184 protein-coding genes, 1 tRNA gene and 3 pseudogenes (2 of these 188 cut by a window edge) are annotated in these 230,686 nt (G+C 37.4%); 102 read left to right on the top strand and 86 right to left on the bottom strand.

Annotated elements, in window-relative coordinates; genetic code table 11:
• From IPI15_RS06610 to IPI15_RS06625, 4 genes are all read right to left on the bottom strand, one after another.
• Positions 1 to 548: the 5' portion of a carboxypeptidase-like regulatory domain-containing protein gene (locus IPI15_RS06610; protein ID WP_287404496.1), read on the bottom strand. Its footprint begins 805 nt before the window's first position; only the first 548 of its 1,353 coding nucleotides appear in the window; the start codon lies at positions 546 to 548; its stop codon lies off the left edge, out of view.
• Between the two features lie 537 nt (positions 549 to 1,085).
• Complete coding sequence (locus IPI15_RS06615; protein WP_287404494.1) at positions 1,086 to 2,003, bottom strand: beta-ketoacyl synthase N-terminal-like domain-containing protein; 918 nt, start codon at positions 2,001 to 2,003, stop codon at positions 1,086 to 1,088.
• Between the two features lie 343 nt (positions 2,004 to 2,346).
• The gene (locus IPI15_RS06620) at positions 2,347 to 3,456 is read right to left on the bottom strand and encodes an aminotransferase class I/II-fold pyridoxal phosphate-dependent enzyme (protein ID WP_287419625.1); all 1,110 of its coding nucleotides are present in this window, start codon (positions 3,454 to 3,456) and stop codon (positions 2,347 to 2,349) included.
• Positions 3,457 to 3,764: 308 nt separating this feature from the next.
• Positions 3,765 to 4,757 (bottom strand): D-alanine--D-alanine ligase, encoded by a 993-nt coding sequence (locus tag IPI15_RS06625; protein WP_287419627.1) that lies wholly within the window; start codon positions 4,755 to 4,757, stop codon positions 3,765 to 3,767.
• A 361-nt stretch (positions 4,758 to 5,118) separates the two neighbouring features.
• On the opposite strand from IPI15_RS06625, the gene tnpA reads away from it, so the two are divergent.
• The 3 genes from tnpA (at position 5,119) to IPI15_RS06640 (ending at position 9,643) form a co-directional block, all read left to right on the top strand.
• A complete protein-coding gene (tnpA, locus tag IPI15_RS06630) occupies positions 5,119 to 5,571 on the top strand; it encodes an IS200/IS605 family transposase (protein ID WP_287419629.1) in 453 nt (150 codons plus the stop codon).
• A gap of 202 nt (positions 5,572 to 5,773) precedes the next feature.
• A complete protein-coding gene (locus tag IPI15_RS06635) occupies positions 5,774 to 9,103 on the top strand; it encodes an AAA domain-containing protein (protein WP_287419630.1) in 3,330 nt (1,109 codons plus the stop codon).
• Positions 9,104 to 9,253: 150 nt separating this feature from the next.
• Positions 9,254 to 9,643, top strand: a complete 390-nt coding sequence (locus IPI15_RS06640) for a hypothetical protein (protein WP_287404485.1) — start codon at positions 9,254 to 9,256, stop codon at positions 9,641 to 9,643.
• 1 nt (position 9,644) lies between these two features.
• On the opposite strand, the gene IPI15_RS06645 is transcribed toward IPI15_RS06640, so the two are convergent.
• The 4 genes from IPI15_RS06645 to IPI15_RS06660 form a co-directional block, all read right to left on the bottom strand.
• On the bottom strand, positions 9,645 to 10,055 hold the full coding sequence (locus IPI15_RS06645) for a helix-turn-helix domain-containing protein (protein WP_287404483.1): 411 nt from the start codon (positions 10,053 to 10,055) through the stop codon (positions 9,645 to 9,647).
• The gene (locus tag IPI15_RS06650; protein ID WP_287404481.1) at positions 10,042 to 10,338 is read right to left on the bottom strand and encodes a type II toxin-antitoxin system HigB family toxin; all 297 of its coding nucleotides are present in this window, start codon (positions 10,336 to 10,338) and stop codon (positions 10,042 to 10,044) included. Before IPI15_RS06650 ends, IPI15_RS06645 begins: the two co-directional genes overlap by 14 nt.
• 72 nt (positions 10,339 to 10,410) lie before the next feature.
• Positions 10,411 to 11,193: a TrmH family RNA methyltransferase gene (locus IPI15_RS06655; RefSeq protein WP_287404479.1), complete on the bottom strand. Its 783-nt coding sequence runs from the start codon at positions 11,191 to 11,193 to the stop codon at positions 10,411 to 10,413.
• Between the two features lie 206 nt (positions 11,194 to 11,399).
• The gene (locus IPI15_RS06660) at positions 11,400 to 15,278 is read right to left on the bottom strand and encodes a putative Ig domain-containing protein (protein WP_287419633.1); all 3,879 of its coding nucleotides are present in this window, start codon (positions 15,276 to 15,278) and stop codon (positions 11,400 to 11,402) included.
• Positions 15,279 to 15,553: 275 nt separating this feature from the next.
• Between IPI15_RS06660 and IPI15_RS06665 the strand changes: the two genes are divergently transcribed.
• The 18 genes and pseudogenes from IPI15_RS06665 to IPI15_RS06750 all read left to right on the top strand — a co-directional run bounded on the left by IPI15_RS06665 (position 15,554) and on the right by IPI15_RS06750 (position 35,407).
• Positions 15,554 to 16,828 (top strand): aminotransferase class I/II-fold pyridoxal phosphate-dependent enzyme, encoded by a 1,275-nt coding sequence (locus IPI15_RS06665; protein ID WP_287404476.1) that lies wholly within the window; start codon positions 15,554 to 15,556, stop codon positions 16,826 to 16,828.
• Positions 16,829 to 16,867: 39 nt separating this feature from the next.
• Positions 16,868 to 17,926 (top strand): VOC family protein, encoded by a 1,059-nt coding sequence (locus IPI15_RS06670; protein ID WP_287404475.1) that lies wholly within the window; start codon positions 16,868 to 16,870, stop codon positions 17,924 to 17,926.
• 105 nt (positions 17,927 to 18,031) lie between these two features.
• Entirely contained in the window at positions 18,032 to 19,564 is a 1,533-nt protein-coding gene (locus tag IPI15_RS06675) for a phytoene desaturase family protein (RefSeq protein WP_287419634.1), read from the top strand.
• Positions 19,565 to 19,644: 80 nt separating this feature from the next.
• Positions 19,645 to 19,878, top strand: a complete 234-nt coding sequence (locus IPI15_RS06680) for a hypothetical protein (protein WP_287404472.1) — start codon at positions 19,645 to 19,647, stop codon at positions 19,876 to 19,878.
• Complete coding sequence (locus tag IPI15_RS06685) at positions 19,862 to 20,161, top strand: type II toxin-antitoxin system RelE/ParE family toxin (protein ID WP_287404470.1); 300 nt, start codon at positions 19,862 to 19,864, stop codon at positions 20,159 to 20,161. The genes IPI15_RS06680 and IPI15_RS06685 overlap by 17 nt, the downstream gene beginning before the upstream one ends.
• Before the next feature lie 32 nt (positions 20,162 to 20,193).
• Positions 20,194 to 20,547, top strand: a complete 354-nt coding sequence (locus tag IPI15_RS06690; protein WP_287404468.1) for a helix-turn-helix domain-containing protein — start codon at positions 20,194 to 20,196, stop codon at positions 20,545 to 20,547.
• 7 nt (positions 20,548 to 20,554) lie between these two features.
• Entirely contained in the window at positions 20,555 to 20,716 is a 162-nt protein-coding gene (locus IPI15_RS06695) for a hypothetical protein (protein WP_287404467.1), read from the top strand.
• A 374-nt stretch (positions 20,717 to 21,090) separates the two neighbouring features.
• Complete coding sequence (locus tag IPI15_RS06700) at positions 21,091 to 23,295, top strand: glycoside hydrolase family 97 protein (RefSeq protein ID WP_287404465.1); 2,205 nt, start codon at positions 21,091 to 21,093, stop codon at positions 23,293 to 23,295.
• 320 nt (positions 23,296 to 23,615) lie between these two features.
• Complete coding sequence (locus tag IPI15_RS06705; protein ID WP_287419636.1) at positions 23,616 to 24,869, top strand: efflux RND transporter periplasmic adaptor subunit; 1,254 nt, start codon at positions 23,616 to 23,618, stop codon at positions 24,867 to 24,869.
• 1 nt (position 24,870) lies between these two features.
• Positions 24,871 to 25,815 (top strand): TolC family protein, encoded by a 945-nt coding sequence (locus tag IPI15_RS06710; RefSeq protein WP_287419638.1) that lies wholly within the window; start codon positions 24,871 to 24,873, stop codon positions 25,813 to 25,815.
• On the top strand, positions 25,802 to 26,104 hold the full coding sequence (locus IPI15_RS06715; RefSeq protein WP_287419640.1) for a hypothetical protein: 303 nt from the start codon (positions 25,802 to 25,804) through the stop codon (positions 26,102 to 26,104). Before IPI15_RS06710 ends, IPI15_RS06715 begins: the two co-directional genes overlap by 14 nt.
• Positions 26,097 to 26,315 (top strand): hypothetical protein, encoded by a 219-nt coding sequence (locus IPI15_RS06720; RefSeq protein WP_502711643.1) that lies wholly within the window; start codon positions 26,097 to 26,099, stop codon positions 26,313 to 26,315. Before IPI15_RS06715 ends, IPI15_RS06720 begins: the two co-directional genes overlap by 8 nt.
• Before the next feature lie 47 nt (positions 26,316 to 26,362).
• A pseudogene (locus IPI15_RS06725) lies at positions 26,363 to 27,030 on the top strand (ABC transporter ATP-binding protein).
• Between the two features lie 205 nt (positions 27,031 to 27,235).
• A complete protein-coding gene (locus IPI15_RS06730; RefSeq protein WP_287404458.1) occupies positions 27,236 to 28,573 on the top strand; it encodes an ABC transporter permease in 1,338 nt (445 codons plus the stop codon).
• The gene (locus IPI15_RS06735) at positions 28,570 to 29,736 is read left to right on the top strand and encodes an ABC transporter permease (RefSeq protein ID WP_287404455.1); all 1,167 of its coding nucleotides are present in this window, start codon (positions 28,570 to 28,572) and stop codon (positions 29,734 to 29,736) included. Before IPI15_RS06730 ends, IPI15_RS06735 begins: the two co-directional genes overlap by 4 nt.
• 304 nt (positions 29,737 to 30,040) lie before the next feature.
• Complete coding sequence (locus tag IPI15_RS06740; RefSeq protein ID WP_287404453.1) at positions 30,041 to 31,423, top strand: sigma-54-dependent transcriptional regulator; 1,383 nt, start codon at positions 30,041 to 30,043, stop codon at positions 31,421 to 31,423.
• Positions 31,407 to 32,720: a sensor histidine kinase gene (locus IPI15_RS06745; RefSeq protein ID WP_287419644.1), complete on the top strand. Its 1,314-nt coding sequence runs from the start codon at positions 31,407 to 31,409 to the stop codon at positions 32,718 to 32,720. Before IPI15_RS06740 ends, IPI15_RS06745 begins: the two co-directional genes overlap by 17 nt.
• Positions 32,721 to 32,899: 179 nt before the next feature.
• A complete protein-coding gene (locus IPI15_RS06750; RefSeq protein ID WP_287419646.1) occupies positions 32,900 to 35,407 on the top strand; it encodes a transglycosylase domain-containing protein in 2,508 nt (835 codons plus the stop codon).
• 643 nt (positions 35,408 to 36,050) lie between these two features.
• Here the strand turns inward: IPI15_RS06750 and IPI15_RS06755 are convergent.
• From IPI15_RS06755 to IPI15_RS06765, 3 genes are all read right to left on the bottom strand, one after another.
• Positions 36,051 to 36,665, bottom strand: coding sequence for a L,D-transpeptidase family protein (locus IPI15_RS06755; protein ID WP_287419648.1), 615 nt, complete (start codon positions 36,663 to 36,665; stop codon positions 36,051 to 36,053).
• 26 nt (positions 36,666 to 36,691) lie between these two features.
• A complete protein-coding gene (hisC, locus tag IPI15_RS06760; RefSeq protein ID WP_287419649.1) occupies positions 36,692 to 37,795 on the bottom strand; it encodes a histidinol-phosphate transaminase in 1,104 nt (367 codons plus the stop codon).
• A 279-nt stretch (positions 37,796 to 38,074) separates the two neighbouring features.
• A complete protein-coding gene (locus tag IPI15_RS06765) occupies positions 38,075 to 38,251 on the bottom strand; it encodes an XRE family transcriptional regulator (protein ID WP_287419650.1) in 177 nt (58 codons plus the stop codon).
• 149 nt (positions 38,252 to 38,400) lie between these two features.
• Here IPI15_RS06765 and IPI15_RS06770 point away from each other — a divergent pair, with 149 nt between their 5' ends.
• Both IPI15_RS06770 and IPI15_RS06775 read left to right on the top strand, forming a co-directional pair.
• Entirely contained in the window at positions 38,401 to 39,471 is a 1,071-nt protein-coding gene (locus IPI15_RS06770) for an ATP-binding protein (RefSeq protein ID WP_287419652.1), read from the top strand.
• A 916-nt stretch (positions 39,472 to 40,387) separates the two neighbouring features.
• Positions 40,388 to 40,618 (top strand): toxin-antitoxin system YwqK family antitoxin, encoded by a 231-nt coding sequence (locus IPI15_RS06775; RefSeq protein WP_287419653.1) that lies wholly within the window; start codon positions 40,388 to 40,390, stop codon positions 40,616 to 40,618.
• A gap of 168 nt (positions 40,619 to 40,786) precedes the next feature.
• Here IPI15_RS06775 and IPI15_RS06780 read toward each other — a convergent pair whose 3' ends face one another.
• The 3 genes from IPI15_RS06780 to IPI15_RS06790 form a co-directional block, all read right to left on the bottom strand.
• Positions 40,787 to 41,641, bottom strand: coding sequence for a hypothetical protein (locus IPI15_RS06780; RefSeq protein ID WP_287419654.1), 855 nt, complete (start codon positions 41,639 to 41,641; stop codon positions 40,787 to 40,789).
• A gap of 38 nt (positions 41,642 to 41,679) precedes the next feature.
• Positions 41,680 to 42,750: a hypothetical protein gene (locus IPI15_RS06785; RefSeq protein WP_287419655.1), complete on the bottom strand. Its 1,071-nt coding sequence runs from the start codon at positions 42,748 to 42,750 to the stop codon at positions 41,680 to 41,682.
• 468 nt (positions 42,751 to 43,218) lie between these two features.
• Complete coding sequence (locus IPI15_RS06790) at positions 43,219 to 44,301, bottom strand: endonuclease/exonuclease/phosphatase family protein (RefSeq protein ID WP_287419656.1); 1,083 nt, start codon at positions 44,299 to 44,301, stop codon at positions 43,219 to 43,221.
• A 278-nt stretch (positions 44,302 to 44,579) separates the two neighbouring features.
• On the opposite strand from IPI15_RS06790, the gene IPI15_RS06795 reads away from it, so the two are divergent.
• From IPI15_RS06795 to IPI15_RS06855, 13 genes are all read left to right on the top strand, one after another.
• The gene (locus tag IPI15_RS06795) at positions 44,580 to 47,687 is read left to right on the top strand and encodes an amidohydrolase family protein (RefSeq protein WP_287419658.1); all 3,108 of its coding nucleotides are present in this window, start codon (positions 44,580 to 44,582) and stop codon (positions 47,685 to 47,687) included.
• 176 nt (positions 47,688 to 47,863) lie between these two features.
• On the top strand, positions 47,864 to 48,448 hold the full coding sequence (locus tag IPI15_RS06800; RefSeq protein ID WP_353845296.1) for a DUF6577 family protein: 585 nt from the start codon (positions 47,864 to 47,866) through the stop codon (positions 48,446 to 48,448).
• A 21-nt stretch (positions 48,449 to 48,469) separates the two neighbouring features.
• Positions 48,470 to 49,138, top strand: a complete 669-nt coding sequence (locus tag IPI15_RS06805) for a nucleotidyl transferase AbiEii/AbiGii toxin family protein (RefSeq protein WP_287419661.1) — start codon at positions 48,470 to 48,472, stop codon at positions 49,136 to 49,138.
• 13 nt (positions 49,139 to 49,151) lie between these two features.
• Complete coding sequence (locus tag IPI15_RS06810) at positions 49,152 to 49,532, top strand: hypothetical protein (RefSeq protein ID WP_287419663.1); 381 nt, start codon at positions 49,152 to 49,154, stop codon at positions 49,530 to 49,532.
• Between the two features lie 287 nt (positions 49,533 to 49,819).
• Positions 49,820 to 50,254, top strand: a complete 435-nt coding sequence (locus IPI15_RS06815) for a hypothetical protein (protein ID WP_287419665.1) — start codon at positions 49,820 to 49,822, stop codon at positions 50,252 to 50,254.
• 407 nt (positions 50,255 to 50,661) lie between these two features.
• Positions 50,662 to 51,576 (top strand): hypothetical protein, encoded by a 915-nt coding sequence (locus IPI15_RS06820; RefSeq protein ID WP_287419667.1) that lies wholly within the window; start codon positions 50,662 to 50,664, stop codon positions 51,574 to 51,576.
• An 8-nt stretch (positions 51,577 to 51,584) separates the two neighbouring features.
• On the top strand, positions 51,585 to 51,824 hold the full coding sequence (locus tag IPI15_RS06825; protein WP_287419669.1) for a hypothetical protein: 240 nt from the start codon (positions 51,585 to 51,587) through the stop codon (positions 51,822 to 51,824).
• An 88-nt stretch (positions 51,825 to 51,912) separates the two neighbouring features.
• Complete coding sequence (locus IPI15_RS06830; protein WP_287400217.1) at positions 51,913 to 52,239, top strand: hypothetical protein; 327 nt, start codon at positions 51,913 to 51,915, stop codon at positions 52,237 to 52,239.
• A gap of 191 nt (positions 52,240 to 52,430) precedes the next feature.
• On the top strand, positions 52,431 to 52,637 hold the full coding sequence (locus IPI15_RS06835) for a helix-turn-helix domain-containing protein (protein ID WP_287419670.1): 207 nt from the start codon (positions 52,431 to 52,433) through the stop codon (positions 52,635 to 52,637).
• 107 nt (positions 52,638 to 52,744) lie between these two features.
• A complete protein-coding gene (gene dcm, locus IPI15_RS06840) occupies positions 52,745 to 53,158 on the top strand; it encodes a DNA (cytosine-5-)-methyltransferase (RefSeq protein WP_287419672.1) in 414 nt (137 codons plus the stop codon).
• Positions 53,159 to 53,178: 20 nt separating this feature from the next.
• On the top strand, positions 53,179 to 54,504 hold the full coding sequence (locus IPI15_RS06845) for a MutH/Sau3AI family endonuclease (RefSeq protein WP_287420066.1): 1,326 nt from the start codon (positions 53,179 to 53,181) through the stop codon (positions 54,502 to 54,504).
• A 104-nt stretch (positions 54,505 to 54,608) separates the two neighbouring features.
• On the top strand, positions 54,609 to 55,397 hold the full coding sequence (locus IPI15_RS06850) for a hypothetical protein (protein WP_287419674.1): 789 nt from the start codon (positions 54,609 to 54,611) through the stop codon (positions 55,395 to 55,397).
• Between the two features lie 614 nt (positions 55,398 to 56,011).
• Positions 56,012 to 57,601 carry a DUF3843 family protein gene (locus IPI15_RS06855; RefSeq protein WP_287419676.1) on the top strand — a complete coding sequence of 530 codons (1,590 nt, stop codon included), beginning with the start codon at positions 56,012 to 56,014 and terminating at the stop codon, positions 57,599 to 57,601.
• 534 nt (positions 57,602 to 58,135) lie between these two features.
• Here IPI15_RS06855 and IPI15_RS06860 read toward each other — a convergent pair.
• Positions 58,136 to 59,569: a hypothetical protein gene (locus tag IPI15_RS06860; protein WP_287419678.1), complete on the bottom strand. Its 1,434-nt coding sequence runs from the start codon at positions 59,567 to 59,569 to the stop codon at positions 58,136 to 58,138.
• 596 nt (positions 59,570 to 60,165) lie between these two features.
• Between IPI15_RS06860 and IPI15_RS06865 the strand changes: the two genes are divergently transcribed.
• From IPI15_RS06865 to IPI15_RS06880, 4 genes are all read left to right on the top strand, one after another.
• On the top strand, positions 60,166 to 61,296 hold the full coding sequence (locus IPI15_RS06865; RefSeq protein ID WP_287419679.1) for a Re/Si-specific NAD(P)(+) transhydrogenase subunit alpha: 1,131 nt from the start codon (positions 60,166 to 60,168) through the stop codon (positions 61,294 to 61,296).
• 17 nt (positions 61,297 to 61,313) lie between these two features.
• A complete protein-coding gene (locus IPI15_RS06870) occupies positions 61,314 to 61,613 on the top strand; it encodes an NAD(P) transhydrogenase subunit alpha part 2 (RefSeq protein WP_287400225.1) in 300 nt (99 codons plus the stop codon).
• The gene (locus IPI15_RS06875) at positions 61,613 to 62,998 is read left to right on the top strand and encodes an NAD(P)(+) transhydrogenase (Re/Si-specific) subunit beta (RefSeq protein WP_287400226.1); all 1,386 of its coding nucleotides are present in this window, start codon (positions 61,613 to 61,615) and stop codon (positions 62,996 to 62,998) included. Before IPI15_RS06870 ends, IPI15_RS06875 begins: the two co-directional genes overlap by 1 nt.
• A 118-nt stretch (positions 62,999 to 63,116) precedes the next feature.
• Complete coding sequence (locus IPI15_RS06880; RefSeq protein ID WP_287400227.1) at positions 63,117 to 63,971, top strand: fumarylacetoacetate hydrolase family protein; 855 nt, start codon at positions 63,117 to 63,119, stop codon at positions 63,969 to 63,971.
• A gap of 485 nt (positions 63,972 to 64,456) precedes the next feature.
• Here IPI15_RS06880 and IPI15_RS06885 read toward each other — a convergent pair whose 3' ends face one another.
• Positions 64,457 to 65,368, bottom strand: coding sequence for an IS982 family transposase (locus IPI15_RS06885; RefSeq protein ID WP_287419681.1), 912 nt, complete (start codon positions 65,366 to 65,368; stop codon positions 64,457 to 64,459).
• Between the two features lie 732 nt (positions 65,369 to 66,100).
• On the opposite strand from IPI15_RS06885, the gene IPI15_RS06890 reads away from it, so the two are divergent.
• Genes IPI15_RS06890 through IPI15_RS06905 form a run of 4 tightly spaced genes read left to right on the top strand, consistent with a single transcriptional unit; the run spans position 66,101 to position 69,971 of the window.
• Entirely contained in the window at positions 66,101 to 67,465 is a 1,365-nt protein-coding gene (locus tag IPI15_RS06890) for an alginate export family protein (protein ID WP_287419683.1), read from the top strand.
• Between the two features lie 29 nt (positions 67,466 to 67,494).
• Positions 67,495 to 68,529, top strand: a complete 1,035-nt coding sequence (gene nirK, locus IPI15_RS06895; protein ID WP_287400230.1) for a copper-containing nitrite reductase — start codon at positions 67,495 to 67,497, stop codon at positions 68,527 to 68,529.
• A gap of 18 nt (positions 68,530 to 68,547) precedes the next feature.
• Entirely contained in the window at positions 68,548 to 69,387 is an 840-nt protein-coding gene (locus IPI15_RS06900; RefSeq protein WP_287400232.1) for a formylglycine-generating enzyme family protein, read from the top strand.
• A complete protein-coding gene (locus tag IPI15_RS06905; protein WP_287400233.1) occupies positions 69,384 to 69,971 on the top strand; it encodes an SCO family protein in 588 nt (195 codons plus the stop codon). The genes IPI15_RS06900 and IPI15_RS06905 overlap by 4 nt, the downstream gene beginning before the upstream one ends.
• Here IPI15_RS06905 and IPI15_RS06910 read toward each other — a convergent pair.
• Entirely contained in the window at positions 69,968 to 70,429 is a 462-nt protein-coding gene (locus IPI15_RS06910) for an acyl-CoA thioesterase (RefSeq protein ID WP_287400234.1), read from the bottom strand. The two genes, IPI15_RS06905 and IPI15_RS06910, sit on opposite strands and share 4 nt — an antisense overlap.
• A 528-nt stretch (positions 70,430 to 70,957) precedes the next feature.
• Here IPI15_RS06910 and IPI15_RS06915 point away from each other — a divergent pair.
• Positions 70,958 to 71,389, top strand: a complete 432-nt coding sequence (locus IPI15_RS06915; protein WP_287419686.1) for an RrF2 family transcriptional regulator — start codon at positions 70,958 to 70,960, stop codon at positions 71,387 to 71,389.
• Between the two features lie 520 nt (positions 71,390 to 71,909).
• Here IPI15_RS06915 and IPI15_RS06920 read toward each other — a convergent pair.
• The 4 genes from IPI15_RS06920 to IPI15_RS06935 all read right to left on the bottom strand — a co-directional run bounded on the left by IPI15_RS06920 (position 71,910) and on the right by IPI15_RS06935 (position 79,781).
• Positions 71,910 to 73,775, bottom strand: coding sequence for a DUF2779 domain-containing protein (locus IPI15_RS06920; RefSeq protein WP_287400236.1), 1,866 nt, complete (start codon positions 73,773 to 73,775; stop codon positions 71,910 to 71,912).
• 186 nt (positions 73,776 to 73,961) lie between these two features.
• Positions 73,962 to 76,514: an adenosylcobalamin-dependent ribonucleoside-diphosphate reductase gene (locus tag IPI15_RS06925; protein ID WP_287419688.1), complete on the bottom strand. Its 2,553-nt coding sequence runs from the start codon at positions 76,512 to 76,514 to the stop codon at positions 73,962 to 73,964.
• A gap of 606 nt (positions 76,515 to 77,120) precedes the next feature.
• Positions 77,121 to 79,013, bottom strand: a complete 1,893-nt coding sequence (locus IPI15_RS06930) for a tetratricopeptide repeat-containing sensor histidine kinase (RefSeq protein WP_287400239.1) — start codon at positions 79,011 to 79,013, stop codon at positions 77,121 to 77,123.
• A gap of 24 nt (positions 79,014 to 79,037) precedes the next feature.
• Entirely contained in the window at positions 79,038 to 79,781 is a 744-nt protein-coding gene (locus IPI15_RS06935) for a LytR/AlgR family response regulator transcription factor (RefSeq protein ID WP_287400241.1), read from the bottom strand.
• A gap of 324 nt (positions 79,782 to 80,105) precedes the next feature.
• On the opposite strand from IPI15_RS06935, the gene IPI15_RS06940 reads away from it, so the two are divergent.
• The 3 genes from IPI15_RS06940 to IPI15_RS06950 all read left to right on the top strand — a co-directional run bounded on the left by IPI15_RS06940 (position 80,106) and on the right by IPI15_RS06950 (position 83,235).
• The gene (locus IPI15_RS06940) at positions 80,106 to 81,686 is read left to right on the top strand and encodes a T9SS type A sorting domain-containing protein (protein ID WP_287400242.1); all 1,581 of its coding nucleotides are present in this window, start codon (positions 80,106 to 80,108) and stop codon (positions 81,684 to 81,686) included.
• A 488-nt stretch (positions 81,687 to 82,174) separates the two neighbouring features.
• Positions 82,175 to 82,687 (top strand): helix-turn-helix domain-containing protein, encoded by a 513-nt coding sequence (locus IPI15_RS06945; protein WP_287400243.1) that lies wholly within the window; start codon positions 82,175 to 82,177, stop codon positions 82,685 to 82,687.
• 38 nt (positions 82,688 to 82,725) lie between these two features.
• Complete coding sequence (locus IPI15_RS06950) at positions 82,726 to 83,235, top strand: IS630 family transposase (RefSeq protein ID WP_287400485.1); 510 nt, start codon at positions 82,726 to 82,728, stop codon at positions 83,233 to 83,235.
• Positions 83,236 to 83,357: 122 nt separating this feature from the next.
• Here IPI15_RS06950 and IPI15_RS06955 read toward each other — a convergent pair whose 3' ends face one another.
• The 8 genes from IPI15_RS06955 to IPI15_RS06990 all read right to left on the bottom strand — a co-directional run bounded on the left by IPI15_RS06955 (position 83,358) and on the right by IPI15_RS06990 (position 101,422).
• Positions 83,358 to 91,841 (bottom strand): PKD-like domain-containing protein, encoded by an 8,484-nt coding sequence (locus IPI15_RS06955; protein WP_287419689.1) that lies wholly within the window; start codon positions 91,839 to 91,841, stop codon positions 83,358 to 83,360.
• Between the two features lie 1,301 nt (positions 91,842 to 93,142).
• Positions 93,143 to 94,351, bottom strand: coding sequence for an NAD(P)/FAD-dependent oxidoreductase (locus IPI15_RS06960; RefSeq protein ID WP_287400248.1), 1,209 nt, complete (start codon positions 94,349 to 94,351; stop codon positions 93,143 to 93,145).
• 181 nt (positions 94,352 to 94,532) lie between these two features.
• Complete coding sequence (locus tag IPI15_RS06965) at positions 94,533 to 96,944, bottom strand: TonB-dependent receptor (protein ID WP_287419690.1); 2,412 nt, start codon at positions 96,942 to 96,944, stop codon at positions 94,533 to 94,535.
• A 14-nt stretch (positions 96,945 to 96,958) separates the two neighbouring features.
• Complete coding sequence (locus tag IPI15_RS06970) at positions 96,959 to 97,375, bottom strand: PepSY-like domain-containing protein (protein ID WP_287400253.1); 417 nt, start codon at positions 97,373 to 97,375, stop codon at positions 96,959 to 96,961.
• A 128-nt stretch (positions 97,376 to 97,503) separates the two neighbouring features.
• The gene (locus tag IPI15_RS06975; RefSeq protein ID WP_287419691.1) at positions 97,504 to 98,232 is read right to left on the bottom strand and encodes a phosphatase PAP2 family protein; all 729 of its coding nucleotides are present in this window, start codon (positions 98,230 to 98,232) and stop codon (positions 97,504 to 97,506) included.
• Positions 98,233 to 98,283: 51 nt separating this feature from the next.
• Positions 98,284 to 99,576, bottom strand: a complete 1,293-nt coding sequence (locus tag IPI15_RS06980; RefSeq protein WP_287400257.1) for a sensor histidine kinase — start codon at positions 99,574 to 99,576, stop codon at positions 98,284 to 98,286.
• Positions 99,573 to 100,247, bottom strand: coding sequence for a response regulator transcription factor (locus IPI15_RS06985; RefSeq protein WP_287400258.1), 675 nt, complete (start codon positions 100,245 to 100,247; stop codon positions 99,573 to 99,575). Before IPI15_RS06985 ends, IPI15_RS06980 begins: the two co-directional genes overlap by 4 nt.
• 128 nt (positions 100,248 to 100,375) lie before the next feature.
• A complete protein-coding gene (locus tag IPI15_RS06990) occupies positions 100,376 to 101,422 on the bottom strand; it encodes a DNA topoisomerase IB (RefSeq protein ID WP_287400260.1) in 1,047 nt (348 codons plus the stop codon).
• A 153-nt stretch (positions 101,423 to 101,575) separates the two neighbouring features.
• Between IPI15_RS06990 and IPI15_RS06995 the strand changes: the two genes are divergently transcribed.
• From IPI15_RS06995 to IPI15_RS07020, 6 genes are all read left to right on the top strand, one after another.
• Positions 101,576 to 101,824: a hypothetical protein gene (locus IPI15_RS06995; RefSeq protein WP_287400263.1), complete on the top strand. Its 249-nt coding sequence runs from the start codon at positions 101,576 to 101,578 to the stop codon at positions 101,822 to 101,824.
• Between the two features lie 535 nt (positions 101,825 to 102,359).
• Positions 102,360 to 103,088, top strand: a complete 729-nt coding sequence (locus IPI15_RS07000; RefSeq protein WP_287400264.1) for a DsbA family oxidoreductase — start codon at positions 102,360 to 102,362, stop codon at positions 103,086 to 103,088.
• A gap of 571 nt (positions 103,089 to 103,659) precedes the next feature.
• Entirely contained in the window at positions 103,660 to 104,232 is a 573-nt protein-coding gene (gene nudK / locus IPI15_RS07005) for a GDP-mannose pyrophosphatase NudK (RefSeq protein WP_287400266.1), read from the top strand.
• 232 nt (positions 104,233 to 104,464) lie between these two features.
• Positions 104,465 to 104,968, top strand: coding sequence for a hypothetical protein (locus IPI15_RS07010; protein WP_287400267.1), 504 nt, complete (start codon positions 104,465 to 104,467; stop codon positions 104,966 to 104,968).
• 88 nt (positions 104,969 to 105,056) lie between these two features.
• Complete coding sequence (locus IPI15_RS07015) at positions 105,057 to 105,641, top strand: hypothetical protein (RefSeq protein WP_287400269.1); 585 nt, start codon at positions 105,057 to 105,059, stop codon at positions 105,639 to 105,641.
• A gap of 11 nt (positions 105,642 to 105,652) precedes the next feature.
• Positions 105,653 to 106,057 (top strand): DUF6855 family protein, encoded by a 405-nt coding sequence (locus IPI15_RS07020; RefSeq protein WP_287400270.1) that lies wholly within the window; start codon positions 105,653 to 105,655, stop codon positions 106,055 to 106,057.
• An 84-nt stretch (positions 106,058 to 106,141) separates the two neighbouring features.
• Here IPI15_RS07020 and IPI15_RS07025 read toward each other — a convergent pair whose 3' ends face one another.
• On the bottom strand, positions 106,142 to 106,669 hold the full coding sequence (locus IPI15_RS07025) for a DUF3575 domain-containing protein (protein ID WP_287400271.1): 528 nt from the start codon (positions 106,667 to 106,669) through the stop codon (positions 106,142 to 106,144).
• Positions 106,670 to 106,812: 143 nt separating this feature from the next.
• On the opposite strand from IPI15_RS07025, the gene IPI15_RS07030 reads away from it, so the two are divergent.
• Positions 106,813 to 107,208: a DUF1801 domain-containing protein gene (locus IPI15_RS07030; protein ID WP_287400273.1), complete on the top strand. Its 396-nt coding sequence runs from the start codon at positions 106,813 to 106,815 to the stop codon at positions 107,206 to 107,208.
• Positions 107,209 to 107,619: 411 nt separating this feature from the next.
• On the opposite strand, the gene IPI15_RS07035 is transcribed toward IPI15_RS07030, so the two are convergent.
• Together IPI15_RS07035 and IPI15_RS07040 are read right to left on the bottom strand one after the other, a co-directional pair.
• Positions 107,620 to 109,017 carry an inorganic phosphate transporter gene (locus IPI15_RS07035; RefSeq protein WP_287400274.1) on the bottom strand — a complete coding sequence of 466 codons (1,398 nt, stop codon included), beginning with the start codon at positions 109,015 to 109,017 and terminating at the stop codon, positions 107,620 to 107,622.
• 48 nt (positions 109,018 to 109,065) lie between these two features.
• Positions 109,066 to 110,118, bottom strand: a complete 1,053-nt coding sequence (locus IPI15_RS07040) for a DUF3810 family protein (protein ID WP_287400275.1) — start codon at positions 110,116 to 110,118, stop codon at positions 109,066 to 109,068.
• A 74-nt stretch (positions 110,119 to 110,192) separates the two neighbouring features.
• Between IPI15_RS07040 and trxA the strand changes: the two genes are divergently transcribed.
• The 5 genes from trxA (at position 110,193) to IPI15_RS07065 (ending at position 113,485) form a co-directional block, all read left to right on the top strand.
• The gene (gene trxA, locus IPI15_RS07045) at positions 110,193 to 110,510 is read left to right on the top strand and encodes a thioredoxin (RefSeq protein WP_287400276.1); all 318 of its coding nucleotides are present in this window, start codon (positions 110,193 to 110,195) and stop codon (positions 110,508 to 110,510) included.
• Positions 110,511 to 110,643: 133 nt separating this feature from the next.
• Complete coding sequence (locus IPI15_RS07050; RefSeq protein ID WP_287400278.1) at positions 110,644 to 111,039, top strand: hypothetical protein; 396 nt, start codon at positions 110,644 to 110,646, stop codon at positions 111,037 to 111,039.
• A 10-nt stretch (positions 111,040 to 111,049) separates the two neighbouring features.
• Positions 111,050 to 111,298, top strand: a complete 249-nt coding sequence (locus IPI15_RS07055) for a type II toxin-antitoxin system HicA family toxin (RefSeq protein WP_287400279.1) — start codon at positions 111,050 to 111,052, stop codon at positions 111,296 to 111,298.
• A gap of 301 nt (positions 111,299 to 111,599) precedes the next feature.
• Entirely contained in the window at positions 111,600 to 112,529 is a 930-nt protein-coding gene (locus IPI15_RS07060) for a DUF58 domain-containing protein (protein WP_287419692.1), read from the top strand.
• Positions 112,530 to 112,873: 344 nt separating this feature from the next.
• Entirely contained in the window at positions 112,874 to 113,485 is a 612-nt protein-coding gene (locus IPI15_RS07065) for a hypothetical protein (protein WP_287419694.1), read from the top strand.
• 340 nt (positions 113,486 to 113,825) lie between these two features.
• Here the strand turns inward: IPI15_RS07065 and IPI15_RS07070 are convergent, their stop codons facing one another.
• Both IPI15_RS07070 and IPI15_RS07075 read right to left on the bottom strand, forming a co-directional pair.
• Positions 113,826 to 114,551, bottom strand: a complete 726-nt coding sequence (locus IPI15_RS07070) for a hypothetical protein (protein ID WP_287400283.1) — start codon at positions 114,549 to 114,551, stop codon at positions 113,826 to 113,828.
• A gap of 152 nt (positions 114,552 to 114,703) precedes the next feature.
• Entirely contained in the window at positions 114,704 to 115,153 is a 450-nt protein-coding gene (locus IPI15_RS07075) for a heme-binding domain-containing protein (RefSeq protein ID WP_287400285.1), read from the bottom strand.
• A gap of 648 nt (positions 115,154 to 115,801) precedes the next feature.
• Here IPI15_RS07075 and IPI15_RS07080 point away from each other — a divergent pair.
• A complete protein-coding gene (locus IPI15_RS07080; RefSeq protein ID WP_287400287.1) occupies positions 115,802 to 116,926 on the top strand; it encodes a tetratricopeptide repeat protein in 1,125 nt (374 codons plus the stop codon).
• A 143-nt stretch (positions 116,927 to 117,069) separates the two neighbouring features.
• On the top strand, positions 117,070 to 119,340 hold the full coding sequence (locus tag IPI15_RS07085) for a T9SS type B sorting domain-containing protein (RefSeq protein ID WP_287400289.1): 2,271 nt from the start codon (positions 117,070 to 117,072) through the stop codon (positions 119,338 to 119,340).
• 437 nt (positions 119,341 to 119,777) lie between these two features.
• Here IPI15_RS07085 and IPI15_RS07090 read toward each other — a convergent pair whose 3' ends face one another.
• Positions 119,778 to 121,622, bottom strand: a complete 1,845-nt coding sequence (locus IPI15_RS07090; protein WP_287400291.1) for an ABC transporter ATP-binding protein — start codon at positions 121,620 to 121,622, stop codon at positions 119,778 to 119,780.
• 978 nt (positions 121,623 to 122,600) lie between these two features.
• Here IPI15_RS07090 and IPI15_RS07095 point away from each other — a divergent pair.
• The 4 genes from IPI15_RS07095 to IPI15_RS07110 all read left to right on the top strand — a co-directional run bounded on the left by IPI15_RS07095 (position 122,601) and on the right by IPI15_RS07110 (position 125,987).
• A complete protein-coding gene (locus tag IPI15_RS07095) occupies positions 122,601 to 123,425 on the top strand; it encodes a mevalonate kinase family protein (protein ID WP_287419696.1) in 825 nt (274 codons plus the stop codon).
• A 237-nt stretch (positions 123,426 to 123,662) separates the two neighbouring features.
• Positions 123,663 to 124,847 (top strand): C1 family peptidase, encoded by a 1,185-nt coding sequence (locus IPI15_RS07100; RefSeq protein WP_287419698.1) that lies wholly within the window; start codon positions 123,663 to 123,665, stop codon positions 124,845 to 124,847.
• Positions 124,848 to 124,868: 21 nt separating this feature from the next.
• Positions 124,869 to 125,240, top strand: coding sequence for a cupin domain-containing protein (locus IPI15_RS07105; protein ID WP_287400296.1), 372 nt, complete (start codon positions 124,869 to 124,871; stop codon positions 125,238 to 125,240).
• Positions 125,241 to 125,327: 87 nt separating this feature from the next.
• Positions 125,328 to 125,987, top strand: a complete 660-nt coding sequence (locus IPI15_RS07110; protein ID WP_287400297.1) for a TraR/DksA family transcriptional regulator — start codon at positions 125,328 to 125,330, stop codon at positions 125,985 to 125,987.
• Positions 125,988 to 126,707: 720 nt separating this feature from the next.
• Here the strand turns inward: IPI15_RS07110 and IPI15_RS07115 are convergent.
• A complete protein-coding gene (locus IPI15_RS07115; RefSeq protein ID WP_287400298.1) occupies positions 126,708 to 127,271 on the bottom strand; it encodes a hypothetical protein in 564 nt (187 codons plus the stop codon).
• Between the two features lie 13 nt (positions 127,272 to 127,284).
• Positions 127,285 to 129,600, bottom strand: a complete 2,316-nt coding sequence (locus IPI15_RS07120) for a TonB-dependent receptor (RefSeq protein ID WP_287419700.1) — start codon at positions 129,598 to 129,600, stop codon at positions 127,285 to 127,287.
• Positions 129,601 to 129,711: 111 nt separating this feature from the next.
• Here IPI15_RS07120 and IPI15_RS07125 point away from each other — a divergent pair, with 111 nt between their 5' ends.
• From IPI15_RS07125 to IPI15_RS07155, 7 genes are all read left to right on the top strand, one after another.
• Complete coding sequence (locus IPI15_RS07125) at positions 129,712 to 130,140, top strand: Fur family transcriptional regulator (protein WP_287400301.1); 429 nt, start codon at positions 129,712 to 129,714, stop codon at positions 130,138 to 130,140.
• A gap of 311 nt (positions 130,141 to 130,451) precedes the next feature.
• Positions 130,452 to 133,511, top strand: a complete 3,060-nt coding sequence (locus IPI15_RS07130) for a glycosyltransferase family 117 protein (RefSeq protein ID WP_287419701.1) — start codon at positions 130,452 to 130,454, stop codon at positions 133,509 to 133,511.
• A gap of 18 nt (positions 133,512 to 133,529) precedes the next feature.
• On the top strand, positions 133,530 to 133,961 hold the full coding sequence (gene rpiB, locus IPI15_RS07135) for a ribose 5-phosphate isomerase B (protein ID WP_287400304.1): 432 nt from the start codon (positions 133,530 to 133,532) through the stop codon (positions 133,959 to 133,961).
• A 24-nt stretch (positions 133,962 to 133,985) separates the two neighbouring features.
• Positions 133,986 to 135,626, top strand: a complete 1,641-nt coding sequence (locus IPI15_RS07140; RefSeq protein ID WP_287400305.1) for a M28 family peptidase — start codon at positions 133,986 to 133,988, stop codon at positions 135,624 to 135,626.
• Between the two features lie 3 nt (positions 135,627 to 135,629).
• On the top strand, positions 135,630 to 136,331 hold the full coding sequence (gene tsaB / locus IPI15_RS07145; RefSeq protein WP_287400306.1) for a tRNA (adenosine(37)-N6)-threonylcarbamoyltransferase complex dimerization subunit type 1 TsaB: 702 nt from the start codon (positions 135,630 to 135,632) through the stop codon (positions 136,329 to 136,331).
• Positions 136,332 to 136,558: 227 nt separating this feature from the next.
• Entirely contained in the window at positions 136,559 to 136,897 is a 339-nt protein-coding gene (locus tag IPI15_RS07150; RefSeq protein WP_287400307.1) for an ArsR/SmtB family transcription factor, read from the top strand.
• Positions 136,898 to 137,149: 252 nt separating this feature from the next.
• Positions 137,150 to 137,452, top strand: a complete 303-nt coding sequence (locus IPI15_RS07155) for an ArsR/SmtB family transcription factor (protein WP_287400309.1) — start codon at positions 137,150 to 137,152, stop codon at positions 137,450 to 137,452.
• A 581-nt stretch (positions 137,453 to 138,033) separates the two neighbouring features.
• On the opposite strand, the gene odhB is transcribed toward IPI15_RS07155, so the two are convergent.
• From odhB to IPI15_RS07215, 12 genes are all read right to left on the bottom strand, one after another.
• Positions 138,034 to 139,269 carry a 2-oxoglutarate dehydrogenase complex dihydrolipoyllysine-residue succinyltransferase gene (odhB, locus tag IPI15_RS07160; RefSeq protein WP_287419702.1) on the bottom strand — a complete coding sequence of 412 codons (1,236 nt, stop codon included), beginning with the start codon at positions 139,267 to 139,269 and terminating at the stop codon, positions 138,034 to 138,036.
• A 251-nt stretch (positions 139,270 to 139,520) separates the two neighbouring features.
• Positions 139,521 to 139,937: a carboxypeptidase-like regulatory domain-containing protein gene (locus IPI15_RS07165; protein WP_287400313.1), complete on the bottom strand. Its 417-nt coding sequence runs from the start codon at positions 139,935 to 139,937 to the stop codon at positions 139,521 to 139,523.
• A 953-nt stretch (positions 139,938 to 140,890) separates the two neighbouring features.
• Positions 140,891 to 141,301: a hypothetical protein gene (locus IPI15_RS07170; RefSeq protein ID WP_287400314.1), complete on the bottom strand. Its 411-nt coding sequence runs from the start codon at positions 141,299 to 141,301 to the stop codon at positions 140,891 to 140,893.
• 733 nt (positions 141,302 to 142,034) lie between these two features.
• On the bottom strand, positions 142,035 to 142,619 hold the full coding sequence (gene nadD, locus IPI15_RS07175) for a nicotinate (nicotinamide) nucleotide adenylyltransferase (protein ID WP_287400317.1): 585 nt from the start codon (positions 142,617 to 142,619) through the stop codon (positions 142,035 to 142,037).
• Positions 142,620 to 142,631: 12 nt separating this feature from the next.
• Positions 142,632 to 143,759 carry a DNA polymerase III subunit beta gene (gene dnaN / locus IPI15_RS07180; protein ID WP_287400319.1) on the bottom strand — a complete coding sequence of 376 codons (1,128 nt, stop codon included), beginning with the start codon at positions 143,757 to 143,759 and terminating at the stop codon, positions 142,632 to 142,634.
• 186 nt (positions 143,760 to 143,945) lie between these two features.
• A complete protein-coding gene (locus IPI15_RS07185; protein ID WP_287400321.1) occupies positions 143,946 to 144,935 on the bottom strand; it encodes an ROK family protein in 990 nt (329 codons plus the stop codon).
• A 27-nt stretch (positions 144,936 to 144,962) separates the two neighbouring features.
• On the bottom strand, positions 144,963 to 146,804 hold the full coding sequence (locus IPI15_RS07190) for an MFS transporter (RefSeq protein WP_287419704.1): 1,842 nt from the start codon (positions 146,802 to 146,804) through the stop codon (positions 144,963 to 144,965).
• Between the two features lie 337 nt (positions 146,805 to 147,141).
• Positions 147,142 to 148,776: a glucoamylase family protein gene (locus IPI15_RS07195; RefSeq protein ID WP_353845289.1), complete on the bottom strand. Its 1,635-nt coding sequence runs from the start codon at positions 148,774 to 148,776 to the stop codon at positions 147,142 to 147,144.
• A gap of 53 nt (positions 148,777 to 148,829) precedes the next feature.
• Positions 148,830 to 150,158, bottom strand: coding sequence for a glucoamylase family protein (locus IPI15_RS07200; protein WP_287419706.1), 1,329 nt, complete (start codon positions 150,156 to 150,158; stop codon positions 148,830 to 148,832).
• Positions 150,159 to 151,389: 1,231 nt separating this feature from the next.
• Positions 151,390 to 152,811, bottom strand: a complete 1,422-nt coding sequence (locus IPI15_RS07205; RefSeq protein ID WP_287419708.1) for an MATE family efflux transporter — start codon at positions 152,809 to 152,811, stop codon at positions 151,390 to 151,392.
• 198 nt (positions 152,812 to 153,009) lie between these two features.
• Entirely contained in the window at positions 153,010 to 154,287 is a 1,278-nt protein-coding gene (locus tag IPI15_RS07210; RefSeq protein WP_287419710.1) for a T9SS type A sorting domain-containing protein, read from the bottom strand.
• Positions 154,288 to 154,296: 9 nt separating this feature from the next.
• Positions 154,297 to 155,595 (bottom strand): WD40/YVTN/BNR-like repeat-containing protein, encoded by a 1,299-nt coding sequence (locus IPI15_RS07215; protein ID WP_287419711.1) that lies wholly within the window; start codon positions 155,593 to 155,595, stop codon positions 154,297 to 154,299.
• Between the two features lie 157 nt (positions 155,596 to 155,752).
• Here IPI15_RS07215 and bglX point away from each other — a divergent pair, with 157 nt between their 5' ends.
• The 3 genes from bglX to IPI15_RS07230 are packed head-to-tail and all read left to right on the top strand — an operon-like array spanning position 155,753 to position 159,936.
• Positions 155,753 to 158,002: a beta-glucosidase BglX gene (gene bglX / locus IPI15_RS07220; protein ID WP_502711647.1), complete on the top strand. Its 2,250-nt coding sequence runs from the start codon at positions 155,753 to 155,755 to the stop codon at positions 158,000 to 158,002.
• Positions 158,003 to 158,008: 6 nt separating this feature from the next.
• The gene (gene rnhB / locus IPI15_RS07225) at positions 158,009 to 158,647 is read left to right on the top strand and encodes a ribonuclease HII (protein WP_287419714.1); all 639 of its coding nucleotides are present in this window, start codon (positions 158,009 to 158,011) and stop codon (positions 158,645 to 158,647) included.
• On the top strand, positions 158,644 to 159,936 hold the full coding sequence (locus IPI15_RS07230; protein WP_287419715.1) for a cryptochrome/photolyase family protein: 1,293 nt from the start codon (positions 158,644 to 158,646) through the stop codon (positions 159,934 to 159,936). The genes rnhB and IPI15_RS07230 overlap by 4 nt, the downstream gene beginning before the upstream one ends.
• Positions 159,937 to 159,964: 28 nt before the next feature.
• Here the strand turns inward: IPI15_RS07230 and IPI15_RS07235 are convergent, their stop codons facing one another.
• Positions 159,965 to 160,354: a VOC family protein gene (locus IPI15_RS07235; RefSeq protein WP_287419716.1), complete on the bottom strand. Its 390-nt coding sequence runs from the start codon at positions 160,352 to 160,354 to the stop codon at positions 159,965 to 159,967.
• A gap of 155 nt (positions 160,355 to 160,509) precedes the next feature.
• On the opposite strand from IPI15_RS07235, the gene frr reads away from it, so the two are divergent.
• The 5 genes from frr to IPI15_RS07260 all read left to right on the top strand — a co-directional run bounded on the left by frr (position 160,510) and on the right by IPI15_RS07260 (position 167,476).
• Positions 160,510 to 161,076 carry a ribosome recycling factor gene (gene frr / locus IPI15_RS07240; protein WP_287400343.1) on the top strand — a complete coding sequence of 189 codons (567 nt, stop codon included), beginning with the start codon at positions 160,510 to 160,512 and terminating at the stop codon, positions 161,074 to 161,076.
• A 794-nt stretch (positions 161,077 to 161,870) separates the two neighbouring features.
• A complete protein-coding gene (locus IPI15_RS07245; RefSeq protein ID WP_287419718.1) occupies positions 161,871 to 163,319 on the top strand; it encodes a DUF5691 domain-containing protein in 1,449 nt (482 codons plus the stop codon).
• On the top strand, positions 163,309 to 164,403 hold the full coding sequence (locus IPI15_RS07250; protein WP_287400348.1) for an ATP-binding protein: 1,095 nt from the start codon (positions 163,309 to 163,311) through the stop codon (positions 164,401 to 164,403). The genes IPI15_RS07245 and IPI15_RS07250 overlap by 11 nt, the downstream gene beginning before the upstream one ends.
• 298 nt (positions 164,404 to 164,701) lie before the next feature.
• A complete protein-coding gene (locus IPI15_RS07255) occupies positions 164,702 to 166,090 on the top strand; it encodes a choice-of-anchor B family protein (RefSeq protein ID WP_287400349.1) in 1,389 nt (462 codons plus the stop codon).
• A gap of 24 nt (positions 166,091 to 166,114) precedes the next feature.
• Entirely contained in the window at positions 166,115 to 167,476 is a 1,362-nt protein-coding gene (locus IPI15_RS07260) for a choice-of-anchor B family protein (protein WP_287400351.1), read from the top strand.
• Between the two features lie 91 nt (positions 167,477 to 167,567).
• On the opposite strand, the gene IPI15_RS07265 is transcribed toward IPI15_RS07260, so the two are convergent.
• Together IPI15_RS07265 and IPI15_RS07270 are read right to left on the bottom strand one after the other, a co-directional pair.
• Positions 167,568 to 168,332 (bottom strand): dienelactone hydrolase family protein, encoded by a 765-nt coding sequence (locus IPI15_RS07265; protein ID WP_287400352.1) that lies wholly within the window; start codon positions 168,330 to 168,332, stop codon positions 167,568 to 167,570.
• Positions 168,333 to 169,093: 761 nt separating this feature from the next.
• Complete coding sequence (locus IPI15_RS07270) at positions 169,094 to 169,660, bottom strand: porin family protein (protein WP_287400353.1); 567 nt, start codon at positions 169,658 to 169,660, stop codon at positions 169,094 to 169,096.
• Between the two features lie 183 nt (positions 169,661 to 169,843).
• On the opposite strand from IPI15_RS07270, the gene IPI15_RS07275 reads away from it, so the two are divergent.
• The 4 genes from IPI15_RS07275 to IPI15_RS07290 all read left to right on the top strand — a co-directional run bounded on the left by IPI15_RS07275 (position 169,844) and on the right by IPI15_RS07290 (position 177,122).
• Positions 169,844 to 171,835, top strand: a complete 1,992-nt coding sequence (locus IPI15_RS07275) for a hypothetical protein (protein ID WP_287400354.1) — start codon at positions 169,844 to 169,846, stop codon at positions 171,833 to 171,835.
• A complete protein-coding gene (locus IPI15_RS07280) occupies positions 171,832 to 174,822 on the top strand; it encodes a serine hydrolase domain-containing protein (RefSeq protein ID WP_287419719.1) in 2,991 nt (996 codons plus the stop codon). The genes IPI15_RS07275 and IPI15_RS07280 overlap by 4 nt, the downstream gene beginning before the upstream one ends.
• Positions 174,819 to 175,325 (top strand): DUF6702 family protein, encoded by a 507-nt coding sequence (locus IPI15_RS07285; protein ID WP_287404335.1) that lies wholly within the window; start codon positions 174,819 to 174,821, stop codon positions 175,323 to 175,325. Before IPI15_RS07280 ends, IPI15_RS07285 begins: the two co-directional genes overlap by 4 nt.
• 159 nt (positions 175,326 to 175,484) lie before the next feature.
• Positions 175,485 to 177,122, top strand: a complete 1,638-nt coding sequence (locus tag IPI15_RS07290; RefSeq protein ID WP_287404336.1) for a S41 family peptidase — start codon at positions 175,485 to 175,487, stop codon at positions 177,120 to 177,122.
• A gap of 71 nt (positions 177,123 to 177,193) precedes the next feature.
• Here the strand turns inward: IPI15_RS07290 and IPI15_RS07295 are convergent, their stop codons facing one another.
• The 3 genes from IPI15_RS07295 to IPI15_RS07305 form a co-directional block, all read right to left on the bottom strand.
• Complete coding sequence (locus IPI15_RS07295; protein ID WP_287404338.1) at positions 177,194 to 179,884, bottom strand: T9SS type A sorting domain-containing protein; 2,691 nt, start codon at positions 179,882 to 179,884, stop codon at positions 177,194 to 177,196.
• An 822-nt stretch (positions 179,885 to 180,706) separates the two neighbouring features.
• Positions 180,707 to 181,738: an IS256 family transposase gene (locus IPI15_RS07300; RefSeq protein WP_287419720.1), complete on the bottom strand. Its 1,032-nt coding sequence runs from the start codon at positions 181,736 to 181,738 to the stop codon at positions 180,707 to 180,709.
• The gene (locus IPI15_RS07305) at positions 181,716 to 181,877 is read right to left on the bottom strand and encodes a hypothetical protein (protein ID WP_287419722.1); all 162 of its coding nucleotides are present in this window, start codon (positions 181,875 to 181,877) and stop codon (positions 181,716 to 181,718) included. The genes IPI15_RS07300 and IPI15_RS07305 overlap by 23 nt, the downstream gene beginning before the upstream one ends.
• A gap of 614 nt (positions 181,878 to 182,491) precedes the next feature.
• Between IPI15_RS07305 and IPI15_RS07310 the strand changes: the two genes are divergently transcribed.
• Together IPI15_RS07310 and IPI15_RS07315 are read left to right on the top strand one after the other, a co-directional pair.
• Positions 182,492 to 183,661: a hypothetical protein gene (locus IPI15_RS07310; RefSeq protein WP_287404342.1), complete on the top strand. Its 1,170-nt coding sequence runs from the start codon at positions 182,492 to 182,494 to the stop codon at positions 183,659 to 183,661.
• Positions 183,662 to 183,905: 244 nt separating this feature from the next.
• Positions 183,906 to 185,113: pseudogene (locus IPI15_RS07315) on the top strand (IS256 family transposase).
• Between the two features lie 130 nt (positions 185,114 to 185,243).
• On the opposite strand, the gene IPI15_RS07320 reads toward IPI15_RS07315, so the two are convergent.
• Entirely contained in the window at positions 185,244 to 185,405 is a 162-nt protein-coding gene (locus IPI15_RS07320) for a hypothetical protein (RefSeq protein WP_287400367.1), read from the bottom strand.
• Positions 185,406 to 185,456: 51 nt separating this feature from the next.
• Positions 185,457 to 186,164 (bottom strand): DUF421 domain-containing protein, encoded by a 708-nt coding sequence (locus IPI15_RS07325; protein ID WP_287404344.1) that lies wholly within the window; start codon positions 186,162 to 186,164, stop codon positions 185,457 to 185,459.
• 633 nt (positions 186,165 to 186,797) lie between these two features.
• Here IPI15_RS07325 and IPI15_RS07330 point away from each other — a divergent pair.
• From IPI15_RS07330 to IPI15_RS07350, 5 genes are read left to right on the top strand one after another with little or no spacing between them, the layout of a single operon-like run.
• Positions 186,798 to 187,292 (top strand): NuoI/complex I 23 kDa subunit family protein, encoded by a 495-nt coding sequence (locus IPI15_RS07330; RefSeq protein WP_353738772.1) that lies wholly within the window; start codon positions 186,798 to 186,800, stop codon positions 187,290 to 187,292.
• Between the two features lies 1 nt (position 187,293).
• Positions 187,294 to 187,809, top strand: coding sequence for an NADH-quinone oxidoreductase subunit J family protein (locus tag IPI15_RS07335; protein WP_287419724.1), 516 nt, complete (start codon positions 187,294 to 187,296; stop codon positions 187,807 to 187,809).
• On the top strand, positions 187,806 to 188,135 hold the full coding sequence (gene nuoK, locus IPI15_RS07340; RefSeq protein ID WP_287400369.1) for an NADH-quinone oxidoreductase subunit NuoK: 330 nt from the start codon (positions 187,806 to 187,808) through the stop codon (positions 188,133 to 188,135). The genes IPI15_RS07335 and nuoK overlap by 4 nt, the downstream gene beginning before the upstream one ends.
• Before the next feature lie 7 nt (positions 188,136 to 188,142).
• On the top strand, positions 188,143 to 190,026 hold the full coding sequence (gene nuoL, locus IPI15_RS07345; RefSeq protein WP_287419725.1) for an NADH-quinone oxidoreductase subunit L: 1,884 nt from the start codon (positions 188,143 to 188,145) through the stop codon (positions 190,024 to 190,026).
• Between the two features lie 6 nt (positions 190,027 to 190,032).
• A complete protein-coding gene (locus IPI15_RS07350; protein WP_287419727.1) occupies positions 190,033 to 191,475 on the top strand; it encodes a complex I subunit 4 family protein in 1,443 nt (480 codons plus the stop codon).
• A 35-nt stretch (positions 191,476 to 191,510) separates the two neighbouring features.
• On the opposite strand, the gene IPI15_RS07355 is transcribed toward IPI15_RS07350, so the two are convergent.
• From IPI15_RS07355 to IPI15_RS07375, 5 genes are all read right to left on the bottom strand, one after another.
• Positions 191,511 to 192,497: a type II toxin-antitoxin system HipA family toxin gene (locus tag IPI15_RS07355; protein WP_287400375.1), complete on the bottom strand. Its 987-nt coding sequence runs from the start codon at positions 192,495 to 192,497 to the stop codon at positions 191,511 to 191,513.
• Positions 192,494 to 192,820 carry a HipA N-terminal domain-containing protein gene (locus IPI15_RS07360; RefSeq protein WP_287404357.1) on the bottom strand — a complete coding sequence of 109 codons (327 nt, stop codon included), beginning with the start codon at positions 192,818 to 192,820 and terminating at the stop codon, positions 192,494 to 192,496. Before IPI15_RS07360 ends, IPI15_RS07355 begins: the two co-directional genes overlap by 4 nt.
• On the bottom strand, positions 192,817 to 193,035 hold the full coding sequence (locus IPI15_RS07365) for a helix-turn-helix transcriptional regulator (protein ID WP_287400376.1): 219 nt from the start codon (positions 193,033 to 193,035) through the stop codon (positions 192,817 to 192,819). Before IPI15_RS07365 ends, IPI15_RS07360 begins: the two co-directional genes overlap by 4 nt.
• A 189-nt stretch (positions 193,036 to 193,224) precedes the next feature.
• Positions 193,225 to 193,593: a hypothetical protein gene (locus IPI15_RS07370; RefSeq protein ID WP_287400377.1), complete on the bottom strand. Its 369-nt coding sequence runs from the start codon at positions 193,591 to 193,593 to the stop codon at positions 193,225 to 193,227.
• 130 nt (positions 193,594 to 193,723) lie between these two features.
• A complete protein-coding gene (locus IPI15_RS07375) occupies positions 193,724 to 194,767 on the bottom strand; it encodes an NAD(P)-dependent alcohol dehydrogenase (RefSeq protein WP_287400378.1) in 1,044 nt (347 codons plus the stop codon).
• 605 nt (positions 194,768 to 195,372) lie between these two features.
• Between IPI15_RS07375 and IPI15_RS07380 the strand changes: the two genes are divergently transcribed.
• On the top strand, positions 195,373 to 196,989 hold the full coding sequence (locus tag IPI15_RS07380) for a T9SS type A sorting domain-containing protein (RefSeq protein ID WP_287400380.1): 1,617 nt from the start codon (positions 195,373 to 195,375) through the stop codon (positions 196,987 to 196,989).
• Between the two features lie 405 nt (positions 196,990 to 197,394).
• Positions 197,395 to 197,769, top strand: a complete 375-nt coding sequence (locus IPI15_RS07385) for a VOC family protein (RefSeq protein ID WP_287400381.1) — start codon at positions 197,395 to 197,397, stop codon at positions 197,767 to 197,769.
• A 12-nt stretch (positions 197,770 to 197,781) separates the two neighbouring features.
• On the opposite strand, the pseudogene IPI15_RS20135 reads toward IPI15_RS07385, so the two are convergent.
• Together IPI15_RS20135 and ffh are read right to left on the bottom strand one after the other, a co-directional pair.
• Positions 197,782 to 198,686: pseudogene (locus IPI15_RS20135) on the bottom strand (IS982 family transposase).
• Positions 198,687 to 199,614: 928 nt separating this feature from the next.
• Positions 199,615 to 200,955 (bottom strand): signal recognition particle protein, encoded by a 1,341-nt coding sequence (gene ffh / locus IPI15_RS07405; protein ID WP_287400385.1) that lies wholly within the window; start codon positions 200,953 to 200,955, stop codon positions 199,615 to 199,617.
• A 351-nt stretch (positions 200,956 to 201,306) separates the two neighbouring features.
• On the opposite strand from ffh, the gene IPI15_RS07410 reads away from it, so the two are divergent.
• Genes IPI15_RS07410 through IPI15_RS07430 form a run of 5 tightly spaced genes read left to right on the top strand, consistent with a single transcriptional unit; the run spans position 201,307 to position 204,392 of the window.
• Positions 201,307 to 202,155, top strand: coding sequence for a CARDB domain-containing protein (locus IPI15_RS07410; RefSeq protein WP_287400387.1), 849 nt, complete (start codon positions 201,307 to 201,309; stop codon positions 202,153 to 202,155).
• A complete protein-coding gene (surE, locus tag IPI15_RS07415; protein WP_287400388.1) occupies positions 202,156 to 202,926 on the top strand; it encodes a 5'/3'-nucleotidase SurE in 771 nt (256 codons plus the stop codon).
• A 1-nt stretch (position 202,927) separates the two neighbouring features.
• A complete protein-coding gene (locus IPI15_RS07420) occupies positions 202,928 to 203,254 on the top strand; it encodes a hypothetical protein (protein ID WP_287400389.1) in 327 nt (108 codons plus the stop codon).
• Positions 203,255 to 203,265: 11 nt separating this feature from the next.
• A complete protein-coding gene (locus IPI15_RS07425; protein WP_287419734.1) occupies positions 203,266 to 203,871 on the top strand; it encodes a lipid-A-disaccharide synthase in 606 nt (201 codons plus the stop codon).
• Entirely contained in the window at positions 203,871 to 204,392 is a 522-nt protein-coding gene (locus tag IPI15_RS07430) for a glycosyltransferase family protein (RefSeq protein WP_287419736.1), read from the top strand. The genes IPI15_RS07425 and IPI15_RS07430 overlap by 1 nt, the downstream gene beginning before the upstream one ends.
• Before the next feature lie 320 nt (positions 204,393 to 204,712).
• On the opposite strand, the gene IPI15_RS07435 is transcribed toward IPI15_RS07430, so the two are convergent.
• From IPI15_RS07435 to IPI15_RS07510, 16 genes are all read right to left on the bottom strand, one after another.
• Entirely contained in the window at positions 204,713 to 205,093 is a 381-nt protein-coding gene (locus IPI15_RS07435) for a GxxExxY protein (RefSeq protein ID WP_287419738.1), read from the bottom strand.
• Positions 205,094 to 206,232: 1,139 nt separating this feature from the next.
• The gene (locus IPI15_RS07440; protein ID WP_287419740.1) at positions 206,233 to 206,613 is read right to left on the bottom strand and encodes a GxxExxY protein; all 381 of its coding nucleotides are present in this window, start codon (positions 206,611 to 206,613) and stop codon (positions 206,233 to 206,235) included.
• Positions 206,614 to 207,154: 541 nt separating this feature from the next.
• Positions 207,155 to 208,039, bottom strand: coding sequence for an ion transporter (locus IPI15_RS07445; RefSeq protein WP_287419741.1), 885 nt, complete (start codon positions 208,037 to 208,039; stop codon positions 207,155 to 207,157).
• 260 nt (positions 208,040 to 208,299) lie between these two features.
• Positions 208,300 to 209,541 (bottom strand): hypothetical protein, encoded by a 1,242-nt coding sequence (locus tag IPI15_RS07450; protein ID WP_287419743.1) that lies wholly within the window; start codon positions 209,539 to 209,541, stop codon positions 208,300 to 208,302.
• 64 nt (positions 209,542 to 209,605) lie between these two features.
• Positions 209,606 to 209,818, bottom strand: a complete 213-nt coding sequence (locus tag IPI15_RS07455) for a hypothetical protein (RefSeq protein WP_287400396.1) — start codon at positions 209,816 to 209,818, stop codon at positions 209,606 to 209,608.
• Between the two features lie 381 nt (positions 209,819 to 210,199).
• A complete protein-coding gene (locus IPI15_RS07460) occupies positions 210,200 to 210,625 on the bottom strand; it encodes a hypothetical protein (RefSeq protein WP_287400397.1) in 426 nt (141 codons plus the stop codon).
• Positions 210,626 to 210,907: 282 nt separating this feature from the next.
• Positions 210,908 to 211,795, bottom strand: coding sequence for an ATP synthase F1 subunit gamma (gene atpG / locus IPI15_RS07465; protein ID WP_287400399.1), 888 nt, complete (start codon positions 211,793 to 211,795; stop codon positions 210,908 to 210,910).
• Between the two features lie 81 nt (positions 211,796 to 211,876).
• Entirely contained in the window at positions 211,877 to 213,463 is a 1,587-nt protein-coding gene (gene atpA / locus IPI15_RS07470; protein ID WP_287419745.1) for a F0F1 ATP synthase subunit alpha, read from the bottom strand.
• 26 nt (positions 213,464 to 213,489) lie between these two features.
• Complete coding sequence (gene atpH / locus IPI15_RS07475) at positions 213,490 to 214,032, bottom strand: ATP synthase F1 subunit delta (RefSeq protein ID WP_287419747.1); 543 nt, start codon at positions 214,030 to 214,032, stop codon at positions 213,490 to 213,492.
• Between the two features lie 33 nt (positions 214,033 to 214,065).
• Positions 214,066 to 214,575: a F0F1 ATP synthase subunit B gene (atpF, locus tag IPI15_RS07480; protein ID WP_287400404.1), complete on the bottom strand. Its 510-nt coding sequence runs from the start codon at positions 214,573 to 214,575 to the stop codon at positions 214,066 to 214,068.
• A gap of 87 nt (positions 214,576 to 214,662) precedes the next feature.
• Positions 214,663 to 214,860: an ATP synthase F0 subunit C gene (gene atpE, locus IPI15_RS07485; protein WP_287400405.1), complete on the bottom strand. Its 198-nt coding sequence runs from the start codon at positions 214,858 to 214,860 to the stop codon at positions 214,663 to 214,665.
• Positions 214,861 to 215,429: 569 nt separating this feature from the next.
• The gene (gene atpB / locus IPI15_RS07490) at positions 215,430 to 216,662 is read right to left on the bottom strand and encodes a F0F1 ATP synthase subunit A (RefSeq protein ID WP_287419749.1); all 1,233 of its coding nucleotides are present in this window, start codon (positions 216,660 to 216,662) and stop codon (positions 215,430 to 215,432) included.
• 1,083 nt (positions 216,663 to 217,745) lie between these two features.
• On the bottom strand, positions 217,746 to 218,213 hold the full coding sequence (locus IPI15_RS07495) for an SRPBCC family protein (RefSeq protein WP_287400409.1): 468 nt from the start codon (positions 218,211 to 218,213) through the stop codon (positions 217,746 to 217,748).
• 89 nt (positions 218,214 to 218,302) lie between these two features.
• On the bottom strand, positions 218,303 to 219,106 hold the full coding sequence (locus IPI15_RS07500; protein ID WP_287400410.1) for a DUF4846 domain-containing protein: 804 nt from the start codon (positions 219,104 to 219,106) through the stop codon (positions 218,303 to 218,305).
• 640 nt (positions 219,107 to 219,746) lie between these two features.
• Positions 219,747 to 220,799 (bottom strand): A/G-specific adenine glycosylase, encoded by a 1,053-nt coding sequence (gene mutY, locus IPI15_RS07505; protein WP_287419750.1) that lies wholly within the window; start codon positions 220,797 to 220,799, stop codon positions 219,747 to 219,749.
• Positions 220,800 to 221,267: 468 nt separating this feature from the next.
• Positions 221,268 to 221,813, bottom strand: coding sequence for an RNA polymerase sigma factor (locus IPI15_RS07510; protein ID WP_287400413.1), 546 nt, complete (start codon positions 221,811 to 221,813; stop codon positions 221,268 to 221,270).
• Between the two features lie 376 nt (positions 221,814 to 222,189).
• Between IPI15_RS07510 and IPI15_RS07515 the strand changes: the two genes are divergently transcribed.
• Positions 222,190 to 222,903 (top strand): hypothetical protein, encoded by a 714-nt coding sequence (locus tag IPI15_RS07515; RefSeq protein WP_287419752.1) that lies wholly within the window; start codon positions 222,190 to 222,192, stop codon positions 222,901 to 222,903.
• A gap of 56 nt (positions 222,904 to 222,959) precedes the next feature.
• Here the strand turns inward: IPI15_RS07515 and IPI15_RS07520 are convergent, their stop codons facing one another.
• The 3 genes from IPI15_RS07520 to IPI15_RS07530 form a co-directional block, all read right to left on the bottom strand.
• Entirely contained in the window at positions 222,960 to 224,726 is a 1,767-nt protein-coding gene (locus tag IPI15_RS07520; protein WP_287419753.1) for a POTRA domain-containing protein, read from the bottom strand.
• 73 nt (positions 224,727 to 224,799) lie between these two features.
• Entirely contained in the window at positions 224,800 to 225,867 is a 1,068-nt protein-coding gene (locus tag IPI15_RS07525) for a VWA domain-containing protein (RefSeq protein WP_287400417.1), read from the bottom strand.
• 68 nt (positions 225,868 to 225,935) lie between these two features.
• Entirely contained in the window at positions 225,936 to 226,166 is a 231-nt protein-coding gene (locus tag IPI15_RS07530) for a GlsB/YeaQ/YmgE family stress response membrane protein (protein WP_287400418.1), read from the bottom strand.
• 102 nt (positions 226,167 to 226,268) lie between these two features.
• Between IPI15_RS07530 and IPI15_RS07535 the strand changes: the two genes are divergently transcribed.
• On the top strand, positions 226,269 to 226,697 hold the full coding sequence (locus tag IPI15_RS07535) for a hypothetical protein (protein WP_287400420.1): 429 nt from the start codon (positions 226,269 to 226,271) through the stop codon (positions 226,695 to 226,697).
• Positions 226,698 to 227,079: 382 nt separating this feature from the next.
• Here the strand turns inward: IPI15_RS07535 and IPI15_RS07540 are convergent.
• Positions 227,080 to 227,150 (bottom strand) — tRNA-Cys (locus IPI15_RS07540).
• Positions 227,151 to 227,542: 392 nt separating this feature from the next.
• Between IPI15_RS07540 and IPI15_RS07545 the strand changes: the two genes are divergently transcribed.
• Positions 227,543 to 228,601 carry an AI-2E family transporter gene (locus tag IPI15_RS07545; RefSeq protein ID WP_287400421.1) on the top strand — a complete coding sequence of 353 codons (1,059 nt, stop codon included), beginning with the start codon at positions 227,543 to 227,545 and terminating at the stop codon, positions 228,599 to 228,601.
• A gap of 101 nt (positions 228,602 to 228,702) precedes the next feature.
• Here the strand turns inward: IPI15_RS07545 and IPI15_RS07550 are convergent, their stop codons facing one another.
• Both IPI15_RS07550 and IPI15_RS07555 read right to left on the bottom strand, forming a co-directional pair.
• Positions 228,703 to 229,818 (bottom strand): glycosyltransferase family 4 protein, encoded by a 1,116-nt coding sequence (locus IPI15_RS07550; protein WP_287419755.1) that lies wholly within the window; start codon positions 229,816 to 229,818, stop codon positions 228,703 to 228,705.
• A protein-coding gene (locus tag IPI15_RS07555; protein WP_287400423.1) for a glycosyltransferase family 2 protein crosses the window boundary here: on the bottom strand, positions 229,815 to 230,686 show its 3' portion. The gene runs 52 nt beyond the window's last position; 872 of the gene's 924 nt are visible here — the last part of the coding sequence; its start codon lies beyond the right edge, outside the window; the stop codon is at positions 229,815 to 229,817. The genes IPI15_RS07550 and IPI15_RS07555 overlap by 4 nt, the downstream gene beginning before the upstream one ends.

The following is a 230,686-nucleotide window of genomic DNA, read 5'->3' on the forward strand; positions in this document are numbered from 1 at the left end:
GCTCGATCTCTTAATTGTGAAAATCCGCCAACTCCTTTTTTGAGTTCCGATTCAATCCTGGAATTAAAAAAATCAAATATTTTTTCCGCTTTGGCAATATCATTTTTCGTCAGGAATACCAATGCTGCTAATGCATTGTCGTACAAGGAGACAATATTTCCATTTTCAACACTCTCCAGTAATCCATTTGGTAATTGTTGTGCATTGAACCAGTTAAAGATCTGTGTTTCAACAGTACTTGGTTTTTCAGTTCCGATGAAAAGCACGCCATTGATGGATGCCGAGACTTTAATATTTGTTGGGTTAAATGTAAAATTATTTAATGCTGGTGTAAATGTATTTTCATCGATTAAATCATTGATCATCCAATAACCCTGGGCATCTGTTGTGACCGATTTGGCATCACCATAAGCTATGCTGACGCCTTCCATGCCGATGCCGGAATTGTTGATGACTCTCCCATTGACGTTATAAGGCTTGGATGTGGTGTCTTCTTTGGCGCAGGAGAGGAGAAGGAGGAAGAAGGAATATGTTATAATTTGTCTCATTTGTTTTGGAGGTAGAGGATATAAAGATAAGGAGGATTTTTGGAAATATGAAGGGGCCTCCCCCTGCACTCCTCTGATGCTAGGGCTTATACACATCTTTTTTGTTAAGTTCAAAGTAAACTTTGGTGACACAGCGACGTAGGTTAACCTACGCCGAGCCTCACGATCTAAGTTTTTACTTTAAATTTTGTACATCATTCGCTATGAAGTGTTGAGCGTAGGTTAACCTACGTTCGGGTGTCTGCAAAATTAATTTTGCTTATAAGTAAATCAATAACAAACAAACAATTATATTAATTTTCTAATTAAGCCTTTTATTGAAAGAATACTTATGTATAAACCCTAGCTCTGGCAGAGGGGTGTTAATTTAAGCACCACGTATTTAATTTATCAACGAGTTACATATTAAAGGGTTAGAGAACTGGATGACCCTGCGTTTGAGGGGGTAGGGGGAGGAAAAGGGTTTTGTCTTTTGATGAGTATTTCTTTTCCACGGAAGTTACGAAGTTAGGCAATTATAATTTCTGCCTTCTAACTTCAAATTTTCTCCAGCACTAAACTCACCGCTTGTCCACCAAATCCCAACGTATTAATCATGATATTTCGAATTGGTGTTTTTATTATATGAGGATCCGATAGAAATGGTGCTGTAATGAATTCTTGTTTGCCAAACATCAAAGCAGCAAGCAAAATGCCATGCATGCCTGAAGCGCCAAAGGTATGGCCGGTCAGCCATTTGGTGGAGGTGATTAGTGGGCGCTTGTCGAAAACATGGTCGATGGCTCTAACTTCTGCTTTGTCACCTTCCATCGTGCCCGTAGCATGGCAGATGATGACGTCGACTGAGCCAAGACCGGCGCTTTTCAACGCCATACGCATGGAGTTTTGCAATCCAATACCTTCTGAATCGACGGCGACAGGATGTTTCTGTGGTTCTGTCGCAAAACCCGCACTCAGGATGCGGATCTTACTATGTTCATTTACTTTTTCAAGGACGGCGGTGATTGCGGCTTCTCCGAGAATGAGGCCACTGGAAGTCTTGTCGAGGTCGAGACTTCTGACAGGGTAATTGGTGTTTTCTGTAGCTTTTGAATATATTTTGAGAGCCTTCATCTGTGCCAGATTGTGCGGTGTCAATGGCGTATCTACTGCACCTGCGATGACACGGTCAGCCATCCCGGAATTGATCCATGCTGCTGCATTAAGGATGGACTGTGAAGAAGTGCTACAGGTCATGCTGTGTTCTACCTGAAATCCTTCTAATCCTAGAGTCTGAGCCACGAAGGATGCAATATTGCCCAGTGTAGTCATGGGTGAGGAATATGCCTGTACCTTTCCATTCTGCTGCAAGTATTCCACGCTTTGCTCCATGAGGCCCGATGCACCGCGTGAGGAACCAATAGATATCATTGATCTTAATCCGTCGGCAAGGGCAGCGTTGTCTATATTTTTCAAGGCCAATAAAGTCAGCAAGGTGGAGCGGTCGGCGAATGACAGCGCCCTGAGGGGAGAGCCTAATACTTTGTGTATTTCTTCGTTGGAATAAGGAAATGGAGAGGTGAGCAGTTGGTGAACCGGGTCGAATGAAAAGGCAGGAATGCCTGATGTATAATGTTCATATAGGGCAGAGAGCGTGTTACCAAGGGGGGTTTCGAAGTGGAGGGATTGTATGCCCAGATTTAATTTCATTGGTATCATTTAATTACTAGTCTTAATTAATTGAAATTCAGATATTGAAATATCCACCCTCTGAGCCTCCTCCAAAGTGGGACATCCATATGGTTTCATATTTCTCATTTCAGCTTACATTATTTAATGTTTTAAACAAAATATCGAATTCTTCCGAAGTGTTGTAGGCATGAAGGCTGATGCGGAGTCCAGCATGACCGGCAGGAACAGTTGGTGGGCGGATGGCTTTGACCTGGAGGCCTTTGAATAAAAGGTTTTTTTCAAGTCCAATGGTGGTTGGGGCATCTCCAATAGTAAGAAACTGCACGGGGCCTTGATTAGAAGTAATGGTCAAATTGCTATTGAAAGATGTAACTTGCGATAAATAATATTTGATGAGTTTGTCTAATTCCTCATTTGGTTTATGATTGTTGGAATGATAGTCAATGAGTTGAGAGATGGTGGCGGCATCATTTATGGGGATGGCAGTGGTATAAATGAATGGTCTTGAAAAATTAATGAGATATTCCCGTATTAACTCTGTTGCTAACACCGCTGCACCTGCATATCCAAATGCCTTTCCAAAGGTAATAATGCGGATGAGATTTTGGAATTCATGTGCTTTCTCATACCCCACACCTTTATAATCTCTGCCCGAGACACCCACTGCATGCGCTTCATCGAGCACCAAAGTAAAATCATACTTTGCATTCAAGACTAACAACTCATCTATGTCGATTACAGTACCAGTCATAGAATATAAAGACTCTACAGCGACGATAATACGCCCTGATCCGGAATGTTTTTTCAATTTTTCTTCGAGGTCATTCAGGTCATTATGTCGGAAAGAGTGACGCTCTGCATGACTCAGACGCATGCCGTCGTGCATAGAAGCGTGTATATATTCGTCATAAATAAATACGTCTCCACGATGCGCGATGCAGGACAATACACCGATATTGGCCTGATAACCTGAACTGAATAGCAATGCTCCTTCGGCATTGAAATATTGGCTTAATAGCTTTTCTGTTGTCTCGTGTTGTGTATTATTTCCACTGATGAGTCTTGATCCGGTAGCGCCTTTGATAGTAAGGTGTGCAGCAATTTTTCCTACTTCCATTAGTCGGGCGTAGCCAAGGTAATCATTCGACTGAAGGTCGACTAATGATGGGTCTGACAGGCTCAGTGAGCGGTATAACGCTTTTTCTTTTTGTTGGTAAAGCCTATCTTGGTAGTTCATGTTGGTTTAGTAAGAATATTAGGGCGAAGGTAAGACTTATTGGAATGAAAAATGAAGGACGAAAGATGAGAGCATGCGATTTGGATTTTGAGTGAATGCTATTTTGATATTTAGGGGTTCTCGCAAAGCCGCAAAGATAGGGCACGCAAAGGGCGCGAATAGGAGAATAGAAAGTAAGTTGGTACTAATACACAGAACTTGACTTCTAAATGCATAAAATTCGATCATCATTTCCGTTATGGCAAACTGATGCCCTCTCCATTGCTGCACTACCTAACTATTATACAGGTGAACTCTTAACTGGTGCACTACCTCAACTTCTCCGCCAAAGCCTCCGCCACGGCATAATCAAAAAACTGAGCTAGCGTCCAACCGTATGCTACGGCTTGTTGTGGAATGATGCTGGCTTCGGAAAGTCCGGGGACTGTATTGGCCTCAATGAGGTGGAAGGTCTCTCCGATGAGGATGTAATCTACGCGGATGAAACCCTTACAATCAAGGGCAGTATATATTTTTGAAGTGAGTTGTTGTGCTTGTTTTGTTAGTTCCGGGCTGATTTCGGCAGGAGTAACTTCCAGAGATGCCCCTTCATATTTAGCTTCAAAATCGAAAAATTCATTTTCGGGAATGATCTCTGTGACTGGCAGCACGACGATTTCACCTTTGACACGCATGACGCCATTGCCAAATTCACGGCCATCCATGAATGCTTCCAAAAGGATATTGTCATCAAATTGAAAGGCATAATCTATTGCCGATGTAAGGTCCTCCGGTCTTTTTACTTTTCGGACACCGAAGCTTGAGCCATGAGCATTTGGTTTTACGAAAAGTGGCAATTGTAATTTTTCAATTATTTTAGTCAGGTCAATACCCTTTTCATACTCTTTTTTGTTTAAAAACACTTCTTTTGCCATGGGTACTCCACGATCTTTCAACACTTGTTTGGTCAGGTATTTACTCATCGTAAGTGCCGATACAAAGCCATCACAACATGTATAAGGGATGTCCAAAATATCGAAATAACCCTGAATTACGCCATTTTCCATGGGTGCTCCGTGAATAGCACAAAATACGACGTCCGCTTTCCACGGTTCATCGTGCAGATTAAAGCTAAAGTCATTTTTATCAATTGCCGCACCAGTGATCAGATCTGTCCATTTTGCACCCAAAATGTCGATGATGCGTGCATCATATTTATCTTCCGGCAAATACTTTAGGACGACGGAGGCACTTTTCTCTGAAACTACGCGTTCTTCCGAATCTCCGCCGGATAAAATGGCAACTTTGATCTTATTTGACATATAAAAAATGTTTAATGTGTAAAGGTAATAATTAATGGTAAATGGTGAATTATAAATTGTGCGGGGGGTGATGGGAGGACCCGCCCATCGGGCGTACAATGGGTCATGACCCATTGGGGATCCCCCCTCATATTTGGATATGTGGAATAATGGGGTTATATTTATGGATTCAAACGCCGTTCAAACACCTGAAAATATGAACATGTGGATATGATTAATCATCATTGGCCTTTCGACCAACGATGGGGGGTAACCATTTCATCATTGGCCTTTCGACCAATGCTGTAGGGGAAACGCTCTTTCAGAGCTGTATGTTTCAGGTGTTTGGAGGTAATTTTAATCACTATTTAAATTTTAAATTATGGGACAATCACTTGTAAAAAATTATGTACACATTGTATTTAGTACGAAATACAGGACACCGTGGATTCAGGAAGAATATGAAGACATTTTATTTTGTTATTTGGGAGCATTATGTAATGATCATGGTTGCCAACCGATGAGAGTCGGTGGATATTTGGATCATGTTCACATTTTATGTAAATTGTCTAGAAATATTGCTCTGGCAGAATTAGTTTCTAAGGTAAAATCTGTTTCATCCGGGTGGTACAAAAAACAACACGATGAACTGAAAGGATTTTATTGGCAAAATGGATACGGTGCATTTTCTGTCAATCCAACTTCAATTAATTCTGTGATCAAATACATAGAAAATCAAAGAATACACCATCAACACCAGGACTTTCAAAATGAATTCCGTGGATATATGAAAAAATATAAAATGGATTATGAAGAAAGATACGTGTGGGATTGATGGGAATCTATTAGTGTTGGTAATTTAGGAGCGTTGGCCTTTCGACCAACGTTATGGGGAAACGCCCTTTCAGGGCTAAACGTACCTAAAGCTCTGAAAGAGCGTCTCCCTCCAGGGTTGGTCGAAAGGCCAACCCTAATCAACCCTAACTAACCCTAACACAAAATCAATTATTTCAAATAAAACCCCTAATTTCACAACTATGAATGACCAATTTTCACATGATTCCATCGAACAATACATCACCAATATTTATGGAGATGGCGACATCGATTTTAATCAAAAAAATGCCGCATTAGATGCGCTCTACAAAAACCTCATGAGCTTCGTGACGGATGCTTTTAAGATCCCGTTCAACACCATTTTTTCTCAGGTGGCCTTTGTCTCCAGTCATTTGAAGTTGGAAGGACGGTTGGTGCAGGCATTTCATTTTTACAGGATTAATTTCTTGAGTCAAGGAAATGCAGGTATGGAAATGGATTCCGGAATCCAATTAAAAGTAAGGGTTGGAATCTTGAGTTTGCTTTGTGACAGCATTTTCAATGTGAAAAGTGAGGCGCTGACGGAAGAACAAATATTTGCTTTTAAACATACAAAAACCCCAAGACAACACACGGAATTCGTTCCATATATCAGCTTTTCGGTGTCATCATTGTCATTGGAACAAGGATTTTTCATGGGCCTCAACGAACATGATCCCGGCGAAGAAAAGAAGGTCATCATCGATCCCATGTATCAAGAGTCATTACTTGAGCATTTGAAGCAAGAAATGCCTTATTTCAATCTTCCATGCGATGTCGGATTGATCAATGTCAAGGTTATCAAAGGGGATTATGTGCCGGAAATGGTCATTCTGATTCCGGATTTTCTATTAGATGTGACGGCGGTGGCGGAGTGTTACAGCTATGACGGGTCGAATGCGAAGTTGCATTTTTTGAAGAAATTCACACCAAAATCAACTTCAGAATCTTTATTCATTGGGCTTTGTGCCAATTATTTCCTGGATGAATTGGTCGTAAATCCAGAAGTTACTTTTAATGATATATTGCCAAATATCTTCAAGATAAGTCCTTTATATCTCGCTGCACGAAGCAATGACGAGGTCAAACAAATGGCTCAAAAGGCCGGCATTCATTTCATTAATCTACAACAATTTGTATTTCGGGCAAGAGAATTTGACAAATTAAAATTGTCCAAAACCTTGATAGAGCCAAGTTATTGTAGTCCAAAATATGGATTTCAAGGTCGTCTTGACCTTTTCATTGATGATGATGAAAATAGAGCAATTATTGAATTAAAAAGTGGAAAAACTTTTCGTCCTAATTCATACGGATTGAACATCAGCCATTATATTCAAACGCTTTTGTACGATCTTCTGGTCAAAAAGGACTTTAAAACAGATAAGGAAACAAAGGCATACATCCTGTATTCGGCATTGGCACAGGACAGCTTAAGATTCGCGCCACCACTGAGATCTGAGCAATTAGGTGCGCTATTGGTTCGCAATCAGGTCCTTTCCACAGAGTACCGAATCAGCCTCATAGATGCCAATGGTGAAGATCCGACAGGTGTTTTCGGTCTGGCAGATCATTTATCCAAAATGGGATTGAGCGGTTTTACATCGAGTGATCTGAACAGGCTAAATTTAACGCTTGAGACTTTGAGTCCTTTGCAATTAAAATATCTCAAAGCTTATTCCGGCTTCATCGCCCGGGAATATTTTGGCAGTAAATCAGGATTTCTTAGAGATAGTCATACCAATGGGCAGGCTGCATTATGGCTTAATAATCCCACTTCTAAAATAGAAAACCACAATATGTTGGGATTTCTGAAAGCTCAAGAGGTATCTATCACAGAGACAGAAACCATGGTGGCACTACAAAAGTCGGAGCGCACGGATATATTGGCAGATTTCCGTGTCGGGGATATCATCGTATTGTATGCGACGGACGAGGAAGGAAGCTTCTTGTGGGAGGGCCGACAAATATTTAAGGGCACATTGATCGCCAACAATGAACAGACAGTGATCATGCGGCTAAGGGCTAAACAGAACAGAACAGATTTGTTTTATACTTCCGATTTTTGGAACATAGAAAAGGATGTCATAGATTCAGGATTTGGCGGACAATTTAAAAGCATGATTTGTTGGGCAGCGGCTGATAGTTTCCGAAAAGATCTGTTGATGGGTGTCTTACCACCTCGCAGGCCGGAACGAGAGATCGAATTACTTGGATACGACATGGCTCCATACCACAGATCGCTGATCGAAAAGGCGCTTTCCTGTCAGGATTATTTTCTGCTTTGGGGTCCACCGGGCACTGGAAAGACAAGTTTTATGATCAAAAACATGATTCATATTCTGACTTCAAATGTCGAGAAACCATTACTGGTGCTGGCGTACACGAATAGGGCGGTGGATGAATTGTGTGAAGCAATCGAATCTCTGGGTGGTAGTCATAAGGATTCTTATATTAGGATAGGCTCGAGATTTGGGACGGATCCTGCTTATATGGATAAGTTGCTGGATGTATGTCTTGCCGATATTCACAATAGAAAAGACTTGTTGGATCTGCTTAAAAGCAAAAAGATCATTATCGGTACTGCGTCTTCTCTACTTGGAAAGTCGGAGTTGTTTCAACTTTTGTCCTTTGAATGGGCCTTGATCGATGAAGCTTCCCAGATCCTGGATCCGGCGATTCTGGAGATTCTAACAAGGGTAGATCGATTCATCATGATTGGTGATCATAAACAATTGCCCGCCGTGGTGACACAACATAAAAAATGGTCGGAAGTAACAGATGAGGAGATGAATGATGCCGGAATATATGATCTGTCACATTCACTTTTTGAGCGATTGTATCTGAGGGCAGTTGACCAGGGATGGGACTGGGCATATGGATTGTTACATCAACAGGGTAGGATGCATGAGGACATCATGGCTTTTCCTGCTAAGCATTTTTATCAGGGACAATTGACGACTTTATTACCAAAACAATTGGAGGTAGAATATTTGCTTGAGACAACAGATGGTGGCCAGTCGGGTCATATGTCGGCGCTTTCAACCAAACGGGTCTTGTATTTACCGGCGAGTCAGTCAAGTCTTGGATTTCATAAAATGAATGATATAGAAGCAGAATTGATCAAAAATATCTTGCTGGATCTGTATGATTTATACACTAAATCGGGCAGAAATCTGGAGGCTGCATCTATCGGCATCATCACTCCATTCAGGGCGCAAATTGTCAACATTTCAAACCTTTTGGACACACTTCCATTCAAGTTGGATATCACAGTGGATACAGTGGAAAGGTTTCAGGGAGGAGCGAAAGACATCATCATTCTCTCAATGGTGGTCTCGAGTCCGGGACAATTGCAAGCTATTGTTTCACAAAATAAGGAAGGTATCGACCGCAAGATGAACGTGGCATTGACGCGGGCGAAGGAACGGTTGATCATGGTGGGAAATAAAGAAGTACTTTCGTCAGCTGCTTTTTATAAGGAGTTTATTGAGGAATATGAGGAGAACGTTTAAGGTTGAATGAAGGCCCATCGGTAATTAGTAATCGGCAATCGGTAATGCGCTCAAATTGGAATTTGTCTAATAATTTGAATAATTTTGTTAACTTCAATTAATTACGCTGAGAGTAACAATTAATAATTAAAAACTAACAATTAATTTACCATGTTAAATAGACCATTTGTTATTTATTGGGCGAGAGTGTTCATGGCGGGAACTATAGGGGAATTAATAATTAGAATCTTTTACAAGGATCAAATTTATTCCACCTTGCATGCACTGGTGCTGTCGTTTGCCATCGTAGGAGTTGTCTATTTATTGAATAAAAAGCCATTTTCAAAGAACGAGTTTCAGAAAAATAATAGATTAATAAATCATCCAATTGCCAATTATTGGGCCCGGAATTTTCTGGTTTTTTCTATTGTAACTTTGTTGTTTGAGTATTTACTTAATCAACCAAAATTGCCGACTCTGGTTATGTTGGTCGTTTCCTTAATGTTGGCGATGATCCATTATTTTACATTGGATAGGAAAACAGAAGAGACGACGGGTTAGTTTAAACTCCAATCAATACATCTGTTGAAATATTCAGGTTTTTGTTCAATGACCGAATCATGTTCAATGTAAGACGTCGTTTTCCTGAAAGTACTTCCGAAACCCTGTTTTCTCCACCAAAATAAACTGCAACATCCTTTTGAGAAAGTGATAGTTGCTCCATTCTTTCTTTGATCGCTTCAATTGGATTGGGTTTAGGAATAGGGAAATGTTTTTTCTCGTATTCGTTTGCAAGAATTGAAACGGCTTCAAGGATATCCAATGACCTTTTCCTTACTTTTTTATCCTCGATAAGATTGGCGTCAATTAACAAATCAATTATTTTGTTTGCCTCCTTAAACTCAGATTGATTCGTGATTGGTTTTATTTGTATTTTATTTATTTCAGCTAACTGCATTTCAAATGTTTTCAATGTTTTTAATTTTATCATAGGCCTTATGGTTTCCTATAAATCTAACAAAAGCAAATTTTCGTTCGTATTCAAATTTAACGATCAGTCTATATTTATTTCTACAAATGTTAAACACTATTCTCCCGTTTCCTATCACATCTGCCGTATTAAAATAACTAATCACTTCATTAGAATTATTAAAATTAATCCCATCAACAACGTCATACCAAAATTCTAAACTCGGTCTTGAGTCGGGATGTTGTTCCCAAAAATCTCTTAAGGTGGATTTTGATAATATTCTCATAACAAAACAAAGTTAAAACAAATTCCCATATCGGGAAGAAAATTTTCGTTTAGCACCAGAATTGTTCATTAATCATTGTCCGCGTTGCCTCACCACTTCATACAACAACACTGCAGCACTCACTGACACATTCAACGAATCATTGTGCCCCAACATAGGAATCTTGATAATGCGATCTGCAGCTTCTCTCCAGAATTTTGTCAAACCAGTATCCTCTGCACCAAACACAAATGCTGTTCCTGAGGTGTAATCCATGTCAGTATAAAACTTATCCGTTTGTAATGCTGCGGCATATACTTTGATATTATTTTCCTTGCACCATAATTTAATTTCCTCAGCCCCTGCATAGGCTATCTGATTAGAAAATACCGTGCCCACGCTCGAACGGATGACATTGGGGTGAAAGAAATTATGATGGTCTTGACTTAAAATTACCGCATCCGCACCTACCGCATCACATGTTCTCAAGAGCGCACCAAGATTGCCGGGTTTTTCAATATTTTCAAGGATGATGATGAGTGGATTTTCCGGAAGTTGTATCTGAGAAAGATCTAAAACAGGTTCTTTTAAAACTGCAAGTATATAACTGGCATCTTCCCTATAAACCAGCCTTGAGAATAAGTCATGTTTCAAAATTGTTACCGAAACCTGATCAAATTCTTTTTCCGGAAATGCAGTCTTATATTTATCATCGATGTAAACCTCTTCCAATTCATAATTATGCTCCAGCGCAGCACGAATTTCCTTCAAGCCTTCGATTATAAAAAGTTTGCTTTTGCGGCGAAACTTATTATCTGTCGAGAGTTTCAGCAGTTTTTTAAAACGTTCATTGTGAGGGCTTTCTATGAGCAGCATTCTTATTATATTTTATCACAAGGTAAAAAGAAACTATTGAAGTGTTAACCGATACTCAAATATGCGCTGAAAAGCCTATCAGGGTATTGTTCACAGAATATTTTATCGTATAAAAGCAAAAAAAGGCAATCCTATGTGAAGAATTGCCTTTTTTAAAATCAATCAAAAGTCGCCATTGTAGCTTCTTTTACCTCTAAGATGGGCTATTACATTTTAACAAACTTATTGACCTTCTTATCAACAGATTTTATGAAATAAATACCTTTTTCAAATTTGCCGATATCTATTACTTCAATTAAACTTGTTCCTACACCGGATAGTATCAATTCACCAAAAGCATTAGTTATTTGATAATTAGTACCCGCACCTATTCCTTTTACTTGAATAAAATCATTGGCCGGATTCGGTGCTATTTCAATGGATTGTTGTACGGATTTACCATTCTTAAATACAATGATATTGCTGAAACTCACAGAACCATCGATATTTACCATCTGTAGACGATAATATGCCACTGCATTACCGGTAAAATTATTATCAATCGCTTGATAATCCGTATTTCCATTGCTGGTATTAAGTGCTGTTACTTCCTTGAAAGCGGTAAATAATTTTCCGTCAATCGATTTTTCAACAATATAAGAACGCATATTTAATTCTGAAGCTACTTTCCATTTTAAATGAACGGTATTGTCATTGCCAATTCTGCCATTAAACGTAATTAACTGAACAGGTAAGACTGTTAAGCCTGGCATAGGACGTACACCAGTGGCTGCCGTGCCGCCTGAGAATGAAGTTACTCCGGCAAACTCTACATATTTAACACCATCTTGAAATAGTGTCGTGCCCATAAGTTGTTTAGGACTTCCTGTAATGGCTGCCGCACTAATGTGTGTAGCAGGATCAAAGTTTACGCCAACGGTTTTAAACCATAATTTGCCTGCATCAAAACGCATAGAAGGGTTGGCATTAATAAAAGCGATCTTATCTGCATCCATGGCTGAATATTCCGCATCGGTAAAATAAAAGCGAACATTTACCGGTTCGTCAATTGAATTGCCCATTGCATTTACATTCCAATAGCGGCTCATGCTATAGTTGGCAGTGTTATTTACCGCATCTTCTTGCTTAGTATATCCTGCCGGGTCTATGGTAATAGTGGCTGTAGCGGCTGCTTTTGTCAATGCATTGGCAGTGCTTAGTGTACCATCCGGAGCCCATTTTATAGCAAAAATATATTTGTTCGGTTGAGTTGGGTCTTCATAATACGTAAAACCGTCTGAGTTGTCACATTTATTAACGGCTGTAAGTGTCGCACTATTTAATATCACCTGGTTTTTATATAATTGAACTGTGGCGGTGCTTATAGTGCAAGATGCACTTTCGGTAACTGCGCAATAAAATTTGTATCCTGCGAAAGTAGCCGTGTTCAATATATTTAATGTGGTAGCAGTAGATCCGGTAAAGTTAGCACCATCAACAGCTGCTGTCCATGGAGATGCGATACCGTCATTGTAATACCATAGGTAAGTCAATGCAGTACCTGTAGCTGCCACAGTAAAACTACTTGCTCCAGATCCACAAACGATATCAGATGGTTGGCTTGTAATTGTTGCTGCGCTTGCCGTTGTTGTGTAATCCGCTATTATTTGTATATCATCAATTGCCCAAAGTTCATTATTGGCTCCATCGTCATTTAAAATATCAATCATTAATCGCACATATTCATTACCCGCAGGAATGCTTAGTTCAATCATGTTTTTGGTGGTCGTTCCTGTTACAGTGCCAGATGTATTGTACATATTGCCTAAATAATCCCAGCGTTCGCTGTTGGATAAAGTTCCGGTAACAGTAGTAGTTACCTGACTATTACTACTTGCGTTAAACCAATCAGAAGAACTGGTCACATCATTCACGATAGTAGTACTCGCTGCTGTAGCGCCGTATCTTGCAAAAGCCCTGACAAAATCTTCTGCATCGGCACCGTTATTACTGCTCATATTGGTTGAGATCGAAGATACATACACCCTTATTTTAACGTTGGTGGCATTAGCATAATCAGGTATTTGAATGGCATCAAAATAAATTTTACTGATTGGACCATCACCGCCATCATTTCTTGATTGTTGCACATAAGCATAACTGCCATTTCGCGTAAAGCCTGTTGCTCCGGCGTTCGTTGGATTATCTGTACTTGGTCCAGACCCTACTTTATATACGCCCCGTTGGCTGCCACTAAAGTTTCTACAAATGGTGCCAGAATTTAAAGCACCATTTACTCCATTATCGTAAAAGGCAGATGGTGGTGGTCCTGTTACAAAAGTTTCTGCCATGCAGCCACAAGAGTTTCTATTGGCGGGAAACTGATCTCCATTTGTTCCTCTTAAGTAATAATTCATTTCAACCAATGAAGGGTGTGGCAAATAGTTTTGCAGCCCCGTTGGTGTAGCACTTTGGTTTGGCACCGAAATACCTGTATAGCCGGTTTCCGGAAATTCGAATCCTTGAAAAGCTATTATTTTTGTTCCAGCCGCAGGTGGTGCACAACCTACCGTATAAGAATAATAAGTAGTAGGGCTAGGCTTTAAATCTGTTCCACCACTATTAGTAGCGGTTATATAATATTGTACGGTGCTACCTTGAGGCATCCCTGGTATTGTAAAGGTGTAATTCGTACCACTTACCAATGTTGCATTAACGGTGCCCCATCCACCACCATTTCGGCGGTAAGTTACTATCACGCTACTTGGTGAATTGGTCACACTGGCAGTACCAACCTGCGCCGAAGTACTTGTTGTGTTTGGAATGGCAGTATGTGTTATAACCGGTGCCGGAATTTCATCATCTACAATTGTAAGACTAAAGCTAGCATTGCTGCCAACTACAGCACTTCCTGTAAAGCTGCTTAATCCAAACGTAATGGTTCTGTTGCCATCTACAACTGCATTATTTACGATGGGGATATTAATTACTTGAATTCCGCTGCCGCTGAATGATACTGTGGTAGGAGAAACAAAGGTATAATCCGATAAAGGAGCAGTTCCACCTGTTACGCTGACATTTACTCCGTAAGTGCCGGTGCCGCAACCATTAAGCGTAAGTACATAGCTGCCTCCATTTTCAGATATGTTATCACTTGATACCGCGAAAGAAATAGTTGGATTAATGGTCAATACCAATGTTTTTGTATCGGACCCTGCGGCATTGGTAGCAGTAATATCAACATTGAATATGCCCGTAGCAGTAGGCGAACCAGTGATAGCCCCTGTACTGGTATTGACACTTAATCCTGCCGGCAGGTTAATGGCATTGTAGCTCGTAGGTGAGTTGGTGGCGGTGATGGTATAATTAAATGGGTTACCGCAGGTACCGCTTGCTGTCAATGCACTTGTAATAGAGGGGGCAATTACTGCAGCTGAAGTGGCGTAGAGGGTAAAGTCATCGATGCCGATATGGGCATTGTTGCCGGAACCAGCTCCGTTTGCAATGGTAAACCTAAAATCTACTGTAGCTGATGCGGGAATAGATAAACCTGTTATAGTTATAGACCGGGGTGTAGATGTCAAAATAAATGCAGGTGCAGTTGTGCCTGTAGGTGCAGTGAACAGCGTTGTTCCTGTAATTCCTGTAGAACCATAGGTAGCTGCATTTATTCTATAAGTAAAGTCCACTGTAGTGGCCCTACCAGCCAATGTAAATTGTTCTACATTCCACGCAATCACAAATCCATCTAATATAGAAGCGGTATTATTAACCCCACTAAATGTAAAGGAAGTAGACCCTGAAGTAGCTTGTTTCTGTAAAATTGAATAATCGCTACTGCTGGTACTTGCCCTTCCGGCGTAACAATTATTCCCATTCGCTTGACTAGTACTTGGTGTAGATGAACCTGCAGTTACAATTGGATAAGTAGTGTTATAAGATGCTGTGGCAACAACCCAATTGCTTGGTAAAGTGGCTGCCGTGCCCCTAAATGCATCAAAATCCTGTGTATACGTATTACCTGCACCTGTGCCGGTGATAGAATATTGAGCACTTGAAAATGTTGTTAAGAAAATAGCAAAAATTAGTGTAAATAATATCCTCATACTTCTAATATTTTTGTTGTTCAGTTGTTTAATAATTTGTCTAACACTTATTTTAATGTAGTGTTGTGACAATTGCAATTTGGTGCACTATTTCCGAGGGTGAAACTCACATTATTGAGGTTAAAAGTGTATAAATAATTTTGTTGCGGTAAGATATTTAAATTAAAAGCTGAAATCTTTTAATAAATCAACTATTAATATTACAATGCCTCTCCACTTTTATTTTACATATTTCCTCTTTTTTTACCACCTTTGCGGATTAATATAAATAACACATGGATTTATTTGAAAGATTAAAAGCTTCTGATCAAGGCCATTTAGGTAAATGGTCTGAAGAAGCAGATGGATATTATATGTTTCCTAAACTGGAAGGTGAACTGGGGCCAAGAATGCAATTCAATGGTCATGAGGTGATCAACTGGAGTATCAATAACTATTTAGGACTAGCCAATCACCCTGAAGTAAGAGCCGCAGATTCGAAAGCAGCTGAGGACTGGGGCATGGCATACCCAATGGGTGCGCGCATGATGAGCGGAAACACGGCTCAACATGAACAACTAGAGCAGGAGCTTGCGGATTTCGTGGATAAAGAATCTTCAATTCTTCTTAACTACGGTTATCAGGGTGTTGTTTCAGCTATCGACTGCCTGGTGACGCGTCATGACGTCATAGTTTATGACTCTGAAAGTCATGCTTGCATTGTAGATGGAGTAAGATTGCACCTAGGCAAACGTTTTGCTTTCGACCATAACAATATCGAGAGTCTGCGCACCAATCTTAAAAGAGCCAAAAATCTAACTGATGTTTCAGGAGGTAGCATCTTGGTGATCACTGAAGGTGTATTCGGCATGAGAGGAGATCAGGGCAAGTTGAAAGAGATCGTCGAATTGAAAAAGGAATTTCAATTCAGAATGTTTGTAGACGATGCACATGGCTTTGGTACTTTGGGTAAAAATGGCGCAGGTGCAGGTGTAGAGCAAGGTGTTCAGGATGAAATAGATATTTATTTTGCAACTTTTGCGAAGAGTATGGGTAGCATCGGAGCTTTCATAGCAAGTGATAAACACGTAGTTAAATATTTGAGATTCAATATTCGTTCCCAGATATTTGCGAAAGCAATGCCTATGCCATTAGTTGTCGGTAACCTGAAGCGTCTTGATATGATCCGCGACAGTGCTGAGTTGAAAGATAAACTATGGGTTAATGTAGATTATCTACAGGCGGGCCTTAAAGAAAGAGGTTTTAATATAGGCGATACCGATTCTTGTGTAACACCTGTATATCTGAAAGGAACCATTGAAGAAGCAATGGTTCTAGTGCGTGATCTAAGAGAGAATTATCATATATTCTGTTCAATGGTGGCATATCCGGTCATCCCGAGAGGCATGATCATTTTGAGGTTGATACCGACTGCTGTCCACACGATAGCCGACATCGATGAAACTTTAACAGCATTTAGCATCATCAAAGACAAACTCGAAGCGGGGATTTACAAGACACAGGCAGATGAGATCTATGGAGTTCCAAAATTGTCTTCTGCTACTAACTAGTCACACAAAGTCTGTTTTATAAATATTAAAATAACAAGGGTGAAGCCAATAATTAGTGGAATTCAGCAAATAGGTATCGGAGTTTCGGATGTTCATGAAGCATGGAACTGGTACAATAAGGCATTCGGCATGGATATTCCTGTCTTTGAGGAGGCAGCTACGGCTAAGTTGATGTTACCTTATACTGGTGGTAAACCACATGATAGACACGCTATTCTCGCCATGAATCTTCGTGGTGGCGGGGGATTTGAGATTTGGCAATATACAAGCAGAACGCCACAAGCACCCAAGTTTGAAATTCAACTTGGCGACTTGGGCATCTTCATGGCGAAGATCAAAACTTCCAATATTAAAAAGGCCTTTACTCACATGATAGATTGTGGTGGAACGCTGCTTTCTGAGATCACAAAATCGGTGAATGGCAAACAACATTTCTATGTGCGTGATCCTTATGGAAATCATTTTGAGGTAGTAGAACAAGATGACTGGTTTGGTGGTGGTGACAGCGACTTCGGTGGATGTTGCGGTGTGGTTATTGGTGTGAGTGACATTGAAAAATCCAAAATGTACTACAGGACTTTACTCGGATACGACAAGGTAACCGGTGAAACGGAAGTCATGGATACGGAGTGGAAAAATATGCCTGGTGGAGAAAAGAAGTTCAAAAGAGTGGTCTTGACACACGAAAGTCCTCGGAAAGGTCCGTTTTCAAAACTTTTAGGCGCTTCATCTATAGAACTTGTGCAAGCGCTGGATTATGAACCGGAGAAGATTTATGCCAAACGTTTTTGGGGAGATCTTGGATACATACATTTATGTTTTGATATCCAGGGAATGCCGGAGATGAAGCAATTGTGTGAGCAATTTGGATATCCATTTACGGTGGATAGCAGCGATTCCTTCGATATGGGAGCGGCTGCAGGGCACTTTTCGTATGTAGAAGATCCCGATGGAACATTAATAGAATTTGTGGAAACACATAAAATTCCGATTCTCAAAAAGATTGGGTGGTATCTAAATCTGAAAGACAGAGATCCGGAGAAGGCGCTTCCCACTTGGATGTTGAAGGCGTTGAGGTTTTCTAGGAAGAGGGTGTGAGGTCTTTAAATAATAAGTCAAAGACACCCCGGCCCTTGGCCACCCCTCTAAAAGAGGGGAAGGGGGAAATCTTCCACAACATTATTTTAGGAGTAAAAGGATTTCGTGCGGAAGCCAATTAATAAAACAGTAAATATTATCGGTGCCGGAATCGCAGGATTATCGGTAGGTTGTTATTTGCAGAAAAATGGTTTTGAGACACAGATCTTTGAAAAACACAATATTCCCGGAGGATTGTGCACTTCCTGGCAGATCGGGGATTATACCTTTGATGGATGTGCGCATTGGATACTTGGAACCGGCCCTGGTAGTGCCTTTTATCAAATGTGGTCGGAGGTGATTGACATGGATGAGTTGGTAGTGGTCAATCATCAATATCGCATAAAGCTGGAGGTAAAAGATCACCTCAATAAGTATGGCGAAAACTCTTTTTATCTGTACAATAATCTTGAGCAGTTAGAGGAATATATGATCGACCTGGCTCCCGAGGATGAAAAGATGATCAAAGAATTCACAGGTTTGGTTAGAACTTTGCAAAAATTTGATCTTCCTCCGATAGACCATGACGATGGTTGGTGGAATAAATTGAAGCGCAATATGGCAAGAGCGAAATATCTCGAATTGTTGTTTCTTTTTATGAAATACAAGGGTCAGACCAATTTTACGTTTGCAGACAAACTTAAAAGCCCATTTCTTAAGGAAGTTTTCCAATTACTTTACGACAACGACGAAGTCGATATTATGGTCATCGCTGTGCCCATGGCGAGTTATGATCTCGAAAGTGCCGGATATCCCATGGGCGGTTCGCTTGCATTTGCGCAACGTATTGAAAAAAGGTATTTGGAAACGGGCGGAAAAATACATTACAAAACGCCTGTTTTGAAAGTTGTGACTGATGATAAATCTGTCACCAGCATTATTGTTCGTAATAATGTAATCTATGAATCTGATTATTTGATTTCTGCCGGTGACTGGCACCATACGATATTCGAATTGTTGGCGGGAAAGTTTGCCACGCCACTTCAACTTGATCTAAAGAATCTAAAGAAGTTACAGCCATTTTTCTCCTCTATTCAGGCTTCTTTTGGTGTCAATAAAGATCTGACGGGAAGATCACATTTTAGTCGTTTTCCTTTGGAAGAAAATCTTGTCTCGCCAGATGGAACAGTGTATGAGCGATTTGAGATCCACAATTATAGCTACGACCCGACAATGGCACCTCCCGGAAAAACCTGTTTGGTAACTAATTTTTATACTTCTAAGGCCGATTATTGGATCGATCATCGAAAAAAAAACCGGACCGATTATCGTGCATTGAAATCAGAATTCCTGAATAAATGTGCAGCAATAGTTTGTAAAAAACTTGACTTGCTGCCGGAAGATATAGAAGTTATGGATCTTTCCACTCCTGCGACATTCCATCGTTACACAGGCAATTGGAAAGGCAGCACTCAGGGCTGGCTTGCCGGCAAAAACCTTTTAGCTCCTTCGCCTGTAAAACTACGAGTTCCCGGCCTCGATAATATGTTTCTCTGCAGTCACTGGAATCAACCCGGTGGTGGACTCCCGATCGCGATCAAGACGGGGAGGGATCTGGCGATGTTGTTGTGTAAGGAGAATGGGGTGAGGTTTAAGTAGGTAAATTAGTGCCAAAGCCGCAAAAACATTTATCAGCATAAAAAGGTTGTATCTTTAGCTTTATTAAATAGATTTTATAAATGAATGCTCAAATATTGGAAAAAAAAATAGAACTTATTCAGTGGTTAACAACATTGGAGGACAAGGCGATAATTGAAAAACTTGTAAAATTAAGACAAGAAGAAACCAAAGACTGGTGGAGTTCTATATCAACTAATGAGCAAGAATCAATAGAGAAAGGCATATCAGATGCTGAAGACGGAAAAATAATGCCACATGCTGACGTAAGAAATCTGTATGAAAATTGGATATAGAATTTATTGGACGAACAATGCATTGGCAGAACTTGCGGCAACAATAACTTATCTAAAAGAGAATTTTTCAGACAAAGAACTTCGAAAACTTGCCTTTAAGATTGAATCAACTATCCAGTTAATATCAATTAACCCAAATGTTTTCCCAAAATCCGAAATTAAGGATATATACAGAGTTGTTATTTTTAAATATAATACGATGTATTACAGAATTCAAGGAGATAATATTGAAATACTTTCATTTTTTTCGAATAGACAAGACCCAACTCGTAAGAAAATTTGATGAGCGGTATTCTCCGGATAAATAAATAGGCTATGAAATGGAAAGTCCTAAAAACGGAAGAAGATTATAATAAAGCAAGTGCAAGGTTAATGGATATTTTCCAGGCGGAGCCTGACACGCTCGAGGGAAATGAACTTGAGTTGCTGATACTTTTGGTAAAGGATTATGATGAGCGGTATTATCCGCTTCCGCAAGTTGACATTCTTGAAGTCATAAAGGAAAAAATGGCGGAACGAGGTCTAAAAAACAAAGACCTTGAATCCGTTATTGGCAGCAAAGGATATGTATCTTCAATCTTGTCCGGACGCAGAGAAATCACACTGAAAATGGCGAAAAAATTAAAGGTGTTTTTCCAAATACCTGCAGAATTATTTTTGCAAACCTAAATCAATTATGATACAATTCGAACAAGAATACAACACCACTGTAGAAAGAATGGAAAAGCTTTTACAAGATTCTAATAACATCGAAAATCACGATTCAAAAGGGTTTATAGAATTAAATCTTTTGTCTGATTTGGTTGCGGACTATGAGATGTATCATCCTGTCAAATAAATCAACTATGGAATATGGAAATATGATATTCCACCCTTCCTGAAAACTAAAGCGCTGCTCGAATATTAAGATTCAATTTTTACATCAAAATGTCACCGCCTTCGGGGTTCTGTTCTCCAGATCACCCTTAAACTATAAAAATGCCAACCTTTCAGGTTTATTAATTTTTGAAGAGAAATTCAAAAGGACGCCAGAACCCACCATAGTTGCGACTTCATTAATTCTTGAATATCACTGTTCATTTATATAAAGCCGGACTTTGCTTTTAAGTTATCCATTGATAATGGATAACATCTTCCATTATCAATGGATAAAAACTAAATCCCCTGCAATTATAGAAAAGGTTATTTTTAAACTTCCAAAATCAATGTATAATGAAAAGTGTTTTTTCTCTGTTTTTCCTTCTGTGTCTTTTTGTAACCTTAAATAGTCAGACATTATCTTCTCCTTCCGGACAAGTAAGTATGAATTTTAAATTACTTAGCAATGGTGTGCCATCATATGAAGTAAGTTATAAAAACAAAGCCGTCATCAAAACGAGTACTTTGGGTCTCGAACTCATGGGTAATGTCGGAAAAAATGAATTCAGCACGGAAGTAAAAAAAGACAACGGAGAAAAAGAGAAAAACTCACTTCTGAGCAATTTTGAGATCGTCAATACAGTCAAATCGAGCTTTGATGAAACGTGGCAGCCGGTATGGGGAGAGACCAAAGACATTCGCAATCACTATAACGAAATGGCTCTAACACTTCGTCAAACCACCACTGACAGAACCATAATTCTCCGATTCAGAGCTTTTGATGAAGGTGTCGGATTCAGATATGAATTTCCGCTTCAGAAAAACCTCACGTATTTTACCATCAAGGAAGAACACACACAGTTTGCGATGGCAGGAGACCACACTGCCTTTTGGATTCCCGGCGATTATGACAGTCAGGAATATGATTTTACGACTTCAAAATTGTCTGAGATACGAGGACAGATGTCCAAGGCTTTTACGCCAAATGCCTCACAGACTTCTTTTTCACCTACCGGAGTGCAAACTTCGCTGATGATGAAGACAGCTGATGGATTATATCTCAATCTGCATGAAGCCGCTTTGATCAATTATGCATGTATGCACTTGAACCTGGATGATAAAAACATGGTCTTCGAAACCTGGCTCACCCCGGATGCAAACGGCACCAAAGGACACATGCAGACACCTTGTCAGTCACCATGGCGCACCATCATGGTAAGTGATGATGCACGAGACATTCTTGCTTCAAAGATGACGCTCAATCTCAATGACCCTTGTAAAATTAAAGATCCTTCGTGGATCAAACCTGTTAAATACATCGGCGTTTGGTGGGAAATGATCACAGGCAAAAGCGAGTGGTCATATACTTATGATGCTCCGAGTATAAAGTTGGGAGTGACAGACTATACAAAGTTAAAGCCTCATGGTAAACACGGCGCAAATACTGAAAAAGTAAAAAAATACATAGATTTCGCGTCCAAAAATGGTTTCGATGCAGTCCTGGTAGAAGGATGGAATATTGGTTGGGAGGATTGGTTTGGCAATGCGAAAGACCACGTATTTGATTTCGTTACGCCATATCCGGATTTTAATGTAGACGAAATACAGGCATATGCAAAGAGCAAAAATGTTAAGATGGTCATGCATCATGAGTCCTCTTCTTCTGTGCGTAATTATGAACGATATCTTGATACGGCATACACCTTTATGAAAGAACACGGTTATAATGCGGTCAAAAGCGGTTATGTCGGTGATATCCTGCCTATTGGAGAATATCACTACAGTCAATGGACCAACAATCACTATCAATATGCCATAGAAAAAGCTGCCGAATACAAAATTATGGTCAATGCACATGAAGCAGTCCGGCCTACAGGCATCTGCCGTACCTGGCCCAATCTCATTGGCAATGAATCTGCAAGAGGCACGGAATATCAGGCTTTTGGTGGGAGCAAACCTAACCATGTGACTATACTGCCATTTACACGATTGTTGGGTGGTCCGATGGATTATACGCCGGGCATCTTCGAAATGGATATTTCAAAACTGAATCCAAACAATAAATCTTGGGTCAACAGTACCATAGCCAACCAACTTGCCTTGTATGTGACGATGTACAGCCCACTTCAAATGGCTGCCGACTTACCTGAAAATTACGAGCGTTTTCCTGATGCATTTCAGTTTATCAAAGACGTCGCTATCGACTGGGATGAAACCAAATACCTTGAAGCTGAGCCAGGCCAATTCATTACAATCGCAAGAAAAGCCAAGGGCAAAGGCAACTGGTTTGTCGGTAATGTAGCCGGAAATGATGGCCACACCAGCCAACTCACATTTGACTTCCTGGATGCCGGCAAAACGTATATTGCAACCGTTTATTCCGACACTCCGGAGACCAATTACAAAACTAATCCGCAAGCCTATTCCATTCAGAAAGGTGTCGTAGATAGCAAGACTAAATTGACATTGAAGTCTGTTCCGGCTGGTGGTTATGCGATATCAGTTATCGAGGCAGATAAAGATGCTGTGAAGGGAATGAAGAGGTTGGGGAAGAAGTAGAATTAATCCATTTTGATGCTTTTGAAAGGTTCTTTAAATTCTTAAAATCTAAGTTTTGTTAATTTAGATTAATTTAAAGCATTAAGGAATTAAGTGCCATTAAGTCTGTATTTTTTTCTGTCAGAAATAATAGCCAAACTATCTATAAACTGCCACCAATTTCCAATTTGTACACCCTCGGGACCTATTAAACATATCCGCACACTCCCTGTCCGATATCGCACACTATTATATAATTTTAAATATATAATCTATTGACTATCTGATATTTATTTTGTGGCACAGACCTTGATAACTAATTTATCAAATACATTCCACCAATGGATACAGTGATAAGCAAGTCTGACCAACAAAAGAAAAAGAATAAAAACCTAATGAAATGGGTGGCCGTCATTTTATTAGCAGCCATATTATTTTTTGTGCTTCGCAATCAACTAAAAAGAAAAGCTGACGAAGGCAAATTCCTCATCTCAACAGTAGAAATGGGAGATATCCAAAATACCATTTCGGCAACAGGTTTAGTCATTCCCTCCTACGAACGTGTCATCAATGCCCCGGTCAATACAGAAATAAAAAATGTAAAACTCAAGCGTGGCGATGAAGTCAGAATCGGCTCACTGATCATGGAACTCGATCGAGCCTACACAATACTTGAATACGAAAAATTAAAAGACGAACTAGATCTCAAACGAAACAGCATCAATAGGCTAAAACTCGAATTCGACAAAGACCTGGTGGATATTGATCTAAAGCAGCAACTCAAAGGCCTTCAACTATCTGAACTGGAAGCTGAGATCAAAGATCAAAAGAAACTCAATAAGGTAGGAGGCGCCACCAATGAAGAAGTTGAAAAAGCAGAATTAAATTTAAAACAAGCTGCCATTGAGAAGAAAATTTTACTCAATGAATTAAAATTCAAGCAACAAGCGAATGTTCCTGATAAGAAGAACCTTGAATTAGAATTTCAAATTCAAGCAAAACGTCTCGCAGAATTGAGAAAAAAATTAAATGAAACCTCCGTTTACGCGCCTTCTGATGGTGTCATCACCTGGATCAACGAAGACATCGGCAAGACGGTCAATGTTGGAGAACCTTTGGTTAAAATAGCCGATTTGAAATCATTCAGAATAGAAGCTTCAAGCTCTGACCGCAATAGTGATCACATTAAAGTAGGTGCCATAGTAAATGTTCGGATAAACAATACGACTCTGACTGGCACTATTAGCTCCGTACTTCCGGCGGTTGAAAATAATACTATAAAATTCCTGGTTGAATTAGATAAGACAGATTCCAAACTATTGAAACCTAATCTTAAGGTAGAAATATTCATAGTATCTGATAAAAAATCCAATGTACTTCGCATTCAAAATGGTGAAGCATTCAATGGCGCTAAGACACAAGATGTCTTCATCGTACAAGGAGATAAAGCTGTGAAAAGAACAATAGAAAAGGGATTGAGTAGCTCAGATTATGTCGAGATCTTATCGGGTGCAAAGACTGGTGAAAAGATCATTATTTCTGAAACCGAAGAATACAAAAATATGAATGAATTCATTTTAAATAAAAAGAATTAAGATGAATAAATCAATTAAATTAATAATTATTTTTCTGTCAATTAATTCTATTGTAATTGGCCAAAATACGATGACGCTCGAGGAGGTGATCAATAGTTATTTTGAAAGAACCAATGCAGCAAAAATTAATACAATAGGTAAAAATATTGCTACTTCGAACTTCCTCTTATATAAGGCCGGTATGAAACCACAAGTTTCTTTAAATTTTCAGGTTCCCAATTATTCAAAGACTTCCGTACAGATCGTTCAGCCTAATGGTTCAATCGCTTTTCAGTCTATTTCGCAAAATAACTCATTAGTCGGCCTGCAATTGGAGCAAGCAATTCCATGGACTGGAGGTACATTCTTTGCGCTGTCTGAATTAAGGAGATTTGATGACTTCAGCACAGATTTTAATTCGTATAATGGTATACCGATCCGTCTGGGAATCAATATTCCAGTACTTGGTTTTAATCCATATAAATGGGATAAATTAATTCAACCATTAGAATTAAATGCAGCTATTTCCACTTACAAATTCGAAACGGAGAATATCAAAAGCAATATTGTACAATTATATTTCGACGTTCTCATCGCGCAGACAGCCAAGCAGATTGCTGTCACTAACAAAATATCCCACATAAGGCTGGATACAATAGCGGTTGAAAAATTCGAATTAGGCAAAATATCCAGAGAAGAAAAGTTACAAATAGAAACCGGTTTAGAAAATTCTGAAATCGTTTTAAAACAATACCAATATGATGAAGTCACATCATTCAATAGTTTAAATTCTTACCTGAATGGCGCACAATTGGACTCGACAATTAAATTCGTAATTCCCGCAGTTTTAATACCTGCCAAAATTAATGATCAAGAAATAATTGCATTGGCAACAAGAAATTACCCTCAATTACTCCGAAATAAAATAAATATTTTGGAAGCAAAAAGAAACATTGTACAGGACTAAAACTAATTACGGCATCCGTGCCAATCTATACGGCAGTTTTGGTTGGGCAAGAGGATCACAGCAGATCAAAGATATCTATACTCAGCCTTTTGTGGAGGAGCAACTTAGCCTTACTGTGGCCATTCCAATTGTAAATTGGGGCAGCCAGACAAGCAAATTCGATCGCAAAAGATCAACTGGAAAGGGCCAAATTAATGGATATCCAAGGAGAGGCAGATTTCGTCAACAATATAAAGACGGAGATTACCCTCCTGAATCATTCTCAACAGCGAATAGTTTCTTTGAATGAAATTCAACAAAAGTCTGAAGAGCGATACAATATCTCAAATGAACGATATTTATTAGGCAAGATAAGCCTTACTGATCTCAACCTTGCACAACAAGAGAAGGATCAGATGAAGATGGCTTATATCATGGCATTGAGAGATTATTGGGTCAGCCTTTACGAACTTAGAAAACTGACGGGATATGACTTTATCAACAATTCTCCTATTAAATAAATAACAATTAACAACTAATAAATAACAATTAATAACAATTATCAAAAATGATAAAATTAAATAATGTTTCCAAAGTATATCGTACCGATACCATCGAGACAACGGCTTTGCATCATCTCGATCTCAACATCGAAAAAGGTGAATTTATCTCCATCATGGGCCCATCCGGTTGTGGTAAAAGTACATTGCTCAACATTGTAGGTCTTCTGGACGAGCCTACACAAGGTTCCATCATCATCGATGGCAACATGAAATTTCAGAATATAACACAAAGGCAACTGCAAAATTCAGAAATGAAAAACTTGGATTTATCTTTCAATCCTTTCATTTGATCCCTGACCTTTCAGTATTGGACAATGTGGAATTACCATTATTGTATAGAAATATAGGAGCAAAAGAACGTCGTGAATTGGCCCTGGAAGCACTTGAATCTGTCAACCTTAAAAACAGGATCAATCACTATCCCAGCCAACTATCCGGAGGCCAAAAACAACGTGTGGCCATCGCCAGAGCTATCGTCGGAAAACCATCAGTCCTCCTCGCAGATGAACCAACAGGTAACCTTGACAGCGTCATGGGAAATGAAGTAATGTCCATCCTCCTCCGCTTAAATGAAGAATTAAAAACGACCATCGTCATGGTGACGCACGATGAAAACATGGCCAACAAGACGCATAAGTTGTTGAGGTTGTTCGACGGGAAACAAGTAGGCTGATAATTGTGAATTATTAATTATTACTGAGAGCTGAAATTGTAGCTAAGATTATAGTAACTATCAATTATTGAACAGGAAGAGTCTATGAGTAAAAATAACGGTTCAATCCATGGCCTATTCTAATTTCTAACTTCTAATTTCTAATTTTTTTAAACCTGTGCGAAACTTAAAATCTCAAATAAAAAATAAATTCAAATAAACAGCCATGTTAAAAAACTATATAAAACTAGCCCTGAAAGTACTCTCCCGAAGAAAGTTTTTCACCTTCATCAGCCTCTTTGGTATTAGTTTTACGCTGATGGTGCTGATGCTCATAGCTTCATTTATTGAAACTGAATTTGGAGATAATCCACCTTTAAGTAGAAATGAAGATTTGGTATTTATGCCTATGCTCTCCGAGTTGTATTATCAGAATGACACCATTCGTGACATTGACACCTTATTCAATAATGGAATCGCCACATTTGATACTACGCATCTGGTCAAAAGACAAAATGAGGCGAGTTATATAAGCAACAGTAGCATGAGTCACCATGTGTTGGAAAAGTATTTTACCGGCCTAAATGCTGCTGAACAATCCACTTTTTTTTCTCCGGATTTAACCTACGATGTTTATATAAACAATTCTAAATTATCGATTAAAACTTGCATCTCTGATGAGGGATACTGGAAAGTTTTTGATTTTATGTTCAAAGAAGGTCGCCCTTACAATGCGGACGAAATAAAAAGAGGTGCTTTAGTAGCAGTAATAACCCAATCGCTGAGTCGCAAATATTTCGGCACTGTAGATAATTTAATAGGAAAGGAAATAGAAATGGATGATAAACATTTCAAGATAATTGGCGTTGTCGCCACACCCACCAGTTCTGCAAATTATGTGGGATGCGACATATACATTCCTTACACTGCTTTTCCAGAGAATAAGGACCCTTCAGACTATTTTGGAAGCTTCATGGCAGTTTTTCTAATCAAAAATAATTCAAACATCCACAATTTGAAAAAGGAAATTCTTTACAGAATATCAAAGATACCAATACTTAAGCCAGAAGATTATAATGTAATAGAAGCCCCTTCTGCCACATTTAGTGAGACGTATGCTCAACAGACCTTATACGAAAAGGACCCTGAAAAAAGTAAAAGGAATTTATTTCTAATCATGGCAAGCTTTATTGCACTTTTTGTCTTGTTGCCTGTGCTGAATCTTATCAATCTCAACATTAGCCGAATACTCGATAGAAGTTCTGAGATTGGAGTTAGAAAAGCATTCGGCGCTAACACGAAGAATATTTTATTTCAATTTGTCTTTGAAAATATTATTCAGACTTTCATCGGAGGTTTACTAGGTTTAGTTTTTGCCTTAGTTGCAATTTACCTGATCAATGACAGTCAATTGCTTAATAATGTAAGACTGGTTATCAATTTTAATTTTTTCATAGCCTGCTTTTTCATCAGCCTTTTATTTGGAATCATTTCCGGATTACTTCCTGCATTAAAAATGTCAAAATTATCCATTGTAAATGCGCTAAAACAAAACAACATATGATACGCCATATTTTCAAACTTATCTGGTTCAAAAGAAAATCTAATGCACTCATGATCCTTGAGATTTTCCTCGCCTATCTTGTCTTGTTTGCAGCGTTTTCTTTTGTGATTTATCAATTGAGGATTTTGGAGAAACCACTTGGTTTCAAGACTATTGATCGATGGATGATCAGTCTTGAAGGACTACAGGCCAAAGATTCTGCGGAGGTCGCCACCATCATGGATCAGCTAAAAAATGAACTTAAAGCTAGTCCTAACGTAGAAAGTGTCGGATTTACAAATTCCAGCACTCCATTTTCTAATAATACCTCGACCACAGGCAATGATGATATGGGATTCAACGTTTCATCACGCATAGCTGAGGCTGATGAGGGATTTGGGGAGGTGATGAATATTAATATCATCAAAGGGAGATGGTTCAATGAAACGGATCGCCAGTCAAAATATAGACCAATCGTGGTCAACGAACTATTCCTAAAAAACTTTTTCCCAAATAAAAATATGCTAGATAGTGTAATTATTTTGGATGGTGAGAGCAAGATTGTTGGCATCATGGATGATTATCGATACAAAGGTGAATTTGACTTACCAACAAATATGTCTTTCTGCTACACACCACATACTCAAGGTTGGATGTACAATATCATACTCAGGATGAAGGCAGGTACACCCATCGGTGAACAGAAAACGATCAATGACATTGTCAAAAATGTTACAAAATCCAATTCTTTCATTATCAAGTTGTTGGAATCCGAAAGAGAGAAGAATAGTCGGGCGAAATGGATTCCCATAATAGCCTTGTTGAGCATCTGTGGATTCCTATGCATTAATATTGCTCTTGGTCTATTTGGTGTTTTGTGGTTCAATATCAACAAAAGAAGGTCAGAGATCGGCCTTAGGAGAGCTTTGGGAGCTCATTCCAGTGACATTTCGAAGCATTTTTTAATGGAAACACTTGTGCTTGCTTTTATAGCCATAGCACTTGCTTTGATATTTACCATTCAGATTCCACTTCTGAAAGTCGTCGATATTCAGCCAAGTATATTCTATGAATCGATGGTATGGGTGACTGTATTAATTTTAATATTAGTATTCATTTGTGCTTATTTTCCGAGTAGGCAAGCGGCTATGATTCATCCTGCTACTGCATTGCACGAAGATTAGAAATTTCATGTTTCATCAGTCAAATTCGTTTATTGTTAAGCCAGCTTGAATAAAAATGTTAGATGTAAGAAGCTTGTCCGACGAACGAAGTGATGGCGGGGTAGATTTTAGATGGCCGTCTTTAATTAAAGTCAAAATTCTCGCCTTTGTATTTTTAAAAGATAAATTATGAACCAATTAACCTAATACCATCTAACATCTAAAATCAGCCATCTACCTTTGGTTCTAAACTAACAAAACCTAAATTATTTTTTTACTGCCGAAACTTGAGTTAATTATATTTACATCGCTTTACATTTTAATTATGAGTTCAGAAATACAGTCACGTATTCTTATTATTGATGATGACAGGACCATCGTGTCAGGGATAAGCCTTTTTCTGAAAAAGAAAGGTTACCAGATAGATAGTGCTACAAATGCTGCCGATGCTGTGGAAAAGTTGCATAATTTCAACGCTGATCTTGTGCTCCTGGACATGAATTTCAACATTGATACTTCAGGAAAAGATGGACTGCTTTTGTTAAAAAATATCATAGAAATTAATTCTAACATACCAGTAATTTTGATGACCGGATGGGCGACGGTTCAACTCGCTGTGGAAGGGATGAAGCTGGGAGCAATGGATTTTATCGCTAAACCATGGGATAATAGTCATTTGCTTTCTTCGATTCAAAATTTGCTGGAAATAAACAAACCATCCTCAGTTAATAAATCGATACAAGGAAATGATATAGATTCCATAATTGGCCAAAGTGCAGCCTTTCAGGATATCTTAAATCTTGTAAAACATATTGCGCCTACAGATGCAAATGTGCTGATCACGGGTGAAAGCGGAACCGGGAAAGAAGTTATTGCGGAAGCAATTCATTCTTTGAGTAAGCGGAATGGAAATGAGTTTGTCAAAGTAAATTTGGGTGGAATATCCAGTTCTTTGTTTGAAAGTGAAATGTTCGGGCATAAAAAAGGAGCATTTACTGACGCACATTTGGATAGAATTGGCAGATTTGCAAAGGCACATAAAGGGACTATTTTTCTGGATGAAATCGGTGACCTTCCGGTGTCTAACCAAGTCAAATTATTAAGAGTATTACAAGAGAGAACTTATGAGGTCTTGGGCAGCAGTGAGACTAAACGAACAGATGTTCGTATCATCAGTGCTACCAATAAAAATCTTGAAAAAATGGTTTATGATGGTACATTCCGGGAAGATCTTTTCTACCGTATTAACCTCATCTCAATACACATGCCATCATTGAATGAACGATCAGAAGATATTCCTTTACTCACGGATCATTTCATTAAACAAGTCTGTGAAATCTATGAAGTGACAATTCCACTTATCACGACGGAGACATATGACTGGCTTCAGAAACAGCCATTCCCGGGCAATATCCGACAGTTGAAAAATATGGTCGAACGCACTTTATTGATCAACATTAATAAGAAGGAACTTAACTTTAAAGATTTCCAACAGACATCATCTCAAAATCAAAAGTCCACACCCCAGTTCACGCTTCCAGAAGTGGGTATGGTGAGTTTGGATGATCTCGAGAAACAAATGATACACAAGGCGCTCGATTTTCACAATCATTCAATCAGTAAAACTGCCCGATCACTTAGCCTTACACGAAGTGCGTTATATCGACGTCTTACCAAACATCACATTCCCTATGAGCCTAAGAATTAAGTATTGGTCCATCATCATTGCGCTCCATGTAGTATTAATAGTCTTGTGTTATACCTTACTTTTTGACAAGAAATGGCTATTCTTATGTTCTGAAGTAATACTTCTCGCCTCCCTTTATTTTAGTTATCTTTTATACAATGCTCTCATCAGGCCCATTTCTCTTATGTACATGGGGAGCAATGCCATTCGGGATCGCGATTTTAGCGTAAAATTTCTGCATACTGGTTCCAAAGAAATGAATAACCTGATAGATATTTATAATTCCATGATCAATACTTTGGGCCAAGAGCGAACCACTGCGGAAGAGCAAAGTATATTTCTTGAAAATTTAATATCCATCAGCCCGGTTGGCATTATCATTCTTGACTTTGACGGAAGAATTGAAATTCTTAATAAACATGCAAAGCAATTATTGAACCAAAAGTCGAACCCAATAGGAATATTATTATCAGAAATAATGCACCCCGTCATTTCAGGTATTTTAAAGATAGAAAGCGGCCAAAGTTTGATCATTAAAGCTGATGGAAATAAAAAATACCGCTGTCAGGTAAGCAATATTGTCCACAAAGGATTTCTCCGAAAATTCATCTTAATAGAAGATCTGACTACCGAATTACTCAATTCAGAAAAGGATGCTTATGGAAAAATAATCCGGATGATGGCGCACGAAGTTAATAATTCAATGGGCGCAGTCAATTCCATTCTTACTACTGTGCACCAATTTGGCTTCGAGGGAGCAGATGCAGATCCGGAATTAAAGTCAGGTCTGGAAATAGCAATCGAGCGCAATAATAATCTGACTTCTTTTATGAAAAATTATGCGCAGGTCATTCGCATCGTTCCTCCATTTTTACAAAATATCGAAGTAGCAAAATACCTTAGAAATGCAGTAAGACTTTGGACTAATATTAGTACTGAGAAAAACATTACAATTAACACTGATGGCCTTGATCATGAAATGTTATTGGATCTGGATCCCATTCAAATGGAACAAGTGATTTCGAATATTTTAAAGAATAGTATTGAATCAATCGGTGAAAATGGAGAAATACATATCGGTTATTTATCTGACAGAAAAGGGTTTTTCGTCCGGGATAATGGTGCAGGCATCAGTGACGAAACCAAAGATCAATTATTTTCCCCTTTCTTCTCCACAAAGCCTTACGGGCAGGGAGTCGGACTCATGCTCATCAGTGAAATACTGCAGAAGCATGAGGCACATTTTAATTTGTACAGCGAAAGGAATTGGACTAGTTTCGAGATTTGGTTTGATTTAAATGATAAATTTGTTCATTAAGGAATTAGTGAAAATGTGCTTGAAACAATTAAGATAATTCCGCTTCGTGATATTTCCGACTACTTGTCAATTGTCTCACAACTGAACCTATTTCCTCTAATCTAAACCACTTATTTTCTCATTCATATACTATTATTGTACATTCGTTGTTTATTAGAATACAACAAATTGTTTTACATATGGATCAAGATCGTTCTAAGATCAATAGTGTGATCAAAAAGATATGGGTCGGCTTAGGCATTTTTGTCGCATTGGTGATTTTTTATCTTTTTTATCTATCCCTGTCCGGCCTGCCAACATTTGATGAACTTGAAAATCCGAAGTATGATTTTGCAAGTCAAATTTTATCTTCAAATAATTCTACACTTGGTCGGCTATATATCGAAAACCGCGTACCCGTTACATATGAGCAGCTTTCCCCTTTTGTCGTTCAAGCACTTTTAGCTACAGAAGATGTTAGATTTTACAAACATAGCGGTGTGGATGCGGAAGCCGTAGCGCGAGTTGTGGCCAAAACACTTGTCCTCGCCAATAAGAGCGCCGGTGGAGGAAGTACGATCACCCAACAATTGGCAAAGTTGCTCTATTCGGATAGAGACTTCAGCAATATGGGCACCATTAGAAAAAATTTTGCACTTGTAAATATTAAACTCAAGGAATGGATTACTGCAATCAAACTTGAACGCAGTTATACAAAGGAAGAGATCATCGCCATGTACCTCAATAAATTCAACTTTATTTATGGCGCATATGGGATAGAAGCAGCTTCAGAGACTTACTTTAGCAAAGGAAACAAAGAGTTGAATGAGTCCGAAGCTGCCGTTTTGGTTGGAATGTTAAAAAACCCATCATTGTACAACCCTGTCCGAAGAAAGGAACAGGCGATTAACAGACGTAATACCGTCCTCCGAAGAATGGTCACCAATGGAGCTCTGGATGCTAAAAAAGCCGAAAAACTAATTGAAAAACCTATCGAATTAAAATTCAAACCTAAGTCTCACATCGAAGGTGATGCTACTTATTTCAGAATGGAGGTAGGAAAAGAAGTTGCTTCCATTATTAAACACAATGACCTTCAGAAATCAGACGGCTCACTTTATGATATTTATCGTGATGGACTAAAGATCTATACCTCGATCGATGTTGAAATGCAGAAGATCGCAGAAGCGACAATGCTCAAGCACATGAAATCCGTCCAGAACAATTATTGGAGAGAATGGAAAGGTAAAGATCCATGGAAATACAATACCGACGCCAAGCAGCTGGCGATTCGGGAGAATACTATGAAAAACCTCGTCCGCTCCTCTGACAGATATATCACTATGCGCCAGAATGATTTCGAACCGGACCTTGAGGGCATGATGCGCAAGTTTCCTTCTATCAATTTCACTGATATAGAGTTCGATATCTGGAGCGCCGCCGAAAAAGACGGTCTTGAAAAAGTAGCTAAGAAATATAAGATCACAGATGATCAAGAGCGTATTTATGCGAAGATCATGGACGATCCTGATTATAAAATTGCCCTTGCGAAATGGCAAAAATTCAGAAATGATGTCCGCACTTCTTTCGGTAAAAAATATAAAATGAAGGTCTTTGCCTACAATGCAATGGCTGAGAAGGATACCACCATGACACCATATGACTCCATCCGATATCATAGGAGTTTCCTACAGACAGGCATCATCGCTATCGAACCGACGACGGGGCAAGTGAAAGTCTGGGTGGGAGGTATCAACCACAAGTATTTCAAATTTGATCACATCCGCAGCAAACGTCAGGTGGGCTCGACGTTCAAGCCTTTTGTCTACGCATCTGCCATTGCTTTCCAGGGAGTTTCTCCATGTCAACGCGTCGTGGATCAGCAATATACTATTTCGCCGGGAGAAGGACATTTTGGACTCATCAATAGCTGGTCTCCTGGCAATGCAGAAGGAAGATTCTCAGGGCAATCGATGACGCTTTATGAGGCATTGAAAGAATCGAGGAATTCAGTTTCTGTATACCTTATGAAACAAATGCAATCCACCTCATATGTCCTCGACCTGGTCAATAATATGGGTATCGACAAGAAAAAGATTCCCGCTCAACCATCTATTTGTTTGGGAGCAGCCGAACTGACTGTGTTTGAGATGACGGGGGCTTATGCCAGCTTTGCCAATAATGGGACGTATATCGTACCTTCCTTTATCACAAAAATTGAAGATAAAAACGGAAAGGTTATTTACAAAAACACATCTGATGAGAAACAGGCACTTTCCCCGGATATCAATTATGTCATGGTGGACATGTTGCGTTATGCTGTCCGTGGGGCAGCAGGATTTAAAGGTGTCGTGAGCAATATAGGTGGCAAGACAGGTACTACGAATGATTATGTCGACGGTTGGTTTATGGGTATCACACCAGGACTAGTCGTGGGGACATGGGTAGGAGGAGATGACCAGTGGACGAGGTTCCTGAGCTTAACCAATGGACAGGGAAGTAAGATGGCAAGACCATTTTTCTCTGAATTTATCCGTCAGTTAGAGATGCAAAAAGTAGCGGACTTTGATCCGAAAGCTAAATATATCGTGCCATCAGGACCACAAACTATCATAACAGATTGCAGCCAATACAGTAGGCCGGATGTTATCACCGTACCAAAAGATACGACAAAGAAAAAAGAGGGCGAAGATGATTTTTTTGAGTAAATAACTTAAGTTTCGGTAGTCAAATTTTTCTTTTTGAAGATTTTTTTTAAATTTTAATAGAATGTTAGATGTTAGAAGGTAGATTTTAGATGGCCTTCCATCAATCACATGGATATTTTTTCTAATAAACCTATTAAAGAAAAAATACGAATCAATTGACTAAACCCCATCTAACATCTAACATCAGACATCTACCTTTGTTTCTTAACTGACGAAACTTGAGTAAATAATTTGGTTGTTGAAGTTTTAGAAATAATATATGTATTTCAAATCTTCGTTTATATCCAGAACAATTAGAAGTTATACAAAACGAAATTATTTAGTTGCCCAATATTTTGCCGTATAAATCAGCTTTAAATTATAGACTCTCTTTTGGCAAATGCCCCAAAGACAAATATTATATCCACTACCGCGCTAGCAGCATCGCAGATAATTGCACGAATTTGCACGAATAAATTCGTGTTAGATGCAAAGCATCATTGGTGGAATTAGTGGCTAAATAAATTTTTAGAAATAATAGTCGATTTTAGAGTTCTATTTAATTTTTCATATTATAATTAGTTGAATAACATTGAATTAAATTTCGTTGTGTAATAAAATTAAACTTCATGTGTTTTGTCTGGCAAAAACATTTGATCAATCTTCATAAACCCAATTCCTTCTTCAAATTATCATATAATTCCTCACTCCAATTAATTTGAGGAATCACAGGGTATTTTTCATTTTTTCTGAAATCATGTGGACAAATAATTACTTTCACTTTATCCAAATCCAATTTCGATACCAATACAAATATTTCCTCCATGGCTTCATCGCCAACAGGAATGCAGCCGGTGGTCTTGCTTTTACCGTGTATGAAAATATCTCCACCTAGATCCACTCTTCCATCCAAACTTGCTTTTTCCCGGTCAAAATCATTTGGATAATTAATCTTTATGGAGAGATAAAACTTGCTATTGGGATTCAGGTATTCCACCGAATATATTCCTTCGGGAATTTGTTTGTCACCATTTTTGAGTTTGGGTCCGATGGTGCCGCTAAAACCAGTAAATGGATATGATTCTATGAGGATTTTTGCGTCATTAATAACAGCATACATTTCCAGAATTTGCTCAGATTTAAATGCAAGTAGTAGCAATTGTGCTGGGTATTTATTAATTCCGAAGCTACTAAGTATAGGTTCGAACTTTACGAAAACACGCGCTTCTACCTTTTGAAGAATGGAAGAAATAGATTCCTTTTTTACAATTTCTGACATAAATTAAAAGTGGTAATCTTGCGGATTTATTGTGATTCACTAACCACTTTTTCCAACATTCTCAACATATAACTATTCTCCTCAGGAAGGCCAATACTTATTCTGAGACAATGTGGCAAACCAAATGAAGCAAGGCGTCTTGTCAATACCCCTTTTTTCAACAGATTTTCATAATAATATTCCACCATTGCTTCATCCTTCATTTCCAAAGCGATGAAGTTCGCAACAGACGGAATGGCCTTGATGCCAAGTTCTGCATAAGCATTCATAAGTTTGATCATTTGCTCAGAATTATTGTCCAGAGTTTTTTGTAAAAAATCTTCATCTTCCAAAGCCGCTGACCCTGCTATCTGCGCTGCGAGATTCGGATCGAAGGTCAATTTTACTTTGGTCAATGCCTGAATCAAATATTCCGGGCCTATGGCGTAACCCAATCTTAGTCCGGCTAGACCATATGCCTTGGAAAATGTTCGCAAGACGATTATATTTTGATAATCTAATTTGGTACAATCAGGATATTCATCTGAAATCTTATGGGCGAACTCAAAATATGCTTCATCTATCACTACTAATATATGAGAAGGAACACGGTCTAGAAAGGCTACCATCTTTTCCAAAGATATCATCCTACCTGTAGGATTGTTGGGGTTAACGATGTAAATTAATTTTGTTGTTTCATCAATTGCCTGCAAGAATCCATCCAAATCAAACTCATATCCTTTCAGCATCGGTACTTCCACACATCTTACATCATTCATTCTAGCCATTACTTTTGCGGAGACAAAGGCGCCATGAGACGTCAGCATACTTTCATCCTTTTGAACAAAAGCATTGAACATTGTATACAAAATTGCGTCAGAGCCATTACTCAAGAGAAGGTTTGACACAGGTACCTGAAGTTTAGAAGAAAGTTTTTCTTTTAGCACGGAAGAAGTAGGATCCGGGTAAAGATGGAGGGTGTTAATAGCTTCTGACAAGGCTTTTTGCGCCTTCGGGCTCGGACCAAAATTGTTTTCATTACTGCTTAGCACTACTTGTTTTTCTGGGGGATGATTTCCAAACATATTTGCTCCAGGCTTGCCGGGTTTATAGGGTGCGAGGTTCAGGATATGCTGTGGAATGGTTACCATAATAGGTTGTTGTTTATTGGCTGCAAAGATGAATAGTTTTTTCCAATCAAGCTATAAAGTAAATGGATAACTTGAAATTGGGTAGATGACAAAAAGGGTTTTTGTAAGTCAAAATGTAAGTTGGCTCGCTACCTATAATAATAGTAATGAATTTCTCTTCTCTTCCTTTTAGGTTAATAAAGGGTGGAAAGTTACATTACTAAACGGCCAGATTAAAAAATCATAAAATAAAATGAAAACCGCTTTTAATAGATTGATGATTGACAATACCTTTTGAGGTTATGGAGGAGATATGGCTTCATATTTTTCTTCATAGTCAGCTACCAAATCTGAAAGTAGATCCAGTTCAATATAGTTTTTATCGGATTCGCTCGTCTCATTGGAAACAAGGGGCAATAGTTCTTCTATTCTGGTGCAGATGGTAGAATATTCTATTTTAGTGTTAATGGCTCTCATGATAAATTAAATAGTTGGTATATAAAGTTCTAAAATATGAAAAACATTATTCTAATTATTGTAACAAATGGGTAAAAAGAGGAAATCTTAGATAATTAAAGGTGCAAATTTAAAATATTACTTTAAATTTGCACCTTTAATACTATTGTATGTTAGTTAGAAATGCCTTAGATTTAATTAAGAAGGACTTGCTGAAATCCCCCGCAGTCATCCTATTTGGACCCAGACAGGTTGGAAAAACGACACTTGTCAAGCAAATTGCCGCAGAAGATCCTGCGGAATACGAATATTTAGACCTTGAGTTGCCATCTGACAGAGCAAAACTTAGTGATCCGGAGTTATTCCTAAGCCGATTAACTCAGAAAACGGTGATTCTTGATGAGGTTCAATATATTCCCGAATTATTTCCAATCCTGAGAGCTTTAATAGATCAAGATCGAAGACCTGGAAGATTCATATTGTTGGGCTCAGCGTCTCCTGTATTATTGCAACAAAGTTCTGAGTCTTTGGCGGGAAGAGTTCGTTATAGGGAAATATTTCCATTGACTCTGCGTGAAACCAATGGAATTGATTATGAAAAATTATGGTTTCGTGGAGGATTTCCGGAAGCCTATTTGGCAGAAAGTGATCAGGAAGCTATGGAATGGTATGGACACTTCGTAAGGAGTTATACCACAAGAGACCTATCTGTGTTGGGTCTTTCTATGCCTGCACTTCAGATTGAAAGGCTCCTTCGTATGTTGGCGCATCTCCATGGGCAATTGTTAAATATGTCCTCTTTATCCCGTTCACTTGGAGTCAGCAGCCCAACTATTGCTAATGCCCTGTATTATCTGGAAGAGGCAATGCTGATCCGAACTCTGAAACCGTGGCATAATAATTCCGGAAAAAGGCTGGTCAAAAGTCCTAAAGTTTATATTAGGGATTCCGGTATGTTGCACTATTTACTTGGAGTAGAAAGTATCTCTAATCTGCTCGGTCATCCACAGGCCGGCAATAGTTGGGAAGGATTTGTAATTCAGCAAATAATAAGTACTCAAACAAAGAATCAAGAGCCTTATTTTTATCGCACAGCAAAAGGAGCCGAGGTTGATCTGCTTCTTACCAAAGGAAATAATGTAACATCTGTCATTGAGATAAAACTCAGCACTGCACCACAATTAACCCGAGGTAATACAGAAGCAGTAAATGATTTGATTCCGAGAAAAAAATTGTTGTAATTCCCGGTGAAGCGAATTATCCGATGAAGGATGGTTGGGATGTGATGGGGGTGCATACTTCAATAGGTGAAATATGAGTTTTTTCGAATCAATAAAAATGCGTTTTCATTCCAATGTATTTAGGTTGTTATTTATTTCATTAATATTAATAAATGAAATAAAAAAGAATTGTAATTATATGATATTCACCTTTAAGAAAACAATCACATGTTTAGACACGTCATTTCATTTTTTCACAACCTCTTTTGTTTTATAAGTATTTTTTTTTAATGATCAGGGCATGAAGGTCATTCTCTTGCCTCTCGGATTTGTATTTTTATTTTGCAAAATCTTAAGATCAATTCTCAAAAATCCCCCGATTCAAACTTTTTTCATTTACTCAAGATGGCATTCAGTCAGCGGTATTTCCAGAAAGTTTGGGATACCTGGTTCATATAGTTCCAGCTTTTTTGTGGCGGGATCTATATTCGAAATCAGTCAAATTAACTCGATCTTTTTCTGTTTTTGCTTATAGGATTATTAAACAATGATAATGGTATATAAATGACTTTGAGAGTGGGGGTGAGAGGTGTAGGGCTTTTTTGGATCGGAGGGAGGTGACTAAAAATAGTACCTTTTGATTTAAATGAAAAACTAATAAAGCATGTTGTTTTTTCAAAGATCCGTATGCTTTTTGATGATGGTAATTATTCAGTTACTATTCGTGGAGGCTTTGGAAACAGGAGTATAGGCAAAAATTGCAGATCCCTGGACCAGTTTTATAAACAGGTTAATTAGTCTCAAATTATATAAATGGGAGAAATATTGATCCGAGAGAATATTATGAATCCGGCAATTACACAGGTCGTTGAAGACGTTGTTTGGGTGGTCATGTTTGTTTTATGGACGTTTTTAAAATGGTGAACCAAATGGAATAGTGACTGACTGGTATGAAAATAGTGCAAAGAAAACCGTAACAATTTATCTTGGGGGAAAGAAAAATGGAGTAAGCAATAGATATTATGAAAATGGAAATCTAAAACAAAAAATTCAATATCGAAATGATATGGCAAATGGTCTAGTTAATTTCTATGATTCCTTAGGTAATATCCAGAGTTCATTTGTTTATAAAAATGGTGAAGTTGAGAAGACACTTTTTAGAAAGTAATGTTAAAAGCTTCCAGCCCTGCAAGGGCGACATACACCAGCGAGGTACGAAGTGCCTTGCTATATGCCTAAAAAATAAAGGTGCAAATTTAAAATAGGATTTTAAATTTGCACCTTTATTTAAGCAAAAAGAATTAGTTAGCTTTTTAGAAATCTAAAACATATAACCTTATTTCTCTACTTTCTTGTCCCCCTCCTTTTTCATTTCTTCCGCTTTCCTATCCTCTTTCAATTTCATCTCAGCCTTTTTCTTATCAACCTTAGCTTTGTCACTTGCATCATTTCTGATTTTCTTATCCACTTTTTTCTGAGTAGCTGCTTTGTCTTTAGCATCTTTTTTGTCGTCCTTTTTCTGTTGATCAGCTTTATCTTCTAATGCCTTTTTTTCTTCAGGACTAGCTTTTTTAACTCCTCCACCAGGAATGCCCTCCAGCGTTCTTCCTTTTTTGAGGATGTCCGGAGCTTTTCCTTTGAAAGCAATTGCTGTGGTACAGTCAAATATATTGAACCAAATCAATGCAAAAAACCCTTTGAAGAATGGTCGCTCAGACACAATATTCACCGCCTTGACCTCATCTTTATCTTTAAGATTATTAGTGCGGACTTTGATTAGATTGGCAAGGAAAGAGATGACTTTCTTCTCTTCCAGCTTTTTAGTTTCTTCATCTTTTTGAAAGATATTTACTTTAAGATCTGAGTATATTAATTCCATAGAACCTGTCGCGGTCTTAGCATCACCTTTGGAAGTATAATTTAATGACTTTAGATTGAAACTTTCCGTTTCAGCCATACCCAGATTTTTGATTACCGGGTTGATTTGTTCCGCCTTTAGTCCGGTCAATGTCGCATCAGCTTCATATCTCCCTTTGTCATCTCTTAGATCAAAAGCCAGACGAGCTGTCATAGGACTGCCACCTTGGAAAGTGGCTTTCGCATTTAGTTCGCTCCATGGATTCTGCCTCACCAGTGATTTGACATTGGTGATGTTGGTCATGGTGCCATTGATATTCCCAAAGGTCAACACTCCTTCCTTTTTGGTATTGAAACCTTTTTCCGTATAAACTAAAGTAGACTTTTTATAAGTAATTCTCTGATATCTAAGGCAAATGGAAGGTTAACTATGGTTTGATTTGGATAAGAACCATTTTTGCTATCAGGAGGATCACCAAAAGATTTGTCTTTATAAATGCCAAATTTTGCGCCACGAATGGAGATAGATTTTGCTTTGACTAAGCCCTTGTTAATTATGTCTACACTTCGAATTCCCTTGACCTGCAAAAATGGAACGTCAATTGTTGCCTCGCTTACTGCATGATTTTTTGAACGGTAAAATGCAGCATGAGAAGCATTTGGCGTCATTTTTAAATTTGCAATTTCCAGATAGGATGACTTATGATCATAATCACATTTTTCGACAGAGAATGTGTACATGTCATTGCCCATAATGCCTTTGAAATTACGTATGGCAGTCTTGAATTCTTTCGAATAAATGAATCGGGTGGTGTCAGATGCGGATGTGGAATCCACCAGCAGATCCTTAAACTTCAGATCTATTTCAGCGAATTTCCAGAATGGTTTCTTTTTGTCTAGTTTTCCTGCAGGATCGTACGACATTTTACCTTTGACGATGTTGATATTGCCAATTTCTATTGAATTAATATCTTTTTTTATCCTGTCATATAGGTTTGTGATGATGGGTGCTTTCGTGGTGTCTTCAACTGTTTTTTTGTATTGATAAATATTGAAATCTGCTCCTACAAGATCAATTGATTTAATTTTAATGTCTTTATTATCCTGAACAAGTTTTAAGATATTAATTCCTTCTATCAGGATATTTTCCACTTTACCATCGAAGATCACTTCCGGCAATGTGTTATTCGCCTGCATCTTTTTAAATATCTCCTGGTTGATGGTGACTTCGACACCATTGATGCGAGCCCCGTTGAATGAGCCGGTAACTTCATAATCGCGAATTGTCAAAGAATAAAGACTATCGCTCCCATCTACAATTATTTTATTGAGGTTTTCAACGATATCCTCTTTCTTAAGGTCATTGACAGTTACTTTTAGTACTATAAGGATCGTCACTGCGATGGCTGCAACGATGAATAAGAATATGATTAATTTTTTCAAATGCTGTTTTTTTCAATATGAATTCAAATGAAAAATTCTTCCAGGCCTCCTTTTCTCAATTTAATAAGCAAAGGATATCATTAAATTTTTCGAAGTATTAAAATCTAATTGGATTTAATCCACCCCGCTATTTACTGACACTACTTTTGCAAAATCTGTAAAACCTGTTTAGCCTTTTCATGACTAAGTTTTTCTTTTATAGTGTCTATAACACCTTTATCCCTTAAATCATTTCTTTGTGATTAAAATACAGTCTTGATTTGAGATTTCTATTAAAGCCATTTACTGTAAATGAACTTCTTTTATTAATTCCTATAACTCTCCCTCTATTTAATGGAATTACTCAACGGAAATAGTTTTATCAATTAATGAAAATTTTATTTACAAGGAAAGTCTATCGCAGCATGTTGCTAAACAACAAACTTCAAACACAAACATTCTAGAGTATCCATTGTCAAAGTAGATGTTTTAATTTTCAACTTTTTCCTCTCTATCTCCTTCTTCCTCCTTCCCTTCTTCAATAAATTCCTCCACTTCCTCCATTTCACCTTGTTCCAAATCTTCCACTTCATCCTCATTTGTGGCATCTAAATGATCTATGTGGAATTTGCAATACAAGGGTAAATGATCCGAGTTAAAATTCTCAAGGGTTTTTAATTCTTCTACAAGAATATCCGCAGAGTGATACATTTGATCTATTGGAAAACGAAGTAGCCAATATTTAGCATGAAAGGTGGAGATCAAACCACGCCCCATCCTGGGATCTATGAGTTTAGAAGTTTTTTTGAATAAAACGGATGAACGAGCCCAAGCGACATTATTAAAGTCACCAACCACGATAGTTGGTTTCTCAAACTTGCGAATGACTTTTGCGACGGAGAGTAATTCTCCATCGCGCTCCTTACTATTTGGTTCTTCTGTAGGAGTGGGTGGTGGCGGATGTACACCAAATAATCTGAATTCGAAACCATCATCAGATATTAATTCACATTCAATGCTTGGAATATCGTCTGCAACGAAATAGTTTGTTTTGCAACTTTTAAACTTGATTTTTGAATAGAGGTGCATTCCGTAAGTGTTTTCCAGTGCCACTTTTTGTTGAAGCGGATAATCTTTTTCTATCACCTCAAGCGCTTTTTCCCAAGCTTTATTGGACTCCATTGTCAGTACAATGTCCGGTTTTTCACGTTGCACCAGGTCGATGAATCGCTGAAACTGTGTGTTCATTTGGTACACATTAGCCGATATAATGGTAATGCTTTTGGAAGAGGTGCTACCTTTGGCTGATTCGCCAGACTTATATAATGGTGTGTATTTATACAAAATACTTATCTCATAGATAATACATATCAATAATAGACTTTGTAGAATATAAAATTCAGTTTGACGACTCACCAGAAAAAACGCTGCCACAAATACAATAACTTGTAAAACCAAGACCTGCACCTTCGCAAAATCAAATGCTCTCACCGTCCAATGTTGGAAGGGAAGGAATGGAATAAGGGTGCAGAGGATGAGTATAATGGCACCTATAATATATGTTGTGTACATTGACCAATTTTAATTGATAGGAACAAGGTGTAATAATAAGGAAAGTTTTATGTTTTGTCTGAATCACGTATTATTTGATTACGCGGCCTTCTTTGTCTTTGAATCACGCTTGCCTGCCAAATAAGGCAGGGATTAATTTGATTACGCGGATGGCACGGATTTTTTCTACCCAAATTTTCATTCCATTAATTATAAAATCTGTGAAATCATCTAATCCGTAAAATCCGTGATTCTGACTAACTTTTATTTCCCTATCTTCATCCACCTAAATCCTACTTATGCATTTTCGTTTATTTTATACAATACTCTGCTTCCTCTTAATCACAACGATATCCGCCCAGTCCACCTTCCCAAACAATGGCCCTGCCGACCCCCGTCCCAACAACGTCATGCTCCGTCGTGCCACCGTCGTCGTCGCTCCCGGCAATGTCCAGACAGGAACTGACATCCTCGTGGAGAAAGGCCGCATCAAAGCCGTCGGTAAAAACATTGCCCTGCCGCAAGGATGCCAGGAGATCGACTGTTCGGACAAATGGATCTATTCTTCCTTCATCGACTTTTACAGCAATTACGGTGTCACTTCATGGCAACCAATAAAATCCGAACAGGGTCGTGGACAAAAACTACTTTCCGAAAAGCCGGGCGCTTATTATTGGAATGAATCTATTCACCCTGAGACGAATGCTTTTGAATACTTCGTTTCCGATGAAAAAGAAGCAAATAACCTGCGTGGACAAGGATTTGGAGTAACTTTATCACAGATAAAAGATGGTATCAGCCGCGGAAGCGCAGTATTGGTCAGCACCGGAGAGAAAACACCAAGTTCTAACCTCATCATCGACGAACGTGTGGCTCAGGGACTTTCATTTTCCAAAGGAAGCACGAATCAATCATATCCTTCCTCACAGATGGGAAGCATTGCACTTTTAAGACAATTGTATTATGATGGAATAGCACAGGACAAAGCCACCGACGAAAAAAACCTCAGCATCGAAGCATGGCGCACCAATGCTAATCTAAAAAGCATCATCGCCGTCAATTCCTGGCAGGAAGTGCTGCGTGCAGTCAAAGTTGCAAAGGAATTTAACAAAGCCTACATCATCAAATCCGCCGGTGACGAATACCAGCGCATCGACGCCATTAAAGCCACCAATACACCGCTCATCATTCCCATCAACTTCCCGGAAGTGGTCAAGTCCGACGACATCCTCGACCTGGATAAGATCTCCCTCGAACAGATCAAACACGTTGCCCTGGCTCCACGCAATCCCGGCATATTGTCACAGAATGGCATCAAATTTGCCATTACATCAGATGGATTAAAAGAGATCAAGGAATTCCGTGAAAAGCTATTACTCGCAGTAGATCATGGTCTGGACAAGGACAAAGCATTGGCAGCATTGACGACTGTTCCTGCCGAACTCATTGGTGAAAGCGCACAGATCGGCACCATCGAAACGGGTAAATGGGCGAATTTCTTCGTCATGGACAAAAACTATTTTGACAAAAAGGCAAAGATGACTTCCCACTTCGTTCAGGGCAGAAAATACGAATTGTACAACCTGCCTGACTCTACTCGTGATGGTAAGTTTCTCTTCTCTACATCTATCGACAATGATAAGTACAACGTGCACATCACCAAGAGCAATAAGGAGATCAATCTAGTCTATCAGGACACCCTCAAATACAAGGGCATCATCTCTGTCAACAACAATAAGATCAACTTCTCCCTCGATCCGAAGGGCAGCCTCGACGGTAAATACTGGTCTTGTTCCGGTCGCCTCGATGGCAAAAACTATTACGGCATCGGTCAGAATCAGGAAGGAGCCAGCTTTACCTGGACGATGACCCTCGTCGAAGAGATCCGTGACAAGAAAAAAGAAGAAAAAGCGGACAGCCTCATCCTCATGCCTGAGACGAAGGTCCTTTATCCGTTTGTCGGATATGGCAATGAAAAGCTGCCTGTTGCTGAAAAAGTCCTATTCAAAAATGCCACCCTCTGGACCAATGAAGCCGACGGCATACTTAAAGAAACCGATATCCTCATCGATAACGGCAAGATCGTCCGTTACGGAAAAAACCTTTCTGATGCAGGCGCCAAAGTCATCGACGCCACCAGCAAACACGTCACTTCGGGCGTCATCGACGAACATTCACACATCGCCATTTCGAGTGGTGTCAACGAAGGCGGCCAGGAGAGTAGTGCGGAGGTGCGCATCGGCGACGTGGTCAACAGTGAGGACGTCAACATCTACCGTCAGTTGAGCGGTGGTGTTGTAGCCAGCCAGCTGTTGCACGGTTCAGCCAATCCCATCGGCGGACAGTCAGCCATGATCAAGTTGCGCTGGGGTGCTGCGCCGCAGGATCTTTTAATCAAAGATGCAGATGGCTTCATCAAATTTGCCCTTGGAGAAAATGTAAAACAGGTCAACTGGGGCATCCAGGGCCGAAACCGTTACCCGCAGAGTCGTATGGGTGTGGAGCAGGTGTACGAGGATTATTTCTCCCGTGCGCAGGCGTACATCTCCGACCGCAAGGCCAATCCAAATATGCGCAAGGACCTCGACCTGGAAGCCATCGCAGAGATCTTGCAAGCCAAAAGATTCATCACGTGCCACTCTTACCAGCAGGGCGAGATCAACATGCTCATGAAGGTGGCAGATAAATATAAGTTTCGCGTCAACACCTTCACCCACATCCTCGAGGGTTACAAGGTTGCCGACAAGATGAAGGCACATGGTGTGGGCGCTTCCACGTTTTCCGACTGGTGGGCTTACAAATACGAGGTCATCGACGCCATCCCATACAATGGTGCCATCATGCACAGCGTCGGCCTTGTCGTCGCCTTCAACTCTGACGATGCCGAGATGGCCCGCCGTCTCAATCAGGAAGCGGGCAAAGCCGTCCTTTACGGAGGTGTCCCTGAGGAAGAAGCCTGGAAATTCGTCACGCTCAATCCTGCCAAACTCCTCCACCTCGATAGCCATATGGGCAGCCTCAAGGCCGGCAAAGACGCCGACATCGTCCTTTGGTCCGACAATCCCCTCAGCATCTACGCCGTCGCCGAACAAACCTATGTCGACGGCATAAAATACTTCGACCGTGCCGAAGACAAGATCAAACAAGCCACCATCGCTCAGGAAAAAATGCGTTTGTTACGCGCTATGGACAAGATGAGTGCAGGAGGTATGAAGAGTGAAGGTGTGCGGCCGAAGAGGGAGGTGTTGTATCATTGTGATAGTGAGGAGGAAAAAAGGCCCAGGGAATTGGGCTTTGGGAGGGAGGGAAAGGGGGGGGGGGGGGGGTTAAATTTGGGGGGAATTTTTTTTAAAAAAAAAAAAAATCCCTTTTTTTTGGGGGGGGGGAGTTTTTTTTCGCTTGTCTGATTTTTTAAAATAGGGGGGGTGAAAATATCAAAAAAAAAAGAAAAAGAAAGAAAAGGGGGGGGGAAAAAAAAAGTTTTTTTGGGAGAAAAAAACCCACGCGGCGGGGGCGGGGGGGGGTTTTTTTTTTTCGGGGGGCGGCCGCGGCCAACCCCCCCAACCCGCCCCCCTCCATTACCATTGAAAATGGAAGTTTAGAGCGAATTGGTAGGGGAAAATTTATGGTTGGAAAAAACCAAATATTTGTCCCTGCAATTAAGAATAATCTTAAAGTTTTAAATAACAGCGTACTTTCAATTTTTCCTTTCATCGAAATCTGTGTATGGAGTACATCACTTTTCAATGAATTTTCTAAACATCAATCCAATGTAGTTTTTACAATGGTAGAAGTTGAAAAAACCGTTGAGGAATCAGTATTTCTATATTTAAAAGAACATAATAAAAATGTTTTTCTTAATCCAAAGAAAGAACTATTGTCCATATATATAGTAGAAATCAACAACCCTATAATAGTAAAATCATTGGTATCGGAATCTCCGCTCCAAAAAGTAAATACAATATCTACAATTACTATAGAAAAAGCCCTCGTAGATCTTTATTGTGATGAAGGACTTTTTTTCTTTTTTCAAGGGAAAGAAAGAAGTGTTATTTTTAAAGAAGCTTTTAAAAAATATACAATAAATAAGAATAAGCTTTTCCGATATGCTTCACGCAGGGGTAAAAGAGAAGATATTGAACAATACATCCAAATTATTGGTATTTAAAGATATTGCCTTTTAATAGTAATGATTGATAAAAAAGAAATAAACTTAAATTGGATCAACTTAGTGTCTAAAGCAAATCGAAATGCTGATAAGATATTGGTAGAAAAGGTTATTCGTGCTTTATTATTACTAGAAGGATTGGCTATGCAAAATTTAAATTTTGTATTTAAGGGAGGAACGGCTTTAATGTTACACTTTAATTCAACTCAGCGTTTATCTATCGATATAGACATTGTCCTTCCAAAAAAGTTGAAGAGCCTGGATGAAATTTTATCTAAACTATCGGATGAACAAGGCTTTAAAAGGTTTGAATTTCAGAAAAGGGCATCGCAATCTAATATAGAAAAAGCTCACTATAAATTCTTCTATGTTCCATATCATAAAACGAGTAAAGACGAAGAGTACGTTTTGCTTGACATATTATATGAGGAGATTACATATGTTGAATTAATTGAGATTCCTGTCGAATCTTCTTTTACACCACTTTTAGGAGCCTCGATAAAAGTTAAGGTGCCAAGTCTTGAAGATTTACTAGGGGATAAGCTCACTGCATTTGCTCCTAATACTACCGGAATCCCTTACTATAAAAATAAAGATAGTATGAGTATGGAGATCGTTAAACAACTTTACGACATTGGTAATTTGTTTGATGTATCAAAAAAGCCTTTCAATTATAAAATCAACATTTAAAAGTTTTGTAGCTGTGGAGCTTTCTTACCGAGATAGAATTCATCTTTCGATAGAAGACGTTTTAGAAGATATTTTCCAGACGTCTTTGAGCATAGTTAGCCGCGGATTTTTGGGGACTGGTAAATTTGAAGAATTACAAATTGGTATACAACGGCTCAAGGGATTTATATTTTCAGAAAGTTTCCAAATAGAGAAGGCGATTATTTCAGCATCCAAAGCAGCGTATCTATCAAAGTTGATACTTTCAGACGCTATTAGTTTTGAAAAATTTGAAGCGCCTTTACAAATAAAGGATTGGACAATTGAGAATCCAAGCTTTAGTAAACTCAATAAATTGAAAAAATCTAATCCGCAAGCTTTCTTTTATTGGCATAAGATTGTCAATTTAATTTAAGATATAAAATAGACTAAATGATCAACTTTCTTTTCTTGAGAAAGGAAAACTTCTACAATAAATAGAAATTGAAGCAAATTTTCGTCAACAAATTATATAATTTAGCTCATACTTTTACAATTAAATATTCCGGTCAAAGGGGCCACTGATTCCAAGGTGCAAAGAGGGCCACTTTACTACGCTAAAATACTAAAAGGAGATGGAAATACTTCGCCGGGTTTACAAGAGGGCTGGTGATTAATTTCAAAAAGCACTCTAAATTAAAAAATATCTAAAAATAAATAGCAATGGAAAATAATAGCAGGGACACAATTGAAATTAATGAAAATGAGGTTTTCAACAAAGACAATTTAAATAAAATACGCGAATATATAAATGAAAAATCTAAAGAACAAAGTGCTGCAGAAAAAATAGAACTTGAGATTTTAGCAATTAAATTTAAGATGGAAGATTATATCAATGAAAGTAGTAGTAAGAAAGAGATGCAAATTTTTGATTTTGTTAAACTATATTTAAAGACTTTAAATATAAGGCAAAAAAAATTAGCCACAGTTTTTGAAATGCAAGACTCCAACCTGTATAAATATTTAAAAGGAGAAAGGAAATTAAATGTAGATATCGTTTTTAAGTTAAGTTCATTTTCTAATACCCAGCCGGAATTGTGGTATTATATTCAAACTAGAAATGAATTAAATGCTGTATTGAAGGAAAAGATAGATTAAATAGTTATAAAAAGTATAGTTATAAAAATTTGGTCTGAGAATTTAAATAGCGACAATTTCTTAACAAGTTGTGCGGCTTTAAAAGGTCTAGAATATAGAGAAATTATATACCGCTATCCAGAAGGATGTTAAATGAAAAATTATTCCTATTTTGGCAGCAGCTACCTATTTATGATGAAAATAACTTAGGAAAAGATGCGTTTACTGCACGCTATGGACAAGATGAGTGTTGTTGAGATGAAGAGTGAGGGGTGGAGGCCGAAGAGGGAGGTGCTGTATTGGTGTGAAAGTGTGGAGGGGAGTAAAATTATTGAATTTGGTTTTTAATCAATTTTGTTCCTCGAAAATAATAATGGAATAGGGTTTTGAAAACAAGCTTAAATACGTTAATAGCAAATTTTCTTGAAATGGCAGGTTATCATTTTAGTTTGGATAGTAATGAATCATTAATTTCTTCAATTCAAAAAGTCGTTTACTCAACAAGAATAAAAGATCCATCAAATGGTATTTGGAGAATAAACGTAGAAGGCACTTTTGCTGATTATTGTTCCATGAGAGAAGGAGATAATGTTTATTTTTTTATTAAAAGAAAAATTTATGGAATAGGAATACTAACAAATGTTGGACTTGATTGTAAATACCTAAATTATCCCCTTTCAAATAATCCAATCGTTCAAACTTATGAGAATGTTGAAGGAAATATTCTAGCTACATTTGAAGGAATAAATAGTTTACATTATCGGTTCATATGCACTTTTAAACCCTCTCCATTTTTTTTTAATAATGGAATTGACATGGATGAATTATTATCTTCATCACCTTCACAATTTAAAATATTAAGAGCATTTCATAAGCTAAGCTTTATTAAATTTTCAGATGATGAAAACCAAGCTTTTAAAAATATAATTTTAAGACGCAATTTGTCAAATTTAGAAAATACTAATAACCCAAACTTTCTAACAAGCAATTTTGTTGAATTCCATCAAGAAATTGCCTCAAAAATTAATAATAATAGTTCTTATTCACTTAGCATTGAACCATTTTTAAGTACAATACAAGAAAGGAATGGCCAAATACGTCATGAGATGGCAGTTGAAGCGGCATTAATATATCAATTAAGTATTCAAGATAATCAGACTTTAACAATTTTCGGAAACTGGGATTATTTGTCTCATCAAGTTATTGCTTCTCCATTTAAACCAATTGATTATATGGACAAAATGGATGTTTTTGGATACAGATATATCATAAATCAAAAGCCTACAATTTCCCATTATTTAGTTATTGAAATAAAAAAGGGCAAGTTACATCTGACGATTTAATTCAATTAATGAAATATGTTGACTGGGTCAAAAATGAATATGCTTTTTCAGATTATAGCATGATAGAAGCTTTTATGATTGGCTATAGTTTCACACATGAAGCTTTAGCTTCATTCTCAAATATTATTGAAAGAAAATATATCCAAGGAGCAAGACCATCAATTCCTTCTGAATGGAATAATGTTAAATTAGTTACTTATGCTTTTAATGAAGGAAATAATTTATTAGAATTCCATTTAGTAAGCTAGTATTAAACTTTAATATATTTTCTAAGTTTGACTATTATTGAAAATTTTGTTTTATAAAAAACCTGTTTTTCTCAAAATTTGTATTCGTTTGAATGAAGTAAAGTATAAAAGATATAAAAGATCTCCTACCGCTTCAAACTTGAATGTTTCCAAAACTATGAACAGAATTAAAGCCAAAAACACTAAACCTGAACTTATAATTCGGAAGAGGCTGTGGCAAAAGGGAATTAAAGGCTACAGGTTACCTCCCAAAAATATTCCTGGAAGACCAGACATTTGCTTCACAACGAAAAAAATTGCAATTTTTGTTAACGAGGCCTCTGGCATAGGTGTCCTCATTGTAAATACAATTTGCCAAAGTCCAATACTGAATTTTGGAAAAACAAATTTCAGAACAATGTTCGAAGAGATATAGAAAAATCTGAATTGTTAATTGCATTAGGATGGACAGTTTTAATAATCTGGGAATGTGAACTTAAGAAAGAAGTCATACAATTGACTTTTGAAAATTGGAAAAAACACATAAAGATTGATTTTTTAAAAAATTTGTGGACAAATTATGTCCTTTCGCAAATTATTTTTATCTTTGGACATAATTTGTCCTAAATGACATTAAAAAAGACTATTTGTACTCTTGGAGAGCAACTTAGAGCGGCAAGAGAGAAATCAAATCAATCCTTAAAAGAAGTTGCTAGTTGTATAGGTATTGATACATCATTGTTAGGGAAAATCGAAAGAAACGAAAGGCCAGCAACAAAAGACCAAATAAAGCAATTAGCAATCTATTATCAAATAGAGGAAAAATACTTCTAAAAGAACTGTTAAGTGATCATTTCGCATATATGATAATTAATGAACATGCGGATTTAGACACATTAAGGGTAGCAGAAGAAAAGTTGAATATCTAAAAATTAATAAAAATGGCAAATAAAATAAAAGTAGCGGAGCTGTTCGCAGGTGTCGGTGGGTTTCGTATAGGATTAGAAGGTTGGAAAGGAAAATCACCATTATCTGATTATAAAGAAACTGTTGACAGCTTTTATGAAGTGGTTTGGAGTAATCAATGGGAGCCTTCAACTAAAACACAACATGCTTCTGCGGTCTATGAAGAACGTTTTGGAAAAGAGGGGCACAGTAATGAAGACATTTCAACTGTTGATATTAAACAAATTCCAGACCATGATTTATTAGTGGGTGGATTTCCTTGTCAAGATTACTCCGTTGCAACAACTTTAAAAAATTCAAAGGGTCTGATAGGAAAGAAAGGTGTTCTTTGGTGGTCAATTGTTAGGATATTGGAAGAAAAAAGAAGAAGCCTCAATATATTTTTTTAGAAAATGTAGATAGGTTATTAATATCTCCTTCAAAACAACGAGGAAGAGATTTTGCTATTATTCTCAAAAGCTTAAGTGACTTAGGCTATGTTGTTGAATGGAGAGTTATTAATGCAGCTGATTATGGAATGCCTCAACGAAGAAAAAGAGTTTTCATATTGGCTTACTTGGAGAAATCAACAATTTTTAAGCAATTAAAAAAGACTTTAGCCTTAGATTGGTTAATATCAAAAGGAACATTAGCTTCTGCCCTTCCCGTTTATTCGGATAATTTCAGTAGACAAAACGTTTTTAATTTAGAAGACGATATTGTAAACATTTCTTCATCCTTTAATTCATTAGGCGGAGCATCTTTATTTGAAAATTGTGGATTAATGGTGAATGGCTCAGTGACAACTCTCAAAACTGTTCCAAAAATTGAAGGAAAGCCAATTTGTTTAGGAGACGTATTACAAAATGGTGAAGTTACTGAAGATTTTTATATAAATGAGAATGACATAAAAAAATGGCATTATTTAAAGGGCCCCAAAAAAGAAGTAAGGAAAAATGCAAGTGGCTTTGAATATAATTATAGTGAAGGCGGAATGCATTTTCCTGACCCTTTGAACAAACCTTCACGGACAATTATTACTGGCGAGGGAGGCCCATCTCCATCGAGATTTAAACACGTAGTTTTGACCGAAAAAGGATATAGACGATTATCACCTGTCGAACTTGAGAGGCTAAATATGTTTCCAGACAATCACACTGAATTAGAAGGTGTTACTAATACAAAGAGAGCCTTTTTTATGGGGAATGCTTTAGTGGTAGGAGTAGTTGAAAAAATTGGATTAGCACTAAAAGAAAAATTAAAAATGCCTCAAAATTATAATAGACTTGATAAAGCTTCAGTCTTATCATTTGCAAAAAAAATTAAAGATAAATCATTACGCGAAGTATGTGACGAATCTATCTTAGAGCACAACTATTCTGGCAAGGGCAATTTTGGACAAATTCTCGAAAAGTACTACTTTCAATATGAACCAAATTCTGATTCAGAAGCTGATTTCAGCGAAATAAATTTAGAATTAAAGGCAACTCCATTAAAACAATTAAAAAACAGACATTATCGCTCGAAAGAGAGACTAGTACTCAACATCATAAATTACTTGGAAATTGTTGATCAGGATTTTGTCAATAGCACTTTTTGGAAAAAAAATTCTAACCTCCTACTAATCTTTTATTTGCATAATTTTAGTCAAGATATATTAGACTATGTAATAAAATTAGTCGATGAGTGGAATTTTCCTAAAAATGATTTAGAAATAATAAAAGGGATTGGAAAAAATAAAGAAGAAAATAGTTGATGGGAATGCGCATGAATTGTTAGGAAGGGGATACTCTATACTTAGGAGCATGTACAAAAGGAGGAAAAGGAGGAAATGAAAGAACTCAACCTTTTAATAAAAAATTGGCTAAACAACGGGCTTTTTCCTTAAAACAAGGATATGTAAATCATATTATTGCTACAATTGCGAACGACCCTGGTGGAAACTATGGGAAGCTTATCACCTCTCAAACTGAGATAATGAAAAGGAGTTTAGAAGAAATTGTTGTAGAAAAATTTCAGCAATATTATGGCAAGTCAATTGAAGAAATTCAAGTAACTCTTGGCGCTAATTTAAATAGAAGTGCAAAAAACTTTTATGCAAGTTTGACAAAATTAATATTGGGAATTGGACCAGATCAAGAAATTGAGGAGTTTGAAAAGGCGGATATTATTGTTAAATCAATTAGATTGAAAGAAAATGATTTTCCTAAAGAGAATATTTCTTTCCCTAATTTTAAGTTTGAAGAAATCATAAAAGAAAACTGGGAGACATCTGAATTTAAAAATATTTTAGAACATAAATTTTTATTTGTATTTTATAAATATGTAGATAACTCATTGGTTTTAAGAAAAGTTAAGTTTTGGAACATGCCATATAGAGATATATTACAAGTTGAAAAAGTTTGGACTAAAGCTAAGAACATCATTGAAAGAGGAGAAATTGTAAATAGAATTGTTGGCGGAATTCGCTATACAAATTTCCCAAACAAGAAATTTAGCAATATTGCGCATGTTAGACCACATGCTACTAATTCTGATGATACTTATCCATTACCTATAGCTGATAAAGTCACTTTTGCTCATGATTATACCAAACATTGCTTTTGGTTAAACAACAATTATATTAGAGATGAAATATATCTAAAATAGTATAAAACTTAACCTTATCCAGCCCCTCTAGCTTCTCCAAAACCACCTTGGTAATTAATAACTCGTATAAGCCGTCGGTCATTGTGTGGAGTTGTATGTGAGTAAATGTAGCAAAAATATAGAAGCGAGCGGCGAGAGTCGAACGGTACGAGAATCTGTGACACAAAGGATTTAAGATGGGTTATTTTGGATCAACAGGCTTGATGCCTTTGTTTTATATGCGTTTGTTGAGAGGTTTGAACAGCGAACGACATGAGGAAAGCAGCGGACAGTCAACCGGATTTGAACGGCCCCCTTTGCTCCGGAATCCTGATAACTTTTACTCACAAAAGTGGCACCCTTTGCCCCGAATTCTTAATCTTAGATTGCGAAAACGCTGTTTTCGCAATCTATAGGTTGGTCGCATTACTTGCATTTAATACGTATTGAAAATGACTGATAAGAAGAAAATTTGTCTTCTCCTTCATAAACATCATAATTCCCCCTCCTGCCTTGTCTATTTCCATCAAATACATTCCCTATACTCCGGAATACTTAATCAACACATTCCCACATCCCAGAAATTTTTTATTTTCACCCTCGACCAAATATCCTTATATAAATATTTACACACTATGTCCATCACCAAAATATACATCAAAGACTGGCTGGAGATCAAACCCTATGATACTATTCATCAGGAGGATCACTACTATCTTCATCTGTCCAACAAGGTGATGGAAGCGCTTCATAAGGGGGATCTCTTTAAGGAATATGAAAAGTTATTTACTTCAAAAGTCCGAATAAAACTATGCTGTTTTCTTACTTCCTATCTCGAAGATCTCGTGTCAGGCTCAGAACTGTGGAACAGCTTTGTCAGAAAACATACAAAACTGTATGACAAACCATTGCCATTTTATATAACAGATGATTACGCTGAAGAAGAAATTAATACCGAGGACATTTGTTTCCTGATATGGTATTTTATGAATACAATTCAGGAAGAACAATTTATTATTCCGGGAAATGAGGTGATCCTGGAAGCAGGAACTTTGGTTATGGATATATTTGAGGAAGCATGGGAATATGCTCCCGAGAACGATAAACTTAAGGATTTCTATGCCGTCGAAGAGGGTGCCTCCAATTATTACAAATCAAGATTGTCCATTGATAAGATATTATTCCGCTCCTGGTTGTTTAGCACTGATACAAAAAAGATATTGGAAGATAGTGTAGAGACCCTGCTGAATGAATCTGAAATAGACAGTCCGCGGCACATTATTTTAAATGAAACCAGGGATTTTATCCTTCATACAAGTTATACGAGGTTATTGAGCCTCAAAGGAAATGAATGGGCGGCGGAGGTCAATGGGAAACGACTGGACCTAAGACACGAGTTCAATAATATATCACTAAAGATCTTGGGCAATTTCTTTTACAAAGGTCAGGATGAATACGATATTTTCTTTGAACATATTGCCTCCGGAAAGTTGTTCAAGATGACCAAAAAATCCTATGATCATGCCAAAGAATTGGTAGTAGTTGATAAGATCTTTTCACTTGGACTTGTCAAATGGTTGGGTGAATGGTGGTTTTCGGGAACGATATATGAGTTGCCCTATAATGAAAATTTCATCAAAAAGGAACGTAAGTCCATTGACGCACTGAGAGCAGTTGCCTTTTTGGATGACGATACTGAATTTATGAAGGAAACACTGATCGAACATAGAAAATTGTTTTTGGAATATTCCAATGGACAGGAGATTGTGTTCATGCCTTTCGATCACATTGAAAAGTTTGTAAAGGGTTACATGAATTTTTTTAATAAAAAATTGGGTAAAGGAGATGTTCCAAATGAAGATTCTGAGGACATAAGTTGGGATTGGAATGAAATAAATAATCCTTCAGGTGACACAGGTCTGGTTTATTTTAATCCTGAAAGTGGCGTCGAAATGGCGCATGGTTTTAATTCCGCTTTTGCAGTTGATCACAATCCGTATTATGATGAAGAAAGAAGTACAGAACATTTAATGCAAATGCTAATTGACAAGAGTATTTCTACCGGATTGTGCTATTATGCTATCGAGCAGGGTAAAAACAAATTGCCTTTATTTAAAATTCTCGGCTCTAAAGGAATTTTACCAGATATTGATTTTTTGCTAAGATTCTGGAAAAGAGATGCTTACCACACGAGGCCTTCATTTGCATTGGTGGGGAAGAAATAGGGAGTTGGCGAACGGCGAGAGGCGAACTTCTAACGGGCGGCTCCGATGAAAGTGAATCTTAGTATTTAGTGTGCTGCTTCGAATGTAGATGGATGAGGATGTCCCGAAGTTAAAATCATATTTCGCAATTTTTGAAATGCGAAAACTCTTTAAAAAAATTCAAGAGTATTTGCTATTAGCGCTCATATAAGACAGGTAGCCACCTACGGGGCTAGTATCCTCCCGACCATAATTTGTTACAAACATTATGCGCCTAAAGGCGCCAACTTAGGCATACCGCATATTTTAGTCTTATACGAAACGGAAATATAAAATTGACCAAAAATATGCCGTATAATACCGAGCTGAAAGTCGTTTGGCCATCCCGAAACTTCGGGATGGACTATTACGAATTTCCATTCGGTATTAATGCGTTGGAAACTACTTTTATCCTTACCTTATTAATGTGATCGCTCAAGTTTAACTAATTTTGTAATCAGTTAGCCAGATCGGTTCATATACTAAGAAAAAATCTTATTTCCTTTTCACCCTCTATTATCTGGGTACCGGCAATGACCCATAAAGCATCCCCCAAATATCCTGTCGATGCTGATAAATCCAATATTTTGCATTTGATGCATCAACTTCACTCCAAAATATCCAACTACTTTCTGTTGGGATATCATCTTTTCCCATCGCACCCGCATCAAAATCGCCTCTGTTGTCATCAAAATATTCCAGCACGTCACCAGTAGGTTTGCGTATCTGATCAGAACTGGATGCTTTCATAACTAGCATCATGTAATCAAACATCTTTCTTCCTCCCGGTTCAATATCCCAATTGACCCAATCGAGTTTGCCCATCTGTATTAAAGGGTGGTTCTGACCAGTAGAGATCATATCTTTAAGCACCTCCAATTGTGCCAAAATCTTACCCGTCATAGGACCTATGTAAAAATTATTATAAAGGGAAAACATAGCCGAAGCGCCTAATAGCGTTCCTCCTGCGCTGGCTATAGTGGTAGCATAACTAATGCCCTTAGAGCCTTTATCACTTGCAGTCTTACTGCCACCCATTAGATCCAGTGCGCCACTTACCAGTTGGAAAGCAGCATAGGCTTGATTGACCTTTTCAGCAATGTCAAGCACCTTCACAATACGGGCATTTCTACTTAATACCATTGTGTCTTCAATACGGACAGGAAACTTCTCCCCATGTAGTATTTTCTGTTCGCGCAGCGTTGTCCCCAGAAATCCTATTTCTTTGGAAACAGTGGTTGCTTCTTTCACCCATTCGCTGGCAACCAATAAACTATCATGATAGAGAAAGTAAGTATCAGCTATTTGTTGAAGCAGATCATCGTCCCCTTTTCGGAAAGCACTCCGCTGTAGGTCTCGTAATTGCGGATCAATCTTTTGTAAATCATTTTTAGTCGCTTCAACTTGTTGCTGGGTTTTGTAGATTCGACCTAGCACAATAGAGTCTATGGCACTGTCAGCTTCAGACAATGCAGGTTTATACACATCATCATTCCATTGCAAAAGTGCTTCCATCTGTAGGTCTGGCATCATCTGCCCATTGATCTTTTTAAGTCCGGCGGTCTGCATTCTGGCTATCTTCAGTGCTGTCGTAAGTGATTTGGGAGGTGCCGTAGATGCTTCAGAAAACTCAGCAATTTGTCGTTCGAGAAAGGCGATGCGCACCATATACCAATCTGTACAGTCTCCTACAGTGCCTATAGCATCACTATCTACGAGAATCTTCTCATCAATACCCAAAGAAGAATCATTGGAACTGTCAGGGGGCAATTTTTTATCGTCTGCTGGCTTGCGTTGAACTATTTCTCCTGAAGCTTTAAACGGTACTGCCTCGTGACGAGCTCCTTGCATAGGCTTCTCTTCATCTGCCTGAGCCTTTTGTTGATGCTCTTTTGAGTGGTCCCTGTCATCAGGACTTCTTTGAATGTAACCCGAATATTGACGTCCCATAAGTTATATTTTACCAAAAAATTAGTTTTCGCTTAAAAGCAAAAGGATAAGTAACCTGTATGTGTTCATCAAATTATTTTTGTTACTATGTTTTTAGGTATAATATTGAAATAAGTAGATGAATGATACTTTTCCATAGAAAAGCTGCGGTGTTATACACTAATAGGATCCTTTACAATCATTCACGCCCAAGTGCCCCGGGTTGTGACGTCGCAATTTCTGCACATGCTTATACCCTCCTAACTGTTCTCGTGAAATAACCATGGGCCGCAGATCAAACCTGTTTTTAACCACTTGCTTAGCCATGAAAACTTGCCCCGAAAGTGGCTTCCTTATATTGATGCAGGCTTATATCCGGTGCCCGAATACATTTAATTGCGTTTAACCTCTACAACCAATTATTATATTTAATTGTAAATTCTTAAGCCTTTTTCAATATATTTACAAAGTTAAGACCAACAAGGCAGGATATTTAACCGAAGTGACGGGTATATTCTTTCTCAATCAGTCGATTATTTGTATGTCCTCACTATGTAATCAATGGGGATCAATGAAGGAATTCATTTTGACTTCCTCAACCAAACTGACCAAACTGCATGAAAATAGGAGTTCTCAAAGAAAGAAAGGCATTTGAAAACAGAGTGGCACTCACTCCAGCTGTCGTTAAAGACCTTATCAAGAAGGGTTTTGAAGTAATGATAGAAACTGGTGCCGGCACACTATCTTCCTTTTCTGATGAAGAATACATACAATCCGGTGCCAATATTGCCACTTCTGCTGCATTGGCCGCAGACAATCAGGTCGTTCTCAAGGTCAACGCTTTCACTGAAGAGGAAGTATTGCACATAAAACCGGGAACCATCCTCATCTCCTTTATGTATGCCTATACCACCCCGCAATTCCTCGTAAAACTCAACGAAAAGCGCATTTCTTCCTTTTCTATGGACGCCGTACCAAGGATTTCAAGAGCACAGAAAATGGATGCACTTAGTTCTCAAGCCAATCTGGCCGGCTATAAAGCGGTGATGTTGGGGGCAAATTATCTCAACAAAATTTTCCCGCTTTTGATGACAGCTGCCGGAACGATCACTCCTGCCAAAGTCCTGATATTCGGAGCAGGAGTAGCCGGATTGCAAGCTATTGCGACTGCAAAAAGATTAGGAGCTGTAGTCGAAGTCACCGATGTTCGTCCGGAAACGAAAGAACAAGTAGAATCCCTTGGAGGCAGATTTCTAACTGTGGAAGGCGCTGAAGAGGTGAAGGTAGAAGGTGGTTACGCTAAGGAAGTGAGTGCCGAATTCCTCCAAAAGCAAAAAGAACTTATCAACACAAAAATAAAAGATGCCCAGATCGTCATTACGACAGCCCTTGTCATCGGCAAGAAGGCTCCCCTGCTTGTCACAGAAGAAATGGTAAAGTCCATGAGACCCGGATCCGTCATCGTCGATATGGCGGTGGAGTCAGGTGGCAACTGTGCACTTTCAGTTATAAATGAAGTAGTGACAAGACATGGCGTCATCATCGTGGGATTTTCCAATCTTCCTTCGCTACTTTCCGCTAATGCCAGCCAACTATTCGCGACGAACATCAGTACCCTATTACTGCATCTGGCCGATAAAGAAGGATTCAAATGGGATATGGAAGAAGGGGTGACCAAAGGTTCGCTTATTACACATGAAGGCACCACGGTTCATGAATTTACAAATTCCATTATTTCAAAATCATAGATTACAAAATAACTGCCATGCATACTATTACTCCTGAATCATTGATAATGCTCCTTTTTGTGCTCGTCCTGGCGAGTTATCTTGGTTTTGAGCTCATCAATAAAGTGCCTCCAACGCTGCACACACCACTAATGTCCGGCTCCAATGCCATATCCGGCATCACCATCGTGGGAGGGATTCTCACCTGCAATGAAATGGGTTATTTTACTGTGAGTAAATGGCTGGGTATGATTGGACTCGTCCTAGCTACCATCAATGTAGTAGGTGGATATATGGTTACTGACAGAATGTTGAAAATGTTTAAAAAGAAGAAGTAATGAATATATTAATACAGTTGGCATATTTGTTGGCTTCCATTCTTTTCATCGTTGGAATAAAAATGCTTGGCAAGACGAAGGATGCACGCCGGGGCAATCTATATTCAGCACTTGCTATGTTTGTGGCCATACTGGCTACGCTGGCACAGGTAGAAATGATCAGCCTCGTGGATATATTTATTTGTATCCTGATCGGATCAGCCATTGGAGCTTTCATAGCCAACCGCGTTGAGATGACACAGATGCCTGAAATGGTCGCCCTCTTCAATGGTTTTGGTGGTCTTGCTTCTTTGTCAGTGGTTTTCGCAGACTATTGGCTCAATACTCAGATCTATTCGTATTCACTAGACTCCATTACCGGCACGAGTGTAGCATTGGGGATATTTATAGGAGGCATCACGTTTACAGGATCGATGATCGCCTTTTTAAAACTTAATGGAAGGATTTCAGGCAATGCAATCACTTTTTCAGGACAACATTTACTCAATCTTGTACTTTTTCTTGCAACCATAGTTTTTGCTGTGGTCGGAATGTTAGATCAGGCGGAACCAATGTATCTATACATCCTCATTGGACTCTCTCTTTTGTTAGGTATTTTGACGGTAATCCCTATCGGTGGAGCTGATATGCCCGTGGTCATTTCCTTGCTTAATTCTTATTCGGGAATGGCGGCGTGTATGACAGGGTTTGTACTGAACAATAATGTATTGATCATATCTGGAGCTCTGGTGGGCGCCTCCGGTATCATCCTCACGAAGATCATGTGTAAGGCTATGAACAGATCATTGGTGAATGTGTTATTAGGTGGTTTTGGACAGACAGCTGTGGTCAAGGGTGGAGAGGAAGAGCAGATCGTCGTTCGCGAAGTCGGTGTCGAGGAAGCAGCAATGTTATTCGATTCTGCCTCTTCAGTGATTATTGTTCCGGGTTATGGAATGGCTGTAGCTCAGGCTCAGCATATCATGAATGAGCTGAGTGAACAATGTGAAAAGCGCAATATAGACTTTAGATTTGCCATCCATCCGGTGGCGGGAAGGATGCCCGGGCATATGAATGTATTGCTTGCTGAGGCCAATATCTCTTATGATAAAATGGTCGAAATGGATCAGATCAATGACGACTTTGCCAATACGGATCTGGTACTTGTCGTAGGTGCCAATGATGTGGTGAATCCGGCCGCGAGGACTAATCCTAACAGCCCGATCTATGGCATGCCCATCCTCAATGCTGACAAGGCAAGGACGGTCATCGTCTGTAAGCGTTCCATGGGTAAGGGTTATGCAGGAATTGAGAACGAACTGTTCGGCTATCCCAATTGTCTCATGCTCTTCGGTGATGCCAAGCAAACGATTACCAAGGTCGTGGCGGAGCTGAAGGAGATCTGAAAAATATCTTAGCGCCGGAATTTTCAGGAAATTCACTAAATTACCTCCCATTCTAACCTCTTAACCTCTTAACCTTCTCACTTTCTCACTTTCTCACTTTCTAACCTCCTCACACACAATGAAACTAATAAGATACGGCGCAGCAAGACACGAAAAACCAGGAATCATTCACAATGACCGTTGGCTCGATGTCTCTGAATACTTTGAGGATTATAACGAGGCATTCTTCGAAAATGACGGATTAACTAAACTGGAATCGCTAATAGCTGGCAAGTCCCATGACTTAAAAGAGATTTCTCAGGATACTCGCCTGGGAACACCTGTCGCCAGACCTTCCAAAATCGTTTGCATAGGACTTAATTTTAAAGACCATGCGAATGAAACTGGTTCGGCAGTTCCGACTGAACCCATTCTTTTTTTCAAGTCAACTACAGCGCTTTGCGGACCCAATGACAATCTCATCATTCCGCGTAATAGCCTTAAAACAGACTGGGAAGTAGAACTCACCATTATAATCGGCAAAAAAGCTACTTATGTCTCAGAAGAAAGTGCGCTAGATCATGTAGCAGGGTATTGTCTAATGAATGATTATAGTGAACGCGCATTTCAAAAAGAGCGAGGAGGCCAGTTCTGCAAAGGAAAAAGCTGTGATACCTTCGCACCACTTGGGCCATTTCTAGCTACTAAAGACGAAATCTCCAATGTCGGGAACCTCTCAATGCAATTGAGTGTCAATGACGTTTTGATGCAAGATGGAAATACATCTGACATGATTTTCGATGTGCCATATCTCGTCTCTTACATCAGTCAATTTATGACCTTACTTCCCGGTGATATTATCAGCACAGGCACTCCTGCCGGCGTCGGTGCCGGTATCAAGCCGTCGCCTGTTTTTCTAAAAGCAGGAGATGTAGTGGAGATGAGCATTGAAGGGTTAGGAAATAGTCGTCAAGAGGTGATTGGTTGGGAATAAAAGCATTCGACAAATTATTTCACTTATAATGCCTTGCTTCCAAAATCGAAAAATTAACTTAATGTGGTAAAAGGAAAAATTGAAATGAAAAATTCAATTGAGGAGATTTGCTCCTTTTGAGGACAATGTCATTTACTTCTCTAAAATATTAATATGTAATCCGCAGATAATTTAAATAGGTGGTGCTTTATTTGTTTTTTAACCATTGTATTGTGACGCCAATCAACACCGCTGCTGTCCCCATCCCAATGTCATTAAGTTAAGACCATATGTTCATTCAAAATATCTCGGTGCGCTGCACCATGGAGCAACCTTGATACGAATTCTATAAATATCGTGGTGCGCTGCACCTGGAAGAAAAGCAAAGGTGCAGCGCACAGGGATATTTATGGAAATAAATTTGATAGCCTATAAGGTGCAGCGCACCGAAATATTGTCTATAATAGATTATGTATTTCAATTACTTAACTTAACGTGAATAATGGTTAAGCAACATTCAAATATACCTCTTTAGAGAGTTCGGTTGTGCTTAATTTAATGCTAGGTTTTTTAGGAAAGAAATGATATGCACATAGAGCAGAAATCGCATTGTTCAAAAATCCTTGCAGAGCTCTATGTCTGGTGTGCTGTATGTTACATTGGTTTTTCAATTCGTCATTGACACATTCTATTAGTGCTCGTTTTCTCAGCAGCACCTTATCGTTATCAGATAAGTTCATAGACTTCATGTTTTTACGTCTTTTAAAGATCAAGTCTACACCATCATTCCATAGGAATTGGGCTAGTTTGTCAGATATATATCCTCTGTCGCCGAAGAGTTTTCCGAAAACTTCTTTTACCATTACGGAGAGAATGTCTTGATTCCTGTCATCTACATTTGCCTTGGACAGGTAGAAGTTCAACAACTCACCTTTGTCATTAATGATCAGGTGAAGTTTAAACCCAAAAAACCAGCCCATTGTGCTTTTAGATTTAGTCGCAAAACCTTTGAAAACCTTGTTCTGCTTTTCTCTTTTTATGTGACAAACATTTAAGGTTGTTGAGTCAATAAAGCTAATTCCGGTGCATGCTCCCAAACATCTGTTTTTCAAAAACATCAACAATGGAACAAAAAGTCGGTTTTGTGTCTGATTAAATCGCTCATATGTAACCAATCCAGGAAACAGATCTCTCCAATGAACTAAAACCAATTCATTATAGTATCTTTTAAAATTGGTATAAGAACTCAAATGAAAGCAAATGTAAATCGTCATCTTTTCTGATAGACACAATGATGATTTTCTATTTCTGAATTTCTTATTTCCAGTTGAAATAGCCCTTTTGCACTCAATTTCATCAAATCCTTTGCAAAAATCGTCAACAGTAATGAAAATTTCTATAACTTTGTGCTTATCCATAGGAGAATTATTTGATTTATATTGTTGTTTGTCAGACACTAATATATTAAATATTCTCCTATTTTTATAATATTTAGCCTTTTTTCTTATCCATTATTCACGTTAACTTAATGACATTGATCGCCACCCCCGCCTATTCAAGCGGGCAAGCATCTGCCTGCTAGGGTTTATACACAAATAAATTTTATAGAAATACGATTTGATTGTAAATAATAGATTTAATAGGTTATTAGTTTATTAAATGCTAAATGAATTTTGCCCGCACCCGAACGTAGGTTAACCTACGTCGTTGTGTCACCAAAGTTTACTTTAAAATATACAAAAAAGATGTGTATAAACCCTAGCTCTGCCAGAGGGGAAGTTCTCATACTTATTTGTTCTTTATTTATTTTTACTGATAATTAACATTATATATCAATTAAATAGAAGTGAATAACCCTGCTTCTTTGGGGGTAAGGGGATTCTATATTTATTCACACTGCAATCAGGTCATTAATAGCGCTTTAAATCCTACTATTTAAGAGATCAATTTGAATTTATCCTAGTATGTCGGTCTATGCTTTTACGAATGTTCATAGCCACGCTCAATCTATCCAACTATATAAAAATCTGTTCTCGTAGTGATAAATATTCATCCCATTCAAAAACATGATAAATATCATATAATAATTACGGATATAAATGTCTTTAATTATAAACAACTACTTATCTTTGCGTAAAATATTATATAACATGAATTATAAGCATTTTTCAATTTCAAAGATCACTGAGTTTCTCTTCGTTGCTTTGGTCGTTGTTTTATTTCCTGCAATCCACTTGCATGGCCAGGATACAATGCCAAAGCTTAACACCTTTTCTCTATCGGGGCAGTTTCATGTCAGAGGTGAGTTTCGCGACGGCGCCTTCAGACCCTTGGAGTCTGGAGAGAAACCGGCAGGTCTCATTAGCGATCGGATAAGATTTACGTTGGATTACAGCTATAACAATAAGCTTGAGTTAAAAATAACTCCTCAGAGTGTTGGAGTATGGGGACAATCACCATTGGTACAAGGGGCAGAAAATAGTGGTAGTCAATTTTCGCTTTTCGAAACGTGGGTTAAGCTTTCTCTTAATTCAAATTGGAATACACAGATCGGTCGTCAAGTGATTTCATTGGATGACGAACGGATGTTCGGTGCATTAGACTGGGCACAAGGAGGAAGGGCGCATGACGCCATCGCATTTAATTTTGCAAAAAATAAATACGAATTCAGGGCATTTGCGTCTTATAACCAGAATTATAAAGCATTATATGGCAATAATTTGAGCAACCCGGCTGGAAACTTATACAGCACTCAGGATGCAACACCTTATAAATGGATGCAAACGATTTGGACAAAATTGCCAATAAATGAACATAATAAAGTCACTCTTCTTGTGAGTAATCTTGGATTCCAAAATGCAGCTTCAAAATCAGACAGTACGAAAACCTATTTCCAACAAACGATGGGAGCCAATTACTTTTATAATAATTCAAAAGTTAACGCAAACATATCTGCTTATTACCAGGTGAATGACAATTCAATAGTGACTGCTACCAGTGCATATTTACTTGCAGGTTATATCGGCTATACTGTCAACAATCAATGGTATTTAGGTCTAGGTGCAGACTATGTAAGTGGTAACAAAATAGGTCAGACTCAGACTAAAAATCAATCTTTTAATCCATACTTTGGCACCAATCACAAATTCTATGGAGCTATGGATTATTATTTTGCAGGGAATGGACATCGAGGAGCAGGACTTTCTGATAATTATCTTAAGATAGCTTATAAGATGAAGCCGGAACTTGGATTCTCACTTGCAATACATCAATTTTTCTCCCCTAATACGATAGTTAATAATACTACTGAATATAATACTAATCTTGGTCAGGAGTTCGATTTGGGATTCTCCTATAAAATCAATAAGTTTGCGAGTATGACTGGAGGATATTCTGCCTATGCAACTACTCCTTCTATTAATTATTTAAAAAATACACCTAATGGAAATGACTTGCAACATTGGGCATGGTTAAGCTTAAACATAACACCCACTTTTTTTGAAACGAAATATTAATTTTATAATTGCTAAAAATGAATTTTAACATGAAAAACTATTTAATGTATTGCCTGGTAGTCTGTCTTACGACATTCTTCTCTTGCAAAAGCGATCCCGGCTCTATGGGCAGCGGTAAATCTGCCATTGATATGGTAGCAGAAGGTACACCAGAAAATGCAGAAATTACTGGCGCACCTAATGTACCGGCACCAATCGGTGACAGGGGTCCAAAAAAATTGATCGTGAGTCTGGAATGCACAGAGATCGAAGGACCTCTTGCAGATAGTGCGACTTATAAGTTCTGGACATTCAACAATATTGTACCAGGTAGCTTTATCCGTGTACGTGAAGGCGATGACATCGAATTGCGTCTTAAAAATGCATCCAACAGTGTAATGCCACACAACATAGACTTACATGCAGTCAATGGACCTGGTGGTGGAGCTGAAGGTAGCTTTGCTGCACCTGGTAAAGAGGCAATTTTCTCTTTCAAAGCACTTAATCCCGGCCTTTATGTATATCACTGCGCTGCACCGCCAGTGCCAATGCACATCGCAAACGGTATGTATGGTCTAATATTGGTAGAACCTGCAGGTGGTTTGAAAAAAGTAGACCACGAATACTACATCATGCAAGGTGAATTTTATACTAAAAACAAAACAGGAACTCCTGGCTTGCAAGAATTCGACAATGATAAAGGTAACACAGAGATTCCTGACTACGTGTTGTTCAATGGTAGAAAAGGATCTATGTTAGGAGCTAATATGCTTGAAGCAAAAGTCGGTGAAACAATCCGTTTATTTGTTGGTAATGGTGGACCAAACTTGGTTTCTTCTTTCCACGTGATCGGTGAAATATTCGACAATGTATATCAGGAAGGTGGCTCTGCTGTAACTCACAATGTACAAACTACACTTATACCTGCCGGTGGTTCAGCTATCGTAGAATTTAAAGTAGACGTACCTGGTGAATACAACATCGTAGATCACTCTATTTTCCGTGCATTTAATAAAGGTGCGATCGGTAAAATAAAAGTAACCGGAGAAGAAAACCCTAAGGTTTACAAACACGGTTCATTATAATATCAACTAAATAATATCATGACATTCAGGCTTTTCTTGTTCTTTTCTCTGCTAATATCATTTTATTCTTGTCAGAAGGAAGTGCAGGAAAAGCCTGTAATCATGGAAATGAAAACAGATACCCTCCATACCATTACAGACGATACAAAGATGGTATTGATCACCGGCGGCTCATTCAAACCATTTTTCGGTTCGGATACTTCTATCGTCAAAGTCGAAACTTTTATGATGGATGAACACCCCGTTACCAATCGTGAATTTCTCACTTTTGTCAAGGCCAATCCTCAATGGAGAAAATCGATGGTCAAAAGATTGTTTGCTGACGAATCCTACCTGATCAATTGGGTTTCTGACACCATCCTACCTTTGAATATTAATCCTGATGCTCCTGTCTGCAGTGTATCGTGGTTTGCCGCAAAAGCTTATTCTGAAAGTGTAAACAAACGTTTGCCTACTTTGGATGAATGGGAATATACCGCCAGAGCTGATGAAAAATTAGCCGATGCCCGAAAAGTAAAAGACTATTCAGATCGAATTATCAAACTTTATATGATCAAGGATCGCCAATTCAATCCTGTAAAACAGCATAATCCTAACTATTGGGGAGTCTATGATATGTTTGATCTAATATGGGAATGGACAGATGATTTTAATTCAGTATTATCTACCGGGGATTCTCGGGAGTCATCATATGACAATAAGGGGCTCTTTTGTGCCGGATCAGCGACAAGTGCTACCGACCTTATGAATTATGCAGCATTCATGCGCTTCGGTTTCAGAACCAGCCTTAAAGCTAATTACACGGTGAGCAATTTAGGGTTCCGCTGTGCTAAAGACATCATAAAAACAATCCAATGAAAAAGATATTTTTGCTTTTAACTTCTTGCTTAGTTCTTCTTACATCATGTAAAGAAGATAAAAAAGATGAAACTCCACTACCTTCAGATTCTATTTTCAACCTGCAAACTAGCTGGCAAAATCAGGATAATGAAACAATCAAACTTAACGACCTAAAAGGGAAGACGCTGGTAGTAGTGATGATTTATACCAGTTGCAAAGTGGCATGTCCAATTTTAGTTTCCAATATGAAAAAAATTGAACAGAAAATCAATCCATCCGACTTGTCAAAAGTCTCTTTGGTACTAGTTTCTATTGATCCCAAAACCGATACTCCTGAAAAATTAACTTCCTTTGCAAAGGACAACAATATGGAAGGTGATCAATGGATATTTTTGCGTGGGGATGAAAAAAGCACTCAGGAATTTGCCAATGTATTATCCATGAAATATAAAAAGATCTCCCCACTTGACTTTTCACATTCCAACATAATCACCATCTTTAGTCCTGATGGTAGAATGCAAAGCCAGGAAGAAGGGCTTGATGTCAAAACTGATGATATAGCTGCAAAAGTCGGTGAAGTTGTGAAATATGGCAAACTCTAAATATTAGAATTCTTTCTAACTAACGCTTGTTCGTATTCATTTAATTCACTATCTGTTTCAGGCAATACTCCCGGGACTTCCGTAGTTTTACCATCTTTATTTAATGCTACAAAAGTAAAATAAGCGTCACTGACGTCATATTGGTTGCCGGATAGATAATTACGTGCAGCAGCAGTAACTTTTATTTCCATCGAGGTCCTAAAAGCTCTGGTAATGCTGGCTTTAATCGTGATTACATCACCGATTTTGGCAGGTTTACGAAATGCAACTTTATTGATCATGGCGGTAACACAGACCTGCTCAGTGTGGACTTGGGCACAAACTGCAGCCGCGACATCCATCCATTCCACTAGCCGTCCACCCATCAATATTCCAACTGGATTGGTATCATTTGGGCATACAATTTCAGTTTTAATAGTTTCTGAATAGGACGGAGTTCTAGGTTTAATTTCTGTCATTTGAATTTATTTGTTTTTGTAATGTATATATAAATTGCGTATTGTGTGATGGAACTTGAATATTTATAAATAACTCATATTTATAAGTTGCTTAATTTATAAGTTATCAACGATATAAATATTTTTGAAATTTATCCTTCTAGATTCATTTGCTGGACACAATCATCGGAGTATCATTCTAATTTCTAACTTCTAATTTTAACCTAAAAGATATTAATAGTTTTATTGAAATTTATTTGCTGCGAAACTTGAGTAAATAATATTCTAGGAAAACTTATGTAAATCTAATAAATAAAGATATATTTGTCCTTTAATATTTGTTTGGATCCGAAAATGTTAGTTAGGAATCCTGATAATGCTTGTTTTTTCTTTTTTTATCAGGATTAGTAAATAAGTGTTTAGTGCGACATCGTGGCAACCCTTCTAAAAAGGGTTGTCTACGATAAACTTTATATGAAAAATTCATAAGCCCGTAACTGGTCATCCAACAGATTTCTTTTTATCTGCATTTGAAATTATACTAATTCTATGTTCAATAAAAGTACAGAATATGCTTTGCGAGCAGTCATTTATATTGCTAAAGAATCGACCATAGAACATAAGGTAGGGTTGGATACTATTGCTCAGGCTATCAATTCACCCCGCTCTTATACTTCAAAAATAATGCAACAGCTCACCACGGGAGATGGGCATATTGTTTCTTCTCTCAGGGGTCCGGGAGGTGGATTTTATTTAACAGAACGGGACAAAAAGAGAGCAATTATAGATATCCTTAGAACTATGGGTGAAGATCAAATGCTGGATAGATGCGTTCTTGGCCTGCATGTATGCTCAGATATTAATCCATGCGCTATGCACCGTGATTATAAAGTAATTAAGAAACAATTAATCCAGTTATTTCAAACTAAGACAATAAATGATTTAGCTGGAGGTGATTTACAGCTGAGTTTTTTAAAATAGAAATGAATGAGGGTGCCACGAATGCACGAATAGATTTGAATTAATTTCTCTATTTAATAAGATGCTTTATACTCAATGGAAAAGAATATTCAACCCCATCCGGGGTTGGTAGAGTAGTTCATTTACACCCCGGGTTTTACCCGGAGCTATTGTTGTTCAACCCCTATCGGGGTTTATGAGACACCTAATATATGGATTAAGTTGGCAAAAATGGTTGACCATTCGTGTATTCGTGGCATTTTAATTTCAATTCGTAGAATTAAAATCTAGAAGAAGGATGCCACGAATGCACGAATAGACGTATTTTATTTATTTATCGAATATTACGCTTACTATCCAGGTAAAAAAATCATTACTGCAATAAAGACTTATATCAAGGGTTAATCCTGAAAGCAAAATATATTAAATTAGAGCTAGATTGCTTACCTGATGCAAAAAGGAGATGCGGATAGAGGGATTGGGTGAGCGTCGTCAGGAGGAGGTGAGAGGGAATTAACAAGTGAATAGTTATCCATGTAGCCTATTTAAGGGCATCCATCCAATACCTCCACACTATAACCATCGCCATTGTATCCAATTCGCAGTATTGCAGTAATATTTTTCTAAGTTGGGCTTTCCGGTCGAGATCAAGTGGATCGGTTCCGAACATATACTCATGATAAAAACGCATTGCTCCTGTGCCATCCTGGACGACTTCTTCATTTTCAAGAGCATTGTAAATGGGTTCTAGATTGTCATATGGATTAGAATTCGGGCCTGATTCTGAAACGTATTTGCTAAACCAAGGATTTGAATGCAGATATTCATTGTTATTCCAGATGGCAGGCAATACTTTTTTGATGGAAGTTTTACCTTTCATGTCAGGGTGGAAATAATATTTTAAAGTGAGATCATTTAAGTCAACAAACCTGCCCTCCCTTTTTGTGTCTTTATCCTTCGTGATTCTAAGTAACCAATTCTCCAAAATATCATCTACATAATTGTATAATTTCATTTGGGTTAAAACATCTTTAAGTATTGTATTTTCAAAAGAACTCCACATTAAAGGGGTGCCCGCTTCACCAATCTGATTCATCAGAGTAGTTGCAAAACGAAAATTTGGGTAATCATATTCATCATTTAAAAATTCTGAATGAACAGGATCCCCTCCAGGTTTTTCTATTGTATGGCAACTCCATTGAAAAGCTACCTTTTCATAAGCTCTCATTCCTTTGTGGTGTGGAACTGCACCAGAGTATGTTTCAAAATCAATAAAGTGCAAAGGATATTCAAGACACTCTAATGCGGATTTCAACCCGGGATGAATGTATTCTGCGTTTTCTTTTGTCTGGTTAAATTGCAATAATTGTCGCTCACCCCTTGGCCCATATTTACCATCAGCTGTTCTAAACCGTTCAACGTCAAAGTCCCAGAATGAAATTGTGCGATTGGCAATTAATTCATCAAGATAAGATCCTGCTTTGCTTTTCAAGCTTCCTCCGTGATATAAATCAAAAATATTTGGTGAGGTATCAGTCAGGTCTTGCCAACAATCCCTAAATCCATTCTTTTCTTGTTCGCTACCAAGATTGAATTCACATTCTTTACAACTCTTATTAATAGAAAAATGGACCGGCTGAATTCCATTTGTTAAAATGTCATGAAATCTTGAAGCTCTATCTTTGATTAAATCTATTTTCTCAACAACCTCTTTATCCACATTTAACAAAGTTAGAAGGTGATTTTCTTTAAGTTGATTAATATATAAATGCCTATCTTCATAATTTTCATATTTAAATTCAATTACTGGCCTTTGTATATTGCCCCCATTCCTTGCTGGTAATTCATCAATTTCAAATTGCTCTTCGATCATCTCTGTCGACGAAAACCAACCTGCCAACCCTTCAATCGTTGTTCTTTTAGCCTTATCAGGAAGCAAAAGAAAGGAGTGAATTTCATATTCAGGATATAATTCTTTTACAACTAAAGTTTGATAAGTTACATCTTCTATATTTTCCTTTTGTTTCTTTATTGCTTTAGCTTTGTCTTCCTCATCGTCATGAGATTTTGATTTCACCTCTATTATGTTCAATACATTTCCAACTTTTTCAAGTATGTCTGCACGAACGACTTTCCCATCTGATATAAATGTAGCTTCGAATAATATTATATTTTCGTTTTCTTCAAGAAGCTGCTTGGTTTTTTCATGTCCCTTTTCCAAAGATTCAGTATTAATTTCTATCGCATCAGGGTACATGAGCTGAGCATATTTGGAAACAATATGACCACCTTTTGCCAGCATTTCCATGTACTCATTCTCATCATTTTTGGTTTTGTATGAGGCTTTTTTGTATATTAATTTTTTTGGACACGTTGAAGCGATTTTAAAATCAGACTTGGATAACATAGATTTTTATTAGAAATTATTGTGAGAACTAAAAATTGATTTTTTCAAAATAACCAAGCAATATAGTTGAATATATTTAATATTTCAAGAAAGTACATAAAATACCTACATTAATACAGACATAGCATAATTTACACCAAATAAAAAAGCCGGCTTTCACCGGCTTCATTAAGATTTTATTTCTATCTACCCACATTTCGAATTGCCACAGTCCAGACACGTCAGACATCCTTCTTGATATTGCAGATTGGTACCGCTGCAATTGCTGCATTTTGATTTGCCGGCTTGTGTGCCATCGGGAATATATCGCTTCAGCGCGCGTGCTACACCATTCTTCCAGGTATTGATATTCTCATCCAGCTGGAGGCTGCTGATCAAATCTACGACAGATACGATAGGCATGCCATGTCTGAGGGTGCCGGAGATCAATTTGGCATAATTCCAGTATTCAGGATTGAATTTATAGGACAATCCTTCGATCGTGGTTTTGTACCCACGTGTATTCACATATTGGAAATCATATCTACTGGTACCATCCGCTTCTTTATTCTTGATGATAAGACCATTAGTCACCCATCGAGGTATCAAGATACCATCTTCATCATCCGCCATACCGGTGAAGATCTCATATGGTTTTCCATCATTCAGGCCGATAAAAGCGATCCAACGGTCTTTATTGTTTTGAAACCTCACCACATCAGCTTCCAAGGTCTGAGGGCGCGTGAGCGAGGCAGTTATGATCTCATCTGTCTGGCCAGTGTCTTTTTGGTTATCTGCAGCTACCATGACGCCTGATCTGGATCCATCACGATAGACTGTAACACCTTTACAGCCGGACTTCCATGCCTCCAGGTAACATTCACCGACGAGTTCTTCGGTGACTTCAGACGGTAGATTAATAGTAACAGAAATACTATGATCTACCCATTTCTGAATAGCTCCCTGCATTTTTACCTTATTCAGATAATTCACATCATTGGATGTCGCCTTATAATAAGGTGATTTACTTAGGATATCCTCCAACTCTTCATTTGAATAAGTTTCTGAATCTTTATATCCATTGACTTCCATCCATTGAAGAAATTTGTGATGAAATACATTGTATTCTTCCCAGCTGTCACCCAATTCGTCTACGAAATCCACCTTCGCTTCTTTATCATTGGGATTGATCTTACGGCGTCTTTTATAAACTGGCAGAAATACCGGCTCTATGCCTGATGTCGTCTGTGACATTAAGCTGGTTGTTCCTGTAGGTGCGATCGTCAATAGGGCAATATTACGACGGCCATACTCCAACATTTCATAGTAAAGCTTGGCATCATGCTCCTTGAGACGTAGCATAAAGGGATTATTCTTCTCACGTTCCGCATCGTAAATCCCAAAGGCACCTCTTTCCTTTGCACAAGACACAGAACCACGATATGCCTCAATTGCTAACGTCTTGTGCACTTCAACTGAAAGTTCAGTAGCTTCTTCACTTCCATATCTTAAGCCCAGTGCGGCCAACATATCACCTTCGGCGGTGATACCAATACCTGTGCGACGGCCTTCTTTTGCTTTATGACGAATAGACTTCCATAGGTTATATTCTATACGTTTAACTTCATCATCTTCAGGATCTGCAGCAATTTTTTGTAGAATATTATCAATTTTTTCTAATTCAAGATCAATGATATCATCCATCAATCGTTGAGCAATGCCTACGTGAGACTTAAATAAGGTCCAATTGAAGTTGGCCTTATTCGTAAATGGTTTTTCTACGTAGGAAAAAAGATTAATTGCCAGCAGTCGACAGGAATCATATGCACAGAGAGGTATCTCACCACAAGGATTGGTAGATACTGTTTTGTACCCAAGATCAGCATAGCAATCAGGAAGTGATTCATTAATGATGGTATCCCAAAACAAGATACCGGGCTCAGCCGATTTCCAGGCGTTGTGTACGATCTTATCCCAAAGATCCCTTGCTCTTACTTCTTTTGTGTAAACCGGATTTTCACTATTAATAGGATATTTATGCACATATATGCCATCCTTTTGTACCGCATTCATGAATTCGTCATCCATACGAACAGAGATGTTGGCACCGGTTATTTTACCTTGTTCAAGTTTGGCGTCAATAAAGTCACTTACATCAGGATGTTTTATAGAGATCGAAAGCATAAGAGCACCTCTTCGACCATCTTGGGCTACTTCGCGCGTAGAATTAGAAAAACGCTCCATAAAAGGTACGATACCTGTAGAAGTAAGCGCTGAATTCTTTACCGGAGAACCTTTAGGACGGATGTGTGAAAGGTCATGACCTACGCCACCACGTCTCTTCATCAACTGGACCTGCTCCTGATCTGTTTTCATGATGCCTCCATACGAATCAGAATCTCCTTCATTGCCTATCACAAAGCAGTTGGAAAGGGAAGCGATCTGGAATGGATTGCCTATTCCGGTCATAGGGCTTCCTTGGGGAATAATGTATTTGAAGTCCTTTAGCACTTCCAGTATTTGTTTTTCCGTAAGTGAATTAGGGTATTTTTGTTCTATTCTGGCTAGTTCACCTGCGATGCGCTTGTGCATATCAGCGGGTGTTTTTTCGTATAGATTTCCTTGTGAGTCTTTGAGAGCGTACTTATTTATCCAAACACGGGCGGCCAACTTATCGCCTTTAAAATAAAGTAAACTTGAGTTGAATGCTTCTTCCTGTGAATACGTAGTTTTCAAATGTTTTGTAGTAATCTCGGCCATAGGTTTTTAATAAAAAGATGAATGTAAATTTATGAACGCAAATTTATATTAAATAATTTAATAATCTGATATATTTTCATAAGTTTCCCAAAAATATTTATAAAATGTTCATTATCAATACATTAATATTTTTAGTTGGTGGAAAAGTGTACAAATTTGTAAAACTTTGTTTAGTGGCTGATACATAAAGGTTTACAAAAGAAGGGGTAGGGTAAGTAGGCGAACAATTGTTAGTTTAGTGTGTTTTGGACAAATAGAAATCATCCAAAAAAAGAGTATTGAGAGTTAACAAAAGAGGAAAAAGGATAACACTTGTGCCAGGTGGATAGTTTTTTCTCTTCTACAAGTAGTTCGTTTACTTAGAGAACTCAAGAATGAATTCCCATATAGGTCTCAGTGCCTTTAAGTTTTTGTTTTATAGAAGGTGATGTAAGTTCTGGTATATTTTGAAATCAGTTGAAGTCGCTGAAATTTTTATTTCCCGATTGAGTAGGACAGTGACCTATATGAATCATTGGTTCTACGCAGGAGGCAGTGGTGGTATTAGTTTCTATAATCATTATTCCAATATTTTTTATCCACTCAAGATGTTGACTCATGCTAATTCTACAACGGAACTTCTATTGTAAATCTACTATAAACGCCAGATTCACTATGAACAGTTAGTTTACCACCAATCTTAACTAGCAATTCTTTTATCAGAAATAGGCCCATACCGCTACCCATCTCCCCGGCAGTGCCCAAAGCAGATTCAATATCATTCGCGTTTAATTCCTGAATTTTCTCGGGAGTCATACCTATTCCATGGTCTTCGACTGAAAGCATCAATTTATTATTTTGAACTGCAGAAGAAATAATCACCGTGTCGCCTGGATTACTGAATTTTATAGCATTGGTCAGTAGATTCCTAACTGCTATAGAGATGATGCTATTGTCTGTATTTATTTGATCAATATCTACCTTATTAATAATGACAATACTCTTTTTATCAGCCTGAGCTTTTACTTCACTGATCGTATCTCCTACACTTTCACGTAGGGAAAAAGATTTAATATCTGGAGAACCACCTTTGATTTGAGCGTTTGCCCAGATCAGCAAATTGTCCAGCATATCGGTCATGCTATTGATCGCTTGCCATGTTTTAGTTTTGTATTTTTCTTTTTTATCTATAGCCATTGTGTCGTTTTCAGACATAATATGATACGTTTTCAATGCTGACAATGGGCTACGCAGATCGTGACTAATAATGCCGAACAATCGATCCTTTACTGTATTGAGATTTTGTAACTGATCTTTCTGCGTATTTATTTGGATATTTTGAGTGGCTAGTTGTCTATTTTTAAGTTTGATACCTCTATAAAAAAACGCTAAAATGCTTAAAACTGCCAAAATGATACCTGCCAAAAACAACAAAACATTTCGTTGATTTCGTTGGGTCAAGTTTTCAGACTCTTTCTCTGCGAGGTCGGCGTTTTTTTTCTCCATTTCATATTCTGACTCAAGTTCGACCATTACAACTTTATTATCTATTGTAAAAAGGCTGTCTTTCAAAGAATGATACTTTTGAAGATTTATTGCCTGATTTTTGTAGTCCCCCATTTTTTCAAAGGAATCGGCAAGAGCATCATACCCTCTTGCCATGGTACTATTATCTGAACTCTCTTTTGCATATAGAATACTTTTATTCAAGGCATTTATAGCATCTTTATATCTACCCATATCATTATAAAGGTTTCCATAATTATTATACGAAAAACTGTAAAGAATCTTAATAAAATCATCCTTAGGCATTGTGTCCAGAATGGCTTTGCAGCTGTCATAATATATCAGAGCCTCGTTATATCTCCCCAGTTTTTTTAGCATTAAGCCTATCATACTGTAATCCTGACAATATATTATTGGGTTTTTAACATCCGCCTTTTTGTCCAGATACAGACATTTATAGGAGTAAATCAAAGCTGAATCGAACTCTTGTTTGGTTAAAAAATAGGAGCTTTTTTTACCAATTAAATTGTAATTAAGGTCATGGTCATCTTTATAATATTTCTTAAGGATCGCTTCCTCTTTATTTAAATATACCTTTGATTTAGTGATATCTGTATCTAGAAATATACGAATTAAATAATCGTACACTTTTAATATCCCACGGAAATCTTTTCTCTTCTCATAGATTCGTAATGCTTTGTAGTAAGCCTCAAGTGATTTATCAAAGCTGTGCAAATGAAAATAAGATTGTCCTATATCCCTAAGATTGGATGCGATATATTCTTCTTCATTTAGTGTCTCTGCCAAACGTAGGGCCTGAAAACAGAATGCTAGCGTTCTTCTTTGATTTTTCGTCTTGAGTGAATCGGTTAAAACAGCATAGGCCTTTAATTTATTGACATCATCTGGCATTTTATTAAACACCTTGTCCAAACTATCCACCCAGCGTGTATTTTGAGCATTAGTAGCCCCAACAATAATTAATAAGAATATAAATAATAGTACTTTTTGCATTTAAAATAAGTTCGGTAGTAAAATTTATTTTTGCCTTTTAATAGTGCTGTTGCCTAAAATTAAAGTGATTACCGTCGATACATAAGTCTTGCCGATTGATAAAGGAACATTATTGAGATATATGATCTTTTCATTCTCTATGGAGGTTACAAAATTTTTATTGATGATGTGGGATCTACTTATACGCACAAAGTCAGCATGAGCAAGCTGAATCTCTAGTTGATTCAAACTAACCAATGCTATTTTTTTATCTCCATTTTTCATGAAGAATGTTACGAAATTGCCCAAAGATTCAATATATACTACATCAGCGAAATTTAGTCTTACATGCTGATTCCTATCCTTGATAAAGAAATGATCTGCCTCTTGTTCAAAATCCTGTAGGTCATTTGCGACTTGCTCAATGGACATCAACTTTCTAACTTTATCTATAGCCCTGAAAAGTCGATCCTGAGATACGGGTTTAACTAAATAATCCACCGCATCTAGTTCGAAAGCATCCACAGCAAAGTTGATGTGAGAGGTTATAAAGATCACCAGAGGTACCTTGGTGAGACTTTTGACCAGTTGCATTCCGCTTAGGCCCACCATCTCTATATCCAGCACCAACAAGTCAGGTTGTAATAGAATTATTTGCTCTCTGGCAGTAAGGGCATTGTCACAAATAGCCAGACAATGTAGTTGAGGAATATGCTCAAGCTGCATATGTGTATAGTCTCTGTAAAGTTCATCATCATCTACTAAAATGTAATTCAACCTTGAATCCATATGCTCAACTATATTCTAATTCTTTAACCAGTATTGAAATCTCAATACCAATATTTATTTTATAATATGATAGGGGAATAAATGAAATATTTCGCCAAAATAGCAAAATAAGTTTCAATCCAATAGTTTACTGCTTGATGATTTTTGATTTTCATCTATTTTATTTATCTCTTTTCAACTCTTCGTGTACAGATATCAACCTAATATGTACTGATCCGCTTCATTCATGTACTATTTTAAAATTGCTTCAGAATGGCATATATATTTGTCAAAATATTTTTCATTTTATAGATTGTTAGGTTAATCTGAATAAAGTTCGTTGATATGAAATGTTTCTACTTTTTAATATTGTTCGTTTCAACTTTTTGCTTCAATGCTAATGCAAATGTTTATCTTCATAAACCAGCAAATGAACTGAAGGAAGGGAAGTCTTTTATATTACCTCCTCCCGCCAATGACGATTGCAGCGGAGCGATACTACTTACTGTGACTAAAAGTTTTGCCACAGCTATGGTTGTGGGGACGATGTTGAGTGCTACAGCAAGTACTGTTCCTGGAGGTACTTCCTGCAATACGAAATCTACAAATATAGATGTGTGGTATCGTGTTAAAGTGCCGACTTCAGGTAATGTCGTAATAGCATTATATGCCTACGGTGGGACCACAGATGCGGAAAATGATTACTCTCTTCAGTTATTCAAAGGAAGTTGTGGAAGCCTCAACTACATTGGCTGTGATGAAGATGGGGGAACATATGAGACTCCGGGAGAATTAATGCCTGCAATATCTTTTGGCTTTCTAATCCCAAACGAAACAATTTATCTAAGAGTGAGAAAAACAGCCGCATCAATTGATAATTTTGGGATTGCTGCATATGATGCGTTTGAACCGGTGATTATATCCACACAAAGCTGCGTGACCGCATCAGTTCAAATCACTCCTACAAGTGGAAACCTGCATAGAAATGTACCGGTGGTAGACAATACAGGTGCCCTGATATGTGGGATTAGAGCTTTGGGAAATGACTTGGGGACTTTTACGGCAAGTCAGTATATTAATTCAGGACCAGTGAGAAAGGATGCAAAAAATATTTATTATCTAGATCGCAACTATGCGTTTACTTCCACAAAAAATCCAATAGATGTTATTATTCAACTCCCTCTTAAAGTAACTGAACGTCAGGCATTAGGTGCTGTAGATCCAGAGGTCACCAGTGTTATAGATCTAAATATAAGTCGCCACAACCATGGATGCGCTGCCGCAGCGGGAGGTCAAGGAACTGAAGCAACCATCTGGGGTTTTGGAGGTTATGCAAATGGAATAGAAGAAATTGGATTGAGAACTGACATATTAGGATCATTTTTCTTACATGGTGGCTATATTCAATTACCTGTGACATTAAAATCATTCACTGCTATGTTGAATAAAACAAATGAAGTAGAAGTGACTTGGACATCCGAGGCTGAAAAAAATGTCGAGGTATATATTATAGAGCGAAGTGCCGATGGCAAGAATTTTGATGAAATAGGTCAATTAAAGGCGTCGGAACAGTCTCAATACACTTATACAGACGCACATCCTAATGCTGGCACGAATTACTATAGATTAAAAGTTCAGGATTATGATCAGAGTTCAAGTTTGAGCAAGGTAGCATCCGTATCTCTTGGTAAAACGAATGGTATAAACTTCTTTCCTAATCCTGCCGACGAATTCATCACTATAAATTTCGATGAACCGAGGTTGGGTACGATAATTATTTGTGACATGAAAGGAAATCAATTAAAGACATTTAAAAAAACGGAGCAAATAATGAACTTGGATATTTCTGAACTTAATTCAGGTACTTATATTCTCCGTTATATGAACAATCAGGGTGTCTCGACATCTATGTTTAATAAAATCTAAAATATTTCGATAATTATAATCAATTTAACATTTTTAAAATTTATCAAAATGATTTAATTTACTGGAAACATTCATCTTAGTCCCATTTTAATTTCTAATTTTTAATTTCTGATTTCTAACTTTTTTCAAGCTCAAAACATTAGTTACATAGAAATTTATTTGCCACGAAACTTACGCCAATAATAAATACACACACTTACAACTTTATCAAACCGAATTGTTGCCGTTCTCCTTACTTGTATGATTTCATATCATGACAATAAGGGGAATGGTCTTTTCGGCATCTTTGTGTTGTGCGGAATAGAAATTAAATCTAGTCCATAAAAAATGCTATAAACGAATTTCGGCTTATTATTATTGGAATGATTTTAATCTCGATTATTTACAGTTCGTTTTGTTTTATACGATAATGAAATATATTATAGTCCAAATTAGGTATTATGGATTATTTGTTATATATTTGGTCTATAATAAATATCATAATCAATATGTCAAACGCATTACACATACCAGTAAAAGAGTCCCTGATCGAACTAAGAAATCATTTAAAGAATGCAATTCCTATGATACAACCACGTATTAAAATGCTTATCTTAATGAAGAAATCAGGAGAAAAAGCTTTGTCTAAACGTGATTTGATGGAGAGTTTAGGTGTCAGCAGCCAAAGTATTCAAGACTGGAGATCAGCATATAAGACCGGAGGTATTGAATTATTAATGTCAAATGGTCGTAAGGGCAAATCAGGTAAGCCTTCCGTTTTCACCAAAGAGGAACATATTAAGTTGGAACAGAAGTTACGAGACCCTAAAAATGGTCTGGCGGGTTATGTAGAGTTGCAAGAATGGATTGAAAAAGAATTTAAAAAAGAGCTGAAGTACAACACAATACTAAAGTATGCGATCAAAAATTTCGGTTCCAAGGTTAAGGTGGCCAGAAAAAGCCATGTAAAAAAGGACGGTGAATCCGTAATCACTTTTAAAAAAACTTCACGAACAAAATAGCTGAACTGTCGATTTCTGCGCCATTACATTATAGCAGTATCAATCTATATTTTCAAGATGAAAGTAGATTTGGATTGCATACTAAGTACGGAAGGGGTTTGACAGCTAAAGGAATACAGCCGGTCTGTAATTTTCAGCAAGTTTTTGAATATACTTATTTATTCGGTGCATTCTCTCCCGTGACCAGAGATCAATTCCTATTAATAATGCCCTATTGCATTGGAGAAACTTTTCAAATATTCCTCAATCAATTTTCTGAACAAAATAAAAAAAAGTACAAAATTATTGTACTTGATAACGGCGCATTCCACAAAGCAAAAAAGCTAGAAATACCCGACAATATTGTATTACTATTCCTACCGCCTTACAGCCCTGAACTCAATCCTGCAGAAAAAATGTGGCATCACATAAAAAGAAAATTTACCAACAAACATTTCACCAACCTTAAGGTAATTAGCCTTTTCTTCACTGAAACAATAAATCTTCTGACTCCTGATAAGATAAAATCAATATGCTCTTTCGAGTATATCTCTTTAGGTGACTTTTAGTCTATTTAATATGTCACTATCGTTTAAGATGGATTGATAAGTAGGAGATCACGGTTTTCGAATAAAAAAGCCACTGCAAATAAATTGCAGTGGCTTTTTTTTAATAAAATTAATGATAACTCTTACCTGATCTTCACAAACTTACTCACGATCCACTGCTCGCTGTCTTTCGATTTCCATCTGATTTGATAGATACCGCTAGGTAGTTGTGAGGTGGAGATGTATTTGTCTGAGGTCGTTTTCTGAACTACCTGCATCTTGCCATTGACATCGTAGATCACATATTCTATCGGTTCAGAGCTTTGTGTATCGAAGTACAACAAGTCATTGGTTGGGTTCGGATAGACCGTGCCCGTTACTTCTGATCTGGTAGTTAATCCATCGCCATCACCATCGATTGTATTTCCACCTTTGTTTGTATACAATACTCTTAGGATGACTTTGACGATGCTTGGACAGCCATTTTCATTAGTGATGGTCACGGTGTAGACACCTGCCATGTAGCGCGTTACTTTCTTGATGAAAGGATTCTGTTGGTTACTTGTAAATCCTAACGGTCCTGACCATGAATAAGCTACTCCATTGCTGCTTGCGATAAACTGCACAGGGCTGTTTTCGTTGACAGGATTTGGTGTGGCATAGGCAAAGGATTTTGCTGATGGTTTTACCACGATGGTAAGTTCTGCATAACCAAAGCATCCGCCTTCATTGCTGATATATACATAGTATTTACCAGAAGCTGCAGGTGTGATATTGTCTATCCTTGGATCTGACTCTGTGGAGTTAAATCCATTAGGTCCATTCCATAGATAAGTACTACCACCTTCAGCATGCAATTGTAAGCTCTGTCCCTGACAGATCGTATCCTCTGATGCTGTTGCGATCGCATGGATCTGGTCATAAACCTTCACCGTCACAGAAGCTGTGGAAACACAACCCGTACTTGCTGTAAGATTCACGGTGTAAATACCTGACATATGGATCGGAATATTCTGGATGACAGGATTCTGATCTGTTGAAGTATATGTCGCCGGGCCATTCCAAACAAAACTTCCTGTTCCTGAGGCAAACAACTGGATCTTAGATCCTTCACATGTTTGTGTGAGTGTTGGATTTGCTGAAAGCGCAGGAGGATTATTAATTGTGATGTTCAGTGTTGTTGTTGCTGTACATCCATTTGGACTTGTTACCACCAGTATATATAATCCGCTATTGGCTACAGTTACATTTGGTATCTGAGGATTTTGCTGATTGCTTGTAAATCCATTAGGTCCGGACCATGCATATGATCCTGCTCCTGTGCCATGTAACTGAAGGTTACTACCTACACAAGCGGTCGATAGCTCATAAGAAGCGGTTGCGATCGGTGGATAGTTAACGCTCAGTTGTGAAGACAATACTACAGAACAACCATAAGTATTAGATACAGTGACAAAGTACTTACCAGCCTGCAGATGAGTAGTCAACAAAATAGTTGGATTCTGTGCAGAGGATGTCCATCCCAGAGGACCTGACCAACTGTAAGTACTACCTCCTGAAGCAGAAAGCTGCACTGTAGAACCAACACAAGCCGGATTAGGAGCTATTGATATTGTTCCAATAGGTTTAGGATTAACGATGACGGTGGCTGTGGTGGTTGTTCCAATACAACCATTTGCAGAAGGCGTGATCGTAAAGGTCACGGTGATCGGTGCGGAAGTGGTATTGGTAAGTGCTCCGAAGATATTATTACCCGAACCAGATGCTGCGATACCGGTGACAGTTGCAGTATTGTTGCGTGTCCATGTGAAAGTTGTTCCGATTACCGGACCCGACAGTGTTATGGTAGTGATAAGAGTTTCTGAACAGATGGTCTGTGTGGCAGGAGTCGCTACCGCTGTTGGCGTTGGATTAACCAATACCGTTGCAGTGATTGCCGCTCCCGGACAACCGTTCGCTGTCGGTATGATCGTAAATGTTACGGTCACAGGCGCATTGGTTGTATTGGTCAGTATTCCGGAGATGTTTCCTGATCCGCTGGCAGCTATGCCTGTGACGGTTCCTGTATTGTTGCGTGTCCATGCATAGGTTGTTCCACTTACTGCACCTGTCAGTACAATGGTACTGATCGAAGTCGCAGAACAGATGGTCTGTGTTGCCGGTGTTGCAACTGCATTTGGTGTTGGATTAACCAATACTGTTGCAGTGATAGCTGCTCCAGGACAACTATTTGCTGTCGGTATGATCGTAAAGGTCACTGTCACAGGCGCATTGGTTGTATTAGTCAGTGTTCCGGATATGTTTCCTGATCCGCTGGCAGCTATGCCTGTTACAGTTCCTGTATTGTTGCGAGTCCATGCATACGTCGTTCCAGATACAGCGCCTGTCAATACAATGGTACTGATCGAAGATGCTGAACAGATGGTTTGTGATGCCGGCGTTGCAACTGCGTTTGGCGTTGGATTAACCAATACCGTTGCAGTGATAGCTGCTCCAGGACAACTATTTGCTGTCGGTATGATCGTAAAGGTCACTGTCACAGGCGCATTGGTTGTATTGGTCAGTGAGCCTGAGATATTTCCGCTACCTGAAGCTGCGATGCCTGTTACTGCAACTGCATTATCCCTGGTCCAAGCGTAAGTAGTTCCGCTTACAGCGCCAGATAATACAATTGTGCTTATTGAAGCGGCTGAACAGATGGTTTGTGTGGCTGGCGTTGCAACTGCATTTGGTGTTGGGTTAACCAGAACCGTTGCAGTGATAGCTGCTCCAGGACAACTGTTTGCTGTCGGTATGATCGTAAAGGTCACGGTCACTGGCGCATTGGTTGTATTTGTTAAAGAGCCTGAGATGTTGCCGGAACCTGAAGCTGCGATGCCTGTTACTGCAACTGCATTATCCCTGGTCCAGGCATATGTTGTTCCACTCACAGCACCTGAAAGTACAATTGTACTGATCGAAGCTGCAGAACAGATGGTTTGTGTGGCTGGCGTTGCCACTGCGTTCGGTGTTGGGTTAACCAGAACCGTTGCTGTGATAGCTGCTCCAGGACAACTGTTTGCTGTCGGTATGATCGTGAAGGTCACGGTAACTGGCGCATTGGTTGTATTTGTTAAAGAGCCTGAGATGTTGCCCGAACCCGATGAAGCAATACCCGTTACTGTGCCGGAATTATCCCTTGTCCAAGCATACGTTGTTCCACTTACAGCGCCAGATAATACAATCGTACTGATCGAAGCGGCAGAACAGATCGTTTGTGAAGCAGGTGTTGCCACTGCATTCGGAGTTGGATTAACCAGAACCGTTGCAGTGATAGCCGCTCCTGGACAACTGTTTGCAGTTGGTGTGATCGTAAAGGTCACGGTGACAGGAGCACTTGTGGTATTGGTCAATGAGCCCGAGATGTTACCTGATCCACTTGATGCGATGCCGGTGACACTTGCTGCATTGTCTCTAGTCCAAGCGTAAGTTGTTCCAGATACGTTTCCTGATAATACAATCGTACTGATCGAAGCTGCAGAACAGATGGTCTGTGAAGCCGGCGTTGCCACAGCATTCGGTGTTGGATTGACCGTTACTGTAATATTGTATGGTGCACCCGTACAACCAAGAGATGACACAGGAGTAACAACATATTGTACAGTACCTGCTGCTGAACCCGGATTGGTCAATGTTTGAGCTATGGAAGTACCACAACTACTTGCACAAGCGCTGGCGCCTGTTATTCCACCCGTGATAGTACCTATCATCCAGGTAAAGGTAGTTCCAGGATCTGTACTTGCCATCAAAGCAATACTGGTGGCAGTGCCACTACAGATAGTCGCCGTAGCGGCAGTTGTTACTACCGGTACAGGATTAACTAATATACTTGCCGTCGCCGATGGCCGACAATTAACATCAGTAGGAGTCGGTGAAAGAATAGCATATATAAAGTTATTACCGACTGGTAAAATACTTGTAGTAGTCGTGGCTCCTGTTCCTCCACCTGTAAGGCTTCCATTTGGAATGGTTGCAATGTCTGTTCCACCAGTATAAGGATCAGCAGGAGCTGCACTGAAGTATTTAAATGTGATGCCGTAGCTATTAGGATTCATCGTTGTTAAACCCGAAGCTGTTAGGATTACGTTACTTCCTGAACATACTTCTGGAGTTGGATTAGTTGTCAGCGTCGGTATCGTAGGGCAACAAACATCCACTGTTACATCTACGGTGAATGGTGCTCCGGGGCATCCGTTGGCTGTTGGAGTGACTGTATATCTTACCACTCCGGATGTTGTTCCTGTATTGGTCAGCGTCTGAATGATCGAAGTGCCACAGGCTGCAGCACAATTACTGAATCCAGTGATAGTGCCACCCGAAGGAGCAGTTTGTATCGTTGCCGTCCAGGTATATGTGGTACCGGTTACTGTTGAACTTAATGCCACATTGCTAGCTGTTCCCCCACAGATTGTTTGCGGCGAAGCGGAGCCAACTGGGGTTGGATTGACAGTGATTGTGAAGGTTTTTGGAGTGCCTGTGCAATTAGTTCCAATATAGGATATGATTACTAGTCCATTGCCTGACTGCATTCCAGATGTCGTAGAACCTCCGGTCACACCACCAATATAACTGGAACCTCCTCCTCCACCGGCACCTGCACCACCTCCATACCAGCCGCCACCGCCACCGGAGCAATTGAAATTACCTGAATTATTGCCTCCCAATCCAAATGTGCCCGGCAAACATTCCGGATCTCCCGGAGAGCCAAGGCCACCAGCTATTTGTGTTCCTCCAAATCCCTGAGATCCAGGATAACCTCCGTCTCCGCCGATTAAGCCACCACCGCCACCGGCTACAGCAGTTGCACCACTACTTCCACCGCCACCGGCTCCTACAAGTATTCTGTTATTTAAAGTTGTTCCTCCAAAGCGAATATCAGAGGCTCCGCCTCCAGCTCCACGAAAACCAAAAGTTCCACCTGCATTACCTCCTCCATTCCAACCACCGCCAGTTGTAGTTGGTGTTCCACCTACATATATATTCAAAATTTGTCCCGGGGTAACAGCTAAATCGCCTTTAGCGTATCCACCTAAGCCTCCCGGATCATTACCACCATAATTACCCGGGCCTCCTTGCGCGCCCCAAGTTTCTATGGTTAACTGAGTAACTCCTGCAGGCACAGTCCACGTTTGCATTGATCCAGTATAATTAAAGTTGACAAGTCCTGAACCTTCTGTCGAAGGAGTCACTATAACAGTAGCTACTACCGGAGCATTAGTTGCATTAGTAGCAGTAAAGCTCCCAATATTGCCACTTCCACTTGAAGCCAGACTAATGGAAGGTGTATTATTCGTCCAGTTAAATGTTGTACCAGGTAATGAACCGGTAAAATTTACCGCCGCAGTTGACGTATTATTACATACAGTTTGATTGGCAGGTTGTACTACATCAGGTATTGGATTAACTGTTATGCCACCGGTTGCGATTACAACTCCACATCCTCCTGTCAAGGTGACGGTATAACCGAACGGTGAACCCGTTGTTGTATTTGGTGTCCCTGATATTGTCACCACATTGGCCACCCAGCTGCCAGAGACGCCCCCAGGTAAACCACTAAAGGTGGCACCTGTAGCGCCGGTAGTTGAATAGGTAATATTCGTAATTGGGGTATTAAGACATACAGTCTGTGCATTTGTTCCTGCCGTCGAAGTTAATGTAATTGTATTATCAGGGTTGGCTGCTACCACAATAGGATTGGATGTTGAGCTGCAACCTGTTATACCTGACTCCGCTGTGTAGCTACCTGAAACACTAGCATTGTATGTCAGGGCATTTGCACCACCAATGGGACTTGCACCATTATGCCATTGTATATTGGTAATAAAAGGGGTAACGATGGTTTTAAAGTTTAGCCTAGATGCAGGATATCCATATACATCTGAAAAATAGGTTCCATATGATCCGTTATTTGCAGTTAGGCTAAGACTAGACGCTCCTAAAAGCTGAAATGTATATGTATTTCCTGGGGTTAAATGTACCGGTGTAATATTTATAGAGTAAAAACCGCCGGGACCATTTATTAAAACACTTTGCGTGCTTACCAGACTTCCGAATGTACCTATGCCGCTGTAAATATTGAATGCATATGTATTGTTGGTTGTACCATTTAATTGGATCTCTATTGTCCCCGTCATACCATCGACTGTGGGTACAAAACTCTGCCATTGATTAATACCGGCTGTACCGGTATTAACTGTAGTAAATGACAGATCAGTGACTGGTGTTACTTCCGCCGTTAATGTTACTGTACCCGGAATACAGAATGTTGTAGGGCCTCCTGCAGTTATTACCGGTGTTACAGGTGGTGTATTTGTAACAGCTATGTTATTTGACGGAATTGAATAGCAACTTCCATTATAATTTTCCGCTGTATAATTTCCAACTGCTGCGGGGCTATAAGATGACATCGTTGCGCCGGGTATCAACAAGTTATTTTCAAACCACTGAACACTTCCCAATGCAGGTGTCATAGTGGTTATAAAAATGAGTCTCCATGGTGGATTTAATCCGTAACCGTCCGAAAAGTATGAGCCATAGCCGGAATATGTCCCAATCAAACTAAGATTACTTGCAGTTACTAATTGAAAAGTATAATCATTTCCTGCCGTTAGGTTTAAAGCGCTGATATTAAATCCAAGAAATGCACTACAATCACTTATTGTGACAGTCTGAGTATTCAACAATGTTCCTCCTGTGCCAACACCACTATATATGTTCAGAGTAATATTTCCACTAGGGCAACCATTAGGTTTAATTTGTATTGCATTCAAAGCCCCGGTAATATTTGGTTTAAATGATTGCCATTGATTTGTGCCAGATGTACCGATATTTGATGTAGTGAATGAAAGGTCGGTAACCGCTTGTGTAGTGGCAGTTAATGTAACTGCTCCAGAAGTACACAAAGATGCTGAACCGGTTGAGCTTATTACCAATGCAGAAGGAATCGAATTTACATTTATGCTACCTGATGCTACATTACTACAACCTCCGCCAGTAAGCGTAACAGTATAGTTAGAAGTTCCGGGACCTGAGGGTGTACCACTTATGGTTACTACATTAGCAGCCCAGCTACCAGATACTCCGGCAGGCAAACCTGCAAAGTTAGCGCCTGTAGCAATGTTTGTAGAATAGGTTATTGTATTTATTGCAGAACCATTGCAAATTAATTGTGCATCAGTACCTGCTCCAGATGTCAATATAATGCTACATGCAATTACAGTTATTGTTCCTCCAGCAGTTACGGTTCCGCAACCACCGTTAAGTGTTACTGTATAATTGAAAGGTGAACCAACAATTGTAGATGGCGAACCACTGATAGTTACTACATTGCTAGCCCAGCTACCTGATACTCCGGCAGGCAAACCACTGAAAGAAGCTCCTGTAGCTCCAACAGTTGAATAGGTAATATTGGTAATAGGTGTATTTACCGACACCGTTTGATTATTCGTCCCGAGTGCTGAAGTTAGCGAAATAGTATTAAGCGGATTAACCGTTATTGTACCAGTAGCCGTAATTGTTCCACAACCTCCATTAAGTGTTACTGTATAACTAAATGGCGAACCTACAGTAGTACTTGGTGTACCGGTGATCGTAACCACATTTGATGCCCAACTACCTGACACACCTGTCGGTAATCCACTAAATGAAGCCCCCGTAGCTCCTGTAGTAGAGTAAGTTATATTTGTCATCGAAGAATTTATACAAACCGTTTGCGAATTGGTACCGGCTGCAGACGTAAGGGTGACTGTGTTGTTTGGAGTTACGGTAATCGAACCTGTAGCTGTAATTGTTCCACAACCTCCTGTAAGTGTTACTGTATAGCTGAATGGAGAACCTGCGGTCGTAGATGGTGAACCACTAATGGTTACAACATTGGCTGACCAACTGCCGGATACGCCTGCTGGTAATCCACTAAAGGTAGCGTCTGTAGCACCAGTCGTGTTATAAGTTATATTTGTTATTGGAGAATTTATGCAAACCGTTTGTGCATTCGTACCGGCTGCTGAACTAAGAGTGATCGTATTGGCCGATAAAATATTGTACGAACATTGGCTACTGGAAGTGCCTAAAGGAAATGCACTGTTGTTATAAGTCCAATTGGCAGTATTGTAAATTATGGCTGACATCTGCGATGCTGAACAGGCACTTGCTAAAGCACAAGCACTGAATTTTCCGTTATCAGGCTCAATGGTTCCATTTGTCACAGCCGAAGGTAAAGGCCCTGGTGACATAAGAAAGCAGGTTTGGCCATTTACCAAACCAGGTGGGACACTACTTTCATTGAGTGTTACCGGAACCAAATCCCATGTTGCATACACAGTAGTATTAGTCACAATGTTAGCTAGCAATGCTGTTATAAATCTGCGTGTAGCATCATTATAATTTGTTGCAGGGCCGGCGGGGGGACCTGTTTGAAAAACCAAAAGGTTGTCACCACCAACTGCAAGATTCAAACCATCTGTATAGCCATTTGGTGGAGGAAGCGCGGTAGGGATAATAGGTGTTTCATTTGTAATAGTTCCAAGAAGTGTTACTCCTGCTTCATCAGAAGATGCTCTCCATTCGTAATATTCAGAACCGGCCGGCAACTCATCATGGTAGTAATTTAATAAAAAACACTTCTGTTCCCTGTGCTATGCCACCTGCGGGAACCAAATCTACCATTTAATCACGGCATGATTCGCTGCCCAATCTCCAAATGTATTGGGCAGAGAATGTGCTTCATCAAGCCAATTGCTTGGACAGGTAGAAGTTCACAACTCACCCCTTTCTTTATTAATCGGGGGGGGTTACCAAAAAAACAGCCCATTGTGCTTTTGGTTTGGCCAACCCTTTGCCCTTTCCCTTTTTTCTTTTTGGGCAACCACGATCTGGGTCAAAATAAATTACTGTTCCACCAAACATCTGTCTTTCAAAAACATCAACAATGGAACAAAAAGTCGGTTTTGTGTCTGATTAAACGCTCATATGTAACCAATCAGGAAACCGATCTTCTTTCTCTACAATTCCAACAGTAAAGGTGTTGCTTGGATCAAAATCTGACTGATAACTTTGCAAAAATGGCAACAGAAGAAAATTTCTATAACTTTGTGCTTATCCAAGGAGAATTATTTGATTTATATTGTTGTTTGTCAGACACTAATATATTAAATATTCTCCTATTTTAAAACGTTAATTAAAAAAAAACAAGCCAATAATTGAACCTTCTTCTCTACACCAACAGTAAAGGGTTGCTGGCCACCCCCCCCCCCCCCCCCCCCCCCAGATTTAGAGGATAAAAACAGTAAAGCTAGCAATAAGCCAAGTAATTGGAAACACTTTTTCATGTACGTGGTAGTTTAGAATTAAGGGTAAAGGGGTAAAAAAACGGCATTTCCATAAGCTTTAATTACCTAAAATTGAAGCAATGTCAATGTCGACAATAAAGGTATTTTATTTTATTCTAAATTCCTATCAATCAGTCGATATATTGATCATTTATTTTATTTCTAAGATTGTGGTACCCTTTATATATAAATCACTATTTCTAAGAATAGTAAGCCACCCCATTTTATACCCCCATCCCATCTACCTAACGTCTTTCCAAGCGAAGCGAGGAATCTTTATGCTATAGGGATTTTCTTTTTTGGCTTAGTGCAATTTGTTTTACACACGATTTTTGAAGTTGGATGTTTGTCTATAAGTTAGTGTTGATCATTGTACAATATAAAAATTTATTGGGCGGATCAATACTATTTACTTTGTTCGACGTGGAAATATATGGACTTCAATCGTTAAATAATTGCACTTAATCATGAAGTGAGTAAGAACAATTTTAAGCTTGCTTTTACAACTTTTAGTATTTAATTACGCTACCAAAATATTTTGGTGATCAAATTACATCACTCCATCATTTCCTTTCAAATCCATACACCTTTTCCCTTTCATCTTCCTTGCCCTTCAATTTATTTAAAATGATCTGTGCTGCAATCATAGAAAAAGTAATTCCATTGCCGCCATAACCCAGTGCAAAAAGCATGTTTGGATAACCCGGATATTCTCCGATGTAAGGAAGCCCGTCCTTAGTCTCACTAAAGGTGCCACACCAAGCCATTTCGCATTTTAATTCGATGTCAGCAAATAGTGTTTTAAAGGTAGCAAGGAGTTTGTCAGTTTTACGCTGAAGCAATGCATCCCTCAATTTTTCATTCTTAAACTTAATGTCCTCCCCACCGATCATGATGCGATTATCATTTGTGGTTCGAAGATAAAAATAAGGTCGGGCGGTCTCCCAAATCAACGATTCTTCATGCCACAATTCGTCCTTCCGCATTGGTTCCGAAACCAAGGCATAAGTGCTGAGTAAATTCATTACTTTTTTTGGAAGAAAAGCACCCGCCTCAAATCCTGCCGCCACAATGAGGTATTTGCATTTTATATATTTTTCTGAGGTAGTGAGGAGTTCATACCCATCAGATGTAGCTTGATGTTTTTCAATTTCGGTATAAGGATAAAGATCCAGACCATTTTTCTCATGATGATGACGGATGAGACCTGAAGCGGCTTTGTAAGCATCCAGCTGCCCGGAGACATTGTTGTAAAGCCCACCTTTACGGTCTATATTATAGGTATCTTTAAGATCCTCCTGAGACATATATTCTACAGGAAGGCCATATTTAATGCGCGCATCATATTCTTTTCCGATCTCTTTTAAACCCTTTTTATCTGAAGCAACATAAAGACTGGAACGGCGCTCGAATTCTGCATCCACCTTTGTTTTTTTAAAGACATTTTCGAGGTCAGTGATGGATTGTAGGCAGCCTCGGTAAGCTGTTACCGCTGTGCGTTCGGTTACTTTTTTCAATAACTGGTGCAAGGGAACATCGATCTCGTACTGTAGCTGCGCTGTACTCGCCGCAGAACTTCCCGTCCCGATAGACCTCTTGTCGAATATGGCACATTTAAAGCCATGACTACACAATTCATGTGCCACCAGTGCTCCTGTGATCCCCGAACCGATGATGGCGACATCTATTGAAATGTCCTGTTCAAGTTCATGCACATGATTAAATAAAGGGTTTTTGACCAGCCAATAGGGAAATCCAGCGTATAAATCCATGTGTAATTGTTAGGTATTAATTGTTAATTGTTATTGGTGGGAGGACTTGAAGACATGAGAAATAAATGAGGAAAAAAGGAAAAAAGTTCCTGTTGAAAAGGATAATTGTAGTCAAATTAATGAATATTAGATTGTTGAATACAATGCCAATTTGCCTAATTACTATGTATTAAATTCACAATTAAAATTTATACAAATATCCTATTCTTATGACCTGAGTTTCATAATAGTCTGCACTTTTATAATTAAAATTCTCAGCTATGATCTCCTTTTTAATTCTCATAGTATTTAATAAATCTGTACCATTGATAAAGAATTCACCCTTACCGTTCTGAACAGATTTCTTTATTCCAACATCCAACGAAAATCTTGACCCAATTTTTCCTTGTGGAATGATATCAGGAGCAAGATATACAAGGGAAATCTGAGCATCCAATTTCTTCGTGAAATGAAATTGATTATTTAATTTAATATTTCCTGAATAAACTTTTTGTTGCACGGCAGAAAAAGTATTAGGAACAGGATATAAGTTCTTCACACTAAATGCATTGATCTGATTGTAATAAACATTTATATTCAAATTCATTGAATACATTTTCGTCATATCCTGACCCATTATGATTTCAATTCCTGAATTTAAACTTTTCCCCGCATTCTGAAATATGGCATAAATCATATTATCATCGGAAACCGAACTCAATATTCTGGTAATGGTGCCCTTCCCCGTCCTGTGATAAAGTGCTGAATACAAATATCCATTTCGCCAATTTCTCTTATACCCCAACTCCAAAGCAGTCGTAAACTGTGGTCTTAGGGCAGGATTGCCTACTTTTATAATTTCGGCGTCATCATACTTTGGAAAAATTCTAATATCGACCTCATTCGGTCTGTCCACTCTTCGGTTAAAAGAAACAGATAATTTATTTTGATCGTTTAATTTATAGCCCAGACGAATATTTGGAAATGGTTGAATGTAATTATATCCATCACTTTTATATGTATTATGATCAGGATTAACATCATACTGCAAATCTACATACTCAAGTCTTACCCCTACTTCAGCTTCAAACTTTTTATTCTCAAATAAATAATTACCATATACCGCGGGGATTATTTCACTATAAGTTGCCCAGCCCCCGGCATTAGTATCCAAAGGTGAATTAAGTCCGGGAAAAAATTGCATATTAGTTGGGATATTCCTTCTGCGCAATTTAAGGCCGGTTTCTAATTTCCCATACCTTAAAGGTTTGGAATAATCGACATTTAAATCTGCGACATGTTCGTCGGACAATAATTTAAAAGCATCCTTTCCTGTATAGTCCTGTAAAATATTATTAAAAAAGTACTTTTCGTCCTCTCTATGAAAGGTATAATTTAAACCAATATTCAAAAAGCGACCCGGTTGACTAAATTTGTGTTGAAATGACGCAGTTGCCATTACAGTCGTCTTTAATTCATCTTCCAAAAATTGCCATAGCCTCCTTCTGGAAGTTAGATCTTCATTAAAGAAAGGTTGGTCACCACGGTCGATAATCTTTTCACTACCAAATAAGCCTGAAACAGTCAATGTGTTTTTTTCATTAAAATTCCAGTCAACACCGGCTTTGCTTGTAAAGAAATTGGTATTTCGATTTCTTTTTAATTGTTGCTTTGTGATATCACCGTTATCATATTTCCTGGTTATAAACTCATTTTTATTGAGCGTATGTGTATAAAGATTGTTCACCTGGATAAACAAATTCTGCTTACCTTTTCTGTAATTTAAAGAAAGAGAGGGATTAATTTTTGGTGTGTATTGATATTGAGGTCTGATCGAAGGTAAATTTTCTTTTTTTAACCACAATGCTCCAAGTCCTCCGGACAAACCTACCTTTCCATTGAAGCCCTCCTTCTTATTCTTCTTTAGTATAATATTGATAATACCTGCATTGCCATTTGCGTCAAATTTTGAAGAAGGATTATTAATAATTTCAATTCTTTCAATAGCAGAAGCAGGTAGATTATCAAGTCCTGATTGGCTACCAAAGCCGGTTAAAGCGGTTTGTTTGCCATCTATCAGCGCGGATACCTTTTCATTTCCCCTCAATAATACCTTTCCATTGTCAATAGAGACACCGGGCAAATTCTGAAGTGATTGCAATACAGAACCGCCACTTTGGCTGATATTATCCTGAGTAGAATAAGTCCTGACATCCAATTTATTGTTTATTTCATCTTGTTTGGCAGTAATAATTACTTCGTCCAATACCTGCATGTTTTCAGCTAATTCTATCGTACCCAGATCAAGATAATCTGACAGACTGCCGACAAAAACTTCCTTTCTTAGCGTCAAATAGCCAACAAAGGAGATCTCTAAATAATAATTACTGGAGGAAATGTTTGCAATTGTAAATCTGCCTTGGTCATTGGAAACAGAGCCTGACACAAAAGAACTGTCCTTTGCATTCATAAGTACTACATTTACATAAGGTAAAACTTTATCTTCTGCCGCATCTTTTATGATCCCGGAGATAGCAATGGAAGATACTTGGGAATAGATATTAGATACTGACAATGGGATAAACAGCATTGTCAGCGTGAAATATTTTATCATTAAATTAATTATTTTTATTCAATCAAATTTCCATTAGTATCAAAAATTTTGTCTCCCGATTTTAATTCAACTTCGTACGTGATGACACCATTAAAATCAATGATCTCAGCTACTTCCTTAATTTTTTCATTGGGATGATTTTTTTTCAAATACGATTGAATAGCATCCGGAAGTTGATTCTGGCTGATTTCACTTTCTATTTCTAGGATTTTACCGGATGTATCCAATAAAGCTGAACTTTCGATCTCATTTTCTTCAAATTCCGCTTCATAATTTAGATTTTCTTTCTCCCATTTAACTTTTGAGACAGCCGGATACTTAGTTTTAAACGCGGCTTTTACAGCTTCCGGAACGGCTTTCTCACTTAGTTTTTGAGCATTTAAACACAATGAGATTGAAACAAATATTAGCATTAATATGTGCTTATACATAACTTGAATATTTTAATTATTAATTAATTGTGTTGCAAAGTTGATCATTGATTCTGTAGAAATATTGAATTATTTGGAGAACTCATGATTTTCTTTTATGTCAAAATTTAATTAGAGAAATAGTGTAATTAAAATTCTTTCATAATGGGATCCCTTCTACCCCATTTATATTGATGTGTCCAATAACTTGCCTTCATAGACAAATATCCTATGCCAGCTCCAACAAGGACATCACTTATAAAATGTTTGTTATTGAACATTCTCAAAGCACCAACACTGCCTGCAATGCCATATGATAAATATGGCATCAATTTGAACTTGTATTTATATTCTTCACTCAGAAAAGTTGCTGCTGCGAATGCTTGGGCTGTATGGCCTGAAGGAAATGAATGGTAATTAGAAATATCCGGGCGCTCCTGGTGAATAGAATTCTTTAAAATATAGACAGTGCCAAGCATTACTAATTCACCTTTTATCAAAATTACAGTTCGGTTGGTAAAATCGGTTTTTGACTTTATACCAAATGCATCCAGACCATATGATATTGCAATGGGCGAAAACTGCAAATAATCATCGACATGGGTTTTGAAATTTGGAATATGCTCATTTCTTTCTTCTACTATCTCGTTTTTTATAGACTCTGTGCGGTTACTATTCATGAGTATTCCGGAAAAAATTAATCCAGCTGGAACGGATAATTGTTTAAAATTAAATTTATCCTTACCCTTTTCAATTTGAATTTTACTACTATCACCATCAATTATTACGCTCGTAAAGCAAAATGATTCATTCAATGAAATCGTTAGAATCAAAATAATAAAATAAATTCTTGTGCAATATCTATCTAAAATTTTCATTTAATTATTCTTTTAAAGAGTTAATTCTCCTAATTTACTTTGTAATTAAAACTATATTTTGAAGCTGATTTTAAAATGATGTAGATGGTCGGCGAAAGTATATTCAATAGAGCTCTTCTGTTTTTTACATATTTCATATATTATTGCCAACCCTAATCCATTGCCTTTATTATTGTGTGAATTTTTCTTAAAACGAGCATATAAATCCCCTTCATCTAATGCCTGAACTCCCGAATTCGAAATTAACAACAAACCTTTTTTTAACTCTATACTTAACTCTCCGTTCAATGTATTATGTGTAAATGCATTGAATAATAAATTATTGATCATAATTTCAGTCAAAACACGATTACCTATTACGGTGACATTCTCTTCCATTGCAGTGTGTATAACTATGTTTTTATCTACCCTAAGTTCCTTAACAAATTCAAGCGCATTTGCTACGAGTTCACTTATGTTGACTTCTTCACGTGCCTCAAACTGGTTGTTTTCAATTTTAGCCAACAGCAGCAAATTTTTGTTTATTCTAGAAATTCTTGAAAGTGCCACATTGACTTCTTCCACGATATTATATTGACGATCGGTAAGTGGCTCCTTTTGGACTAGCAGGTCAAGCTTATTTTTAATAATTGCTAAAGGTGTTTGCAATTCATGTGAAGCGTTCTCGGTAAATTCTTTTTGGGTTTTATAGATGGAAATATTTTGATCAATTAATTTATTCAATACTTCATTTAATTCTTCGAATTCAATTGTACTTGATTTTTCAAAATCGATATTCGTTTCTTGGCTTAATTTAAAGGATTTTAATTTTGTGAGCGTATTATTAAATGGTGACCAAATCTTTGTTGATAGCCATCTATTTATCGCAAGAAAGCCAATGACTAGTATAAAGAAAAACAACAAAGAGACCATTGCTATCACGACTACCGTTTCTTCTGTTTCCTCTACATTGGTTTCAATGGTCAATAAATACGGAATTTTATTAATGGTGATAGATTTGGCGAGCCCCCTGAATCTATCAGTGTCCTCAGTTTCAGAATACAAATTAGTTGCTGTGCTTGTATAAGTTGAGTCAATAGCAGGAGTATTAAATTCCATCTTTTCAAGCCGTGAACCTGCCTGGAGCTTATTCCAAATAAATATAGTTTTATCTAATTCATCTTGTGAAAGGTGAATATTATTCATTTCTTGCGCAGTACGGTCGGCAATTATTCGATTGTGCTCATCCAATTCATTTAACCAGATTTTGTCTACTGTATAATAATAAAACGGGATACTTATTGAAAAAACAATTAAAGAATAAATTGCAAATGCCTTGAGGGTTTTATTTAGTAATTTATTCATGCTTCCCATCTGTATCCTGTGCCATACACGGTTTTTAAATAATTGCCGCAACCGCCTTCAGATAATTTCTTTTTGAGGTTTTTAATGTGCGCATATATAAAGTCATGGTTGTCCAGCATGTCGGCAAAATCTCCTGATAAATGCTCGGCAAGTGTACTTTTAGAAATGACTTTGTTTTTATTGCCAATGAAGTAAATGAGGAGATCGAATTCCTTTTTCGTAAGTGTGATTGGATTTTCATTGATGAGGATGGTCTTCGCCAGCAGATCTATATACAATTCGTTCTGCTGTATTATATTATTATTTCCGAATTGCTTCCTTCTAATAATAGAGAAAATCCTTGCGGCTAATTCCTGTAGATGAAAAGGCTTGGTTAGATAGTCATCTGCACCTATTTGTAATGCCTTAATTTTATCATCCAGGGCATCTTTGGCAGAAATAATGATCAGCCCTTCTTCTTTTCCTTGCTTTTTTAGCATTTCAAGAATATCCATTCCACTGCCATCCGGCAACATTAGATCCAGTAATATGCAGTCATAACTATAGTTTTCTACTTTTTCCAATGCCATGGCAAAGGTTTCTGCGAATTCGCATATATAGTTTTCTTCAGATAGATAATCCGAAATACTTTTAGCTAATGCCGCTTCGTCTTCAATTATAAGAATTTTCACGATGCAAAATAAGGAACCAATTTTGAATTAATTTGGAATATGTAACGTATTATTGATACTATCTGAAAAGAAAGTTAAATTAATAAAATATTTCTGCCGATTTCCGCTTACAATTTATTGTGTATCCTTTATTTTAATTGTTTCAAAAATTTCAAAAACGCCTTTTCTGACTCCACATGCATTTCCTTAGTTAATTCCTTGGTTTTTAAAGGTTTTAGGATTTTGTCCAATTTTTTGGCTTCATAGGAAGTGATTAAGCCCGGGTGTATGTAGTACTTTTTACTTACAGTACGCGTATTTCCAAGTCTTGCAGCCACACCATCTATGATGGATATTATGTTTTTCTTACAATCACTATCACAATCAAAGTCCTCCGTCACAGCCATTAATTCAAGAGCCATGATACATCCTGCCCATGTCCTGAAGTCCTTACTTGTAAATTCCTCATGCATATGAGTTTTCAGATAGTCATTGATATCCCCCGAATCCAATCTTTTTATTTCACCATTTTCATCATAATATTGAAATAATTCCTGGCCTGGCAACTCTTTGACATTCTTCAGCAAACGAGAAAGAGACTTGTCTTTAAATTTAATTTGTTGTTTTACTCCTTTTTTACCAACAAATTTGAAGAAAGTTTCAGCGCCCGAAATAGAGACATGTTTATTTTTTAATGTTGTTAATCCATAGGATCCATAGGTTTTTTCATACGTAGAATTACCTGCTCTTATTGCCGTTTCATTCATCACACTCAGAGCGATTGCAATTACCTTTTCACGGGTTAGCGTCCTTTTTCGAAGGTCTTTTATTATTTGTTTACGAAGCGCAGGGAGTTTTTTTCCAAATTCCAGAATGCGACCAAATTTATTGTCATTTCTGACTTTGGACCATCGAGAATGATAACGATATTGTTTTCTTCCCTTGACATCGTATCCTGTCGCTTGCAAGTGACCATTAGGATATGGGCTGATCCAGACATCCGTCCATGCAGGTGGGATGACTAGGCCTTTGATGTGATCTAATATTTCCGGATCCTTAATTTCTTCCTCTTTCGTATCCAGGTAAATAAAGCCTTTACCTTTCTTCTGCCTCGAATATCCTTTTTTGTCGGAACTCACATACCGCAATTTCATTGCTTTAGCAATTTCTTGGGGAGAAACATTTACATCTACCATTTTTACTCATTGTGAGAGTTTCAACGTAGATTTAAAAAAAATAGTTGCCTGAATAGATAAAAGATTAAGGCATGTTTTATTTATTAATAAATTACAAATTTCTCCTCCAATCTCGCTATTTATAACGACCTTGTACCTAATCCAACTGCAACAATGAAAATAACAAGAGAAGTTTTAATACATATTTGTAACAGATTTCTAGAGGAGGAAATTAAGGTGGAGCATGTGCATGACTTTGCCTGGAATGCTCTTACTTCTGACAGCATGCAATGGGATGAGGAAGATGAGATCATCAACGAAACGCTGGAAGAATGGTCCAATGAAGCAAAATACTATGTGATCAATAAGGACAATATGGAGCTTTGGAAGAAGATTTTGATGCAGGTGGTTAAGAAGCTTTGATTTAATTGAAAATGGAGAATTGAAAATTGAAAATGAGGTGGAGAAGGGGCATTGTTGATTGGAGAAGATTCTAGATTATTTTTTAAAGCTTATGGCTTATGGCTGATAACTAATGGCTGATAGCTAATGGCTGATAGCTAATGGCTTTGTTAGACGCAATATGGTATTATATTTTCAAAACAGCAGATGAATTGAAAATGGAGAATTGAAAATTGAAAATGACTCGAAGAATGGGGATTGCAGATTGGAGAAGATTCTAGATTAATTTTTAAAGCTTAAAGCTTATGGCTGATAGCCGATGGCCTTGGCCTGCAATAAATTGCATTTGTGTTTTCAAAACTGCAATTGTATGGTATTGAAGTTTATTCCCAAGCCGAGTATTATTGAATAGATTATTATCCATCAAAAACCTTGTACACCTTTAACTTTCCTTAAGTATCCTGATATACTGCTTTACTCATATACTATCATACTCCGATCTTTTCATCCTCTCAACTAAAATTCTTCTCCCCTGTTTATCTTCAAAAAAAAGAACATGACAGAACGTAAAATGAAGGTGGAAATATGGAGTGATATTATGTGTCCTTTCTGTTACATTGGAAAGCGGCATTTTGAATCAGCTCTAAAGACCTTTGACAATTCCGGAAATATAGACATCGAATGGAAAAGCTTTCAGCTAGATCCAACGATTCCTGAGGACATCAGTGCCGATACCACAGTCTATGGATATCTTGCAGAAAGAAAAGGCGTTAGTGTCGAACAAGCAACACAAATGCATGAGGGTGTTATGCAGATGGCGCAAGCTGCCGGTCTTACCTACAATTTTGACATAGCAAAAGTAGCCAACTCGATGAATGCACACCGAATGATCCAAATGGCTAAAAGCAAAGGATTGGGCGATGCGGCGGAAGAAAAATTGTTTCAATCATACTTCACAGATGGCAGGAATTTTGGAGATACGAATGACCTCGTAAAAATGGGCGTAGAAATCGGACTTACAGAAGAAGAAGTAATGGAATCTTTAAGCAATGACGACTATGCTTATAAAGTAAAACAAGATATTCAGGAAGGTGAAAAACTTGGTGTGAGGGGCGTTCCCTTTTTTGTTTTCGATAGAAAATACGGGATCTCAGGCGCACAACCTATTGAGGCTTTTTCACAGACTCTTGAGCAATCATTTGCTGAATGGTCAAAAGAAAATCCCGTACAAAAACTTGAAATAATTGATGGGCAAGTGTGCACTCCTGATGGTAACTGTGACTGATCAGCGAATAATGAATAATGAATAATAATTTGCTACGGAGGATTTCCCACTTTGGAGGGCAGTTGGGGAGGTCTTTACAATAAATTTCAAAGTAAACTTTGTTGACGCCCCGACGTAGTTAAAACTGCGCCGAACCTCACGATCTTAGCTTTAATACCGAATGGAAATTCGTAATAGTCCAATTAAATTTGGACAAACGACTTTCAGCTCGGTATTATACGGCAAAATATTGGTCAATTATATTATTCCGTTTCGTATAACTTTAAATTTGTACATCGTTCGATGTGGAACGTTGAGCGTAGGTTAACCTACGTTCTGGTGTCTGCAAAATTTATTTTGCGTATAATCAACTTAAAATCAAATGATTATTTTACTTTTATAGCTAAGGCTTTTAATGAAAAAATACTTATTTATAAACCCTAGCTCAGGGTGTCACCAAGGTTTCACTTTGAAATAAACGAAAAAGATGTGTATAAACCCTAGCTTTGGAGGGGGATGCTACGAAGCCTTTCCCCCTTTGGAGGGGGGTAGGGGGAGGCCTTAATAATAAATATCAAATTAAAATAAATACATGTCAAAAAATCCTAAAGTCCTCAAAACCGAAATCCTCTCCGACAATTGGTACATCCTCAACAAAGTCACTTTTGAGTACGAAACAGCCAGCGGCGAAAAGGTAGTTCAAACAAGAGAAGCATATGACCGAGGAAATGGCGCCACCATTATGTTATATAACAAGGAAAACAAAACTGTCATTCTCACACGACAATTCAGGCTTCCAACCTTTATCAATGGAAATCCGTCTGGAATGATGATAGAAGCAATTGCAGGATTATTGGATGCAGACAACCCTGAAGATTGTATAAGAAGAGAAACGGAGGAGGAAACAGGATACAAAGTAACAGATGTTCGCAAGATTTTTGAAACTTACATGTCGCCGGGTTCCGTCACAGAGATATTGCATTTCTTCATCGGCGCTTATACAAAAGATATGAAGGTGAATGATGGTGGCGGCATCGATGGAGAAAATATTGAAGTAATGGAGGTGGCATTTGAAGACGCAATGAATATGGTCAAAAGGGGGGAGATCAAAGATGCGAAGACGATCATGTTGTTGCAGTATCTGAAGATTAATTCGATCTTGTGAGGTATATATAGTGTTGTAAATTCATAATATAATCTTTGAAAGAATCTCACCCCGGCTTTGCCACCCCTCTGCAAGAGGGGAAGTATGGCCTTCGTTATCGTTAATTATTAAAAGTTTCTGGAATCGAATTTATTTCAAAACATTTTAAAATTCATATAATAGTGTAACTCAATTATTCATCAAATTAATTATGTCGAATTCAATACTTTTAGGACACTGAAAATAATTATCAATGAAAGTATTCACCCTTCTAATTTTTCTTTTTTTCAATCTCTACTTACACAGCCAATCCCGTCCTTCTGTCCCAGGCAGAAACGCTGTCTCCTTCGAAATTGGAAAAAATGGATTGGTTTTTAATCTATCCCTGGACCATAAAGTCCAAAATAATAACTTTGGATTTAAGGCAAATATAGGATCGAATCTCGGTATAAATACAATCTCAATTATGACTGGTGCAGGAGGGTATTACTTGTTTGGAAATGATAAAAAGTTTTTTGAATTAGGCTTGGATATCTATTATTACTACGTAGACAGTCCTCAGGATGATGTGGTAGGTTTGCCAATATTTTTTCCAAATAGCGATTCAAATACGCTCTATCCTAGTTTAAATATTGGCTACAGAAAATACAAAAGAAAGGGAATCTTTAGATGTGGCTTATCACCCGGTTATATCAAACCCTATTTCATTCCAGGGGCTTATGTGAGTTGGGGCTTTTCTTTTGGCAAGGAAATGTGATTTACAGATTTTTAATTAAGTGATTTTTTTCAATACATATGAGTATATTTGGACTCAATTCATGCTCATCAATAAAGAAAATTACTCGATGTTGAAAATTCTATTGATTGCGTTAAGTTGTTTTTTTGCTTTTGGTAGTTTTGGCCAGGAACTGACTATTAAAAGAGATTCCCAAATAAAATCTTTTAAAGAAAACTCGGTTTATTTTATCGTGCTTTCAAAGGTCAAGTCATATAAAAAAGACAGCTGTTGTAATTATACTGAAGCATTGGGAAGCATTACTTCTATTGAAAAGGATAGTTTGGGAATGAGTTTACAAACCTTCTCTAAAAGTAATGTTCTAAAGGAAACCGAAGTTAATTACATTGATATATCATGGGACAATATTTTACAAAATAAAATAGCTAAAAGCGACATCCTATATTTCAAGAATTACAAGTCTTTCAAAAGTAAAAACCTAAAGAAAAAATTGTCAATTTACGGATCAATTTTAATGTTATCTACCGGCGTCACAATGTTGAATACGTTAGTTATAAAAGATAAAGTCTCAAGACAAAATCTCTATAAATTGAGTGCTCTTCAATTGGGTTGTGGATTGACACTAGCTATAATTGGAAGTAAAAAGAGGCATTATATTACAGGCTACAACCGATCCTGGACCATCACAAATTAAAATAATCAAATATGTCGACCTTAGGTACAAAAGACAATCCCTGGAAACTAAAAACACCACCACAGACCTCTGAATACGAAATGTATCTCGATGAGAAAGACGGACGCAAAGTCATCGTCTGTGTCGTCGGCAAGACTACTTTGATGTATGATCAGCGATGCCTTGAAGATCTACAAACCATGTTGAAAGACCACGGAGACTGGATGGAACTTGGCAGTGCGGATGAACAAAAACCCGCAAAGGAAGGAACGGTAGAAGCATGGGGCCGCTCAGAAACAAATCCTGTCGGTGGATGGTATGGTTTGAAAAAAGGGCTGAGAGGAAGATTCGGTATGTACGTTCCGCCTTTGATGGAAGTACTGGGGCTTGCTGAAGTCACTCATGATGCCAGAGGAAATAAGATGAAAGCGCTATAAAGAAAAAAGATACAAGTCAATTGACTCGTATCTTTTTATAAAATTTGAAGGTTAAAGTCTATTGCTCTAACGAATAATCATCATTTAAAACCTCTTTCCTATGCTCACTCCCACCCTTGGATAAGCATATGAACCATCATCATTTGCATTAAAATTTCTACCAAGTCCACCAAAAAATTCGAAAATAATACTTTTCTTAATAAGGAATTTACCTCCTATGGCGACTCCGACTCCAAATCCAGTTTCATCCGATATTGTATATGAATAACCGCCATTCCCTTGGTATACATAACTTTCTACTTCCTCACTCAAATACGCCAGGCTTCCCTCAAAGAAGAACCCTGAAGCTCTTTTACTACCTACATAAAGTCGATAGTATGGCATGATCATGTAATTATAAGGCAATAATTGATTGTTGTCAATATTGAAATTGACCGATATTCCCAAGCCTGAATTTTCATTGAGCAAGCGTTCGTAACTAATTTCAGGATTACCTAGCACAAGAGTAAGTGCATTAACCTTTATCTCATTAGAGCGCAATTTTGTATCATCCTGAGCGTAAGTCATCGTGGCAGTAAGTGCGACGCAAATAAGCAAAATTAATTTTTTCATATTTCATATTTTGTTTGTATGTAAAGGTAATTTATTTATATAAAGTGCCATAATTGTTTAAATCAATTATCTCACGCTGAAATTTATCCACAATGATCAATATCATTATATATCTTTCTTAAAATTTTTATAAAACTAACCACATGAAAAAAGAAATATCCATTGAAGCATATATGTCTGCTCTCGACCACCCATTAAAAGCTGTCGTCGAATTATTGAGCACAATTATTCTAGGAGTAGATGATACAATTGCTGAGCAAGTCAAGTGGAATTCCCCGGCATTTTATTATACTGGAGAGATGGCGGAATTTGACCCTAAAGAATATAAGCGAGACATTGTAGTATTGAATTTGCACAAAAAGGATAGTGTGTTGATGGTCTTTCCGACGGGGGCAAGAATAAATGATTCAAGCGGATTACTTGGCGGTAAATTCCCGGATAGTAGAAAAGTTATTAAGTTTTCAAGTGTGGAAGAAGTGAATGACAGGGCAGAAGATTTGAGGAATGTGGTGAGGGGCTGGCTGGAAACGGTGGAGTGAACGGCAACTGGTAATGGGTAATCTGTGATGGCATAGAAAAAGATTTTCTGAATTTTAATAGCGGATCTATTGCAACAATAGGATTGGCGAAGGAGAAGGCGGAATTAGTGGTGAATGTTTAAGAATTTTAGCCGAAATGCATTTGAACATTAATCATGAATATTTCTGACTATTGACTTTGGAATTCCTGCCACACTGCTTCAACATTAAGTAAATTGCTTCCTCCAACTAAGTGAAAATTATAATACCGAATATAAATTCGTAATAGTCCAAATAAATTTAAACAAACGACTTTCAGCTCGGTATTATACGGCAAAATATTGGTCAATTATATAATTCCGTTTCGTATAAGATCAATTTGAAAATTGTAATGTCCCTACCTCTGAATCATCCGATCACCCGATAATTCCATCACTGCCCCATCCAATTAAAAAGTAAAAACATTAAATAAGCCATCAATACGCATACAGGAAGTGTCAATACCCACGCAATTGCAATATTTACCATCGTTTTCTTCTGTAGGTTTTTAATACCGCCCGAAGCTACCATACTACCTGCTATACCTGAAGATAACACATGAGTCGTGCTCACAGGCAGGTGGAAGAAAGTTGAAAGGCCTATGGTAGATGCAGCTATAAGTTCCGCAGTGGCTCCTTCTGCATAAGTTAAATGTGTTTTTCCGATTTTCTCACCAATGGTGACTACGATCCTTTTCCACCCGACCATGGTGCCAAGACCGAGACAAGTCGCGATCATAATTATTACCCAGATAGGTGCGAAATCTGTAAATCCACTAAGCGTGGACATTTCGTGCTTAAGAATAGATTTACTGGAGGAATCGCTAAAAACTTCCGGATCTTCTACATACCTTTTTATACTTTTGGAAAGAGATTCTATCCTTTTTCTGATCTCAAATTTTCTAGTTTTAGCGACACCTTCATTATTGCTTACGATATCAGTTTTTAATTCGCTGATAATCTGAATACTTTTGGCCATTTCCTTTTCAAGAATGTTGTCAGGTGCAGCCTTAGCTATTACGGCTTCAATTCTATTTAGTGAATTAATAGCCTTGGACTGATCGAAATTTTCATTTAATGCATAATGTGAAGGAATAAATGCCATAAGCACTACCATCATCAGTCCAACTCCTTTCTGTCCGTCATTACTTCCATGAAAAAAGCTCACTAATGTACAAGTGGTGATCAACAAAGCTCTGACACCACGAGGCGGCTTTTCATCTCCGACCGGACTCTGAAATAATGACTTCATCTTCAGCATCTTCTTTAGCACAAACATGAGCATGATGGCAAGTGTAAACCCAAATGCAGGAGATAGTAAAAGAGATGCTCCGATATCTTGTGCCTTCGCCCAGTTTACTCCATCACTTGAATACATCGTAGCAAATCCTAAGCCAGCGCCAAGAATAGCACCTATTAAAGTATGTGAACTACTGCACGGGATACCTAGATACCATGTCCCTAAGTTCCAGATGATAGCAGAGAGGCATATGGCAAGTACTATAGATATATTTACATTTAGTGACTGCATGAGCAGGTCATTAAGCGGAAGCAACTTCACAATACCCATAGCTACGCCTACACCACCCAACAGGACACCCAGGAAATTCATCAATCCGGACCAAGCTACTGCCACCATTGGTTTGAGGGCATTGGTGTATATGACCGTCGCTACTGCATTTGCTGTATCATGAAAACCATTGATAAATTCAAAAACGCATATGCAAACAATGCAGCCAACGATTAAGGCCGCCGGTAAAAGGGGTAGTTCCTGTATGTATTCAAATATCATAGGGCAAAGGTATTATTCCAATATTAAGGAATTGTTAAGTTTTAAGGATTATTTATTATTTTTTTGCTCCCGCTCCCATTGCAACACCATCGGTATGTACATATCATAACTCCCCATCCCTGCGGCTACTCCCTGACTTTTCAGAAATAAGTCATAAAATTTATCTCTGAGTTCAGGTATAAGATCTGGATATTTATTCATTTGTTTTCTAATATTGACTATATCCTTACGGACATCTTTACTTACAAACTGTGTAATAGTATTGGTCGCTATAGAATCCTCGTAATAACATGCAGCCCTAAGGCCTCTCCAGAAACTCAGTTCGGCTGAATATTTTGTCAAAGCATCACCGGATTTTTGACATGCAATATAACCAATAAAATTCGCACTTGCCTCATTCGCCACACCAAATGTGTGCGCCAGTTCATGCATGGATGTAAATGGAACCTGGATCGGATGCAGCCCCGGGTCAATGGTTGGCCTTGAGATGACAAAGTTGTAAAATCCGGCTGTCCCAAATCTCAATAATATTCCCATGGGAGCAGCCATTAGGATGGAGGATGACCCTTTAATGTTGTAGCCAAGAGGCCTTAGAACTCCTTTGATAGATGTTGACCACAAGTCTTTCTTAGAAGTGATGATGCCATCGTTGACCAAACTATCTATATTTAAAATTGAATCCCTCAATTGCCCAAGTTTGATCGTATGCAATTGGAAAGATTCCATCATTTCCTCCTTACTTAATGTATATTCATTCTGTATCATCTTTTCTTCAGGATTCCATGCAAAATAACTGAAGCCCCACAGCCAATAAAAAAGCACTAATAACCAAAGAATAGGCTGAAAAATGTTTGAAATAAGGCGGAGGATAGATGATGGTTGTTCTTTAGATCTATGATGTCTGAAATAGGAGAATATAAGGATGGCCCAGAAAAGGAGGACAACTACTAAGGAAAATGTATTGAAGGCCCTTCTGATCCATGAAAAGATACCGGCATTGTATACACGAAAAGTAAGGTCGGGGTTGAGATTAAAGATAATCCATGCAAGCGCTGTGGCTATTAAAGCAAAAAATAACTCCAGTGAAATGTATTTTTTCATATGCCGCATGAACCTTTTATATGTTCCTATGTTTCAACAAATGTATTTAAAACAACCAAAAAATAATTAATAAAATGGCATTCGAATTCACAGATGGCAATTTTCAGGATCAAGCTTTAGGAAATGACGGTTTAAAAGTAGTTGACTTTTGGGCAGAATGGTGTGGTCCATGTAAGGCTATCGCTCCAATCATAGAAGATCTGTCTAAGGAATATGATGGCAAAGCGACTATCGGTAAACTTAACGTAGACGATAATCCTGAAGTGTCTTTCAAATATGGTATCAGAAGTATTCCTACTATTCTTTTCATCAAAAATGGTGAAGTAATAGAAAAACATGTAGGCGCTGCTTCCAGACAAGTGTTGGCTTCTAAAATAGAGGCAAACTTATAGTTTGAAATTCAGTAAAAAAATAATCCCTTACATTGACTCGTTAGTGTAAGGGATTTTTTTTGCTTGTAAATTGGCGTTAGTAAATGAAGGTCAGGCAAGTTTATTTTCTTTACATTTGTATTTAAAATCTTTTATGGCTAAAGTTATTTCTAAAGATAGAGTGAGTTCAGTTTCTGATGAGGTTCGAATCAACTTGTTGCTAGTTCATTTCAAAGATGAATCACAGGTGCACTTTATTTACGCTCCCCATTTGGACCTGACAGGTTACGGTGAAAATTTGGTTGAAGCGAAAAAATCATTTGATGTTGTTTTTCAGGATTTTATAGATTTCACTATAGAAAATAAAACACTTACAAAGGTTTTGAATCAGTTAGGTTGGAGAATCAAGTCAAATTCTAAGGATCATCCAGAATTATTAACTCCGGGCATAGAAACTATAATTGGTCAAAATGAATTTGTTTCAGAGATATTTAATAAATATTCTGTCAAAACTTATCATCAAAAAGTAAGCCTTCCTTTAGTCGCCTAAATTCAGATTCATGACAATTTCTAAGTTGTCCAATATACCATTAAAAGACTTTCGTCGTTTTCTTAAAAGTCAGGGATTAATTTTAGATAAAAACTCTAAAGGAAGGGGAGGACATGAAAAGTGGACCAACAATGAACTTTTGAGACCCATAACCATTCAATCTCATATCGATCCAGTACCTGAATTTATAGTAAAACAAATATTAAGGTATTTGAATATGGACAGAGAGATTTTTATTGAACAAATGAATAAGTTATAGATTGACCTATACTATACATTGAGTAAAATCCTTTAGTTTTAAATGTTTAAATTTGTTGACTTAAAATTATAAACCGATTTGGAGAAGAATAAAAAAAAATTTGATGCAGTTAAATATATGCGTCAACAAAGAGACAAGCTAAGTCAAAAGCTGTCAAGTAAGTCAAAGGAAGAAATCTTAGCTTATTTCAATAAACTCAAGGTTGAAAATACCGTTAAGCCTTGCAGTTAGTATTGAAACCGAATTTTTCCTCGCCCATTTTTCATTTTTCATTTTTCATTATTCATTATTCATTAACACCATGACTTTATTCGATTCTGTAGATCTTAAACGACACACCAACCTTGAACTCATCGCTCAGAAGGTGGTGGAAGGCTTCATCATAGGTCTGCACAAGAGCCCTTTTCATGGATTCTCCGTGGAATTTGCTGAACACCGATTGTACCAGCCGGGAGAGAGTATTCGTAATATCGACTGGAAAGTCTATGCCCGTTCGGATAAGTTCTTTACCAAAAAATATGAAGAGGAGACCAACCTCAGAGCCCGTATCGTGATAGATATTTCCTCTTCTATGTACTTTCCAGGAAAGGAAGTTGACAAGGATGTGAAGATGAATAAACTGCAATGGTCATGCCTTGCAGCTGCTGCATTGACGCATTTACTAAAAAAACAAAGGGATGCTTTCGGACTCACGCTTTTCGATGAAGGCCTGACCTTCCACTCTGAGGTTAAGTCCAACAGCGCCCACCAGCAACTAATCTTCTCTACCCTGGATAAATATGTCTACAACGAACAGGTAAATAAAAAAACAGCTGCCACAGAATCCCTGCACCTGATCGCAGACGCCGTGCACAAACGTTCACTGGTCATCATCTTCAGTGACATGCTTGAACATCCGGACAAGATGGAGCCAATGTTCGACGCACTCCAGCACCTAAAGCACAATAAACACGAAGTCATCCTATTCCACGTCATGGACGCAGCCAAAGAACTACACTTCGAATTCGAGAATCGCCCATATGAATTCATAGACCTTGAAAGCGGTGAAAAACTCAAACTCCAATCCAACGAATTAAAGAAAGAATATTCCGCCTTTATGACCAAATATGAGGAAGAACTCCGCATGAAAGCCATGCAATATAAGATCGACTTTGTTCCTGCCGATATCAATCAGGGTTTTGATCAGGTGCTGCAGAGTTATTTGATTAAGCGGAGTAAGATGAGAGTTTAGGTCAATGAATATTGAATAGTGAATAATGAATAATGAGAGCGGGCAGTTGCTCTAGATTTAGTCTACAGGCGATATTGGGAATGTTGAATGTTGAATTTTGGATTTTGAATGCTGAAGCGCAGTGGAAGTCCCGCCCTTGGTTCGGGATTGAATGAAGCTCCGATTAAGCATTGCGATAATTAATATTGGATTTCGTTCTTTACTCTTATAAAACTCAATCATTTCCGCGTTCAATAGCCTATGGATTTATACATGGGAAAAATGATTAACAATGAATAATATTCAAGAATTTGTTAGAGTACATTTATCATTTTAAAGTTAAATTACAGTCCAAATTATATTCCATGAAGAATTCAAAGTCGTATCTTTTAATGTTGGCCTTTGTGATCTTTTTTAGTCTGAAAGTAAATTGTCAAGATACGTGCAGACTTCGAAGTCAAAAACCATTAATAACATATTACTCTTTTCACGGTAGAACAGACAAATCCTATTCAATTGTAAAGGAAGTGTTGTCGAGTGTGAATAAAAAAAATCATTTTTATTGGAATATAGACTTTGAACCTTCCAGAAAAGAAATGTATAGAATAGGCAAAGTGTACACTAAAAATGTAATAGAAGACTTTGATTTATTTTTCGAAATAAACGAATTTAAAAAAGCAAAACAAGCAGTATATACAGGTTTTTCTAATGGTTGTAGAGGCTTGGACTTTGAATTTTACGAAATTCATTTCGCTAATGAGGAAATAGCGCAAAACATTGAAAAACTTTTCCAGATAAAAAACAATGATATGGAAAACACAAAAAGTAAATCAGTTTTCATAAGGAATAAAAACCGGATTTATAGTTTATCCTATTTTTGGGGAAGCACTTTGGATAAAGATGTTTACAATGATAGTAATATTGTTTTTGAGGAACTGAAGAAAGCAATAAAAGAATTTTCAAATGTGAAATTTTAAGATAATTAATATTGGATAGCGGATTGATGTAAGGACTAGAAATCAACTCCAATAAATACTCTAAAATCTTCGCGTTCAATTGCCTTTGACTTCAGTCATGGGGAAATAATGAATAACATAACTATTTTGAAAAATAGCTAAGCAAATAAAAATTATTGTAATTTTTATTTGCATATAAATTATCCAATAGGAATAAGTTCTTAAATTATTGTTGCGCATTTATATCTGTGCAGCTAGTCGAAGTTTTTAACTTCGACTAGCCCTTCCGACAAGCCTCTTGTGCCATTGACGTAATTAAACCCCAAATAACAATTAATAATTAACAACTAACAATTATTATCTACAGCTTCCAAATCACCCCCAGCCTCAAAAACGCCGCCGTATATCCAATATTCAAACCGGGATTGAAGAAAATATCCACGTTTTTGACACTTCTCATCACATAAAATGAAGTGGTGAAATTGATCGAACTATTGATAAAATCTATCGGATCTTTTACATCAATAGGATCTGCATATTCACCTCCCGGCAAATCTCTGAATTGCCTTAGTGTTGGCCTGTTGAAATGATTATATTCATAGGCCATGTCGAAGCCTATTTTCTTACTTCCCATTCTGCAGCCCATAAAGGCTCCGCCGAATATCTGAGTGGGACGGGATCTATCTTTGTAATTAATCTTATTTGTATAATCGAATAAGGAGTAATTATTAAATTGTTGCCCTACACCTATATGAAGTTCCATGTACATTGCGTCGTCTGCTCCAAAGTCAAAAAACATTCCAAGTTGAGGTCTAATTGCTATTCCTTTCATTTGAAAATTATCCTCAATAAGTATTTGCTTATAAACTCCTGTATTTAATCCTGCGAAAAAATGTTTACTAAATGCGATATTTCCATTGAATGCAATTCCATTCCTTATACCTGACTGTTCGACTGCCACCTGTACATTTGCCTCCCCTTTATTAGAATAGAAACCAGGGTCGTGTTTAGAAAGATATTGGCCTGGGACAACGGAGCAGGATTGTAGAATAAATATCAAATATAAAAGTACGGGTAAGTTTTTCATCATCATAATTTATACTTTTCATGACGTAATACAAATTAATTTAGTTAGTATTATTATGTTTTCCTCTAAGCATAGACCCAGAAAAATTATAACCGAGTTTCATATTTTTGCACTACCAACCAAAATAACAATTAATAATTAACACCTAACAACTACCCCTTAATCTCTTGTTGCAATTTCACCGCCCATTCCCTCAATAGCGCTTTATCATCCACACTCAATTTTGCATCGTGATGTATCCATAGATATGAAGGCAATGGCATTTCATCTTTATCGAGCATTTCAGCCACTTCTTCCATTTTATGGGCGGCTTTTTTATCGCTATAAGTTGCGAATTCAGAGAAGTTGAGTTCGGTCTTTCCTTCATTCACATGATGCTGAAGCCACCAACCTACTGGCTGTATGTTGGTATACCATGGATATGATGTAAGGTTGGAATGACAGTCATTGCAAGCTGTTTGAAGTATTGCCTTTATTTTTTGTGGGACAGTATATTTTGTTGAAATGTTATTTTTCTCATCTCCAGAATCATTTTTTGATGGCGGAAAAAATTGAATAATAATCAGAGCGAGGATCAGAATGTACGTTAGTTTTTTTAACATAGAGATAAAGGTTTTAGTGCGGTTGATAAAGTGAATATAGGAAACAATTGGAAATTGAAAATTGGAAATTGAAAATGAGGTGATGATGAAGCATAATGATTAATGTTGGGTCCGGGCTAAAGCTTAGGGCCTATAGCCAATGGCTGCTGGCTGATGGCTCTGTTGTGGAAGTGAGATTGGTTCTTATATTCAAGGAATGTGAAATGCTTGCGTGCAGCGTAAGTCACGCGCTAGATTATCAAGCTTACAGAAAGTAAATCATCTGATGGTTGATGAGAAGGGAAATGTAGCGGAGAAAGAAGAAGATTTTTTTTTAGTTAAGACATAAAGCTTAGCCATTTTCCCTTATATAACTAAATTTAATATGATGTAAATCAAGTAATTATAATCTTCTTATCATAGATCCCTCCCCCTACCCCCCTCCAAAGGGGGAAATTCGTACATTGATAATCTCTATTATAATTGATCATGAATATCAGCAAAATCTGCGTCATCTGCGTTCCATTTTTCTCGAGTTATCTTTTTGATATTGGAAACAAAGTACGGCAGGTTAACTAATTTTTAAAACATAAATTTAAATTAACGTAAATAATAGTTTAAATACTTACTTTTAAGCTGTATCTTTGAAATATGAAAAATTTGATATTAATGGTATCCTTGCTTCTCCTCAATTCAGGGACATTGATGGCAGCTAATAATCAACAAGTAGATACGACTTCGATCCCAGACAGCCTAATGCAGGTATTTCAATTCGAAAAAGCCAAAGAGATATTGTACAATCTAAACCGCAGTGCCCCGGGCAATAGCATTGTTCTTTATAAACTAGGCCAATGCCACTACAATCTGGGTAATTATACAGACGCTGCTATATATTTGAATGATTCTTACAAGGAAGATAGTACACAATCTGCAGTAGTAATTCAGCTTGCGGTCGTAAATAGTAAATTGGGTCTATATGATAAGGCAGTCCAGGGCTATCAACGGTTGGTCCAAATCGATAAAGAAAACGGTTATTATCATAGATTATTAGCCAATGCATATGTCACAACAAAAACTCCGATGGAGGCAATTGGACATTTATTAATGGCTATTGAATTGAATGATATGGATATGGAAGCATACAACATGCTTGCCAAACTGTATTTTAACGCAGGTGATTTTGAAAAGGCAGGTGAAATAGCACATACTGGATTAAGTAAAAATGCGCGCAATACCGACCTACTATTTATTAATGCAAGAGTCGCATATCTAGGAAAAGATTATGATAAAGTGCTCTCTCTGGGAGATGCTGCCTTGAAGGTCAATGCGGATACGAGTAGGTGGAATCTATATCTTGGCTATAGCAGTTATTTTCTGAAGAAATATCCCGAATGTATACTATGGTTGAATACAGCAATTCAAGATAAATCAATAAATGAGCAAAGTTACACCTATCTCGCCAACGCTTATATAAAGTCCGATGATCCAACTAAGGGGCTGGAGTCGCTTAACAAGGCGATAGAAATAGCTAAGGACAATAACCTTGAGAGTAACCTTCAGAATAAAGCTATCCTGCTCCATGACGCGGATCAGGATGCTGAGGCTATCAAGTTATTGGAAGAAGCATATCATATCAATAAAAACCCCCAGGTACTCTTTCGCTTAGGTCAGATGCATTACAATAAGAAACAATATAAAACAGCCAAAATGTATCTGGAAAGTTATCAGAAGAGTAGCGATAAGCTTTATATGAAAGAAGCAACTGAGTTGATTGGGTTTTTAAAAAAAATGTAAATCAGGAATAAATGATTTTGACAGGAAGATAGTTTATTCGAATTAAAAGTCTATTTTTACATAAAATAGGATAAGGCAAATCACCAAATCGCCAAACCACCTATTTTAATCGCCATTTTTTATGAAAACAAACCTAACCAATCATGATGAAACTTATAATTATTGCATTATGCATATTTAATTGCATCGATGCTTTTGCTCAATTAAGAATACCACAGTTATCGCCTGCAGCGCATTATCTTTATAAAGATGAATATAATGATAACCCTTTTTATGCCAGAAATAAAGTCAATGGCGATGGAAATGTAATTGAATTATTTACCCTAGATAGCTTCAATCCACATTCAGTAAGCTACACGACATTTTCTGGTTTTAATTTTTTAAGTGGTCAATTTTCAGACGTTGGCAGACTATATAATTCCAACTTATATTTATTTCAGGACAACTTCACTAATCTTGCTACAAAGAACATTCGCCTGGGCCTCAATATATCCAGATTTAATAGGAATAGTTATCTATCCAAAGTCTTCCAAACAAATTTAATATTCACTGATACTTTTAAACTGCGTGATTATTCTGTCTGTCATTTGGATGTAGCAAAAGATGAATTATGGATGGTAATGAATTCATACAATTCGGGTTATATTGGTTTATTACAAACAGATTTAGAGTTGAATTTAATTCGAAATAAATTCTTTGTGTTAAATAACCATTTTTATAATGTTCAGGAAATAAGAAATTCTGGCGATCATATTTATTTATTACTCAATGGTTTTGAACCTGAATATGGTCAGAATTTGCTTCAAACTGTCTTATTAAAGTTTGATCTTTCTTTGAATCTGGTAAAAGGAATTAGCATAGATGGATTGCACTCGTTACAATTTGATTTCGGAACAGATGATTTCCTTGTGATAAGAGGAAGAGAGGATTCAAATGATAATTTTATTTATTTAATGTTGGATAAGGACTTTAATTACAAGGATGAAATTAGTTTTAAATCGCCCGGAATATTGAAGAATAAACCCTCGTTGCACACCATTGAATCTCACCAGAACATAGTCAATAGTGAGGATGAAATTTTCTTGCAATTGATATTTAATTCTATAACGCTGATAGCAAAAGTGGATAAAAATTTTAGTCTAATTTGGCAAAAAATTATTCCTGAGAATATTTCATTGTGGCCTGATAGTGAAGGTGGGGCTAGCATAAATATTACGAATGAAAATAGGCGAGCTTTAGAGGATAAATTATTTTCACTGGATGCGACATCATTTAGCAATCCTCTTCTATTGGATTATTGTGGTAATTATTTTGCCAGATCTACAATATTTAAAAATAGAATCATGCCATTTGATGAAATTAAATTAATTGATACCGCCGTTATTTATGAGGAGGAGCCATTTGCATATACTATAGATTCCGGTAATATTGATGCTGTTGGAATGGTGACAAAATATGAATTACCTAAGGCAGATTTTGAAATTGGTGACTTTTGTTCTAATCAGTGTGATACAATAATTGTAAAAGATAGGGGTGTTTTTGATACAAGTTTTACTAAAATAAACGGTATTCAAAATGATAATATATTTTGCCCTGAAAGTGTTGGTATTTATGAAGTAAAAAGAGAGATAATTTATTTTGGTTCTTGTGTAGATTCGTTAGTAAAGACCATTGAGATTTTTGAATCACCAGAATATTATGTGCCAGATTCTACTTTAATTTGTGATGAAATTAACGGACAAGAGATCAGTGTGCAGACTGATTCGATCAATGAAGTTTATTGGCTTGATAATGGTTTTATTGATAACACATTAGGAGTAGATAAAGCTGGCAACTATAAGTTTCGAATCTCAAATGAACATTGCATTGCTTTTGATTCCATTTCTGTTGCGTCGATATCAGATATTTATTCAGATTGGCCGGAAATATTAGAAGATAAAATCGTTGAAAAGTGTGAATTCGATAAAATTGAAATAAATGTTAGGCCTGATTTTCCTGGTAATTATCTCTGGCCGGACGGTACATCTGGAATGACTTATAATTCAAATGATACGGGATATATTAGACTGGAAGGCAGCTATCACGGCTGTATCGCCATCGATAGCATTTATGTGCTTAACAAGGAATGTAGAAGTGCTGCTATTTTTGTACCAAATATATTTAGCCCCAATAACGATTATAATAATGACTTTTTAAATGTAAATGTGGCACTAATTGAAGTAAAAGAATTCTATGTTTTTGACAGATGGGGAAGTTTAATGTATCAATCGAAGCCTTACGATAATATTGGTTGGGATGGAAAATTGAATAATTTTGACATGCCACCAGGCGTATATATATGGATGGCAAAATGCAAAAATTTAATTTCCGGGGAGTCCAGAATCTATAAAGGAGATACTACATTAATTAGGTGACTCAAGAATTATTAATCGGAATTAATTCTTCAAGGATATTAGATATTAACTCAAGTTTCAGGAATATAAATAAATCTTAAGTTTATTGCTATTACTTATACTAAGGTAGAAGTTAGAAGCTTGCCCGACTAATGAAGTGAGGCGGGGAAACTTCGATGATTGAGTCAATCAAATAAAATCATTTGAATAAATATAAGAAATTTAATGACGATATTAACTAATAAATTTACAGTAATTTAGATTTTTGTATTTATAAATTTTTGTATATTTATATTATAGATAACCAATGTAATAGGCAACTCGGAAACTTTAGTTATTGATAAGATCCATTTTTACAAAATGAATGTAAAATATCTATTTAACTATTTCGCTCAGATGGAACTCTTCCTTCGAAATATGACTTTTCTAATTTCTAATTTCTAATTTCTAACTTCTGATCACTGATCACTTTTCACAAGTTTCTGCATATCCACCAACCTCTTATAATATCCATTCTCCAAGATGAGGTGATCATGATTGCCGCGTTCGACGATTTGACCTTTGTGCATGACTATGATTTCGTCTGCATGCTGGATAGTAGAAAGTCTGTGTGCTATGATGATGCTGGTCCTGTTTTGTGTGAGTTTGTTGATGGCATCCTGGACGAGTCTTTCGCTTTCAGTATCGAGTGCGGATGTCGCTTCGTCCATGATGATGATGGGAGCATTTTTCAATATAGCTCTGGCGATGGTGAGACGCTGTCTTTGGCCGCCACTGAGTCTCATCCCACGATCACCGATCATCGTTTCATATCCTTCTTCTAATGACAATATAAATTCATGAGCATTGGCTACTTTAGCCGCGTCCACCACGGATTCCAATGGAACATTTTCAGCTCCGAAGGCGATATTATTAAATACAGAATCATTGAAAAGTATCGCCTCTTGTGTCACCATGGACATCTGGCTGCGCAGTGCGTCCAACTTTACCTCACGGATGTTTACACCATCTATCTCAATGCTGCCCTTAGTGACATCATAGAATCTTGGTATCAAATCCGCCACTGTAGATTTGCCTGCGCCACTTTCTCCGACAAGGGCAATCGTCTTTCCTTTTTCGATGATCAAATTAAAATCTGTAAGCACTTCTACCTCATTTTGATAAGCAAATGAGACATTTTTTAAGGCTATATTTTTGGAGAAATTTAAGGTAGTCAAAGCATTCGGACTGTCGGTGATCTCATCCTTCTCATCCAATAGATCCCATACCCTCTGACCAGATACAAGGCCTCTCTGTAAATTAGCGATGGCTTGACCAATATTTTTTGCGGGGTTAAGAATAGAAAAATACAGGCCCAGATAACCTAGAAACATGGAAGCGGTCAGTCCACCTTCCTTTGATAAGACTAGATGACCGCCATATACTATGATGATAGCGATAACTGTAACACCCATAACCTCAGATAGTGGTGAAGCAAGTTCGCGATTCGTCACGATCTTCTTCATGACCTTGGTGTATTTGTCGTTCAGGTTTTGATATTGATTCTGGACGAATCCCTCAGCATTGAAGATCTTGATGACTCTATTGCCGGTTATCATTTCATCTGTATATGACATCAGGCTTCCTAATAGAGTCTGACTTTCGCCGGAACGTTTTCTTAGACCTCTTGAGATCGTATTGATCACATATCCTGACAAAGGGAAGAAAAGTAAAGTGAAGAAGGTTAATTCTTTTGAGATAATAAATAAGGTGATGAAAGTGGCTATGATGGTCAAAGGATCACGGAAGAGGATCTGCACAGAAGTCACGACAGTGTTTTCTATCTCAGAAAGATCACTGCTCATGGTAGAAAGTAATTGACCTTTTTGTTTTTTGTGGAAAAAGCTAAGTGAAGTATTCGTCAGTTTTGAGAATAGGCTGTTGCGGATCTTTTTAACCAAATTAACCCGCATGCGTGCAAGCACTTTCTGACTCATGAATCCAAAGAAGTTCTTTAATAAGGTCACCAGAATTAGAATGATGGTAATATATACAAGCAACATGAATTTCTGATTGTCTCCCGCGCTGAATTCTTGGGCATAATACCTAAATATACCCTGGAAATAATCACCAGTGAAAGAGAATTCCGGTTTACTAACTACGCCATTGATAGGATCATCTTTGAATAAAAAGTCGAGCAAAGGAATGATCATCACAAAGTTGAGCAACCCGAATATTGTATAGAACACCACATATACCACGTATTCCGGGATATAGTGATGGTAGGGTTTTGAAAATCTTAGTAGTCTGAAAAAGAGCTTCATTCTTAATAGTTTAATACAGGATGCTGATGCGAATAAAAGAACACCTCCTCCTCAAATTCGTTGCAAAAGTACAATTATTAATAGGAAGTGGAAATGGGTGAGGTTTGGTGTCTATGTGGGGATCATAATCTTTGATGGGTATGGTATCACAGAGTTTCACAGAGACTTTTGATTCCATAAATATTTTGGAGCTGAACTTAATTTTGAGATGGTACTTTAATATAGCATTTTTTGAGGTTCACAAAGAGATTTGACTGTCGTCAAATGCTGCTCCGATCGGTCAGTTACCTGTTAATGAAAAACTGCCTTGCTATTTCTTCGTGACCTCTATTTGAAAAAAACCTAAAAGGTTGACATTATTATAGAAAATAAGAATGATTTGGAAGACAGAACCCCGAAGGCGGTGGCATTATGAAGGAAATGTAAATATTAGGAGTCTTCTATCCTCGTGTTTTTCAATTGATCAAAAAAAAAATTTATCACAAAGTTTCTCAGAGGTTTTTGAAGACATGTATTTTTAAGAATGGCGCATAACTTTTTAATGATACTTCAATATAACATTTTTTGAGTAACACAGAGAGATTTGACTGTAGTCAAATGCTACTCCGATCGGTCAGTTTCAATTTGATAAAAGGTCAGCTAGATTTTTTTTCTTTGCGTCCTTTGCGATTCTTTCTTCCCCTTTGCGTGAACTATTATCTTTTTGTCAGAATCACGGATTATAGGGATTGCACAGATGACATTGATTATATAACCCGATTCAGTGTAATCCCTTAATCCATTAAATCCCTGCCTTTGTTGGCAGGCAAGCGTGATTCAGAAAAAAATATAATCAATCGGAGTGTTATAGGACTTACCTGTTCACTGTTCCCCACTCGCAGTTCGCTTCTCGCCTATCGCCTCCAAATTATTTCCCCTCTCATTTTTCAATAAAACATTAGTTTCGTTTTCTGAAATGTACATATTTAAAGCGGTCCATTGACACATTTGCACAGATTTCCTTCCAAGATCCTCCTTTTTGGAGAACATTCCTTGCTATATGGTGGAGAAGGACTGGCCATACCTAGCTATGACTATTGTGGCAACTGGATTCAGGATCATGGCAATCATCATGGGACGGATCTCTTCGCACTGGCAGCTTACCTCAAGGAGCATGCTCACCAATTTTACAACAACATTGATGTGACGAGCTTTCTTCGTGATGTAGATGCAGGGTGGACCTTTCATAGCAGCATTCCCATAGGTTATGGTGCAGGATCTTCAGGTGCTTATAGTGCGGCGATATATAAAAGATATAGTGTTGAGAAAGATAACGACTTAGAACACATTAAAAGTGACTTAGCCGTCATAGAATCTTACTTCCATGGGAACAGTTCCGGATTGGATCCACTAGTAAGTTATAGTGACAGTGCCTTTCAGATCGTTGATGGAATTCCCCATCGCAAAGAAATAGAACCTGAAATGTCAGCATTGTTCAGTTTAAAAGATACCCGAATACCACGTCAAGGAGCACCATATATCAGTTTGTTTAAGTCAAAAATGGAGAATAAGGAATTCGCTTCTAAGATAAAAACCACACTCAATCCTGCGGTTCACAATGCTATCAATGCGATGCTGATAGCTGACAAAGATGAATTGCGAAAAGCATTTTTTGAGATCAGCTACTTCCAACTTGTTTGGATGCCGGAATTCATCCCTCTTTCATGGATTCGAACATGGGAACAAAAACTTTCTGAAAGCAGCGGCTATTATAAATTGTGTGGTGCCGGAGGGGGAGGATTTTTACTGGAATGCAAACTCTAACATTAATTCAACTAGGTCTTTCCAGTCATTGACATTTCCTTAAAACTAATGAGTATCACACTTTATGAAGCACAGATTTCGTTGAAATGCAAAACTTTTCATAATATTTTCAAAATCTAACCACATTATTATTAATCCTTATTAATATTGCACCGAATTTTTGGCATCAATACTTCGTAATAAGTAAAATTATTGATTGCCAGTTATTGAATAAACTTACTTTTTAAACATTTTCTGATGAAGCACATTTTTTCTATTATTTGCCTTGTAGCATTTTCATTCTTATCTACCCACATGACTGCACAGGATGACCTTATCAATAAGATTAAAGGCAACCAAAGTGCTACAAGCAAATTTACTTTTACAAAAGTTCACGATATTGAAGCCACTTCTATCAAAGATCAAGGCTCATCCGGCACTTGCTGGAGTTATAGCACAGTTTCTTTCCTTGAGTCGGAAATGGTGCGTATGGGGAAGAAACCAATCGATCTTGCAGAAATGTTTATTGTACGCAATCAGTATATAGATAAGGCGGAAAATTATGTGCGTATGCATGGTGGCCTTCTATATGGCCAGGGTGGTGCGGCTCATGACGTTATCAATATGTATGGCAAATATGGTATGCTTCCTCAGAGCGTATATAATGGTTTGAATTATGGTACTACAAGGAATAACTTTAACGAATTGGAAGCAGTTTTGAAGGGTTTCCTTACCCCATTGATAGGAGACGATGTTAAGATGTTGACCCCGGTTTGGAAAACGGCATTTACAAGAATCGTAGATACATATCTGGGCGAAGTTCCTGCTAAGTTCATGTATGAGGGCAAAGAATATACACCTAAGACTTTTGCTGATCAGGTAGTTGGTCTAAAAGCAGAAGACTATGTAGAACTTTCATCTTTTAATACAAGCCCTTTCTACACTAAAACCACCTTGATGGTTCCTGATAACTGGAGTTATGATCAGGTGTACAATGTTCCTATGAATGATCTTACTGCTATCGTAGATAATGCAGTGAAGAACGGATATTCTGTGACATGGGGAACTGATGTGAGTGATAGAGGATTCTCCTGGAAGAATGGGGTAGCCTATAACCTTCCTATGGAATTCGAAACGATGACAGAAGAGCAAAAGGCAAATATTTTTGCAGGACCACAACCTGAAGGTGCTGCAACACAGGAGGAAAGACAAAAAATGTTTGATAATTATCTGACTACAGATGACCATGGTATGCAGATCACAGGTCTATATACAGATCAAAATGGTAAAGAATATTATAAAGTTAAAAACTCATGGGGTGTAAAAAATGATCAGGAGGGTTACCTTTACGTCACCAAAAACTTCCTTAAATTAAAAACCACGGCTTTATTATTGCACAAAGACGGTGTTCCTAAAGACATCCGCACTAAATGTAAGATCTAAGGTTCCAAAATCTTTTTGAAAATGCTCTTTGTAAAAAGTGAAGAAGATTGTCCCGAGTTTTTGGCAGGTGATATGACACTGCTGAAAGAGCTCATCCATCCCAATAATGATCCTATTGAGATCAAATATAGTTTGGCGAAAGGAAAGTTAGCTCCTGGGGAATCTTCATTACCTCATAAACTAGGAAGCTCTGAAGTTTTTTACGTATTGAGTGGCGCAGGAAAAGCCATAATAGATAGAAATATCATAGAAATAAAAGCAGGATCCATTATTTTTGTCCCGCCACATACAGATCAATATCTAATTAATGAAGGCAAAGAGAACATGGAATTCATATGTATAGTCGAACCTTTTTGGACGCATGAAGAGGAAAAATTGACTAAAACTTTATAAAAAAACATTTGAACTTTAAGCAGTGTTAAGGCGTTCTTGTCATTGTCCGTAAATTAAAAATTTAAAACATTATTTAAATAATAAGCTATGTCAACAACCATCATACGATATTCCGATGAGGAATTAATGGAGTTTAAGGCGCTGATAGATGAAAAAATGGCTACTGCGAAGCAGGAACTTGAATTCATGAAAGAGCAAATCATGGAGATGAATGAAAATGCGAGTGAGAAACAAGGCGGGAATTGGTTTGACGATTCAAGTGTGCATACCGAATTGGAAATGCTAAACAATATGGTCATCCGTCAGCAGCAATTCGTGAGCAATCTTGAAAATGCACTGATCCGTATTCAGAATAAGACCTATGGTATCTGCATGGTGACCGGTCAATTGATCGATAAAAAAAGATTAATGCTGGTGCCACATGCTACGAAATCAGTAATAGCTAAAGAAATAGAAAATGCAGAGAAAGCGAAGGCTGAAGCAATAGCCAAAGCGGAAAAAGAAGCAGCGTCTAAAAGTCTTGACCGAGAAGCAGAGAATAAAGAGGTGAAAGCTCCAAAGATCATTACTAAGATATTGAAAAAATCAACTAAGTCAACAGGCAAGGCGCCGGTCGTCAAAGATGATGACCTGGATGATCTGGAATTGGAATTGGACATGGATGATGATACGGAATATGATTCTAATATAGTCACCGGCATGGATATGGACGAAATAGCTGATGATCAGGATTATTTCGATAAATAGGGTTCAGATTCTAGATCCTAGAGACTAGACGCTAGATATTAGATTTTTATAAAATATTAGAGGTATGATTTCTATGGAGATTGTACCTCTTTTTAATTTTGAACACTATAGGTTGTTAGGGTTTCTATCAGCAATTAGTAATCAGTAATCGGTAATTTGTTGTCTTGGACACTGATTCGTTCCAAATCATCCTCATTACAATAATCGATCTAAATCAAATTGGGATGCTATGTCCGCTCTAACTGTTCGCTTCTCGCCGCTCGCTACTCGCCCTCCTCACCTCATAATTTCGCAAACAGCTTTCGCAATTTGTTGGAAAAATACGACATTTCAGGCCTACACATGGGTAATGAGAAATAGGTAATAAGTAATTGAAGTTTCGTATTTGATTATACCATTGGTAAACAATAGAATAAATATATAATTATTTATATTTAATGTCTTAAAATATTGATTTTTAAATAGTTAATTCAATTCTTGATTTTCTTCAATTTATTTAAATGATTTCATTTGCTGGGCTCAACCATCGAAGTTTTATTCTGACTTCTGACTTCTAATTTCTACCTTAGATTGAGTAATAATAAGACTTTTAGAAAATATTTATAACGCATCGATCTAAATCAAATTGAGATGCTATATCCACTCTAACTGTTCGCTTCTCGCCACTCGCCCTCTTAACCTCCTCACCTCCTCACTTTCTCACTTCCTCACCACCTCACCTCACTTAACCACCACGTCAAAACTAATATCCACATCTGATTCTCCGCCAGCATTTGTAATATCGCCTGTATTGACGTTTGAACCATTTTTATTTGGTTGATGTCTGAGCACCAGGTTTAATTTTCCAATATATGGCTCTTTTGTAATTATTTCAAATTGGAGTCCAATAGGCTTTCCATTGACATCAGAATCCTGATAGATAATTGAAGGCGTAGGATTGCCGGAAAAAATATAGAATAACTGGTGAACGTCACCTTCTTCAAGGATCTCATCGGTTATACTTTGAACAGGTGTATTGAGTGTGTTTTCAAAGGTGATGTTGCCGGTTAGCTTTTGATTGGCAGGAAGCTCTTGAGAGGTTATCTGGGGCGCAATAGGGCCATCTCCATCACTATCTGAATAGGACAAAATGTAGGACTTATTATCCTCATCTTTCAATATAATCTTTATTTCGTTGATCACTTCTTCTTCATTTACCGGCTCTACATCATAGCTGCATGATAGCAATAGTAGAGATGAAAGAACAAACATTAGAGAAAGAATGTAAATATGTTTAATGGTCATTTTGTATTTTTTTTTAAAAGTTGAACGAGTATTGTACAGTAATATTTCTTCCTGCCTCCTGCGGTGAAAAGTAGCGCAGATTATTGAGATAATTGGAATATGTTTGGTTTAGAATATTATTGCATTTTAACTCAATTGAATTATTTCTTGTTCTCCCTGAGTATCTTATTCCGACATCGAATAATATATATGAAGCAGGAGGAGCCTTAAAAAGATCATCTTCATCAAATCGTTTTTGGGCTGCTGAATAATCACCTGAGATAATAAGGTCAAATAAGGGTAAGTTTTCAACCTTTTTCAGAAGATGAAGTGACACGTCCAGATTTGTACTGAATGGAGCGATCAAAGGAATACCTTTATTAGTCGCTTTATTTGTGGCATGCACATAAGAAGTTCTGCTCTTCAGTGAAATGAAATTTCCTGCATTCAAATCCATATTGAGGTCAAAGCCCTGGAACAATGCATCATCCTGTAAATAGATATATTTAAGCTTCAATCCTGCTATGGTAGAAACGAATCCATCTTTTTTCTGATAGATATAATTGGAAAAGCTTTGTCTGAATATATTCAATTCGTAATGAAATAAGCGGTCTTTACTATTCTCTATCTCTACTATCAACTTAAATGATCTTTCAGACTTCAAGTTTGGATCTCCCACCTCATATGCTGATGCACTCAGGTGTACACCGTCACTGTATAACTCATTCACATCCGGCGCCCTGAATCCCATTCCTGCATTTCCCCGGACTGTAATGATATCTTTGATGGACCTGGAGACTCCCGCGCTAAACAAGCCGTTTGTAAATTGCCTTTCAGGAGCATTTAATTGTTTTTGAGTATTGTAATATTTGGATCTCAAAGCAAGAAAGTCCATTCGGGCACCTCCTTCCAATGTCCAATCATTAAATCCGGCTTGTTCAAAAACGAAAATTCCTGGATTGATTAGTGAATAATAGGGTATAATTGGTCTGCGCTGCGTGTTGTCTATATTAATATTCTGTTGTGACATGAAAGTCACACCTACACTTCCCGACACATGTTCATTCCAACGGTGATCTTCAGTAAGATCCATTTCTAGGGTATGTAGATTCATATTGACGGCAGGTATATCCGTCCTTCCAGATCTTCTGACATCGAATTCCTTTCTGTTATTGAACTGATAAGAGATGTTATATTTTAAATTGTGTGCCTCGTTCAATCTCACTCCGCCATTATATATAGCTACCGAATGCAATGTCTGTTGCCTTGGAGCGTCAATAGCAAAAGTAAATGGTCTAATGATAGCCGGAATATCTGCACTTAGCGCACGCTCAATGTCCTTTAAGCTACTGACTTGTGATGCCAATAAGAGCCCTGAATTGTTGTATCTGGAAGAAATAGTGATTCGATTGGTCCATTTCCCTAAATCTTTTCCAATCGAAAAACTTGCATTGACATTTTCAAGACCCGAATTGGACATCACATAATCAGGCGCGGATTGGTCACCAAATTTTTGAATACCTGTAGCGAACTTCCAACCTAGGCCGCTATATTTTTTGATCCCCTTTTTAAGCACAAGTCCTATAGAAGCTCCTGGAGCGTTTGATTGGATATTTCCGATGAAACTACCTTTTAACTTATTTCCAGTGTAAAGTTTACTTTGTTCGAGCAGGACAGCTCCACCAATTGCTTTAGCGCCGTATCGGACTGAAGCAGCACCTTTGACCACTTCAATCTTGTCAAACATAAGCACATCAATATTTGGTGCATGCTCATTGCCCCATTGTTGATCCTCCAACTTTGAATTTTGCTGAATGATGGCTATCCTTGAACCGTAGAGCCCATGTATGATTGGTTTTTCAATATTTGATCCGGTTTTTAAAGTGGAGATACCGGCTATGTTAGTTAGATTCTGGCTAAGACTTGATGTCTTGAAAGAAGCCAAAGTCTCTTGGTCAAGTTGGTCTTTTGAAATAGTTGATTCCTGTCCCGTCCTGGATTTAATGATGACTTGCTCTAGTTCTTTGGCGTGATGCTCAGGATAAAAATTGCATTCAGTGATCTTATCCTCTATTTTGATCCTTCTTTTTATGGGCTCACAATCTACATGCGAACATATAAAAGTATAAGTTCCCGGACAAAGTCCCTTTAGTTCATAATATCCGGAACTGTCAGCTTGAATGCCTTGACCTGTTCCTTCAATAATTATGTTAGCAAATGCCAGGATCGTGGTATCATGCTGATCTAAAATAATACCGCGAACTAAATGGTCACAATTTTGAGACTTAACATCAGCGCTTAACATCAAAATTATTGTTAATAAAATGGAGTTAATAAATGTTTCTTTCAAACTTTTTTACATTTAGTTGTTGTAACAATGTTGCAAATGTATAACAATATTTTAAATGTAATAATGTTACAACAAAATAAATTATCTTAGCATTGTAATTGAAATATTTAAATGGAAGTAATCCATAAAGATCCTTTGTTAATACTCGAGCAGTACGGGCTCAAAAAAACCAACGTAAGGAAGTTAGTTCTTGAGGTATTCCTGAGTGTGAACCATGCCCTCTCTCAGCCTACTGTGGAGGAAACATTAGGATTTGTTGAGAATAGAGTTACTATCTACAGAGTTATTAAGGACATGGAAGCAGCCGGTATTATTCATAGGGTGGTTCACCTTAACGGTACTGTACTTTTTGCATTGTGTTCGGATTGTTCGGTTCATAAACATAGTCATGATCAGCACGTGCACTTTACTTGTACCAATTGTGATAAAATTTATTGCTTAGATTATTTCCAGTTGCCTGATATTGAGCACCCCAAAGGATTTCAAATCGAAACAATCTATTTAAATGCTACCGGACTTTGCCAGAATTGCAACAAATAGATTGGAACCCATTGATATTGCTAGTAAATAGTGGATTGTTAACTGGATTGGTGGTAGTATCTTCTGACCCTCGAATTCATCTTCTCGTCCCATATAAACCTTCCTTCTTATAAATACAACAGAGATTATTTGCCTATAAGCGGAAAGCAATTAACTTTGTCGTTTATTTTTAAGATCATTTGGGAACACTTTCTGGATAAATAGTAAAATTCTTAAAAGTTAGAGTTTTAATCCATGCCTTTTCGAGGCAAAGTCTGACCTAATATAATTAGGAAAGCATTCTCACCTTTAAAAACAACTAAAATTTACTGATGAATAGTTTTAATAGAGCACTCAATATTGCAGGCTGGTTAACTTTTTCAATAGCGTTCGGAGTTTTTATCTTTTCGGTTGAAAGAACAGGAAGTTTATGGGATTGTGGTGAATTTATCTTGGGAGCATATAAGCTTCAGGTAGTGCACCCGCCGGGAGCTCCATTATTCCTGATTATCGGCAGAATGTTTGCTATGATGGGAGATGCTTTGTCCTCCGATCCTTCTAATATTGCTTTTGCCGTCAATCTTATGTCGGGAATGGTGACAGCCTTTGCTGGGATGTTTGTTTGTTGGAGTACCATGTATTTAGGTAAATTGTCATTGGTAGGTCGCGACGAATCCACAAATAGCAATCAAAATATTGCTTTATTACTTTCCGGTCTTGCAGCCGGATTGAGCGCTACATTCTGTGTATCTGTATGGTTTTCGGCTATGGAAGGCGAGGTGTATGCCATGTCTACCTTCTTTACGGCACTTACCATGTGGGCATTATTAAAATGGTATTACCTTCCTGATACCGGCAAAAGTGATAAATGGATCGTATTTTCCATGTTTATGGCAGGCCTTTCTATAGGCGTTCACTTGCTAAGTATACTTACTTTTCCTGCGCTTGCAGTTTTTTATTATATCAAAAAATACAAGAACTTTAAGTGGCTGGGATTCTTCACCGCCATTGGCGCGGGACTATTTGTGCTCTTTATTGTACAAAAAGTGATCATAGTAGGTCTTCCTGATCTACTTGTAAAACTCGATATTTTTGCAGTTAACACTCTTGGATTGCCATTCTATTCTGGCCTAATACCATTCCTTGCTATAATCGGAGGGTTGCTATATTGGGGGATTAAAAAATCGCATACCAATGGCTATCATAATCTTCAGTTGGCACTGGTCAGTCTTTTGTTGATCATTATAGCCTACTCGACTACTACTGTAGCCGTGATCAGAGCCAATGCCAATCCACCAATAAATATGAACAGCCCTTCAGATCCTGCCAGGCTAGTACCTTATCTGAATCGTGAACAATATGGTGACCGGCCATTACTTTTCGGACCATCCTTTGCTGCTAAGCCGATTGACCTCACTTCAGAGCCTCGTTATGGCAGAGTCGGTGACAAATATGAGATCATCGATAATAAATATGATTATGTTTATAATGCTCAGGATGAAATGTTCTTTCCTCGGATGGGTAATGGAGATGATCAGACAAAAGTAAGATTGTACCAACAATGGATGGGGCACGAAGGGGCTCCAACCATGGGAGATAATTTATCGTTTTTCATCAGGTATCAGGTAGGGTGGATGTACTGGAGATATTTTATGTGGAACTTCGTAGGTAAACAAAACGGGGAGCAGGGTTATATGCCATCTGACAAAACTAAAGGAAACTGGTTGAGTGGGATATCTTTTATTGATGAAGCCAGACTTGGCAGTCAGGAATTACTTCCATCTTTTGAAAAAAATAATCAGTCGAGGAACACTTATTATTTCATACCATTCTTGCTTGGTATTATAGGATGTGTTTTTCATTACAAGAAACGTAACAAAGATTGGCTGGGTCTTTCAGTACTTTTCCTGATTACAGGTCTGGGTATCATAGTGTACTCTAATCAGCCACCGATCGAACCTAGAGAGCGTGATTATGTCCTGGTTGGTTCATTTTTTACATTTAGTATTTGGATAGGTCTGGGGGCATTGGCCATTGGTAAATTCATTGCAGATAAGGTAAAGGCCAATAGAATGATTGGCTATACCATGGGCGGTGTGCTGGGACTTTTGTCTCCGTTACTTATGGTCTCTCAAAACATGGATGACATGGGAAGAAAGGGTATCTATGCTTCCAGAGATTATGCTAGTAACTTCCTCAATTCTGTTGCTCAGAATGCTATAATATTTACCTACGGTGACAATGATACGTATCCGCTGTGGTATGCACAAGAAGTAGAAAATATACGACCTGATGTGCGGGTGATCAACCTTTCACTCATCGCTGTAGATTGGTATATAGACCAACAAAGAAGAAAGATTAATCAGTCTGATGCTATTAAGATGACAATACCGCCAGAATCTTATAGAGGCAATAAACGCAACCAGGTATATTATGTTACTTCCCAAATGTCAGAACAAGAGCTGCCGGCATCGTCAGTTTTGCAGTTCATCGGGGAGTCACATCCTCTGGAAGGATCTAATAGCAAACAGGAATCTTTCTTGCCAACTAATAAGATCTATATTCCAATAGATAAGGCAAAAATGCTTTCTAAAAAATACTTTACACCATCCGATTCTATTCTTGATAGAATACCGGTTTCATTTAATGTTAAGGAACAAGGTGATTATATTGTCAAGGGTGATCTTGCTGTGCTTGATATCGTAGCCAGTAACATTAACGATCGACCTGTTTACTTCTCTGTGACAGCTGACCCTGCTAAATTCATGGGCTTGGGTCAATATATGCAGCTCGAAGGTCTTGCATTAAGAGTAGTCCCTATCAGAACTGAACCTGACAGACAGTTTGGTGTATTCGGCATGGGGCGCGTAGCTTCAGACAGTTTGTACAATAATGTTATCAACAAGTTTAAGTGGGGTAATTTTGATACTAAGAGGTTGTATGTTGATAAGAGTTATACCCCATCTATCAATGCTATGAGGATGATTCAAATGCGCGGTGCTTATGACCTTATCAACAAAAAAGATAAAAAACGAGCTGCTGATCTAGCCGAGAATACATTAAAAGTATTCCCAAACAAGAACTTCCCATTTGATGGCACCATCATTCCTGCACTTGCTCTGGTAGCTCAGGCTAGTAATCTGGATAGAGCCAAACCTTACATGAAGACACTCGCTGAAAATATGCGTGAAAAGATGATTTATTATAACAGCCTTACTCCATCAGAATTATCTCAGGGCCATCAAGGTGATTTTGAAGATACCAAAAAGACAATTAATGATCTTATGGATATCATCAGACAGAATAAGGACCCTAAGTTTGAAGCAGAAATAATGAAAATTGTGGGGCCAATTGGATCAAATGAACCGGCGAATCAAATCTTAGACAAATAACTAAATAATCAAATCCAGATGAAAGTAGCCATAGGTTGTGACCATGCAGGTTTTACATTAAAAGATGTAGTCTTAAGATTTCTCATGGACCATGATATGGAGGTAATCGATCATGGCACATACTCATTGGACAGTGTTGACTATCCTGATTTTGCTCATCCTGTAGCAATTGACGTGGAAAGTGGTGTTGCAGACTGGGGTATTCTGATCTGTGGTAGTGGCAATGGCGTGGCCATCACTGCCAATAAACATCAGGGTATAAGATGCGCATTATGTTGGAAGGAGGAGCTGGGAAGTCTGGCCCATAAGCACAATGATGCCAATATCATAGCACTTCCCGCCCGCTTTATAGAAGATGAAGAAGCATATAAAATATTATCTGCTTATTATCATGCTTCATTTGAAGGCGGCAGACATGCTACTAGAGTTGACAAAATTAAGATTCAATAACATTCCGGAGATAAACCATGTAGTTTGAAAGATTTTTCAAATTTTTATTATAAAATCCTCAGCAGATTAGGGTTAAGTTTGAGTTGTGCCTTATTCTTTTTGGCCATTACATTGAATGCACAATCTTCTGTTGCCTCTTATGAGAATGGATCGGTATATCATTATTCTCAGTTTATAACGAAAGCAGATATTAAAAAGCATATCACGCTTCTAGCCTCCGACTCTCTTGAAGGTAGGGCCTTTGGAACGAAAGGTGCTTTCAAGGCTGCTGAATATATAGCCAGCCAATTGCGATATGAAAATATTAATGCAAAAGGTGACAGAGGAACCTACTTCCAGCCAATGGTGATCACAAAATGGATGAGAGAGAAAAGTGATTTTCAAATCTTAAATCAATCAGGTAGTACCAAATATGAAATGGTAAGTGGTAAAGATTTTACTTACAACATCGCAGACCTTGGCACTACAACGAATTTATCCGGAGATCACCTGATGTTTGCAGGCTTTGGAATTATGGATGAAAAGTACAATGATTATCAATATGCACAGGTCAGAAATGAAGTAGTCATGTTCCTGGAAGGTGAACCATCAAAAGATGGCAAATACATCATAAGTGGCACTAATCAACCAGGCAAATGGTCAAAAGACTTAAAGGCTAAGATTGAAGTTGCTGTGCAGAAAGGTGCCAGAGCAGTATTTATACTTGTTGATTCTACCAGGTTTGCATACAGGACAAAGGAACAGCTTGCTACCAACATTATTTATAAAGATGTGTTGAAACAAAATTATCCAATACCCGTCATCCGTATTAATAAAAATGCACTCGCCCAAATGCTTTTACCAAGAGAATACAAACGTATAAACAAATATATCAGTAATGCGCAAAAAGGAAAAATCTCCTCTAATTATATATCGTCTTTCTTCAAAGTCAATCTGGTATCTTCGAGCACACAAATCAGAGATCGCAATGTAGTGGCTTCCATAGAAGGTACAGACCCTGAGCTTAAAAATGAATACATAGTCGTCTCTGCACATTATGATCACATCGGCATCATCAATGGTGAAATATACAATGGTGCTGACGATAATGGCACCGGTACATCAGCGCTTTTAACGTTAGCTAAAGCAATGAAGGCACTGCAAGACAATAAATTTGTTTTCAAGAGAAGTGTCCTATTCCTTTTTTGCACAGGCGAAGAAGTAGGATTGATCGGCTCCAAATACTATACGGAGAATCCAATTGTTCCTTTAAAAGATACCAAAATAGAAATCAATATAGACATGATCGGTCGGAATGATGAAGATCATGAAGCAAATGAAAACTATGTCTATGTCATTGGCTCTGATAAAATAAATCCATTACTCGACCTCGTGATAAGAGAAAATAACAGTCGGTCAGTAAACTACAAATTGGATTATACATACAATGATCTGAATCACCCACTGAGATTATATTATAGAAGTGACCATTATAACTTCGCAGAATTGGGAATACCAAGCGTCTTCTTTTTTGGTGGTTTCCACAAAGACTATCATCAGGCTACAGATGATACATACCTTATCAATACTACAAAAGTGGAGGACATAACAAAACTGGTTTACTTTACAGTGATCGACCTTGCTAATAAGCCGGGTGAAATACTGACTAAATATAAGAGTAATTAGTCTGTGGAAGCGTTGATCCTATCTATTGAGACATCCACCGTTCCATTCTCTGTAACGGTGAGTAAGAACGATTTTGTTCTTTCCACTATTGAAAATTCTGATCGAACGAAACTGGCTTCAGAAATAACGCTGATGATCGAAAGATGCTGTAGTCAAGCAAGTATTTCTCTACATGAATTATCAGCTATAGCGATTTCGCCAGGGCCAGGAAGCTATACTGGTTTAAGGATTGGTATGTCTGTGGCCAAAGGGCTTTGTTTTGCTTTGGATATCCCTTTGATATTCGTCTCAGGACTTCAATCTCTTGCGCTACAGGCAAAAAAAACGTATCCCGACGAAGTAGGTAAGGACGCCCTGTTTTGCTCGGCTCTGGACGCCAGGAGAAACGAAGTCTATATGGAGGTCTACGATGACCATTTGGATCAGTTAGTCCCTTCTACCTCTGTGGTATTACCTTTCCATTTAAATACATTGGTTCCTGATCACCATAAACGATTGATATGCCTGGGAGATGGAGGCGAGAAACTCATAGATCAACTAGGATCATATTCTTATGTATTCTACCCTATCTTGAGTAATTCATCCTGGATGGCTCCTCTCGCATTCGAGCAATTTAAAAAGGGTTCATTTGAATCAATTGAAACTTCAGAGCCATTCTACTTAAAACCACCAAATATCACCACTCCAAAGAACAGGATTTTGTAAATAACTTACACAATGTGGTCTGTTTTTCGCATTAAATGAAGCTGAGCGATAATTTACAGAGATTAGAAGTAAATTTATTTCAACCAATTTGATATATGTATGCGCTTGTTTATCAAACAAAAAGATAATTATATTGTTCTCATATGATAAAATAATTGAATTTAAAAAAGTTTGGTACAGTTTTGGTTATATAGTATGTATTATCCAAAACTAAATGCATATATGATATGAGAAAACAAAAAAACGATGCTATTTCGCTGAAAGGTGGGAAATCCGAAATGCACCTCGATTATACAGCTCTGCGTAAGGCCGTACTGGTATTGCGAGCTGTAAATCACAAATTAAGGCAGCGCATTATCGATCTTCTTGAGGAAGGCGATAATATGACTGTCACAGATATTTATATTAAATTAAGGTTAGAACAATCTGTAGCTTCTCAACATTTGGCCATTTTGCGGAGGTCAGGTGTGGTGATAACAGATCGTCAAGGCAAGTTTATCTACTATTCATTAGATAAAAATCGCTTGGCGCAGATTTCAAGGCTAGTTGAAGAGCTTGCAAATTAAATTATTTAAAACATTGTAACTATTTGATATACAAATACTTAAACAATTTTAATTTAAGAATTACATTAAAGTCGCTCCTTAATTTAAAAATAAATGCCATAATTTCAAAAAAATTATGGCTTTTTTTTTGTAAAATAAAAAATTTGTTTCATTTTTGTACCACAAAGGTCGTAATAATGAAAGAAGAGCAGGTCAAACTACTTCTTTATCATCATTAGATTTATTAAGAAACACTACAAAATATTATTTTACATGAAAAAGACTAAGGTTACAATTGACAATGAAAAACTACAAATTTCCTCAGAAATCCTTCGCGCTCTTGCACACCCTTTAAGACTAAAAATTCTGGAATTCATCGACAAATACCAGAATATCAATGTAAACAAGATTTACAATACGTTGAAAATCGAACAATCCATTACTTCACAACATTTGCGCATTCTTAGAAAAAGTGGTGTCGTGATGACAGAAAAGACCGGTAAATATGTTCATTACAACATCGACTACGAAAAAGTAAACAAGGCGATGATCGCTGTAAACAACTATTACGCTTAAATTATAATTATAGAGATAAAGAATACATTTTACAGTTTTCGTCCATTTGTGATAAACTTTAATAGCTAAAGAAATGATCGAACATGTTACCCACATTGATCTTTAAACTTATTTTATAGAAAGCAAGATATACTTTCGTCCCTCTTTCAACAATTATAGATGGCCTGGAAATTGATTTTTTCAGGCCATTTAGTTTCTATACGCTGCCGCTAGTTTTCAATAATATTAAAGTAAGTTTTTACCAACGGTGGTGCGAGTTTTCAACTCGTGCTTTTCAAAGTCGGCTTTTTCTTAAATTTCAGCATTATTATCATACTTTCAGATTACTAAAAATGAAGTTCAACCCCTCCAGGGTTGGGAATCGCTTATTAATGATCCACGGGTTGCACCCGAGGTTATTGAAGTTTAACCCCATTGCGGTTTGGAGAAAGGTTTGATGTTAAGAATATTGTAAGCTTGAATAACGAATCGTCCTTGAAGGTTTTCTTCGAGTTTTCAATCAACGTTGACGCGAATTTCCAGCGCTGGCGTGAGTTTTTAACGCTGGCGCGAGTTTTTAACTCGTGCCAATACGGATAGACCTATACCAACCCTATAAACATCAACATTGGATCTTCTAATATTTTCTTAACTCTCACTAAGAATGTTACTGATGAACTGCCATCGATGACTCTATGATCATAAGACATAGCCAGATACATCATCGGTCGTATTTCTACCTGATTATTAATAGCTACCGGTCGATTTATAATAGAATGCATGCCCAATATGGCTGACTGTGGTTCATTAAGAATCGGTGTACTCATCATACTGCCGAATACTCCACCATTAGTGATGGTAAACGTTCCACCCTTCATTTCATCCAGGGTTAATTTATTATTACGGGCTTTGTCGGCAAGTGTTTTGATCTTCAATTCGATCTCATGGAGTTGAAGACTTTCTACATTATGAACCGGAGGCACTACAAGTCCTGTTGGCGTAGAAACTGCTATGGATATATCTGCATAGTCATGAAAAATGAAATTGTCTCCGTCGATACAAGCATTGATCTCAGGCATTTCCATTAAAACAGTAGCGCAGGCTTTTGCAAATAATGACATATAGCCTAATTTAATGCCATATTTTGCTACAAAAGCTTCCTGGTACTTAACCCTCATGGCATTAATGTTGGTAAGATCCACTTCATTAAAAGTGGTCAACATAGCCGTATTATTCTTAGCAGAAACCAATCGGCTTGCGATCGTCTTCCTCATTCTGCTCATCTTCTCTGTTCGTTCATTTCTCGAGAAAGCCGTTGCTGTTACTTTTTCACTCACAGCCTGTTCTTTTTGAACTTCAATTGCAGGTTTTTCAGCATTTATGGCGTCATCTTTAGTGATGCGTCCATCTTTTCCGCTTCCTTTAACTGCGTCAGTATCGACACCCTTTTCAGCTAATATTTTTGAAGCCGCAGGTGATGGACTGCCGACAGCATAACTACTTGACGTTTCAACTGCTTTGGCAAGTACTGCAGGTTTTTCAGCTGCAGGAGCTTCAGTTTTCGCTTCCTTAGTTTCTGCTTTTTCTTCTTTACCTGCGAATGAAGTATCGATTCTGGCTACCAGATCACCTATTTTAAGATCTTGACCTTCTTCTGCTGCGTAAATTAGTTTACCGGCTGCTTCTGCAGGAAATTCCAGTGTCGCCTTGTCAGATTCGAATTCACAGATAGGATCATCCAGATTGATAATTGAACCATTAGGTTTAAGCCATTGCGATAAGGTAACTTCATTAATAGATTCGCCGATAGTAGGGACTTTCATTTCTATGATACTCATAAGGACATTTTTAGATAAGTCTAAATATATATTTTAGTTGATTAAAAAATAATCAAGTTGCTAAGTTAGTGCTTTCTATTGTATCTAGCAATAGGTATAGAAATTGTTTATAAAATGAAGTAGTCTATAACTGTTTATATGTTTCCACTCGTATTCAACCTTACTAGCTGACATAAAAAAAGGAGACAATCCTTTGAATGTCTCCTCTCTTAGTTAAATCAAATAAGCAAAAATTTATATGTTTGAGGTGTTTATGACTTTTCTCCATTTATTGTGAACGACGTAGTCGTTTGTTTAGGGGTAGCAAGAATAAAAGGATCAATTACAGTTTGTGAAGGTTGTTTACCTATCGTGATCGGACCATACAATTTCAAAGGTTGGCCAAAAACTTGTACAGAGATCATATAATTTCCTTCTTTCAACTTATTAAAATGGTAGGTACCATCCATAGCAGTCAATTCTGATACGACTACAGAATTGTCACTTGCATCAAGGACGCTAACCATTGCATCATCTACAATCTTTTTATTGTCATACATGACTCTTCCGGATAATTTTTGTTGTTGAGCCTCCATATAAAAAGGTAATAAAAAAATAAATGAAGCGATCACTGTGAAAAGAAGTGATTTAATAATTTTAACTGTGTTTAGATTTTTGTTTTGTTGCATGATATTTTTAATTTAAAAATGAATAAATACTTTGTAGTGCAAAGATATGTCTTTTATATAGTACTCTGTATTACATAATACTATATGAAATCATATAAATTTTTTCTTATTTTGTACATATGATTGTCCTGCAACGCTTTCGAGGTTACAGGTTACTACAAATTCATTTTTATTTTAGATTAATGAATCGATATTTCCGATGAAAGAATGTCAAAAGAATGACCGTTTGAATAGAATTTGGAATTCTATGGGTGTCTGGATTAAAGGAATAATGATCACGTTTACTGGAAGGATGATTTTCTTTTTATATTGGAATATCATTCCCGATAAATGCGTGCCCATAATAGTTTTCTGTTAATCTTAATATCGAATGCAGGGATATAAAAGTCTATCACTAAGCTTAGCTAGGGTCATTCAGTTCTCTAAAACTTTAATATGTAATTGGTTGATAAATGGAGTAAGTTTTGCTTAAATTATTTTTATAAACATGGTATTATAACGCCAATCGACACCCCGGCTGTACTTTACTTCATCTTGTATTATTCAAGATTTCGTGACGTTTCACTTCCATGAAAAGGTCGCTTTGGCACCTTTTCATGGTCGTTCACCCCTCTGCCAGATGAGAAGTTGCGACTTTTTTCTTCTCTTTTTATAAGTTATGATTTTCAGCATTATACACATGACGACAAAATAGAAGTGAACGACCCTGCTAAACTTAGAGGGATAGCCAAACGACTTTAAGCTTGATATTATACGACAAAGTATTGGTCAATACAAGACTTCAGTTACGTATTGATAAAATTTGAAACATAGTGAATTCAGGATGATCCTAAGTTGTCGTATGTAGCATTGTTGAATGCTATGTCCATAAACAAAAAAAAGCACCCTTGCGGATGCTTCTTATTCTTATCAGATTATTAAAAATCTAATAATATCGTACTTACATTCAATGATTAGCTGTTGAAAGCAGTTGATTTAGTTACAACTTTAGCAGTTGCATTAGGCATATATACCGTTTTCAATACAAGATGCTCTTTCTTTTCACCGATTGTGATCGGGCCATATATTTTAGCAGGTTGATCCATTAATTGAATTGAGATAAAGTATTTACCTGATTTTAGTTCTTTAAATTTGAATGTGCCATCCACTTGACTTACCTCTGATGTGATCAAAGATCTGTCAGTGATATCTAGTACACTAATTACAGCGTCGTCCACTGCAGTCTGATCTGCATACATGATTTTACCTGACATTTTAACTTCAGATGGAGCTGTTAAGAATGATGTACTAAGCAATAGAATTGCGATTAATGACAATGAAATGGTCAATAATAAGTTTGTGTTAGTTGTTGTTACCTTTTTCATAACAAATATAATTTTGTTTAGTGATTACTTTTGTAATGCAAAGATAATAACATTTGATCGACATTAGTTCATTTTTCGGCAAATATAATTTGGTCTATTGTCTAAAACATTGTAATACAGTATAATAGAGGACATATATTTTATTCTGTATACTAACTTTATCGACGAAATAATGTATTTATTAATACAAATCATGCCAATTCAATAAAATACATTAAGATAATATAGTATATGTCGATTTTATAAAGTAGGGTGTTAGTATAATTAAAATAAATTGATCTTTTAAATTAACTATCAGTTATTTATAATGTATAATTATTTCTAATAAAGAGATAGCGAGCTATTGAAGATATTTTAAGCAGATTCGATTATTCTGCTTATATGGGATACTTGCAATATTATATTTGGCAATTAAAATCTGGACAAATATTTATAACTTTTTATTGGTCTTTATAGCTTATTAAGTCTGAAAAACGACCATTAAGCATAATTATTGTATAAAGTACACTAAGTGATTAAGGTAATAGAAAACTCTTGGGAATGTGAACATTATATTGAGGCATCAAGTCTCCGAGCCAGGCCAAATATTGATTATTAAATATCTGTTAGGTACAACAATCTGATTTTTCCGACCTCGCTGCTCTTTGTCAGGAAAGCTTCTGATTTCCAACCTTAAGTTGTGAGAGAATATGGGTTTTATAAAAACCTTTTGGCTCCGATATTTGATTTAAAGTTATAGATCACTATATATAGAGGACCTTTCTATTTCCAGCCGGGCAGCATCAGGCATCAGATATTGAATAGATTTGCGTTCTTTGATCAATTGCCGGATGTGGGTGGATGATATGTCCAAAAGTGGAGCCTCTACAGAAGTAATATTAGGATGACTGGCTAAAGGCCCCAAGTCATAACCAGGCCTTTTATAAACGTATATCTTATAATTTTCGATAAGAAGTTCACTATTCTTCCATTTAGGAAGTGTCGGTACATTATCTCCACCCATGATGAGATAAAATATTTTATTAGGATACTTTTCTTTGAGATAAGTTAATGTATCGATGGTATAAGAAGGTTTGGGCATAGAAAATTCAATATCACTGACTGATAGCTTTGGATTATCTCCAATAGCAAGGTGAACGAGATTATATCTATCCCGATCCTTTGCAAGACTTTTTTTATCCTTAAATGGATTCTGCGGCGAGACGACCATCCACACCTGATCGAGATCAGTTTCATTGGCCATATGATTGGCTATGATAAGATGCCCTATATGAACAGGATTAAATGAACCAAAAAATAAACCGATGTGCTTATTCATTTGGCTCTGATATTAATCTTCTATTGACCTTTTGGTCATTACAGGCATGACAAGCATAAGAATATTCTCACCGATCTCGTCTTCCTTAGGAGTCAAAATTGCTGCTCTTGATGGTTGGGACAATGCTAGTCTGACTTCCTGTGCATCCAAATTGCTGAGTGAATCTATCAGATATTTGGCATTATAAGTTAACTCCAGCGGATCATTCGTATACTGGCACTTCAAAACCTCTTTAGCTTCATTAGAGAAGTCAGCATCCAGTGTATCGATCTTCATTTCATTTTCAGCTACATGGAATGAGGTCTGATATGTAGTTCTGTTGCCATATACTGTGATGCGTTTAAGCGATTGAAGCAATTCCAATCTATTGATGATGATTTCTTTGTCATTATTCAAAGGAATCACTGCATTATAGTTCGGAAATTTCTGATCGATCAGTTTGCAGTAAACTTTGTAATTTTTATATGCAAATAAAATCTGATTTCTCTCATAGCTGATGGTAATCGGAAGGTCATCATTGGCAATATGTTTCAAGATACTCACCACCTTTTTTGGGATCACGAATGAAGCTTCATGGTCACCATTTTCATGAAATAAAGTATATTTTACCAACTTATGTGCATCGGTAGCGGCTGCTACTATAGAATCCGGCTGTATAGTCACAGAAAGGCCGAGCATGTTGGTCTTCATTTCATCAGTTGCAGCTGCGAAAACACAAGTATTCAAAGCTTTTATCAATCTATTGGCAGGAATGATAACCTGAGATTCTCCACTAATTTCTTTAATATTGGGATAATCCTCTACATTGTTCGAACTTGACTTATATGTTCCGTAGGCTGAGATAAGGGATAGCCCTGATGTCTCTTCATCATACACCAGTTCAATCGGCTGTTCCGGAAGTTCACGTAGTGTACTAACTAAAATATCGCCCGGGAAAGCAAACTTGCCATTCTCAGAAGGCACTATGGAAGTTTCTGTCACGATGGTAAAGTCCAGATCAGTAGATGTGATGGTCAATTTATCTCCTTCGACAGTAAATAAAAAGTCCGCCAATATTGGATAAACCGGTTTGGAAGGTATAGCATTTAATCCTACCTGTAACATTCTGTACAACTCTCCGGAAGAAATTCTCAAATTCATGTATAATACTTTTAATAAAGATCTATTATAATGCTTGTGACTTGCATGTCAAAGCTAATTTTGGAAGTGCGAAAGTAAGCAAAAGAAAAATTAAAAGGAAATATGCGCCTCAATTAATGGTTAATATAAGTCAATAGGCATTGCTCCTACTTTTCATAATTTCATACATTTGTTTTCAAGCCTAAACTAAATCATCAATGCTGAAGACTTTTCTTTGTCCCACACTAATGCGCTTGCCCCTAAAATAGCTGCGTCAGCTTCAAATAACTCAGATACGATAATCTTAATTTTATTACGGAATAATGGAAGTAGATTGTGTTCGAAGGATTCCTTTGTAGGAGTTAACAAGATATCGCCGGCCTTAACAAGTCCTCCAAACAATATTATTGCTTCTGGAGATGTAAACATTGCAAAGTTTGCAAGTGCCATTCCTAGTATCTTCCCTGTATAAGCGTAAACTTCTTTAGACATAGCATCACCTTTCATGGCACACTCGTAGACAATTTTGCTACTGATCTCTTCTATAGGGTAAGCCTGTAATAAGGATTCTTCATCTGACCTTTTCTCTACAAATTCTATGGCTGTCCTGGTCAAACCAGACGCACTTGCATACATTTCAAGACTACCATACAAGCCTGTTCCTGGGTGAAATCTTCCATCAGGAATGATGATGTTATGACCTAATTCACCTGCAAATCCATCGTGCCCATATATCAACTGACCATTAGCCACGATACCACTTCCAACACCTGTACCCAGGGTGATCATGATAAAGTCCTTCATGTTTTTAGCAGCACCATAAGTCATCTCTCCAATAGCTGCAGCATTTGCATCATTGGTGAGTACGACATCAAGGCTGAACTTATCCTTCATCATTTGAGCCATAGGGATTACACCTTTCCATTCGAGGTTTGGCGCGTATTCAATGGTTCCTTTGTAAAAGTTTCCATTGGGAGCGCCCATTCCGATACCTTTGATGTGAGATATTCCACCAGCGTATTCGATAGCAGGTAAAACAGCTAAAAACAGTTCGTCAATGTAAGACTCAACTTCTTTATGATTGCTGGTTTTTATTGATCCTCTCTGGATAACTTTCCCCGCTCGATTGACTATGCCAAAAGCTGTATTGGTTCCCCCAATATCTATGCCTATAGCCAGATCATCACTATTTACCATACTAAATTTTCTTTCTGTGAATAAATCTTAATGACTTATTCCTGTTTGTTGATCATAATCTATTCCCTGGCGCTTCAATATTGTTTTCACTCTGAAGGAGAAGAATAATAAATAAGCAAAACACAAAGCAGCAACCCAGAATGAAGCGTGAATACCATAGCCTTCCACTCCTGGGTTATTGATCTGCAGGAAGTCAGCCAACTTACCCTGGATCGGAGGAATAATACCACCACCCAATATCATCATTACTAAGAATGCAGATCCTTGTGAGGTATACTTACCTAGTCCTGCTATAGATAATGCAAAAATAGATGGCCACATGATAGAACAACACAATCCCGCACTCAAAAAGGCATAAACGGCAATAATACCGGTAGAAAATATGCCGATCAACATTGCTGTCACAGCAAGCGAACTAAATAGTATCATCGTTCTCACAGGTTTTTCATCACTGATATAGAAAGCTACTATCTGTATCAAAACGCAAACCACATACCAATATAATGGAGTCATATCATACTGTGCAATTGTGTTGGCAAGAATTACCACACCAAAGGCCACTAGAGGTACCACGAAGGTGAGTATCTTTTTAGTCATACTTGAGAAGTTGAAAGCAGCAATACTTCCTGCCCAACGACCAATCATAAGGCTACCCCAATACATGGATATAAATGGAGCTACTTGCGAAGATTTATATCCACCAAAGGAGGTTTGTTTTAGCAGTTCAGCAAGATTACTTCCTACGGTTACTTCTACACCGACATATAGGAATATGGCGAGCATGCCCAGCACAAGTTGTGGATATTTCATTGCTCCCCAACCTCTTTCGTCTTTTTTAGCACTCAAATTAAAAGTGAGTAATCCAATGATCACTACGCACAATGCGCCAAACAGCCAGTACATTCTATTTCTTTCCAATGGGGCCTTGAGATCATCATGAGTTGTCTGTGTATTGTTTTTTAGAGTAGTAACTTGTGCAATTTGCGTGGCAGCGGTCGGATTAGGAACAGTACCTAATGAATCAATTTGTTTGGTATATCCTCCTATGACCGTTTCGAGTCTTGCTACTTCTTTAGCTTCAACACTTCTGTAGCTCGCAAATACAGGCACAAACATTATTATTAATAACCCTGACATTATAAGCAATCCGTAAAAAGCCTTTGTAGCCTTTTCAGTTGGTTCCTTTATAATTCCTGCAGGTACTTTTTTTGAGAAATGGAACAAAGATGCTGCTGCAATAAATAATGCACCTACGCAGCAATACAATATTATAACCTTTGATAATCCCAATGCCGCAATCTCTTCATCTGAAATAGCTTTAGCGGTGCCGAATAATGCGAGAGCGATCACCAATGGTCCTATTGTAGTACCAAATGAATTAATCGCTCCTCCCAAGGTGATTCTAGACGTACCTGTAGCCGGATCTCCTAAGGCTGAAGCGAATGGTTGAGCAGCCGTTTGCTGAACAGAGAAGCCCAATGCAACAATAAATAAACCTACAAGCATACCTGCAAAAGCATTAGCATTCACTGCAATGATCATAGCTGCAGCGCCAACTGCAGAAAATAATAAACCGTATACGATACTTTTCTTGTACCCCCATTTGCCTACGAGGTCATGTCCTCCGAATGCTCCGTAAGCAAATAAGCCTAATGCTCCTATATAATAAGCTGTATAAAATGCAAAGTCAATTAACTGAGATTGAAACTGGTCCAATGAAAAATAGTGCTTGCAAAAAGGTATAAAAACACTATTGCCGGAAGCGATAAATCCCCAAAAGAAAAAAACGGTGACAAGTGTCGTCAGGCCTCCATAGTTTGTTGGGATTGGGCCTTTATTTTCAATGTTAATATCTTGTGTAACGGACATTGTTTATACTTGAATAAATTATTATTGGTAAAAAATCTTACCAAGATAAATTAATTATATTCAATATAACAAATTATATTTTAACTATTTGGCAATATTATGTTTTTCAATGACTTGAATACTCACACTAGAATTAGAATAAAAGTCGGTAAGTAAAAAGATAATACAATCTTCAATATTAGGACTTTTAAAAGCTTTAATTGCCAACTTTGAATTAAGCCAAAAATAGCATAGATGAGACAATTTTAATATTCATTTTATTTAATAAATATTAAAAAATGTTAGAAATTATATTTCTGAATATTATCAATCAATTGTGCCGACTTGTATCTTCTGATTAAAATCTTGGGCTAGTAAACCCTAAAGACTGCATTCCTGTTTGTATTTCGGGAGCAGACATAAGCAAATCCCAAATCAATTTTGTTCTGTGATTCTCAATCATGACTACTATCGGTCCTTGGTCAATAGCAAGAGTAGACTTTGCAAACCAATTATTATGGAGCGAAAATCCATCATAAAAGCCCATAGGTCCCCATAGTTTATTGCCCAATTTGTAATAAAAGAAACGCATAGCTTGCATGCTTTCTTCCGGAGTATATGGCATAGAGGAGATAGCCGCTGTGGGCGTAATGACACTGACGTCATTAGAAGGTGAACTGGCGGTATATCCATTTGAAATATCTCCGGCTGTGAGTCCCCAACACTCAGCGCTGTACCCATAGTATTTTTTAGGATTTGCTATGCAATATGCCCTGTTGATAAGGGTATGAGCCTTTGTTTGTTCACCATAATCTGCGTAATCATCTTTCAACCCATTCGGATCAATGCCCAGAAATGTATAGTGCTCGAAAAATAATGGACCACCTGTTCCATTTCCCAATGGAAGGTTGATAGAATAGGCTGGTTTGTTATTTTTTATGCCTCCATTGCTGGCCCATCCCTTATGATAAACTTCTGTCGGAATAGCATGAGTAGGACTGCTGGTAGCAAGCAAATATGTAATCAGACATTCATTCCAGCCTCGGATCTGCAGGTTCATGATCCATGCTTTGTCTGGGCTCCAATGCCAGTATAACACATCTTCATTGTTTTTTCTGAACCAACTCCATTCTACATTTGACCATAAGGTATTGATGTCATCACGTATCTGTGTTTCAGATGGATTATTCCCATCGAAATATTGTCTCAACGTCAAAAGACCTGCCATCAGAAAAGAAGTTTCTACGAGATCCGCACCGTTATCGTTGGCACTAAATGGTATAGTTTTTCCTGTGGAGCCGCTAAACCAATGTGGAAACGCACCATGATAAGTATCCGTTTTATTTAATAAAAAATCAACTATTAATTTTGACCTTTCCAAGCCTTCTGATTTAGTGATAAAACCTCTTTCTATTCCCACAGGTATTGTCATAAGGCCGAAACCGCTTCCTCCACTTGTCACAAGATCTCCTGACGAATTGCGCTCACGTGCCAATCCGGAGACCGGATGTCCGAATTCCCAAAAATAGGCAAATGTTCTTCGTTGAACTGAATCCAGCAAGCCTTCATCGCTAATTCTTGGGAATTTATCCGAAGGATCAAGCAAGGTATAGAATTCAAAATCGAATTCATTATTCAAGGTGATGTTGTCAGTACTTTTCAGTTCACTTCCAATGATAACCTCATATTTTGTAAGATAATTTAAAGGTTGAACAGGTGTCATTGAGATAGTAGAATCAGTCACTGAAATATTAAGTGAATTGCTATACCCAGAAATTCTAACATTGCCATCTACAGTTTTAATATCAACTTTTTTATTGAATTTAAATACGAAAGATGGTGTCAGACCTATGCCTCTTTGGCCATTTGCACTGTTTCCATTTAAAGTAGCAGATTCGACACTAAAAGAACCTGCGGGTATTGGGTCATCATCTTTTTTACAACTTAGAATACTAAATATTATAAATAAAAAAACTGTCAGCCTCAAAATCATATAAAATTAAATTTGCTTGTAGAAATAGAACGAGATTTATGGTGATATGTTGGCTATTCAGATTTTTTAAACTCGAAACCAAGTTTAGTCAAACCATTTTGGACGTCTTTATTTTTCATAAATAATTTCCATAATAATCCTGTCCTATAATTTTCGATCATTACAATTATTGGTCCCTGATCAATAGCTAAATGTGAATCTGCAACATAGCCTGTCTGCGGACTGAATGAATCTGCAAAACCATACTTTGTCCATATTTTATCTCCTAGATCCTCATAAAAATGACGCAATGCAGCCATGGATTCCTTTGGTGTATAAGGAAAAGAAGACAGTGATGCAGTGGGTGAAATATATCCAAGATCATTGGTTGGCGAATGTGCACTATATCCTTCCATGTTGTCACCGGCAGTTAGCCCCCAACAATTTGCACCATAACCTTTATATTTCTTGGGATTATCCACACAATAATCGTAGTTGATCAATGAATGATTCTGATTTTGAACCCAATAATCTGCATATCTATCCTTCAATCCACGAGGATCTAAACCCATAAAAGAATAATGTGAGAAAAATAAAGGTCCTCCATAATCAAAGCCCAAGGGCAATTTATGTCCATAAAATTCTTTTCCGTTTTTAAAGAAATTGCTCATAGCCCATCCTTTGTGATAGACTTGAGGATCGATCGGATAAGTCGGACTGGACGCCGCCAGAACATAAGTGATCAGACATTCATTGTAACCTCGGATCTCAAAATCCATCGCCCAGCCACAATTGGGGCTCCAGTGCCAGTATAATACGTTTTGTCCATCTTTTGTATACCAGTTCCATTCAGCCTCACGCCAAGTCCAGTTGATCTTCGCTCTCAGTTGTTTTTCCACAGAATTGTTTTGATCAAAATATTCTGCAACACATAGCAAGCCTTGAAACATAAAGGCAGATTCTACAATATCGCCGCCATCATCTTTCCTCCCAAACGGCCGGACCTTGCCTGAAGGGCTCTCCCACCAATGTGGAAACATGCCATGAAAACTATCTGCCTTTCTGATATAATTGACGATTTTGAGCAATCGCTCTGCTCCTTCTTCTCTTGTGATCCATTTTCGCTCAACCGCGACTATAATGGCCATGACACCGAAGCCACTGCCTCCACTTGCTAAAACTTCACTGCCGTAGTCAGTTACGTTGCTTCTTTCTCTGGCGAGACCTGAGACCGGATCGGCAAAGTCCCAAAAGTATCTAAAAGTTACTTTTTGCACTTCTTCAAGTAACTGATCATCTGTAAGGCCTTTTTTGACAGGCTCCAGGACAATGTTCGACTTCTTTTGAGCATAGTTACTAATGCTAAATAAAATAAAAATCATTAAAAAAGAAAGAAAACGCATGTGGCGGAGTATTTTTCTGAAAAGTACAATTAATTTTTGAAATCGATAATTTCTAAAGTTTCATTGGTAAGTGAGTCTAATCTGATAATTATAAGGGGATTTGGAAGATATCACAGAGATACAGGAGGTTTTATGTGGTTATTCCATTTTAGAGTTGCTCTAATTGTTTTAAGACACCTTGCATTTTTACAGTTTTTGAGATTCACAGAGAGATTTGACTATTGTCAAATGCTACTTTGTTTGGATTGCATTTCAGGTTGGATGAAGACATTTCATAATTTGCCGTTAACTTCAGTCAACGGATCAGAGCATAATGTTGATAGGACTTTAGTCCCAGGTTTTCATGAGTCTTTATACAAAGTGTTACTGAATTATCTTTTTGAAAATCTTTATTTATCTAGTTCAATTGCTTTGAGTTTTAGCTAATTCTCAATCTTTATCCGGCTGAAACCAAATCTTGTCTTTTTTGCAAACACTTCATTTTAATACGCTCAATGATTCTTATTTCTTTGCTCTAATCTTGCTGAAGGATAGGACTAAAGTCTGATAAAGGCAGAAATCTGAGTCCGTTGGTTAAAACCAACGGCAAGTTATTGCACAAAACAAGAAAAGGGGATTTGGAAGGTATAACAGAGTTTCACAGAGGTATTTTTTGGACACATTTCAATATGAAAGTTACTTCCATTTTTGAATGATTTTCACTGTTTTACTTTTTTTAATTTGCACAAAGGTATTTGAGTGTCCGTCAAATGCTACACCGATCAGTCTGTCTTTAATTTGAATACTTAATTCTCTGTGCATCTCTGAGCCTTCTCAGTGAAACTCAGAGATATCCTTGAATTTTTCTTTGTGAAACTTTGAGTTTTCTTTGTTAAACTTTCTGATACAGCCTCCTACAATGAAAAAAGGGAATCCCGATCTTTATCGACATTCCCTTTTAAAATTTATTAAGCATCACCCTTTCCGTAATATTCATCCTGAAGTGAATCAGGAGGACCAAATTTTACACTTTCTTTAAGTGCTTTTTGATAATGTAAAGATGAAGCCATATTTATTTTAAATCCTCACAGGATTCTGCTAATTATTTTTTTGGTGGTTTTACTGTATGGAGATCATTGTTATTTATTAATTGTTAATTATTATTTTAATTTAAACTGAAAGCCATTCAATTAAATGGAGGTATCAGGTCCTTACAATAATCGCCATTATTCATCTTTCACTATTCATTGACTTACACTTTGATTTCCTTCCATTTTCCTCTTTTGAAAAGAATAAAGGAAGCAATCGTGATTAAGGTCTCAGACACCGGAATGGAAATAAATACACCCATTGGACCCATATCGCACGTTCTGGCAAGGAAATAAGCAAATGGTATCTGAAATAACCAAAATCCAATAAAATTAATCCAGGTCGGAGTGACCGTATCGCCGGCACCATTAAATGCATTCATCATTACCATGCCTACACCATAAAATACATATCCGAGACAGATCACATTCAATGATTGCCTGGCTACATTTATTACGGCCATGTCAGTAGTAAAAAAAGAAATGAAAAACTCTCCACACGTCAGAAACAATGCGGTCACAATAGCCATAAAGATTACATTATATCGTATGGTAATTGCTACGGACTTTTCTGCTCTTTCTACCTGTTTTGCACCAAGATTCTGACCAACTAAAGTTGCGGCTGCATTGCTTAACCCCCATGCAGGGAGCATGAAAACCATCATTAACCTTAAAGCTGTCTGATATCCGGCACTACCTGCATCTCCACCCGTCTCTGCGACTAGTTTCGCTAGGAATATCCAGCTACAGGAAGCAATGACAAACTGCAGGATACCAGGAGAAGCGATTTTGACCAATGATCCTATCTGTGGCCAGTCCGGCAACCAATGGCTTAGTCGCACCTTCAATGTATGCTTTCCACTGAATAAATGGTATAACTGATAGAGCACTCCTATAGACCTGCCTATGGTCGTCGCAATTGCAGCACCAGTCAATCCCATAGCAGGAATAAACCAAAGTCCATTGATAAATATAGGACACAATATTATATTGATGATGTTCGCCAACCAAAGGCTCTTCATGGCAATAGCAGCATTTCCTGCACCTCTGAATATACCATTGATCAAGAAAAGCAGCATAATGAATATGCTGCCACTCATCATGATTTGCATAAAGGCTGTTCCCTTGATAGCTGATGTTTCCGAGGCACCTAAAATCAATAATAATTCTTTGGCTTTGATAAATCCAACGATACTAAGTACTATAGTAATAGCAATCGATATGATGATAGCTTGCACACCAGCCCTGGCAGCGGCCTCAGGATTCTTTTCACCAATTCGCCTAGCTACAACTGCAGTAGCTGCCATACTCATACCGATAGCAAGAGAATAAATGATAGTTAGGAAAGATTCTGTCAAACCTACGATCTGCAGCGCATGACTGCTATCTTCGAGATGACCAACAAAATACAGGTCTACCAATGCAAAAACAGATTCCATGATCATTTCGAACATCATCGGAATAGCAAGTAGTATCACTGATCGACGGATACTACCTTTTGTATAGTCCATTTCCTCTCCTTTAAGAGATTGGCGGACCACATTAAAAACATCACGCAGTGTTGTGGTGAAGTTTGATTCAGACATTTTTTTATTAAATTTAACTATGAAGTAATAGGGTCAGTGAGACTGACCGCAGTGTAAAATAAATAGTTCGCAAACAGCCTTAGTGCTGTGTGGAACCAGAGAGAAAAAACTTCATAGTCCGTTAAATTTAAGGCAAAGGTAAATTAATTTTTAAAAACGATATTTTTTGTAAAATAAATAGTGCTTCTGATTTGCTTTCTATTTCGCTAGCACGCTAACCCTTTTAACCAAATGTCCTTCATTCGTGCGCATCCACACGTAGTATATGCCGGATTTTAAATCGCCGATTTTAAAGGAGTGTTTCCAACCACCTACAGGTGTGGATGCCCGATACAATTCCCTGATAAGGGTCCCATTCTCATCCATGAGATCGAGTCGCATGGCTGTGTTTTGTATAAGATCTACTGAAATATTTATTTCATTTGAAGCTGGATTTGGGTTAATATTCATCGTATGAAAATTAGTTTTTTCGACAATTTTTGATGTTGCTATTGTTTCTAAATTATAGATGTACACTGATTTACCTACAGCTATTGCTGTATTTGAGTCAAGAATTTTTATCTTGTTAATTGAAGATCCAAATTCTACGTATTGCCATGAATTACCTCCATTTTTTGTTTCCCATAGACCCGCATTCCATTGATCACCTGCCCAACCGATACTGTCATTAAGGAATGCTGCGCCTCCGAGAGGAAGGCTTTCTGCTGCGTTTTCAACTACAAAAACTTCTTGCCAACTATCTCCATAATCATGTGTGATGAAAGTTGTTTTGCCATCTTCAATAGATCCTATACCCAACCCATTGCTATTTACATTTAATTTCCAGCAATAAGAAGCGGGAGCATCAGATTTGGCAACTTCTGTCCAAGTTTTTCCGTAATCAATTGTTTTGTAGATACTTGCATTTCTTAAAGGATTAGAATTACCTGCTATAAGATAAGTTGAATCATTTAACATTTGACAATCTACAAGCGCTGCTGCTTGAGGAATGGATTTACTGGTCCATGTATGACCTGCATCTTTGGAAAAATAAAACTTAGCTGGTTCAGAATAAATCCCAACTCCTATAATAGTGCTGCCCATATGATCCAGACCGCAAATGCCGAACATACCTCCTGAGACTTGGTTGTCAATTCGTGTCCAAGTAATTCCAGCATTTACTGTTTTATATAGTCCTGTCCCACCTACAGCATCATAAATAGATCCAATAAACCCAATCGAATCATTTATAAATTCAATACTTCTTATGTAGGCGTTATTGGGCAAAGAGCCGATCTGACTCCAACGTTCACCCCTATCTTCTGATCTGTAAATAATGCCTTTCTGTCCTATAAATGCAACAGAATCATTGGTAAAATAAATATCATCAAATCTGCTAGTACTTGGTGCATCTGCTGCAAATCTCCAACCTCCCTGTGCATATATTTCTTTATTAAAAAAAAATAGAATTAATAATTGAATTAATATAAATTTCATGATAAATATTTAATGTCTGATAATCGTCTTTAAGAGCCTGTGACCTTCATTACATCGGATCCAAATATAATAAACACCTGAAGAAAATTCACTGACATCAAAAACATATTTATGATTTCCCCGAGAAAGCACTTCCCTGAAAAGCAATTTTTGAATCGCGCCGCTTTCATTTAGTAGATCCAGCCTCATTTCTGTTCCGGTCAATAGATCCATCTCAAAAGTAATCTGCCGATCTGCCGGTGTCGGGGAAATTTTAAAAGTGTGAAAAGGAATTTCTTTAATATTCGGTTGGGTATTTAAAGTTGCGGATTTATACTTATAGACTGTTTCGCCAACAGCAATAGCAGTGTTTTCATCGAGGATTACGATTCGATTTATATTATTTCCAAAAGATAACCATTTCCAGCTCTGCCCACCATCTCTAGTTTCTAATAAACTGCTTCCCCATTGCACTCCTAACCAACCAATGGAATCATTGAGAAAAGCAGTACCACCGAAATTACCATAGGATGCATTCAAACCATTTATTTCTTTTAATTCCCAATGATCTCCAAAATCATATGTGACAAAAAATGATTTATCAAATTCAATTGACCCAATACCAAAACCATTTTTATCAATAAATAACTTCCAGCAGTAAGAACTGGCTTTGGTATTTGTGGCAACTACTCTCCATGTTTTACCGGAATTATTGGTTTTTAAAATTACTGAAGTACTTTTATTTAATTCATTTATACGGGTTCCGGAAACCAAATAAGTTGAATCGTTTAATATCAAACAATCAACTAAGCCTTTGGCAAATGGGACCACTATTGACTTCCAGGTTTCTCCACGGTCTTTTGATACAATAAAAGCTGAAGGTCCGGAATAAATACCTACCCCAATTATTGTATTGCCTTTATGGTCAAGGCCACATATTCCATTTAGATTTATATCGACTTTGTGATTAATACTTTCGAATGAGTTTCCTCCATTTCGTGTAATATAGAGACCCGGTTTAGTACCAGGGTTTGCCAAAACTCCAGCGAAACCCAAAGAATCATCTAAGAATTCCAGACTTCTGAAGTAAAGTGGTTTTGACAGTTGTTTTTGCCGAAGCCATGTATCTCCCTTATTTACCGTTTTATAAATCCAATATCCATTCCCAATGTATCCTGCGGAATCATTAATAAATGAGACATCATTAAATCTATCATCAGTAGGTGCACCATCCACGACACTCCATCCACCTTGTCCGTAAGTCATGTATAAAGATGAGCAAAAAAGAAAATTACAAATTAAAAGGAAGGTTGTAGTTTTTGTTTTCATGAGTAGTATTTTTAGAAGAACGAGATTAAGTTTAAATTTGTGAATTTAAAATTTCAAAAACCTAGTTTTTCCAACCAATAATCAGATATTTCCTATATTTAGCATCCTAAAAAAAACATATATGTATAGATTGAATGGATTGATGCTTGGCCTTTTGATGGTAATTTGCAGCTCAATATTTGCACAACAAGGAAAGCCAGATCGAATGAAAGTATTCATTGACGGACTTATGGCTAAAATGACACTTGAAGAAAAACTCGGTCAACTTAATCTTCCCAGTGCCGGAGATATCACTACTGGTTCTGCCAATAGCTCAGATATTGCTTCTAAAATTAAAGCAGGAAAAGTCGGTGGACTATTCAATATCAAATCTGTAGAAAAAATAAGAGATGTTCAGAAAGTCGCAGTTGAAAATAGCAGACTAAAAATTCCATTGATATTCGGTATGGACGTCATTCATGGTTATGAAACGGTGTTTCCTATTCCTCTTGGTTTATCATGCACCTGGGATATGGCAGCCATCGAACAAAGTGCAAGAATAGCCGCCATAGAAGCAAGTGCGTCCGGTATCAACTGGACATTTTCGCCCATGGTGGATCTCTGTCGTGACGCTAGATGGGGAAGAATATCAGAGGGTAGTGGAGAAGACCCATATTTAGGAAGTAAGATAGCATCGGCAATGGTCAAAGGGTATCAGGGCAATCTGACTAAGAATAATCAAATCATGGCATGTGTCAAACATTTTGCCTTATACGGAGCATCAGAAGCGGGAAGAGATTATAATACGGTGGATATGAGCCGTATCCGGATGTATAACGAATATTTCCCTCCCTATAAAGCAGCTATCGATGCCGGTGTTGGAAGTGTCATGGCTTCATTTAATGAAGTAGATGGTATTCCTGCCACAGGTAATAAGTGGTTACTTACTGATGTCCTGCGCAAGCAATGGGGCTTCAGAGGATTTGTTGTTACAGATTATACAGGTATCAACGAAATGATCGATCATGGCATGGGTGACTTACAGACGGCAAGTGCGCTGGCACTGAAAGCTGGAGTAGATATGGATATGGTCGGTGAAGGATTGTTGACTACTTTGGAAAAATCTTTGAAAGAAGGCAAAGTCACTAAGGCAGAGATCGACATGGCTTGCAGGAATGTATTGGTTGCAAAATATAAACTGGGACTGTTCGATGATCCTTATAAATATTGCGATGTGACTAGAGTGAAAAAAGAAGTTTTCACACAGGAAAATAGAAATATTGCTAGAAAGACAGCTGCTGAAAGTTTTGTCCTACTTAAAAATGAAGGCAATATTCTTCCACTTAAAAAATCAGGTTCCATTGCTTTGATAGGACCAATGGCTGATGCAAAGGAAAATATGACAGGCACCTGGTCTGTTGCGGCTGTTGGTGATAATTCTACTTCTTTGAGAAAAGGTTTGGAAACAGTGGCAGGTAAGGATGTGGTGGTCAGATATGCAAAAGGTTCGAACCTGATTGGTGATGCCGCCATAGAAGAAAGAGCGACTATGTTCGATAAATCTATTGGGCGAGATAACAGAACCGATGATGAAATGATGGCAGAAGCGTTAGAAATAGCTAAATCGTCGGACGTCATCATTGCTGCAATGGGCGAAACTGCAGAATTTAGTGGTGAGAGTGCAAGCAGGACTAATCTGGATATACCTGATGTTCAAAAAACTTTATTGATGGAGTTAATGAAATTGGGCAAACCTGTTGTGTTGGTGCTTTTCGCCGGAAGGCCATTGACTCTTAACTGGGAACAGGCGAACGTCCCTGCTATTCTTGATGTATGGTTTGGTGGTTCAGAAGCAGGATATTCTATTCCCGATGTATTATTTGGTGATGTAAATCCTAGTGGAAAATTAACTACTACTTTCCCTCAGAATGTAGGTCAAATCCCTATCTATTACAACCACAAGAATACAGGCCGTCCTCTACCGGAAGGAAAATGGTTCCAAAAATTCAGGTCCAATTATCTGGATGTTTCCAATGATCCATTGTATCCATTTGGTTATGGGTTGAGTTATACGATTTTCGAATACGGGAAACTTAAAGTTTCTTCAGATAAATTAAAAGGAGCACAGACACTAACTGCAAGTATTGAAGTGAAAAATACCGGAAAAGTAGATGGCAAAGAAATCGTGCAATTATACATTCGAGATATGGTCGGTACCGTGACGCGTCCGGTAAAAGAACTTAAGGGATTTCAAAAAGTGATGATCAAAGCAGGTGAAACTAAAACCATTGAGTTCAAGATCACACCTGAAGATCTGAAGTTTTATAATTCCGAACTGAAATTTGATTGGGAATCCGGTGATTTTCAGATCATGATCGGTAAGAACAGTCAGGAACTCAGTGGTACGTTGGTTAATTGGCAAAAATAAATTCTAATGGCAGTTGCTCAGAAACCTGCAACTTTTAAATATAGATTAAAACATCCATTCCTGCTGTCATCAGAAGAGGAAGTAGGAGTGGATGAAGTGGGCCGTGGATGCGGAGCAGGGCCTGTGGTTGCTGCCGCAGTGATCCTTCCGTCCAAAGTCAAGCTGAAATTTCTCAGAGATTCCAAAATGATGGACACCAAACTCAGATACGAATTAAGTTACCTGATAAAAAATGTAGCTGTGGAATATGCTATCGGAGTGGCTACTGTCGAAGAGATCGACGAGATCAATATTTTGGAAGCAACTTACCTCGCCATGCATAGGGCTATAGAAAAATTAAAATCCAGCCCCAAATTGCTGCTGATCGATGGCAATAGATTTAAAAATCAGACGACTATTCCCTATCAGACCATCATTCAAGGTGACGACAAGGTTCTCAGCATTGCTGCCGCTTCAGTTCTAGCCAAGACATGGAGAGATGATCATATGATACAACTTCACGAAGCCCATCCCGAATATCATTGGCATGCTAATAAAGGTTATCTGACTAAGGTACATAGGAATGCCTGTTTTCAATATGGTCTTACTCCCCATCATCGTAAGACATTCAAAGGTATGGTAGTAAACGAGATAGAGCCCTCATGAATACAAAGGAATCGATTTCTATTGCTTGGTTAAGAAGGGATCTCAGACTCGACGATAACAGAGCCATCTATGAAGCACATCAAACGGGGGATAAGGTATTAGTCTTATTTATTTTCGACACCGATATCATTGACGAATTGGATAAAGATGATCACCGGATCACGTTTATTTACGACAATCTTGAAAAAATTAACATAGAATTAAATAATCAGAAAAGCGCCCTATTAATTCAGAAGGGACGTCCGGTTGATATTTGGAAAAAATTAGTCTCAGAGTATGATATTAAAAGTGTTCACATCGCCAGAGATTACGAACCTTATGCAAAAGAAAGAGATAGGGAAATCTTGGAATTACTAAGTTCTAATAATATTACTTTCAAGGGTTATAAAGATCAGGTAATTTTTGAAAAAAATGAAGTAGTTAAACAGGATAATGCTCCTTATACAGTCTTTACACCATTTAAAAATAAGTGGCTGGAGGCGTTTAAGAAAAATTCAATCATAAATTATGATCTGAAGACTTTCAATTTTATTTCTCATCAATTTTCATTCCCTACTTTAAGTGAATTAGGATTTAAAAGGTCAGAAAAAGAAGTACAATCATTTCAATTAAATGATCTCGAAAATTATAAGATAGAAAGGAATATTCCATCTTTAGACCATACGAGTAAACTTAGTCCTCATCTTCGTTTTGGCACCGTCAGCATCAGAAAAATTGTTGATAAAATGAAAGGAAATGAGGTGTTTCTTAGCGAATTAATATGGAGAGAATTCTTCATGCAGATACTTTACCATTTTCCGCAGGTCATTGACCATAATTTTAAAGAGAAATATAATGGTATTCAATGGCGGAATGATGAAGTCGAATTTAAAAAATGGTCTGCAGGAACGACCGGATACCCGATGGTGGATGCCGGAATGCGTCAACTAAATGAGACCGGATATATGCACAATAGAGTTCGTATGATTACCGCAGGATTTCTATGCAAACACTTACTCATTGACTGGAGATGGGGTGAGGCATATTTCGCAAAAAAATTATTTGATTATGAATTGTCTGCCAATAATGGCAATTGGCAATGGGCTGCTGGGACGGGATGTGATGCTGCACCTTATTTCAGAATATTTAATCCGGAAGAGCAGTTGAAAAAATTCGATCCAAAACATTTATATATAAATAAATGGATCCCAGAGTTTGGAACAGACCTTTATCCTGCGCCGATGGTAGATCACAAGGAAGCAAGATTGAGGGCATTGGATGTGTATAAAAGAGGAATAGCGGAAAAGTAAGTGTTTTGGCAGAGGATTTAGTTTGCTATTATTTACGCTCTATCAGATCCCACAGATTACCATATATATCCTGGAAGACACATACCCAACCGTGAGGTTGCTCTTCTAATTCTCTGATAATTTTGACCTGATTTTCAAGAAGGTTTTGATAATCTTTTTTAATATCATCTGTATATAAAAAAAGGAAAACCCTGCCCCCAGTCTGATTGCCTATTCTCGATATCTGCTCTTCATTAGCAGCACGAGCCAGTAAAATATTGCATGATGACTCACCATTTGGTCGGATGACGACCCAACGCTTAGACTCGCTAATACGAGTATCCTCTATAAGCAGGAATCCAAGTTTGGAGGTATAGTAGCTGATGGCCTCATCATAATCCCTTACGATGATGGCTATTTGATTTAAGTTTTGTGCCATACAATTATTTAATTTGAATCACCAATTTAGATAAATTTGTAAATCAACTAAATAATTTAAATGAAGAAAGCACATGGAACTTTTTTTCCGCCTTAGTCATTTTAAAAAGTCATACATATAACATACTTTTACATTTTTTAAAACGTAAGACAATAATGACCATAGAAGAAGCAAATAAGGTAATAGATAATGCTAAGCTATTAATGGAACACGCCATGGAGCATCTAGCCCATGAATTAAATAAAGTCAGAACAGGAAAGGCTTCTACTTCATTGGTCTCGGAGCTAAAAGTTCAATACTATGGCGCTCCTACTTTATTAAATCAGGTAGCAAGTATCAGTATTTCAGATGCTAAAACAATCGTCATCCAACCTTGGGAAAAACCGATGTTGAAACACATTGAAAACGCAATCTTTGAAGCTAATCTGGGTATTACCCCTCAGAATGACGGTGAAGTCGTTCGACTCACTATTCCCCCGATGACCGAAGAAAGAAGAGTAAGTCTTGTCAAACAGGCCAAATCTCTTTCTGAAGATGCTAAAATAAGTGTGCGAAATGTGAGAAGAGATAGTATGGAACAGATCAAAAAACTTGTCAAAGACGGATTTCCTGAAGACATGGGTAAGAAAAAAGAGGATGAGATTCAAAAGTTAACCGACAGCTATACTGAACAATCGGGGAGGCTAGCCGATAGTAAGGAGAAGGAAATCATGATTATATAGTAGTCTTAAGTTAGAAATTAGAAGTCAGAAGTCAGAAGTCAGAAGTCAGAAGTCAGAAGTCAGAAGTCAGAAGTCAGAGGTCAGAGGTCAGAGATCAGAGGTCTGTTTACGTGTAATTTTTTGTTTCCAAAATTAAAGAAATAACTTGATAAGGTAAAATGTGATATGTAAAATGTCGATTAGCACAATATCCCCTTCTGCAAGAGGGTGAACGACGAAGAAAAGGTGCAAAAGCGACCTTTTCAAGGAAGTGAAACGGAACGAAGGCACGAAGAATGAGAGCCAAAGTGAAGTCAGAACATTTGATAGGCACGATCAAATGCTTCTGTGATGCCAAGGGGGAGTCTTTGATTTGTCAATTTCTATTTTTTGCAAATTATTGATTAACAATGTTTTACGATGAGTTGTATAGAAGCTTACATGTAATACTTTGCATCCAAAATCTTGGTTTTGAATTGGCAAGTTGGAATTTGACACAATTTATTATTAGCAAAATAAATTTTTAGGACACCAGAACTTAGTTTTACCTGCGCTCAACGTTTTTTAACGGATGATGTGCAATAATATTGCTTATACTATGTTCGTAAGGTTCAGGTCTTTAAATCAATGTAGTTCATATACTTATTTTAATTTCTTTAATACTTTCATTTGCTAGGATCTGCCATCGAAGTTTTATTCTGACTTCTAATTTCTAATTTCTACCTTAGATTTAGTAATAAAGATATCCTTATAGTTTATCACAATGTCGAAACTTCAGTTAGTTAATTAACACCACGAAATCATCCCTGAAATCTATGAAAGCCAACTTCGAAAGATCATTGCTTAAAGGGGTTCATGAAATACCTTTTGAAAACATTGCCGGGCTGGAAGAGCAGGTCTTCAATCAATTGTCTGTTATAGAAAAGTTTTTGATAGGAGACACCTTATTGACTTATTCAATGTCACCTGACAAATATCCCAATGAGATTGAAACTTCACCGCAAGAGGATTTTCCTTTTGGTTCGCCAAGCATTTCCAAGCATTTTAAACAGCTGAAAAAAAGTTCGGTTTCTTACGTTGTACATTTCCTTATTGCTGAGCATATAAAATATCGAAGATTGTTGCACCCATCAATGATCATACAAGTGTTAATGAATAAAAATGCTTGGGACGATCAGATGATACTGCTCCCAAAAGTATTGAGAAAGCGCGCCAGGTGGCTATCTTCAATGAAAAAGGATTGGAACTGGTGGAATGATGTTTTAAAACATGAAACTTGGGAAAATAAAAGCAGCGTCCTAAGAAATTTGCACTTAATCGTCATGCGGACATTCAAAATAGAGCAAGCAAATGTGCTGTTGATTGAAAGTTGGGCAACGGAAGCTAACGATACTAAAAAATTATTTGTCCAGATTATTTCAGAAACCTACCAATCTACCGATAACCCAATGTTACTGCAATTATACAATGCTGAAAATTCCAAACTGAAAAGTCAAATCAGACAGTTGATTTTCCTGTTTGAAGAATCAGCAGAATTTATTGCTTTAAAGGAAATGATCAAATCGACTTATGGATTTGTCGACAAGATCAAAACGCTCAATTTTCAGAAAGAAACGGAATTAAAGAGTTTGTTTTTGGACCAAAAGCTAGGTACGATCCCAACGGAAGTTTTTTTTACACATCCATTTGTATTTTTTAGCAATAATGAGAATAGGGATCAATTTCGTGAATATGTAGATTCCCTAAAAAACAAAGCAATTCTCCTCAATGAATTACTAATTAATTATACCTATAAAAGAGATATTAATTCATTGATGACATGCATTGATGCGGAGATGGAATTGGGCGAAGGTTTTATTTTGAATAATTCTATGCTAAAGGTTTTATCAAATTGTGGTCCGGAATTTATCAATGAATTACTTGGAGAAATGCTGTTAAGTTGTAATTCTATATCCCCGTGGAGGTTTTATTATCAATTGATATTATATGGGGAGGTCTCATTAGACAAAAAAAATACTTCAAGCCTGGGCACTTTGACCGGCTTGTATCTGAAGAGCTCAATTTATAATAAATCAGCTATCACCGAGTTTCTTGCCCGTGCTTGTTACTGCATTCATACATCCTATTTGGGCGACTGGACCGCGATTTGTGGAGATCTAACAAGACAGAATCCTGAGTTGAAGAAGTTAAAGGTCATTGACATGATCGAAGAATTAATTACATTTAGGAAACAAATAGAATCTAATATTCTGCATGCAAAATAACATTAATAATATAAGGCCTAGTGCTGAATCCCGCTACAAACAGGAATTGGAAGTGCTCGCCAAACATGATAAATTTGAAAAGCCGGCAGGTTGGAAACTTTCTCCAAGAGCTGTCATTTTCTATCTCACGGGTGGTAAACTCACAGACAAGATTACTATTGAACCTAAATATCTTGGCGACCGAAAATTGCTGGAACTATGCATCGCAACCTTACTTACAGATCGTGGATTGCTGCTAATGGGTCTGCCGGGAACAGCTAAATCATGGCTATCTGAACATTTGTCTGCGGCTATTTCCGGCATCTCTACTTCCATGATCCAGGGCACTGTCGGCATGGATGAGAACCAGTTAAAATACCATTGGAATTACGCAGAACTACTTCAGAACGGGCCCTCAGAAAAGGCATTGGTGAAAAGTCCTGTACTCCGTTCTATGGAGGCCGGTGTCATCTGTCGGATCGAAGAGTTGACAAGGATGCCGACTGAAGTTCAAGATATTCTGATCACAGTACTTTCAGAAAAAATGATGTCAATTCCTGAATTAAACAAGGAAGTATTTGCTCAAAAAGGATTTAATATCATTGCTACTGCCAATGACAGGGATAAAGGAGTTCATGACCTATCGGCGGCATTAAGAAGAAGATTTAACATTGTTTATTTGTCCATGCCGGCTACTTTACAGGAAGAAATAGATATTATACATTTCCGGCTAAGACAGATACAAGAAGACCTTGGATTGGATAAATTTAAAATTCCACTTGAGCAACTTTCTGATCTGGTCACTATTTTCAGAGAATTGCGCAATGGAAGTACAGAAGACAAAAAAAATAAAATAAAATCTCCTGGCAGTTCTCTTTCAACTGCGGAGGTACTTTCTGTCATCCAAACTGGTATTCAACACTCTATTCATTTTGGTGATGGCAAGCTGGGGCCGGAGGATGTGGCTTCCTCAATACATTCTACTATCGTTAAAGATCTCAAACAGGATCAAGGTGCTTGGGAGGAATACCTAGAATCCGTGATCAAGAATCGTAAAGGATGGAAAATGTGGTATGATGCATTTAAGGCGGATGGATCGTTATAAGATGTCTTTAATGTGTGTATAATAAATTGCACAAAGGGAAAAAGAAAAGACTTACCGAACAAAGATTCCTCGCTCCGCCGGAATGACGTTATGTCAAATCAAAGATTCTGTCATTCCGACTGAAGGGAGGAATCTGCCAATTAAAAATCAACTAATATATTCGCATCCAAATTTTTATAAATTATTATTAAAGTATTTAACTTGTTGTGCATTTAGTTATACACACGTTAGTAATCATTTTTTAAGCTTCTTACTTTTTATTACTAATTTAGCCGCTTAATTTTTATACAATATCAAGATGCGTTTATTTACATTTTTCGTTTTTTCTACAATTTTCTTCAATCTCAACGCCCAGGAATTCCAAAAAAATAACATCGAACTGCTTGGTAGATGGACAGTTCCGGCTGACAAAGAAGCAGAATATGGGACTGTTTTTAGTAGTTGCTATGGCTATGAGCAGGGCGGAAGAGAGTATGCCATTATAGGATGTGGTAACGGTACGATATATGTTGATATCACAAAACCTAAAAGTCCTGTTTTCTCAGATTTTGTTCCAAGTAGAGTAAAAAATGCAACGTGGAGGGAATACAAAACTTATAAAAATTATGCATATCAGGTAAGTGATGATGGCGGAGATAATCATTTTGATATTGTGGATCTCTCTTATTTACCTGATAGCGTTCACGTGGTATATTCAGGAAGTAAAGAATATTTTAAGACAGGTCATACTATTTTTATGGACGGGTCGAATATGTACATTGGGCTTCACAATCATACTTCAATGTCAGTATTCAGTCTAAAGGAAGATCCTACTAATCCTAAATTTCTACGTTTTCTAAGTGATGACTATCCGGGCGATGTGCATGATATGTTTGTAAGAAATGACACGGTCTATGCTTCCAAAGGATGGGATGGAGCGCTTCAGATTCTTGAGTTTAAAAACAATAGATTTATAGAAATAGGTAATTTCTCTAACTATCCATTCGTAGGTTATAATCACAGTAGTTGGTTGACTCCGGACGGCAAGACCTTAATTTTTACGGATGAGGTACCTGGTGCGCTGCCTGCCAAATCACTGGATGTAACTGATCCTGCGAATCCGGTTTTGGTGGATACTTTTTATTCGCAGTCTGGAAAAGCAACTCTGCACAATCCATTTGAAGGATTTAATAACACGTTTGTGATGGCAAGCTATGAAGACGGTGTTCAGGTATTTGATTATTCTGATCCTAAGGAGATAAAGTTGAGAGGATTTTTTGATACGCATTGGCAATCAGATGCAGCAGGGTCTACCGGTGGGTATAGCGGTACCTGGAGCGTATACACGCCACTTCCCAGCAAAAATATGATAGCTGTGGATAGACAGAATGGCCTCTTTGTATTGGATGCGACTGCGGCTTATTATCCTGAAGTCTCAAAAAGTAAAGATTTAAAAGATGCTATTAAAATGGTTTCTTTTCCAAATCCTGCTATGGATAATTTCAGATTGCAGCTACCTGAACAAATGGATGGAAGCGCTGAAGTGAAAATTTATAATACTGCAGGAAACTTAGTTTATCAAAATATTTTTGATGTTAATAGGTTAAGAAATCATGCTTTTGCAACAAGAAATTGGGCTAGCGGTATTTATTTTGTTCAATTAAGCAATAAAGGAAAATATTACATTAGCGAACAAGCCATCCGTTAATCTTATACTTTTAAAAAAGAAAAAATGAAACTGTTCAACATAATTATTACGGTAGTATTGGCTTTCAACTTGAATGCTCAAGACTATGATCACGTCAATATAGATCTACTTGGTACCTGGGCTATACCAGCTGATAAGACTCAGGAATTTGGCGATCATTATAGCTCATGCTGGGGATACGCGCAGAATGGCAGAGAGTACGCCATTGTAGGTTGTGCCAATGGCACAGCTTATATAGATGTCACAGATGCAGCAAAGCCTGTCTTTGTTGACTTTGTGACAAGCAAGATTAAAAATGCCATCTGGAGAGAATATAAGACTTATAAAAATTATGCTTATCAGGTTAGTGATGATGGTGGTCCAAATCATTTTGACATCATAGACCTTTCTTACCTTCCTGACAGTGTGCATGTAGCTTATACAGGTAATGATATTTTTAGGATAGCCCATACCATTTTTATTGATGGAACCAGAATGTACAGAGGTGGTAATATGAAAATATATGACCTAAGTAAGGATCCCGTCAAACCTGAATTGTTGTTGGACAATACAATTGGATATGTTCATGATATGTTTGTAAAAAATGATACGGTATATGCTTCTCAGGGGAATAATGGCCTATTTATCTATGAATTTAAAGACAATAAAGAACTGAATCTTATAGGTTCATTTACAAATTATCCTTACGCAGGATATAACCACAGCAGTATTTTAACTCCTGACGGCAAGACATTGATTGTGACTGATGAGGTTCCTGGAAGTCTTCCGGGAAAATCTGTTGATGTAACTGACCTTACAAATCCGATTCTTATAGATACATTCTATACACAGTCAGGCAAGGCAACTTTGCACAACCCATTTCTTGCACCCAATAATACATTTGTGATGGCGAGCTATCTGGATGGCATACAGGTGTATGATTATGCAGATCCAAAAGAGATACATTTGAGAGGATATTTCGACACGCATTGGCAAACTGATTCTACCAATATTGATGGTGGCTATGATGGTGCCTGGAGTGCTTATACAGAACTGCCAAGTCAGAATGTAATCGTCGTGGACATTACAAACGGTCTTTATGTGTTGGATGCATCTAAGGCTTACTATCAGGAAGTTTCTAAAACAAAATCAGTTAATAATTTAAGGATCAATACCTATCCAAATCCATCAGAAAATGGCTTCAATATTGAATTGCCAGCCTCTATCTCCGGTAGAGTAGAAGTCAAGATCTTTAGTACAAATGGATCTGTAGTATATCAAAACATCATGGATGCTGCTGTCATAAGATCACAACAGTTCACAACTTCTTCTTGGGCCAAAGGTGCTTATCTGGTGCAATTAAAGCAAAAAGATAAGGTATATCAAAGTGAGCAGGTCATAAAATAATACCTCTGTCTTAATGACATAATTTGCCATTGACTTTAGTCAACGGACTTGTGTATAACTAAATCTAGGGCTTTAGTCCCCTTGATTCTAATCACAAAACGCTCTGCAGAAAATTCATGAAATCAGCCCATGATCTTTTGTCTGCATTGAAGTTGTAAGCGGCTCCTCTTGAATTGTCATCGCCAGCAGTTTTTTCTGTAAAGGCATGTACAGCATTGGCATAATAATTCATTTGCCAATCTGCTTTCCCCTTGCGCATCTCATCCTGAAAAAGGGAGATTTCTTCTTTACTTACATATGGATCATCTGCTCCGTGGCAGATCAATAATCTTGGGAAAATGTTTGTCACAACTCTATTTGAATCTCTGCCAAGACCTCCATGGAAAGAGACTATACCTTTTACTGGCATATTGATTCTAGCAGCCTCAACAGCACCGGTTCCACCAAAACAATATCCAATGATGACGATTTTATCTTTAGAAGCACCTGATTTGATTAGTTCGTCCAATGCAAGTTGGATGCGATGTTGATATTCTGTAATATTTTTCTTGTAATAACTGGAGAGTGCACCCGCCTCTTTAGCGTCTTTTGGATAGTTTCCCTCGCCATATATATCTGCAACGAAAGTATGGTAACCCATTTCGGATAACTTTGTGGCCACTTCCTTTTCATGGTCTTGAATACCTTTCCATGCTGGAAGGATCAATATTCCTGCCTTATTTGTTTTTTCTTTTTTGGGCGTGCCATGCAGGCCGGTCAGTTTTTGATCCTTGTCGGAATAGTTTACTGGAGTGAGTTGAGCGTAAGTATTCAGACTCATCATTGCTAAAAGCATTATTATAAGAAATGGTTTCATTCTATTTTATTTAGATATCTTGAACGTGTTGAACTGGGAAAAGGTTTTAGGGAAAGCTCCTACTCAAAAGAAATAATTGAAATACATATCAGAACGCCATGACAATAGTCAGATCCCTCTTTGCATCTCAAAAAAATGCCGGATCAAAGTATATTCTAGAACCTTAACAGAATAATTGGGCGTTTAATCAATCCAAAACTTTGTATATCTCTGCGATAAAAAATTTCCTTTCAGAAGCGCACAAAAAAAAGAGCCACTTCTGCGACTCCAATGTCATTAAGTTAAGCAATTGAAATTAATAATCTATTACTGACAATATTTCGGTGCGCTGCACCTGATAGGCTAGCAATTTTATTTCTATAAATATCCCCGTGCGCTGCACCTTTGCTTTTCTTCCAGGTGCAGCGCGCCACAATATTTCTAGAATTGGTATTAAGGCTGCTCCAAGGTGCAGCGCACCGAGATATTTTGAATTAACATATGGCCTTTACTTAATGACTCAAGTTTCGGTAGTTAAGAAACAAAGGTAGATGGCTGATGTTAGATGTTAGATGGAGTTTAGTCAATTGATTCATATTTTTTCTTTAATAGGTTTAATAGAAAAAATATTCATTTGATTGATGAAGGGACATCTAAAATCTACCTTCTAACATCTAACATTTTATTAAAATTTAAAATTCTTCTTCAAAAAAGTAGATTTGACTACCGAAACTTAAGTTAATGACATTGACCGCGACTCTTCTATTTCAACATTCTTTTTCTCAGAACTTCATTCCGACCGATACGCTGAACATCGTAGGTTTGCTGCCAGCTTGCTGAGCATATAGATCAGTAAGTCCCCATTCGTAGTTGGCATCAAGAGAAAATATCAACACATCGATACCGGCTCCGACATTTGCACCATAATTCCAGGTATTAAAATCCGCTTTTGCGAGATCACCTTTTTCTTTTACATTAAGCAGTTTGTTTGCTGTACCTCCGCCATGGATTCGCAGCTTGATCAACCAGGTATCGATGAGTTTAAAACCGACATTCGCAGGTATCTTCATGAAGGAAGCCTTACCTGTTTTGATATCTTTTACATCTTCCAGCGAGTTAATAGTTGCACCTGTATTGACATAATAAATACCGGGCTGGAAGTAAAATCGTTTTCCCAGTCTGACATCCACACCTGCCTGCCATCCTTTATCAGCAGTGGATCGATCGATACCATCCGGACGGTCTCCAACCCACATATAGTTGATACCCACCTTTGGAGAAACGGTAAATTGTGCGTGTGAGATAAAGGGAATGCTCAATAGGCAACAAAAAACAATTAATCTGTTCATGATCTTAATTTTAATAGGTTAATTACATTCAATGAGGCGATTTCTTTACGGACACGTTCCGTTTGAAATGCGCTTTATTCTTTTTTAAATCGTTTTAATTCATTTAATTATTTTTGCAACCAACCGAAAAATGTGTTATTTAAGTTTAATTTAAGATTTAACCCTATTATTCCGTAATTCTGAATGGCAAATGTTAAGAAAAAACACCAAGAAATAATTGCAGCATCAGCTGTGAGCAATGTATCTGTTGGAGAAAATAAATTGGCAGGATTGTTACCTAACTCATGGCTGGTATTTCTCATTGGTTTTATAGCCATAGCTTACTATGCAAATAGTATAGGCGGCACATACGTATTGGATGATGCTATCGTCATATCAGAAAATCAGTTTACACAGCAAGGAGTAGCAGGCTGGCCCGGTATATTTGGCAATGACACCTTCTTTGGATTTTTTAAGGAAAGCGGAAAGGATCATTTAGTAGCAGGTGGTCGATACAGGCCATTATCGTTGGCTATGTTTGCATTAGAAGGTCAAATCTTTGGCTTTAAACCTATCATCTTCCATATATTCAATTTACTATATTTTGCACTCACATGCATGTTGTTATTTGTTTTACTTAGAAAGATACTTTCCCATAAACTAGAACACAATTCTGCGCAGTTGATTGCTTTTTTCGCCGCGCTCATCTTTACAGTTCATCCCATTCATACGGAAGTGGTAGCTAACATCAAGGGAAGAGACGAGTTGTTATGTTGTCTATTTGGACTGGCAGGCACTTATTTTCTTTGGAAAGGGGCGATGGTAAATAAATTACTTCCTACCCTGGTTGCTGCTCTTTTTATGTTTTTGTCCATGCTTTCCAAAGAAAATGGCATTGTATTTATTGCCCTGGCTCCCTTAGCTATCTGGTTTTTTTCTGATAAATCCGCAGGCAGAATTGTGATATCCTCGATTCCACTGATAGCTATTGCTGCTGTATATTTATTAATCAGACATAGTGTCCTTGGTTCTCCACCCAATAATGGCCCCATAGTCGAGTTAATGAATAACCCATTTTTAGCCTGGACTGGAAATGGATATCTTCCTATCGATCTAAGTCAGAAATTGGCAACAATCTCGGTGACCATGGTCAGGTATCTTTGGCTGTCCATCATTCCGTACCCACTTACCAGCGATTATTATCCAAAACAAATTGCCATTACCACTTGGTCAGACTTTATGGCCATACTTGGCGTACTCATATATGGGGCGATGATCGTGTGGTCAATAATCAGACTTAGAAAAAAAGAAATAGCAGTTTTTGGTTTACTATTCTATTTGATCGCATTATTCCCTATGTCCAATGTATTATTTCCCGTAGGAACATTGATGTCAGAGCGTTTCCTATTCATTCCAAGTATCGGTATCAGTTTGATAATAGCTTGGTTATTATGTAAATATGTTGTTAAAAATAAGCCAACATCTAAATTAAACATTGGATTAATAGCGATTATACTAATTTTGGGCTTGAAGACGATTGCAAGAAATACAGCATGGAAGGATAATTTTACGCTTTTCACGACAGATGTTCTGGTATCTACTAATAGTGCCAAAATGCAGAACAGTGCCGGAGGTATACTTGTAGATAGTGCTTCAAGGGCAGAAGATGCTGTCATTAAATCACAATTACTCGACGAAGCACAAGCTCACTTATTGAAGGCCATAGAGTTACATCCTTCTTATAGCAACGCGTATTTATTACTTGGAAATGCTTTTGCTTATAAGAATGATTTTGTCAATGCAGCAGGTAATTATGAACTTGCTTTGAAGTATAATTCCGGCTTTAAGGACGCCAACAATAACCTCGCTATTGCTTACAGAGAGATCGGTAAAGCGGCAGGAGAAAAGGAAGGGAATCTAGCCAAAGCACTTGAATACCTCAGAAAATCGTTAACTTTAAACCCTAAAGATCCCGAAACGAATAGATTGACAGGTGTCGCCATAGGTATGTCAGGTGCGCCTAATGATGCCTTGGCATACTTCATAGCTGCACACGAAGCAGATAAAGAGAATGCGTTCTATATGTTTGACCTTGGAAGTGCATATGCAAATATTGGCAATGCCGAAAAGGCTAAATTTTATCATGAAGAAGCGATCAGGAAGGATCCTACTTTACAGAAAAGACTTATTAAGTGAAAGGAAGACAACAGTTTTATAAGATTATAGCCTTAGGCACTATTTTACTCGCTAGCGTTGTAGTAACCGGCCTTTCAAAATCGGGTGTTCCCGTCATAAAGTTGCCGCTTCAAACTCAAACTCAATGGGCAGACTCAGTCCTACAAAAAATGACCATGGATGAAAAGATTGGTCAACTTTTTATGGTTAGAGCCAATTCAGACAAGGGTGCAGACCATACACGTTATATTAAGAATCTGATTACGACTTATAAGATCGGAGGATTGTGTTTCTTTCAGGGTACTGCAGAAAAACAAATCGAGCTGATCAATGAATACCAAAAACTTGCTTCTCCCGTGCCACTTATGATCTCTATGGATGCCGAATGGGGTCCTGCCATGAGGTTTAAAACGGGCGTCGTTAATTTCCCGAAGCAGATGACTATGGGCGCCATACAGGATAATAGGATCATTTATCAGTTTGGCAAGGAAGTAGCGAGGGAATTGACTAGAATAGGAGTACACATCAACTTTGCTCCTGATGTCGATGTAAATAATAATGTCAATAATCCTGTGATCGCTACAAGATCATTTAGTGAAAATAAATATGTAGTAAGCCAGAAGGCATACATGTACATGTTGGGGATGCAGTCATCGGGTGTAATGGCTTGTGCTAAACATTTTCCAGGTCATGGAGATACCAATGTAGATTCACATTATGATGTTCCTGTCCTGCCATTTGATCGAAAAAGACTGGAAGAACTGGAAATGTATCCGTTCAAAGTTATGATCAATCAGGGAGTACAAAGTGTGATGATCGGCCACCTTGTGGTCCCGGCACTTGATAGCACCAGAAATGTACCTGCTTCCCTCTCAAAACCAATAATCACAGGTTGGCTAAAGGAAAGATTGGGGTTTGAAGGGCTTGTATTTACAGATGCTTTAGATATGAAAGGTGTCACCAAGAACTTTGGAAGCGGACAAATTGAAGTAAAAGCCCTCCTAGCAGGTGTAGATGTACTTTTGCTACCTGAAAATGTAGAGGTAGCAGTAAAGGCCATCAAAGCAGCTCTTAAAAGTGGCGCCCTTACCGAAGAAAGAATTAACGAAAGTGTGAAAAAAATTCTTGAAGCTAAATATAGATTCGGACTTACATCTCCCGTTAATATTTCAAACAAAAATATTGCATCAGATCTTTATACAGGCGAAGCGAGAACGCTCAAGCAAAAAATGATAGAACAAGCCATCACCATGGTCAAGAACAATGACCAATTAGTTCCGGTGGCAAATATCGAAAAGAAAATAGCTACCCTTAGCATAGGTAGCGATGGCAAGGCTCCCTTTCAAACTCAAGTCGATGCTTATTGTAAAGCAAAGCATTTCAATTACTCCACAGCCGGAAATCCTGAAGAACAGAAAAACCTGCTTTCTGACCTTGACGCTATGGATCTGGTTATAGTGGGTGTGACAGCTTTGAACAATTCAAATAAGGACAATTTTAAATTGGCCAAGGGTGCTGCTGAGTTTGTTGCGAAGCTAAGCGACTTGACCAAGGTCATACTCATTGTTTATGGTAATCCTTATAGTCTTAGCAATTTTATAAAACCAAATTCAGTCTTATGTGCATACAATGACGATGCGCTCTCACAATCTTTGGGCATTCAAGCAGTCTTTGGAGGATTGCCTATCTTGGGCAAATTGCCTGTAACAGCCTTGCCCTATCCTTTTGAAAGTGGTATTAATATCACCACAACGACCAGGATCAGTTTTGGTGAACCGGAAAGTGTAGGTATGGATTCAGAGACACTCAACCGTCTGGATGAATTGGCAAATGATCTGATCAAAAAGCAGGCTTCACCAGGATGCGAACTACTGGTGATGAAAGATGGAAAAGTAGTATACAGCAAGCAATTTGGTAAATATACGTATTCAAACAAATCTCAGGCCGTCAATGAAAGCACCCTATATGATCTTGCTTCTGTGACGAAAGTGGCAGCTACTACCATGGGCATTATGAAGCTATATGAAAACAGGAAGCTAGATGTTTATAAATACCTAGGGACTTATTTACCGGAATTAAGAGGTTCCAATAAGGAATTTATGGCGATACGGGATGTCATGGCTCATCGGGCAGGTTTATTTCCCTGGATACCTTTTTATAAAGAGACACTAGTCAATGATGGCAATAGAACTCGTCCATCTTCTTATTTCTACAATAGTAAGAAAAGTGATGTTTTCAATATTAAAGTAGCAAGCAGAATGTATATGCGCGGCGACTATGTCAATAGTATTTGGGATCAGATCATCACCGGACAAAATCTTCAAAGTACTGATTACAGATATAGTGACCTTGGGTTTATAATGTTGAGAAAGGTAGTCGAAGAAGTTTCAGGAATGCCTATGAATAAGTTTCTTGATGATACATATTACCGTCCAATGGGCCTTTATACAATGACTTTTAAGCCCTTGGAAAAATTCCCATTGAGTCAGATAGCACCAACAGAAGATGACAGATATTTCCGACAGCAAGTCCTTCAGGGAGATGTACATGACATGGCCGCTGCTATGTTAGGTGGTGTATCCGGTCATGCAGGACTTTTCAGTAATTCTATTCATTTGGCCACCTTGATGCAGATGCTAATCAATGGTGGCACATATGGAGGGCTTAATTACCTTAAACCTGAAACTATCAAAGTATTCACTACAAGGCATCCCGGAGGGACAAGACGAGGACTCGGCTTTGATATGCCACAGACAGATTGGAGTCTGACTCAGAATGTTACTGCCAAGGCTTCCCGGGAGACGTTCGGCCATATCGGATTCACTGGAACTGCCGTATGGGCCGACCCACAAGAAAAACTCGTATTTGTATTCCTTTCCAACAGAACGTATCCTACGATGGACAATAATCTCCTTGAAAGAAGAAATTATCGCATGAAAGCACATGCTATAGCTTATGATGCCATCAATAAATATGATCATTCCGGCGACTTAAATGCTTCCTTATGAAAATGATGCTTTTCATTCTTTTGTATGGTATGGGTAATTATTTTGCTGAGGACAATGCTGTGAGGCATCCATTCCACGTCAGTAATACAGAGATCAATTATAACGCTGTTGACAAAAACCTTGAAATAAGTTGTAAGATATTTACCGACGATTTTGAATCGGCATTGGAGAAAACGTATAAGCAAAAGGCGGACTTCTCTAATAAATCTATGGAATCCCAGATGGAAAAACTGGTCAAACAATATATGAAAGATCATCTAGCAATACACGTGGACAAAAAACAGATGCTGCTAACTTATATTGGATACGAAGTAGATCGGGAAGCAGTCAACATTTATCTTGAATCACCTTATCTTAATTTGCCGAAGACTGTAATCGTCCAGAATACGCTTAACTATGAGGTGTACGATGACCAAATAAGCATTATTCATGTTATTGTAGATGGTAAACGAAATACCAAGAAAATTACTTTTCCTGCCAGGTTAGAAACTTTCAATTTTTAAAAAATAGTTAAAACCACCGATCTTCGACGTTAATAATCAAACATTCAGCTAAAAATGATGTTTTGAAGTATCTAAAGCAAATTATCTCCATTCAATTTACCTACTTTTATTACTATATTTTCGTTCTAAATTAGACTATAAAACATTAAAATAATATCTATGAAAAAAGCGCTCATCATATTTACGGTTGTTCTGTCCGGCTTTATTGGCATGGGTGCAGCTGTTTATAATAATGATAAGTTGTTTGAGATCAGTAAAAATATTGAGATCTTTTCCAATCTATTCAAAGAACTCAACACATATTATGTGGATGATATAGACCCTTCAAAACTAATGAAAGTAGGTATAGATGCTATGGTAGAAACATTGGATCCATATACCAATTACTTCAGTGAAACCCAAATTGAAACATGGCGCTATCTCACAGAAGGTAAGTATGAAGGCATTGGAGCTAATGTGCAGACCATTGGTGATGAAATCACTATTATCGAACCATATGAGGGTTGTCCGGCATTTGAAGCAGGGCTTAAAGCCGGAGACGTCATTGTGTCCATAGATGGACAGAGTACAAAAGGAAAAAATTCGAGTGACCTTGGAGTGTTACTAAGAGGAGTTCCCGGGTCAGCAATAACAATAGACGTGCGTAGACCAGGAGTTAAAGAAATTAAATCCTTCAAAATGAACCGTGGTGAGATAAAGATGTCCAATGCTCCTTATTCCGGCATTATCCGCGACCATGTAGGATATGTGTCGTTGACCACTTTTACTCAGGATGCAGGTAAAAACATTGCAGATGCTATTAAAACAATGAAAAAGGAAGATCCACTTTTAAAAGGTGTTATTCTGGATTTAAGAGATAATGGTGGTGGACTTTTGATGGAAGCGATCAACATCGTTAATATTTTTGTGCCGAATGGTGTAGAAGTGGTAAGTACAAGAGGTAAAGTGCGGGATTGGGATAAGACATTTACAACCCAAAGACCTGCCTTGGACGAAACTCTGCCGGTTGTGGTCTTGATCAATAAACATTCAGCGTCTGCATCTGAGATCGTCAGTGGAGCCATTCAAGATCTGGATAGGGGAGTGATCATAGGACAGAGATCATATGGAAAAGGATTAGTGCAGAATACTAAAGACATAGGTTTTAATTCTAAATTGAAATTAACAACGTCTAAGTATTACATTCCCAGTGGACGATGTATTCAGAGTGTCAGTTATAGAAATGGTGAACCGTTGGATGTACCTGACAACGAACGTCATGTCTTTAGGACGAAAGGTGGGAGAAAAGTGCTCGACGGAGGTGGTGTGACGCCTGATATTTTAATAGTTCCGGATTCAGGAGATGCACCTGTCAAGGCGCTACTGGATAATTATGTGGTGTTTAATTATGTTACGAAATATATCCAGACACATCCTACCATTGCCAAGGCGGAAGATTTTAAATTTACTGATTTTGAGGATTTTATGAAATTCGTTGAGTCCAATAATTACCCTTTCGAAACCAATTCAGAAAAAGAACTTAAGGAGTTGGAAGCCGATGCCAAATCAGATGAATTCCTCAAAATACTTCAACCTGATCTGACCGCATTAAAAAACAAGATACTTAAAGAAAAAAAGAATGTCTTAATGAATCACAAGGATCAGATAAATAGATTCATCAGTAAAGATATTGTAACCAGATTTTACAATCAAAAAGGCAAGATTGTCAATAGTATAAATAATGATTCAGAGGTAATTGATGCAGTCAAACTTCTGCAAGATCCTGCTAAATACAATAAAATCCTTAGTAAAAACTAAGCTTATTGATCTTAATAAAAAAGCCTGATTTACACTTCGTAAATCAGGCTTTTTTTTACTTACCGATTTTATTATTGCGCCTTTACAACCTTAGTGTAATAAGTCTTATTATCACGAATGATGCATAAGATATAAGGACCATCGGGGAATCCGGACAGATCAAGATTGATCTTATCTTTATCGATTAGATTTGTTTTGATTGATCTTTTTTCACCTGTCATGTTCATCATCATTACCTTGTCAATATTGCCATCTGTTTTATTATTTTCTATAGTTAGAATTGAATTGGCTGGGTTAGGATATATTTTGAACTCATTGCTTATCAATGCGGCATTTGATGAAGAAACCTGGATGATGATCGACTCAAAGTTTACAATACAGCCACGAGAATCTGTCACTTTGAAATCATATTTACCCGCATTTAATCCTGTGAGATCTCTTGTGGTGGCAAAAGGAATATTATCTTTTTTCCATTCATAAGTAAATGGAGGAGTACCACCGATCACATTAAGTTTAATAGAGCCATCAAAGTTATTGCTTCCGGGAATGATGACGACATTGGATAGTTGGATATAATCAGGTTCTTCAAGAAAGTATTGCTTAGATGCAGTGCATCCCAAAGTATCTCTTACCACGACCGTGTAGTTGCCTGCAGGAATATTGGTGATACAATCAGTGTGCTGACCATTGGACCAATCAATAGTGACAGGACCGAAATTATTAAAATAGTCCACACACAATTGGCCGGAATTACTTCCTTTGCACTGGGGTTCTAAAGGGTCTGTAATGTTGGCTGATATCTGACAATCAAATTGATCAACATTGAATTGAACAATTACCTCACACCCTTTCGAGTCTTTTACACTAATAGTATGAGGTCCCGATGGAATGCCTGATATAGTGATGTCACCGCCACTGGTATAATCTGTGCCATTATATGTAGCCTTATAAGGAGGAGTACCACCACCCGGTTCTAAAATAATCGTAGCTGTAGGATTGTCAGGCCCTGAAGGTTGAGTAATCTGGAATTGGACATCCACAGGATCCGGTGCTTTAATGCTGCCATTAATCGATATCATACAATTTGCATTATCAATGATGGTCACTGAATAAGTTCCTGTTCCTAAGCTGTCGAGAATAACATCATGTGTATCATCTGACCAAATATAGTAATATGGTTCTGCTCCGGGGATCTCTATTATAGGAAATAGTGCGCCATCTTTCATATTAAAACAACTCGGGTTGATAGCTAATAAGGAAGCAGAAAAAGCACAATTGCTAGGTACTACATTTATAGAGTCATTCGCACTGCAGCCGTTGTGATCAGTGACAGTTACGAAATACTCACCTGCTACAAGGTCTTCATCTGAATCAGTGGTAGATCCAGTACTCCAGATATATGTATATGGAGGCGTGCCTCCGATAGCTACAACACTTACTGTTCCGTCAGCGCCTCCAAGAACTTCTGGGGTAGAGTTTAGGGTAATGATTAGCTTATCAGGCTCAGTAACATTCACAGTTGTTGACTCAACGCAATTTTTTAAGTCAGTGACAAAAACAGTATATACACCAGCTTCAAGATCTGTTACTTGTGCACCTGTAGCGCCATTAGACCAATTATATTGAAATACACCGGCTCCACCTGTTGCAAATGCCAATGCCTGGCCATTGTTGCCTCCAAAGCATGTCACAGGGAAGGTGGATGTGAATATATTTATTTCATTCCCCTCCGTTATCGTCACACCTCCAGTTACAGTGCACCCATGGGCATCGGTCACTGTTACTGTATAAGCACCTGCTTCTATATTGAAAAGATTGGAGTTTGGACTATTATTATTCCAAAGGTATTCATAGCCTGGTGTTCCGCCACCTACAGTGGTGAAGACCATACCTGTACTTTGCCCATAGCATGTGATATCACTACCTGTCACTGTTAGTGTGAGGGTATTAGGTTGAGGAATAAATACAGCAGCCTGCCCGATACATCCTACAGCATCAGTCACGGTGACGAGATAAGCACCGGATTTAACATTAACGAGCGTATCCCCTGTCTGACCATTGGACCAATGATAAGTATAGGGAGCCTCACCACCGACTACCACTGAAGAGGCAGATCCATCGCTAAGGCCGTTGCAACTCACCGTATCGATTAGTGTGAGGGTTACGATCGGTATACCTACAGCCAAAATGGTTGTATCTCCTGAAAAAGTGCATCCATTGGCATCAATAACTTTGTATTGATAGTTTGCAGGTTGATATATGTTGACAGTTTGTTCTGTTTGAATAATATTATATGGAAATGTCCACTCATAACTATATGGAAGAACTCCTCCGACCATATCCTGAGTAGCTGTTAATTGCTGCGTATTACAATCAAGAATGGAATCCGATAATATCACCTTGCCATACAAAAGTGGTGGATCTAACAATTCAACACCTCCAGTGACAACAGTTCCCTCAAAATCAGTAACTGTGACTACATAAGAACCAGCATTTAAGTTTTTGATTGTATCTGTAGTCTGACCATTATTCCAGATGATAATATAAGGAGGAACTCCACCGGTTATAGTAGCAAAAGCAGTGCCGTCTTCTCCCCCATAACAATTAGTGTTGGTGTGTCCTGCGACAACTACTAAATCTTCTGCCTTAGCTTTTTGGCTAGGCTTCATATTTTCTGCCTGGATAGAAAAAGCTAAAAAACAAACAAAAAAAGTTAGGATCGATTGGTTGTTAACTCTCAAGGATGTGTAGATTTCCTTCATAAGAAATTTTATTTAGTTGATTTTTTTTTTGAACTATGCTTTATAATATTTTCACAATTAATTGAATATCAATAGAAAGTAATTTTCTAAGAGCTTCAAAATAAGGTGTTTTTAATTGTTGCAATAATTCTTTTCATAATATATGCAATATCTGTACCACATTTATTTACACATTACGAAAAATAGTGTTATTTGCCTAAATAATCAAAAAAAATGAGTTAATTTGATAAAAATTTATTTCAGAAATTTAATACTTCACCAAACGAAAAAAGGGAATTTCGGTCTTTACCGAAGTTCCCTTTTAAAATTTATTAAGCATCACCCTTTCCGTATTTGCCTCGAGTATATTCGAGCATCAAAAGTCAAGTTTTAACTAATTACTTTTGATAATGTAAAGTTGAAGTTTAATTTGATCCTAACCTTCATGGGATACAACCAAAATAATTTTTGGTAGTTTTACTGTATATCTTATTGCTTATTGACTGAAGTTTGTGAACAAATAGATTTCTAAAAATCTATTGATATCTCTTAATCAGTAGTCAGTAGTCAGTAGTCAGTAGTCAGTAGTCAGTAGTCAGTAGTCAGTAGTCAAAAAGTCCAACATTGCAAATAGAGTTCCTTCTCTGAGATAAGTATAACATATTATAGTCCTTATTTTGAAAAGCCTGGGAATGTTCAAAAAAGTGTGTCATGTTATAAAAATAGTTTTAAAATTCTATAGTCACGGTTTTCAATATTTTAATTCCTAAAAAGCGGAAAATAACCAATTCGATTTTCAAGCTTTTTCAAGGTGTTAAAATTGTTGAAAACGAGTTCTGTGTTTTATTCCAGTTCATGCTCACTAAAACGTTTCCCAAAATGTTGGTTCAAATCCTTTGATATATTTAACCACCCTAATACCTTTTTATTCCAGCTCTTACTTCCGTACATCAATATTAGATATAGTTGCTTAATTAGCGCCTTGTCGTTTACCCAGGAACCTTTGGTCTTTGTTACTTTCCTGATCTGTCGATGTAATGCTTCTACTGAGTTCGTTGTATAAATCATTTTACGGATACCGCTTCCATAATCCATAAATGCCATTAACTCTGTCCAGTTTGCTTCCCATTGTTTTGCAATTTCCGGATACTTGGCATTCCAAGTTTCTTTAAATGCTTCCAGCGCCATTTCCGCTCCTGATCTATCCACTGCTGAATAGATTTTTCTAAGATCAGAACATACCGATTTTATATATTGGTAGGAAACATATTTGGTGCTGCTTCTGACCATATGGACTATACATCTCTGTACGATCGCTTTTGGAAACACTTGCTCTATACTTTCAGAAAAGCCCTTCAGTCCATCAACACAACAGAACAGCACATCTTCAATGCCCCGCCTTTTCAGATCTTCAAGCACTCTGCCCCATTCATGAGCCCCTTCAGATTCCTTGATATATATACCTAGTATATCTCGTTCACCATTGGCATCTATGCTGTATATTGAATACAATACCTTTCTTGTAGATTTACCGCCTTCCCGGCTTGTAAAATACATGCCATCCAAAAACAAAACGCAGTATAATGACAATAATGGTCGCTGCTGCCAATTCACTACCTCGCCCCACACCTGTTCTGTTACCTCGCTAATAGATGATTCGCTATAGTCAACACCATATATTTCCCGTATTTGTCTTTTAATATCCGAGTAACTATTACCATGTGCATACATCATTAGAATGTGCTTATCTAGTCCTCCGCCCAATTGTCTGGACCATTTGCCAACAATTTGAGGTTCAAACTCTCCTGTCCTTTCACGTGGTGGGCTGATGTGCACTTCTCCTAGATCTGTATCAATTTTTTTGTGTGTAACCATTACGACGATTGGGACGACCAACTTTTTTATCCTCCTTAATATGCGCTGTAACTTCACCTTCCAATGCAGCATTTATAAAGCGCTGCATCAATTTTGTGAATATACCATCTTCTCCAATCAGACCCTTGCCTTCATACAATCCATTGATCGCCTCTTTTCAAATGATGCGTAATCGAATGGCTCTACTTTTTTCGATTGTTTGTTAACTTCCTTTTTCATTTACAAATATGTCATTTTGTTGACACACTTTTCTGAACAGTCTCAAAAGCCTACATCGTTTCCACAACAGAGCCATCAGCCATCAGCTATGAGCATTAGTGCTTAAGCTTAAGTCTGGATTTTACATTAATAGTTGCTTCCCTCTTCGCCCCATTTTCAATTCTCCATTTTCAATTTTATCTCTTAATAATCTAAACAAATTTCGTTTTCAAAACAAAGCCATCAACAATAAATATATAAGAACTATTTATTTGGACTCATAATTAGTGAGAAAAATCATATTAAATTATGATTGAAATCATGTATGAGAAAAGAATCAGAAATAGCGGAACTAATACCTGCTAATACTATTGATATAGTATAGTATTGTTTATAGTTAGTGTGATTAGTTATGTATCAAGAATAACTTAAATTTATTTTTATTGAGAATTAAGTAATGATATTCTAGATAGAAATTATAACTATTAAAATTAAATATAGGAATACGCGATAGTGAAAAATTATTAAAAAAATTATTAACAAAATCAATAAACTATGAGATCTTTCTTAATTGTATCATTATTTGCATCAATGCTGATGCTTACTTCTTGTACACCGGATGACGACCAAGATATTAAACCACCTGCAGGGACTGAAGAGCAATTTATGGTTCTACAACTCAGTGATAACAACAAACTAGAAATGGGGGCACAACTCTCACTTTTGAAGGTTAAAAATGGAGAGCCTACATATAAGACACTTAACGGCCTTTATCCAGTTACTAATCTTAGAAGTAATGTAGAGATTAATAACAATGTGGCTATTATCGGACTGCATACTGACTTTAATGTGCCAGGAACAAACCGTCAAACCAATGGAGCCTGGTTTAATATCGCTGATGGTGCTTACGAAAACCTTCCTCTATTACCCGCAGGGCAGGGCCGTTATTCGTATTTCTTGGCGGGTACAGAGAAAGTGAGTAAGAGTGGTCATGTGTTTTACCTTTCAGCCAGCAACGTTGCAGATTATCATGATCAGTATAGAGCAAGCCTGGTACGCTATAATCCTAAAACAAGAAAATTAGATACGGCATTGGATCCTGCTTCGTTTGCCGTTAATCAGCCAGAAAAAGGTTGGGATACTGAAACTGGACAGTTTACCAAAGTCTTTTACCCATCAAGCGATGGCCGCTATGTGTATGGCGCTATAGAAACATTTGGCGTTAATGGCGGCTCTATCCATTGGGATTATAAAATACTTTTTAAATACGATTTTGACCTAAATGTGTATACTCGATTGGGAGGAACTGAAGACAATAATGTTTTTGTATTAGGTATAACCTCAGATGGTAATTCACTATTTTATCAAAATGCTCCGGATCGAAAGGTTGTGAATGTAAACAGTAATACAATTAATAAATTAACCATTAGTGGGGGGCAGGGATATGCCAATACTTCAAGGTGGAATAGCTTTAGTTACTGTTCAGGCGAGACTAATAATACGATTGGAATCTACAATATAGTCTCTGATGTGAAACAAATATTAAAAACATCCTCCTATCCTGAATATGCCCAGTTTAGTGCTGATGGTAAGAAAATATACTTTATGATAGAATCTAGTAAAGGGAAGTACCTATGCAGAACAAGCGATTTAACTTCAGGTACTGTAATTGATACACTATGTACTCTATCATCTAATGTAAATGAGTTTATGGTGATCAAATAGTACTTGAGGGTATTATTGTCTAGACCAAATCAAGTTAGCGCCTTTGGGTTTATTTAACCTAGAGGCGCTGCTATTTTCTATACATCTCTCTATAATGATATTCTCTGAATTAGACATGAATGAATTATCAGATTGGATAAAAACTGAATAGATTTTTGGATTATTTACCTATTTCTCGGTACTAAGCCATAAAGTGTGTAAGTTATAAAAATGAATAAATTTATAACGAAAAACAAAAAATCAAATGGATTCAAAAGATTTTATCAGTGATGAGATTTTAAAGCAATTTAAGACAGGAGATGAATTGATGAGTTTTCTAACATCGATTCAAAAACGAGGGATAGAAAAGATACTAGAGGGCGAAATGGATAGCCACCTTGGATATGAAAAGCACGATAAAACCGGTGCACCAAACTCAAGAAATGGGTTTAGTAATAAGAAGATTAAAACTAGTTTTGGAGAGGATAACATTCAGGTACCAAGAGATAGAGATGGTAGTTTTTCACCGATGCTTGTTCCAAAGCGAAAAGGAATGGCTGAAGGTATAGAAAATATCATCATTTCATTGTATTCAAGGGCATGAGTAATAGCGATATAGAAAACCAGATCAGGGATCTATACAATGTAGAAGTATCAACTTCAACGATTTCAAGAATAACAAATGCTATAACAGAGGATATTGTAGCATGGCAAAATAGGCCGCTGGAAGATGTCTATTTGATTGTCTGGTTAGATGGAATTGTATTTAAGGTAAGAGAACAATCCAAGGTAATAAACAAGACGATTTATATAGCGATCGGCCTGAGGCAAGATGGTATAAAGGAAGTGTTGGGTTTGTGGCTAGGGTGGAAAGAGAGCTCCAGCTTTTGGATGAGTGTATTGACAGACATGAAAGCACGTGGTGTAAATGATATACTCATAACAGCTACAGACAATTTAAATGGTTTTACGGAAACGATCAAAACGGTTTTCCCACAATCAAACACTCAAATATGCATTGTCCATCAGATCAGAAATGCATGCAAATTTGTGTCATATAAAGACCGAAAGCCATTTACAGCTGATATGAAGAAAATATATGGAGCGCCAACGAAACAATCAGCAGAGGCAGCATTTAAGGACTTTGCAATGACTTGGGAAGATAAGTATCCGTATTCAGTACAATCATGGAGGACTAACTGGGATGAATTAACGACTTTTTTCAGCTTCCCCTTAGAAATCCGTAAGATTATGTATACAACTAATTTAATAGAGAACCTGAATGGAAAAATCAGAAAATATACAAAAAACAAGCTTTCTTTTCCAACTGATGAATCTGTTATGAAATCAGTTTATCTGGCCATAAGAGAAGCTACAAGGAAATGGTCCATGCCTATTCATAACTGGGGCGTGGTAACCAATCAATTTATTATTATCTTTGGAGAGAGATTAACCAATTTTATGAAAGCTTAGGGGAGCCCAAAAAAACAACTTACACACTTTGTGGGATAGTGTCTATTTCTCAATTTTACTTTATCAACCCTTTAAATGTCTCTTCCTTCTTCGCCCCATTTTCAATTCTCCATTTTCAACTCTCCATTCCTCACTCCTGTCCCAGCCTTTCCTTCAATTCTGTAATTTCGCTTTCCAAGTCCTTGATCAAATCGCGATCGTCACTCCTAAGCTTATTAGTGTCCATGATTCTTAGTTGACTTAAGCGCAATTCTTTGTCTTTGATGCTTTCCTTTAATTCTTCTATGTTCATATGTATATTTATTTAATAATTTATAAAATGAGGTTTTATCGATTCGATTCATTATTCCCCATCCAGAAATTTTTTATTTGTACAACCTCTGGTAGAGGATTCGCTCCATTTATCATGATTGCAGGAAGAGCATTTGCAACTTTTACCTTTCTGATACATTTTGGTCAAGCCACAATTAACACATGAGTATAGTCCATCATGGGGAAATGACTTGTATAATTTTCTTATTGAATCAGGAAGAATACAAAGTCCGGGCTTAATTTCATCTCCTTTATTTTTAAATACACTAACGTCTCCATCTACTTCGAGGATGGCTATTCGGACCTGCCCTAAATGTTCTATTCCTGCCTGTCGCATTTCCATATAAAACTCGTCAAAAGAAATATTTTCGTTTTTAATAACTGAAGAAGTCAGGCGACCATCTTCTATAAAAGTCATTGGTTCGCCTTCTATTAGTTTGCCGACCGCGCGGGACTTTAAAAGAAGATATGTTACAATTCTGTACAATACCACGATTGTCGCAATCGTAGTCAGAGCAGAGAGCACGCCAACTTCTTTATAAAATGCGATATCACCCGCAGCTGATCCAAGTGTTAATATAATAACAATCTCAAAAAGAGATAATTGCCTTACCCCTCTCTTGCCTGTAAGTTTGATACCGATGATGACGGCTATGAATCCTATCAGGCATCTAAGCATTACCTCAAATAGAAAAGTCCAATGTTCCTCTCCCAATAGAAAAGACTGCAATGTATCCATACGCTTTAATTTCGTCTGATATTTTTAACCAAATGCTTTTGTGAATAGTTGCATTTTGCAGAGCATCCTTATATTTCTGCGTATAACAGGGATTAAGTATGCTGCATTTCGTTTATTTAAGTTGCAAATTCTACTGGTTAACTGTAATACCGATTCTGAGAAAAAAGATTTTTAACACAAAGGCAATTTACTTCAAAATTATCAGCAACTATAATTTGATAATTACTACTCACATTTAACGCTGATTTGAGAGATGGGATTATCATTTTTGTTCCAAACAGAACTCCTGCAAAAAATTGCTTTTGACTTAATATTTAAGAAAGGTCAGAGGTAAGAAGTCAGTGTCAGTGTTCAGTAGTCAAACGGGTCGGAAGTCAGTTCATATGTCATGGGGAACTTTCTTTATTAAATTGTACTGTTCATTACTGATTACTGATTACTGATTACTGATTACTGATTATTGATTACCGATTAATGACTACTGACTGCCAACATACTGACCACTGATCACTGACATACTGACCACTTATAACTATTTTCATACTTTCTAACACCTAATTGTATTAATTTTTTTAATATTGCGGTAGAATGCAACTGTTAACTAATAGATCAAAGAAAGTCAGCAATAAAAAAATGACTCTGATGGAAAAGGCTTATTTGCCGGCAATCATCAGTGGAATGGGTATTACGCTCGGTCATTTTTTTAAAAAGCCTGTTACTGTCCAATGGCCGGAGGAACAACGTCCTTTTGCTGCCGTTTACAGAGGACTTCATGTACTTAAGCGCGACGCAGAAGGACGTGAGAATTGCACAGCATGCGGACTTTGTGCTGTAGCGTGCCCTGCAGAAGCTATTACTATGGTAGCGGCAGAAAGAAAAAAGGATGAGCGACATCTATACAGGGAGGAGAAATATGCAGCCACCTATGAGATCAATATGCTGAGATGCATCTTCTGTGGTTTATGCGAAGAAGCTTGTCCTAAAGAAGCTATCTTTTTGACAGATAGATTGGTCGATACAGAATTTGATAGAGATAGTTTCATATATGGTAAAGACAAACTTGTGGAGGACATCAATCATCGAATAGATATAACTGTGCGTCAAAAACATAAAAACCTGGAAAAGTAAGATGAGCGATATCATGTTCTATGTTTTAGGCGTTCTGTCCATTCTTTCAGCCATTGTAGTAGTTGGTTCTAATAGCCCTATCAATAGCGTTTTGGCTCTTATTTTTACAATGTTTTGTCTAGCGGGTGAATATATTATACTTAATGCACAGTTTCTGGCGGTAGTGCATATCATTGTCTATGCAGGAGCCATCATGGTACTTTTTTTATTTGTACTAATGCTGCTCAATCTAAATAAAGATACCGAACCTCAGAAGTCTACAAGATTCAAGATGATTGGAGTAGTCTCTGGAGGATTATTGTTAGTGGTAATGGTAGGAGCGATGAAAGGTGCAGGATTAGTTGCTCAGCCGGGAATAGCAGATGCGAATATAGGACTAACTAAAAACCTTGGAAAAGTATTGTTTACGGATTTTGTTGTACCTTTTGAAATTGCTTCCATCCTTTTCCTCGCAGCAATGGTTGGGGCAGTGATGGTAGGAAAAAAGGATCAAAAAGATAATAACATACACTTATGAACGAAGCGAATGCTATGATACATGGAGTTCCTGTAGATCATTATGTATATCTGAGTCTAATCTTATTTACAATAGGAGTGGTAGGTGTTTTGATACGCCGAAACATGATTGTCGTGTTAATGTGTGTAGAACTTATGTTGAATGCAGTAAACTTGCTTATGGCTGCTTTTTCAACCTACCTAAATGATGCTGCGGGTCAAATTTTTGTGTTTTTTATTATGGTTGTAGCCGCTGCGGAAGCGGCAGTGGGACTTGCGGTCTTGATCATGATATATCGAAATACAAAATCTGTGGATATAAGCAACCTCGATAAACTGAAAGGATAATAAAGCAATGGCAGAAACCATACCATATATAGTTCTACTTCCTCTCATTGGTTTTATTATCAATGGACTTTTAGGAAAAAAAATGCCTAAAAATGTCGTCGGTATTCTCGGTACTTTGATGGTAGTCATTCCATTTTTCCTTTCTGTGTCTTTATTTCTGCAGATCAAAGAAACGGGCCAACCTATACAATATGTATGGTTTAACTGGATCACACTAAATGAAATTACGCTTAATATTGGTTTTTATATAGATCAACTTTCTGTATGGATGATGATGATCATCACCGGAATAGGAAGTATAATACATATTTATTCCATCGGCTACATGCATGATGACGAAGGTTTCTACAAGTTTTTTGCTTATTTGAATCTATTCATTTTCTCTATGTTGACCTTGATAATGGGATCATCATACCTCATTATGTTTTTTGGATGGGAGGGTGTAGGACTTTGTTCTTACCTATTGATAGGATTTTGGTTCAAGAATAAAGAATATGGCTACGCAGCACGCAAGGCATTTGTCATGAACAGGATAGGTGACCTTGGTTTTTTACTGGGTATGTTCTTGATATGGAATCAGTTCAAGTCACTTGACTTCGTACAGATCCTGCCGAATATCAGTATGCTGGACAATTCTACATTGACTGCCATCGCTCTTTTATTATTTATAGGTGCTGTTGGTAAAAGTGCTCAGCTTCCTTTGTTTACCTGGCTGCCTGATGCTATGGCAGGACCAACGCCGGTTTCTGCACTCATACACGCGGCAACGATGGTGACAGCAGGTATATATCTGGTCATCCGATCCAACGCCATCTTCCTAAGCAGTGAAGTAGCGCAGGAAGTTATTTTGGTGGTCGCTTTAGTTACCTCATTAATGGCGGCACTGATTGCTATACAGCAAAATGATATAAAGAAAGTACTCGCCTATTCTACCGTTTCTCAGTTGGGACTTATGTTCGTGGCATTGGGCGTAGGAGCTTATGATACTGCGTTATTTCACTTGACGACACATGCTTTCTTCAAGGCATTGTTATTTCTTGGTGCTGGTAGTGTCATCCATGCCATGAGTGGTGAGCAAGACATCAGAAGTATGGGTGGATTAAGAAAAAAATTACCTTCAACCTATTGGACCTTCCTGATTGGAACGTTGGCTATCATCGGATTCCCTTTGATGTCTGGTTTCTTCTCAAAGGATGAGATTCTTGCCAGGTCATTTGCTTATGCGCCATGGGTATGGGGCATGGTGCTGGTTATCTCTATTCTGACGGCGTTTTATATGTTGCGGTTATTTTATCTTACATTTTTTGGAGATTTCAAAGGCACGCATCATCAGAAAGATCATCTGCATGAGTCTCCGTCAAGCATGACGATTCCATTGTGGATACTAGCTATACTTTCACTTGCAGGAGGTATTTTGAATATACCTGAATTATTCCACGGTAATCATTTCCTTGCGTCCTGGCTTGAACCGGTCATCACTGGAAGAGTGGGCATACACGAGATATCTCATACCACTGAATGGATTTTGATGGGTGTTACAACTGCCATCATACTAGGTATTATCTATTATTCTTACAGAAAATATGCTGTCAACAAGGATATTGCCCCTGCTGACGATAAGATACATGGTCTGAATAAGACCTTTGCAAATAAATTCTATGTAGATGAGATCTATGACACTGTCATTGTGGAACCGGTTCAGTTCGGTTCGCGGGTAGCTCATGACTACATGGAGAAAAGTTTTATAGACAGGATAGTGGAAGGATTTGGCTCAATTGTCAAAGGTCTTGCTAATATGCTGCGTAAGACACAGGATGGCAACCTGGAGATCTACCTGCTGGGTATGGTCATCGGTGCTATTGCTTTATTTTTATATAACTATTGGATGTAAGATCATATGTCATTGTGGCTTGTAATTGTACCGTTTTTATTTAGCATACTTTTCTTTGTATACAAGGGAAGCGGTGCTAAATTACTGGCATTAATAGCCTCTCTGATTTTGATGGGCATCACCGGATATGCTGCTTCGACAATGGCAGGTGACGGAATGATGCAGCATATGGTAGATTATCCATGGATAACAGATCCAATGATCTCCTTCAAACTAGGCATCGATGGCATGAGTATCATTTTATTGATGCTTTCTGCAGTAGTCTTGCCAATAATTATCCTTAGTACTTTTGACAAACCATTTTCTACAGGAACCAATCTTTATGCACTGATCTTTTTGATGATTGGAAGCATGAATGGTGTATTTATGGCGCTGGATGGATTGATATTCTATATCTTCTGGGAAATGGCATTGATTCCGATCTACTTCATCTGTGCGATGTGGGGTGGTCAGAATAGAATCAATATCACGATCAAATTTTTCATATACACCTTCGTGGGTTCACTATTCATGTTGGTTTCTTTGATCTATTTATATCTTAAAACACCTGTTCCGCATAGTTTCAGCATTGATGCTTTGATGTCCGTGGCATTAAGTGGTGGTGAAGCTAGCCTGGTTTTCCTTGGATTATTTCTTGCCTTTGCGGTCAAAATGCCAGTCTTCCCTTTCCATTCATGGCAACCGGATACCTATACGGTTTCACCGGTGGTGGGTTCTATGTTGTTGAGTGGTATAATGCTCAAGATGGGTACATTTGGCGCAGTGCGTTGGATGATGGGATTGGCTCCTGAAGGCATGGTGCAATGGCAGATGACACTAATTGTGTTAGCTGCTATCGGTATCGTCTATGGAGCTGTCATCGCTATCAGGCAAAATGATATCAAACGAGTGGTAGCTTGGAGTTCTATGTCACACGTAGGATTGATCGCGGCAGGATTATTTACGATGTCAGAAGCAGGACTGCAAGGAGGATTTGTACAAATGTTTAACCACGGTATCAATGTCGTCGGTCTATTTTTAGTAGCAGATATCTTAGAGAAAAGATTAAAAACTAGAGATATAACAACGATGGGTGGCATAGCGAGTAAGGCTCCTATATTCGCCTTATTGAGTTTCATCATCGTTTGTGGTGCCATGGCTGTGCCATTGACCAATGGTTTCCCGGGTGAATTATTATTGTTAAAAAGTGTCTTTACTTACAATGCATGGTTGGGTGCTTTTGCCGGATTAACAATTATCTTCTGTGCGGTATATATGCTGCGCATCTTCCAATTGGTGATGTTCGGGGGCACCAAGCCAAGTACAGAACATTTCGAGGAAGTCAACAGCATTGAAGGTGTTTCACTTGGCATCGTTGCATTCTTCGTAGTAATCCTGGGTATTTTCCCTCAGTCTATTCTGGATATGAGTGGAAGCGCTGTTAAGTCGTTTTTGGGCTTTGTGGGGTAGAAAACTTTTTGTAAGAAAACAATACTGAATCCCATCTATCTTTTTACCAATTGCTTCAGCCTTCCCTGATAAGCCTGCAAATAATTTCTCTTCGTAGCGTCATTTAGGTATGAGTTGAATATCATTATTTCAACCAAATGTGATCTTGATACCATGAGTGACATAATATCCTGAAAGACCTTTTCTTTGATCCCCGCCAGCTCTGCTAATTTGGTAAATTGAGAACGGACCTTTCCCTGAACATGATTTTTCGGCATTAATCCATCATCCAATGCAAACTCTTTATCATTTATATGAATTCGACTATTAAGCAAGTCGTATGCGGGACTTAGGCGGTAATCTCCCATCGGAGTTTCAATGATGGAGAAGTTTTTATAGTGGGCATCTCCATTTAAAAAAAGGTAATTGAATATCAGGATTTTTAAAAGTCGCGGAGCTTCCAGTTTGTAAAGTGGCAAGTATTGTTTCATTAGATCAAACAACTCTGAATAATTTCCAAGATACTTATAATGTGTTCCATGAGTTTGAGGTGTTCTACCTGCCAGTGAGGCAAAATCCTCCTGTGCCCATTTTGTTCCATCCTCTTTTACATCGAACCTCTTGGTAATATATGCCGGATCTCCATTTTTAAAAAATATCAATGCACTTTCCGCAGTCTCTATACCAAAAATCTGTCTTGCGATCTGCATGGTCAGATGCTCATTGGCAGGCATCTGATCTGCCTTTTTGCCGGCATTGGGAATCGGTTTTAAAATATAAGTACCATGCTCCTCTTCGTTGATTAATCTTAATTTATTTTTTTCGAGTAGTACGGAAAACTTCTCCTGCACTCCGGACAGGGATAGGTGTTTTTGATTATTTTCAAAAAGTTTATCTGTTTCAGTATTCGATGATGGTGAATCGTAAGGTAAGACGTGATGTACTTTTTTTCCTTTAAACATCCGATTTAAAGCAGTTCTGCTGTAAGTCTGAAATCCTTCAGATAAGGTAGCGGGGCAATATTTTATTTCCGTTAAGTTCATTTAGTTTCCATTTGTATGACCCTTACTGCTCCGATGCTATCGTTCTTAGCAGTCGTCATCAATATGCTAAAGAAATCATGGGGATCAATTCTGTTCAATCTGCATACCACCTCCTTATTAGAACCTTCAGGAAGCATATTGAAAAAAAAGGGGAAAAGAAATTTTGAGTGAAATTCTCGTTCAGACCTGGGTAAAGTAAGGCTAATGCTTGGCCTGTCGTGTGTTATCCATTCGTCATGATAGATAAAGGAAAAAGATCCATCATCATGTTGAATCAATATTCCTGCTTCTTCATTTTTGAATAATACTTTAGCATGTCTCATTTATTGGGATTGACATCTTTGATTTTTAAAGAAATCTGCAGGCCCAATACATCAGCCAACTTTTGGAGGGTATTTAAAGTTGGATTGCCTTTTCCGCTTTCAAATTGTTTTAATGTCCTAAGGCCAACTCCCGATAGTTCTGCAAGACTTTCTTGTGTAACATCAAGTGAATTTCTGCGTTCTTTTATTTTATTTATTAATTCTAAAAAGTGCATTATATAACATTTATTTATACAAATATACTACACTAAACATTAATTAAATTATAAAGAGCATTATATTGCACTATTATCAATAATATGATAAATTTGGTAATTAGACCCAAGTATTAGTGCTGTATATTGCACTTTAATTAGATAATATAGCTGCTATTGAATCCTTAGATTATAGCAAACCATATACTTTTAAGATTGTCTTGCGTTTAATTTGTGAAAAATACCTGTAGAATTATAATACGATCCGCCATATAAATACCATGACAACTCCTTCACATATACAAATGCATTGTAAGTTCGGATCCAAAACACATCTTTATCCTCAACGATTCCGGTATACCACCGCCCTGAATGGCTGAACCCTTCATCCTCCATCTCATACAAGATCCATTTTCTATGACAATGAATGCATTTTCTCATGGTCACTTCTCCATATCTACCTTCAGTAGCATCCATCCCTAGAGCGCAATTGATATAATTCAAATGACTTAAAGGAAGGCGGGCACAGATACAGTTGATTTCTTCAAGAACATTAAAATCAGATAATTCCTTTTCCATATTAACTGGTATTTGCCTTATTGCTCTTTCTCTTAGTTTTATCTGCGTTATTACTTACTGTCCAGGCATTGTAATCCCTAACTTCTTGAACAGAATTTATGCTCTGCGCTCCATTTATAATTTATTATTCCTACAAAGTAGACATATCAATCACAAATCGATACCTTACATCACCTTTCAACATTCTCTCGTATGCCTCATTGATGTTCTTAATATCGATGACTTCCACGTCACTCACTATGTTATGTGCAGCACAATAATCTAACATTTCCTGAGTTTCGGCAATGCCGCCAATCAATGATCCTGAAATACTTTTGCGACCTCCGATCAAATTGAAAGCGATTAGACCTGGACCTGGAGGTGGAGCACCAACCAACACCATATTGCCATCTCTATTTAACAACTGTATATAAGGGTTGTAATCATGGGGTGCTGAAACGGTATTCAGAATAAAATCAAATGAATTTCGAACCGCTTTCATTTGTTCTTCATCAGAAGTCAACACAAAATGATGTGCTCCTAGTCTTTCTGCATCAGAAGCTTTAGCAGCAGTGTGGCTTAGCAAAGTCACATCTGCACCCATAGAAACAGCAAGTTTAACAGCCATATGACCAAGTCCACCCAGTCCTACGATCGCAACTTTTGTACCCTTACCTACTTTCCAATGTCTAAGCGGTGAATATGTGGTGATGCCTGCACAAAGCAAAGGCGCCACAGCCTCTAATGGTAAATTATCTGATATTTGTAAAACAAAATCTTCGCGAACTATGATCATATTGCTATACCCGCCATAGGTCATCCCGCTGCCGTCGCGCTCAGGACTGTTGTATGTTCCGGTCGAACCTTCCTCGCAATACTGTTCCAGCCCATCGAGGCAACTAGCACATGTACTGCAACTATCTACCATGCAACCTACACCAACGATGTCACCTGTTGTATACTTATTAACATCCGAACCTACAGCGATGACTTTACCAACAATCTCGTGACCCGGGACCACTGGATACACAGAATTATACCATTCACCTCGAGCTGTATGTAAATCACTATGGCAAACACCACAATATAGAATCTCAATTTGCACATCAAAAGATGTCAGATCCCTTCTGTCTAAGTTCCAGGGGGCTAAGGGTGAAGTCTCGGATTGCGCTGCGTAAGCTTTAGTTTTTAGCATTTTTGTTTCTTTTATTACAACTTAATAAAATTTCTCCCTAAAAGGTTTTGACTTCTTTTATTATTAAAAATTATTGATTTTAAGGCAATAGCAATATTAAATATTCCCTGAGTAATCCTTTATCCAAATTATTGATTATTAACAAATAATTGTATACATAGTGTACAATCTACGCTAACTTTGCTCCAGAAATTACGTTATAAAGAGTATTCTTTAAACTATTCATTATCAAGGAAGTATTTAGAGTTATTGTCATAGGTATTTTAAATTGATTTTGAGTTTTAAATAATTTCTTAACGATTTCTGAATTCAATATGTAAACGTACAATAACGATTCAGATCTTAAAAAGTGGATTTATTAAAAATTTTATTTTTAATAAATCCAAAATGAAAGTCTATTCGTAAGTCTACTTTTTTGGGATAAAGGACGACGGAATTAATAGAAAATGAAGGTAAGTTTTACAGTGCAAATTAAACTAGAGAAATTTAATCGGGCTAATACAAGCAACAGGATCTAAAAATATTAAAAACTTTCGAATCAAGCACTCCAGTATACAAAGCAAATTTATTAAACACACTCTTTTCATATTTAAACTAAATTTCTAATGAAATCATTTCTTTTACAATCACTCTTTATTCTTTTTACCATATCTTTGGGTTCAACTACTTTGCAAGCGCAATGTGACTGTACTCCAGAGAATACCATATCCGCAGGTAATGGAAACGTCGATATCACCAATGGTCAAACGAAGTGTTTCAAAGCAGGAACATTTACAGGTAATTTCAATCTTTATGCCGGTGGTAAACTTTTCATCTGCGCTGGAGCTAATTTTAAACCAGGCAACATAAATAACTTTGCCGGTGAAATAGTAAATTATGGTACACTTCAACCGAGTCAGTCTTTTTCTTTCTCCACAGGTGCCAAGATTGATAACTTCGGTAGATTTGTTTTAAACAAAAGTCTCAACTTCAATGGTGCGGTCACGATCATCAATGAATGGGAAGGAAGATTTTTCCTGAATGTAGACTTTAACCTGAACCAAGGCTCTACACTTAACAATTATGGTATTGTAATGTCAAAAGGATCAGGACATAATATATCGACAAATAACAATTCTACTATAAATAATTACGGAGTATTGCGTGTTCAGGATGGCAACTTTAACCCTCAAGGCACATTCTTGAATGAAGGTATGGCTTATGCTGGCAAGCAAGTAAATATTAACTCAGGTACCAATGTTATTAATAATTGTAGAATCGTCTTTGCTAAAGGAATGAATCACAATGGTAATAATTTTGAAAATAATGGTTTCGTCTGGTCTGCAGGAGAGGATGGAAACAGTTCTCACATACAGCTTAACGGTGGTTCGAAGATTGTCAATGGCCCGTTGGCCCAGATAAGAGGTGTAAGATTTACCAATGGTGGCACAGTAAATGGTTCCGGCGAATTTTATATGACAGAGCAAACAAAGCAACAAGGTACATTTGTAGGAAGTAACTCAGGGAATCCTATAAGATTTTTTGATGTTTCACAAACTGGTGTAAAGATCATGGATATTGAGTCTCCAGCACCTGGTATAACGATCAGGCCTGAAACAATGACACCACTGGATACTTTAGATTTTGGAAACATATGTACCAATCAAAACTATCGTGATCTCCTTACAATTGGTCAATTGCCACTTCCTATCAAATTGTTATATTTTAACGGTGAGTGCAACGGCTCAGAAATCCAACTTGACTGGTTGACATCTGAGGAAGTGAATATCACAGGTTATAACGTAGAAGGTTCAGTAGATGGTAAAAACTTTGAAGTAGATGGCAAACTTTATGCTAAAGGGACTGATTTCAACTATTCATATACTACGAATAATACAAATTACAAATATTTCAGGCTTGCAGTTCAAGAAAAGGGTTTTGAAAGTTATTCCAATGTAGTCACTGTAAAATGTGATTCTAAAGCATCAATTTCTAACTCTTCGATTTCTCCTAATCCAAATAACGGACGATTTAATTTGCAATTTAATGCAGAAGCATCAGGACCTGTTGAAGTAAAAATAATGAATGCACAATCTCAGATAATTTTTACTGATAAATTTGAAGCAGCCAAAGGTGAAAATTCTTTTGAAGTTGCACTAAATAAAGTACAGTCAGGATTTTATGTAGCGATAGCCAAAGACAAACAAGGTAAAGCTACCCATTTAAGATTTCTGGTCAACTAATCCACTTAGAAATACACACATTTATAAAGGCAGTCGTTGAAAAATGACTGCCTTTTTTTAAAAAAAAATGTAAGTGAGTACCTAAATACAGTATAAGAAATTGATAATTTACTTGTTGCTTACCTCAATATATCGGTGAATATTATTGTCGTTTTCCATAATATTTGAATATTTTGATAAAATTTGTTTTAAATGATAAAATTCTTGTCCTAGTTCAAGTGAAGTGTCATTAACAATTCATTATATTTGATTTTTTAAAGTGTGTGTCAAGGTCGAAAGATCTTGTTTTTTGACTAAGTGTGGATTTGATTCTCTTCAAATCCACACATTAGTTTTAGGAGGTTTCTTAATTCGAATCCATTTTTATCTCCATAAAATTTTTTACTTTCACATAAATATTTCCTCATGAAAATTCCACAAGACCATCAGCAGGTAATGGTGTACCTGATCATCAAGGATGCAGCTGCCTTTTCTAGTTTTGCTCAGAACACTTTCGGCGGCCATTTATTGAACACTCACATGAGAGAAGATGGAATCACAATAATGCATGGAGAGATCAAAATAGGAGACAGCACCATTATGTTTGCAGAGGCTACCGAACAATTTTCCGTCCAGAATAGCCATTTTTTTATTTACGTAGAGGATGCTGATATTACTTACCACAAGATCCTTGATGGCGGTGGGCGAGTTGTCACAGAAATCAGCGATCTTCCTTATGGAAGAAGCGGAGGCGTAGAAGACCCATTTGGGAACACATGGTGGGTCACCGGTATTAATTAACGTGAATAATGGTTAAGCAACATTCAAATATACCTCTTTGGAGAGTTCGGTCGTGCTTAATTTAATGCTAGGTTTTTTAGGAAAGAAATGATATGCACAGAGGGCAGAAATCGCATTGTTCAAAAATCCTTGCAGAGCTCTATGTCTGGTGTGCTGTATGTTACATTGGTTTTCAATTCGTCATTGACACATTCTATTAGGGCTCGTTTTCTCAGCAGCACCTTATCGTTATCAGATAAGTTCATAGACTTCATGTTTTTACGTCTTTTAAAGATCAAGTCTACACCATCATTCCATAGGAATTGGGCTAGTTTATCAGATATATATCCTCTGTCGCCGAAGAGTTTTCCGAAAACTTCTTTTACCATTACGGGAGAATGTCTTGATTCCTGTCATCTACATTTGCCTTGGACAGGTAGAAGTTCAACAACTCACCTTTGTCATTAATGATCAGGTGAAGTTTAAACCCAAAAACCAGCCCATTGTGCTTTTAGATTTAGTCGCAAAACCTTTGAAAACCTTGTTCTGCTTTTCCTTTTATGTGACAAACATTTAAGGTTGTTGAGTCAATAAAGCTAATTCCGGTGCATGCTCCCAAACATCTGTTTTCCAAAACATCAACAATGGAACAAAAAGTCGGTTTTGTGTCTGATTAAATCGCTCATATGTAACCAATCCAGGAAACAGATCTCTCCAATGAACTAAAACCAATTCATTATAGTATCTTTTAAAATTGGTATAAGAACTCAAATGAAAGCAAATGTAAATCGTCATCTTTTCTGATAGACACATTGATGATTTTCGATTTCTGAATTTCTTATTTCCAGTTGAAATAGCCCTTTTGCACTCAATTTCATCAAATCCTTTGCAAAATCGTCAACAGTAATGAAAATTTCTATAACTTTGTGCTTATCCATAGGAGAATTATTTGATTTATATCGTTGTTTGTCAGACACTAATATATTAAATATTCTCCTATTTTTATAATATTTAGCCTTTTTTCTTATCCATTATTCACGTTAATTAAGAAGCGGTGATGGTAATAGGTGTTAAGCTATAGAATTGGAAATGGAAAGCTGAAAGTGCTTTTATTGCTAAATCTATATTTAAAAAGTAGAAATTAGTTCACCAGAAATTCTTTGCTTCAAAAATCAAAAAACCCCTTAAGTGTAAAATGATAAACGCAAATGCCGTTAAGTAGATTTCCCCCTTTTGAGCAGCGCATTCACTTATATTTTGTTGTTATGTGTATAGCGCTGAATATCAGCACATTAAAAAATAGAAGAAAAAAGTCTTAACTTCCCCTCTTACATAGCTAGGGTTTATACACATCTTTTTCTATTTCTCAAAGTAAACTTTGGTGACACAACGACGTAAGTTAACCTACGCCGAGCCTCACGATCTAAGCTTTAACTTTAAATATTGTACAGCATTCGCTATGAAGTGCTGAGCGTAGGTTAACCTACGTTCGGGTGTCTGCAAAATTCATTTTGCTTATAAGTAACTCAATAACAAACAATTATATTAATTTTCTAATTAAGCCTTTTATTGAAAAAATACTTATGTATAAACCCTAGCTTGCAGAGGGGTGGCGGCAGCCGGGGTGTTGATTGGCGTCATAATACCATGATTATAAAAAAATTTAAGCAACACTTATTAAATTTATCAACGAGTTAGATATTAAAGTTTTAGAGAACTGAATGACCCTGCCCTTTTGAGGGTGGCAGGGGGAGTCTTTTATCCTATATGTAATGCAAGTAGTTGGCTACCAGCCTGATATATTTATTTTGTTAGCAACTTTTTACCTCTCCCTTAGAAAACAAAAGATAATTTAATAAATATTACTTATTTTCTCAACCTTCCCATACCCGGCATGCCCATGTTGCCCATACCCTTACCTGTGCTCATATTGTGCATCATGCCACGCATCTGATCGAATTGTTTGATAAACATATTGATCTCATTGATGTCTTTGCCGGCACCTTTGGCAATCCTTCTTTTACGACTTGGATTTAGTAATTCAGGGTTGCCTCTTTCCTGAGGGGTCATACTTTGGATGATACATTCTACTTTTCCAAATGCCTTTTCATCTATATCAAGGTTGGCAGTCATCTTGCTCATACCGGGTATCATATTGATCAGGGATTTGATATCACCCATCTTCTTGATTTGATTGATCTGAGAAAGGAAGTCATTGAAGTCAAACTTGTTGCGTTTGATCTTTTTTTCTATCCTTGCAGCTTCTGCTTCGTCGAATTGCTCCTGAGCTTTTTCAACAAAGGAAACAATATCACCCATCCCCAGGATTCTTTGCGCCATCCTATCAGGATAAAACACATCAAGTGCATCCATTTTCTCACCTGTAGAAACAAATTTGATAGGTTTGCCTACAGTATATTTAATGGAAAGGGCTGCTCCACCTCTGGTATCACCATCGAGTTTGGTCAATACAACCCCGTCGAAATTAAGTCTATCGTTGAATGCCTTGGCGGTATTCACTGCGTCCTGTCCGGTCATGGAATCCACTACAAATAAGGTCTCTGATGGATTAATGGCTTTCTTGACTGCTTCTATTTCATTCATCATAGCCTCATCCACTGCTAGTCGACCTGCGGTATCTATGATGACGACATCCAAGCCATGCTCTTTGGCGTATGCAATAGCATGTGTCGCTATTTCAACAGGATTTTTATTTTCTATTTCTTTGTAAATAGCTACACCGACCTGTTCGCTCAATACAGTCAACTGATCTATAGCCGCCGGACGATATACGTCACAGGCAGCAAGTAATACTTTTTTGCTTCTTTTTTCTTTTAGGTGTAATGCCAGCTTTCCTGAGAAAGTCGTCTTACCTGAACCTTGGAGACCTGAAATGAGAATGACAGAAGGATTTCCGGACAGAGAGATTCCTTCCGATGTACCGCCCATGAGGTCGATCAATTCGTCCATGACGATCTTGACCATCAATTCACCCGGCTTGACAGCTTTTAGGACGTTTTTCTCGCCCATCGCCTGATCCTTTACTTTATCAGTAAATTCTTTGGCTATCTTATAGTTGACATCCGCTCCTACCAGTGCGCGACGAATTTCTTTTATTGAAGTGGCAATGTTTAACTCTGTTAAGCTGCCTTCTCCTTTCAATGACTTGAATGCTCCTTCGAGCTTTTCATTTAAACTTTCAAACATAATCTTGAAATGATATTTTTAGAAGTGCAAATATAGAAATGATTTTGAAAGGAATTGGTTCATTATGGTAATATCATATGTCAATGATTACCGTTTTAACTCAAAAGTTTATTATTTGCCGCATTATGTAAATGAGTTATCTCCTTAAATTGGAGATTTTGATTAAAATAAATATTTACTAAAAATTCTCTTTTTGAAAATTATTACTCTTGTTCAACATACTTGCCCTTAGAAACCTTTCTACTATTCAGCTCCTTCTTTATCTCAAAAATTTATATATTTACAAAATTGGCAAAATTGTCACTTTATGTTTATCGAGTCATCACATTTAATCCATTAAAATGATTTAAGATGAAACATATTTACACATTATTCATCCTTATTTTACAGTTTTCTTTCCTATCGGTAATATCTGCTCAATCTACCAGAGATACACTATATCCTGGTGTCGACCTACAGATTCTTAAAATGGAAGCCTTGAAAAAAGAAGTTATTCAAGGTGAGGGAATAGCCGTACAGCTTACAGTCATGAATCTGGGTATAACAACCTCTGAAAGCACCCGCATCGACTTTTGGGTCAGTGATAGCGACGAAGCCATGCTTACACAGGATGATGTGAACAGTTCAAAAATTATTATGCCATTGAAACAGGACACAAAGTTGGATTTCTCTCAACTCATTGTCATCCCCGAGGAGTACAAAGGTAAATTCGTATATATTACTGCAGCTATTGATCCGAATCCAAGAAATGGCGCTGATCCTACACCAGACAATAACAATAAATTCATGGGTGTCAAAATAGGTGATCCCGCTAGTTATAAAGACGGCATGTATACCTATGATGGCGCTATTAAATCATTTGTACTAATCAAAGCCCCAAAAAAGATCATTCGCAATAAACCGGTGAAATCAAAAATCATTTTTTCAATCAAAGGCACAAGAGCACCTAAGCCCGGACAAACTATTGATATCATTTTGTCCAAGGATAAGGTGCTGGATGCAGCCGATGCACTGGTCATGAATTTTATAGTTCCACCCAGCAGAAATGGCGAAGACACTGAAATTATTAAAGAAATAACCTTTGGAAAACATTATGCTAAAGGAAAATCATATATTTTTGCCGTCATGCGTTCCGGTAAATGGAATGATCCTGATAGTAAAAATGATGCTTCGGGGCCAATAAAAATAAAACTGAAATAAATGACAAGACCTGTGATTTTGGTCACCAACGATGATGGCATGAATGCACCCGGAATAGCTGCCCTAGTGGAGGTTGCCAGGGATTTTGGACAAGTAATAGTAGTTGCGCCCAACTCACCGCAATCCGGTCAGGGACATGCTATTACTATTGAAAGCCCTTTACGTCTTAATAAAGTGGACAAATTTGAAGGTATAGACGCATACGAATGCAACGGTACCCCTGCTGACTGCGTCAAACTTGCAAAAAAAGTATTAAGGAAAGATCAACATATCGACCTCTGCCTATCAGGTATAAATCATGGTTCTAACGCTTCAATTAATATCATATATTCAGGCACTATGAGTGCTGCTATGGAGGCTGCAATAGAAGGAATTAATTCCATTGGTTTTTCATTGTTGGATTATAATTTTGATGCAGATTTTTCCACAGCTCAATATGTGGTGAGATCCATGCTTGAGAAAGCTATGGTCCATGGATTTCATGATAAATGTAAATTATTGAATGTTAATATACCTAAAGTATCTCCGGGAGAGCTAAAGGGGATAAAAGTTTGCAGACAGGCAGATGGTTATTGGAAAGAAGAGTTCAAGGTTGGAGAAGATCCGCGGAAACAAAAATATTACTGGCTTTCCGGAGAATTTGTCAACCGTGATTCTGGAGATGATACCGATATGTGGGCATTGGACAATGGTTTCGCTTCTGTCGTCCCGTCACAATATGATCTGACCCATTATAAATCACTTTTATCTTATAATTTTTTCGAAGAATAGCATGAAATCCAATCAAACGATATTTTCAAAAGACTCCATGTTGTTAGGCATAATTATGGGTGCATTAGTGCCAATTATTGCTTATGCACTCTTGTTGAGTCTCAAGGATGCGTTAATCTCAGGTGGAATACTTCCACAGATCTGGGAAACTTTCCCTTCGACCATCCGCACAATTGGCGTTTTGGCTATTTGCGGCAATCTCATTGTAATTCAATTCTTCAATAGTAGAAGATTTACCAATGCTATGCGGGGACTAGTCTTTCCTACTTTTGCGTTTATTCTGCTTTGGTTTGTGATCTACGGGAAGGAAATAATGGTCAATTTCTGATGGGCCTAAATATGTTCTTACTCGCGGGAGAAGCCTCAGGCGATCTACATGGAGCGAATCTTGCTAAGGCACTTTTGCACAAGGACCCTTCGATACAACTAGATGGTTGGGGCGGTCCAAAGATGAATGCTGCCGGTGTTAAATTGCATAGAGAATTAAAGGATCTTGCATTTATGGGTTTTGTCGAGGTGATTGCCAATCTACCAACGATTCAGAAAAGTTTTAAGATAATCAAAAAATACCTGCTTGAAAACAAACCTGATGCGCTGATTTTAATTGATTATCCCGGGTTTAATCTAAAGATGGCTAAATGGGCGCATCAAAACGGAATTAAAGTCTTCTATTTTATCTCTCCGACTGTTTGGGCATGGAAGGCAGACAGGGCCTTGATCATAAAGGAACATGTAGATAGATTGTATTGTATTCTGCCATTCGAGGTGGATTTTTATAAGAAATATGACGTGGATGTAACCTATGTGGGTAATCCGCTATTGGATTCAGTCGATGCATTTAGACCGGATGATCAATTTTTATCTAACAATAATTTAACTGAAAGATCTTACATCTCAGTGCTTCCGGGTAGTAGAATGCAGGAATTAAAAAGATATTTCCGGTGATGGTTAGTGCAATGAAATTATTGCCAGTAAAACAATTTGTAATTGCGAGAACATCTTTACTTTCTGAAGAATTATTCATTGAAATTCTGAATAAATATCATCCAGCGTGGAAGTCTCACGTTCAAATAATTACTGATAAAACATACGACCTCCTCCAACATACTTCTTCTGCTATGGTGACGAGTGGTACAGCTACGTTGGAAACTGCATTATTTCATGTTCCACAGGTAGTATGTTACAAGACTATTCCGCTGAATTTCCGCATTGCAAAAACCTTTGTGGATGTAAAATATATTTCACTTGTAAATCTGATCGCAAATAAACCGATCGTCAAAGAACTAATACAGGGCGACTTAACTCCGGAAAATTTAAAAGCGGAATTAGCTTTATTGGAAGAAGATGTGAAATATAGAAACAAGATTTTGGAGGAGTATAAGGAATTGGCTACGATGATCGGTGAACCGGGCGTGGCTGAAAGAATGGCGGAGGATATGGTAGAACGGTTGAAAGATTTTGTCTGAATCATGGATTTAAATGTTTACACAGATTGCAAGGATTTTTATCAATTACGACGAGGAAAAGTACAATTAACATTCAGTGAAATCCTTTAATCCGCTTAATCTCTGCCTAATTGCAGGCAAGCGTGATACAGAATGATTCTATTTTGTCTGAATCACGGATTTAAATGATTGCACGGATTGCACGGATTTTTATCAATTACGAAGTTTAAATGTACAAGTAACATTCAGTGAAATCATTTAATCCGCTTAATCCCTGATTCAGAATGATTCTTTTTGTCTGAATCACGGATTCAATTGATTGCAGGGATGACACAGATTTTTTAGCATACCAATCTTTTAAAGGTTAGAGATTTACTACCAAAATTTATCAACAAACCTACTTCAAGTTTATAGGCTTTTAAGTAATTCAGTATCTGAGCAGTATGAACATCTTCAAGCTGACTAATTGCTTTTAGTTCTACAAGTACCTTACCTTCAACAACAAAGTCTGCGCGGCGCGTTCCAATTGGCTCTTCTAGTTCTTTGTAATAAATTTCCTGATCGACTTCTCTAGCATAAGATAATCCCTTTTTACCTAATTCCCATGCCAATGCACGTTGATAAATAACTTCCTGAAATCCATTTCCTAAATATTTATGCACTTCGAAGGAAGCGCCCAATATTTTTTCGCTGATGTCTTGATATTTTAATAGTGTTTTCATAATAGCGGGGGTTAAATGAAACCAAATTTAATTAAAAACAATGACCTGGGGAAATTTTTTATTTGTCTGAATGATTCTTTGTCTGAATCACAGATTTAAATGATTACGCGGATGTCATGGATTTTTTATACTTGAAAAAATCACGTTTTATAATAATGACAAGAGATTTAAAGCGCGACGCAGAAATGTACGATAAACATTCAGTGAAATCTTTTAATCCGCTTAATCCCTGCCTAATTGCAGGCAAGCGTGATTCAGAATGATTCTATTTTGTCTGAATCACGGATTGAAAAGATGACACAAATTGTACAGATTTTTATCAATTACGAAGTTTAAATGTAAAAGTAACATTCAGTGAAATCTTTTAATCCGCTTAATCCGTGATTCAGAATGATTCTCTTAGTCTGAATCACGGATTGAAATGATTACGCAGGTTACACGGATTTTTTTACCTATTAAAATCATGGTTATTCTTATGACAAACGAGATCAATTACAAGGAGGAAAAGTACAAATAAAATTCAGTGAAATCCTTTAATCCAAATAATCCCTGCCTAATTGCAGGCAAGCGTGATTCAGAATGATTATTTGTCTGAATCACGGATTTAATTGATTACACGGATGGCACGGATTTTTAAACTATTATAATCATGGATTATACTGATGACATCTAAAATCAACCACAGTACAGAAATGCAAAATTAACATTCAGTGAAATCATTTAATCCGCTTAATCTGTGATTCAGAATATTCTCTTTGTCTGAATCACGGATTGAAATGATTACACGGATGACACGGATTTTTTACACATCAAAATCATGGTTAATATGATGAAAACTAAAATCTATTACGTTTCGGAAATGTACAATCAACATTCAGTGAAATCCCTTAATCCAAATAATCCGTGATTCAGAAATAATTCTTTTTGTCTGAATCACGGATTTAAATGATTACGCAGATTGCACGGATTTTTAAACTATTAAAATCACGGTTATGCTAATTGCATGTTACAGCGAGTACAAAGAGGAAATGTACAATTAACATTCAGTGAAATCATTTAATCCGCTTAATCCCTGATTCAGAAAAATTCTCTTTATCTGAATCACGGATTTAATTGATTACACGGATGCCACAGATTTTTTAGCGTACCAATCTTTTAAAAGTTAGAGATTTACTGCCAAAATTTATTAACAAACCTACTTCAAGTTTATAGGCTTTTAAGTAATTCAGTATCTGAGCAGTATGAACATCTTCAAGCTGACTAATTGCTTTTAATTCTACAAGTACCTTACCTTCAACAACAAAGTCTGCACGGCGTGTTCCAATTGGCTCTTCTAGTTCTTTGTAATAAATTTCCTGATCGACTTCTCTAGCATAGGATAATCCCTTTTTACCTAATTCCCATGCCAATGCACGTTGATAAATAACTTCCTGAAATCCATTTCCTAAATATTTATGCACTTCGAAGGAAACGCCCAATATTTTTTCGGTGATGTCTTGATATTTTAATAGTGTTTTCATAATAGCGGGGGGTTAAATGAAACCAAATTTAATTAAAAACAATGACCTGGGGAAATTTTTTATTTGTCTGAATGATTCTTTGTCTGAATCACAGATTTTAAATGATTACGTGGATGTCACGGATTTTTATCATATACGACGCGGAAAAGTACAATTAATATTCAGTGAAATCTTTTAATCCGCTTAATCCGTGATTCAGAATGATTCTCTTAGTCTGAATCACGGATTGAAATGATTACGCAGGTTACACGGATTTTTTTACCTATTAAAATCATGGTTATTCTTATGACAAACGAGATCAATTACAAGGAGGAAAAGTACAATTAACATTCAGTGAAATCCTTTAATCCAAATAATCCGTGATTCAGAATGATTCTTTTTGTCTGAATCACGGATTAAAATGATTGCACGGATGGCATAGACTTTTTAAACTATTAAAATCTTGGTTATGCTAATGGTATAAGACAGCAATTACAAGGAGGAAATGTACAAACAACATTCAGTGAAATCTTTTAATCCGCTCAATCCGTGATTCAGACAATCACTCCATCTTATGTTTCAGCTCATTTCCACATCTCCTGCAATAAACCGCATCGTCTTCATGGCCAACTAAATTACAGTTTTGGCAGACTAAATCATTTCTTTTGTATTTCATTTCTTTGATAAGATTAGAACCGATGATACCTGTAGGAACGGCGATGATGGCGTACCCGAGTATCATTATGAAAGAGGCTAGGACTTTACCCATTGGAGTAAGCGGTGAAATGTCACCATACCCGACAGTTGTGATCGTCACAATGGCCCAATAGATACTTTGTGGAATAGATGAAAAACTTGGATTATGATCGTATTCGATGACATACATTACAGAACCAAGGAAAAATGTTAAGACTAACATGAAAAACAGGAATATTGCAATCTTCCGGGAACTTCGCACCAGACTAAAGACCAGGTCCCGACTTTCATCCAGAAATTTAACCATACGGAATATCCTGAATACTCTGAGTAAGCGGAAAGAACGGATGATCATCAGCATATGAGTGTTTGGTATGAAAAACTCTACAAAGGATGGAAGAATTGCCAATAGATCTATGACGCCGTATATACTTTTTGCAAATACACGTTTACTCCGGACGCACATTAGTCTCAAGATATATTCGATACTAAATATGACCATGAATATCATATCCAGTTGCTGGAAGATATGCCCATATTTTGCGGAATATGACTCTACACTCTCCGCTAATAATAAAGCAATATTTGACAAGATCAAGAAAAACAAGAAAGTATCAAATATCTTACCAGCAGGAGTATTGGCTTGAAAAATAATGACATAGAGTTTATATTGCCAGGATTTTTCATCTTCCGGACGGTTCTGAGATTGGACGACGTCGATGCGATCAGGAATTATTTTGTAAATGCTCATGATCCAATTTAGGAATAATTTTACAATTGCATGTTTGATTTTCCAAAATTAAATTTGCCAAGAATACTTTGAATTACCTTTGATTCTGAAAATTTGATGAGGAGCAGATTTTACCATTTTGAAGGGGCCAAGGGCGAGCTGACTTTAGTTGGAAATTAGTTACAAATTTTATTTAATAAATATATGAAAAAGTATAAATTTTAATTTTATTTGGTGTTTAATTATGTCAGGTTTCACCTCGCAAAAAAATTCAAGTAATTCTACTTGATTATCAAATCTTTCTGGTATTGACATCCCTCTGATGTTATAATTTTCAAGAGATAAGTTCCGGCTTGTTGTAACAGAAATGTTTTCTTATTATATTCGAATTCATCTTCAGGATAATCGGAATCCAAGTCAGCCTTTAAAACAATGTACCATCTCCAGGATTCAGCATTCATTTCTTCCGGTAATTTTAAATTCACCTTGTATGAATTTTCACTTTCTTTTAAAACATTATATTTAATATTATCTAAAAAATCAACCGAGTCAAGTTCAAAATACTCCTTCGTCATACAGCCCAAAATGTCAGTTACTTCGACATAATGTTTACCAAAAGAATTAATTGTAGTAAAGGTCTCTCCGTCTTTTCCATCAGACCAATCAATATTTACTAATTTCTTTTCATTTGTAGGTTCAAAGGACACGTCTACCGGTGGCTTATCACTGAGACAATCAGGGAGAATCAATCCTACAATTAAATTATTGCAACCTTCAACAAAAAATGAAACATTTATATTGACACAAACATTGTACATCATAGAGATCGTATAATCTCCCGGGGGCAACGTATTTTCAGTACCATGAGCGACGATTCTGTCAGTCCCAAATGTTTTCCAATTTATAGAATTTACATCTATTAATGGAGGATAATTAAATTTCACTTTTGCAGTTCCTTTACCATTTTCAATTTTTTCTTGTCTTACCACGAAATAGTCATAATCATAAGTTATTGGACAGGCCTTCTCTCCGGGAGCCGCTAATGCTTTTAACTTTTTCATTTCATACATTGTGAATGCTGGCCATTCTGAAAAATTTTCAGACTCTGATTTTTCCTCACTGTTTTTAAAATAAATATTCGGGCTTAATTTAAACACCTTCGCTTTTACTTCTCCAACTCTGAGTTTTGTTTGTGATTCATCTTTTTTATTGTTGTGGAAATAAGTGCCATCCTTTGAAAATCCTATAAATTTTACTTCTGTAGGATTGAAATCTTCCTGTGATGGATAAAATTTATATCTCCATGTCAATCCATCATCACTTTGCAAGATTAATGGTTGTGGTCCTAATTCAAAAACATAACATTTTAGATATTCTAAAGGATATTCACTCTTGACAATTAGTGCTGGCCCATCATTTTCAATTTTATTCCATTTGGAATATGGTTTAGAATTGAATGAAAAAAATATAATTGCTAATATTGCTATAAAAAATAAGTAAACGATTTTAGTTCTAAATTTCATAAATTTTCAGTATTTTAAATGAGTTTTGAATATAAAGTAAATTTATGAAACGATTATTTTTACTTCAAATTCCATTTTCTTCCATCCTGAATTTAATTACTTCTAAAGGGTCTAATGATGGTAAACTTATATTTTTAGCTTCATAATCTTTTACAATCAGCAATAATAATGCCAATTCATCACCTAGATCGGTTCTAAGTTCAGAATCAAATATCAATAACGTTCTTTTAATTGCAATTTGATATTGTTCTTCAGTGGTTATAACTTTCCAGTTCATGAAGTGGTTTTTGATTTACAAACTTAAGAAAATGCGAGAGAAGGGATGTTTAAAATTTCATCTAAGAATGTGAAGCCTCCCCCTCGGCCCACAGAAGCACAATTTCGTCCCCCAATTGTGTTCTGACTTCACTTTGTGCAAGTAGGGACTTGCACTTCGTTTCGTTTCACTTCCTTGAAAAGGTCGCTTAGGCACCTTTTCTGCGTCGTTCACCCTCCAAAGGGGGAAAATAAAAAAAAGTCCGACGTTTTCACATCGGACCCTTCTATCTATTATTTTGAGTTATAGTAGTTAAATCACATTATAAGGCAGCTGCACCGGCTACGTTCTCTGAAAGTTCGTTGGTGATGGCTTCCTGACGGGCTTTGTTGTAATTGATCTTCAATTCTCATATAATTTATCCTGCCTGCTCTTAAACTTTTCAAACTCTGCGTGAGCAATAGAATCCAATTCACGACTTTGATAATAATGCAGACAATTAGCCATAAAATACTTCTGATCTTTTCCACAACCTTCGCACATTGTAGCTATCGGAATATTGTTCACCATATTTTTTGCCAATGACTTTGCTAATGCTATATTTTCTAAATCCAATCCATCATATGTGTTAAATGCATCTTTCTTACCAATGAGATCAAAAATAGTGTCATTCTGATAACTTTCCCTCAAACTTGAAAAAAACACTTGGTCTTTAAATGCAGTGATCCAGGGATTATTGCTTTTTTGATAATCAAATGTTTCAAACTTATTTTTATTCGAACTACAAGCTACTAAAACAAATAAAACAAATAATTTATAATATTTCATATGACCCAAAGTGGTTTTCCTGATTTTGTAACTATCGCATTATATCCAGAATTAGATAAAGAATCTCTGAATTCATAAATTAAGGGAGAAAAATTATGTGAAAAATAACGCGGTCTTAATTTCTTTTATCATTACTTATAAATGAAATTAAAAAAGAACATAATATAACTTTAAAGATTGTTTTCATATTGATTAATTTGTTTTATTAAATTTTAAAAAAAGTCCGGCGCTTTCACATCGGACCCTCTATCTATTATTTTGAGTTATAGTTGTTAAATCAAATTATAAGGCTGCTGCACCGGCGACGATCTCTGAAAGTTCGTTCGTGATGGCTTCCTGACGGGCTTTGTTGTAGTTGATCTTTAATTCTTTTAGTAAACTGTCTGCATTCTCAGTCGCCTTGTCCATCGCTGTCATACGCGCTCCATGTTCTGAAGCATGTGTGTCTAACAATGTCTTGTGAAACTGTGTCTGAAGGATCGTAGGAACAAGATATTCCAACAATGATTCCTGATCAGGCTCAAAGATGTAATCTGCCTTTTTCTTGCTTGCGTTGATGTCTACCGGCATTTTCTTTACAGGAAGGAATTGCTCTGCTTCAAAGATCTGTGTCGCAGCATTTTTAAACTTGCTGTAAGCGATCTCTACTGCGTCGTATTTTCCCTTGGCAAATTCTTCCATTATTCCATTCGCTATTGGAGCGATGTTGGCAAATGCAAGATTAGAAAATGCATTTACATGCTCTAGAATCAATGGTGAATTCTTGTGCACGCGACGTACATATTCACCACCCTTTTTACCAATAGATATAAATGTTACATTGCCCGAAGCAAGTTGTGCAGGATATTTACGTTGAGCGATCTCTGTAGCAGCTTTGCTGATGTTGGTATTCAAAGCACCCGCAAGACCACGATTAGAGGTCACCACGACGATAGCTACATTCTTAACTTCTCTTTCTGTATTGTAAACAGATGAGCCGTCTCCATCTAGATTGGAAAGGATGTTGGACAACATCTCATTGAGCTTCTCACTATAAGGTCTCAACTGGACGATGGCCTGCTGTGCACGACGCAACTTGGCAGCAGAAACCATTTTCATGGCTTTTGTGATCTGTTGAGTCGATATCACCGACTTAATCCTCTCTCTTACTTCCTTTAAATTCGCACCCATTTTGTTATGCTATTATTGATGATGGAAGGCTAAATGAATGAACATTCATCACTTCCATTATTATAATTATTATAATACTAATTAATTAGCGTATTGTTTTGAAAGATCCGCTGCAACTGCTTTCAATGCTGTAAGATCTGCTTCTTCCAATTTACCTGCCTTGAAATTCTTAAGCATTTCAGGATGGCTCTTGTCTAGGATTGAGAATAGATTTTCTTCAAAATCTCTTACATTCGTTGGTTTGATATCTTTCAATAAGTTGTTTGAACCAAGATAGATTATCGCAACTTGTTTCTCTACAGATACCGGCGAATACTGAGCTTGTTTCAATACTTCCACGTTACGTTCTCCTTTGTCCAATACAGACTTAGTAGCGGCATCAAGGTCGGAACCGAACTTAGCAAATGCTTCCAATTCACGGTATTGAGCCTGATCAAGTTTCAAAGTACCAGATACTTTCTTCATTGACTTGATCTGAGCATTACCACCCACTCGACTCACTGAGATACCCACGTTGATCGCAGGTCTGATACCTGAGTTGAACAAGTTGGTCTCAAGGAATATCTGACCATCAGTGATCGAGATCACGTTTGTCGGGATATATGCTGATACGTCACCCGCTTGTGTTTCGATGATCGGAAGTGCAGTCAATGAACCACCACCTCTTACAAGACCTGAAGCCTTCAAAGATTCAGGAAGGTCGTTCATGCTTTGAGCCATTTCATCATTGCTGATGATCTTAGCCGCACGCTCCAAAAGACGGGAGTGAAGGTAGAATACATCACCAGGATAAGCCTCACGCCCCGGAGGTCTTCTCAATAGAAGAGAAACCTCACGGTAAGCAACAGCCTGCTTAGATAAATCATCATAAATGATCAATGCTGGACGTCCTGTATCGCGGAAGAATTCTCCAATACATGCACCGGAGAATGGAGCATAAAACTGAAGTGGAGCTGGATCAGCTGCAGAAGAAGCAACGATACAAGTATAAGGCATTGCACCATTTTCTTCTAAAACTTTTGCTACCTGAGCTACAGTAGATGCTTTCTGACCACATGCTACATAGATGCAGTAAACAGTCTCACCTCTGTCATAAAATTCCTTTTGGTTAATGATTGTATCAATGGCAATGGCAGTCTTTCCGATCTGACGATCACCAATGATCAATTCACGCTGTCCTCTACCGATTGGAATCATCGCATCGATCGCTTTGATACCTGTCTGAAGTGGCTCAGTAACCGGTTGACGGAAGATAACACCCGGAGCTTTACGCTCTATTGGCATCTTATATTTAGTACCGGTGATCTCTCCCTTTCCGTCGATAGGTTGACCAAGTGGATTTACCACACGGCCTAATAAACCTTCACCGACTTCGATAGAAGCGATCGTTTTTGTTCTTTTTACTTTAGAATCTTCTTTGATTCCGTCAGATGATCCCAATAGAACCACACCTACGTTATCTTCTTCAAGGTTCAAAACGATGGCTTGTACGCCTGTTTCGAATTCTACGAGCTCACCAGCTCCTGCATTGGTAAGACCATATACACGGGCGATACCATCACCCACTTGCAATACTGTACCTACTTCTTCCAATTCAGCTTCTGTATGGAAACCTGAAAGTTGTTGTTTTAGAATTGCTGAAATTTCATCAGGTTTAACACTAACCATGGCTATTATAAATTTAAATTATGTTATTAATTATTGGAGAATGAATGTTTCAATTTGTTCATCTGGTAAGCGACACTGCTATCGTATAAGTTACCATTGAATTCAATGATAAAACCACCTATAAGTGCAGGGTTAATTTTAGTCTCTAACTGTATCGTTTTGTTATCGCCGATCATTGACTTAACCTTGTTGAGGATAATTTCTGTGGTAGATGCATCCAATGCTGTAGCCGAAGTAACTTTGACTAAAGCTATATTGAACTTAGTGTTGTACTGAGTATTAAATTCATCAGCTATATCTATCAACAGCGACTCTCTACCTTTTTTAACTGATAGGTTGAAAAATGCAAGTGTAAGAGCGTCGATCTTTCCTTCGAAAATGGCTTTTAAACAAGCCAATTTCTTATCAGGATAGATGATAGGGCTTTTCAGCAACAAAACGAGTTCGCGACTCTTTAGTGCTTCATGAAAATTAGCCATATCTGCCTTTACGATCTCGGTCTTGCCCTGTTCTACAGCAAGGTCCAGAAGGGACTTGGCATAGCGGGAAGCAACTTGTGATACAGACATTTATATTAAATTTCTATTTAAAAAATAAACTTATTAGTTAAGTTTGATATCATTGGCAAGAGACTGCGCCAGTTCGACCTGTGCATTGTCATTGCTCAATTGTTTTTTGATCACTGTCTCAGCGATCTGTACAGCCATAAGTCCTGCCTGATTTTTAACTTCAGTGATGGCCATTTTCTTTTGATTTTCTATCTCAAGATTGGCACTTGCAAGGATACGGTTTGCTTCGTCTTTAGCCTTGTTCTTAGCTTCAGCAACGATCTGACTGGCAGAATCTTTTGCTTCTCTAAGCATGGCAGCTCTTTCCTGACGAGTCTCAACAAGTAATTGCTCGTTTTCAGACTTAAGATTGCTCATCTCCGCACGTGCTACATCGGCCTGAGCCAATGCATCTTTGATTGAATCCTCACGATCTTTCAATGCTTTGGCGATTGGTCCGAAAGCTTTTTTGCCAAGGATAAACCAAAGTACAACGAAAATAATTACTGTCCAGAAGAATAACCCCGGATCCGGCTTGATTACATTAAATTCGGCTAATAACATATTATATTAGATTGATGTTTTTACTAAAAAAGACCCGGTGATGGACCAACCGTCTTCTCAACGGGTCAAGATTTTTGTTTCCCGGTATTATAGACCAAGGAAAGCTACCACCACGGCGAAAAGCGCTACCGCTTCTACGAATGCCGCGAAGATCAACATGTTGTTACGGATATCTCCAACTGCTTCAGGCTGGCGAGCAATAGCTTCCATACCTTTACCGCCGATAAGACCGATACCAATTCCGGCACCGATAGCTGCCAATCCTGCTCCAATAGCTGCGTACATAATGTATATATTTAGTTTGTTAAAATACGGTTTAAAAAGTTAGAAGTTAGAAGGTAGAAGTTAGAATAAGGCGCAGATTGAGCACTCTCTTTGATTCTTAGATTCTTGGTTTTTAACTTTTGGTCAGAAAACTTTTTTTCTGATGTTTTTATTTTTTGTCGCGAACAGCTTTCGCAATTCGCTGTGGGGAAACGCTCTTTCAGAGCTTCATTTCAAATCTTATCAGAACCTTATATTCTGCGCCCCATTTATCATTTTAAAAAGTTAGAAGGTGAGGCGGTTAGAAGGTGAGAAGGATGCTGAGATCGATCTTTACCTTTAATTCCTGACTTTCGTGCTTCGATTATATGGCAATAGGCATTAGGCTATAAGCTTTAGGCCGTGCAAAACCATATTTTATTATTTGAAGCGGAAAACTTTTTCTCCGATTTTATTCTTTGCCTAACTCGGGCCCCTTATCTAATCTTTATTCTGTGCTAAAGAATAACAATTAACAATTAATAACTAACAATTACTCTTCGCTACAATTTCCCTCTGCGCCTCATTTATCATTTATAATTCACCATTTCCTAGTGATGCGCTTCTTCCGTCGCTGCACCAAAATAACTTGCTGATAATATCGTAAAGATAAATGCCTGTATAAGGGCAACTATCACTTCTATTAAGTTCATAAACATGGTAAAAGGTATTGCGACCAAAGCACCTGTGGTTGCTCCGGCGATACTTGTTCCTACCTTACCGAATACAAAGATCAAGCCAACCAAACTTAATATGATTACGTGACCCGCTGTAATGTTAGCGAAAAGTCGTATCATCAAAGAAACAGGCTTGATGAATACACCCATAAATTCTATTGGTGCTAGGAACAACTTCATCGGCACAGGAACACCCGGCATCCAGAAGATGTGTTTCCAATAGGCACCGTTACCATTGATATTGGTGATTACAAACGTCAAAACGGCTAGAGCCATTGTAGTGGCGATATTACCTGTTACATTAGCTCCGAAAGGAAAGAAGGGAATCAATCCCATCAGGTTGATAGTGGTGATGAAAAAGAATATCGTCAATAGATAAGGCAGGTAAGTCATGTATCTATTGCCCAACATTGGCTTAGCCACTTCATCAATGATAAAGTTGACGATGACTTCCATGAAATTCTGAAGACCTTTTGGCGCTTGACCCGGTCTCTTTTTGTAAGCATTTGCTACAGAAAAGAATATCAAACAAAGGATGACGGCCGCAAGCAGCATCGTGAAGACATTCTTAGAAATAGAGAAATCGTAATAAGATGTAAACTTCATAAGGGTAGAAGCGCCTTCAACTTCGTATTCTTTGCCATCGTGCATCAACTTAGTGATCTCGACTTTATCAACTTTTTCATGTGTCAGGTGGCCTATTTCAACTTCGCCTTCAGGAAAACCAACAGGTAATCTCTTTACTGTTCCATGATCAAGTACATATCTGTTGTATGCTTTAGATCCGTGGTGTAACTTTGAAGAAAGGAAAGTCGTGAATCCATCTTCTTTTGAGTAAAGAATGCAAGGAAGAGGAATAGCTATATGGCCAAATAGATGGAATTCATTAGAGTTGTTGATGTGGTTGAAGATCATGTCCTGCATTTTGAACTCTTCTTCAGCCTCATGGGCTTCATGAGAGATGGCAACAACTTCTTCTTTTAAAGTTTCTTTGTGGTCTGCAGTGTTTTCCTGGGCAAATGACTGAGACATCATGCCTAAAACAAAGAAAATCATCAGGGTTATTCCTGAAAAATATTTATTTAAAGATGTATTCAACTTGGTCATATGCTTTCTTTTGCTTTGCCCACAAAGGTTTTATGCAGGTTTTTCAAAATTCGCCACAAAGGTAAGTTTTGATGTCAATATATCCAAGCATTTTAAACATTGCTTTTTTGGCTTTAACAAAAGTAACTGTTTAGTTGGATAATTTGAGGTAATTTGTTCAAAGACAATGGTTAATGATAATTCCTTTTGAGGCTGAATTGTCCAAATATTTTTGATGTCGGGATGGAGAAAAGCGAAATTTTATATAGAATGAAATGGGTCAAGTAAAGTTTTAAAGAGTAATGAAAAAGAGTTTAGTAAAGGGAAGGTGTTTGGGGTATCACAGAGATTCATGGAGGTTTTTGATTGTAATTCTATTTTAGAATAGCGCTTAATTTTGAAATTATACTTCGATTTGGCATTATTGAGGAGCACTGAGAAGTTGACCTTTTCAAATGTTACAACTATCAGTCTTTTCTTTAAATATTAGGATTTTTGGATTCAAGATTAATTTACTCTGAGGTTTTTACATGGCCTCGTTCTGCGCTTTTGCTTGAAAGTGGATGGGGTTTTAACACAAAGTTGCACAAAGGTCTTTGGTATTTGTTTTTAAGAAGTCTGACCCCTAGATCTTGTAGTTTTAACTTCAATACTAAATTTTTTAAGAGCACTAACTAATTTGACTATCGTCAAATGCTGCACCGATCAGCCAGTATCTAGGAAAGAATCAGTGTAATTTCTTTTGTGAAAATTATTCAGGTGGTTAAAGGCAAAGAAGAGCTGTAAGTTTGTATCACAGAGATTCTCATAGGCTTTTGATTTTTACTCATAAAAGTTTGCACCTTGATTTTCTAGATTTGATTCCAATAGTTGCTTTTTTTAAGGTGCACTGAGAGATTTGAAATTGTCAAATGCTGCACTGACTTGACAGCAGCTATGTAAAGATCAGCTCAATTCTATTCCTGAAATATCCTTTAATTGTTATATTTATGTGAGGAAGGCACCATATAATTTGCCGTTGACTTTAGTCAACGGATCAAAGATGAGTATGATTGGACTTTAGTCCAAGGTAAATTATTTGATTAGAAAGCTTTTTTAATCTCTTTAATTTAACTTTCGAAACTTCTCCTCTAACACCTTCGTCCTGAATGCAAATATCTCTTCCAACTTTGATCGGATGATCAGTGAATTTGCAATAGCACCTAAAAAACCAAATGGTGGAATGTAGCTCACCGTATCTTCCATCAATACACCGTCTTCAGTTTGTATCAATCGGTGTTGATGATGCCACATCGTATAAGGCCCTAATCGCTGCTCATCTACGAAATATTCTTTGTCATTAACTTGAGTGATTTCGGTGACCCAACGCATCTTGATACCAAATAAAGGACGTACAAAATAAGTGATGATCATGCCGGGATACATTTCTCTTTCAGCTTTTCCTGAAGTAACTTCAAAACCCATGGAAGGAGGAGTGATCAATTTAAGATTACCAGGGTCGGATATGAATGCCCACAATTCGTCGATCGTGGCATTAAATTTTTGGGTTTTTGAAAATTGATAAAAAGCCATAAAATCTTTTATTCACTTAACACTCTTTACGAATTAAGGTTATGTCCCAATGAAATTTATTTTATTTATAATAAAATTCAAGTTGAATATTATAGATTGAACCTTTTTAAATGCTCCTTCTTGAAATTCCATTCCGGAGTAATGAAAGCTTCTTTAACATCGTACCACACAGATGAAGGGTTGGCGGGATTGATGAGGATCTGGATCTCCTGGGCAGGCATATAACTTTGGGCAAGCATCACTTTCTTTTTTCCGGTATTATCAAAAGCCATATTTACTACAATGACAGCATGTCCATAAGGTATTTTCTTTTCAATTAAGACATCACCTATTTTAATATCAGAGGAGGAATTGACGGTCTTCAATTCGTTTGAAAGTGAGGTCGTATTGGCAAATTCAAATACGTGCTCAAGGTATTTCCAAAAAGTCGCATAGCTGTAGTCACCATTTACAAATGTTTCATAATATCGAGGTTTGCCATCTGACAGAAAAGTAAAGTGGATGTCGGCATATTTTTTTTGTGCAAACAAATATTCTGCTCGCAGTCTGATGACAGCATCAGCGCATTGATGTAAATTCTTATTGCCGATAGGTAAATCAACTACACCTAAGTACACACTGTTATTCGCTTTTTGATTACCATTATAATATGTAACAAGAGCATTTTTTTCTTTTAAAGGTAGGTGTTGGAGATAGTAACCAAAGGAGTTTTTTTCTAAAGATACCCTCTTATATCCTAAAGGTGGGGAAAAACGGCCTACAATAGTTTCGTGTAGGTCATTCTCCTTAGCAACATTATTCACATCTTCTTTTTCGAGTGCTAATGGCGATTCGTTGGAAGAACAAGATGCCGCAAATAGTGAAATCAGAAATGAGAAGAGGATCGGGAGCATAAGGGCTAAGTTATATTGGATATATAACGTAATGGTAAGTTGGAAATTGCTTAAATATTCCTTCTAGGTTTATGTTACATTAAAGGACTCCTCCTAGGGATCAGGGTCATTCTCTTCTCTAAAACTTTAATATGTAACTCGTTGATAAATATTTTAGATTAAGTTCTAATTATTTCTTAGATCAACAGAAACATTGCAATAATTGACACCCCGGCTGCCGCCACCCCAATGTCATTAAGTTAAGGTCATAAGTTCATTCAAAATATCTCGGTGCGCTGCACATTGGAGCAAGCTTAATACGAACTCTATAAATATTGTGGTGTGCTGCACCTGGAAGAAAAGCAAAGGTGCAGCGCACAGTGATATTTATAGAAATAAAATTGATAGCCTATCAGGTGCAGCGCACCGAAATATTGTCAGTAATAGATTATTAATTTTAATTGCTTAACTTAATGACATTGGCCGCCACCCCTCAGCCAGAGGGGAAGTTGCGACTTTCTTTCATCTTCTTTTGGAATTGTTGATATTCAACAATTTACACATAACGATTTGATAGAACTGAATGGCCCTACTCAAAAGGTGATATACATTCCATCGGAAAGATCCTCTATCAAAAACTATACTTTTTCTCCAAAATCAATCAAAGCCTTTCCATATAATCATGTATAAATTTTGGAACAGGTAATTTTTTTAAATTACCTAATGTCCTCCAACTTCCGCCTTCTAAGGAAAGTTTGTGATTTAAATTAAATTGAAAGAAGTGAATAAATAAGCGCTGATGAGTAAGAATATGTGGTTTGTTAAGACTGAATTTTGTGAAACTAACCGGTTTGTTGAGCATATCTTCGATTTTAAGTTTTATTATATCATCACTAATAATTGTTTCATGCTCCCACAGATAAAATTCATACATTCCAGAATAGACATCCTTTGTATCTCTTTGAAATACTAAAAATTCATCCTGATGCTGAAATACAAAGTAGTTGAAATGCCTTTCTCTTTTCTTTATTTTTTTTGACTTTACAGGAAGTTCACTCGTCTTACCACTTAAAAAAGCAACACAATCTTGGCTAAATGGACATTCAGCACATTTAGGATTCGATGGAGTGCAAACTGTAGCACCAAAATCCATGATGGCTTGATTATATCTGCCGGCTTGCTGCCGATCCAGCAATTCATCTGCCAACTGTTTGAATAATTTCTGACCAACTGATGTATCGAAAGGTGTGTCTATTCCAAATATCCTTGAAATGATGCGGATCACATTGCCATCGACTACCGCATGTGGCATATTATAAGCAAAGGACGCTATCGCGGCGGCAGTGTATGGACCAACACTACTTAGAGCAAGTATTTCATTGAAAGAACGCGGCATTTCGCCGTCATAATTTGATACCAATTGATGTGCTCCTTTATGTAGATTTCTCGCACGACTGTAGTATCCGAGTCCTTGCCAAAGCTTCAAAACGTCTTCAATCGGTGCATTAGCCAAAGAAAAAACGTCAGGAAATTTATCTATAAATCTTTTATAGTATTCCCAGCCCTGCTCGACGCGAGTCTGTTGTAATATTACTTCAGATATCCATATTTTGTAAGGATTTTTTTCATCTTTCCATGGCATAGGCCTGGCTGCAGGATCATACCAATCAAGGAGTATTTTTTTAAAGATGGATTTAAGTAGAGCTTCAGCCAAAATCAATTAGTTTTCAAATGTATGCGTAAAATACATAGAATTTTTTTACATTTTTATATCGCAAAAAACGGAAATAACCAATAAGCTTGACACCCCGTTTAATGGCACCCTTCTATTATCTAAACCAAATATTTTTTATGTCAAAGTGAAACTTTGGTGACACCCCGACGCAGGTTAACCTATGACGAACCTTCACGATCATAGTTTTAACTTTAAATTATTATCCGTCATTCGCTATGAAACGCTGAGCGTAGGTTAACCTACGTTCTGGTGTCCGCAAAATTTATTTTGCATATTCTCAACTAATAATCGATAAGATCTAATTATTCACACTCAAATAGGTTTTCAAAAAGTATTATTTATAAACATACCCTCGCTCCAAAAGTCAATAAAATCAAACAGGGAACAAAATAAGTACTTTGTTCCCTGCAAACAAGAAATAAATTCTATTAAAAAATCGGTTGTTAGTTAGACCGCCTTACGGTTATCCTTGATACGGATATCAAAGATGTTACTATATCGGTCCTTAATTACTTTTTTCAGTTCTTTACGAGCGAAGAATATTCTACTTTTTATGGTACCCAATGGTAATTCCAATTCGTCAGCTATCTCTTGATATTTGAATCCTTCGTAGTGCAACATGAAAGGAACTCTCAGAGATCCATCAAGACGCTCTATCATTTCGTTCAATTCTTTTATAAACATATTTGTTTCGCCTTGATTGTGCTCAGCGCCACCAGCATTGAGATAATACAGATTATTTGTACTGTCCATGATGGTATTTGCCTTCATCTTCTTGCGATAGTTGTTTATGAAAATATTTTTCATAATCGTGAACAACCATGCTTTAAGGTTGGTATCGGGAGCGAACTTGTCTTTGTTGACCAACGCTCTGTATGTTGTCTCCTGAAACAAATCTTTAGCATCTTCAGAATTCTTTGTCAGATTCAATGCAAAAGAATGTAAGTATTGGGATACATTATCTATTTTCTTGTTAAACTCTATAATTGACATATCTGCTTGTTTTGATGTAAAATTAATCTTTTGTTTAACTCTAACGCTATAAACGTTAAACAAAATCTTTAAATTGATACTATTCGTGTTAATAAAAATTCTTATAATGACATTAATATAATGATTATCAGTCTTTTAAGTCTTCTTTAAGATTTTGTTAAAGTTTCAAAAATAATTGAAAGTCGTATTTAGAATGAATGCAAATAGTGCGCCAAGTTTTTTTTACGCCAATTTGACATACTAGAATTTTATCATTATTAGCATCTTCGAATAAAGAAGTAATATTGCTGTAAAATGATAAGCTTAGGTTTCAAAGAAAACATAACAGCTCATTCTAAAATTTTATCTTTACGTTCTACCATTAACACATACTTCGATGTCAAAAGTGCTCAAAAGTGGACTTTTTTTTATATTATTTATACAAACCTTCTTTTCAGAGGGACAAATCATTCGAAAACTGACTTTAGATAAATCCCAACATCTTAACTACGCACAAACTTTGATAAAAGATTTAAAAGATGGATATTTAATTGTTAGACTTCATTATAACCAAGCACAAATATTGTATTTTACCAAAATAATGGAGGATAAAGCAAGTAGTCCGAAGGAGATCAAAATGGCGCAAGCTGAACTCAAAGTTATCATATCAGCGCGAGATAACTTCAATCAAATCTTAATTGCTTCCATAGATAGTGTTTATAAGTTTTCAAAAGTCCGCTTTATTTACGACAAGGATTACTCAGAAACAAATATTGACCAAAACAATGCTTCTTTTCTGAATGTAAACATGGAAATGGATCCGATTCTAGGTATCGGAAATGCTAAATACTTAGTCTTTGGCTACATGGATTATACAACCTCTTCAGGTCGTTCAAATCAGGATTTTCGCTTATTGACACCTGATTTTACCGAAGTGCCAAAACAAATTCAAATACCAGGCAGTAAAATGTTGTTTAATTTTACTTTTGACTATGGAAAGCCAACTGCCGTTAAATCTGCGCTTATAAAAAAGATAGCTAATTATAATCTCAGACTAAATTATTTTTACTCAAAATTTATCTTGGGAATCAATCCAAAATCCCTTATCTAAAAGTGAACATTAGAATTTAGCTAATTCCTTCTTATTTCTATCAATACGATAGAAGTTTAAAATAAACTTTGATACCCAAAATGGATCTTAGCCGCCGTGAAATCAAATGGAACTGTCTTGTTTTTCCCAAGAGCCACACTTAGTCCGAATACACCTACCTTCGTACCAAAGTTAATCCCCGCTCCTATTCCCAGGTTCCAGTAAAAATTGTCAAGTTGGGTGTCCGTATTATTTATTAGTGCATTATCAGCAAATAAAAATACAGAACTTAATTCGTCCAGCACCATTTTTAATTCAGTTGTTCCGACAAGATATCCTACAGAATAAATTGATTGTTCATTGAACCCTCTCAATGTCTTGTTACCACCAATCCTAAACTTTTCGTTGTTATAAACAAGCTTTGGACCAGAGATCAGCCCGCCATTGGCACGAACCATAAATGCGAGCCTCTTAAACATTGGCAGATAAAATCTAGCATCCAGCTGAGGTTTGAATAGCGTTGATGTCAATGTGACAGTGTCATATAGTGTCTTGTAATTAAATGACTGAGGATCTGCACCACGTATGGAAAGGATCTTGTCGCTTTTTAAGATGTTCCGCTTACCCACACCCATCTTAAGGTCGATGGAAAATCCCTTTCTCGGATTGAGACGGAAGTCAAGCTTCTGAATATTGTAATTCAGACCGAAATAATCTGTTTTGTAATCGAGGTTAGCCGGTAGTTTTTTTGTCAAAATTATAGACTGAGTATCAACTGTGCCGATATCGGACTGATGTCTGTTCCAGAATGCTTCTAACTTACTGTCAAAATCAAAATAATATTGAGTACCAACCTCGAATATTTTTTCCAAGAAGGCCGAATCCGCCCGATATAATTTGAATGCACCCTTCAATCCAATCGGTGTAGAGAGCAAAAACGGATATTCTGCCTCCAATCTGAGCTGTTGATTCATGGCGGATGGTTGAAAGTATTCACCCAGGATCTTTTCTCCCTGGCCAAATTGATTCACTAGTTCGATCGTAGCATTTCCAGTCAAAAGCAATTTATTGCTAACGCCGGGAATATTACTGGTATTTGGCTGGACGCCAATTAACAGGTCAAATCGATTGACATTTTTTTTATTCAAAAACAAGGCCAGATAAGCTTTGTTTTCTGCAAAAACCACCATAGGTGCCCGATATTGTTCTGCAAAAGTTAATTCGCGAACCTTGGAAGAAGCCTTTTTCAAAATACCGGGATCATAGGGGCTTCCTTTTTCCAGACTTATCATTTTTTCAATGTAATAATCTGATATTTTCAGATTTCCCACTACATGAAGACCACCTACAGGGTATATTTTACCCGGGATTACTCTGTACCTAATTGATATAGAGTTCGTATCAGTATTCTCTGTAATTATATTGATAGAAGCGAATGGATAGCCAAGCAGAAGCATCGACTCTAGTAAGTGTTTCTTTGTGATCTGAATGATAGAGTCAGCCTTGTAGGGAGTTAATAATGAAAGTCTGAGCGTATCTGCTTTGATCATTCCATAGAGTTCCTCAACTCTAACCTGGTCGATTTTATATTTAATTCCCTGAAAAAAATAGAGATTTATCCCCATACTATCCAACTTCATCGAATCCAGTGATGCTGAAAAGTATCCCTTTTGGTGAAGTTTATCTATCAATGCTTCGATAGGCGCATATAACTTGAATATATCTTGATCCTTAGTATTAACAAGTTTATCTACAAAAATGGAAATATTGCTAGTATCCACCAATCCGTGAAGCAGAATACGCTGACCCCAGGAGCTCAAGGAAGGCAGTAGTAAAAAGATCAAAATATGTATTAATCGTATTGGCAAGGCAAAGGATTGTTCACAAGGAATAACGAAGATAGAACAAAGAAAATGTCTAAGAGCGGGATAAAATAATTTCTCGAGCGCAAAGTTCTGGAAACTGTTCAGGCGTAGATGCTACACATGTGATATCAAGTGCTGTATAAATCTCAGCTATTTCTTTATTCCAGGTGGCCTTTCCTTCTTGATTCAGAGCTAGAATTACCAGTATCTTTTTGAAGGTATCCGAAGCGATTTTTGTAGTGGCAAGCATGCTGTCCACATCTTCCGTCTCATCGAGATCCGAAATAAGTACAAGTAAAGATCTCTCAGGATTTGGGCAACTTTGGAGGGCGTATTGAAAAGCTTTGCCAATATCTGTGCCACCTCCCATATGAGTAGAAAACAAAACGTCCACAGGGTCAGAAAGCTGACCACTAACGTCGGCGATCTCTGTATCAAAAAGAATCAGATGTGTGTTGAGTGCAGGTATCCTGCTGAATATGCAACCATATATCGCTGCATAAATCAGGGATTCATACATAGATCCTGACTGATCGATTAATATGTAAATAGTATCAATTGATTTTTGCCTCATTTGTCTGCCGATCAACTTTTCGGGGATGACAGAACGGGTGTCGGGCAGGTAGGTGTGAAGGTTTTTATAAATAGTTTTATGCCAATGAATGTGATTATACTTAGGTTTTCGATTCAGTAAAGGAGACCTCAGTGCACGGCCAATGGCAGCTGTAGTATTAAAGGAGAGGGTTTCGATGAGCTTTTTTGCTAATTCGTCGATTATAAGTCTGGCTTTATGTTTTGCCTGGTCAGGCAACAGCCCTTTCATTTTTAGAATGGCGACGGCCAAGTGAATATCCGGAATAATATGCTTGATGAAGGTATCATCTTTCAACAATAGTTCCAGACCGAATTTGGTAACTGCGTCTTTCTGAAGGACGGATGCAACCTGAGGGGGGAAAAACAAGTCAATATCTCTTAACCATTCATTGACTTTCATAGAACGGCCCTGGCCGCTGCCGGAGTCGCCTCCATACACCCAGCCAAGGGCCTTGTCTATAGTATGATCTTCTTCATTCCATTCTACCTCTTCAAACTCATCATCCTTGGCAGGATCAATGCTCAAAATGAGAGACCATTTTTTTAGAAGGTCGTCCTCAGGAAAAGTCAGAATGTCAGATAATTCGATAAAAACTAAGCTCTTTTAGAGAATAAACTAAAAATCCAACAAAGTAAAAATGCTCCGATTACCGCAGTAAAGAAATATCCGGGACCTGTAAACCCAAGTTGTCCGAATATCCACCCACCGAACCATCCGCCAAGAATACCCAGCACGATGTTAATGATAATACCACTGCCGGTACCTTTAAAAAGTAAACTTCCAATAAATCCGGCTATACCGCCAATAATTAATGTCCACAACATAAAGTAATTATTTAATGGTTAAAGAATAGTATACACATGGAATAAGAAGTCGTACATTGCGTTATAACTAGACCTCTCTTGACAAAGATATAAAAGAAGTATATGAAAAGCAAATATGTGACTCAATTAAAAGCACTAACGTTATTAATGATGCTAATGGTTTCATGCAGTACACCTGCAGAAGATTGGAATAACCCGAAGAAAATCTATAATCTCTTGTGCGCATGCCAGAATAAAAACGGTAAAACCATTGATGAACAATTAGTTACAACGCTCAAAGAAAGAGGTATAGATGTGGGATCAACGGACAAAATAAATACTTATATTTCCAACAATACAGAAGCTTTCATGAAGATCGTCGATGATAATTTCATGTCAGATACGGTATATTTAGCTAATTTAGTTACTGCTAAAGATACACTGATCTCTCACGGATCTAATATGGATGTGCAAGGCCAGGTTGGAGCACTTTTCTCAATAAAGGCTAAATATCCGGCTTGCATAGCGGCGCTGCCTTATATTACTCAGTAGAAATCAGAAATCAGTGGTCAGTGGTCAGTGGTTAGTAATCAGTTTGTATGAATGTTATCCTTCTCACCTTCTCACTCTCTCACTTTTCATAGGTAATGAGTAATGGGTAATCGGTAATTAGAAGTTATAGGTCTGAAAGATCGTTTCCCGTCAGCAAATTGCATAAGTTGTTTGAGAAGAAATGAATCATATCATGATGCAAAAAAATCAATAAAATCATCCTAATCAGCTAAATCAGCGGTTCAGACAGATGGGTAATGGGTAATAAAAAGTGGATTCTGGAATGAAAAGTTCTATATAAAAATAGAGTTTAGAAAAATCTCTGCAGTCGGATCAGCTTTTATTTTTCATTCTTCATCTTTCACTATTCATTATAAAAGGGAGGTCGGTGGCGGGTTCGAACCGCCGTAGAAGCTTTTGCAGAGCTTTGCCTAACCACTCGGCCAACCGACCCTATTCGTTAATAGCGGCTGCAAAGATAAAACTAAAATTGAAATAAAGAAGGAAGTAATGGATTTTTTGAACTAAGGGCATTCTTGAGAGTTCAAAATGAATGCGGATAATGTATGACATGAGTAATGATCATGGCTTGAACGCAGATCTTTTAAGACAATTATATTTTTATATGTTTTTTTTGAAACCAGATTTCATAAAAGAAAATGCACTATAAACCTGCTTTATTAGTTTCTTATTACACTTTCACTTTTCCGGGTTACAATATAATAATTTCAATATTCTTTAAATTTTTTTAGCATCATTTAATTATTCAGGATTACATGGTGTTCTTTCATTATTCAATTGATATTTTTTCCATTACATTTGAATAAACAAATAAACAGAAACTTATGTCGGGTGATCGGTTAATCCAAAAGTATATATTTTTCTTCCTCATTCTTGGGATTGCGGTTGTCATAGTCACAAACCTGACTTCATTTATCGCGGCAGGACTTGGCGCAACGATCTTTTATGTGCTGTTTCGGAATCAAATGAGGAAACTATGTGAAAAGCGCAAGATGAATAAAACATTGGCAGCTTTGATAATTATCCTTTTATCCTTCTTTATTTTGGTTCTTCCTTTTACGCTCATGGGAACACTCATAGCCAATAAAATTATTTTTTACATTAGCCAACCGGATCAGATCAATTCTTTGAAAGACATGGTCATGGAAAAGATAAAAATGCTCCCAATTGATATCAAGCTGGATCAAATGATTTCAAAAATCACTGAAAATCTTGGAGGTGTTTTAAGTGGTGTTCTCAACAACGTTTTCGGCGTGCTGACCACGATCGTGGTCATGTATTTTCTGCTGTATTACTTCCTTGTCAATTATGGGAAACTTGAAAGGTCATTGATCAAATACTTACCCATGCGTACAGAAAACCTAAATACGCTTGGTGAAGAATTGAAATCTATGACTTTTGTAAATGCCGTTGGTGTTCCGATTATAGCTGTCGTGCAAGGACTGATTGCTTTTGGCTTGTATAAATATGCAGATGTAGCTGATGCAGGTCTTTGGGCCATCCTCACAGGTGCTGCCTCCATCATTCCTTTGGTGGGGACCGGCCTTATTTGGCTTCCTATCACTATTGTTTTGCTCGCCATGGGAAAATATGTGGATGGACTCGTAGTTGGTATCGGCTGTCTCATCGTTCTAGGTAATATCGACAATTTGATCAGAATGTATATTTCAAAGAAAATGGGAGATGTGCATCCGGTAGTCACTTTTCTTGGGGTATTCATGGGGCTTAATATATTTGGTATACCCGGGTTGGTCTTCGGTCCACTGATTATCTCCTATTTTTTAATCTTTATTAAAATGTTTAAATTAGAATACGGTGCTAATGAACCTGGTGTTATTAAGGACCTGATAGAAAATATTCCGAATGAACCACCCGGAATCTAAAGATTTAAAAGTGTAAAATGCAAGGGCTACAATTTCCCCTGTAGCACATAGGTTTGGGGTTAGGAATAAAGGTTTGCTAATTCAATTAGGCAAATATTCCTCTAAGCATTTGCCAGGTACAAATCATTCAGTTGTTCCGTTAATTTTTTCGCATCGAATCTATCCAGGTGCTTTTTTATATTTTTTGGATCACCTATATGTTTGGATTTGTATGTTAATTCCATCATTTTAACAGATAATTCTTCTGCATTTTCTCCATTAATGTAATGTGCAATATCACCTCCGGCTTCAATTAATGATGATCGACGAGTCGTAATGACCGGCGTTTGAGTCATAATTGATTCAAGAACAGGAAGACCAAACCCTTCCATCAAACTTGGGTAAACAGAAAAATGAGATTTCCTGTAGAGTATATTTAATTCTTCTAGCTTCGGTCCGGTGATTCGGATGATCCAGTCTTTAAGTTTGTGTTTTTCGACCAATTGATCTATAATGGTAGCATAAGTACCTCCTGTCCCCACGATGACCAGGGGCATCCTGTCTTTAGGCTGCATCATTGCCATTGCGACGATTACTATTTCAAGATTTTTTCTGCGGATGATGGAGCCTACATTCAAAATATATTCAGAAGGTAGAGCGTATTTTCTAATTACTTCTTCTGCATCAAAGTCTGATATTTCTCTGGAAAATTCAGGTGAGACTGTTTGATAGATTACTTGAACCTTAGCTTCTGGAACCTTGTAATGTTCCATAATATCTTGCTTCGTAGCATTACTGATGGCAATAATTTTGTCTGAATGCTCGCAAGCGAATCGAAACTTGTTGTCATATATCAATCGGTCAAATAGTGGAAAATCCTCCGGAAAGTATTTATACAGCAGATCGTGGATGGTCACTACTGTTTTCAATCCTGAATTCTTAATACCAATAGGGAGTTCATGACTTAGACCATGATATAATTCTATTCCGTCGTTTTTTAATGCTTTTACTACACCCATGCTTCTCCAGCCAAGCTTGGTTATTCCACTGGGTGAAAATGGTTTATATCCCTTGTTGAAAAATGGAAGAGTGCGCTCATTTTTGACCAACTTAGGAGCGTAGAGATGAATATCATGTTCAGGATGATATTTATGTAAGTTAGCCACAAGTGTTCTGGAATAATTTCCCAACCCTGTGGCATTCTGAAATAATCGCTTAGCGTCAAACCCTATTCTCATGAGACAGTGACCACTTTTTTGGAATATAAGTATAGCTTATACATACTCAGTAAACGTAACGATGGTTTATCTCCGTTCAGATTTTTGAATACTAAAGCATTAATAGCATCAAAAAACCATCGATAAATCCCGGCAAATCCAGATAAGCTCAATTTCGCGGCTGTCCTTATGAGTCTTATTTCTTGTAAAGGTTTTTCGTAATGACCAGACAATTTTAGTTTTTTTAAATTGAATACACTTTGACTGACCTTTTCTAAAAACACTTCATTTGTATCAAGCGAGCCATGAAGTACAGGATTGTCTATCCCTATTACGTCTATTTGATGTTCCTTCAATTCATAACCCATAATAGTATCCTCGTGTCCATATTCCCGGATATTTTCGTCAAAACTGATAAACTTGAAAACATCCTTTTTAATTACAAAATTAGAAGACATAAAATGAAATCTTCCATCCGCCTGTCTGGTTGAATGCAATTTTGCAATAACTTTTGTTCCGTAAGTCCAATGAAGCATTTTATTAGCGTCGTAATTTGCTTTTTGAAAATAAGTGCCACCACAATAAACGGCATCTTCATTTTTTTCAAGGGCATCCAGATAAGTCTTTAGAAAGTCAGGATTTTCGATTATAGAATCTCCATCAAGGAATAGGCAATGGCTTCCTGTGCTGATAGAGGCCATATAATTACGTATGGCTGATCTACCGATATTATTAGATAATTCTTCGTAATGGATCTGGTATTTTTCCTCTAAAAGCCTGTTTTTATTTTTATATACTTCTTCAGAAGCATCGTCCACTGCAATGATATTGACAAATCCGGCGAAAAGGGATGCCTGATTTGCAAGAGTTCTGACCAAAGGTTTGATAT

It is taken from the genome of Candidatus Brachybacter algidus (assembly GCF_016707225.1).
GTDB classification, from domain to species: Bacteria; Bacteroidota; Bacteroidia; order Chitinophagales; family Saprospiraceae; genus Parvibacillus; species Parvibacillus algidus.

Bases quoted from the DNA above. Each gene is read 5' to 3' on its own strand.
- IPI15_RS06905 (WP_287400233.1), top strand. From the start codon at position 69,384: ATGAAAAAGATATTTTTGCTTTTAACTTCTTGCTTAGTTCTTCTTACA.
- IPI15_RS07105 (WP_287400296.1), top strand. From the start codon at position 124,869: ATGCTCTTTGTAAAAAGTGAAGAAGATTGTCCCGAGTTTTTGGCAGGT.
- IPI15_RS07090 (WP_287400291.1), bottom strand. From the start codon at position 121,622: ATGAAGCTCTTTTTCAGACTACTAAGATTTTCAAAACCCTACCATCAC.
- odhB (WP_287419702.1), bottom strand. From the start codon at position 139,269: ATGAGTATCATAGAAATGAAAGTCCCTACTATCGGCGAATCTATTAAT.
- IPI15_RS06635 (WP_287419630.1), top strand. From the start codon at position 5,774: ATGAATGACCAATTTTCACATGATTCCATCGAACAATACATCACCAAT.
- nadD (WP_287400317.1), bottom strand. From the start codon at position 142,619: ATGAATAAGCACATCGGTTTATTTTTTGGTTCATTTAATCCTGTTCAT.
- IPI15_RS07350 (WP_287419727.1), top strand. From the start codon at position 190,033: ATGTCATTGTGGCTTGTAATTGTACCGTTTTTATTTAGCATACTTTTC.
- IPI15_RS07125 (WP_287400301.1), top strand. From the start codon at position 129,712: ATGGAAGTAATCCATAAAGATCCTTTGTTAATACTCGAGCAGTACGGG.
- IPI15_RS06925 (WP_287419688.1), bottom strand. From the start codon at position 76,514: ATGGCCGAGATTACTACAAAACATTTGAAAACTACGTATTCACAGGAA.
- trxA (WP_287400276.1), top strand. From the start codon at position 110,193: ATGGCATTCGAATTCACAGATGGCAATTTTCAGGATCAAGCTTTAGGA.
- atpG (WP_287400399.1), bottom strand. From the start codon at position 211,795: ATGGGTGCGAATTTAAAGGAAGTAAGAGAGAGGATTAAGTCGGTGATA.
- IPI15_RS07360 (WP_287404357.1), bottom strand. From the start codon at position 192,820: ATGAGACATGCTAAAGTATTATTCAAAAATGAAGAAGCAGGAATATTG.
- IPI15_RS07075 (WP_287400285.1), bottom strand. From the start codon at position 115,153: ATGTTAAAAAAACTAACGTACATTCTGATCCTCGCTCTGATTATTATT.
- IPI15_RS07010 (WP_287400267.1), top strand. From the start codon at position 104,465: ATGAAAGTATTCACCCTTCTAATTTTTCTTTTTTTCAATCTCTACTTA.
- IPI15_RS07230 (WP_287419715.1), top strand. From the start codon at position 158,644: ATGAATACAAAGGAATCGATTTCTATTGCTTGGTTAAGAAGGGATCTC.
- atpE (WP_287400405.1), bottom strand. From the start codon at position 214,860: ATGTACGCAGCTATTGGAGCAGGATTGGCAGCTATCGGTGCCGGAATT.
- IPI15_RS07435 (WP_287419738.1), bottom strand. From the start codon at position 205,093: ATGAAAACACTATTAAAATATCAAGACATCAGCGAAAAAATATTGGGC.
- IPI15_RS07535 (WP_287400420.1), top strand. From the start codon at position 226,269: ATGAAAAGCAAATATGTGACTCAATTAAAAGCACTAACGTTATTAATG.
- IPI15_RS07155 (WP_287400309.1), top strand. From the start codon at position 137,150: ATGAAAAAGACTAAGGTTACAATTGACAATGAAAAACTACAAATTTCC.
- IPI15_RS07205 (WP_287419708.1), bottom strand. From the start codon at position 152,811: ATGTCTGAATCAAACTTCACCACAACACTGCGTGATGTTTTTAATGTG.
- IPI15_RS06920 (WP_287400236.1), bottom strand. From the start codon at position 73,775: ATGTTATCCAAGTCTGATTTTAAAATCGCTTCAACGTGTCCAAAAAAA.
- dcm (WP_287419672.1), top strand. From the start codon at position 52,745: ATGGCAAATAAAATAAAAGTAGCGGAGCTGTTCGCAGGTGTCGGTGGG.
- IPI15_RS06965 (WP_287419690.1), bottom strand. From the start codon at position 96,944: ATGATAAAATATTTCACGCTGACAATGCTGTTTATCCCATTGTCAGTA.
- IPI15_RS06970 (WP_287400253.1), bottom strand. From the start codon at position 97,375: ATGTATAAGCACATATTAATGCTAATATTTGTTTCAATCTCATTGTGT.
- IPI15_RS07355 (WP_287400375.1), bottom strand. From the start codon at position 192,497: ATGAACTTAACGGAAATAAAATATTGCCCCGCTACCTTATCTGAAGGA.
- nuoL (WP_287419725.1), top strand. From the start codon at position 188,143: ATGGCAGAAACCATACCATATATAGTTCTACTTCCTCTCATTGGTTTT.
- IPI15_RS07545 (WP_287400421.1), top strand. From the start codon at position 227,543: ATGTCGGGTGATCGGTTAATCCAAAAGTATATATTTTTCTTCCTCATT.
- IPI15_RS06650 (WP_287404481.1), bottom strand. From the start codon at position 10,338: ATGAGAATATTATCAAAATCCACCTTAAGAGATTTTTGGGAACAACAT.
- dnaN (WP_287400319.1), bottom strand. From the start codon at position 143,759: ATGAATTTGAGAATTTCTTCCGGAGAGTTGTACAGAATGTTACAGGTA.
- IPI15_RS06825 (WP_287419669.1), top strand. From the start codon at position 51,585: ATGAAATATGTTGACTGGGTCAAAAATGAATATGCTTTTTCAGATTAT.
- IPI15_RS07025 (WP_287400271.1), bottom strand. From the start codon at position 106,669: ATGAAAAAATTAATTTTGCTTATTTGCGTCGCACTTACTGCCACGATG.
- IPI15_RS07040 (WP_287400275.1), bottom strand. From the start codon at position 110,118: ATGAAAAAATACATTTCACTGGAGTTATTTTTTGCTTTAATAGCCACA.
- IPI15_RS06980 (WP_287400257.1), bottom strand. From the start codon at position 99,576: ATGAATAAATTACTAAATAAAACCCTCAAGGCATTTGCAATTTATTCT.
- IPI15_RS07080 (WP_287400287.1), top strand. From the start codon at position 115,802: ATGGTATCCTTGCTTCTCCTCAATTCAGGGACATTGATGGCAGCTAAT.
- rpiB (WP_287400304.1), top strand. From the start codon at position 133,530: ATGAAAGTAGCCATAGGTTGTGACCATGCAGGTTTTACATTAAAAGAT.
- IPI15_RS06700 (WP_287404465.1), top strand. From the start codon at position 21,091: ATGAAAAGTGTTTTTTCTCTGTTTTTCCTTCTGTGTCTTTTTGTAACC.
- nudK (WP_287400266.1), top strand. From the start codon at position 103,660: ATGTCAAAAAATCCTAAAGTCCTCAAAACCGAAATCCTCTCCGACAAT.
- atpH (WP_287419747.1), bottom strand. From the start codon at position 214,032: ATGTCTGTATCACAAGTTGCTTCCCGCTATGCCAAGTCCCTTCTGGAC.
- IPI15_RS06805 (WP_287419661.1), top strand. From the start codon at position 48,470: ATGATTGATAAAAAAGAAATAAACTTAAATTGGATCAACTTAGTGTCT.
- IPI15_RS06935 (WP_287400241.1), bottom strand. From the start codon at position 79,781: ATGGATTCAAGGTTGAATTACATTTTAGTAGATGATGATGAACTTTAC.
- IPI15_RS06890 (WP_287419683.1), top strand. From the start codon at position 66,101: ATGAATTATAAGCATTTTTCAATTTCAAAGATCACTGAGTTTCTCTTC.
- IPI15_RS07065 (WP_287419694.1), top strand. From the start codon at position 112,874: ATGAAGAATTCAAAGTCGTATCTTTTAATGTTGGCCTTTGTGATCTTT.
- IPI15_RS07445 (WP_287419741.1), bottom strand. From the start codon at position 208,039: ATGAGCATTTACAAAATAATTCCTGATCGCATCGACGTCGTCCAATCT.
- IPI15_RS06620 (WP_287419625.1), bottom strand. From the start codon at position 3,456: ATGAACTACCAAGATAGGCTTTACCAACAAAAAGAAAAAGCGTTATAC.
- hisC (WP_287419649.1), bottom strand. From the start codon at position 37,795: ATGGTAACCATTCCACAGCATATCCTGAACCTCGCACCCTATAAACCC.
- rnhB (WP_287419714.1), top strand. From the start codon at position 158,009: ATGGCAGTTGCTCAGAAACCTGCAACTTTTAAATATAGATTAAAACAT.
- IPI15_RS06625 (WP_287419627.1), bottom strand. From the start codon at position 4,757: ATGTCAAATAAGATCAAAGTTGCCATTTTATCCGGCGGAGATTCGGAA.
- frr (WP_287400343.1), top strand. From the start codon at position 160,510: ATGACCATAGAAGAAGCAAATAAGGTAATAGATAATGCTAAGCTATTA.
- atpF (WP_287400404.1), bottom strand. From the start codon at position 214,575: ATGTTATTAGCCGAATTTAATGTAATCAAGCCGGATCCGGGGTTATTC.
- IPI15_RS06695 (WP_287404467.1), top strand. From the start codon at position 20,555: ATGATACAATTCGAACAAGAATACAACACCACTGTAGAAAGAATGGAA.
- IPI15_RS06770 (WP_287419652.1), top strand. From the start codon at position 38,401: ATGTTAGTTAGAAATGCCTTAGATTTAATTAAGAAGGACTTGCTGAAA.
- IPI15_RS06915 (WP_287419686.1), top strand. From the start codon at position 70,958: ATGTTCAATAAAAGTACAGAATATGCTTTGCGAGCAGTCATTTATATT.
- IPI15_RS07365 (WP_287400376.1), bottom strand. From the start codon at position 193,035: ATGCACTTTTTAGAATTAATAAATAAAATAAAAGAACGCAGAAATTCA.
- nuoK (WP_287400369.1), top strand. From the start codon at position 187,806: ATGAACGAAGCGAATGCTATGATACATGGAGTTCCTGTAGATCATTAT.
- IPI15_RS07270 (WP_287400353.1), bottom strand. From the start codon at position 169,660: ATGAACAGATTAATTGTTTTTTGTTGCCTATTGAGCATTCCCTTTATC.
- IPI15_RS07195 (WP_353845289.1), bottom strand. From the start codon at position 148,776: ATGATTTTGAGGCTGACAGTTTTTTTATTTATAATATTTAGTATTCTA.
- IPI15_RS07295 (WP_287404338.1), bottom strand. From the start codon at position 179,884: ATGAAGGAAATCTACACATCCTTGAGAGTTAACAACCAATCGATCCTA.
- IPI15_RS07550 (WP_287419755.1), bottom strand. From the start codon at position 229,818: ATGAGAATAGGGTTTGACGCTAAGCGATTATTTCAGAATGCCACAGGG.
- IPI15_RS07375 (WP_287400378.1), bottom strand. From the start codon at position 194,767: ATGCTAAAAACTAAAGCTTACGCAGCGCAATCCGAGACTTCACCCTTA.
- IPI15_RS07325 (WP_287404344.1), bottom strand. From the start codon at position 186,164: ATGGATACATTGCAGTCTTTTCTATTGGGAGAGGAACATTGGACTTTT.
- IPI15_RS07300 (WP_287419720.1), bottom strand. From the start codon at position 181,738: ATGGTTACACACAAAAAAATTGATACAGATCTAGGAGAAGTGCACATC.
- IPI15_RS07510 (WP_287400413.1), bottom strand. From the start codon at position 221,813: ATGTCAATTATAGAGTTTAACAAGAAAATAGATAATGTATCCCAATAC.
- IPI15_RS07100 (WP_287419698.1), top strand. From the start codon at position 123,663: ATGAAGCACATTTTTTCTATTATTTGCCTTGTAGCATTTTCATTCTTA.
- IPI15_RS06860 (WP_287419678.1), bottom strand. From the start codon at position 59,569: ATGGGACGTCAATATTCGGGTTACATTCAAAGAAGTCCTGATGACAGG.
- IPI15_RS07285 (WP_287404335.1), top strand. From the start codon at position 174,819: ATGAAAATGATGCTTTTCATTCTTTTGTATGGTATGGGTAATTATTTT.
- IPI15_RS07330 (WP_353738772.1), top strand. From the start codon at position 186,798: ATGACTCTGATGGAAAAGGCTTATTTGCCGGCAATCATCAGTGGAATG.
- IPI15_RS06655 (WP_287404479.1), bottom strand. From the start codon at position 11,193: ATGCTGCTCATAGAAAGCCCTCACAATGAACGTTTTAAAAAACTGCTG.
- bglX (WP_502711647.1), top strand. From the start codon at position 155,753: ATGGTAATTTGCAGCTCAATATTTGCACAACAAGGAAAGCCAGATCGA.
- IPI15_RS06865 (WP_287419679.1), top strand. From the start codon at position 60,166: ATGAAAATAGGAGTTCTCAAAGAAAGAAAGGCATTTGAAAACAGAGTG.
- IPI15_RS07015 (WP_287400269.1), top strand. From the start codon at position 105,057: ATGTTGAAAATTCTATTGATTGCGTTAAGTTGTTTTTTTGCTTTTGGT.
- IPI15_RS06910 (WP_287400234.1), bottom strand. From the start codon at position 70,429: ATGACAGAAATTAAACCTAGAACTCCGTCCTATTCAGAAACTATTAAA.
- IPI15_RS07070 (WP_287400283.1), bottom strand. From the start codon at position 114,551: ATGAAAAACTTACCCGTACTTTTATATTTGATATTTATTCTACAATCC.
- IPI15_RS06765 (WP_287419650.1), bottom strand. From the start codon at position 38,251: ATGAGAGCCATTAACACTAAAATAGAATATTCTACCATCTGCACCAGA.
- IPI15_RS06855 (WP_287419676.1), top strand. From the start codon at position 56,012: ATGTCCATCACCAAAATATACATCAAAGACTGGCTGGAGATCAAACCC.
- IPI15_RS07265 (WP_287400352.1), bottom strand. From the start codon at position 168,332: ATGAAACCATTTCTTATAATAATGCTTTTAGCAATGATGAGTCTGAAT.
- IPI15_RS07320 (WP_287400367.1), bottom strand. From the start codon at position 185,405: ATGAACATAGAAGAATTAAAGGAAAGCATCAAAGACAAAGAATTGCGC.
- IPI15_RS06975 (WP_287419691.1), bottom strand. From the start codon at position 98,232: ATGAAAATTTTAGATAGATATTGCACAAGAATTTATTTTATTATTTTG.
- IPI15_RS06885 (WP_287419681.1), bottom strand. From the start codon at position 65,368: ATGGATAAGCACAAAGTTATAGAAATTTTCATTACTGTTGACGATTTT.
- IPI15_RS06995 (WP_287400263.1), top strand. From the start codon at position 101,576: ATGAAAATAACAAGAGAAGTTTTAATACATATTTGTAACAGATTTCTA.
- IPI15_RS07115 (WP_287400298.1), bottom strand. From the start codon at position 127,271: ATGACCATTAAACATATTTACATTCTTTCTCTAATGTTTGTTCTTTCA.
- IPI15_RS07130 (WP_287419701.1), top strand. From the start codon at position 130,452: ATGAATAGTTTTAATAGAGCACTCAATATTGCAGGCTGGTTAACTTTT.
- IPI15_RS06945 (WP_287400243.1), top strand. From the start codon at position 82,175: ATGTCAAACGCATTACACATACCAGTAAAAGAGTCCCTGATCGAACTA.
- IPI15_RS07035 (WP_287400274.1), bottom strand. From the start codon at position 109,017: ATGATATTTGAATACATACAGGAACTACCCCTTTTACCGGCGGCCTTA.
- IPI15_RS07290 (WP_287404336.1), top strand. From the start codon at position 175,485: ATGAAAAAAGCGCTCATCATATTTACGGTTGTTCTGTCCGGCTTTATT.
- IPI15_RS06870 (WP_287400225.1), top strand. From the start codon at position 61,314: ATGCATACTATTACTCCTGAATCATTGATAATGCTCCTTTTTGTGCTC.
- IPI15_RS06710 (WP_287419638.1), top strand. From the start codon at position 24,871: ATGAATAAATCAATTAAATTAATAATTATTTTTCTGTCAATTAATTCT.
- IPI15_RS07440 (WP_287419740.1), bottom strand. From the start codon at position 206,613: ATGAAAACACTATTAAAATATCAAGACATCACCGAAAAAATATTGGGC.
- IPI15_RS07500 (WP_287400410.1), bottom strand. From the start codon at position 219,106: ATGCTCCCGATCCTCTTCTCATTTCTGATTTCACTATTTGCGGCATCT.
- IPI15_RS06930 (WP_287400239.1), bottom strand. From the start codon at position 79,013: ATGCAAAAAGTACTATTATTTATATTCTTATTAATTATTGTTGGGGCT.
- IPI15_RS06685 (WP_287404470.1), top strand. From the start codon at position 19,862: ATGAAAATTGGATATAGAATTTATTGGACGAACAATGCATTGGCAGAA.
- IPI15_RS07430 (WP_287419736.1), top strand. From the start codon at position 203,871: ATGGTTAGTGCAATGAAATTATTGCCAGTAAAACAATTTGTAATTGCG.
- IPI15_RS06755 (WP_287419648.1), bottom strand. From the start codon at position 36,665: ATGTCAGAAATTGTAAAAAAGGAATCTATTTCTTCCATTCTTCAAAAG.
- IPI15_RS06815 (WP_287419665.1), top strand. From the start codon at position 49,820: ATGGAAAATAATAGCAGGGACACAATTGAAATTAATGAAAATGAGGTT.
- IPI15_RS06820 (WP_287419667.1), top strand. From the start codon at position 50,662: ATGGCAGGTTATCATTTTAGTTTGGATAGTAATGAATCATTAATTTCT.
- IPI15_RS06740 (WP_287404453.1), top strand. From the start codon at position 30,041: ATGAGTTCAGAAATACAGTCACGTATTCTTATTATTGATGATGACAGG.
- nirK (WP_287400230.1), top strand. From the start codon at position 67,495: ATGAAAAACTATTTAATGTATTGCCTGGTAGTCTGTCTTACGACATTC.
- IPI15_RS06750 (WP_287419646.1), top strand. From the start codon at position 32,900: ATGGATCAAGATCGTTCTAAGATCAATAGTGTGATCAAAAAGATATGG.
- IPI15_RS07275 (WP_287400354.1), top strand. From the start codon at position 169,844: ATGGCAAATGTTAAGAAAAAACACCAAGAAATAATTGCAGCATCAGCT.
- IPI15_RS07260 (WP_287400351.1), top strand. From the start codon at position 166,115: ATGAAACTGTTCAACATAATTATTACGGTAGTATTGGCTTTCAACTTG.
- IPI15_RS06940 (WP_287400242.1), top strand. From the start codon at position 80,106: ATGAAATGTTTCTACTTTTTAATATTGTTCGTTTCAACTTTTTGCTTC.
- IPI15_RS07150 (WP_287400307.1), top strand. From the start codon at position 136,559: ATGAGAAAACAAAAAAACGATGCTATTTCGCTGAAAGGTGGGAAATCC.
- IPI15_RS07200 (WP_287419706.1), bottom strand. From the start codon at position 150,158: ATGCGTTTTCTTTCTTTTTTAATGATTTTTATTTTATTTAGCATTAGT.
- IPI15_RS07380 (WP_287400380.1), top strand. From the start codon at position 195,373: ATGAAATCATTTCTTTTACAATCACTCTTTATTCTTTTTACCATATCT.
- IPI15_RS07385 (WP_287400381.1), top strand. From the start codon at position 197,395: ATGAAAATTCCACAAGACCATCAGCAGGTAATGGTGTACCTGATCATC.
- IPI15_RS07245 (WP_287419718.1), top strand. From the start codon at position 161,871: ATGAAAGCCAACTTCGAAAGATCATTGCTTAAAGGGGTTCATGAAATA.
- IPI15_RS07370 (WP_287400377.1), bottom strand. From the start codon at position 193,593: ATGGAAAAGGAATTATCTGATTTTAATGTTCTTGAAGAAATCAACTGT.
- IPI15_RS07250 (WP_287400348.1), top strand. From the start codon at position 163,309: ATGCAAAATAACATTAATAATATAAGGCCTAGTGCTGAATCCCGCTAC.
- IPI15_RS07215 (WP_287419711.1), bottom strand. From the start codon at position 155,595: ATGAAAACAAAAACTACAACCTTCCTTTTAATTTGTAATTTTCTTTTT.
- IPI15_RS07020 (WP_287400270.1), top strand. From the start codon at position 105,653: ATGTCGACCTTAGGTACAAAAGACAATCCCTGGAAACTAAAAACACCA.
- IPI15_RS07495 (WP_287400409.1), bottom strand. From the start codon at position 218,213: ATGGCTTTTTATCAATTTTCAAAAACCCAAAAATTTAATGCCACGATC.
- IPI15_RS06795 (WP_287419658.1), top strand. From the start codon at position 44,580: ATGCATTTTCGTTTATTTTATACAATACTCTGCTTCCTCTTAATCACA.
- IPI15_RS06880 (WP_287400227.1), top strand. From the start codon at position 63,117: ATGAAACTAATAAGATACGGCGCAGCAAGACACGAAAAACCAGGAATC.
- IPI15_RS06990 (WP_287400260.1), bottom strand. From the start codon at position 101,422: ATGGTAGATGTAAATGTTTCTCCCCAAGAAATTGCTAAAGCAATGAAA.
- IPI15_RS07030 (WP_287400273.1), top strand. From the start codon at position 106,813: ATGAAAAAAGAAATATCCATTGAAGCATATATGTCTGCTCTCGACCAC.
- IPI15_RS07000 (WP_287400264.1), top strand. From the start codon at position 102,360: ATGACAGAACGTAAAATGAAGGTGGAAATATGGAGTGATATTATGTGT.
- IPI15_RS07410 (WP_287400387.1), top strand. From the start codon at position 201,307: ATGAAACATATTTACACATTATTCATCCTTATTTTACAGTTTTCTTTC.
- IPI15_RS06745 (WP_287419644.1), top strand. From the start codon at position 31,407: ATGAGCCTAAGAATTAAGTATTGGTCCATCATCATTGCGCTCCATGTA.
- IPI15_RS06680 (WP_287404472.1), top strand. From the start codon at position 19,645: ATGAATGCTCAAATATTGGAAAAAAAAATAGAACTTATTCAGTGGTTA.
- IPI15_RS07210 (WP_287419710.1), bottom strand. From the start codon at position 154,287: ATGAAATTTATATTAATTCAATTATTAATTCTATTTTTTTTTAATAAA.
- IPI15_RS06660 (WP_287419633.1), bottom strand. From the start codon at position 15,278: ATGAGGATATTATTTACACTAATTTTTGCTATTTTCTTAACAACATTT.
- IPI15_RS07235 (WP_287419716.1), bottom strand. From the start codon at position 160,354: ATGGCACAAAACTTAAATCAAATAGCCATCATCGTAAGGGATTATGAT.
- IPI15_RS07165 (WP_287400313.1), bottom strand. From the start codon at position 139,937: ATGCAACAAAACAAAAATCTAAACACAGTTAAAATTATTAAATCACTT.
- ffh (WP_287400385.1), bottom strand. From the start codon at position 200,955: ATGTTTGAAAGTTTAAATGAAAAGCTCGAAGGAGCATTCAAGTCATTG.
- surE (WP_287400388.1), top strand. From the start codon at position 202,156: ATGACAAGACCTGTGATTTTGGTCACCAACGATGATGGCATGAATGCA.
- IPI15_RS06735 (WP_287404455.1), top strand. From the start codon at position 28,570: ATGATACGCCATATTTTCAAACTTATCTGGTTCAAAAGAAAATCTAAT.
- IPI15_RS07170 (WP_287400314.1), bottom strand. From the start codon at position 141,301: ATGAAAAAGGTAACAACAACTAACACAAACTTATTATTGACCATTTCA.
- atpA (WP_287419745.1), bottom strand. From the start codon at position 213,463: ATGGTTAGTGTTAAACCTGATGAAATTTCAGCAATTCTAAAACAACAA.
- IPI15_RS07460 (WP_287400397.1), bottom strand. From the start codon at position 210,625: ATGAAATATTATAAATTATTTGTTTTATTTGTTTTAGTAGCTTGTAGT.
- IPI15_RS06835 (WP_287419670.1), top strand. From the start codon at position 52,431: ATGACATTAAAAAAGACTATTTGTACTCTTGGAGAGCAACTTAGAGCG.
- IPI15_RS07185 (WP_287400321.1), bottom strand. From the start codon at position 144,935: ATGGTAAATAGTGATGATCTGGCTATAGGCATAGATATTGGGGGAACC.
- IPI15_RS07530 (WP_287400418.1), bottom strand. From the start codon at position 226,166: ATGTTGTGGACATTAATTATTGGCGGTATAGCCGGATTTATTGGAAGT.
- IPI15_RS07425 (WP_287419734.1), top strand. From the start codon at position 203,266: ATGTTCTTACTCGCGGGAGAAGCCTCAGGCGATCTACATGGAGCGAAT.
- IPI15_RS07050 (WP_287400278.1), top strand. From the start codon at position 110,644: ATGGCTAAAGTTATTTCTAAAGATAGAGTGAGTTCAGTTTCTGATGAG.
- IPI15_RS07455 (WP_287400396.1), bottom strand. From the start codon at position 209,818: ATGAACTGGAAAGTTATAACCACTGAAGAACAATATCAAATTGCAATT.
- IPI15_RS07450 (WP_287419743.1), bottom strand. From the start codon at position 209,541: ATGAAATTTAGAACTAAAATCGTTTACTTATTTTTTATAGCAATATTA.
- IPI15_RS07255 (WP_287400349.1), top strand. From the start codon at position 164,702: ATGCGTTTATTTACATTTTTCGTTTTTTCTACAATTTTCTTCAATCTC.
- atpB (WP_287419749.1), bottom strand. From the start codon at position 216,662: ATGACCAAGTTGAATACATCTTTAAATAAATATTTTTCAGGAATAACC.
- IPI15_RS06730 (WP_287404458.1), top strand. From the start codon at position 27,236: ATGTTAAAAAACTATATAAAACTAGCCCTGAAAGTACTCTCCCGAAGA.
- IPI15_RS06640 (WP_287404485.1), top strand. From the start codon at position 9,254: ATGTTAAATAGACCATTTGTTATTTATTGGGCGAGAGTGTTCATGGCG.
- IPI15_RS06875 (WP_287400226.1), top strand. From the start codon at position 61,613: ATGAATATATTAATACAGTTGGCATATTTGTTGGCTTCCATTCTTTTC.
- IPI15_RS07335 (WP_287419724.1), top strand. From the start codon at position 187,294: ATGAGCGATATCATGTTCTATGTTTTAGGCGTTCTGTCCATTCTTTCA.
- IPI15_RS07190 (WP_287419704.1), bottom strand. From the start codon at position 146,804: ATGTCCGTTACACAAGATATTAACATTGAAAATAAAGGCCCAATCCCA.
- IPI15_RS07085 (WP_287400289.1), top strand. From the start codon at position 117,070: ATGATGAAACTTATAATTATTGCATTATGCATATTTAATTGCATCGAT.
- IPI15_RS06790 (WP_287419656.1), bottom strand. From the start codon at position 44,301: ATGTACACAACATATATTATAGGTGCCATTATACTCATCCTCTGCACC.
- IPI15_RS06705 (WP_287419636.1), top strand. From the start codon at position 23,616: ATGGATACAGTGATAAGCAAGTCTGACCAACAAAAGAAAAAGAATAAA.
- IPI15_RS06900 (WP_287400232.1), top strand. From the start codon at position 68,548: ATGACATTCAGGCTTTTCTTGTTCTTTTCTCTGCTAATATCATTTTAT.
- tnpA (WP_287419629.1), top strand. From the start codon at position 5,119: ATGGGACAATCACTTGTAAAAAATTATGTACACATTGTATTTAGTACG.
- IPI15_RS07420 (WP_287400389.1), top strand. From the start codon at position 202,928: ATGAAATCCAATCAAACGATATTTTCAAAAGACTCCATGTTGTTAGGC.
- IPI15_RS07055 (WP_287400279.1), top strand. From the start codon at position 111,050: ATGACAATTTCTAAGTTGTCCAATATACCATTAAAAGACTTTCGTCGT.
- IPI15_RS07060 (WP_287419692.1), top strand. From the start codon at position 111,600: ATGACTTTATTCGATTCTGTAGATCTTAAACGACACACCAACCTTGAA.
- IPI15_RS06665 (WP_287404476.1), top strand. From the start codon at position 15,554: ATGGATTTATTTGAAAGATTAAAAGCTTCTGATCAAGGCCATTTAGGT.
- IPI15_RS07110 (WP_287400297.1), top strand. From the start codon at position 125,328: ATGTCAACAACCATCATACGATATTCCGATGAGGAATTAATGGAGTTT.
- IPI15_RS07310 (WP_287404342.1), top strand. From the start codon at position 182,492: ATGAGATCTTTCTTAATTGTATCATTATTTGCATCAATGCTGATGCTT.
- IPI15_RS07515 (WP_287419752.1), top strand. From the start codon at position 222,190: ATGTCAAAAGTGCTCAAAAGTGGACTTTTTTTTATATTATTTATACAA.
- IPI15_RS06690 (WP_287404468.1), top strand. From the start codon at position 20,194: ATGAAATGGAAAGTCCTAAAAACGGAAGAAGATTATAATAAAGCAAGT.
- IPI15_RS06960 (WP_287400248.1), bottom strand. From the start codon at position 94,351: ATGGATTTATACGCTGGATTTCCCTATTGGCTGGTCAAAAACCCTTTA.